193 protein-coding genes, 4 tRNA genes, 2 other RNA genes, 10 pseudogenes, 1 riboswitch and 1 other annotated feature (1 of these 211 cut by a window edge) are annotated in these 230686 nt (G+C 47.9%); of the genes and pseudogenes, 24 read left to right on the top strand and 185 right to left on the bottom strand.

The window, feature by feature from the left end:
• The 12 genes and pseudogenes from DW085_RS01000 to DW085_RS00940 all read right to left on the bottom strand — a co-directional run.
• Window positions 1–783, bottom strand: the 5' portion of a protein-coding gene (locus DW085_RS01000) for a Wzz/FepE/Etk N-terminal domain-containing protein (RefSeq protein ID WP_118490760.1). 87 nt of this gene lie to the left of the window's left edge; the window shows 783 of its 870 coding nt (coding positions 1–783); its start codon is at window positions 781–783; its stop codon lies beyond the left edge, outside the window.
• 79 nt (window positions 784–862) lie between these two features.
• The gene (locus tag DW085_RS00995; RefSeq protein ID WP_118490758.1) at window positions 863–1639 is read right to left on the bottom strand and encodes a CpsB/CapC family capsule biosynthesis tyrosine phosphatase; all 777 of its coding nucleotides are present in this window, start codon (window positions 1637–1639) and stop codon (window positions 863–865) included.
• A gap of 1 nt (window position 1640) precedes the next feature.
• Window positions 1641–2048, bottom strand: a complete 408-nt coding sequence (locus DW085_RS00990; protein ID WP_118490756.1) for a hypothetical protein — start codon at window positions 2046–2048, stop codon at window positions 1641–1643.
• A gap of 365 nt (window positions 2049–2413) precedes the next feature.
• Window positions 2414–4370: pseudogene (locus DW085_RS00985) on the bottom strand (fructose-1,6-bisphosphatase).
• A 292-nt stretch (window positions 4371–4662) separates the two neighbouring features.
• Entirely contained in the window at window positions 4663–5145 is a 483-nt protein-coding gene (locus DW085_RS00980; RefSeq protein ID WP_118491162.1) for a GNAT family N-acetyltransferase, read from the bottom strand.
• A gap of 210 nt (window positions 5146–5355) precedes the next feature.
• Window positions 5356–8006: pseudogene (locus DW085_RS00975) on the bottom strand (valine--tRNA ligase).
• A gap of 110 nt (window positions 8007–8116) precedes the next feature.
• The gene (locus DW085_RS00970; protein ID WP_022358726.1) at window positions 8117–8308 is read right to left on the bottom strand and encodes a DUF6472 family protein; all 192 of its coding nucleotides are present in this window, start codon (window positions 8306–8308) and stop codon (window positions 8117–8119) included.
• Window positions 8309–8424: 116 nt separating this feature from the next.
• Window positions 8425–8721, bottom strand: a binding site (T-box leader).
• Between the two features lie 270 nt (window positions 8722–8991).
• Window positions 8992–9924 (bottom strand): type II secretion system protein, encoded by a 933-nt coding sequence (locus DW085_RS00965; protein ID WP_207663861.1) that lies wholly within the window; start codon window positions 9922–9924, stop codon window positions 8992–8994.
• 195 nt (window positions 9925–10119) lie between these two features.
• Window positions 10120–11000: pseudogene (locus DW085_RS00960) on the bottom strand (MetQ/NlpA family ABC transporter substrate-binding protein).
• 98 nt (window positions 11001–11098) lie between these two features.
• The gene (locus DW085_RS00950) at window positions 11099–11764 is read right to left on the bottom strand and encodes a methionine ABC transporter permease (protein ID WP_022358729.1); all 666 of its coding nucleotides are present in this window, start codon (window positions 11762–11764) and stop codon (window positions 11099–11101) included.
• A gap of 1 nt (window position 11765) precedes the next feature.
• Window positions 11766–12779, bottom strand: coding sequence for an ATP-binding cassette domain-containing protein (locus tag DW085_RS00945; RefSeq protein ID WP_118490754.1), 1014 nt, complete (start codon window positions 12777–12779; stop codon window positions 11766–11768).
• 426 nt (window positions 12780–13205) lie between these two features.
• On the bottom strand, window positions 13206–14297 hold the full coding sequence (locus DW085_RS00940) for a glycosyltransferase family 2 protein (protein ID WP_106999988.1): 1092 nt from the start codon (window positions 14295–14297) through the stop codon (window positions 13206–13208).
• 306 nt (window positions 14298–14603) lie between these two features.
• Between DW085_RS00940 and DW085_RS00935 the strand changes: the two are divergent.
• Window positions 14604–15742, top strand: a pseudogene (locus DW085_RS00935) (DUF362 domain-containing protein).
• 113 nt (window positions 15743–15855) lie between these two features.
• Here DW085_RS00935 and DW085_RS00930 read toward each other — a convergent pair.
• From DW085_RS00930 to DW085_RS19450, 27 genes are all read right to left on the bottom strand, one after another.
• On the bottom strand, window positions 15856–17274 hold the full coding sequence (locus DW085_RS00930; RefSeq protein WP_118482124.1) for a D-alanyl-D-alanine carboxypeptidase family protein: 1419 nt from the start codon (window positions 17272–17274) through the stop codon (window positions 15856–15858).
• 195 nt (window positions 17275–17469) lie between these two features.
• Window positions 17470–18045, bottom strand: coding sequence for a diaminopimelate dehydrogenase (locus tag DW085_RS19465; RefSeq protein WP_243033871.1), 576 nt, complete (start codon window positions 18043–18045; stop codon window positions 17470–17472).
• Between the two features lie 591 nt (window positions 18046–18636).
• Window positions 18637–20502, bottom strand: coding sequence for an ABC transporter ATP-binding protein (locus tag DW085_RS00920; RefSeq protein ID WP_118490752.1), 1866 nt, complete (start codon window positions 20500–20502; stop codon window positions 18637–18639).
• The gene (locus tag DW085_RS00915; RefSeq protein WP_118491160.1) at window positions 20499–22181 is read right to left on the bottom strand and encodes an ABC transporter ATP-binding protein; all 1683 of its coding nucleotides are present in this window, start codon (window positions 22179–22181) and stop codon (window positions 20499–20501) included. Before DW085_RS00915 ends, DW085_RS00920 begins: the two co-directional genes overlap by 4 nt.
• A gap of 105 nt (window positions 22182–22286) precedes the next feature.
• Window positions 22287–25514, bottom strand: coding sequence for an SNF2 helicase associated domain-containing protein (locus DW085_RS00910; protein WP_118490750.1), 3228 nt, complete (start codon window positions 25512–25514; stop codon window positions 22287–22289).
• Between the two features lie 22 nt (window positions 25515–25536).
• A complete protein-coding gene (gene argS / locus DW085_RS00905) occupies window positions 25537–27306 on the bottom strand; it encodes an arginine--tRNA ligase (protein WP_022358738.1) in 1770 nt (589 codons plus the stop codon).
• Between the two features lie 196 nt (window positions 27307–27502).
• Window positions 27503–28279, bottom strand: a complete 777-nt coding sequence (locus DW085_RS00900) for a peptidoglycan recognition family protein (protein WP_118490748.1) — start codon at window positions 28277–28279, stop codon at window positions 27503–27505.
• A 305-nt stretch (window positions 28280–28584) separates the two neighbouring features.
• Window positions 28585–29142 (bottom strand): elongation factor P, encoded by a 558-nt coding sequence (efp, locus tag DW085_RS00895; RefSeq protein WP_022358740.1) that lies wholly within the window; start codon window positions 29140–29142, stop codon window positions 28585–28587.
• A 238-nt stretch (window positions 29143–29380) separates the two neighbouring features.
• Entirely contained in the window at window positions 29381–29896 is a 516-nt protein-coding gene (locus DW085_RS00890; RefSeq protein ID WP_107000417.1) for a YqeG family HAD IIIA-type phosphatase, read from the bottom strand.
• Window positions 29896–30393 carry a transcriptional regulator NrdR gene (gene nrdR, locus DW085_RS00885; protein ID WP_106999995.1) on the bottom strand — a complete coding sequence of 166 codons (498 nt, stop codon included), beginning with the start codon at window positions 30391–30393 and terminating at the stop codon, window positions 29896–29898. Before nrdR ends, DW085_RS00890 begins: the two co-directional genes overlap by 1 nt.
• A 122-nt stretch (window positions 30394–30515) precedes the next feature.
• Entirely contained in the window at window positions 30516–30767 is a 252-nt protein-coding gene (locus tag DW085_RS00880) for a YlmC/YmxH family sporulation protein (protein WP_106999996.1), read from the bottom strand.
• A gap of 87 nt (window positions 30768–30854) precedes the next feature.
• Window positions 30855–31439 carry a hypothetical protein gene (locus DW085_RS20325; RefSeq protein WP_347474937.1) on the bottom strand — a complete coding sequence of 195 codons (585 nt, stop codon included), beginning with the start codon at window positions 31437–31439 and terminating at the stop codon, window positions 30855–30857.
• Window positions 31328–31777 (bottom strand): hypothetical protein, encoded by a 450-nt coding sequence (locus DW085_RS20320; protein WP_347474936.1) that lies wholly within the window; start codon window positions 31775–31777, stop codon window positions 31328–31330. Before DW085_RS20320 ends, DW085_RS20325 begins: the two co-directional genes overlap by 112 nt.
• A gap of 5 nt (window positions 31778–31782) precedes the next feature.
• A complete protein-coding gene (locus tag DW085_RS00870) occupies window positions 31783–33012 on the bottom strand; it encodes a sirohydrochlorin cobaltochelatase (protein WP_118293199.1) in 1230 nt (409 codons plus the stop codon).
• 41 nt (window positions 33013–33053) lie between these two features.
• A riboswitch (cobalamin riboswitch) is annotated at window positions 33054–33231 on the bottom strand.
• Window positions 33232–33528: 297 nt separating this feature from the next.
• Window positions 33529–33708 (bottom strand): hypothetical protein, encoded by a 180-nt coding sequence (locus tag DW085_RS00865; protein WP_118482129.1) that lies wholly within the window; start codon window positions 33706–33708, stop codon window positions 33529–33531.
• The gene (locus tag DW085_RS00860) at window positions 33687–34289 is read right to left on the bottom strand and encodes a hypothetical protein (protein WP_147353565.1); all 603 of its coding nucleotides are present in this window, start codon (window positions 34287–34289) and stop codon (window positions 33687–33689) included. The genes DW085_RS00865 and DW085_RS00860 overlap by 22 nt, the downstream gene beginning before the upstream one ends.
• Window positions 34290–34375: 86 nt before the next feature.
• Window positions 34376–35077, bottom strand: a complete 702-nt coding sequence (gene cmk / locus DW085_RS00855) for a (d)CMP kinase (protein ID WP_117795616.1) — start codon at window positions 35075–35077, stop codon at window positions 34376–34378.
• 23 nt (window positions 35078–35100) lie between these two features.
• The gene (locus DW085_RS00850) at window positions 35101–36366 is read right to left on the bottom strand and encodes an NAD(P)/FAD-dependent oxidoreductase (RefSeq protein ID WP_118490744.1); all 1266 of its coding nucleotides are present in this window, start codon (window positions 36364–36366) and stop codon (window positions 35101–35103) included.
• A 37-nt stretch (window positions 36367–36403) separates the two neighbouring features.
• The gene (locus DW085_RS00845; protein ID WP_227589675.1) at window positions 36404–36820 is read right to left on the bottom strand and encodes a VOC family protein; all 417 of its coding nucleotides are present in this window, start codon (window positions 36818–36820) and stop codon (window positions 36404–36406) included.
• A 178-nt stretch (window positions 36821–36998) separates the two neighbouring features.
• On the bottom strand, window positions 36999–38507 hold the full coding sequence (pap, locus tag DW085_RS00840) for a polyphosphate:AMP phosphotransferase (RefSeq protein ID WP_118490742.1): 1509 nt from the start codon (window positions 38505–38507) through the stop codon (window positions 36999–37001).
• Window positions 38508–38590: 83 nt separating this feature from the next.
• On the bottom strand, window positions 38591–38710 hold the full coding sequence (locus DW085_RS19460) for a DUF3783 domain-containing protein (protein WP_243033891.1): 120 nt from the start codon (window positions 38708–38710) through the stop codon (window positions 38591–38593).
• On the bottom strand, window positions 38689–39090 hold the full coding sequence (locus tag DW085_RS00835) for a hypothetical protein (RefSeq protein ID WP_243033870.1): 402 nt from the start codon (window positions 39088–39090) through the stop codon (window positions 38689–38691). Before DW085_RS00835 ends, DW085_RS19460 begins: the two co-directional genes overlap by 22 nt.
• A gap of 293 nt (window positions 39091–39383) precedes the next feature.
• Window positions 39384–40499 carry a hypothetical protein gene (locus tag DW085_RS00830; RefSeq protein ID WP_118490740.1) on the bottom strand — a complete coding sequence of 372 codons (1116 nt, stop codon included), beginning with the start codon at window positions 40497–40499 and terminating at the stop codon, window positions 39384–39386.
• Between the two features lie 376 nt (window positions 40500–40875).
• Window positions 40876–44640 (bottom strand): phosphoribosylformylglycinamidine synthase, encoded by a 3765-nt coding sequence (locus tag DW085_RS00825; protein WP_118490738.1) that lies wholly within the window; start codon window positions 44638–44640, stop codon window positions 40876–40878.
• 358 nt (window positions 44641–44998) lie between these two features.
• Window positions 44999–45637 carry a histidine phosphatase family protein gene (locus DW085_RS00820; RefSeq protein ID WP_118490736.1) on the bottom strand — a complete coding sequence of 213 codons (639 nt, stop codon included), beginning with the start codon at window positions 45635–45637 and terminating at the stop codon, window positions 44999–45001.
• A gap of 6 nt (window positions 45638–45643) precedes the next feature.
• On the bottom strand, window positions 45644–45979 hold the full coding sequence (locus DW085_RS19455; RefSeq protein WP_243033869.1) for a sigma-70 domain-containing protein: 336 nt from the start codon (window positions 45977–45979) through the stop codon (window positions 45644–45646).
• Window positions 45980–46059: 80 nt separating this feature from the next.
• The gene (locus tag DW085_RS19450) at window positions 46060–46197 is read right to left on the bottom strand and encodes a hypothetical protein (RefSeq protein WP_243015280.1); all 138 of its coding nucleotides are present in this window, start codon (window positions 46195–46197) and stop codon (window positions 46060–46062) included.
• Window positions 46198–46336: 139 nt separating this feature from the next.
• On the opposite strand from DW085_RS19450, the gene DW085_RS00810 reads away from it, so the two are divergent.
• Window positions 46337–47260 (top strand): LysR family transcriptional regulator, encoded by a 924-nt coding sequence (locus tag DW085_RS00810; protein WP_118468721.1) that lies wholly within the window; start codon window positions 46337–46339, stop codon window positions 47258–47260.
• Here the strand turns inward: DW085_RS00810 and DW085_RS00805 are convergent.
• The gene (locus DW085_RS00805) at window positions 47196–49634 is read right to left on the bottom strand and encodes an ATP-dependent DNA helicase (RefSeq protein WP_118490734.1); all 2439 of its coding nucleotides are present in this window, start codon (window positions 49632–49634) and stop codon (window positions 47196–47198) included. The two genes, DW085_RS00810 and DW085_RS00805, sit on opposite strands and share 65 nt — an antisense overlap.
• 355 nt (window positions 49635–49989) lie before the next feature.
• Window positions 49990–50232, bottom strand: coding sequence for an HPr family phosphocarrier protein (locus DW085_RS00800; RefSeq protein WP_107000009.1), 243 nt, complete (start codon window positions 50230–50232; stop codon window positions 49990–49992).
• 492 nt (window positions 50233–50724) lie between these two features.
• Between DW085_RS00800 and DW085_RS00795 the strand changes: the two genes are divergently transcribed.
• Window positions 50725–50795 (top strand) — tRNA-Trp (locus tag DW085_RS00795).
• A 251-nt stretch (window positions 50796–51046) separates the two neighbouring features.
• On the opposite strand, the gene radA is transcribed toward DW085_RS00795, so the two are convergent.
• The 15 genes from radA to thrS all read right to left on the bottom strand — a co-directional run bounded on the left by radA (window position 51047) and on the right by thrS (window position 69553).
• Complete coding sequence (gene radA / locus DW085_RS00790; protein ID WP_118491158.1) at window positions 51047–52450, bottom strand: DNA repair protein RadA; 1404 nt, start codon at window positions 52448–52450, stop codon at window positions 51047–51049.
• Between the two features lie 161 nt (window positions 52451–52611).
• Window positions 52612–53025 (bottom strand): endosialidase, encoded by a 414-nt coding sequence (locus DW085_RS00785; RefSeq protein ID WP_118490732.1) that lies wholly within the window; start codon window positions 53023–53025, stop codon window positions 52612–52614.
• Between the two features lie 124 nt (window positions 53026–53149).
• The gene (locus tag DW085_RS00780; RefSeq protein WP_118490730.1) at window positions 53150–55597 is read right to left on the bottom strand and encodes an ATP-dependent Clp protease ATP-binding subunit; all 2448 of its coding nucleotides are present in this window, start codon (window positions 55595–55597) and stop codon (window positions 53150–53152) included.
• Window positions 55598–55625: 28 nt separating this feature from the next.
• A complete protein-coding gene (locus DW085_RS00775) occupies window positions 55626–56660 on the bottom strand; it encodes an ATP--guanido phosphotransferase (protein ID WP_117795639.1) in 1035 nt (344 codons plus the stop codon).
• Entirely contained in the window at window positions 56644–57210 is a 567-nt protein-coding gene (locus tag DW085_RS00770) for a UvrB/UvrC motif-containing protein (protein ID WP_107000012.1), read from the bottom strand. The genes DW085_RS00775 and DW085_RS00770 overlap by 17 nt, the downstream gene beginning before the upstream one ends.
• Window positions 57211–57283: 73 nt before the next feature.
• Window positions 57284–57658 carry a GntR family transcriptional regulator gene (locus DW085_RS00765; protein ID WP_022359631.1) on the bottom strand — a complete coding sequence of 125 codons (375 nt, stop codon included), beginning with the start codon at window positions 57656–57658 and terminating at the stop codon, window positions 57284–57286.
• A 359-nt stretch (window positions 57659–58017) separates the two neighbouring features.
• A complete protein-coding gene (locus DW085_RS00760) occupies window positions 58018–59541 on the bottom strand; it encodes a hypothetical protein (protein ID WP_147353911.1) in 1524 nt (507 codons plus the stop codon).
• On the bottom strand, window positions 59463–60401 hold the full coding sequence (locus DW085_RS00755; RefSeq protein ID WP_118482134.1) for a cadherin-like beta sandwich domain-containing protein: 939 nt from the start codon (window positions 60399–60401) through the stop codon (window positions 59463–59465). Before DW085_RS00755 ends, DW085_RS00760 begins: the two co-directional genes overlap by 79 nt.
• A 124-nt stretch (window positions 60402–60525) precedes the next feature.
• Window positions 60526–63060, bottom strand: a complete 2535-nt coding sequence (locus DW085_RS00750) for an SH3 domain-containing protein (protein WP_118490726.1) — start codon at window positions 63058–63060, stop codon at window positions 60526–60528.
• A gap of 356 nt (window positions 63061–63416) precedes the next feature.
• Window positions 63417–64925: an oxaloacetate decarboxylase subunit alpha gene (locus DW085_RS00745; RefSeq protein ID WP_243033868.1), complete on the bottom strand. Its 1509-nt coding sequence runs from the start codon at window positions 64923–64925 to the stop codon at window positions 63417–63419.
• Window positions 64926–65324: 399 nt separating this feature from the next.
• A complete protein-coding gene (gene rplT / locus DW085_RS00740; RefSeq protein WP_022358436.1) occupies window positions 65325–65681 on the bottom strand; it encodes a 50S ribosomal protein L20 in 357 nt (118 codons plus the stop codon).
• A 31-nt stretch (window positions 65682–65712) separates the two neighbouring features.
• Window positions 65713–65910 carry a 50S ribosomal protein L35 gene (gene rpmI / locus DW085_RS00735; RefSeq protein ID WP_022358435.1) on the bottom strand — a complete coding sequence of 66 codons (198 nt, stop codon included), beginning with the start codon at window positions 65908–65910 and terminating at the stop codon, window positions 65713–65715.
• Window positions 65911–65947: 37 nt separating this feature from the next.
• Complete coding sequence (gene infC, locus DW085_RS00730; RefSeq protein ID WP_107000016.1) at window positions 65948–66442, bottom strand: translation initiation factor IF-3; 495 nt, start codon at window positions 66440–66442, stop codon at window positions 65948–65950.
• Between the two features lie 503 nt (window positions 66443–66945).
• The gene (locus DW085_RS00725) at window positions 66946–67260 is read right to left on the bottom strand and encodes a DUF1540 domain-containing protein (RefSeq protein ID WP_107000017.1); all 315 of its coding nucleotides are present in this window, start codon (window positions 67258–67260) and stop codon (window positions 66946–66948) included.
• Window positions 67261–67615: 355 nt separating this feature from the next.
• Window positions 67616–69553, bottom strand: coding sequence for a threonine--tRNA ligase (gene thrS / locus DW085_RS00720; RefSeq protein ID WP_118468734.1), 1938 nt, complete (start codon window positions 69551–69553; stop codon window positions 67616–67618).
• Window positions 69554–70147: 594 nt separating this feature from the next.
• On the opposite strand from thrS, the gene ssrA reads away from it, so the two are divergent.
• Window positions 70148–70488: a transfer-messenger RNA gene (gene ssrA / locus DW085_RS00715) on the top strand.
• A 74-nt stretch (window positions 70489–70562) separates the two neighbouring features.
• On the opposite strand, the gene DW085_RS00710 is transcribed toward ssrA, so the two are convergent.
• From DW085_RS00710 to DW085_RS00695, 4 genes are read right to left on the bottom strand one after another with little or no spacing between them, the layout of a single operon-like run.
• Complete coding sequence (locus DW085_RS00710; RefSeq protein ID WP_118490724.1) at window positions 70563–73193, bottom strand: hypothetical protein; 2631 nt, start codon at window positions 73191–73193, stop codon at window positions 70563–70565.
• A complete protein-coding gene (locus DW085_RS00705; protein WP_118490722.1) occupies window positions 73177–75618 on the bottom strand; it encodes an MMPL family transporter in 2442 nt (813 codons plus the stop codon). Before DW085_RS00705 ends, DW085_RS00710 begins: the two co-directional genes overlap by 17 nt.
• A gap of 35 nt (window positions 75619–75653) precedes the next feature.
• Window positions 75654–76622, bottom strand: a complete 969-nt coding sequence (locus DW085_RS00700; protein ID WP_243033867.1) for a cell surface protein — start codon at window positions 76620–76622, stop codon at window positions 75654–75656.
• Window positions 76623–76647: 25 nt separating this feature from the next.
• Window positions 76648–77280, bottom strand: coding sequence for a cytidylate kinase-like family protein (locus tag DW085_RS00695; protein ID WP_118490720.1), 633 nt, complete (start codon window positions 77278–77280; stop codon window positions 76648–76650).
• A gap of 410 nt (window positions 77281–77690) precedes the next feature.
• Here DW085_RS00695 and DW085_RS00690 point away from each other — a divergent pair, with 410 nt between their 5' ends.
• Window positions 77691–78275, top strand: coding sequence for a TetR/AcrR family transcriptional regulator (locus DW085_RS00690; RefSeq protein WP_107000022.1), 585 nt, complete (start codon window positions 77691–77693; stop codon window positions 78273–78275).
• Window positions 78276–78399: 124 nt separating this feature from the next.
• On the opposite strand, the gene DW085_RS00685 is transcribed toward DW085_RS00690, so the two are convergent.
• A complete protein-coding gene (locus tag DW085_RS00685; protein ID WP_147353910.1) occupies window positions 78400–78579 on the bottom strand; it encodes a hypothetical protein in 180 nt (59 codons plus the stop codon).
• Between the two features lie 114 nt (window positions 78580–78693).
• Between DW085_RS00685 and DW085_RS20315 the strand changes: the two genes are divergently transcribed.
• Both DW085_RS20315 and mgtE read left to right on the top strand, forming a co-directional pair.
• Window positions 78694–79089 carry a hypothetical protein gene (locus tag DW085_RS20315; RefSeq protein WP_347474934.1) on the top strand — a complete coding sequence of 132 codons (396 nt, stop codon included), beginning with the start codon at window positions 78694–78696 and terminating at the stop codon, window positions 79087–79089.
• Between the two features lie 8 nt (window positions 79090–79097).
• Entirely contained in the window at window positions 79098–80144 is a 1047-nt protein-coding gene (gene mgtE, locus DW085_RS00680) for a magnesium transporter (RefSeq protein ID WP_347474932.1), read from the top strand.
• 175 nt (window positions 80145–80319) lie between these two features.
• On the opposite strand, the gene DW085_RS19435 is transcribed toward mgtE, so the two are convergent.
• From DW085_RS19435 to DW085_RS00650, 7 genes are all read right to left on the bottom strand, one after another.
• Window positions 80320–84489, bottom strand: a complete 4170-nt coding sequence (locus tag DW085_RS19435; protein ID WP_243033866.1) for a hypothetical protein — start codon at window positions 84487–84489, stop codon at window positions 80320–80322.
• A gap of 323 nt (window positions 84490–84812) precedes the next feature.
• Window positions 84813–85268, bottom strand: a complete 456-nt coding sequence (locus tag DW085_RS00670) for a YopX family protein (protein ID WP_118490716.1) — start codon at window positions 85266–85268, stop codon at window positions 84813–84815.
• A gap of 229 nt (window positions 85269–85497) precedes the next feature.
• Complete coding sequence (locus tag DW085_RS00665) at window positions 85498–86664, bottom strand: hypothetical protein (RefSeq protein WP_118490714.1); 1167 nt, start codon at window positions 86662–86664, stop codon at window positions 85498–85500.
• Window positions 86665–86971: 307 nt separating this feature from the next.
• On the bottom strand, window positions 86972–87454 hold the full coding sequence (locus DW085_RS18955; protein ID WP_118490712.1) for a hypothetical protein: 483 nt from the start codon (window positions 87452–87454) through the stop codon (window positions 86972–86974).
• A 135-nt stretch (window positions 87455–87589) separates the two neighbouring features.
• Entirely contained in the window at window positions 87590–87739 is a 150-nt protein-coding gene (locus DW085_RS18950) for a hypothetical protein (RefSeq protein ID WP_182430725.1), read from the bottom strand.
• Window positions 87740–87835: 96 nt separating this feature from the next.
• The gene (locus DW085_RS00655) at window positions 87836–88504 is read right to left on the bottom strand and encodes a hypothetical protein (protein ID WP_118490710.1); all 669 of its coding nucleotides are present in this window, start codon (window positions 88502–88504) and stop codon (window positions 87836–87838) included.
• Between the two features lie 233 nt (window positions 88505–88737).
• Window positions 88738–89751 (bottom strand): hypothetical protein, encoded by a 1014-nt coding sequence (locus DW085_RS00650; protein WP_182430724.1) that lies wholly within the window; start codon window positions 89749–89751, stop codon window positions 88738–88740.
• Between DW085_RS00650 and DW085_RS00645 the strand changes: the two genes are divergently transcribed.
• Window positions 89692–90729 carry an AAA family ATPase gene (locus DW085_RS00645; RefSeq protein ID WP_182430723.1) on the top strand — a complete coding sequence of 346 codons (1038 nt, stop codon included), beginning with the start codon at window positions 89692–89694 and terminating at the stop codon, window positions 90727–90729. The genes DW085_RS00650 and DW085_RS00645 overlap by 60 nt on opposite strands.
• Before the next feature lie 138 nt (window positions 90730–90867).
• Window positions 90868–91518 carry a hypothetical protein gene (locus DW085_RS00640; protein ID WP_118490704.1) on the top strand — a complete coding sequence of 217 codons (651 nt, stop codon included), beginning with the start codon at window positions 90868–90870 and terminating at the stop codon, window positions 91516–91518.
• 85 nt (window positions 91519–91603) lie between these two features.
• Here DW085_RS00640 and DW085_RS20310 read toward each other — a convergent pair whose 3' ends face one another.
• The 11 genes and pseudogenes from DW085_RS20310 to DW085_RS00585 all read right to left on the bottom strand — a co-directional run bounded on the left by DW085_RS20310 (window position 91604) and on the right by DW085_RS00585 (window position 107097).
• Entirely contained in the window at window positions 91604–92029 is a 426-nt protein-coding gene (locus tag DW085_RS20310; protein WP_347474931.1) for a hypothetical protein, read from the bottom strand.
• 299 nt (window positions 92030–92328) lie between these two features.
• Window positions 92329–94587, bottom strand: coding sequence for a DNA topoisomerase (locus tag DW085_RS00630; protein ID WP_118490702.1), 2259 nt, complete (start codon window positions 94585–94587; stop codon window positions 92329–92331).
• Between the two features lie 171 nt (window positions 94588–94758).
• On the bottom strand, window positions 94759–95649 hold the full coding sequence (locus DW085_RS00625) for a DMT family transporter (RefSeq protein ID WP_118490700.1): 891 nt from the start codon (window positions 95647–95649) through the stop codon (window positions 94759–94761).
• A gap of 46 nt (window positions 95650–95695) precedes the next feature.
• Window positions 95696–96745 (bottom strand): aldose epimerase family protein, encoded by a 1050-nt coding sequence (locus DW085_RS00620; RefSeq protein ID WP_118490698.1) that lies wholly within the window; start codon window positions 96743–96745, stop codon window positions 95696–95698.
• Window positions 96746–97100: 355 nt separating this feature from the next.
• A complete protein-coding gene (gene asd / locus DW085_RS00615) occupies window positions 97101–98186 on the bottom strand; it encodes an aspartate-semialdehyde dehydrogenase (RefSeq protein ID WP_118491152.1) in 1086 nt (361 codons plus the stop codon).
• Window positions 98187–98543: 357 nt separating this feature from the next.
• A complete protein-coding gene (locus DW085_RS00610; protein ID WP_243033865.1) occupies window positions 98544–100010 on the bottom strand; it encodes a nitrite/sulfite reductase in 1467 nt (488 codons plus the stop codon).
• Window positions 100011–100197: 187 nt separating this feature from the next.
• Entirely contained in the window at window positions 100198–100854 is a 657-nt protein-coding gene (deoD, locus tag DW085_RS00605) for a purine-nucleoside phosphorylase (RefSeq protein WP_243033890.1), read from the bottom strand.
• A gap of 118 nt (window positions 100855–100972) precedes the next feature.
• Window positions 100973–103214, bottom strand: a pseudogene (locus tag DW085_RS00600) (DNA topoisomerase (ATP-hydrolyzing)).
• An 85-nt stretch (window positions 103215–103299) separates the two neighbouring features.
• Window positions 103300–105219 carry a DNA gyrase subunit B gene (locus DW085_RS00595; protein WP_118468750.1) on the bottom strand — a complete coding sequence of 640 codons (1920 nt, stop codon included), beginning with the start codon at window positions 105217–105219 and terminating at the stop codon, window positions 103300–103302.
• Window positions 105220–105702: 483 nt separating this feature from the next.
• Complete coding sequence (locus DW085_RS00590) at window positions 105703–106488, bottom strand: ZIP family metal transporter (protein WP_118491150.1); 786 nt, start codon at window positions 106486–106488, stop codon at window positions 105703–105705.
• 372 nt (window positions 106489–106860) lie between these two features.
• Window positions 106861–107097, bottom strand: a complete 237-nt coding sequence (locus DW085_RS00585; RefSeq protein ID WP_022360338.1) for a hypothetical protein — start codon at window positions 107095–107097, stop codon at window positions 106861–106863.
• A 237-nt stretch (window positions 107098–107334) separates the two neighbouring features.
• Between DW085_RS00585 and DW085_RS00580 the strand changes: the two genes are divergently transcribed.
• A complete protein-coding gene (locus DW085_RS00580; RefSeq protein WP_118490694.1) occupies window positions 107335–108720 on the top strand; it encodes an MATE family efflux transporter in 1386 nt (461 codons plus the stop codon).
• 100 nt (window positions 108721–108820) lie between these two features.
• Here DW085_RS00580 and DW085_RS00575 read toward each other — a convergent pair whose 3' ends face one another.
• The gene (locus DW085_RS00575; protein ID WP_118490692.1) at window positions 108821–110410 is read right to left on the bottom strand and encodes an AAA family ATPase; all 1590 of its coding nucleotides are present in this window, start codon (window positions 110408–110410) and stop codon (window positions 108821–108823) included.
• 117 nt (window positions 110411–110527) lie between these two features.
• The gene (locus DW085_RS00570; protein WP_118490691.1) at window positions 110528–111352 is read right to left on the bottom strand and encodes a hypothetical protein; all 825 of its coding nucleotides are present in this window, start codon (window positions 111350–111352) and stop codon (window positions 110528–110530) included.
• 119 nt (window positions 111353–111471) lie between these two features.
• On the opposite strand from DW085_RS00570, the gene DW085_RS18865 reads away from it, so the two are divergent.
• A complete protein-coding gene (locus tag DW085_RS18865; protein WP_147353908.1) occupies window positions 111472–111798 on the top strand; it encodes a hypothetical protein in 327 nt (108 codons plus the stop codon).
• 205 nt (window positions 111799–112003) lie between these two features.
• Here DW085_RS18865 and DW085_RS00560 read toward each other — a convergent pair whose 3' ends face one another.
• The 24 genes from DW085_RS00560 to DW085_RS00455 all read right to left on the bottom strand — a co-directional run bounded on the left by DW085_RS00560 (window position 112004) and on the right by DW085_RS00455 (window position 132333).
• Window positions 112004–112765 carry a nucleotidyltransferase gene (locus DW085_RS00560; protein WP_347474930.1) on the bottom strand — a complete coding sequence of 254 codons (762 nt, stop codon included), beginning with the start codon at window positions 112763–112765 and terminating at the stop codon, window positions 112004–112006.
• Entirely contained in the window at window positions 112746–112916 is a 171-nt protein-coding gene (locus DW085_RS20305; protein WP_347474929.1) for a hypothetical protein, read from the bottom strand. Before DW085_RS20305 ends, DW085_RS00560 begins: the two co-directional genes overlap by 20 nt.
• A gap of 36 nt (window positions 112917–112952) precedes the next feature.
• Entirely contained in the window at window positions 112953–114200 is a 1248-nt protein-coding gene (locus tag DW085_RS00555) for a nucleotide sugar dehydrogenase (protein WP_118490688.1), read from the bottom strand.
• 59 nt (window positions 114201–114259) lie between these two features.
• Window positions 114260–114607, bottom strand: a complete 348-nt coding sequence (locus tag DW085_RS00550; protein WP_118490686.1) for a multidrug ABC transporter — start codon at window positions 114605–114607, stop codon at window positions 114260–114262.
• 1 nt (window position 114608) lies between these two features.
• Window positions 114609–114959, bottom strand: coding sequence for an EamA family transporter (locus tag DW085_RS00545; protein ID WP_118490684.1), 351 nt, complete (start codon window positions 114957–114959; stop codon window positions 114609–114611).
• Window positions 114952–116109 carry an ATP-grasp domain-containing protein gene (locus DW085_RS00540; RefSeq protein WP_118490682.1) on the bottom strand — a complete coding sequence of 386 codons (1158 nt, stop codon included), beginning with the start codon at window positions 116107–116109 and terminating at the stop codon, window positions 114952–114954. Before DW085_RS00540 ends, DW085_RS00545 begins: the two co-directional genes overlap by 8 nt.
• On the bottom strand, window positions 116106–117119 hold the full coding sequence (locus tag DW085_RS00535) for an NAD(P)-dependent oxidoreductase (protein ID WP_118490680.1): 1014 nt from the start codon (window positions 117117–117119) through the stop codon (window positions 116106–116108). Before DW085_RS00535 ends, DW085_RS00540 begins: the two co-directional genes overlap by 4 nt.
• A 6-nt stretch (window positions 117120–117125) precedes the next feature.
• On the bottom strand, window positions 117126–118052 hold the full coding sequence (locus tag DW085_RS00530; protein WP_118490678.1) for a glycosyltransferase family 2 protein: 927 nt from the start codon (window positions 118050–118052) through the stop codon (window positions 117126–117128).
• Window positions 118052–119188 (bottom strand): dTDP-4-amino-4,6-dideoxygalactose transaminase, encoded by a 1137-nt coding sequence (gene rffA / locus DW085_RS00525; RefSeq protein WP_118490676.1) that lies wholly within the window; start codon window positions 119186–119188, stop codon window positions 118052–118054. The genes DW085_RS00530 and rffA overlap by 1 nt, the downstream gene beginning before the upstream one ends.
• Window positions 119189–119216: 28 nt before the next feature.
• Window positions 119217–120710, bottom strand: a complete 1494-nt coding sequence (locus DW085_RS00520; RefSeq protein ID WP_147353907.1) for a hypothetical protein — start codon at window positions 120708–120710, stop codon at window positions 119217–119219.
• Window positions 120711–120882: 172 nt separating this feature from the next.
• Window positions 120883–121914 carry a glycosyltransferase gene (locus tag DW085_RS00515; RefSeq protein ID WP_284525697.1) on the bottom strand — a complete coding sequence of 344 codons (1032 nt, stop codon included), beginning with the start codon at window positions 121912–121914 and terminating at the stop codon, window positions 120883–120885.
• A 13-nt stretch (window positions 121915–121927) separates the two neighbouring features.
• The gene (locus tag DW085_RS00510) at window positions 121928–122296 is read right to left on the bottom strand and encodes a hypothetical protein (protein ID WP_147353906.1); all 369 of its coding nucleotides are present in this window, start codon (window positions 122294–122296) and stop codon (window positions 121928–121930) included.
• 68 nt (window positions 122297–122364) lie between these two features.
• Window positions 122365–123009 (bottom strand): glycosyltransferase family 2 protein, encoded by a 645-nt coding sequence (locus tag DW085_RS00505; RefSeq protein WP_118490668.1) that lies wholly within the window; start codon window positions 123007–123009, stop codon window positions 122365–122367.
• Between the two features lie 25 nt (window positions 123010–123034).
• Entirely contained in the window at window positions 123035–123418 is a 384-nt protein-coding gene (locus DW085_RS00500; RefSeq protein ID WP_118490666.1) for a hypothetical protein, read from the bottom strand.
• Window position 123419: 1 nt separating this feature from the next.
• Window positions 123420–123983 (bottom strand): hypothetical protein, encoded by a 564-nt coding sequence (locus DW085_RS00495; RefSeq protein ID WP_118490664.1) that lies wholly within the window; start codon window positions 123981–123983, stop codon window positions 123420–123422.
• A gap of 12 nt (window positions 123984–123995) precedes the next feature.
• Window positions 123996–124187 carry a hypothetical protein gene (locus tag DW085_RS18860; protein ID WP_147353905.1) on the bottom strand — a complete coding sequence of 64 codons (192 nt, stop codon included), beginning with the start codon at window positions 124185–124187 and terminating at the stop codon, window positions 123996–123998.
• 47 nt (window positions 124188–124234) lie between these two features.
• On the bottom strand, window positions 124235–125029 hold the full coding sequence (locus DW085_RS00490) for a glycosyltransferase (protein WP_182430722.1): 795 nt from the start codon (window positions 125027–125029) through the stop codon (window positions 124235–124237).
• A gap of 17 nt (window positions 125030–125046) precedes the next feature.
• Window positions 125047–125784, bottom strand: a complete 738-nt coding sequence (locus tag DW085_RS00485; protein ID WP_118490660.1) for an ABC transporter ATP-binding protein — start codon at window positions 125782–125784, stop codon at window positions 125047–125049.
• A 15-nt stretch (window positions 125785–125799) separates the two neighbouring features.
• A complete protein-coding gene (locus DW085_RS00480) occupies window positions 125800–126588 on the bottom strand; it encodes an ABC transporter permease (protein ID WP_118490658.1) in 789 nt (262 codons plus the stop codon).
• Window positions 126585–128402 carry a glycosyltransferase gene (locus tag DW085_RS00475; RefSeq protein WP_118490656.1) on the bottom strand — a complete coding sequence of 606 codons (1818 nt, stop codon included), beginning with the start codon at window positions 128400–128402 and terminating at the stop codon, window positions 126585–126587. The genes DW085_RS00480 and DW085_RS00475 overlap by 4 nt, the downstream gene beginning before the upstream one ends.
• A 25-nt stretch (window positions 128403–128427) precedes the next feature.
• Window positions 128428–129543, bottom strand: coding sequence for a glycosyltransferase family A protein (locus tag DW085_RS00470; protein WP_118490654.1), 1116 nt, complete (start codon window positions 129541–129543; stop codon window positions 128428–128430).
• Complete coding sequence (locus tag DW085_RS00465; protein ID WP_118490652.1) at window positions 129506–130876, bottom strand: exopolysaccharide biosynthesis polyprenyl glycosylphosphotransferase; 1371 nt, start codon at window positions 130874–130876, stop codon at window positions 129506–129508. Before DW085_RS00465 ends, DW085_RS00470 begins: the two co-directional genes overlap by 38 nt.
• A 108-nt stretch (window positions 130877–130984) precedes the next feature.
• On the bottom strand, window positions 130985–131896 hold the full coding sequence (locus DW085_RS00460; RefSeq protein WP_118490650.1) for a glycosyltransferase: 912 nt from the start codon (window positions 131894–131896) through the stop codon (window positions 130985–130987).
• On the bottom strand, window positions 131893–132333 hold the full coding sequence (locus DW085_RS00455; RefSeq protein ID WP_118490648.1) for a hypothetical protein: 441 nt from the start codon (window positions 132331–132333) through the stop codon (window positions 131893–131895). Before DW085_RS00455 ends, DW085_RS00460 begins: the two co-directional genes overlap by 4 nt.
• A gap of 675 nt (window positions 132334–133008) precedes the next feature.
• Between DW085_RS00455 and DW085_RS00450 the strand changes: the two genes are divergently transcribed.
• Together DW085_RS00450 and DW085_RS00445 are read left to right on the top strand one after the other, a co-directional pair.
• Window positions 133009–133380 carry a hypothetical protein gene (locus DW085_RS00450; RefSeq protein ID WP_118490646.1) on the top strand — a complete coding sequence of 124 codons (372 nt, stop codon included), beginning with the start codon at window positions 133009–133011 and terminating at the stop codon, window positions 133378–133380.
• Window positions 133338–133595: a hypothetical protein gene (locus tag DW085_RS00445; RefSeq protein ID WP_147353904.1), complete on the top strand. Its 258-nt coding sequence runs from the start codon at window positions 133338–133340 to the stop codon at window positions 133593–133595. Before DW085_RS00450 ends, DW085_RS00445 begins: the two co-directional genes overlap by 43 nt.
• 179 nt (window positions 133596–133774) lie before the next feature.
• On the opposite strand, the gene DW085_RS20300 is transcribed toward DW085_RS00445, so the two are convergent.
• From DW085_RS20300 to secG, 5 genes and pseudogenes are all read right to left on the bottom strand, one after another.
• Window positions 133775–134260: a PD-(D/E)XK nuclease domain-containing protein gene (locus DW085_RS20300; RefSeq protein WP_347474927.1), complete on the bottom strand. Its 486-nt coding sequence runs from the start codon at window positions 134258–134260 to the stop codon at window positions 133775–133777.
• Entirely contained in the window at window positions 134257–135441 is a 1185-nt protein-coding gene (locus DW085_RS00440; RefSeq protein ID WP_347474926.1) for an AAA family ATPase, read from the bottom strand. Before DW085_RS00440 ends, DW085_RS20300 begins: the two co-directional genes overlap by 4 nt.
• A 228-nt stretch (window positions 135442–135669) precedes the next feature.
• Window positions 135670–136132: pseudogene (smpB, locus tag DW085_RS00435) on the bottom strand (SsrA-binding protein SmpB).
• 49 nt (window positions 136133–136181) lie between these two features.
• Window positions 136182–138287: a ribonuclease R gene (gene rnr, locus DW085_RS00430; protein ID WP_118491148.1), complete on the bottom strand. Its 2106-nt coding sequence runs from the start codon at window positions 138285–138287 to the stop codon at window positions 136182–136184.
• Between the two features lie 615 nt (window positions 138288–138902).
• Window positions 138903–139139, bottom strand: coding sequence for a preprotein translocase subunit SecG (gene secG / locus DW085_RS00425; protein WP_107000428.1), 237 nt, complete (start codon window positions 139137–139139; stop codon window positions 138903–138905).
• Between the two features lie 251 nt (window positions 139140–139390).
• Between secG and DW085_RS00420 the strand changes: the two genes are divergently transcribed.
• Window positions 139391–141106 carry a CvpA family protein gene (locus DW085_RS00420; RefSeq protein ID WP_227589639.1) on the top strand — a complete coding sequence of 572 codons (1716 nt, stop codon included), beginning with the start codon at window positions 139391–139393 and terminating at the stop codon, window positions 141104–141106.
• 7 nt (window positions 141107–141113) lie between these two features.
• Entirely contained in the window at window positions 141114–142124 is a 1011-nt protein-coding gene (locus DW085_RS00415; protein WP_118490642.1) for a nucleoid-associated protein, read from the top strand.
• 75 nt (window positions 142125–142199) lie between these two features.
• Here DW085_RS00415 and DW085_RS00410 read toward each other — a convergent pair whose 3' ends face one another.
• From DW085_RS00410 to DW085_RS00190, 47 genes and pseudogenes are all read right to left on the bottom strand, one after another.
• Window positions 142200–142928 (bottom strand): histidine phosphatase family protein, encoded by a 729-nt coding sequence (locus DW085_RS00410; protein ID WP_118490640.1) that lies wholly within the window; start codon window positions 142926–142928, stop codon window positions 142200–142202.
• Window positions 142929–143014: 86 nt separating this feature from the next.
• A complete protein-coding gene (locus DW085_RS00405; protein ID WP_118490638.1) occupies window positions 143015–143827 on the bottom strand; it encodes a hypothetical protein in 813 nt (270 codons plus the stop codon).
• Complete coding sequence (locus DW085_RS00400; RefSeq protein WP_118490636.1) at window positions 143824–145044, bottom strand: DUF5716 family protein; 1221 nt, start codon at window positions 145042–145044, stop codon at window positions 143824–143826. The genes DW085_RS00405 and DW085_RS00400 overlap by 4 nt, the downstream gene beginning before the upstream one ends.
• 27 nt (window positions 145045–145071) lie before the next feature.
• The gene (locus tag DW085_RS00395; protein WP_118490634.1) at window positions 145072–148650 is read right to left on the bottom strand and encodes a DUF5717 family protein; all 3579 of its coding nucleotides are present in this window, start codon (window positions 148648–148650) and stop codon (window positions 145072–145074) included.
• Between the two features lie 585 nt (window positions 148651–149235).
• Entirely contained in the window at window positions 149236–149532 is a 297-nt protein-coding gene (locus DW085_RS18855) for a hypothetical protein (protein WP_147353903.1), read from the bottom strand.
• Window positions 149475–153107 carry a hypothetical protein gene (locus tag DW085_RS00385; RefSeq protein WP_118490632.1) on the bottom strand — a complete coding sequence of 1211 codons (3633 nt, stop codon included), beginning with the start codon at window positions 153105–153107 and terminating at the stop codon, window positions 149475–149477. The genes DW085_RS18855 and DW085_RS00385 overlap by 58 nt, the downstream gene beginning before the upstream one ends.
• Window positions 153108–153148: 41 nt before the next feature.
• Window positions 153149–154111 carry a prepilin-type N-terminal cleavage/methylation domain-containing protein gene (locus DW085_RS00380; RefSeq protein WP_118490630.1) on the bottom strand — a complete coding sequence of 321 codons (963 nt, stop codon included), beginning with the start codon at window positions 154109–154111 and terminating at the stop codon, window positions 153149–153151.
• An 81-nt stretch (window positions 154112–154192) separates the two neighbouring features.
• Window positions 154193–154864 (bottom strand): type II secretion system protein, encoded by a 672-nt coding sequence (locus DW085_RS00375; protein ID WP_117795685.1) that lies wholly within the window; start codon window positions 154862–154864, stop codon window positions 154193–154195.
• Between the two features lie 11 nt (window positions 154865–154875).
• Window positions 154876–155301, bottom strand: a complete 426-nt coding sequence (locus DW085_RS00370) for a hypothetical protein (RefSeq protein WP_147341923.1) — start codon at window positions 155299–155301, stop codon at window positions 154876–154878.
• Window positions 155291–156154 carry a hypothetical protein gene (locus tag DW085_RS00365; protein WP_117795689.1) on the bottom strand — a complete coding sequence of 288 codons (864 nt, stop codon included), beginning with the start codon at window positions 156152–156154 and terminating at the stop codon, window positions 155291–155293. The genes DW085_RS00370 and DW085_RS00365 overlap by 11 nt, the downstream gene beginning before the upstream one ends.
• 3 nt (window positions 156155–156157) lie before the next feature.
• Window positions 156158–156853 (bottom strand): hypothetical protein, encoded by a 696-nt coding sequence (locus tag DW085_RS00360; RefSeq protein WP_118472854.1) that lies wholly within the window; start codon window positions 156851–156853, stop codon window positions 156158–156160.
• A complete protein-coding gene (locus DW085_RS00355; RefSeq protein WP_118490628.1) occupies window positions 156850–157479 on the bottom strand; it encodes a hypothetical protein in 630 nt (209 codons plus the stop codon). Before DW085_RS00355 ends, DW085_RS00360 begins: the two co-directional genes overlap by 4 nt.
• 12 nt (window positions 157480–157491) lie before the next feature.
• Window positions 157492–158553: a pilus assembly protein PilM gene (locus tag DW085_RS00350; protein ID WP_182430721.1), complete on the bottom strand. Its 1062-nt coding sequence runs from the start codon at window positions 158551–158553 to the stop codon at window positions 157492–157494.
• Between the two features lie 13 nt (window positions 158554–158566).
• The gene (locus DW085_RS00345; RefSeq protein WP_117795694.1) at window positions 158567–159343 is read right to left on the bottom strand and encodes an A24 family peptidase; all 777 of its coding nucleotides are present in this window, start codon (window positions 159341–159343) and stop codon (window positions 158567–158569) included.
• 118 nt (window positions 159344–159461) lie between these two features.
• Entirely contained in the window at window positions 159462–159995 is a 534-nt protein-coding gene (locus DW085_RS00340) for a type II secretion system protein (RefSeq protein WP_118490624.1), read from the bottom strand.
• Between the two features lie 403 nt (window positions 159996–160398).
• Complete coding sequence (locus DW085_RS00335; protein ID WP_118490622.1) at window positions 160399–160818, bottom strand: prepilin-type N-terminal cleavage/methylation domain-containing protein; 420 nt, start codon at window positions 160816–160818, stop codon at window positions 160399–160401.
• A 107-nt stretch (window positions 160819–160925) separates the two neighbouring features.
• The gene (locus DW085_RS00330; RefSeq protein WP_118490620.1) at window positions 160926–162149 is read right to left on the bottom strand and encodes a type II secretion system F family protein; all 1224 of its coding nucleotides are present in this window, start codon (window positions 162147–162149) and stop codon (window positions 160926–160928) included.
• A 345-nt stretch (window positions 162150–162494) separates the two neighbouring features.
• On the bottom strand, window positions 162495–162929 hold the full coding sequence (gene sufU, locus DW085_RS00325; RefSeq protein WP_107000051.1) for a Fe-S cluster assembly sulfur transfer protein SufU: 435 nt from the start codon (window positions 162927–162929) through the stop codon (window positions 162495–162497).
• Window positions 162919–164130: a SufS family cysteine desulfurase gene (locus DW085_RS00320; protein WP_107000052.1), complete on the bottom strand. Its 1212-nt coding sequence runs from the start codon at window positions 164128–164130 to the stop codon at window positions 162919–162921. The genes sufU and DW085_RS00320 overlap by 11 nt, the downstream gene beginning before the upstream one ends.
• A gap of 79 nt (window positions 164131–164209) precedes the next feature.
• Entirely contained in the window at window positions 164210–165352 is a 1143-nt protein-coding gene (locus tag DW085_RS00315) for a SufD family Fe-S cluster assembly protein (protein WP_118490618.1), read from the bottom strand.
• Between the two features lie 91 nt (window positions 165353–165443).
• Window positions 165444–166850, bottom strand: a complete 1407-nt coding sequence (gene sufB / locus DW085_RS00310; protein WP_118490616.1) for a Fe-S cluster assembly protein SufB — start codon at window positions 166848–166850, stop codon at window positions 165444–165446.
• A gap of 98 nt (window positions 166851–166948) precedes the next feature.
• Window positions 166949–167718 (bottom strand): annotated as a pseudogene (sufC, locus tag DW085_RS00305) (Fe-S cluster assembly ATPase SufC).
• A gap of 259 nt (window positions 167719–167977) precedes the next feature.
• On the bottom strand, window positions 167978–168427 hold the full coding sequence (locus DW085_RS00300) for a SpoVA/SpoVAEb family sporulation membrane protein (protein WP_107000055.1): 450 nt from the start codon (window positions 168425–168427) through the stop codon (window positions 167978–167980).
• Between the two features lie 15 nt (window positions 168428–168442).
• Window positions 168443–169006 (bottom strand): stage V sporulation protein AB, encoded by a 564-nt coding sequence (locus DW085_RS00295; RefSeq protein WP_118468783.1) that lies wholly within the window; start codon window positions 169004–169006, stop codon window positions 168443–168445.
• Window positions 168996–169631 (bottom strand): stage V sporulation protein AA, encoded by a 636-nt coding sequence (locus tag DW085_RS00290; RefSeq protein WP_118468785.1) that lies wholly within the window; start codon window positions 169629–169631, stop codon window positions 168996–168998. The genes DW085_RS00295 and DW085_RS00290 overlap by 11 nt, the downstream gene beginning before the upstream one ends.
• Window positions 169628–169840, bottom strand: a complete 213-nt coding sequence (locus tag DW085_RS00285; RefSeq protein ID WP_022358678.1) for a hypothetical protein — start codon at window positions 169838–169840, stop codon at window positions 169628–169630. Before DW085_RS00285 ends, DW085_RS00290 begins: the two co-directional genes overlap by 4 nt.
• A 120-nt stretch (window positions 169841–169960) precedes the next feature.
• On the bottom strand, window positions 169961–170683 hold the full coding sequence (locus DW085_RS00280; RefSeq protein WP_118468787.1) for a SigB/SigF/SigG family RNA polymerase sigma factor: 723 nt from the start codon (window positions 170681–170683) through the stop codon (window positions 169961–169963).
• The gene (gene spoIIAB, locus DW085_RS00275; RefSeq protein ID WP_182430738.1) at window positions 170676–171134 is read right to left on the bottom strand and encodes an anti-sigma F factor; all 459 of its coding nucleotides are present in this window, start codon (window positions 171132–171134) and stop codon (window positions 170676–170678) included. The genes DW085_RS00280 and spoIIAB overlap by 8 nt, the downstream gene beginning before the upstream one ends.
• Window positions 171135–171276: 142 nt before the next feature.
• On the bottom strand, window positions 171277–171624 hold the full coding sequence (locus DW085_RS00270) for an anti-sigma factor antagonist (RefSeq protein WP_022358681.1): 348 nt from the start codon (window positions 171622–171624) through the stop codon (window positions 171277–171279).
• A gap of 245 nt (window positions 171625–171869) precedes the next feature.
• Window positions 171870–173291 carry a tetratricopeptide repeat protein gene (locus DW085_RS00265; RefSeq protein WP_243021992.1) on the bottom strand — a complete coding sequence of 474 codons (1422 nt, stop codon included), beginning with the start codon at window positions 173289–173291 and terminating at the stop codon, window positions 171870–171872.
• Window positions 173292–173297: 6 nt separating this feature from the next.
• Complete coding sequence (locus DW085_RS18945) at window positions 173298–173453, bottom strand: hypothetical protein (RefSeq protein ID WP_022358683.1); 156 nt, start codon at window positions 173451–173453, stop codon at window positions 173298–173300.
• A 55-nt stretch (window positions 173454–173508) separates the two neighbouring features.
• Window positions 173509–174852, bottom strand: coding sequence for a Mur ligase family protein (locus tag DW085_RS00260; RefSeq protein WP_118490612.1), 1344 nt, complete (start codon window positions 174850–174852; stop codon window positions 173509–173511).
• Window positions 174853–175149: 297 nt separating this feature from the next.
• Window positions 175150–175222, bottom strand: a tRNA-Thr gene (locus DW085_RS00255).
• Window positions 175223–175266: 44 nt separating this feature from the next.
• A tRNA-Glu gene (locus DW085_RS00250) sits at window positions 175267–175338 on the bottom strand.
• 18 nt (window positions 175339–175356) lie between these two features.
• Window positions 175357–175430, bottom strand: a tRNA-Pro gene (locus DW085_RS00245).
• A 130-nt stretch (window positions 175431–175560) separates the two neighbouring features.
• Window positions 175561–175896, bottom strand: a complete 336-nt coding sequence (locus DW085_RS00240) for a metal-sensing transcriptional repressor (protein WP_118490610.1) — start codon at window positions 175894–175896, stop codon at window positions 175561–175563.
• Window positions 175897–175969: 73 nt separating this feature from the next.
• Window positions 175970–178642 (bottom strand): heavy metal translocating P-type ATPase, encoded by a 2673-nt coding sequence (locus tag DW085_RS00235; RefSeq protein ID WP_118490608.1) that lies wholly within the window; start codon window positions 178640–178642, stop codon window positions 175970–175972.
• A 212-nt stretch (window positions 178643–178854) separates the two neighbouring features.
• A complete protein-coding gene (locus tag DW085_RS00230) occupies window positions 178855–179361 on the bottom strand; it encodes a small multi-drug export protein (protein WP_022358562.1) in 507 nt (168 codons plus the stop codon).
• Between the two features lie 3 nt (window positions 179362–179364).
• Window positions 179365–179940 carry a zinc ribbon domain-containing protein gene (locus DW085_RS00225; RefSeq protein ID WP_118490606.1) on the bottom strand — a complete coding sequence of 192 codons (576 nt, stop codon included), beginning with the start codon at window positions 179938–179940 and terminating at the stop codon, window positions 179365–179367.
• Window positions 179941–180189: 249 nt separating this feature from the next.
• Window positions 180190–181407: a DUF6449 domain-containing protein gene (locus DW085_RS00220; protein WP_147353902.1), complete on the bottom strand. Its 1218-nt coding sequence runs from the start codon at window positions 181405–181407 to the stop codon at window positions 180190–180192.
• A complete protein-coding gene (locus DW085_RS00215; RefSeq protein WP_118490603.1) occupies window positions 181404–182606 on the bottom strand; it encodes a hypothetical protein in 1203 nt (400 codons plus the stop codon). The genes DW085_RS00220 and DW085_RS00215 overlap by 4 nt, the downstream gene beginning before the upstream one ends.
• Window positions 182581–183480: an ABC transporter ATP-binding protein gene (locus tag DW085_RS00210; protein ID WP_117795722.1), complete on the bottom strand. Its 900-nt coding sequence runs from the start codon at window positions 183478–183480 to the stop codon at window positions 182581–182583. Before DW085_RS00210 ends, DW085_RS00215 begins: the two co-directional genes overlap by 26 nt.
• A complete protein-coding gene (locus tag DW085_RS00205) occupies window positions 183467–183859 on the bottom strand; it encodes a GntR family transcriptional regulator (protein WP_107000076.1) in 393 nt (130 codons plus the stop codon). Before DW085_RS00205 ends, DW085_RS00210 begins: the two co-directional genes overlap by 14 nt.
• A 183-nt stretch (window positions 183860–184042) precedes the next feature.
• The gene (locus tag DW085_RS00200; protein ID WP_107000077.1) at window positions 184043–184336 is read right to left on the bottom strand and encodes a hypothetical protein; all 294 of its coding nucleotides are present in this window, start codon (window positions 184334–184336) and stop codon (window positions 184043–184045) included.
• Window positions 184337–184665: 329 nt separating this feature from the next.
• Window positions 184666–185463 (bottom strand): TIGR03915 family putative DNA repair protein, encoded by a 798-nt coding sequence (locus DW085_RS00195; RefSeq protein WP_107000433.1) that lies wholly within the window; start codon window positions 185461–185463, stop codon window positions 184666–184668.
• A gap of 20 nt (window positions 185464–185483) precedes the next feature.
• Window positions 185484–185615, bottom strand: a complete 132-nt coding sequence (locus DW085_RS20110; protein WP_284525690.1) for a hypothetical protein — start codon at window positions 185613–185615, stop codon at window positions 185484–185486.
• A complete protein-coding gene (locus tag DW085_RS00190; protein ID WP_118490601.1) occupies window positions 185579–187105 on the bottom strand; it encodes a putative DNA modification/repair radical SAM protein in 1527 nt (508 codons plus the stop codon). Before DW085_RS00190 ends, DW085_RS20110 begins: the two co-directional genes overlap by 37 nt.
• A gap of 288 nt (window positions 187106–187393) precedes the next feature.
• On the opposite strand from DW085_RS00190, the gene galE reads away from it, so the two are divergent.
• The gene (galE, locus tag DW085_RS00185) at window positions 187394–188419 is read left to right on the top strand and encodes a UDP-glucose 4-epimerase GalE (RefSeq protein WP_118490599.1); all 1026 of its coding nucleotides are present in this window, start codon (window positions 187394–187396) and stop codon (window positions 188417–188419) included.
• 199 nt (window positions 188420–188618) lie between these two features.
• On the opposite strand, the pseudogene sigK reads toward galE, so the two are convergent.
• Together sigK and DW085_RS00175 are read right to left on the bottom strand one after the other, a co-directional pair.
• Window positions 188619–189247: pseudogene (sigK, locus tag DW085_RS00180) on the bottom strand (RNA polymerase sporulation sigma factor SigK).
• Window positions 189248–189380: 133 nt separating this feature from the next.
• Complete coding sequence (locus DW085_RS00175) at window positions 189381–190718, bottom strand: MATE family efflux transporter (protein ID WP_118490597.1); 1338 nt, start codon at window positions 190716–190718, stop codon at window positions 189381–189383.
• 229 nt (window positions 190719–190947) lie between these two features.
• On the opposite strand from DW085_RS00175, the gene nhaC reads away from it, so the two are divergent.
• Together nhaC and DW085_RS00165 are read left to right on the top strand one after the other, a co-directional pair.
• A complete protein-coding gene (gene nhaC / locus DW085_RS00170; RefSeq protein WP_118472013.1) occupies window positions 190948–192336 on the top strand; it encodes a Na+/H+ antiporter NhaC in 1389 nt (462 codons plus the stop codon).
• Window positions 192337–192490: 154 nt separating this feature from the next.
• Window positions 192491–193369, top strand: coding sequence for an MBL fold metallo-hydrolase (locus DW085_RS00165; RefSeq protein ID WP_022358555.1), 879 nt, complete (start codon window positions 192491–192493; stop codon window positions 193367–193369).
• A 184-nt stretch (window positions 193370–193553) separates the two neighbouring features.
• On the opposite strand, the gene DW085_RS00160 is transcribed toward DW085_RS00165, so the two are convergent.
• The 8 genes and pseudogenes from DW085_RS00160 to DW085_RS00125 form a co-directional block, all read right to left on the bottom strand.
• Window positions 193554–193973 (bottom strand): C-GCAxxG-C-C family protein, encoded by a 420-nt coding sequence (locus DW085_RS00160; protein ID WP_107000101.1) that lies wholly within the window; start codon window positions 193971–193973, stop codon window positions 193554–193556.
• Between the two features lie 347 nt (window positions 193974–194320).
• Window positions 194321–195223, bottom strand: coding sequence for an ornithine carbamoyltransferase (gene argF / locus DW085_RS00155; RefSeq protein ID WP_118490595.1), 903 nt, complete (start codon window positions 195221–195223; stop codon window positions 194321–194323).
• A gap of 2 nt (window positions 195224–195225) precedes the next feature.
• Window positions 195226–196404: an aspartate aminotransferase family protein gene (locus DW085_RS00150; protein WP_118490594.1), complete on the bottom strand. Its 1179-nt coding sequence runs from the start codon at window positions 196402–196404 to the stop codon at window positions 195226–195228.
• A 31-nt stretch (window positions 196405–196435) separates the two neighbouring features.
• Window positions 196436–197301: pseudogene (argB, locus tag DW085_RS00145) on the bottom strand (acetylglutamate kinase).
• Window positions 197301–198509, bottom strand: a complete 1209-nt coding sequence (gene argJ, locus DW085_RS00140) for a bifunctional ornithine acetyltransferase/N-acetylglutamate synthase (RefSeq protein ID WP_118490592.1) — start codon at window positions 198507–198509, stop codon at window positions 197301–197303. Before argJ ends, argB begins: the two are co-directional and overlap by 1 nt.
• A 249-nt stretch (window positions 198510–198758) precedes the next feature.
• A complete protein-coding gene (argC, locus tag DW085_RS00135; RefSeq protein WP_107000105.1) occupies window positions 198759–199697 on the bottom strand; it encodes an N-acetyl-gamma-glutamyl-phosphate reductase in 939 nt (312 codons plus the stop codon).
• A gap of 104 nt (window positions 199698–199801) precedes the next feature.
• Window positions 199802–201190 carry an argininosuccinate lyase gene (gene argH, locus DW085_RS00130; protein WP_107000435.1) on the bottom strand — a complete coding sequence of 463 codons (1389 nt, stop codon included), beginning with the start codon at window positions 201188–201190 and terminating at the stop codon, window positions 199802–199804.
• Between the two features lie 128 nt (window positions 201191–201318).
• Entirely contained in the window at window positions 201319–202569 is a 1251-nt protein-coding gene (locus DW085_RS00125; RefSeq protein WP_118490590.1) for an argininosuccinate synthase, read from the bottom strand.
• A gap of 400 nt (window positions 202570–202969) precedes the next feature.
• Here DW085_RS00125 and DW085_RS00120 point away from each other — a divergent pair, with 400 nt between their 5' ends.
• Both DW085_RS00120 and DW085_RS00115 read left to right on the top strand, forming a co-directional pair.
• The gene (locus DW085_RS00120; protein WP_118490588.1) at window positions 202970–204124 is read left to right on the top strand and encodes an NADP-dependent malic enzyme; all 1155 of its coding nucleotides are present in this window, start codon (window positions 202970–202972) and stop codon (window positions 204122–204124) included.
• Between the two features lie 87 nt (window positions 204125–204211).
• Complete coding sequence (locus DW085_RS00115; RefSeq protein WP_118490586.1) at window positions 204212–204751, top strand: DUF4364 family protein; 540 nt, start codon at window positions 204212–204214, stop codon at window positions 204749–204751.
• A gap of 203 nt (window positions 204752–204954) precedes the next feature.
• Here the strand turns inward: DW085_RS00115 and glmS are convergent, their stop codons facing one another.
• Window positions 204955–206796 (bottom strand): glutamine--fructose-6-phosphate transaminase (isomerizing), encoded by a 1842-nt coding sequence (gene glmS, locus DW085_RS00110; protein ID WP_107000109.1) that lies wholly within the window; start codon window positions 206794–206796, stop codon window positions 204955–204957.
• A 471-nt stretch (window positions 206797–207267) separates the two neighbouring features.
• Between glmS and DW085_RS00105 the strand changes: the two genes are divergently transcribed.
• A complete protein-coding gene (locus tag DW085_RS00105) occupies window positions 207268–208173 on the top strand; it encodes a site-specific integrase (RefSeq protein WP_118490584.1) in 906 nt (301 codons plus the stop codon).
• Here DW085_RS00105 and DW085_RS00100 read toward each other — a convergent pair.
• The gene (locus DW085_RS00100) at window positions 208109–209650 is read right to left on the bottom strand and encodes a carboxypeptidase M32 (protein WP_118490582.1); all 1542 of its coding nucleotides are present in this window, start codon (window positions 209648–209650) and stop codon (window positions 208109–208111) included. The genes DW085_RS00105 and DW085_RS00100 overlap by 65 nt on opposite strands.
• Before the next feature lie 358 nt (window positions 209651–210008).
• Here DW085_RS00100 and DW085_RS00095 point away from each other — a divergent pair, with 358 nt between their 5' ends.
• On the top strand, window positions 210009–210461 hold the full coding sequence (locus DW085_RS00095; RefSeq protein WP_022358438.1) for an NUDIX hydrolase: 453 nt from the start codon (window positions 210009–210011) through the stop codon (window positions 210459–210461).
• 524 nt (window positions 210462–210985) lie between these two features.
• A complete protein-coding gene (locus DW085_RS00090; RefSeq protein ID WP_118490580.1) occupies window positions 210986–212302 on the top strand; it encodes a 6-phosphofructokinase in 1317 nt (438 codons plus the stop codon).
• Window positions 212303–212483: 181 nt separating this feature from the next.
• Here DW085_RS00090 and DW085_RS00085 read toward each other — a convergent pair whose 3' ends face one another.
• The 9 genes from DW085_RS00085 to leuC form a co-directional block, all read right to left on the bottom strand.
• The gene (locus tag DW085_RS00085; RefSeq protein ID WP_243033864.1) at window positions 212484–214811 is read right to left on the bottom strand and encodes a SpoIID/LytB domain-containing protein; all 2328 of its coding nucleotides are present in this window, start codon (window positions 214809–214811) and stop codon (window positions 212484–212486) included.
• A 47-nt stretch (window positions 214812–214858) separates the two neighbouring features.
• Window positions 214859–215845 (bottom strand): AI-2E family transporter, encoded by a 987-nt coding sequence (locus DW085_RS00080; protein ID WP_347474925.1) that lies wholly within the window; start codon window positions 215843–215845, stop codon window positions 214859–214861.
• Window positions 215797–216114 (bottom strand): hypothetical protein, encoded by a 318-nt coding sequence (locus DW085_RS20295; protein ID WP_347474924.1) that lies wholly within the window; start codon window positions 216112–216114, stop codon window positions 215797–215799. Before DW085_RS20295 ends, DW085_RS00080 begins: the two co-directional genes overlap by 49 nt.
• A gap of 120 nt (window positions 216115–216234) precedes the next feature.
• A non-coding RNA gene (ssrS, locus tag DW085_RS00075) (6S RNA) lies at window positions 216235–216415 on the bottom strand.
• A 138-nt stretch (window positions 216416–216553) separates the two neighbouring features.
• Window positions 216554–217216 carry an HAD family hydrolase gene (locus tag DW085_RS00070; protein WP_117796453.1) on the bottom strand — a complete coding sequence of 221 codons (663 nt, stop codon included), beginning with the start codon at window positions 217214–217216 and terminating at the stop codon, window positions 216554–216556.
• Between the two features lie 299 nt (window positions 217217–217515).
• Window positions 217516–218337: a cell wall hydrolase gene (locus DW085_RS00065; protein ID WP_022359395.1), complete on the bottom strand. Its 822-nt coding sequence runs from the start codon at window positions 218335–218337 to the stop codon at window positions 217516–217518.
• Window positions 218338–218979: 642 nt separating this feature from the next.
• Entirely contained in the window at window positions 218980–219447 is a 468-nt protein-coding gene (gene ybaK / locus DW085_RS00060; RefSeq protein WP_117796452.1) for a Cys-tRNA(Pro) deacylase, read from the bottom strand.
• A gap of 40 nt (window positions 219448–219487) precedes the next feature.
• On the bottom strand, window positions 219488–219973 hold the full coding sequence (leuD, locus tag DW085_RS00055) for a 3-isopropylmalate dehydratase small subunit (protein WP_022359393.1): 486 nt from the start codon (window positions 219971–219973) through the stop codon (window positions 219488–219490).
• Between the two features lie 183 nt (window positions 219974–220156).
• On the bottom strand, window positions 220157–221422 hold the full coding sequence (leuC, locus tag DW085_RS00050; protein ID WP_022359392.1) for a 3-isopropylmalate dehydratase large subunit: 1266 nt from the start codon (window positions 221420–221422) through the stop codon (window positions 220157–220159).
• 352 nt (window positions 221423–221774) lie between these two features.
• On the opposite strand from leuC, the gene DW085_RS00045 reads away from it, so the two are divergent.
• Complete coding sequence (locus DW085_RS00045) at window positions 221775–222659, top strand: LysR family transcriptional regulator (RefSeq protein WP_118468057.1); 885 nt, start codon at window positions 221775–221777, stop codon at window positions 222657–222659.
• Window positions 222660–222754: 95 nt separating this feature from the next.
• Here the strand turns inward: DW085_RS00045 and DW085_RS00040 are convergent, their stop codons facing one another.
• The 7 genes and pseudogenes from DW085_RS00040 to DW085_RS00005 form a co-directional block, all read right to left on the bottom strand.
• The gene (locus tag DW085_RS00040; protein ID WP_182430720.1) at window positions 222755–223915 is read right to left on the bottom strand and encodes an acyltransferase family protein; all 1161 of its coding nucleotides are present in this window, start codon (window positions 223913–223915) and stop codon (window positions 222755–222757) included.
• A gap of 225 nt (window positions 223916–224140) precedes the next feature.
• Window positions 224141–225163: a ketol-acid reductoisomerase gene (ilvC, locus tag DW085_RS00035; protein ID WP_118490576.1), complete on the bottom strand. Its 1023-nt coding sequence runs from the start codon at window positions 225161–225163 to the stop codon at window positions 224141–224143.
• Window positions 225164–225299: 136 nt separating this feature from the next.
• Entirely contained in the window at window positions 225300–225800 is a 501-nt protein-coding gene (gene ilvN, locus DW085_RS00030; protein ID WP_022360536.1) for an acetolactate synthase small subunit, read from the bottom strand.
• A gap of 252 nt (window positions 225801–226052) precedes the next feature.
• Window positions 226053–227051, bottom strand: coding sequence for an NAD(+) diphosphatase (gene nudC, locus DW085_RS00025; protein ID WP_118293251.1), 999 nt, complete (start codon window positions 227049–227051; stop codon window positions 226053–226055).
• Window positions 227052–227347: 296 nt separating this feature from the next.
• Window positions 227348–228535, bottom strand: a complete 1188-nt coding sequence (locus DW085_RS00020) for a site-specific integrase (protein WP_117459754.1) — start codon at window positions 228533–228535, stop codon at window positions 227348–227350.
• Between the two features lie 78 nt (window positions 228536–228613).
• Window positions 228614–228813, bottom strand: a pseudogene (locus DW085_RS00015) (excisionase).
• A gap of 1265 nt (window positions 228814–230078) precedes the next feature.
• Window positions 230079–230417 (bottom strand): DUF5104 domain-containing protein, encoded by a 339-nt coding sequence (locus DW085_RS00005; RefSeq protein WP_118490574.1) that lies wholly within the window; start codon window positions 230415–230417, stop codon window positions 230079–230081.
• Window positions 230418–230686 lie beyond the last annotated feature (269 nt).

Below are 230686 nucleotides of genomic sequence, written 5' to 3'. Positions count from 1 at the left end.
TTTCGTTTTTCTCTTTTCCGGCAAATGGATTGATGATATCCCAGATGCGGAGGTACGTTTTACTTTTTTCTCGCCTCTTCCGTGAATCTTGCTCTCCGGAATCACAGCCAGTACCGGCAGTTCCAGATATTTCTCCACATCTTCCTCTGACTGAATCGTATCATTCAAAATAACAGTCAGGCTGATGTATGCACACACCAAAAAGGCTGCTATCAAAGCGCCAATCGCAGCATTTTTGGTATTGCTCGGACTGGTCTTTTTAACAGCCACCTCACCGCTCTCGATGAGTTTCGGCGGTGTCATCTCCATGATTTCTCCTACATAGTCCGATGCTACTTCTGCCGTCGTATCAACGATCTTTTTTGCCATTTCCGCATCCGGATCCTGCGCTGAGATGCTCAGAATACGTGTATCTTTCGGATTCTCCACTTCAATCTTCTTAACCAGGTTTTTATAGTCCATGTCCAGATGAAGTTTATCGACTACCTCTTCCATGACCGAGCGGCCGGTAATGATCGTCTTGTAATCCTGCGTCAGCTGCGTGCCAATCTGCAGGTCGGCCAACGATGTCAGTGTTGTTTCTTTTGTCAGTACATAGATTTTTGCGGTTGAAGTGTACTGCGGTGTGAGCAAAAAGTAACTATATGCCCCTCCAATTGCTCCTCCAATCACAAGCGCTCCGATGATAATCCAGAGTTTCCGGAGCAATGCATACAAAATCTCTCCGACATCAATTACATCCTCGTCATCCCACGCCTGTTTTTGACTCTCTTTCGTTTCCATACCTTACAAATTTCCTTTTCTTTCTTTTTTTCTGACCGGCATTCTGCCAATCTGTTTCAGATGTATTTTAGAGTTTCTCTTATAATCGTTCATCCAGGATTATTTTTTCTGGATTCTCCACTGACAATTGTCTGGCCAATGTATCCCCGCCTTTTTTCCGGATCCAGGCAAGTGCCCTGTCACTGTCCGGTGCACGGTGATGAACCCCATGCATATCGGTTCCCAAAAAACTGATATATCCCGCCAGCAACACTTTACGGCACCAGCGCCGTTCCAGTCTCTCACGTAAATTCCAGACATTTCTAAGCTTTATCAGACTTCCGTAATTCATCTGAAGATAAGCGCCCTCCCTCTGAAGCTCTGTCAGACGTCCTGTCTTTCTTAGACACTGATAACGCTCAATATGCGCCAGCACTGGGAAATATCCCGCCAGCAGCAGCTCCCGGACTGCATTCTGTATCTGACTCCACTGCGTCTGGGGAAGGAATTCTACCAGAACATAATGACTTCCCGCCAGTGTCAGCAGTTCTCCCCTCTGAAGCATATCAGCCATGCCTTCAAAATATTGTATTTCCTGCCCGCTATACAGTCGCAGCTCCGGCATCGCCTTCTGAACCGCTTTTGCCATCTGCTCCATAAGTCTCTGTATCTGTTCCGGTTTTGTCCGCCAGTGATAGACGGTATAATGAGGGGTTGCTATCACATTGCGCACACCTTGCTGATATGATTTCCGAAGCATCCGAACACTGGCGCTTATGCTTTTCGAGCCATCATCAAGTCCCGGAAGAACGTGTGTATGTATGTCCGAAATTCTTTGTTCTTTTTTTTTCGGCTCTTCCTGCGATTTTTGCAACATTCTATTCTCTCCCTTCGCTCTCAGCGCCGCTTTGTTCTCCATGATATTTTTTTAGGAATGTATCATAATACTGTTTTTCTGCATTCGCGCCCTTGTTTCCCCCGTCCATGCCAGCATTGCCGTCTTTGACCATATCCAGGTAAGGAGAATCTTCTTTCCATGGTCCCAGAACCAGAAGACGTCCATAACGTTCTCCCGTCAGATCCAGCCATCCATGCGTCTGCCTTTTTCTGCGGTAACAGCCGCAGCTTTTTGTATGTCCACTTTTTAAATGCGTTCCGTAAACCAGACAGATGTTTCCGCAATCGCATTGGCACCCCCAGTATCGATGAACTCCTGTCTTCTTCTCGCTCTGTCTTATAACCAAAAGATGTCCATATTTCCTGCCAACCAGATTTTCCTGCTTCATATATGTCCCTGTATATGACATAATATGTATTATGTCATTGCTGCATTCCTTTTTTTTATAAATTCTTTACTATTGTACTTTAAAATATTACAAATCGCAACCGCAATGCAAATTTAAGTGTTTCATTTTTTTTGTTTCGAAAATAATGTAATCAGAAAATCAACGTTTTCCTTTTTTCTTTTCTCTCATCGGCTGTAAAAGTCCTCATATCACGGCACACTGTATATGACATGATACATATTATGTCATTGCCGTATTCCTTTTCATTTTACACTCTTTGATTTCCGAATATTTGCCTCTACAGCATTCACTGCAATCGGATCACTTACGTGATTTCCATTTGCATCCGCTGTCTGGCGAATGATCTACCGCGTAAATTTCTCCGCGATCGCACCGCTATAGTACGCATTCAGCAGTTTTTCCAGATCTTTGATCTTCTCTTTCAGTTCCCGTCCGATATCGGTATCTCCGACACACTTGCGCTCCGGCACCCATTTGACCATACGGCTCTCGGAGTGGATGTCACTCTCCTTTTCGATCGCCGCCTCGGTGGACTCAAACGGATCGTGCGCGGCCAGAATCAGACCGTAGGAGTTGTATATCAGCGTATACCCCGCGATACCGGTTTCTTTCTGATATGCTCTTGAGAAACCACCGTCGATGACGAGAAGCTTACCGCCGCATTTGAGCGGGCTCTCGCCGTCTTTGGATTTGACCGGGACGTGACCGTTGATGATGTGCGCGCCCTCCGGTTCCAGACCGAATTCACGGAGAATGCGGTCAAGCACTTCCTCATTTTCCAGCATATCGTAATACGGATTTTTTACTTCTTTATGTGTCTCTTTTTCTGCCAGAAAATAGCGTTCAAACGTTGCCATCTTGTCCTTGCCGAACAGCGGGGAATTTTCATTCAGCCAGATATACCACATCATATCCCTGCCTTTTTCCCGCTCTGCCTTATCGACCGCGACAAACCCCTTGCGGACATAATTGTCCAAAATATCGTACAGCGCCTTTCCCTTATATCGCTTGCCGTAGATCTCTACCTCCTTGAAGGTACCGTCCTTATTTAACGGAACACAGCCATGGTAGAGAAGGTTATTGTTGTATACTTTATAGAGACTTCCCTTCGCCAGCAAGAATTTCATATGCTGCTGCAGCTTCTCGCAGTTCATGAACGCACGTTCCAGACGTTCCATGATATCCGCTTCTTCTGGTGTAAATGCATATGGATCCTTTGGATCCACCGTCGGGAAATTCATATCAAGCATCTTGTACTCTCTGCCATCCATTTCCAGAACGCCGCGTTCAAAATCAATATGATGCAGAAGATTTCGTTTCTCCAGACCAAATTCCGGATGGCGCTTGATGATCTGCCTTCCGCCTTGAACTGGATGATCGAGATCGCCTTGTGCATCTTCTGGTTCATCTCGCGCTCAGACGCACTGTAAGAGTCACTGCCCTTTAATTGGAAGCAGGTGCACGGGTCATCCCCATATGTATTGATCGCAAAGGTTGCCAATGGAAGAAGGTTGATGCCGTAACCATCCTCCAAAATATCCAGGTTTCCATATCTCGCGCAGATACGGATTGCGTTTGCAATACAGCCCATCTGTCCCGCTGCCGCGCCCATCCAGAGCACATCGTGATTGCCCCACTGGACATCAATCGAGTGATAGGTCATCATCTTGTCCATGATGATATGCGGTCCCGGCCCCCTGTCATAGATATCGCCTACGATATGAAGATGATCGACCGTCAGGCGCTGAATCAGCTCGCTTAGCGCTATAATAAAGCTTTCGCCCGTCCCACACGGACAATCGTCTGGACGATCGCATCGTAGTAGGATTCCTTGTCCTGCAGATCACCGCGCTCAGTCAGAAGTTCTTCCAGCACATAGGCAAATTCCTTCGGAAGCGCCTTGCGGATCTTCGAACGCGTGTACTTGCTCGCTGCCCGGCGGCAGACCGCAATCAGACGATAGAGTGTGATCTTATACCAGTCATCCGGGTTCTTCTCCGTCTGCAGAATCCGGCTCATTTTCTCCGCCGGATAGTAAATAAGGGTTGCCAGTGACTGCTTATCCTGACGGCTCAGGGTATTTCCAAATACATCGTCAATCTTTCGCTTGACGGAACCGGAACCATTTTTCAATACATGAGAAAATGCCTCGTATTCCCCATGGATATCGGTCAGGAAATGTTCCGTTCCTTTCGGCAGATTTAAGATCGATTCCAGATTGATGATCTCCGTCGATGCCGCTGCAATCGTCGGGTAAAGCTCTGCCAGTCGATCCAGATAACGCGCCTGCAATGATTTCATGTTTTCTCTAACCCCTCCTGTTTGCGGACGCCCCTTTTGACCCTTTTTCACCCAATCCCGTGCAGCCTGCTTCCGATGCCCGTTATGCATATAAAACACACGCAAAAGATACACGCAGAAAGATGGAAAAGAATTTGTAATGCTTGTTGCAAACAATTACAAAAAATCGAAATGGCGTCTCATTTTTAATTCCGATACTTGTATCTTATCACACTTCTATTAAAAACGCCATTTCGATTCCTATAATAAGTATTATTAGTATTTGCGGGCAATCACGTATTTCTTCTTAAATTTAAAACTTATACCGCATCTGATACCAGATCACGTTTCCATGCACCGATTCCGAGATCCCCTCATTCACAAATCCAAACTTGTCATAATAGGCTATCAATTTTTCCTTGCACGTCAACACAAGTCCCTTCCTCCCCTGTTTTCTGGCATCCTCGATGGCGCACTGGAGCAACTGTCCCGCATAGCCATGTTTCCGGTATGCCGGGATCGTATTGACACCAAAAATCATCTGCCATGCGCCGTTTTCATCGTGCATTTCTGCCCGTTCGTACATCTCATCCGTCAGATCCGGCTTGTCTGTGACGAAGCCGTCCACAAACGCAATCAGCTTTTCGCCTTCAAACATGAGCCAGAAATGATTTCCATAATACTTAATTCTCTCCTCAAACTCCTCTTTCGTTGCGGCTTCCGCTGCCGGAAAGCATTCTGCTTCCACGGCTGCAATCTGAGCCAGATCTGCTATTGTCGCTGTTCTTATCTCCATAATATCTCGTATCATCCAATTATCCTCGTTCGAGGATAAAAAAATAATCTCCTTTCTCTCTTCAAAGGCATTCGCCCATATAAATAAAAAACAGAATAATTTCGGTTCTTTCTTTGCAAATAAGCCAATGCATATAGTTTTCCCCATACACATCGGCTTATTTCACGCATCAGGCGGATCTCTCGATCCTGCCTTTTACTTCATATTCAACTATTTCCGCAGCTGTGCCAGGCGCTCCTGTACCTGTGCCATCATCTGGCGGTATTTCTCCAGCTTCTCACGCTCTTCGGCAATCTTTGCCTCCGGTGCGCGGCTGACGAACTTTTCATTACTTAACATGCCCTCGGAACGGGCAAGCTCTTTTTTCAACTTCTCCTCTTCCTTGGTCAGACGCTCGATCTCCTTGTCCAGATCCACCAGCTCTGCAAACGGCATATAGATGGTTGCCTTTGCAGTCACAGCCGATACGGCATCGTCTGCGATTCCGCTCTTGTCCTTCTGAAGGACAACCTCGCTCGCATAGCCAAGAGTTGCGAAGAATACACGGCTGTGCTCGAAGATGGCCAGAACTTCCGGATCCTCGGATACAACGTATACTTTTGCCTTCTTGCTCGGCGGTACGTTCATGGATGTGCGGACGCCGCGGATCGCGCGGACTGCATCCTTGATCGTCTCTACAGCTTTCTCCTCGTCTGCGAAATTCCACTCATCCTTGTACTCCGGCCAGGAAGAAATCATGATGGACGGTTCCTCATCCTGCAGGTTGCAGAAGATTTCCTCGGTGATGAACGGCATATATGGATGCAGCAGTTTCAAGGACTGAATCAGAACCGTTTTCAGGGTCCAGAGTGCAGCTGCCTTGGTGGTGTCTTCCTCGGACCAGAGTCTCGGTTTTACCATCTCGATGTACCAGTCGCAGAACTCCTCCCAGATGAAATCGTAAACCTTCTGGAGAGCGATTCCCAGCTCGTACTTATCCATGTTCTCGGTAACATCTTTTGCCAGCGTGTTGACCTTGGAGAGGATCCAGCGGTCAGCCATCTGCAGGTCAGAAAGCTTCACATCCGTTACCGGCGCTTTTTCGATGTTCATCATAATGAAACGGGATGCATTCCATACCTTGTTTGCAAAGTTACGGCTGGCTTCCACACGCTCCCAATAGAAGCGCATATCGTTGCCCGGTGCGTTACCGGTCATCAGGGTCATACGAAGTGCATCGGCGCCGTACTTGTCGATAACCTCAAGCGGATCGATACCATTTCCAAGGGATTTACTCATCTTGCGTCCCTGGGAGTCGCGTACCAGACCGTGGATCAGGACGGTGTGGAACGGCTCTTTGCCAGTCTGCTCCAGACCGGAGAATACCATACGGATAACCCAGAAGAAAATGATATCGTATCCGGTTACCAGCACATCGGTCGGATAGAAATATTCATATTCCGGTGTGTCCTTCGGCCAGCCGAGCGTAGAGAACGGCCACAGGGCGGAGGAGAACCAGGTATCCAGCGTGTCCTCATCCTGATGCAGGTGGGTGCCGCCGCATTTCGGGCATACCGCCGGTGCGCTCTTGGCAACAGTCATCTCGCCGCAGTCATCACAATAATAAGCCGGAATCCGGTGTCCCCACCAGAGCTGACGGGAAATACACCAGTCACGGATGCCCTCAAGCCAGTGCAGATAGGTCTTTCCGAAGCTCTCCGGAACGAATTTAAGTCTGCCGGATTTAAGTGCCTCTACCGCCGGTTTCGCCATCTCTTCCATCTTGACAAACCACTGTGGTTTTACCATCGGCTCTACGGTTGTGCCGCAGCGGTCGTGAGTACCTACGTTGTGGGAATGCGGAACGACTTTGACTAAAAGTCCCATTTCCTTCAGATCCTCTACCATGGCTTTTCTCGCCTCGTAGCGGTCCATGCCCTGATATTTGCCCGGTACGCTGATGGTTGCATCGTCATTCATGATGCAGATCTCTTCCAGGTTGTGGCGTTTTCCTACCTCAAAGTCGTTCGGGTCATGTGCCGGTGTGATCTTTACGCAGCCGGTACCGAACTCTTTATCTACATACTCATCCGCGATGACTGGAATCTCTCGGTCGGTCAGCGGCAGTTTTAACATCTTGCCTACGATATCCTTGTAGCGCTCATCCTCCGGGTTGACAGCTACCGCAGTATCGCCTAACAGCGTCTCCGGACGGGTGGTTGCGATCTCGACGAAACGTCCCTCTTCGCCGACGATCGGGTAATTGATGTGCCAGAAAAAGCCGTCCTGCTCCTCATGCTCTACCTCGGCATCCGAAATGGAAGTCTGGCAGACCGGGCACCAGTTGATGATACGGGATCCCTTGTAAATATAACCTTTTTCATACAGTCTGGTAAATACTTCCAGAACCGCCTCGGAACAGCCCTCGTCCATCGTGAAACGCTCGCGGTCCCAGTCAGCGGAGGAACCCAGCTTGTGAAGCTGTTTTACGATACGGCTGCCGTACTCTTCTTTCCACTCCCATGCTTTCTCCAGGAAGCCCTCACGACCCAGATCATGCTTGTCAATGCCCTGCTCTTTCAGCTTATTGATAACCTTAACCTCCGTTGCGATCGCGCATGGTCGGTACCCGGCTGCCACAGTGCCTCATAGCCCTGCATTCTCTTGTAACGGATCAGGATATCCTGCATGGTGTTATCCAGCGCATGTCCCATATGAAGCTGTCCGGTAATATTTGGCGGCGGCATCACAATCGTGAACGGCTTCTTGCCGTTTCTGCGTCCACGCTCTGCATCGGCGTGGAAATATTTGCTGTCCAGCCATTTCTGATACAGGCGATCTTCAATATCCGCCGGATTATATGTCTTTTCCAGTTCTTTCATTGATCGATTCTCCTTTTGTGTTTTAACTCATCAAATGCTGTTTATCCTCGCATTCTATCATGAACCGCATCTTGTTTACCTTCATTTTGTGTAATTTCCGATGCAGTTTCTTACATCTGTTTCCGGACAATCTTGTACTCATCATCCGTCTGGTAGTACGGGCAGACAAAACGCTGGTTGCTTAAAAATGCCGCCATCTCGTCCTCATCCAGATCTGCCTCGCACAGATAATACCCATAATCATCGTCATAGACATAATTGCCGCACGTATCACAGCTTGTCAGCGGACCCTGTTTTTTCATCTGTTTTGTCCTTTCCGAAGCGCGTTTCCTATGAAAAAGAATGTGCCTTTTGTGTAATAGGGAATTCCAAGGAATTTTCCATTACATGAAAAAAGCCCCTTGCAGACATATCATCTGCAAAGGGCGTCATATACGCGGTACCACCTTAATTCAATCAGGATTTCCGCCTGCCGGTGTTTTCTTTGCACACATCCAGACTTTACCCCAATCCTCTTGATTCTATAACGGGAACTCCCGGGATCTCTTATCCACCACTCTCTTTCACAGCATTCCTAAGTCATAGCAGAACGCGGTTTTTCAGAAATCCGGCTCCGAAGCTACCTTCCACATCCGTTTCCCGGAACCGTCTCTCAACCTGCGCGGTTCTCTCTGTCAGGGCTTCTATGTGTACTCCTCTTCTTCACTGCCTTTCATTTTTCAGTTCCTTGTTATCATAGAGGTTTTTCAGGAAAATGTCAAGGTTTTCGGCACAGGTTGATAAATGATATATGCCCGTTACTGTTCACAGGTAGGCACTTTTGGAACCGAAAGTGCCGTAAGAAAACGTGGTGGCAGCAGGAATTTGCCGTATTTAAATGCGAAGCCACGGCAAATTCCGTTACTGGGCACGTATGCGTGAACAGTAACATATGCCCTGGCTCTTCCCACTTTAAAGACGCCCAGCTGTAACAGCTGCACAGCCCCTATTTCGGCAACGTATCCTTATATTGTTGATACGTCCCATCCGTCACCAGCTTTGCGTATGCATCATATGCCTCCTGCAGATTCTCATACTTTTTATCATTCGAAAGATATTCCGTATACTGTTTTGGAGTTCGATGATCGGCGATTGCCACATAGTTACCAGCTGTATTCTTTCGAATAGCGGTAGTTGTTTCCGAAATATAAAACCTTCCATCTGCTGTACTGATAATAACCGGTATCTTCTTTCCTGCACCAACCGAATCTGACGATATATCTACAGATGTCCAGAATAAATATCGCTTTGACTTATCCTTCGCATCTCCCAGATAGGCCCAGGTTCCCTTTTTTAACAGGCTGTCCTCCTCAATCTTTGCCTGTATCTTTGGAAGCATATTGGATTTTGTACAGTTGGAATCAATTTCAAAATTGTTGTTATTACCCAGCATTTCCAATACGCCGCTGTTATTCAAGGGCGCATGCATATCGCAATTGATATTAAACGTATATTTCTGTTCCGAACCACCTGCACCATTTCCACCTTTCCAGTTAAAAAGCACTCCCGAATTTGGCTGATAGGAAACTTCACACTCCCCACCCGGAACCGGATAACCAATCCAGTTGGCCGTATCACTCTGATCATTATAATGCATCACTCCACCTATCGTCACCGGGTCATGCGACTGCCATTTTGCTTTTTTCTGCTTCAGCTTTACAACCTTCACTTCATTCTCTGTATCCTCAATCATGACCGCTGCCATCACCTCTGCATAGGCAGAACGGACATTGGCAAGATCCGTGGCCTCCCGGCTGGCCTCCAGCTGCCTGGTGAAAATAGGAATAGAAATTGCAGCTAAAATGGCAACAATCGCAACGACTACCAAAAGCTCCGCCAGCGTAAAGCCCTTTTTCCTATTCTGTATATGAATTTCCATTCTTATCACCCACCTGTCACCTTTATCCCTTTTTTTGTTTTATTCTATCACATGATTCTAAAAAATTCACGCAAAACGTTTTGCATCTGACGCACATTCCCATAAATCGAAAGAAGAGGCCTCCGCCTGCGGTTTTCACCGCAAAGCATCCGCCTCTTCCCCATTTCATTGCTGTAATCAAATTCCTGCCGTCAATTAAAACAGCGGAACAACCGCTCCATCATACTTCGTCTCGATGAACTCTTTGATATCATCACTTGTCAGGACTTCCATCAGAGCTTTTGTCTTGTCGCTCTCCTCGTCACCTTCACGGACTGCTACGACATTTCCGTATGTCTGGGCTGCCAGAGAATCAGAAGCCTCTACTGCCAGAGCATCGGTTACCTTTAAACCAGCCTCGATTGCGTAGTTGCCGTTGATAACTGCAATATCAGCATCCTGTAAGGAACGCGGAAGCTGTGCTGCCTCAAGCTCTACGATATCCAGGTTCTTCGGGTTCTCTGTAATATCATTGATAGTTGCGGTCAGACCTGCATCTTCTTTCAGTGTCAGAAGACCCTGATCCTGAAGAAGCAGAAGTGCTCTTGCCTCGTTGGTTACATCGTTTGGCACCAGAACCTCTGCGCCGTCAGCCAGCTCATCTAAAGAATCGCTCTTGCCTGCGTAGATGCCGAATGGCTCATAATGAATTGCACCTGCACTTACCAGGTGAGTGCCATTTTCCTCATTGAAGGTATCCAGATATGGTTTGTGCTGGAAGTAGTTTGCATCCAGATCGCCGGACTCCAGTGCGTTGTTCGGCTGTACATAATCAGTATACTCTACGATCTCCAGATCGTAGCCCTTGTCTGCCAGAAGGTCTCTTGCAGCTTCCAGGATCTCAGCGTGCGGTGCCGGGCTTGCGCCTACTACCAGCTCTCCAGATCGCCGTCTGCCTCTTTAGCCTCTGCGGTGCTCTCCTCTGCTGTCTCTGCAGCAGTCTCAGCAGTTGTCTCATTCGAGCTGGAAGAGCAGCCTGCTAAGGATGCAGCTGCCAACAGTGCCAGGAATGTGGTTCCTAAGAATGATTTTTTCATAGTGATCTCCTCCTCTTTGTGTGTTTAAATTTATATTTCAGAAATGTCCTGCATCTGCCACAGACGATAGGCTGCATTTCATTTCTGTAAATATCTTATTAACGGATTCTCTTATCACTTCTTCTCGAACTCCGCGTAAAGATCTCCTGAATCAGCTGTGCGATAATAACCAGAATCACAACGGTAACCAGCATCATATCTGCCTGATAACGGTGGTATCCATATCGGATCGCCACATCGCCCAGACCGCCGGCGCCGACACAGCCTGCCATCGCAGAATATCCGAGGATTGTCGTGATCGAAATCGCCGCGCCGACTAACAGGGACGGCTTGGACTCCGGAAGCAGCACCTTGAAAATAATCTGCCAGGTTGAAGCGCCCATTGATTTTGCTGCTTCAATCACGCCTGCATCAATTTCCTTTAATGATGCCTCTACCATACGACTGATGTACGGGAACGCCGCGATTACCAGCGGTACAACTGCCGCATTTGCTCCGATCGTCTTTCCCACGATCGCGCGGGTCAGCGGCATTACCATCGCTAACAGGATGATAAACGGCACCGAACGGAGCAGGTTGACAATCACGCCCGCCACTTTGTTGAACAGCGGCACCGGACGGATGCCGTCTTTATCGGTTACAACCAGCGCCACGCCGAGCGGGATGCCGATCAAATAAGAAATCAGGGAAGAAAGACCTACCATATATAAGGTTCTCCAGGTCTCTTTTACCAGCATACTGACTGTCTTCGCATCAAATACCATCTTAGCGCACCTCCTCATAGGTCACACCGACCGTTTTTAAATAATTGCAGATACGCCCTGCATCTACCTCGTCCTCCGGGAGCTGCAGAAGCATCTGTCCCATCGCCTTGCCCCCGATATCGTGGGTATCCGCGAGAAGGATATTGACCGGAACCTTGCAGGCTAATACCATATTAGAAATAATTGGCTCCGAAGATTCCTGTCCATTGAAAATAACGCGGATCTGGCGCGCTCTGGCAAAGCTTGTCTTCTGCCCTGCCGTCTCTCCTAGAATCAGCTGCCGCCCAATCTCCGACTTCGGACCGGAGAAAATCTCTGATACCTTGCCAGACTCTGCAATGTGGCTGTGGTCGATGATCGCCACACGGTCACAGATAGACTCAATAACTGCCATCTCATGGGTAATCACGATCACAGTAATGCCGAGTTCGCGGTTAATCTTCTTGAGAAGCTCCAAAATCGATTTTGTCGTATTCGGGTCGAGCGCACTCGTCGCCTCATCGCAAAGCAACACCTTCGGGTTCGTGGACATCGCACGTGCAATCGCCACACGCTGCTTCTGTCCGCCGGAGAGCTGTGCCGGATATGCCTTCATCCGTTCTTCCAGACCGACTAATTTTAAAAGCTCAGCCGCCCGTTTCTTCGCCTCTGCTTTCGGGACACCGGCAATCTCCATCGGAAAGCACACATTCTGGAGTACATTTCTCTGTGCCAGAAGATTGAACTGCTGGAAAATCATCCCCATCGACTGTCTGGCTTTCCGAATCTCCGACTCCTTCATCATCGACAGGTTCTGTCCCTCAAAAATAACCCGTCCCGCCGTCGGTATCTCCAGATAATTGATACACCGGACCAGCGTACTCTTTCCTGCACCCGACAGACCGATAATTCCAAAAATCTCACCCTGCAGGATTTCCAGGTTAATATCATCTAACGCGGTCACCGTTCCGTTCGTTGTCTGGAATTGCTTTCCCAGTCCTTCCAGGCAGATGATCGCTTCCTTTCTCTGCTCCATTGTCTTTTCCCCTCTCTTTTTCCGAATATACAGCATTGATACCCTGTCGCATAAAAGATGCCACTACTGTTTTTCTGTCACAGGAAGCAGTTAGTGCCTTTTTGTGTCATAAGGAATTTCAAGGAATTTCCTATGACACAAAAAAGCCGCGAATCCAGTACGGATCGCGGCTTCCTATGCTATACTTACAGGTCTATCCGACCAGCCCGTTCCGTCTTTCATGCACACAAATATGACAGCACATCATACACATGCCGTTCATCATCATATTCATCTGCATGGCTTTACTCTGACGCATCGGACCTGTCCCCTTTCAGCTTATATTCCCTTATTCCTGATAGGAATTATTTGTTTATGAAGATACACCCATTTTCCGGGTTTGTCAAGTGTTTCCTGAATTTTTAAGAGCTATTTTTTAGAGCTATTTCACTCCTGCTCCGGTTTTTGCACAGCTTCTCTTCTTTTTGATGTCTGGAGTTCCCGTGCTTCTGCACGGCTGCGGCGCAAATTTTCTCCTGGCATCTCCTGTTTCCGGCTGCGCCCTTTCTCACGCTCGCGGATGCGATCCGGCGTGCGGCTCTCAATGATATAGCGCGGGCGGTGCTTCGACTCCAGATAAATCTTTCCGACATACTCTCCGACGATTCCGACCGAGAGAAGAAGCAGTCCGCCGATAAACCAGAGCGATACCATCATGCTCGCCCAGCCGGTGATCGTATTGCCCCGGAAGAAATCAACCACCGCCCAGATAAGGAATCCAATACTGACAAAAAATGCCGCAATTCCCATGAACGTAATCATCCGGATCGGCTTTGTGCTCAGCGAAGTGATGCCCTCGATCGCAAAAGCCAGCATCTTTTTCAGCGGATATTTGCTCTCCCCTGCTGCCCGCTCTTTACGGTCATAATATACCACATCGGACGGATAGCCGATCATCGGGACAATCCCGCGCAGAAACAGATTGACCTCCGAAAATTCCGCCAGCCCTTCCAGTGCCCTCCGGCTCATCAGGCGGTAATCCGCATGATTATACACGGTGTTCGCTCCCAGCGCATTCATAATCTTATAAAATCCCAGCGCAGTTGTACGCTTAAAAAATGTATCCGTCGCCCTGTGGCGGCGCACACCGTACACGATGTCACAGCCAGCCATATACCGCTCGATCATCGCGTCGCATGCGTCCACATCATCCTGCAGATCGGCATCCATCGAGATCGCCGCGTCACACCGCCGTCTCGCCGCCTCAAAAAGCCCGGCTAAAAGCGCGTTCTGATGACCGCGGTTGCGGCTCAGCTTCACACCTGCAAACCGCTCGTCCTTCTCATGGAGTTCCTCGATCAGCTTCCATGTTCTATCCTTCGAACCGTCGTCTACCATCAGCACCCGGCTTCCCGGATGAATCCGGCGGCTGCGGGTTAAATCATCTAATTTTTTACCTAAAAATTCTGCCGTCAATGGCAGAACTTCCTCTTCGTTGTAGCAAGGCACCACGATATAGATAACCGGTGCATTTCTCATACTGTCATCTCCTGCCCGGGTCACTGTCCCTTCTATGCAGACAAGTCCCCTTGTATTTTCAAAAGCAGGTTTCCAGATACAGGTATCTTGCCAGAATCCTCCTGCAGCTGAAATCTGCTTTTTCCGTATTTTCCTATTATATAGGAACTACATTAAAAAGAAAAGTAAATTTTTGACACATCCACCCGATTCCGGTATAATAGAATTGATATTTTTATCACTTTACTATTACTCGCCACCTAAAGAGGTGGGCGTCTTCTCGACTGAGAAAAAATCAAAAAAAGCCATCTATCAGGAGGTATTCATATGTCAAAAACCGAAAAAGCAAAGGTATATTTTACAGATTTCCACACCATTGCATTTGGCGACGGTCTCCCTACCAAATTAAAAAAACTGATCCGTAAAGCCGGGATCGGTTCCATCGATATGGATGGTAAATTTGTCGCTATCAAGATGCACTTTGGTGAACTTGGAAATATCAGTTATCTGCGTCCGAATTATGCCAAAGCCGTTGTTGATGTCATCAAAGAGCTGGGCGGCAAACCATTTTTAACAGACTGCAATACGATGTATCCAGGCAGCCGCAAGAATGCGCTCGAGCACCTGGAATGCGCCTGGGAAAACGGATTTACCCCGTTGACTGTTGGATGTCCAATCATCATCGGTGATGGATTAAAAGGCACCGATGACATCGCTGTTCCGGTGGCCGGAGGCGAATACATCAAAGAAGCTAAGATCGGCCGCGCCGTCATGGACGCCGATGTCTTTATCAGCCTGACCCATTTCAAGGGACATGAGATGACCGGCTTCGGCGGTACGATCAAAAATATCGGCATGGGCTGCGGTTCTCGCGCCGGTAAGACCGATCAGCACAGCAGTGGAAAACCACACGTCAAGGAAAAGCTCTGCCGGGCTGCCGCCGCTGTCAGAAGGAATGTGCCAACGGCGGTCTCGTTTTCGATGAAGCCTCCAGAAAAATGCACGTGGATGCTGAGCACTGCGTCGGCTGCGGACGGTGTCTCGGCGCCTGCAACTTTGACGCGATCGAATTTGACAACAACGCAGCCAACGAGCTGTTAAACTGCCGTATGGCGGAATACACAAAAGCCGTTGTGGATGGACGTCCAAACTTCCATATTTCCCTGGTCGTTGACGTCTCCCCGAACTGCGACTGCCACGGTGAAAATGACGTACCGATCCTTCCAAATCTTGGTATGTTTGCTTCTTTCGATCCGCTGGCACTCGATCAGGCCTGTGTGGACGCCTGTCTGGCCGCTGCTCCGATGCCGGGCAGCCAGCTTGCAAAACATCTTGCTGATCCGGATTTCCACGATCACCATGACCATTTCACAAATTCCACACCAGAATCTGAGTGGAAAAGCTGCCTGGCACACGCGGAGAAGATCGGTCTGGGAAGCCGGGAGTATGAATTGATCACACTATAATAACATCACCCCCATCTGCCAGCTGTTCCGCCGGTCTTTTTGCGGCCGCAGAGCTGTGAAAAACGGAGCCGCCCCGGTCTTTTCTGCCGGTCGGCTCCGTTTTATGCTCTTCTTTATTTCTGAATCCAGACACCATTCGCATCGACTCTATATCCGTCCGGTGTCGTTCCATTGACAAACAATGCTCCGTCAGCACTCACATAATACCAGTATCCATTCGTCTGAATCCAGCGGCTCTTCGCCATAGCCCCGCTTTCGGTATAATAATGCCAGGAGCCGTTTACCATCTGCCAGTCACGCGCCATCCACGCATCTGCATGGAAATAGTATGTCTCCCCCTTGATCAGGAGACTCTCATTTGCCGCGTAGGTTCCGTTTGCTTTCAGGTATTTCCATTCATTTCCAAACTGCTGCCACGCACCGTCGCCCTGAGCAGCTGCATTGCCAGCTCCAGAGCTACCCGGTCCACCCTGGCTGCCGGAAGAAGAGGTATTTTTGCTGGTCGTATTGCCGGACGGCTTGCTGGAATTTGACGTACTGTTGTTCGCCGCATCCGATACCGAGGTGTTCGTGCCAGCCGGTGTGCCGGATGCGCTTCCCGCCACTGCAAAACCATAGTCCAGCAGCTTCTTCGTATCGTCATAATGGGTCTGCGAACTCTTTAAAATAACTGCAATCAGGCGCACGCCATTTCGCTCTGCACACGTTACCAGCGTGTTGCCTGCCAGGGAGGTATAACCGGTCTTTCCGCCTATGATTCCCTCATAGTACTGGGAATTTGCCGGATTGAGCATCTTATGTCCCATCGTAAGCGTCCGCACCGTCGGCACGCTGGCAGTCGCCGGGAAATCGTAATGCAGGGTCGATGCAACCTGACGCACCGTCGCATTATTGAATGCAGCATTTGCAATCAGCGCCATATCATGTGCGGTTGTAAAATGGTTCGCATTGTTCAGACCGTTCGGGTTTGCAAAATGCGTATGTGTGCATCCTAAAGACGCTGCCTTCTCATTCATCTTATCCGCAAACGCGCTGACACTGCCGGACACATGCTCCGCCAGTCCGTTTGCCACCTCATTTGCCGATTTTAAAAGCAGACCATAGAGACAGTCCTTAACCGTAAAGGTATCGCCCGCCTTGACCTGCAGCGTCACCGCGCCCGATTCCAGATTCGAAACTGCCGTCTGGGAAAAGGTTACCGTATCACTCAGATTACAGTTTTCCGCTACCAGAAGCGCCGTCATCAGCTTCGTGATGCTGGCTGGATAATACTGCGTATCCGCATTCTTGGAAAACAGGAACTGGTTGTGCGTCGCATCATAGAGCACTGCGCCCTGCGCTGCCACCGTCGGCTGAGCTGCATTCTGTGAAGTAACCGTTGCTCCCGAAGGAACTGCGCCGGAGACCGAGCCTCCTGCCGCCTGTCCCGGACCGGTCGCCCCATCTGTCGCAGCAAATGCCGTCCATGACACAGACATCATAAGTGCCATTCCCAGGCAGAGGGAACGCACGGATTTTTTCCATATATTCATCGTATATTGTCCTTCCTGTATGTATTTTCGCTTTTCTCCTACCCGCCAGCTCCCGCAAACGTAAAGTTACGTTCACTCATTGCGCGGACTTTAACGGATTTTGCCAGTGCTGCGCAGGTACAAATCATGCAAATCTGTCTTACATTTTACTTCATTTTAAGCGACAATACAAGTTGAAAGGAAAATTTGAAATTATTACAGATACTTCTTCCGCAGATCCGCCCCACTCTCTGCCGACAGATATGCCGGTGCCACATCAAAGACGGTCTTGCAGCCTTTCTGGCCTTCCTGGTTCATCTTGTATGCCGCGCGTGCGTATGCCACGATGATGGAGGAAGTAAATTCCGGGTTGGAATCCAGCTTTAAGCTGTACTCGATGATATGGTGGTTCTCTTTGTTCCAGCCGGTCTTACCGCTGCGGAGTACGAAACCACCGTGCGGGAGACGGTTGTGATCGCGTTTCAGTTCTTCTTCGGTGATGAAATGAACCGTTGTGTCATAATCAGAAAAGTAGTTCGGCATGGTCTTGATCTCATTCTCGATCTTTGCCTGATCCGCTCCCTCTTCTGCCACAACAAAGCACTCTCTGGTGTGTTTTTCGCGGGTGGTCAGCTCTGGGCTGCTGCCGCTTCTGACTGCCTCCAGTGCACTTTCAACTGGGATTGTGTACTGTCTGGCATCCTTGACGCCCTCGATCCGGCGGATCGCATCGGAATGTCCCTGCTGACGCCCTTGCCCCAGAATGTATAATTTTCGCCCTCCGGCAGGCATGCAGCTGCATAGAGACGGTTCAGGGAGAACATACCCGGATCCCAGCCAACGGAGATGATGCCAACCTTTCCGGATTTCTGTGCGGACTCATCGACTGCTGCGAAATGCTCTGGAATCTTTGCATGGGTATCGAAGCTGTCCACTACGTTAAACCACTGTGCATATTTCGGGGTCTGAACCGGCAGATCCGTAGCCGAACCGCCGCAGAGAATCAAAACGTCGATCTCGTCTTTCTTCGCCTCTGCCTCATTTACATGATAAACCGGTACGCCCTCGGTCAGGATCTTGACCGTTTCCGGCGCACGCCGTGTAAATACTGCTTTCAGTTCCATATCCGGATTCTGGCGGATCGCACACTCCACGCCGCGTCCCAGATTTCCATATCCTAAAATTCCAACTCGGATACTCATAGATATTCCTCCTAACGGTACAAAATTTGCCACGGATCCGGCTCTATTTTCCAGCTTACGCGATCCGATTTTACTTAAAAATTTCAAGTGTTCCCATTATACACTAGATCCATCCGTTTTTCAATATAGGTGAGTTCACGCGTACAGGAAACAAATTCTCATTTAATTCTCAACGAAAGCCTTATTCCAGCTCCTTCATTCCGGTATACAGCTCAAAATACCGCCCTTTCTGCGCCAGCAGATCTTCATGGTCGCCGCGCTCAATGATCTGCCCGTGCTCCAGCACCATGATCGCATTGGCGTTGCGGACTGTCGAAAGCCGGTGGGCGATGACAAAGGTCGTCCGGTCCGCCATCAGCCGGTCCATGCCGTGCTCGATGTGCTTCTCCGTCCGCGTATCGACCGAACTCGTCGCCTCATCCAGAATCAGGATCGGTGCTTTAGAAACTGCTGCCCGCGCAATGTTTAATAGCTGGCGCTGTCCCTGGCTTAAGTTTGCACCGTCGCCCTCCAGCATCGTGTCATACCCATCCGGCAGACGCATGATAAAGGAATGCGCCGATGCCGTTTTTGCCGCCTCAACAACTTCTTCATCCGTGGCATCCAGCCGCCCGTATCGAATATTTTCCCGTACCGTGCCGGTAAAAAGATGCGTATCCTGCAGAACCATCGCGATATTTTCCCGCAGCTCCTTCCGGTGCATCCGGCGGACATCGACGCCGTCCACCGTGATCGAGCCGCCCTGTATATCATAAAAACGGTTGATCAGATTCGTGATCGTCGTTTTTCCGGCTCCCGTCGAACCGACAAAGGCGATCTTCTGTCCCGGCTTCGCATAGAGCGAAATATCCTTCAAAATCACCTGCCCCGGCTCATAGCCGAAAGTCACATGGTCAAGCACCACCTCACCGCGGATCGGCGCGATCGAAACCGCATCCGGCGCATCTGCCGCCTCCGGTTCCGCATCCAGCACAGCAAACACGCGCTCCGCGCCTGCCAGCGCCGAAAATACGTTTCCAACCTGCATGGAAAGCTCGTTGATCGGTCTGGAAAATTGCCGCGAAAAACCTAAAAATACGGTCAGTCCACCAACATCAAAATTCCGGAACACACAGAGCAGACCGCCAATGCAGGCTGTCAGTCCATAATTTAACTGGCTTAAATTGTTCATGACCGGTCCCATCACACCGCCGAAAAACTGTGCCCGGATCTGTTTTTCTTTCAGATCCGCATTGAGCCATCCAAATTCTTCCTCTGCGATCTCCTCATGGCAGAATACCTTGACGACCTTCTGCCCCTGCACGGTCTCCTCAATATAGCCGTTCATCGCGCCAAGCGCCGCCTGCTGGGCAGAGAAATATTTCTGGCTCCGTCCGGCAACAAATTTACCGGCACGCAGCATCACCGGCATCATGGCAAGCGTAATCACCGTCAGCCACACGTTCGTGTAAATCATCAGCACCAGCGTTCCCACAATACTGAGTGCGCCGGATAAAAGCTGCACCAGCGTACTGCTGAGCATCATGCCGATCGTATCCACATCGTTTGTAAAACGGCTCATCAGATCGCCGTTGCTGCCGGTATCATAAAACCGGAGCGGAAGCGTCTGCATATGGTTAAACAGCTCTTCCCGCAGCCGCTGCAGCGCGTTCTGCGCCACCTGCAGCATGATGCGCGACTGCATATAGGCAGCGGCAACGCTGACTAAATAAACCGCTCCCATCACGCACAGGGAACGGAACAGCCCCGCCACATCGCCCCGGCTGCCATCTAAAGGCACAATATACCGGTTGATGATCGGGCGCAGCATATAGGCGCCCGCCAGATTCGTCACCGTCCCCAGGATCACACAGAAAAAGGCGGCTGTCATCGCCATCCGGTCGCGTTTTAAGTATGAAAGCAGGCGCAGCATCGTCTGACCGCCCGCCTTGGGCTTTCCGCCCTTCATGACCGCCATCCGTTCCGGTCCCCGGCGGCGTTTCGGCGCGTCGGCTATGCGGCTGCCATATCGGCGTTTCAGGCTTTCAATCTGTTTTTCATCCATCATGCCATCCCCTCCCCGTCTGCCCGTTTTCCATATTGCGTCTCATAGATCTCCCGGTACGCCTCACAGGATGCCAGCAGCTTCTCCTGCGTTCCCTCTCCGATAATCCTGCCGTCCTCAAGGACGAGAATCCGATCCGCGTATTCCAGCGAACTCAGCCGCTGTGCGATAATAAATTTCGTCGTATCTTTCAAATCTTCCCGGAATGCCGTCCGGATCGCCGCCTCCGTTGCCGTATCGACCGCACTGGTGCTGTCGTCGAGAATCAGGATCTTCGGCTTCTTTAAGAGTGCCCTTGCGATGCACAGCCGTTGTTTCTGACCGCCGGATACATTGACGCCGCCCTGTCCCATCTCCGTTTTGTAGCCTTCGGCAAACAAATTCACAAAGGAATCTGCCTGCGCATACACTGCTGCCCGCCGCACTTCTTCCTCCGTCGCCGTCTCATCACCCCAGCGCAGGTTTTCCTCGATCGTGCCGGAAAACAGGACGTTTTTCTGTAAAACCATGCCAACGCCGTCCCGGAGATTTTTCAAGGAATACTCCCGCACATCGATACCATCCACCCGCACACTCCCCTCTGTCACATCATAGAGGCGGGGAATCAGCTGTACCAGCGACGTTTTTCCGCTTCCGGTCGCACCGAGGATGCCGATCGTCTCTCCCGGCTCTGCCGTCAGGCTGATGTGGGATAGAACCGGCTCACCGCCTTCGCGGTAGGAAAAGGAAACATCCTTAAATTCCACGCGTCCTTTCTCAACCTTCCGGTCCTTCTGTGATGCATTTTCATCGCTCAGATCAATCGGCTCATCCAGCACCTCATCGATTCGCCGGATGGACGCCATCGCGCGGGAACTCTGCAAAAATACCATTGAGAGCATCATAAGTGACATCAGAATCTGTACAATGTAGGTCGTAAATGCCGTCAGATCCCCGACCGCCATCCGTCCGCCGATAATCAGGTTTCCGCCGAACCAGACAACTGCCAGTGTCGTCACATTCATCGCGAACATCATGACCGGCATCGTCGCAATTACGATCTTCAGCGCCCGCAGCCCTGCCTCCTTGAGCTCCCGGTTCGTGTCGGCAAACCGCTTTTCCTCGTAGTCTTCCCGCACAAAGGATTTCACCACCCGCACGTTCGTCAGCACCTCCTGGATGCCGCTATTGAGCGTATCCAGCGCTTTCTGCATGGCCGTAAACCGCGGGTATGCAGTCCGTAGGATCCAGACGATCGCCGCCGTCAGAAGCGGAATCACCACCAGGATGACAGCTGCCAGTTCCGCATTCATCCAGAACGCCATCACAAGTGCCCCCAGGAACATGCCCGGCGCGCGCAGCATCATCCGAAGTCCCATCATAATCAGGTTCTGTACCTGCTGGATATCGTTCGTCAGACGGGTTACCAGCGATCCCGTGCTGAACGTATCGATATTTTTAAATGAAAACTGCTGCACTCTGGCAAATAAGTCGCGGCGCAGATCGCTGGTAAAGGAAATCGACGCCTTCGCTGCAAAATATGCCCCCAGAATGCCGCCTGCCGCCATCAAAAAGGAGGTAATCGCCATCACAAGTCCCATTTTGAGAATGTATCCGCCGTCTTTCTGCGCCACGCCATGGTTAATAATCATCGACATAAATTTGGGCAGCAGAATCTCACCCAGCACCTCCGTTACCATCATGAGCGGTCCCAGAATAAAGGCGCTCTTATATGGCAGTATATATGATTTGTATCGTTTCCATTGCTTCACGCTTTTTCCTCCTGCCCGTTATTTCTGCAAATTTTTTTATGGATTCTGTTCAAACAGCTCCATCAGTTCATTCTGGCTCAAATCGCTCAGTGAAACCATTCCCTCTGAAACCACCTGCGCCGCCAGCGCAAGCTTCGCATTCTGCAGCTTCAAAAGATTTTCTTCTATCGTATCCTTTAAGATCAGTTTGTATACCGTGACCGGCTTTTCCTGCCCGATCCGGTACGCGCGGTCGGTCGCCTGGTTCTGCGCTGCCACATTCCACCACGGATCGTAATGAATCACGATATCCGCCGCCGTCAGGTTGAGTCCCGTTCCCCCGGCTTTCAGGGAAATAAGGAACACCGGAACCTCATCCGAGGCAAACGCCTGCACCATCCGGCTGCGTTCTTCCTTCGGGGTCGCGCCGACCAGAAGATGGGACGAAATGCCCTCCTGTAAAAGGCGTTCCCGAATCCGCTCCAGCATCGAGGCAAACTGGGAAAAGAGCAGGATCTTATGTCCCGCCGCAGACGCCGATGCGATCAGCGAAACACAGGTCTCCAGCTTCGCCGATTCTCCCGTATAATCTTCAAAACAGAGTGCCGGATCGCAGCAAATCTGGCGCAGCCGCATGAGCTGGGAAAGCACTTCCAATTTTCCATTACCCGACCACGCGCCGCCAGCCAGCGCCTCTTTCAGTTTCAACGCCGACGCCGTATAAAGCTTCTGCTGCCGCCCCGACGCCGCCGAATAAACGATCCTCTCTTCCTTGCCCGGAAGCTCCCGCAGCACATCCTTTTTCAAGCGGCGCAGGACAAACGGTCCCGTCATCCGCCGCAGTGCCGTCAATGCTTCCGGATCCTGATTTTTCACGATCGGCAGCTCATACCGCTCACGGAACTTCCGGTAACTGTATAAAAATCCCGGCATCAGGAAATCAAAAATGCTCCAAAGCTCGCTGAGCCGGTTTTCCACCGGCGTTCCCGTCAGAGCGAAACGGGCATTCGCCGAAATCTCCTTTACCGCCTTCGCGCCCTGTGTCTTTGCATTTTTAATGACCTGCGCCTCGTCAATAATCTCATATTCAAACGTGCGTCCCAGATACGCCGCCCGATCCCGTTTCAACAGATCATAGGACGTGATGATCACCTGCGCCCCCTCAGACGCCTCCATCCGCATCTGCTCCTCCAGCTGTTCCTGCCGTTCTTTCGCCGTCCCGGCAATCAGAAGCACGCGGATCTCCGGCGAAAACCGGGCAAATTCCTGTCCCCAGTTGTAGACGAGCGACGCCGGGCAGACGATCAAAGACGGAAGAGGTAATTCTGCCCCACTGCCTTCATTTCCAGCCGCTTTCTGCTCGGTTTTTTCCTGATAAAATGCCGTCAGAAGCGCAATCACCTGCAGCGTTTTTCCCAGTCCCATATCATCTGCCAGGATCCCGCCGAAATGATACCGTGCCAGCGTCCGCATCCACGTATATCCGATCTTCTGGTATTCCCGCAGCGTCTTTTCCAGCACCGCCGGAACCGCATAGCTGACACTCTGCGCCGTTTTTAGATCGCGCACCATCATCCCGTAGGCTTCATCCCGCTGAAACAGTTTCATCCTGCCGTCGCCCGAGAGACTGTCCAGATAAAAAGCACGGTAGGCAGGTATCTTCGCCTCCCCCGCCTGAAATTCACTCTTTGTCAGTCCCAGATCCGCAGTCAGGCTGTCAAGCGCCTGCAGGCCGCCGCCCGAAAGCTGCAAAAATTCGCCATTTTTCATGCGGTAATATTTCTTTTTTTGGCGGTATTCACTGAGTACCTGCAAAAGCTCCGCCGGGTCGATTCCCGCCGTCTCAATCTTCAGATCCAGCCAGCCGCCTCCAAGAGAAACCCCCATCGACACTTCCGGCGGGGGCAGGACGCGCAGATGGCGGACAGACTCTGACAGCCATACCTCGCCCACCTCCTGAAACTGCGGCATTCCCTCGCTCAGAACCTGGTACAGCGCTTCTTCATCCCCGCGGATCACCAGCTCGCCGCTCTCATCCTCCCAGTAAGAGAAGTACCGCGTGATCAGGCGGCTGATATAAAATTCCGCCGGTACATCCCGGCAGATCTCCCGCGGAACATGCTCGTCCGCCAGCGGCGAAAACGTAAAATCTCCGTAGGAAAGCGTCGGACGCAGACGCAGCTCGTCCGGCGAATCACTGTCAAACTCAAACCGGGCTTTCAACGCCTCTGGGCGGTATTTCTCCCAATCGATCTCCGGGCTCTGCAAGATCCCAAGTGCCTCCATGCCTTCCAGCACCCGCGCATAAAAGAGCGGAATATCCCGGCTTCCAACCAGCAGCTCCCGCTTCTCTTTCCGGCTTCTGCACTCTCTTCCGCCCTGTTCCATCTGCTCCAGAAAAACGCCCATCGTTTCTGTATACAGTTCACTGCATCCAAACAGATGCAATCCATCTGCCACATACAGACGCTGTTCTCCCCGGAACGAGGTTAGAGCCGATGGAACCGTAACCGCAATTCCATCGCCCCTTGCTTCCACCTCCACCGGGAAACGCGGATCCTTACGCTCAACCCGGCACACGCGTTCAGCACCTTTCTCGTCCTCCGTTTGGACTTCTTTTCCCTCTAAAAGATCAAACAGCCGATCCCTCGCTGCAGATCCCAGCGTTAACGCCCGCATCACCGGAAGCGGCAGCCCCGCATGACCGCGCATCTCCTCATAATGGCGTATGTAGGCGTCCGCCTCCTCCAGCAGAAGATCTAAAAATGGGCGGCTTTCCGGCGCAAAGGCAGACGGGACGTGTTCAAACGCCATGCCTTTTCCGTATTCCACCCGTTTTCCGCTGTGAACCGCCTGTGCAAATTCCAGCAGGTTTTTCACAATATACCGTTTTTCCCGTCCGATCCGTGCCTCCAAAAGCACTTCGCCGCGCCGGATCTGTAAATAGGGATGCAGATAGACCGGTTCCCGCTCTTCCTCGCCCAGAATCCGCGCTACTTCCCGGTTCGTGTACTCCCGGATCATCATCCGGATCTCCGGCGAAGTCGAAACCGGCGGTGTATGCTCGGCTTTCTGCTGGCGGGCAAACGCCTCCTGAAGCGCTTTTGCATGCACGCAGGGACCCCGGAATGAATTTCCCTCCGCACAAGAACAAGAGTAGTCATAGATCTGACTACCCTTGATAAAAATTCTTGTCTGATATACCTTTGTCTCATCCTCAATCTGTCCCTGTACCCGTACTTCGCCCTTCCAAAAGGTATCTACGGACATTTTTATTATTTTCATGAGGATTCCTCCATATTACAGATTACATGTGTTCCGGCGATTCCATTCCGAGCAGATCCATACAGGTATCCAGCACCCGCTTGGTCAGCGTGATCAGACTGATAAAGGCTGCCTGCTTCGCTGCGTCCTCCTCGGAGAGGATCTTATTTTCCAGATAAAATGCATTAAACGCATCCGCCACTGCCGCCATGTATTGGCAGAGCTTATGCGGCGCCGTCTCGTAGAATGCAGATTCTGTCACCTCGCCGAAACGGCAGAGCGCCATCTGAAGTGCTTTCTCTGTCTCGCTCTCAGCCGGACGGATCGGAACCACTTTAGCATCCGCACCGCGCAGTTCCTTGTATTTCTCCAGAATGGACTTGATGCGGACGATCATATACTGGATATGTGGACCTGTATTTCCCTCGAAGGAAATAAAGCGGTCTACATCGAAAATGTAATCTTTGGTCGCCTGATTCGAAAGATCGGCATATTTAAGTGCCGCCAGACCGACAATCTCCGCCGTGCGTGTCATCTCGTCCGCCGGAACTTTCTGCTTCTCCTGAATCTTCTCATATACCTTCTCATCGATATTCTTGATCAGGTGCTCCAGACGCATAACACCGCCCTCACGTGTCTTGAACGGACCACCGTCCTTGCCGTTCATCGTACCGAAGCCCAAGAAGATCATCGGCGTATCTTCTTTGACGATGCCCGCCTTCTTCGCCACACGGAATACCTGGATAAAATGAAGCTCCTGGCGCTTGTCTACGACGTAAATGTAGCGGTCCGGATGGAAATCCTGCTCACGTTCGATGATCGTCGCCAGATCGGAAGTCGCATACAGCGCCGCACCGTCGGATTTGCGGACGATACAAGGCGGATATTCCTTCGCATCCCCTTCCTGTGCGATATCGACAACCAGCGCGCCATCGCTCTCATAGGCGAGACCTTTTTTCTGTAAATCCTCGATCAGTCCCGGAATATATGGCTGCGCATCGCTCTCGCCCTTCCAGAGGTCGAACGATACATTTAAATTGCCATAGTTTTTTTTCAGATCCTTCAAGGACACGTTCATGATGTGCTTCCAGATCGCATGGAACGGTGCATAGCCACTCTGCAGTTTGAAAGTTGCTTGCTGTGCCCGCTCACGGAATGCCGCATCTACCTTGGATTTCGCGCTCGCTGCCGGATAGATATCCTCCAGCTCGGAAATCGTAAACGGCGGCTCCGACGGATACTCGCCGGTATAATCCGGGTCAAAATATACCAGATCCGGCTGACGGTCATGCAGCTCCTCGATGATCAGTCCCATCTGCAATCCCCAGTCACCCAGATGCACATCGCTGATGACATGGTGTCCCATATAGCGGCTGATGCGCTTGATGCTCTCTCCGATGACCGCGGAACGTAAGTGTCCGACATGCAGTGGTTTTGCTACATTGGCTCCGCCGTAATCGATGATGATCGTCTCCGGCTTCTTAGCTGCGTTGAGTCCCAGCTTTTCATCCTCTGCCACCTGCTGTACATAGGATGCCAGGTAGCACGGATTCAGGCGGATATTGATAAATCCAGGCATCACGGCGTTGATCTCAGAAAACATCTTGCTTCCGGCTGTCTTTTCCACCACCTCATTGGCAATATCGATCGGTTTCTTTTTATACGCTTTGGCAGCTGCCATCGCGCCGTTACACTGATACTCGCAGAGATCCGGGCGGTTTGATACCGTCACGCGGATATACTTCTCATCGTACCCGCAGCCGGTAAACGCCGGTTTCAGTTCTTCCACGATCAAATCTAAAATCGTTTTCATACTAGATTCCCTTTCATAATTTATATCGCATATTTTCAAGAATGCCTCTGCATTCTTGTTGCGAGATGCGCGTCATGCAAAGCATGACATATTTCTTTTGCGCATCTTAAGCAATCCTGCCGGAGGCTATATCAGATGGGAGACCCGCTCCCACCACTGATACTAATTTGCTCCTCGCCACCTGAAGAGGTGGGAGTCATCTCTCATCTGATATATCCTTCCGCATTGCCTTTTTCACATCCTTGCGGAACTGCTTCCAGGCATCCTCATGATCCACGAAATACTTCGGGCACGCCTTTCCAGTCACATCATAATGACGGATCACGTCTTTCGGACTTAAATCGAGCTGCTTGCACAGCCATGCAGTCAGTTTTACCAGCGAGTCATACGTCTCGTCTGTGAACTTTCCGTCTGCCGCCGGATGGCAGCACTCAATCGAAACGGTGTCCGCATTCCTCTCATTGGAGGCATATGCCTTCTCCCCGACCGGAACGCACTCAATGATCTCGCCGTCCAGACCGATCACGAAATTGCTGCTGACGGAAACAGTGTTACTGCCGCTCTGATCTTTCAACCCCTCAAAATAATCATGGTTCTGCTGTGCCGTCGTCCCAGGATTGGCCACATAGTGAATCACGATCCCGTTGATGACCGGGATATTCGTCCCCGGTCTGGAATATCGGTTGACCGTGAGAAGCTGCTCATCAACCCAGTTTGGCATCTCGATCGTGGACGGATCGATCAGCTTGCGGATCATTTTCCCGCGCAGTGTCCAGCCTGTTCCCGCACCCAGGAGGAAAATAAGCAGACACAAAAACAGCCGCATCATCACACGGCGCTTCTTCTGCTGCCTCGTCCGCTCCCGGCGGATTGCCGTCTGCCTGCCGGATGTACGCCTCTTCCTGCCACCAGATCTGCGCCCCGGCTCATCCTCTTCCCCCAGACGCAGACGGTCTTCTCTTCCGTTCTCCATATTTATCACTCCCCATGAGCACCGCTCACTCCGAACCTGCTCTCTGAGATGAACCAACGGACGCGTCATAGACGCCTCCCCGATATGTTAAGCAAAAAAACTGTTGTAAAATCTCGACGTTTCCTCCGGATCTTACAACAGTTTCTCTGCTTGCTACTGTTCATGCGCTGCATAACCAGCAAAGGAAAATGCCTGCCACAAACAGTAATCTCTGTTTCCAGTCAGAAACCTGTCAGTGACACGACTGCCTCCCCACAAGGGTACAAACGGTATCGTGAAGACCTTTCTGACGTATATGTTATAACTTAGACTCTGGACAGATATTCACCAGTACGTGTATCGATCTTGATCTTATCGCCCTGGTTTACGAATAACGGTACATATACAGTAGCGCCAGTCTCTACAACTGCCGGTTTGGTAGCGCCTGTAGCAGTATCGCCCTTGAAGCCCGGCTCTGTATCTGTGATCTCAAGCTCTACGAACAGCGGCGGTTCTACGGAGAATACCTTGCCGTTGTAAGAACAGATCTTGCACATCTCGTTCTCTTTTACGAACTTGAGTGCGTCGCCGATTGTCTCCTGGTTTAAAGCTACCTGCTCATATGTGTTTACATCCATGAAGTTGTATAAGTCGCCATCGGAATACAGATACTGCATATCAACTCTGTCGATTCTGGCAGACGGGAACTTCTCGGTCGGACGGAAGGTTTTCTCTACAACGCCGCCATTCATTACGTTCTTAATTTTAGTACGAACGAACGCAGCTCCCTTTCCCGGTTTTACGTGCTGAAATTCCATGATCTGGTATACGTTGCCATCAATCTCCAGTGTGATGCCGTTTCTAAAATCGCCCGCTGATATCATAAATGATGCTCCTCCTTGAAAATACTCGCTTTATCTTTTTTATTTTATACTATAAAATCCTCTTTTTCAACTACTTTTTTGAAAACGCAGGGCACATCATGTCAATTCCGCCCCTTATTTTTCTAAAATTGCCGATATTTTTTCTGAAAACAACTGATTTTCCACCGTTTCCAGCACTCCTGTCAGCATCCGGTTCTGCCGCCTGGCAAGCTCTTTCAAACCGTTCAAAAACACCCGGCTACAAACTTCCGCTATTTTTTTCCTGTCTTCTCACATAGAACCACAGGACAATTTTCTCCAGATACCGCTTTAACACAATCTGGATCTCTTCCTTCGGATTGATCGGCTTTACAAGAATCGAATAGATGCCTGTCCGCCTCGCCCCGTACACATCCGTAAAGAGCTGATCCCCGACAAACATCGTCGAGCGCTCGCCCGTTCCCATCCGACGCATCGCCTGCCTGTATCCGCTGCGCTTCGGTTTTCTGCCCTTGTAAATATAATCCGAACCCACCTGTCCGGCAAACGGGGCGACCCGCGCCTCCTTATTATTCGAGAGCAGACAGGTGTGGAACCCTATCGCCCGCAAACGTTCAAACAGCTGTACTGCCCGCTCGTCCGCCGGGGCACCGTGCGGCACCAGCGTATTGTCAATATCAAATATGATACCCCGCATTCCCTTCTGGTAAAACTGCTCATACGGGATATCATACGCAGAATCCAGCCATTCATCCGGATAAAACGCATTTCCCATCATCTGGTCTCTTCCCCGTTCTTTCCAGGCTCATACGACGGCACATTCCGCTGCTGTATCTTCTGCAGTTCCTCCATAAATGTATCGACGTCTTTAAACTCCCGGTATACCGATGCAAACCGCACATAGGTAACCACATCCAGATCCTTTAACCGCTCCATCACAAGTTCCCCGATCACCGCGGTCGAGATCTCCCGTTCTTCCCGGTTAAATAAATTGTTTTCCACATCGTCGATCAACGCCGAAATCTGTCCCTGAGAGACTGGGCGCTTGTGGCAGGAATGCAGGATTCCTGCCTCTATCTTCGCCCGGTCGTACATCTCCCGGGTATTATCCTTTTTGACAACCATCAGAGGGATCGTCTCAAGTTTTTCATATGTGGTAAAACGCTTTCCACAAGTCTCGCACTGTCTCCGGCGTCTGATAGAACTGTTGTCATCCGCAGGCCGTGAATCGATTACTTTCGTGTCAGCCGCGTTGCAAAATGGACACTTCAATCGCTCTTCCCCTTTTCTGGTTTTATTGATATGCCCCCGCCAGGTTTTCATAACATATCATACTTATTATAATATCGCAGGAAGTGCGCTTCTGCAAGCAGAAGTTTTCCGCTATTCCTTCTTTATTCCTTCTTTTCTCTCTCTTCTTTCAGCCTCACCAGAATAATGTCATCCCCTATCTGGCAGATGTCGCAGAATGGAATTATGTACTCTTTTTCCCGCCCCAGAAAGCCCCAGACACAGCCCGGTCCCGGCACGATGATCGCAAGCATTTTTCCCGTGCTGATGTCAAAATCGACGTCGCCCACAAAACCAAGGCGCTTGCAATCTTTTACATTTATAACTTCCCGCTGTTTGAGTTCACAGATACGCATAGACATAAACCTCCCGGATCCTTCTGTAATCAAAATATGTACAAAAGGACCGGGAGGTTCTTCCTGGACAGGTATTTCTATCTACTTTTATTTCGTAACTTCTGATAACGTCACGCTGTCAAAATGCAGCGTATAATCAATCAGATGCGGCTGGCTCATCGCCACCGTCAAGGCACTGACCGCTACATCCTCATCCAGCGTTACCGGAATCTGGAACTCGGAATTGCCCTCGGTCTGGATCGGATCATACTGCACGTCATCCACCAGCATATACTCATAGTTCGGGCTGCTCCAGACAATATCGGCAGTCACCTTTCCATCCTTGACGATAATGGTCGCCGGGCTGTCCACCGATGCTCTGCCGGAACCTCCCTGCAGGGTTACCTCACAGGTATAAGTGCCGTCTGCCACATCTGCAGTCTGCCCTGCCGGTTTCTGGGCATCTGCCGCATCATCGCTATTCTCCGTCTCGGATGATGCCGCTTCCGCGTCCTCTGCCTCTCCGGAAACCGGATTTTCTACCCTTACTTTGTGGTCGTACCAGGTGCCCTTCTTACCAATCAGAGCCAGGTCAAATTCTTCTCCGAGCGCCGAACCGGCACATCGAAGCCGTTGACCTCCTCGCTCAGACCGTCGCTGTAAGTAACCGTGTCTACGGTTGGCTGCAGCCAACCGGCTTCATCTTCCTTTGCCTCGTCCGCAGTACCCAGATACAGGTTCACGATGTTTTTCGAGGTCAGGCTGATATGAAGTGTCGCCTCGCCATCCTTGACCGTCAGGACGCCTTTTCCATTTTTCGATTCATTGACCTTGAACATGCTGCTGTCCGTCTTAAAATCGACGGTGTAGACGCCGTCTGCAAGGTCAATGCTGCTCTTTTGATCGGCATTCTCGGTTTCTGCGCTCTCTGTCTGCGCCACGGTGTCAGCTGCGTCCTGTTTCTGTCCTCCGCACGCTCCGAGAAAAGCGGCAGCAAGCAGAAGCGCCGCTAAATTTAATTTCTTTTTCATATACATTATTTCACAATAGAATCAATGGCTGTCCGTGTATGAGCAACATAGAATGATTCTACTGCTTTAATTCTGCCCAGACCGGAAATCTGAGTATCTACCTTGTCAAATGCACCTGATGCCTCAAACTGGCTCTTCCAGGAATCCTCGTCATCGCCTGCCATGTCGTTGTTTGCGTGATCACCTGCAACTACCATCAGCGGACGAAGAACGACATTCTTATAACCTGCTGCCTTCACTGCCTCGATAACAGACTCACAGGAGGTCTCTTCCGGCTCGCCCTCTACGGTACCGATAAATACATTGCTATATCCAAGATTCTGCATCTGGGTCTGCATCTGGCTGTAGGTTACCTTTGCAACGTGTGCGGTACCATGCCCCATCAGAACGAATGCAGTTCCCTGATCGGCTGCGTCAGCTGCATCTTTAAAACCAGCTTCCGAAGCTTCTTCTGCTACAACTGCTTTTGCAACTGCCTCTTTATCTGCATTGATAACGGTTGCATCGTCGCCAACCTCACCCAACAGCGGCTCTGCGACAGCTATCTGCTCGAATTTATCCTGATACTTCTCGAGCGCCTCAACCATCTCGTCATACTCAGCACCGTGCATCAGGTGGGTCGGCTGGACAACCAGCTCTTTAACTCCGTTCTCCACGGCGCGCTCCAGTGCCTGATCCATATTGTCGATGCACTCGCCGTCACGAGCCTCAACGTGGTTGATAATGATCTGTGCGGTAAATGCACGGCGGACTGCCCAATCTGGGAATGCATCCTGGATGGAATCCTCGATACTCTTGATATCTTTCACACGGCTGTCGTTGAAGGAAGTACCAAAGCTGACTACCAGGATCTCTTTGTCGCCAATCTCATCCTGATTGCGCGGATCGTCCAGGCTCGCGTCGCCGGTATCACGACCAAAATAATCTGGATCTGCGTTCTCGCCTTCTACCAGCTCCTTCTGCTCGTCAGTCAGGGCATCCCATGCCTCTTTGGCTGCCTTGCACTGCTCATCCGTATCATCGGTGCGCTCCTGTACATAGATGTCATCGATCAGCTTTGCCACCTTATCTGCCGCTTCCTGATCGGAATCGGCGCTCTCAGCTGCCTCGGTCTCTGCCTCAGAAGCCGCCTCCGTCGAGGTTGCCTGGCTGGATGTACTGCCGCCGCAGGCTCCAAGCAATACGGACATCGTAACTGCCGCTGCACTTACAACTACTTTTTTGTTTTTTCTCATGTTTTCCTCCTTGTGTGACTCGCACAAAAATAGTTTTAACCGATATGTTCACGACAGCCGGCAGGTTTCCTGGCTTTCGGGTCATCATGCACGCCGCGCCTTCTCACTTTCGCAATGGCATCTGCAGCGCCACTCTCCGGTTCACAGTGACGAGATCGCACAGGTTTTGCACCTGTTTCCCTTTTACCCCCTGTCCATGCCTGTCAATCCGAGCAATCTGACTGGTCTGGCACAAACAGCGGCACCCACTGCCCATATCAGCTTGTTTCATTATAGATGGGGTATGTTTAAAAGTCAATTTATCCCGGAAATTATATTGAAAAAGAATGTGCCTTGGCACATTCTCGCGCCGAGCGCGGTCGCTTGCGACATGTTTCTGCTTCGCGCGAGTGCGCATCATTGGCACGTTAGTGCCTTTTTGTGCAACAGGGAGTTCCAAGGAATTTCCTGTTACACAAAAAAGCACCTCTCATCCGGATAAAAGGTGCTCTCCTCCTCTTAATGATTTTATATCTTTTATGGCATAAATTTCCGGTAAATCGAAATAATTTTCTCATTCTTCACCGTCACAGCCGTGTTGTATGGCTTAAACTCCCCGATCAGCCGATCACGGATCGCGAATAATTCTTCCGCGGTATACACCTGCGGCGGTGTATCCGGGTCAGAATCATCTGTCAGGACAAAGTTCTCATCCATCTGCAGCGTAACCTCTCCCAGCTATGGTAACTTCTCCCGACTGCCATCTCCGAGCCATAAAAGGAATCCTCCTCTACCATTCTCAGCTCTTCTCCCCCCTGTGCCGGACCGCCATTGATCTCGATCCGCCCAGACTCCTGTCGGTCAATCGAAGTAATGAGACATTCTTTCCCATCGATAAGCAGCGTATCTCCCGCCTGCAGTTCATCGATATCTGCCTTATGAAAATGCTCATAGTCATAGACCGTCAATGTGATGATAACATTGCTTTCATCCTGATGGATCTGCTGCGGTTTGAACCCAGCTGCAAAGGTACAGTTGTCAAAATGCGTCATATTGAGGGTTTCCCGGACTGGTTCAACCGTGAGCGGTTCCGTCCGCTCAGTTTCCTGCGTTTTATCCCGTTTGGGCTGCTCCTGCGCCTGATCATTTTCAGCCACAGCCTCACGGATCGCCCCCTGGCTCTCCTCATCGACAGCCCCTTCCTGTGTGGCTGTCTCCGATGCCGCGCCCGCACAGGCGGTCATCCATACACTCATCCCAAGTGCTGCGGCGATCCATGTTTGTTTCAATCGTCTCATGTTTGCTGCCGCCCCTTTTCGGCTTCTCCTTTTTCCTGGCATTTTCGTAACTGTTCAGTACCTTCACAGTCACGCGCAAAAATCCATCAAAAATTGCCTACGGCAATGGGATTTTTCTGCTTTTTCTTCGCCGCCTCAACCAACTTCTCCATCTCCCGCATTACCTCTTCAAAATTCAACGCAGAAGTATCCAGTAAAATGGCGTCCTCCGCCTGCTTGAGAGGCGACAATTCCCGGTGCATATCGCGGTAATCGCGCTCGATGATATCCTGCTCGATCGCCTCCAGGGAACAGCTTTCCCCGCGTTCGGTCAGCTCTTTATAACGGCGTCCAGCTCTCACACGGCTGCTCGCGGTCAGATATACTTTCAGGGTCGCATCCGGCAGAACCGCCGTTCCGATATCCCGGCCATCCATCACGACATCCCGGCGTCCGGCTAATTCACGCTGCAGCTCCACCAGTTTTTTGCGGACCGGCGCATAGACAGAGGTATTCGAAGCCATATTTCCAACCGCCTCCGTCCGAAGCTCGCTGCTGACATTCTCCCCATTTAAATAAACCTGCTGGATCCCATTTTCATATTCCAGTGAAATGGAAACCGTCTCACAGGCGCGTCCGATCGCCGCCTCATCATGGCTGTCGATGCCCTGGCGCAGAAAATACAATGCCATCGCCCGGTACATCGCCCCCGTATCTACATAAATATATCCATAATCTTCCGCCAGCTTCTTTGCCACTGTGCTCTTCCCAGCCCCGGCTGGTCCATCAATCGCTATATTAATCGGCATTTCGTTTCCCCTTTTTCATATCGTTATAATTCATGATTTTCCGCTGCGCTCCGTCCTGCCAGCACACCGGTCGACCACGCAATTTGTAAGTTGTAACCGCCCGTGACTGCATCGAGATCCAGCACTTCCCCGGCAAAATAAAGCCCTGGAAGCTTCTTCGACTCCATCGTGGATGGATTCACTTCTTTTACCGTCACACCGCCCTGGGTAATGATCGCCTCATTGAAACCTCGCAGCCCGGTCAGCGTCAGTGTAAAATGCTTTGTCACCTCCGCCAGCCGTCTCCGCTCTTCCTTCGTCACGGCGTTGACCTGCTTGTCCGGCTCAATGCCGCTGCGGCGAATTATGACCGGTATCAGTTTTGATGGGTACAGATGGTTCAGCGCATTTTTAAACTGTTTATTCTTCTCCGCCTCAAAATCGCGCAGAATCCGCGCATCGAGCTGTTCCATGGAAAGCGCCGGTTTCAGATCGATCATCAGAGTCAGCGGACCCTTTTTCAGTTTTTTCGCCGCATAACTGCTGGCACTCAAGAGTACCGGACCCGAAACGCCGTAATGGGTAAACAGCATCTCACCAAATTCACGGTAAACCTCTTTCTTTCCATTTAAAACAGCAGCTTCCACGTTCCGCAGGGAGAGTCCCTGCAGCTCCTTCACATCTTCCTTCGTCTCAAACGGAACAAGCGCCGGCGAAAGTTCCGTCACCTTGTGCCCTGCCGCCTCCGCAAACCGGTAACCATCGCCGGTTGAGCCGGTCGTCGGGTAGGACAAACCGCCCGTCGCCACGATCACTGCATCCGCAGCTATGTAGGAGTCTTTTTTCCCACGCTCATTACCGCCCTGCGCCAGAATCACACCTTTTAATACACCATTCTCCAGCCACAGTTCCCGGACTCCCTGATTCAATTCTACTTTCACGCGCAGTTCCCGCAGCCGTCTTGCAAACGCCGATGTCACATCCGATGCCCGATCAGACACCGGAAAGACACGGTTGCCGCGCTCCACCTTAACATGACAGCCGTTCGCCTCCAGAAAATCCTTCATATCCTGGTTACTAAAACCGTAAAATGCACTGTATAAAAAGCGGCTGTTTGTCACAACACTGTCAAACAGACCTTCCATATCACAGTCATTCGTCACATTGCAGCGCCCTTTTCCTGTAATATAGATCTTTTTTCCCAGTTTCTCATTCTTTTCATAGATCGTTGCCGCGCAGCCATTTTCCGCCGCCGCAATCGCAGCCGCCATGCCGGCTGCCCCGCCGCCGATCACGATTATTTTTTTCATATTGCTATCCTTTTCGTTTTTATATCGCCTGGTGCTATCAATCCTGTACCAGGTGGATCGCAAATCCGCCGACTTCTTCTTTAAAATAGGCGAAAATACAGCGACCCTGCTCATCAAAGCGCTTCGTCTCTTCCCGAAGCGTCATACCGCGGTTCACAAAGTATCGGATCGCCGCCTCGCAATCATTTACACCAAAGCCAATATGGCCGTAGGTTCCGTGGCTCTCCACCTTCATATTTTCCGTCAGGTCACCGCTGAACACCGCTTTCTCCGTCTCGCGCGGCATCAGCCCCATCAGGCGCGCCAGTGTCTCAGCAACCTCCCAGGCCTCGTCTTCCGATTTTGTATTGATTCCCACGTGTTTTACGTGCATATGAAATAATTCCATCGGGGTTGGATCCCCCGCATGCTCTGCCATAAATGCTAGTGTGCGCTCTTTTGCTGTCTGCTCCATTTTGTCCGCTTCCTTTCTATCGCTACATTTAACGCAAAGTTTACACAAATGTTTGTGTTTTTCAAAATTGCCGTCTTTTTCTTTAAATATTGATTTTACTGTATCTTACGAAGAATTGCAACCGCGCTTCTTCATATTTCCACACATGATTACCAAATCGGCCGTCCGCTTCTTTCTATCACTTACGCAGCTTTTTTACCTCACGGATCTTCTCCTCCATCGCCTCCACAACCGTTTCCAGCACCTTGACGCGCGCGAAATATTTGGAATTTCCTTCTATGATCGTCCACGGGGCATAGGTAGTAGAGGTCCGCACCAGCATCTCATTGACTGCCTGCTCGTATGCGTCCCATTTTTCACGGTTGCGCCAGTCTTCGTCCGTGATTTTCCACTGTTTTGCCGGATCCTCCATGCGCTCCTTAAAGCGGCGTTCCTGCTCATCTTTATCAATATGAATCCAAAATTTCACGATCACCGCGCCAAAATTCGCCATGTGCTCTTCCATCTCATTGATTTCCTGATACGCCCGTTTCCAGTCCGCCTCACTGCAGAAGCCCTCGATCCGCTCCACCATCACGCGCCCGTACCAGGTGCGGTCGAAGATCGCAATATGCCCCGCTTTCGGCATCTCCCGCCAGAAACGCCACAGATAATGGTGTACTTTCTCCACATCATTCGGTGCCGCCGTCGGATTGACCTTGTAGCCGCGCGGATCCAGATGGCTTGTCAGGCGCCGAATCGCACCGCCTTTTCCCGCCGCATCCCAGCCTTCAAAGCCGATCACCACCGGAATCCGCAGCCGGTACAGCTCGCAGTGCAGCACCTCCAGCTTTTTCTGCAGCTTATCCAGACGTTCCTTATATTCCTCGCGCGTCAGCGTTTTCGTCAGATCCACGCCGGAAAGCACGCCATTTTTAAACCGCTCATCTGGAAGTTTGACCGGCGGATGCACCGCCCCTTCCCCGTATTCCATTCGGCGGCGGTTCAGCTCATACTCCAGCCGGTCTGTGACGGTGGATAAAATCTTGACTGCCGCATAATTTTTATCAGTCGCTTCCACGATCGTCCACGGCGCGTAGCCGGTATCCGTCCGCTGCAGCATTTCCTCGTTCATTTCCAGAAATGTATCGTAATCCTTGTTGCGCTTCCAGTCCGCCTCCGTCACACGCCACGCGGTCTCTTTGCTTTCTTCCAGCCGTTTAAAGCGTTTTTTCTGCTCGTCCTTGGAAATATACAGAAACAATTTGATCAGAATCATGCCGGAATCTGCCAGCTGCCTTTCAAATGAAAGGATATCCCTAAACGCCCCGTTTAGCTCCTGCCGCTTCGTCTCTTTGTCAAACCGGTCAACGGTAACCTTATCGTACCAACTCTTGTCAAAAATCATCATTCGCCCGTCTTCCGGTGTCTTCGTCCAATACCGCCAGAGAAATGGACGCATCCGTTCCTCTTCCCCCGTCTCCCGGCTCGCATAAACATCAAAGCCGCGCGGATCCAGCGGCTGGATCAGGCGGTTGATCTGCGTTCCCTTACCGCCTGCCCCGAATCCGTCAAATACGATGACAACCGGGATCTTTTCCTCCTTACAGGCGCGCTGCAATTCTCCCAGCTTCACATCCATCTCTTCCCGAAGCTTCTTGTAGTTTTCCTTATCCACTGATTTATTCAAATCAACTTTTTCCAGCATCTTTCCACCTCCACATCAAGCAGTAAAATGACCTTTCAAGCCCGCTCTTTCCTCCTGAACACCCTTTCACCAATCCCATGGCATCACAATGATTCGTCTTTACCTTTCCCCGTCATCATCTTATGCTCTTTTTTGATCTCTTCATATAATTGTACCGAATCCCACTTCATATTATACGGTGTCAGGACTGCTTTATAATCGATCCGTCCGACTCCCTTTTTTCGGAGTGCATAGATAAATGCATCGATCTGGCGGAAGAAAAGCCTGCCATGATCGCCATCTCATCCGAGAAATCCATTTTCCTGGAAGAATCATTCTCCGGCACTTCTCGCTGCAGCCTCCCGTCTGCCTGTTTATGAGCGGTCCCTTCTTTTTGCGTTTCCTCCCCGGTCTCTATTGCCTGTCCGGCTTCCTTGAGGACATCCTCATCCAGTCCTTTCACGCCAGCCAGCACGCCCACCGGCAGCCCGTACTCCTCCTTTTTCACTGCCCTTAAACGGAATCCCAGCGGCATAAGCGCCTGCTGCACCTTCATTTTTCTTTTGGAATCAGTAAAATTATACAATAATACGGTTGGTTTCATCGTAATTTATCGGTTCTCCTCTCTGTTTCTTATTCCCGCCTCATCAATTCTCCGGCTTCTCAATATGATTCTCTATTATATCCTTTTTCTCCCCTTCTGTGCAAGAAAAACAAAAAATGGCACAACACTTCCTCGTAAAGCAAAAAGACAGCGGCATCAGCCACTTGCTTTCGCTCGTCCGCTGTCTGCCGCTGTCTGATTTTTATCTCAGTCGAGAAGACTCCCACCTCTTCAGGTGGTGATTAATAGCAAATTTGTCTCAGTGGGAGTTGGATCTGCAGCCAGATACCTCCTTAGTGAAGAACACCATTTGCATCCGCTACCATACCGTTCGGAGCTACCATGTTAGTCCAGAGTGCTCCGCTATTCAGGTCAAACAGATACCATGCACCATCGATGAACTGATAGCCTGTCTTTCTTGCACCGCGAGTGCCGTCGGATACCGGATTCAGATAATACTTGTACGGTCCAATCTGCTGCCAGCCGGTCATCATTCTGCCTCTTGTACCATCGGATACCGGGTTTAAGTAGAACCAGTTATTATCCGTATAGATCCAGTCTGTATCCATGAATCCGTTTGCATTCAGATGATACCACTCATTATCAACATATACCCAGTTATTCTTAACCGGTACACCATTGATGTAGTAAGACCAGCCGTAAACGCTGTTTACCCACTGACCATTCGCATTTGCCGGAGTGGAACCACCGGAAGAGTTATTCGAAGAATTACCGGTCGGAGGTGTACCTGTATACACATCTGAAGAATTCATATAATATTCATCGGACTCATCACTCCACTCACCCTTGTCGCTTCCATCAACCGCGCGTACCTTAAAGGTATAATCGCCGGATTTCGTCATGTACGGGTAGAAATTGTAGCTGCTGCCTGTGGTTGTAACAGTCGTTACGGTAGAACTGTTGCGGTATAGCTTAACTTCATACTTGCTTGCATCCGATACACTGTCCCAGGTTGCGGTACGATTGCTCCAGCTAAGATCCTCGACCGTATCCAAATCGCCGTCAACAGCTGACATCGTAATCTTAACTTTCCACTCGCTCTTATCGCCAGATCGCTTCGTAACTTTGTAAGCCGACTTGGTTGCAGAAAGCTTTGTGCCGGATAACTGATAACCGTCCTTTGCCTCGATCGTCAGGTAGATGACCGGCTTATCACCTCTCTCCCACTCGCTGTCGTCATTGTCAAACTCCTGCTCGGTAATCTCAACATTACCCTTCGTAACTTGTACATCCGGATCCCCGATGCTGTCGCCCGCTTCCGGTTTCGCATTGACACGGAACTTAACTTCCGAGATCTTTTTGTCAGCCGCGTATGCCGGAATACTCATCGCCAGTGCCGCCATGATAGCAAGAGCGGAAACCGCCGCTGCCTTCAGGTTATGTCTCATATCCCATCCTCCTTTTTTAATGTACTCTCGCGTACAAACTCTTGTTTCCATTATAACAAACATATCTGCCTGCGTCAAAATAAACTGTCGGTATTTTCAAAATTTTTACCTTGTTTTTTGAAGTAAATGTCTGTTTTCTGTTATTGACAGGATAGCACACTTTTATTACCTGAGAATAACTTTTTGTTTAAGGTTTTCTGACATTTTCGTCAATGATAAAATTTATATCATAATTGCTATTTTCTGTGACATAAAAAGAATGTACCTTTTTGTGTGATGGGGAATTCCAAGGAATTTTCTATCGCACAAAAAATAGACCGGGGCAGATTTCTGCGGTCCGGTCTATTTCTACCTTGCTTAAAAGCAGGTGTTCATTTTATTTGAAATACTCCACACCTGAAGCAAACAGCTGCATATCCTGATTTCCATAGATATTCATGCCTGTATCGCTCCAGCAGCGCTCGTTGTGACCCATCTTACCAAGAATACGTCCATCCGGGCTTGTGATACCCTCGATGCACTGGTAGGAACCGTTCGGGTTCCACTCCTCGCTGACGGATAAGTTTCCGTTCGGATCGCTGTACTGGATCGCGATCTGACCATTTGCGCGAAGTTTTGCAAGCCACTCCTCGTTGGCTACGAAACGTCCTTCACCATGGGACATCGGATTGCAGTATACGCCTCCCAGCTCTGCTTTTCTGAGCCACGGGGACAGGTTAGATACAACCTTTAAGTATGCCATGCGGGAAATGTGGCGTCCAATGTTGTTGGTTGTCAGAGTCGGGGAATCTGCTTTCTGCGGCTCAATCTTGCCTCCGGTTAAAAGTCCCAGTTTGATTAATGTCTGGAAGCCATTGCAGATACCCAGTACCAGGCCATCCCGGTCATGAAGCAGTTTGTCGATCTCCTCCATCATCGCCTCGTTGCGGAATACCGTAGCGAAGAATTTAGCCGAACCATCCGGCTCATCACCTGCGGAGAATCCACCCGGGAACATGATGATCTGGGATTTCTTGATATCCTCTTTGTACTGCTCGATGGAAGAACGGATATCGGATGCATTCTGGTTGCGGAATACACGCACAATCGTCTCCGCTCCGGCTGCCTCAAACGCTTTCGCGCTGTCCAGCTCGCAGTTGGTACCCGGCATTGCCGGAATAAATACGGTTGGTTTTGCCACTTTATGTTTGCATACATATACCTTATCGGTATTGTAAAGTGTCTCTTCTGCTGCCTTCATCGGTGCGCCAGAAGCGGTCGGGAACACTTTCTCCAGGGTTCCGGTCCATGCTTTCAGAGCCTCTTCCATAGAGATCATGGTACTGCCATACTCGAAGGTTCCCTTGTCGGTTACCTCACCGATCACAGTGTACGGGATGGACAGCTCGCCTACCTTGCCATCCGGAACCTCGCAGACGATATTGCCCCAGCCAGCGGCGAAGAAGTCTCTCGGATCTACATTGTGCTCAATCTTTACGCCCAGGCGGTTACCAAATGCCATCTTGCTGACAGCCTCTGCCACACCGGCACCCTCAACCGCATATGCGGAAATAATCTTTCCAGACTCCATATCGCGGTAGATTTTCTCGTAACCATCCATGATCTGGCTGTAAACCGGCAGGTCATGTGCATCTTTCTCGATGGTAAAGAGAACAATCTTGTTGCCCGCTTTCTTAAATTCCGGAGATACCACGTGTTTGGTATCGGAAATATCAACTGCAAAGGAAACCAGTGTCGGCGGTACATCGATTTCTCCGTGCTCTTCATCATAGAAGCTGCCGGACATACTGTCCTTGCCGCCGATGGACGGAAGTCCAAATCCGAGCTGCGCACTGTAAGCACCGAGCAGAGCGGAGAACGGTGTGCCCCATCTCTTCGGATCTTCCGTCATACGTTTGAAGTACTCCTGGAAGGTAAAGCGGATCTTGTGGAAATCACCGCCGTTTGCCACGATCTTAGCAACAGAATCCAGCACTGCGTAAGTAGCGCCGTGGTACGGGCTCCAGCTGGACAGGTACGGATCATAGCCGTAGCTCATCATGGTAACAGTATCGCATTTGCCCTCGCTCATCGGCAGTTTTGCCACCATCGCCTGTGTCTCGGTCATCTGGTGAACGCCGCCATATGGCAGGAATACACTGCTTGCGCCCACGGTGCTGTCGAACATCTCAACCAGACCCTTCTGGGAGCATACATTTAAGGAAGAAAGCATGGACAGCCATTTTTCTTTGACATCCTTTACTTCCTGTTTATCAAATACATTGCCTTCCCTGGTCGGAACCTCAACGGTAACGGTTGTCTCCTGATGAGCACCGTTGGTATCCAGGAATGCACGGCTTAAATCTACGATCGTCTTGCCTCTCCAGTTCAGAACCAGGCGCGGGGACTCGGTAACAACGGCAACCGGAACTGCCTCCAGGTTCTCTTCTGCTGCATAAGCAAGCATCTTATCAACATCTTTCGGGTCTACCACCAGAGCCATACGCTCCTGTGACTCGGAAATCGCAATCTCCGTTCCGTCCAGACCTGCATATTTCTTCGGAACCTTGTCAAGGTCAATCTGAAGTCCGTCAGCTAACTCACCGATCGCTACCGACACGCCGCCGGCGCCAAAGTCGTTACACTTCTTGATCAGACGGCTGACCTCTGGGCGGCGGAACAGTCTCTGTAATTTACGCTCGGTCGGTGCATTGCCCTTCTGAACCTCTGCGCCGCAGACCTCGATGGACTCCTCGGTATGTACCTTGGAAGAACCGGTTGCGCCGCCGATACCATCACGGCCGGTACGTCCACCCATCAGGATGATTACATCGCCCGGATCGGAAGTCTCACGGATGACGTTTTTGCGCGGAGCTGCTGCCATAACAGCACCGATCTCCATACGTTTTGCCACATAATTTGGATGATAAATCTCTTTTACATAGCCGGTAGCAAGACCGATCTGGTTACCGTAGGAGCTGTAGCCATGTGCTGCATCCTTTACGATGCGCTTCTGCGGAAGTTTGCCGTGCAGTGTCTCCGACATCGGACGGGTCGGATCAGCCGCACCAGTCACACGCATAGCCTGATATACATAGGTACGTCCGGAAAGCGGGTCACGGATAGCACCGCCTAAGCAGGTGGCAGCGCCGCCAAACGGCTCAATCTCGGTCGGATGGTTGTGGGTCTCATTCTTAAAGTTTACCAGCCACTCTTCTTCCTTGCCGTCGATGGTAACCGGAACTACGATACTGCACGCATTAATCTCCTCAGACTCCTCCAGATCCTCCAGCTTGCCTTCACGGCGAAGCTTCTTCATAGCGAGAACAGCCAGATCCATCAGGCAGACAAACTTGTCATCGCGATCTTTGTAGAGAACCTCGCGATCTGCCAGGTACTGTTTGTAAGAAGCTTCCATCGGCTCATTGTAATCGCCCTTTGTAAAGGTAACGTCCTTTAACTCAGTCTGGAAGGTCGTATGACGGCAGTGATCGGACCAATATGTATCCAGCACGCGGATCTCGGTCACAGACGGATCTCTCTTCTCTTCGTTCTTAAAGTAGTTGTGGATATGCTCGAAATCCTTGAACGTCATCGCAAGGTTCAGGGAATCGTAGAGTTCTTTTAACTCTGCCTCGCCATAACCGCAGAAGCCATCGAAAATCTTGACATCCTCCGGCTGCTCAAATACCGTTACCAGCGTTTCCGGCTTTGCGTTGTTATTCTCACGGGAATCCACCGGGTTAATGCACAGGGACTTGATGCCCTCGATCTGCTCCGCGGTCAGTGTTCCGGAAATAACATAAGTTGTCGCGGAACGGATCACCGGATTTTCCTCTTCATTCAGAAGTTTCACACACTGTTCTGCGGAATCGGCTCTCTGATCGAACTGTCCCGGCAGGAACTCAACGGAAAAGATCGTATCGCCTTCCTTGGACGGGAATGCCTCCTCATAGACAAAATCAACCGGCGGCTCAGAGAAGATCGTAATCAGCGCTTTCTGATATGCATCCTCCGATACATCCTCAATATCATAGCGGATCAGTACGCGGACATCGGTGATCGTGTCGATCCCCAGATAGCTTGCGATCTCCTCTTTCAGATCGTGAGCCAGTACGGCAAATTCCGGTTTTTTCTCAACGAAAATACGTCTTACGCTCATGTTTTCCTCCTGTTTTTTCGTATTTTAATGTTTCATGTTCTGTAAAATACATTCATTTTTTAGCATAAAAGGCAAATGCCTTCTTCTAGCATCTGCCTTTATCATACACAATTTTTATAGATTAGTAAAATTAATATATTTAATATTTTTTATTAACACATCTTATTGATTACTGTTCACGCATACGTGCCCAGTAACGGAATTTGCCGTGGCTTCGCATTTAAATACGGCAAATTCCTGCTACCACCACGTTTTCTTACGGCACTTTCGGTTCCAAAAGTGCCTACCCGTGAACAGTAACTCTTATTGTATCTCTTGCCTTATTTCATTCCTGCTTTTTTCATTTTGAAATCATTCTTTAAAACGATTTTTTCTGTTCCAACGTCCCTGTCTCATTCAGTGCAAGCAGCTTTCCCATCCCCGTCGAACGGTCATACGAAACAACCGACAGACTGGCATTCGCCACAATGATCTCCTGCGGATCCCGATGGAAACGGAGCAGATAATTCATCAAAAAGACGAGGATCCCACCGTGCGCCACGATCACCGCATCCCCGGCTGTCTCCTCCAAAATCTGTCGGATCGCCCGTTCACTCCGCGCCTCGCAGGATTTTCTTGATTCTCCGCCGGACGGGATGCCGACCATCGGCTGTTCCCTCCACAGATGAAATTCGTCCGGGTACTCTGCTTCCACCTGCTGCCAGCTTTTGCCTTCCCAGCATCCAAAATCGCGCTCCCGCAGCCCCGTCAGGCGGCGGAGCGGTAATTTTCCTTCCTTTGCCAGGATCTCCGCCGTCTGGAATGCCCGCGCAAGCGGGCTGGTATAAACCGCATCGATCCGCGTTCCCGCCGGATAGCCACTCCTCTCTTTTAGAACAGCGGCTAGCTGCTCCGCCTGCTGCCGTCCTGTCTCATTCAGCGGAATATCCGTCGTTCCCTGTATCTTTCCCGCCCGGTTCCAGTCAGTCTGACCGTGGCGCACCAAATAAAACAGCATTTTCTATTACTCCTGTTCATCTATCTCGTTCTGAGCCATCTCTGCCGCCTGACCGCTGACCTTCATCGCATCCATCGTCAGCTTCATGATGTCACGGATCTCATCCTCGCTCATCTTCATGCGCTCTGCCAATTCCGCAAGGGTCGCCTCGCGTCCCAGCTCCCGCGCCATGCTCGCAGAAATATCCTTGAGGACATTAACGCGCGCCGCCATCTCCTCCTCAATCTTCGTCTCGCGGTTCTGAATCTGCAGCGCATCCTCGATCGCCGCGCGCACCTTTTTCTCCATCTGCGCGTCGAAATCACCGTTTTCGTACTCGCTTGCGAACAGAAACAGCGCCATATTTGCCTCCTGCACCAGATCGCCCGCCGGAAGTCCCCGATCGTGATACTCCTCCGCGATCTGAACCGCCTTCGTCAGTTTTACTCCGTCAGACGGGAAACAGCTGTCTTGTCCCCCTCCGTCAGTTTTTTCAGAAGCGCCGTTTCCTCCTCCGGCGTGCCCTGCGGGAGATTTTTCAGTTCCTCTAAGTAAATATCATAAAATGTATTAGATTCCATGTGGTATTCCCTCCTAAAAAATACATACTTCTAAGATGATTCCGTCATTTTATCACAAACAAGACACAGATACAATCATTATTGACTCCGCCCTCCAATCATGTTACACTGAATACAGTTCTATAAGGAGGACTAATAAATGGATATCAACTATGAATTATATAAAGTATTTTACCACGTAGCCTCGACGTTAAGTTTCTCCGAGGCATCTAAGCAGCTTTTCATCTCCCAGTCGGCGGTCAGCCAGTCGATCAAGGTACTGGAGAAGAAACTGAACCAGACTCTTTTCATCCGCAGCACAAAAAAAGTACAGCTTACCCCGGAAGGCGAGATCCTACTCAAGCACGTGGAACCGGCGATGAACCTGATCCGTCAGGGCGAAAACCAGCTGCTCGACTCTAACAGCTTAAACGGCGGTCAGCTCCGCATTGGCGCAAGCGATACGATCTGCCGCTATTATCTGGTGCCATTTTTAAGCGAATTTCACAAGCGCTACCCGAATATCCACATCAAGGTTACCAACCGTACCTCCATCGAATGTGCGCGGCTTCTGGACAACGGTCAGGTCGATTTTATTCTGACGAACTATCCAAACTCCGGGCTCGGTGGAACGCAGAATATCCATGTGCTGCGCGAATTCAACGATATATTCGTCGCCAATGAGACCTATTTTCCGATGAAAGACCACCCGGTTACACTGCACGAGCTGCAGGCGCTCCCAATCCTCATGCTGGATCGCAAGAGTACCACCAGCGAATTTCTGCACAACATGTTCCAGAAGCACCAGCTCGACCTCGTACCGGAGATTGAATTAAGCAGCAACGATCTGCTCATCGATCTGGCACGCATCGGTCTCGGCATCGCATTTGTCCCGGATTTCTGTCTCCCGGCTGGCGAAAAAGAACTTTATGCCCTGACCCTGACTGAAGCCCTGCCGCCGCGCCAGCTCGTCGTCGTCCACAATGAGACAATGCCGATCTCACAGGCATCGCGTGAATTTATTGAACTTCTGGAAAACGGCTCCAAAATGCCTGAAGCTCCTGCTCCAGAGACGAAAGACTGACCCGTTTGACATCGCTCCATTCCCTTGGAAATAATTCCCGATACTCCCGACGCCAGAACCGGTCATCCAGTAAAAGGATGACGCCCTGATCGGACGCGGTCCGGATGACCCGCCCTGCCGCCTGGAGTACCTTATTCATGCCCGGATACTGGTAGGCATATGCAAATCCATCTTTTCCCTCTTCTTCAAAATATCCCTGCAAAATTTTCTGCTCCGTGCATACCATCGGGAGCCCGGTTCCGACCACGATCACGCCGATCAGCCGATCGCCTGTCAAATCGATTCCCTCCGAAAACAGACCGCCCATCACGCAGAACGCCACCAGGGAGGTATCACGTTCAGCTGTTCGTTCGGGAGAAAATTTCTGTAAAAATGCTTCCCGTTCCTCCTCGGTCATGTGAGAATCCTGGACCAGGATTTCCATGCTTTTTCCGTTTTTCCCGGAATGATTTTTCATTTTTTCATTATCATCCAATTCAACATTCTGATACGCATATTCCCCTTCACACACCTCACGTACCCGGTTCATATACTGATACGACGGAAAAAACACAATATAATTGCCCTTTTTCACACTTGCCATCGTCTGGATGTACCGCAGCACCCGCCGGTATTCCGTCTCATTGCGCCGCGTATACCGGCTCGTCACATCCGTCGCCGCCAGCAGAAGACGCCGCTCCTGCGGAAACGGGGACGGCACATAAACCGTATAGTCCTCCTCCTGATCCGACAGAAGCATCCGGTAATACCGGAGCGGCAGAAGCGTTGCCGAGAAAAAGACCGCCGCTTTCCCCTGCGACAGGCACTGCGCCAGATTTTCAATCGGATTGACACAATAAAGCCGGATGACAAATTCGCCGGACGGCAGAAGTTCCGTATAAATCCTGTAATGCTCATCGACCCGCTCATACATATTTAAAAAATGTCGCACCGAAAAATAAAAATCCAGAATCGTGTCCCGCCCATCTTCCCCGCCCGGCTTTTCCAGATACTTTTCCATTTCTCCAAAAACACCGTTTAACACTGAAACCAGATGTCCGGCATCCTTGAGCACCTGGTAGCCGCTGCACTCCCGCTTCATCCCCAGAAGCGCCTTATTTAACCTTGTAAGCTGCCGCCCCAACACCGGCGCACGATGTCCCAGTACCTTTTTCGTCAAAAGCACTTCTTCCTTTATAATAGAAGCACTATACATTTCCCGCGCGCGCGATACCAGATTGTGGGCTTCATCCATCAGGAAGAAATAGTCCCCCTCCGCCCCATCCGCAAAATAACGTTTCAAGCGCACGTCCGGGTCAAAGACATAATTATAATCGCAGATGATCCCATCCACAAACGAAGAAATATCGAGGCAGAACTCAAACGGGCAGACCTGAAATTTTTCCGCATACTCTAAAATTACCGAACGCGTGATTCCAAATTCCTGATGCAAAATTTCATACACCGCATCGTTGACACGGTCAAAATGCCCTTTCGCACGCGGGCACATTTCCGGATTACACACCGGTTTTTCCAAAATACACAACTTTTCCTTTGCCGTGATCGTGACCGAACGAAAATACAGCCCGCGTTCCCGCAAAATCGCCAGCGCCTCTTCCGCCACCGTCCGCGTGATCGTCTTCGCCGTCAGGTAAAAGAGTTTCTGCCCATGCCCTTCCCCGATCGCTTTAAGTGCCGGAAATACCGTCGAAAGAGTCTTTCCAATCCCGGTCGGGGCCTGGACAAACAGCCTGCGCCCGCGCTCCAGCGTCCGGTAAACCGCCACCGCCAGATCCCGCTGTCCCGCCCGGTACGGATAGGGAAATTCGAGCGCTTTGATTGATTCATCACGTCGCAGCCCGTTGTGATAGAGGTAACGCGCCCATTTGACATATTCATGGATCAGACCAGCAAACCATTCAGAAAGTTCGTCCATCGTCTGGATCTCCTGAAAGCGGCAGATCTCCTCCGTCTCCAGATTACAGTAGGTGAGCTGCAGTGTCACTTCGTCCAGCGCTTCCTGTAATCCATAGATATAGCCATAACAGCGCGCCTGCGCCATATGCACGCCAACCGCTTCTTCCAGACAGTTTACATCCTGGTAAACACACTTGATCTCATCGATCGTGACATCTTTTCCATCCCGGATGATTCCATCCGCACGCCCCTCGACCACGATCTGGAATCCGTCCTCCTCCACCGAATGGCGCAGCGACACCTCCGCCTGATACCCTGAGCCCATCCGCCGCTGTATCTTCCGGTGCATCCGTCCTCCAGCTAACATCGCCTCTTTCTGTGCACCCGCCGTGCGCCGGTTATCAATATCCCCCGAACGCAGAACGAACTCAACCAGATTGCGGACGGAGATCCGTATCTGCCTGCCGGTCAGCTCCATGTGTGGTTCCTCCCTTCCCCATACATGTACTCTCGGAATCTTTCTGTGCTTGATTTTGTGAAATGATTTTTTGTCAGTTGTGCCCAAATTTCTGAGGCGTACGCGGCGCGTACGTTGATGAAATTCGGGTGCGGCTGGCGGAAAATCAGCCACAAAAGCACGTGCAGAAAGACTCCGAGAGTACATATATATGTCTATCAAAAAGACTGCAGACACCATCTTCTCTCCGGCACCCGCAGTCTTTCTTTATTTTCGTACTATCAACTTTTCTTTCATCATACCGATTCGGGTCATACATATCCTTCCAAAATATCTATGATATCTATGTTCCGCTTGAACCAGCCCTCCAGCCCTTTTATGCCGCTGTCACATTGTCCGCTTCCATCGTGTCAAGGAACGCCTCATACTCTGCATCCTCGCCCGTGTACTCAACGGTCAGAATCTGTGTCAGATCCAAACTCATAACTCCCAGAATCGACTTGGCGTCAATGACAACACGGTTATAAAAAACATCAATATCAAAATCGCATTTCATAGAAGCATTGACAAATTTCTTTGCATCTTCTATCGTTTTCAGCATAATTTTTCTCTGTTTCATAATAAACAACTCCTTTTTCCTGAATGTACCAACAGAATTTTTCCCTCCGTTTTTTAGGCACATTTAAAACCATAAAGATTTATTCAGTGTTTATAGCATGATTTTTGTCGAATGTCAATTTGATTTCTTTTATACCGCATATTTTTAATACATGATTTTTACCAAAAAAGTAGAGTGTTTCTTGGTAAAATATTCCGACGTCTAGAACTATCGTCGTATTCATTTCATGATATATTGTCATTATTTATATACATCAAATGGTTTAGCGGATTGTTTTTGGGCAGTTGGACTAAATATTCATTGTGATTTTCCACCCAGCATGAGCACACAAATTCTCTTTTACCAAATTATCCTGATCTCTAGTTTCCATATAAAATGATGAATGATACTTAATAAATGGAAAAAAATATATTAAATCAAAAAAATGAAAAATTATAAAAAAATTGTTGACTTTTCGTTATGGCTATGATATCATAACTGAGTCAGCAGCGAAGGGGAATAGTTCAATGGCAGAGCAACGGTCTCCAAAACCGTTAATGGGGGTTCGAATCCCTCTTCCCCTGCTTCTAAAGGCGTCAGTGATTCAGAGATGAGTCATTGGCGTTTTTTGTTTTTTTTAACATTCAAGTCGAACGTCCATGAGACTTGGCGCGTGATTCTGGTCAGAGAAGCTGACATATTCCTATCAGAATCACTGCGCATCCTCGCGGAGCGTTTATCTCAGTCGGAGACCTAACTCCCACTGAGACAAATTTGCTGTTACTCACATTACGCTAATATTATTTTTCTTAAATTTTCCCAAAATCCAAGCAACCTACAGCAGCCCAATCGCCTCCCGCACATTTGCCACCCCTTCCAGCCGGATATCCGACCTTGGTTTCAATTTACTGACATTGACCATCGGAAGAATGCACCTTGTAAATCCCATCTTGACTGCCTCATGGACTCTCTGCTCTGCCATCGAGACGGCGCGCACCTCTCCGGAGAGTCCGACCTCGCCAAATACGATCGTTTTCTCATCCAGCGGACGGTCTTTATAGCTGGAAATCAGCGCCATCACGATCGCAAGGTCAAGCGCCGGCTCGTTCATCTTCATGCCGCCTGCAATGTTGACATAGGCATCGTACCCGGACAGGGCATAACGGCATCGTTTTTCCAACACTGCCATGAGCAGGTTCACACGGTTGTAATCGACGCCCGCTGCCGTCCGCCGCGGCAGTCCGAAATTCGTCTTTGACACCAGCGCCTGCACTTCCAGAAGAATCGGGCGGGTTCCCTCCATCGAGCAGGCAGTCACCGCACCGGATGCCTCCGCCGGGCGCCCTTCCAGCATAAATTCGGATGGATTCGGCACCTCCGCCAGTCCTTCCTCCCGCATCTCAAACACGCCGATCTCATTGGTCGAACCGAAACGGTTCTTCACTCCCCGCAGAATCCGGTAGGACGCATGGCGATCGCCCTCAAAATATAGCACTGTATCGACCATATGTTCCAGCATACGCGGTCCCGCCACAACACCCTCTTTCGTCACATGACCGACGATAAAGACTGTCACACCCAGTCCTTTTGCGAGCTGCATCAGGACGCCGGTGCACTCTCTTACCTGGCTGACACTGCCCGGTGCAGAACCTGCCGCCTCGATAAACATGGTCTGGATCGAGTCGATCACGACCACATCCGGGCGTACCTCCCGGATCACCTCCGCAATCGTATCCAGGTTCGTCTCACTCAAGAACGAAAGTGGTCCGCGCACCGTCCCGATCCGGCTTGCCCGCAGTTTGATCTGTTTTAATGACTCCTCGCCGGAGACGTATAAAACCTTTTGTTCCTGTCCTGCCAGGTTCCGGCAGACCTGCAGAAGCAGGGTTGATTTTCCGATTCCCGGATCTCCGCCGACCAGCACCAGGGAGCCACGCACCACGCCGCTTCCAAGCACCCGGTCAAGTTCTGCAAATCCGGTTCTCGTCCGATCCGTATCGGAAAGCTCAATTTCATCTAAGCTGACCGGCTTTGCCTGCGCGCCAGCCCGTTTCCCCGGTGCCGCCGTCAGCGAAGCCGCTGCCGCATACCGCCCTGCTGCCGTACCGGATGATGCCGGTGCGGACGGCGCTTCCACCATCGTATTCCACGCCTTGCACGCCGGGCACTGCCCCATCCATTTGGAAGATTCATAACCGCATTCCCTGCAGAAAAATCCCGTTGATTTTGCCTTTGCCATGCTGATTCCTTTCCAAACACTTCTTCTCATATTTCTTATTACACAAAAAGCCGCTGCATGGCGGAAACCGGCTTCCGGCGCACACGCCCGCCATTCCTGCCATGCAGCAGCTTTCATCTCATGCATTGTAACTTGTACGTAACGTTTTGTTTTTCTTTTCCTTATCTGGCTTCAATCCGGATTGCGGTTGCCTTGCCCGGGTTCAGCTCCACGCTCAGTACCAGTTTGCCACTGACGTTGGTCTTCATGCCGCCGACCGATACGCCGTCTACATATACCTCATACTCACGCTCATCCTCTAACTGAATGGTAATCTGAGCATCCTTCTCGCCCTCAACCGAAAACTGTACGGAAGCATCTCCCGCCTGGAAATGATTGACTGCCGTGCCCGGTACCGACTCATATACGAACATTCCGTTGCGCTCCAGCTTGGTAATCTCGCCGAATGTTTTTACCTTATAAAGATCGCCCTGAAATTCAAAATCCTGCAGCTTGGACTTTGCTGCTAACATATAATTGCCAAAACTGATGGTTCCGTCATCCTCGATGCGGATTAACTCGCTAACTACTGGCATAATGCTTTATCCTCCTAGTATCCTTTTAATCAATATCGCAACTGCTCCGCACTTACACAGTTACTCAGTAGTATCATTTTAACACACTTCGACCGGGTTTACCAGTCTTTTCGCTTCCAGCCCTTTAGACCGTCTCAAATTTCAGCTGATCGCCATCTTTTTCAATCCGAACCTCTGTTTTTTTCCGGATCGTGCCTTCCAGGATCTTCTCAGAAAGCTGATCCTCGATCTGCGTCTGGATCGTCCGGCGCAACGGTCTTGCACCATATTTGGAATCATATCCCTTGTCTGCCAGAAAATCGATCGCATCATCTGTGATCGTGAGCGTCATTCCAAGCTGATCCTCCGTCCTTTTCTTGATGCCGCGCAGCAGAATGCCCGCGATCGTCTTGATATTCTCCTTCGTCAGAGGATGGAATACTAAAATCTCATCGATTCGGTTTAAAAACTCTGGCTTAAACATCCGGCGCACTTCCTCCATCACGCGCTCTTTCATAAACGCATAATCCGCTTTCTCACCGCTCTCCGACGAGAATCCAAGCCGCTTCGGGGAAATAATATTTTCAGCGCCCGCATTGGAGGTCATAATCAGAATCGTGTTCTTGAAATCCACCTTCCGTCCCTGTGCGTCCGTAATGTGCCCGTCATCGAGGATCTGCAGCAGAATGTTAAATACATCCGGATGCGCTTTTTCAATCTCATCAAAGAGAATAACCGAATATGGATTGCGACGCACCTTCTCGCTGAGCTGCCCACCCTCCTCGTAGCCAACATATCCTGGCGGCGAACCGATCATCTTGGAAACGCTGTGTTTCTCCATGTACTCCGACATATCAACGCGGATCATCGCATTTTCCGTGCCAAACATCGCCTCCGAGAGTGCCTTGGAAAGCTCTGTTTTTCCGACACCCGTCGGCCCCAGGAACAGAAACGAACCGATTGGCCGCTTCGGATCCTTGAGTCCCACACGACCACGGCGGATCGCACGCGCCACGGCGGATACAGCTTCCTCCTGTCCGACCACGCGCTCATGCAGGATTGACTCCAGTTTCAACAGCCGCTCTGACTCTTCCTCTGCCAGCTTGCGAACCGGGATCTTCGTCCAGTCAGAAACAATATCCGCAATCTCATTTTCACCGACCACTAACTTGCGTGAATTTTTCTCTTTTTCCCATTTTTCACGAATCTTTTCAATCTTTTCCTGCTTTTTCTGCTGCTTCTTCTTGATCTCACCGGCTTTCTCATAAGCTTCAGCCTTGATCGCCTCTTCCTTCTGGTCTTCGAGTTTTTTAATCTCTGCTTCGAGCTTTTTGATCTCCTCCGGCTCCGTATATACAGTCAGACGCAGCTTCGAAGATGCTTCATCGATCAGATCGATCGCCTTGTCCGGCAGGAAACGGTCATTGATGTAGCGGGCAGACAGGCGCACCGCTGCCACCAGTGCCTCATCCTGAATCGTCACCTTGTGGTGTTCCTCATAGCGGCTGCGAAGCCCCTTCAAAATCTCGATAGACTCCGCCTCCGTCGGCTCATCCACCATAACCGGCTGAAACCGGCGTTCCAAGGCCGCATCTTTTTCGATGTATTTGCGGTATTCTTCCAGCGTCGTCGCACCAATGAGCTGAATCTCGCCCCTCGCCAGCGACGGTTTCAGGATATTGGAGGCATCGATCGCGCCCTCCGCGCCGCCTGCGCCGATGATCGTGTGAATCTCGTCAATAAACAAGAGCACATTTCCACTCTCCCGCACCTCGGCAAGTACCTTCTTAATCCGCTCTTCGAACTCACCGCGGTACTTGGATCCTGCGACCATGCCGGACAAATCGAGGCTGACAACCCGCTTTTTCGCGATCGTCTCCGGTACATTGCCGGAAACAATGAACTGCGCCAGACCTTCCACAACCGCCGTTTTTCCGACGCCTGGTTCCCCGATCAGGCACGGATTATTCTTCGTCCGGCGGCTTAAAATCTGAATAACACGTTTCATTTCCCGTTCCCTGCCGATGACTGGATCGAGCTTTCCGTCCCGCGCCATCTGGGTCAGATCCCGGCTGAAATTGTCCAGATTCGGTGTATTGCCTTTCTCCGGGCGCACCCGTCCTGCTGCCGCATCTTCCGCCGCCTCGGACGGCGCATCATCGCCCATAGCCCCCATCAGATCCACATATAATTTCTGAATATTAACATTCATTGTATTGAGTAAACGGCACGCAGTTGATTTTCCATCCTTGATGATGGCAATCAGGATGTGCTCCGTTCCAATCAGAGGCGCTTTGAAAAAAACCGCCTCATCATAACTCGCCTGTAGCACGGCGCGCGCCCCCGGCGTATATTCAATCTGTCCCTCTACCTGAGTCGCCACTGCCGGGCTTATCAGACGCTCCATCAGTTCCATGACACGCTCTTCTGTCACATCATGTTCTGCCAAAACCGCTGCCGCCACGCCAGTTCCCTCTTTTATCAGTCCTAAAAGCAGATGCTCCGTCCCCACATAGCCGTGTTCCAGCTCCTGCGCTGTCTCGACTGCCAGACGGATCGCTTCTCTAGCTTTCTGAGTAAAACGATCGATCATTTTACTGTTCCTCCTGTTTCTTTTTACTTTACACCAGCTTCGGCAGTTCCTCACGCAGATACCGCGCCCGCTCTGCCTCCAATTCCTCACGTCCCAGCGGCTTGCTCGAACGTTTCTGTAAGTTTGCCGGCTGGATGCCGATCATCAGGCGGTAAATGCTCACAAATTCTGCCGGTTTTAACAGCCCGTCCGCGATGCCCGCCCAGACATGAGATAGAAATGTCATCGCTTCCTTGAGCGTCATCCGGCGCGCATATTTCAGAACGCCGTAGGACTTGTACGCCTCGTCCTCCCGCTCCAGGCGGTGCCTCGACAGAGAAACCTCGCGGAACTGATTTTCCTGCGCCGAGAGCTGCCCCGCCACGTTGGCTACCAGCTCCAGAATCTCTTGTTCGGTGATTCCGAGTGTCTTCTGATTGACTACCTCGTACAGATCGCCATAGTTTTCATTGCCTCTGCCATAAACGCCGCGCACGGTCGTGCCGAAACGTCCCATATCGCCCAGAAGTTCCTGAAATTTCTTATTCATTGTCAGAGACGGCAGATGCACGACCACGGACGCCTTCATTGCTGTTCCGACATTCGTCGGATAGGACGTCAGATACCCATATTTCTCATTAAATGCATACGGAATCTTCTCGTTGATATAATCATCCAGCTCATCCGCTTTTGCATAACATTCTTGCAGATCGAGTCCCGATGCCAGCACCTGTAAACGGATATGATCGTCCGCATTTAATACCATGCTGACCCGCTCATCCTCCGAACAGAGGATCCCGCCCGGCGTCGTCTTCTCCGCCAGCGTGCGGTTTAAAAGCCGCCGTTCCCGCAATGCGGTGCGGTCAAGCTTCTCCATCAATTCTAGATCTTCATATTCATAAAACTGACCGTCCCGGTCACCCAGATCGCGGAAATTCTGTTTTAAACGGGCAATCATCGTCCGCGCCTCATCCGGCTCCAGACGGCTCGGAAATTTATATTCCTCCCAGTTCCGAGACAGACGCACCCGGCTGGAAACGATATTGGACGCATCATTCGCCACTTCCTCAAACCATTTCGTCATGTCTCATCTCTCCTTCCAGACTGTGTATCTTATCCCGGCAGGCAGCAGCCGTCTCATAGTCTTCTTCCTGCAACGCCGCTTCCAGCCTGCGTTTCAGCTGCTTAATCTGCTCTTCCGGGCTGAATTCCAGTTCTCCTTTCTTCGTCACCTCTGCAGCCGCCTGACTGCGCGGCTGGATCTTCGGATGTTTGCCGGTATGGCTCGAATTTTCCTGCAATTTCTTAATTTTCTCTCCAAGCAGCGGATCAAACACATGATAACAGTCCGCGCATCCGAAACGGCTGTTCTTGATAAATTCTTCATACGTCGTGCCGCAGGTCGGGCATACCACATCCTCTTTCGGTGCCTGGCTGGCAGACGCATCCGTCAGTCCCAAAAGGCTCGAAAGCAGTTTTCCAAGCGGAAATTCTCCCTCAATCAGTGCCGAGTACGGTCCCAGATCCATCTCCTTCGCGCACTGGGCGCAGAGATTATGCTCTGTCTTGACGCCGTTAAACACTTCTGTATATTTAATATTCGCTTCGCGAATCCCACATTTCTCACACAGCATAATTTATCCTCCCAACATACACATCCCGCAACGGTTCCAATACACAAAAACCATCGCCCGCAGCCGGAACCTGCTATTCCGCTGTAAATGCGTCATAAATGGAATCCACCAGATTGTGAACCTCCTCGCGGCTCACATTTTTACAGACACCTCTTGCCAGAATCACACTGAGATCCCGGCGCATCTCCGAGATCGTCCGCATCTTATCCGTGTCAAGTGCAATCACTGCCCCGCGGCGGCGGTCCACACGCAGAAAGCCTTCCTGTTTCAGTACAGAATATGCCTTGTTGACCGTGTGCATGTTAATTCCGATGTTATCCGCTAACTGGCGCACGGATGGCAGCGTATCGCCCTCCCGGATCTGGTCGGTCGCAATCCCGATGATGATCTGGTTTATGAGCTGAATATAAAGCGCTTCCTCACTGTTAAAATCAATCTCTACAATCATACTCCACCATCTTTCATTCTGACGGCAGACCCCGTTTCTAAATACAGTCAGCCGCCTGTTTTATCATTTGTTATATAGATTGTATAACAAACAGATGTTTTCGTCAACTGTAAAACTGTGTTAATTGTGTGAACTTGTTACTGTTCACGGATAGGCACTTTTGGAACTGAAAGTGCCGTAAGAAAACGTGGTGGCAGCAGGAATTTGCCGTATTTAAATGCGAAGCCACGGCAAATTCCGTTACTGGGCACGTATGCGTGAACAGTAACGTGAACTTGTTACAAAAAAAGCGATATAAAAGAAAAGACAGATACCCGCCAGAAATCTCCTGGACAGATATCCATCTTTTCCTCTTTTATTTACTGCGGATCGTCGATATACTCAAATCCATCCTCATCGCGCCGATCCCGCTCTAACCGGGCTTTTGCCTCGCGGGCGCGTCTGGATCGCTCTGATTCCGACTCATATCTCGTTGGGCGATCACCGTATTCCTCCCGTTCCAGCGTGTAGTAAAGCTCCGAGCGGGATGCCGGGCGCACATAAATCGCCGGGCGCGCATTCCGGCGTTCTCCCGATGCTGCAGACTCTTTCGCCGCACGATGCGCCGATGCAGGCGTGTAATCGCGCTGCAGGCGGCTTTCTTTTGCTGAAACGGCACGTTCCCGTTCTGTGCGTCGGCTTTCTGCCACTGCCTGGCGTTCCCGCTCTGCGCGGCTTCCGTCTGCCGAAGTTCTGCGCGGACGCTCTGAACGGCTTTCCTCTGCCGCATCTCTGCGGGTGCGCTGCAGACGTTCTTCTTCTGATGCCTCTCTGCGGACACAAGCCGGACTGCTTTCTTCTGGCATTTCTCTACGGACGCGTTCGGAACGATTTTCGCTTCCTGCTTCCCGGCGGCGTCTTTCCTCCGGCATCCGTTTTGCGCGGTCTGCCGATGCTGCTGCCTCCATACTCCGCTCCCGGCGAACCGGCTGGGACGCGCGCTCCTCATCCCTTGTCCGGCGGGCCGGCGGCGTCTCGCGCTCATCTTCCCGCTCCCGGCGGACCGGTCTTGTCTCCAGCATCTCTTGGGTTCGGCGCGCACTCCGACGCCCTTCCTCCATCCGCTCTGCAGACGGGCGGCGTCTGTCATCCGCTGCCATGCGCTCCTTCTCACTCCGCGCTGCCGGTCTTGCCGGCGTCATTTCCCCATCTTCTCTCTTGTCGCGCCCAGTGCCTCGTTTCACCCGTGCGTCTGCCGCCGGTCGTGCATTCGGCGATGGCGGACGGCGCTTGGACCTCTGTCTGCCTCCGGCTGCCTGCGCTTCCCCTCTCCACTCTTTTCGCTTGAGCAGAAGATTGATCACGATAAAGAACAAGATTACACATGCCACGCCCAGAACCGCAAGCATGATAAAGCGGATATTATAATCCCTGCAAAGTGCGTTGTACTTATCTACAATCTCTTCCACTTGTGCATCATCGTATTTAGTTGCCAGAGACGGGTCTTCAAAATACCGTTGGAAGGTCTTTTCTGCAATATCATACCGGTACAGCGACTTCTCGCCGCTCTCATTCATACCATATACGACACAATACTTCTGCTGTTCATCGCTCTTCCACACCCAGCCCTGCACTTTATACGTGCCGTTTAACTGAATGGTCGTCTCCATAAATCCATCCGGAATCTGAACCGACTCATCCGGTGGAAGCACCAGAATCGACTTTGCTGTCACATCGATCGTCACATACGGCGATAACACACCGGATTCCGGTATATAAATATAAAACGCACCATTTCCATCGGCACCCTGCAAATACAGAAGCGTCAGGTCATTGCCATTTCCACACTGGACCTCTGAACCGCCATAAGTACAGGTAGACTGCGTATATCCTTCCGGAAGCAAGGAGCATCAAATTCCGTCGCCACCGTATAGGAAACGCCGTCTATTTCCACATCCAGCCCGTTTGTCACAACCGGCGTTGTCCCAACTGCCTCTGTTTCAGCCCCTGTCTCCGCCTCTGACGGCACATCGACCGTATCCAGCTTATTGACTGTGATCGTGTAGCTCTTAGTTGTCTGTCCATCCTCCGCCGTCACCTTGCAGACAACGGTATTAGCACCTACCTTTAAGCTGGAATCACCGCTGACAAGGACTTTCGCCTTGCTGTCCTTCGCACTCGCGCTGACCGCCAGCTTATCGACGCTGGCTCCTACCTGCGCTGTATAGGAAGTCACATTTGGCGAAAATGCAGGAGAAAGTGTTCCTGGAGAAATCTTCAAGGACGAAAGCGCCGCTTCCGCCGAGGAGGTTGCCGGTGCTTTTACTTTGACGCTCGCCGTCCCCGTTTTAGAAACTGTGACTGCCTGTGCATCTGAGTCATAGACTTCATAACTTCCCACAGAGATCGAAGTATTTCCCGCCTGCACTGCCTTGAATTTCAGCGTATAGGAAAATGCCTTCGTCGAATTGGAATCCATCGTTCCAACCAGGCGGACGGAACCTGCACCGCCGCTTGCGTTATTTCCGCTCACAAACTCAATGACCGACGGATCATAGGAAAGTACCACGTCGGATGCCCCTAGATTTCCATCCTGAGAGGAGATCTTCACATTGACGCTGAACTCCTGCCCCACCGTCGCACTCGGATCGGAAAATGAAATTTTTGCGCTGGATGCATAGGCGCTGATCCCGCCAACCGGCGCCGCCACCGTCAGCATACCTGCCGCAAGTATACCTAATATGATATTTTTAAACCTTTTCATTCAACTGCCCTGTCCTATATTCTTTATTGGTAACGGTCCCATATCTGCACCGTTCCCTTTCTTTACAAATTTTCACGTACCCGCTGCCATCTCTCAAGACCAGCCGCAGGTACGTGAAATATCCCTACAGTCCCAAAATCTTCTTCTGCATCAAAAGAACATCCAAAATATCTACTTTTCCATTTCCATTGAGGTCGGCGCGCGCGATTTCTTCCGCTCTTAACTTTCCAAGTCCCAGTATCGACCGCTGTGCCAGCAGGATATCCATGATGTTCAGCTTACCGTCGCCGTTGACATCCCCGCGCACCGACGATGCCGCATGCGTTCCCGATGTGGACTGGGATGGTGCCGTCGCGCTGGTCGGCGACTGACTCCCCTGCGGACTGCCGGCGCTCCCGACAGACTCCCCATTTGGCGCAATCAGGGTTCCGGAACTGCCGCTCCCAAATCCATTCACATTCGATCCCGGTGCGGACTGCCCGGAAGGAGAGCTTCCTGAACTGCTTCCCGAAGAGGTCGGACCGACAATCTGCACATCCGAACCGCCGGAGGAAGAATTTCCTGAACTGCTTCCTGAAGACATGCCCGGTCCCGTCGCCGGACCGCTAGAGCTGCTTCCAGAGGAAACGCCGCTTCCAATCGAGCTTGAGTAGGTCGGACCGCCCGACTGGCGCACTACGTGAAGGACGTAATTTCGCAGATTTCCATTTGCCGCTTTGACCGTCACGGTGATCTCATTGACACCGCTCTGCAAATCGACCGTTCCCGTTCCGGCAATCGTTGCCTTGGAATCAATCGCGCTCGCTGCTACCGTCACACTTGCCACCGATGGATCCACGATCAGATCGTAGGACTCTGTATCTCGGTTAAAGGTCGGTGTCAGTGCAAATCCATCGACACCCAGCGCCGACAGCTTGTTGTTCGGGCTGCCGTCCAGCGTCGGTTTGACGCAGGCGCCCGCCGGCATGTTTTTATACACCGGAATCGAGAACTCAAGTGTTGTATTTGCCAATGCCGTGATCTTCGAAAGCGTCAGTCCTTCGGCAGCTGCCGCCTGCACGTTCGTCATGTACTGGTGTTTATAAAGGTTGCTGCCTTGCACATTAAATTTCTTTAAGTACAGCGTATCCTGTCCTTTTTTTACATAATTCTCGCCGTAATAAACCGAACCGCCGCGGATCGATTTCTCGATGCTGTTCCACGGGCGCAGATAGGTTCCCGACTGGGATGCCCACCAGAGTCCGCGTTCTACCGCACTCATCGAGCCGGACTGATATGCCTCTATATTAAAGAAGTTATAATATCCCTGATAGCCGGACACCGTTCCGGAAATACTGCGTCCGGTTCCCTGGCTGCCCTGTTCCTGCAGAATCATCGACGCCAGAATATATGGATTGACTCCCGATTCGGATGCCGCATTCATGATGATATCTACATAGGAAGTACCGATTTCAGACTGCTGCGCCACTCCCGTGGAAGTTCCCGAACTGCTGGAAGTGCCACTTCCCGGTGCACTTGTTCTTCCGCTGCTGGTTGAACCAGAAGTTGTTCCAGTTGTGCTGCTTTCCGGTGCGCTTGTACTGCCACTGGTGGTTCCAGCCGTGCTGCTGGTTGTCCCCGATGACTTATTCGATGTGCCGCTGCTGACCGGCGCCGTCTCCCCGTCTGCATTGTTGGAAGAAAATCCATCTCCCGCCATGCCCGGTCCATTGGTCGCTGCCACCCGCTCCGTCTTATGATCGCTGATCGAAGCGATCGGAGACGACAGACCGGCGCTGCTTCCGCTCGAACCTGACGAACTTCCCGGTCCCGTCGCTGAACCGGAAGAAGAGCTTCCTGAACTACTTCCCGTACCGGCCGATACCGACGAGCCGCCCGACACCGTGCCGGAAAGGAAGGTTCCGCTCACCATGTTCTGCAGCCCCGTCTTCGTGTGAAGCGAACTGTCATACGACTGTTTCATGAACTGGTAAATATATTTATCATTTAAGAAATTCCGCGGATCCATATAATAGGCGATAATATCCGAAGACGCCTGTACCCAGGAGCTTCCGTCAAAACCCGGCCAGGTTCCGGTTCCCCAGTCATACGCACCTGTCTCGGTCGATTTCCAGGACGAAATGCTGCTGCTCGCAACCAGGTTCCGCCCGATCACGCTTTCATTTTTCAACGCTGTGTTCCAATCCAGATTCGTCTGGAACGCCGTGAACGTCCAATTCGGATATTGTGCATGCAATTCCCGGAGCCCCTGTTTATAGCTCTCCGGAAATCCCTGCTTTGTCAGATAGATTTCAAAATCCGAATCCGATTTGATCGCCGTCGGAAACTTTATGTATTTGCTCGAAACATACCCCGTCTGCTCACCGCCGCTTCCGCTATATCGTATCTGATACCATACGACGCCATCCGTTCCCGTCTGCTCACCAAGTACTGTAACCGGTGCGCCCTTGGACAGCTTCGCTAGTGCCTGATACGAAGTGCCCGGTCCACTCCGGACATTCAGGTTTGTCGCATTGACCGACGCGGTTCTCTCTTCCGCATAGCTGACGATCCCCAGCAAAGACTCTGCTGCAGTACCTGCCAGCCCTGGGTTGACCGCCATCACAGCGCCCAGCAGAAACGCCGCCGCCCGTTTCCCCAATAACTTCCATTTTTTCATCCGTCTATCTCCTCATTCTGCTGCGTTTTCTGCAATTCATCCCCCGCAGCGGAATTCTTATTCTGTCTGCCGCCGCATTTCCAGACAGCCGCTCGACTGTTTTCCATCTTTTTCACGTTTTTACAATCGTATCTATTATAATGAAAAAAGACCATATGTGTCAACCTTACCGAAAAAACTTCGCAAAATTTGGGGCCTTTGCGCGAAATTGTAAGATTTCCTTAATTTTTAGAAGCAGTATAGGTTGGCTTTGAAATGTTTTCCGGATATATGATTTTTGAATGCATAGTAGCATAAAAAGGAGTGCCAACCCGGTACACTCTACCGATTCTGGCACTCCTTTTGGCTCAAAATCCTTAAATTCTTTTTAGCTTAGATCTGGTAGACTCGCTTTTTCTTCCAGCCCAGGTATTGATTCCGTTTCCATCCATCTCCTCAGTGGACACCGGTGCTTTCTTTACTTCCGGCGCAGCTGCTTTCAGGATTTCGCGTTTCTCAACCGGCGGTTTCTTTGCCGGACGGGACTCGAAGAACTCTTTTGCTACCTGTGGGAACAGTGCATAAGTCAGAACATCCTCATCCTGCTGCTTCCACTGCTTCATCTCCGCCTCAATCTTCTCAAGCTGCGGCTCGATCAGATCTGCCGGACGACAGGTGATCGGTTTTGCATCGCCGATTGCTTTCTTCTGAACTTCTTTGTCGAACGGCTTTACAGTCTGTCCGAACTCGCCCATCAGAAGTTTCTTGGATTCCTTTGTGAACATCTTGTAGCGCTCGCCCATCAGGACATTTAATACAGCCTGCGTACCAACGATCTGGGAAGACGGAGTAACTAACGGCGGCTCACCGAAGTCTTTGCGGACTCTCGGAATCTCTTTCAGAACATCGTAGTATTTATCCTCTGCGCGCGCTTCTTTCAGCTGGGAAACCAGGTTGGAAAGCATACCGCCCGGGACCTGATAACGCAGGGTATTGATGTCAACGCCCAGAACCTTGGTATTCATCAGACCACTCTTTAACGCTTCCTCACGCATCGGGCGGAAGTAATCTGCGATCTCCGCCAGTTTTTCCTGATCCAGTCCGGTATCATACGGAGTACCTTTGAAGGTCTCAACCATAACCTCGGTCGCCGGCTGGCTCGTTCCCATCGAGAACGGGGACATCGCGGTATCGATCATGTCAGCGCCCGCTTCCACTGCCTTTAGGTACGTCATGGATGCAACGCCGGAGGTGTAATGCGTATGGATATCAATCGGAAGATCAACTGCCTCTTTCAGTGCTTTTACAAGGATCTCTGCATTGTACGGAGTCAGAAGACCTGCCATATCCTTGATACACAGGGAATCAGCGCCCATATCCTCGATTCTCTTTGCAATGTCTTTCCAATAATCCAGTGTATATGCATCACCCAGTGTATAGCTCAGTGCTATCTGTGCGTGTGCTTTTTCTTTGTTGGCTGCCTTTACCGCTGTCTCCAGGTTGCGGATATCATTTAAACAGTCAAAAATACGGATAATATCAATACCATTGGCAACTGATTTCTGTACGAAATATTCTACCACATCATCTGCATAGTGGTTATAACCCAGAATATTCTGTCCGCGGAACAGCATCTGAAGTTTTGTCTTCTTAAAACCATCTCTCAGCTTTCTAAGGCGCTCCCACGGATCCTCCTTCAGGAAACGAAGGCTGGCATCGAATGTCGCACCGCCCCAGCATTCTACTGCATGATATCCAACCTCATCCATCTTTCCGATGATCGGAAGCATCTGCTCCGTTGTCATTCTGGTTGCAATCAGAGACTGGTGCGCGTCACGAAGGACAGTTTCCACGATCTTAACCGGCTTTTTCTTTTCATTTGCCATTCTAAAGATACCTCCCAATACACTTTTATTATGAGTCAACTATCTGCGACCTGGCTGATTAAATAATTCACAGCCATATTTTTATCCATTATACCACAAGTTTCTCGATTTCTGGATAGTTTTTTTAATATAATTTCATAAGTAAATTCTATATCGTGGGAATGTGGGTTGTGATTTTTGCTGATGTCAGAGAGCTTTCCTCTGCGCCGCGTGGGGGCGGCTGGAGGAAAAAAGTTTCTTGGTCACCTCTTTCTAGTCCGCAGTGCAGCAGCTCGAAAAAACTTCGTTTTTCCTCGCTGTCGGGCATTCGCCCTATGAAAAAAAGAAGCCGCACACAGCTGCTTTTGTGTAAACACAACGCTTCTGTGTGTGGCTTCTTTTTTTCGCACTGCTCTTTGCTTACGCAAGTTTGGACTTAGCCAGCTCTGCCAGTTTTGCGAAACCTTCTGCATCGTTGATAGCCATGTCAGAAAGGATCTTGCGGTTCATCTCAACACCAGCCTGCTTTAAGCCGTACATGAACTTGCTGTAGGACAGACCATTGATACGTGCTGCTGCGTTGATACGAGCGATCCACAGCTGTCTGAACTGTCTCTTTCTCTCTTTACGACCAGCGTAGGAGCTTGTAAGAGCTCTCATTACGGACTGCTTAGCTACACGGTACTGTTTGGAACGTGCGCCTCTGTAACCCTTTGCCAGCTTTAATACTCTATTGTGTTTCTTTTTAGCGTTTAATCCGCCTTTTACTCTTGCCATCGGTTATTTCCTCCTTCTTAATCCTCGAATCTTATAAGTACGGTAAAATCTTCTTCATTACCTTGCTGTTTGTAGCATCAGTAACGATGTCTTTTCTAAGATTTCTTTTTCTCTTTGTAGATTTCTTAGTTAAGATGTGGGATTTGTAAGCTTTATTTCTTACTAACTTTCCGGTTCCGGTTGTTTTAAAACGTTTAGCAGCTGCTCTGCTTGTTTTCATTTTAGGCATGGTGTAGTCCTCCTTAATAATAGTTATGTCCTTATATCTAGCGTTTCGCAGAAAGGAACAGTACAATACTTCTTCCTTCTACTTTTGCCGGTTTATCAACGGCTGCGATATCGGCAAGCTTCTCTGCAAAATCGTCAAGGATATACTTTGTCTTTGACATATGTGCCATCTCACGACCTCTGAAACGAAGTGTAACCTTTACTTTATTGCCTTTTTCCAGGAATTTTCTCGCATTGTTCATCTTGGTATTCAGGTCATTTTCATCGATATTCGGGGAAAGACGAACTTCCTTGATCTCGATTACCTTCTGTTTCTTCTTAGCTTCTTTTTCTTTTCTTGCAAGCTCGTATCTGTATTTACCGTAATCGATAATCTTGCAGACCGGCGGCTTCGCAGTCGGAGCAATCTTTACTAAATCCAGTTCCGCTTCTTTCGCTAACTTGTAAGCATCCTTTGCGGACATGATTCCAAGCTGCTCTCCATTTTCGCCAATCAAACGAACCTCTCTGTCTCTAATCTGTTCGTTAATCATTAACTCACTAATAGTCGTGCACCCCCATGATATGTGATGATTTTGGTTGATTCAGTGTCAAAAAAAATAAGTGAACAGTACAGACCATCCACTTACTCATAATAGGAAATCCAATATAGGAAATTTCTCAAATTTATGAACCCACAGTCACTTGCTCGTGCTGAGGTGAGGTAGATAACCTGCTTTCCTGTCTTCGTAAAGTTGTTTCCTCACAACTTTTGTTAGTATACTATGGTTTCTTTGGAATGTCAACCGGTTTTTTCGAGATTTTTGAGAAGATTTTTGAGAAGATTTACAAATGATTTTTAAATATGGTTCACGTGTTGCGCAAATGACGGCAACGTACGCAAATACATTTACGGACATACTAAAAACTACCGCCGGATATCATTACCTCTGCCCGGTTTTGCTTCCTTCCTGACAGAATTTTCCATATCCGGCGGCATTTTTTATTTCGAATATTTATGCAGTCTTTCTTCTATTAAAAAAGAAAACCGCATCAGTCACCGTTTCTGGAAACTCGAACATTCCGTCTGCATAGAAACTGTCGCATTGCCTCCGGTGATTCCGATGTGTTCCGCGCTGCACCGGCGGTCTGTATTATAAACACAGTTCGTTGCCTCGCACTCTACTTCGAGACGGCTCTCCGGTGTTTTAAAAAGGTTGCGGAATGTGCCGCCTTTCTTCTCGTCGAAGCTGCCACAGCAGGTATCGCATTTATCCTGCGCCGTCTTTCCTTCTACCAGAATGGTATTTTTACAGCAGCAGTTTTCCGCATTGTGCATACATCCGGTTACACTACAATCCAGTTTTGTCATGATTTTTCCTCCTGTTTTCTGACATGCATCACCGAAAGTCTCCTCCGGCATCCAGCCGTCAAACTTTTCAGCGATACACTTTTCAATGTGTCATGGTTTTCGTTGCTGTTCACACATGTATGACCAGTAACGGGATTTTACCGATACTTCGCATTCCAAATCGGCAAAATCTGCAACCAGAACTGTATCGTACGGAATTTTCAGTTCAGAAAATTCCTGCCTGTGAACAGTTACTGGTTTTTAGATTCAGGAGTAGTATCTGCTTCTTTTTTGGATTTATTCGTGTAAACTAAAACAAACGCATCCATGATTTTATCTCACAGATGCGTCTGCCTGATTTTTTAATTTTTCAAAATTATTTAGCTTCGTCTGCTTTCACAGTCTCACGCAGGTTTTTCTCTTCGATCTCCTTCTGGATGGACTCGATGAAGCTCTCTACACTGCTTGCACCCTCGTCACCTGCAAAACGGCTGCGGACGGAAACGGTCTTCTCTTCTTCCTCTTTCTGTCCAACAACCAGCATGTACGGGATCTTCTGGGTCTGTGCCTCGCGGATCTTATAGCCGATCTTCTCGGAACGTGTATCCATCTCTGCACGGATGCCAGCCTCGGTCAGCTTGTCCAGAACTTCCTTGCTGTAATCTGCGTATTTGTCAGAAATCGGAAGAATCTTTACCTGTACCGGTGCCAGCCAGGTTGGGAATGCACCTGCGAAGTGTTCGATCAAGATACCGATGAAACGCTCGATGGAACCAAATACAACACGGTGAATCATGATCGGACGATGTTTCTCGCCGTCTGCTCCGGTGTACTCTAATTCAAATCGCTGTGGAAGCTGGAAGTCAAGCTGGATGGTACCACACTGCCAGGTTCTTCCGATAGAATCTTCCAGATGGAAGTCGATCTTCGGTCCATAGAATGCGCCATCGCCCTCGTTTACCACATACGGCAGTCCCAGCTCTTCCAGAGCGGAACGCAAGCCTTCGGTTGCCATCTCCCAATCTTCATCACTTCCCATGCTGTCTTCCGGTCGGGTGGACAGCTCTACGTGATATTTGAACCCAAACAGGGAATATACCTGATTGATCAGGTGTACAACGCCCTTGATCTCGTCCTTGATCTGCTCCGGTGTCATGAAAATATGTGCATCATCCTGTGTGAAACAGCGTACACGCATCAGACCATGAAGCTGACCAGATTTCTCATGACGATGAACGATACCAAGCTCACCCATACGCAGCGGCAGATCACGGTAGGAACGTGGCTCAGAAGCGTATACCAAAACGCCACCCGGACAGTTCATTGGTTTAATTGCGTAATCCTCTTCATCGATCACAGTTGTATACATGTTGTTTTTGTAATGATCCCAGTGTCCGGAAGTCTCCCAGAGCTTGCGATTCAGGATGATCGGAGTGGAAATCTCTACATAACCAGCTTTTTTATGGATTTCTCTCCAGTAATCAAGCAGGGTATTTTTCAGTACCATGCCCTTCGGCAGGAAGAACGGGAAGCCCGGACCTGCATCGTGCATCATGAACAGGCCAAGTTCTTTGCCCAGTTTACGATGGTCACGTTTCTTTGCCTCTTCCATCATTGTGATGTATGCTTCCAGATCCTCTTTGGTTGCAAATGCGGTCGCATAGATACGGGTCAGCATTTTGTTCTTCTCGCTGCCTCTCCAGTATGCGCCTGCCAGATTCATCAGCTTAAATGCCTTACCAACACCCTTGGTGTTCATCATGTGAGGTCCTGCACATAAGTCAGTAAAATCACCCTGACGGTAGAAGCTAATCTCTGCATCCTCCGGCAGATCCTCGATTAATTCTACCTTGTACGGCTCCTCTTTCTCCTTCATGAACTCGATCGCTTCATTTCTCGGCAGAGTAAAGCGCTCCAGTGGAAGTGCTTCTTTGATGATTTTCTTCATCTCTGCCTCGATCTTTGGCAGATCCTCTGCAGTCAGAGGGGTAGCCGGATCGACATCATAGTAGAAACCGTCTGCGATGGACGGTCCAATCGCAAGTTTTGTCTCCGGGTAAAGACGTTTTACAGCCTGTGCCATTACATGGCTGGCGGTATGGCGCAGAGCTGCAAGACCTTTCTCATCCTTTGCAGTCAGGATATTTAACTGACAGTCATGGTCGATCACGGTACGGAGATCTTCTTCCTCACCGTCAACCTCACCCAGACATGCCACTCTCGCCAGGCCTTCGCTGATGTCTTTTGCAATGTCGATGATGGACATCGGGCTCGCATATTCTTTGACAGAGCCATCTTTTAATGTGATCTTCATCTTTTTTCTCCTTTTCGTTCTGAAATAATAAAAGCTTCCTGACCAGAAGAACCAAAAAAGAATGTGTCTTGGCACATTCTCGCGCCGAGCACGGTCGCTTGCGACATGTTGCTTCTTCGCGCGAGTGCGCATCCCGCGGAGCGTTTTTTGTTTCATAGGACGCAATTTCCTATGAACAAAAAATCCCTTAGCCAGATGTTTCTGACTAAGGGACGATAAATCGCGGTTCCACCCTTATTGAATCGATCTCTCGGATCGATTCCACTTCATTCTGATGATAACGGAATCACCGTTCCCGATTAAGGGACATTCAAAGCTGGTATTCAGATTTGTTTTCCTGTCCGACGCTTCCACCCACAGCCACCTGCCTCTGTTATTTCAGGCTTTTCCTGCGACGCCGTTCTCTGTCCAGTTCCACAATCCTACTGGTCTTCTCAACACTTTCTTTATATAGATAAACCCGTTTCTGGTTCATCATTTACAGTCTTGATTATATCAGCTGTTTCTATTTTGTCAAGATATTTTTCCGCTTGAGTTTCCACCTCATTGACAGACCGCCTCTTTCATGGTATGATAATAAGGATCTAAATATAAGGGCCAGTACCGGTTTCGACAGGGATCATGAAGCTGGTGAAGCTATCCGCATGCGATGCGTTAAATGGCAAACTTAAAATTAAACGCTAACAACAAATTAGCATACGCTGCCTAATTTGGCAGTTGTCAGCCTTAGAGCACTCACACTTTAAGAATCTGGCATCGAATATGTGAGAAACGATGACAGGCGGGTTCCGGACTGTCAGGCGTATCAGGAACTACTGAAGTTCTGAGGATGTTCGTTTCCGCAGGATAGAGGGAATGTCAAAGAACGGACTATGATAGTAGAAGAACAGGGAATTGGTTTTTGGACACGGGTTCAACTCCCGTCTGGTCCACTAAAAAGAACTGCCGCCCAGCAAATCATTTGCTGATGCGGCAGTTCTTTTTCTTATCTATTTTTATTCTGCATCTTTTACCGATTCTGGAATATCTCAATAATCGCCTTCACGATCGCCACCAGCACATTCCACATCCGTTTTAACGGACCTTCTTCACTGCTGCCGTCTGCCTCCTGATCGGAGATATCGGTTGATTCATCATCATCGCTGATCTCATCGGTCCGCAGGACGATCTGCACGCTGTTCGGGGACGGATTTTTCGAGGAGGTAAAGGAAATCTTCTCCGCCTCCGGATCTATGTTCAGGAAGTTGTTCTCATCCTCAAACTTATCGATCTGCTCATCGAGCGTACTCTTCATGTCTTCCCCCGCTTCCCGAACCACCGCAAGCTGATCGATCATGGTCAGGTTCTTATCAAGAATCTTCTCCATGCCCTGCAGCGTTGCCTTGGTTCCGGCATCCAGCGAATCACCTGCCGAAATCAGCGTGTCATTCAAAAGACCGAGCATATCATGTGTGGTATAAAGTGCCCTGGTCAGCCGGTTCATCAGTTCTTCAGAATCAGACAGGGAATCCAGCATCGTCGGCACATATTTATCCGTTGTGTCAATCAGGACCCGCATATCATCCAGCAAATTAATCAGTTCATCGGTCGAACTTCTGAGCGCCGATAAAGTCGAACCCGTCTTGCCAGTAATATCTCCCGCCGTCTTGAACGCACCATTCACTTTATTCACAATCGTTTTCGCAGTTTTCTGCGCCTGCTCCACTTTCTGGAAAATGCCCTTCGTCTCTTCCACCAGACTTGCAGCATCCGCAGAATAAGTAGTCGCTGACAGAGACTCCAGCGCCTCCTCTACATCATCTTCTGCATTGCCAATCTCATCTTCCCAGCTCGCATCATTGACACCGCCGCTTCCCGGCTCGCCGGACGGTCCGGCTGTCAGGGCTCCCGCAGAAACCTCGGTTCCAAATGCATTCACCTCTGCATCCTGACCCGAGGAGTTGTCTTCCGAAGCGGAACCCGAATTCTTAGCAGAATCCGTCTCTGCCTTGTCTGCCGTCGAAGCAGGATTCTTCTCTTCCGTCTTTGTCGCTGATTCAGCCGCTTTTTCCGCCTGGTTACCAGCTGCACCAGACGCTGTGCCTGCGCCCGCTGCTTCCTGTTCAGCCGAATCTTTACTTTCTGTTCCTGCTGAGCCAGAGGCCGAAGTGCCTGCTGCCATTTCCGCGTCATCCGTGGTATTTGCAGAACCCGTAGTTTTTGCATGATCGGCGGCACCTGCAGAATCCGTGATATCTGCGCTGCCAGCCGCCCCCGCTGTCTGACCATTTCCGTTTCCAGATGCCGCCTCCGACGATACAGATGTCTCTTCCTTCTCCGCACTCTTCATCTTGCGGATCCGTTTCAGCTTCATGCCGTCTAACGTGGCTAAACTCTGATTCAGGCTTCCAATCCCCTGTTCTGTCACCGCCAGGGAGGTATTTCCCAGTCCCAGAAGTTTATCGAGTTCTTCCAAAATTTTCTGGACTTCCGCCGTCCGCTGGACAATATCTTTCTCGATCGCATCCTGCGTCTGCTGGCTGACAAGACCCTTATTTAATTCATCCGAAGCCGACCGGAGCGATTTGCTCAGACTTCCCAGGCGGTCATACAGGCGATCCAGTTCATCCTGCATATCTTCCATCGTATTGGAAAGCGCCTGTGTGTTGCTGTTAATATCCGTCACTGCATCGCGCGCCGTCTGTAAATACGGAATCATGACCGTCGTCTGATCCGTAACCGCCTGCAGATCAGCAAGCGCCTGTGTCGAGAGCGCCTCGATCTGTTTCCGGTTAGCACTGACGGTTCCACGCGCCTGATCGAGATTTGCCAGACCGCCCTTCACGCCGGAAACATCCGACTTCATGGATTCCATCGTCTTTAACAGCGCATTCATGCTGTCATACATCTTGTTTCCATCCTCGCGCCAGGTATCTTTCGCCTCTTTCAGATCCTTGATGCGGTTCAGCTCATCCAGGGTCCCCGGAACCATCATCATAATGACTCCGATATTCTCATAATTATCCGTGCCGACCCGGACTGTAAAATCGCCGTCCTCGCCCGGAAGCGCCGCAAACATTGCCGCCTGATAGCTTCCAACCGACTGCACCTGCGCACCCGGCGCATCGACACTATAGCATTTCTCCATATCCACCGGCACAAGCACGGTCAACACCATATTATTTTTATAATATGCCTTCGCCTTCTCATTCGGGGTCGCCTTTACATTGACCTCAACCAGACCAGACGCCCCCGCCAGTTTGGATGCATCCGCTTCCACTCCATTAAGTTTATAGGAAACGTCAAACGTCCACGGCAGATCGACGCTGTTTTTCGGCATCGTACACTGATAATAAAAACGTGAATTCTTCTCCGGCAGTTTCCATGTGACGGTTCCATCGCCAATTTCCGGCGCCGTGTCGTCCGTCATGTTGACCACCTTGTCATAGGTACCATAATCGGTATATTCGGTCAGTCCATTCGTGGTACAGCCTTTGACCACATTGATCTGCGTTGCCGTTCCATAATAGTCCAGATTGACATACATCGTTTCATCTACCTGAACTCTTGGTGCAGCCGCCCGGACAGGAACTGCCGCACTCGTTACCAGCGTAACCGCTGCCAGCGTCGCCGCCGCTCCTCTTCTAATGATCTTCTTCATGGCTTCCTGCCTCCCTTTTTTCTGTCATCTTCCGTTTCCGGTCTTTTCTTCGTTCTCTCACTTTTCCGAGTAGCCGGAGCTTTCTTCTGTGTTTCTCCCGCGCCTCCGCATCGGAATCTGTTTTCTCTTGAGAACCGCCCGTCTCTGTCATTTCTGTATCTTCCAGCGCTTTCGTTTCAGCTTCGAATTGTTTTCTTTTCGACGTAACTGAATCCACCAGCGGCTTTTTCCCTTTCCACACGGCACCAGCCACGCGTCTTGCCGCCCGTTTCATACGGGCATGGCGGCGTTCGCGCCGTTTTTTGAAAAACAGATGAATCCTCTCAAATTCGTTCTGCATCAGGATATGATCAAACAATACCAGAAATGCCGGCATCAGGGAGCAGACAAAAAGCATACTAATCAGAGCCCCCCGTCCAATCAAATGTCCCAGATCGCCAATCGCCGCGACACTCGATACCTTGTATACAATATATCCGGCACAGGTCAGGATCGAACCGGATGTCAGAATCGCCGGAATACTAAGATTCAGCGTCCCTATCGCCGCTTCCTTCTTATCCATCGTCTTGCGGCATTCCAGATAATTGTTCGTCGTCAGAATCGCATAATCGACGGTCGCGCCCAGCTGGATACAGCTTACGATAATGTAACCAATGAAAATCATCGTGTCTCCGACGATGTACGGTACCGCCATATTGACGAAAATCGCGACCTCAATCGGAATCATGATAAGGAGCGGAATAATCAGTGATTTAAAACTCCACATGACAACCACAAATACGCCGATCAGCGACATCACATTGACACGGCTGTAATCCTTCGTGATCGTCGTCTGGATGTCCTGTGTGGACGGTGTTGTGCCGACCAGATACGAATTTTCCGGATAATATTTCTTCATGATCGCCTGGATCTCATCCGAGCACTGGTACGCCAGCTTGCTCTCGCCCTTACTCTTAACGTAAATAAGGATTCTCGCATAATCTTTTTTATGTAACAGGCTTGTGATGCTGTACGGAAGGAAATCTTCCGGTACGCCCTCCGGGAGCTGCCCGGACAAGGACGTTACACTCTTCATGTACGGCAGGTCTTCCAGCTCATCCGTGAACTGTTTTTCCTTGATAAAAGAAGTATCCGGCACGATTGCCATCATCATATTGCTTCGTCCGAATTTCGCTGTAATCAGCTCATCATCCTCATATACCGTCGTTCCCTCGCTGGCGCCGACCGCGTCATTTCCGTAGAGGAAATCGTTCATGCTCTGCGCCGTGTATGCCGGGATCACCAGCACCGCAATCAGAATCAGCACAATGCGGCGGCTGTTGTAGATACCGTGGCTGAGTTTATCAAACGACGGCAGGAACGAACGATGGGATGTTTTCTCAATCATCGGCGTCATACGCAGAATCATCGCCGGCATGAAAAACACCACTGTCAGAAGACTCAGGACAATACCTTTTGCCAGCACGAGTCCCATATCAAATCCGATATTAAACTTCATAAAACACAGAACGATAAATCCGACGATCGTCGTCAGGCTGCTGGCGAAAATGGAGTTTAATGCCTCATTGATCGCGTTGCTTAACGCGGTCATCTGATCCAGTCCCTTTGCCTTTTCCCTCGCAAACGCGTGGCTTAAGAAAATCGAATAATCCATCGAGCAGGCGAGCTGCAGGACCGCCGACACACTGTTCGTCAAAAAGGATATACGCCCGATAAACAGGTTCGTTCCTTTGTTCAGGACGATCGCCACGCCCATGACCGTCAGATACAGCACCGGTTCAAACCAGGAGTTCGTCGTCACGGTCAGAATCAGGAAAATAACCACGACCGCCAGCGTCATAATCAGCTTCATCTCGCTCGAAACATTTTCCTGCAGCGATTTATTCTGAACCGCCATGCCAACGTAATGTCCCTTGTCTCCGAGAATGTCCTTGATCTCATCGATCGTCTGGGACGTCCTCTTATCCGTGTCGCCGTTTACAAAAACAATATCCATAACCGCCGTATTATCCTTGTAATACTCATCAACACTATTAAAGTTGATAAATGCGTCCGCCGCGTATACGCTGGTCGATGTATCGAGCCACATGACCTGATCGACTCCGTCCAACGCCTCTATTTTATCCTTGTAGGCTTTCGCCTCATAAAGCGAAACATCATCAATCATGATGCGCCCCGTGCCGGGGTAGCCGAATTTCTCTTCCATCAGGTCCAGTCCCTGTTTGGACTGGACGGTCGACGGCAGGTATTCCGTCAGATCATAGTTGATCTCGACAAACGGCGCCATGAGCGCTGATATCAGCACCAGAACCAGAAAGACAATCTCGATCGCCCTGCTCCGCTCAATGATGAATTTCGGCAGGGAGAAGGCTTCTTTTTCCGTCTGTTTTTCTTCTTTGCGTTTATGTAAAAATTTCAGTTTCATGCCTGCTTGCTCCTGTCATACAATGATTGCGATCCTTACCGCATCAAAATAATCATATAATAATGCTTATCGCCGACCTGCTGATGTGCAACACCCATTTCCTTATAATAAATCACCCGGTCCACGCGCTTTTTCTCGTCGCTGTCGTGATTACGCAGAAGCTTTTCTTCTGCCTGCGTCACATCATCACAGTTGATGAGGTAAATCTCCGTATGACGTCTCGCAGTGCTTTCCCCGATGGATTTGAGGTAATCATCAAGTGTGCCTTCATCCGGGATCCAGCTGCTTCCATAGCCCTTACTGCGTGCCATCGCCAGACGGTGTTCGGCGATCTGCTGTAATTTTCCATTTAAAATAAAGCTGGCATCTTTATCGTAATCTTTTTTGTCATCGTCATAGTAATCTTCTTCCTCATCCCCGCCAAACGCGTCCGCCTTCAGCTCATTTAAGCCGTCCGCCATCGCCTGGGTATCTGCATCCAGAAATGCCAGCGTGTACGCGCCGCCGCCCGTGTTTTTCTTCTTTTTGGCGTTCGCCAGGCTGCCGTCCGCGTTGATCGTATACTGCGTCTCATCCTTTGTGAAGGTCGTTCCCTCCATCGCGCCGCTGTCTTTCAGGAAATAGTATTTTCCGTCGATATTCTGCCAGCCGATCGCCATCGCGCCGTCCCCTTGCAGATAATACCAGGTTCCATTTTCCTGCTCCCAGCCCGTTTTCATCAAACCGTCTGCTCCGAGCAGGTACCATTTTCCGCCCATCTGCTGCCAGCCCGTCAGGTAAGAACCGTCCATTCCCACCAGATAATAACCATTCTCCACCGGCTGCCAGACACCCGCATCATCCGCAAGCACTGTCTGGGCGGCAGACGCTGAGAAAAGGAGACTTACTCCTGCGATTCCTGCCAGCCGTACTATCTTATGTCCCAGAACCGCTTTCAGCGCCCTTTTTAACCCCGGCGCCGTCCGCTTTTCTTCCTTCTTCATCCACAAATTTCTGTCCTTCATACGCTGTCCTCACTCTTCTTTATGCTTATTGATCGGATCCACCTGTTTCCAGTTCCACCCCCCGTGCCGTTAAAAGTGCCCGGAGCATCGCCGCCAGCTCCTTTTCCGAGATCCGGCTGCTGTCAATCAACATATCATAACTTGCTTTATCCGCCCATGTCTTTTTTGCATAAAAATTGTAATAATTTTTCCGTATTTTATCCGCTTGTTTGATCAGGTATTCAGCTTCTTTTTCATCTGTCTCGTAACGCCGCATAATCTCCTTCACGCGCGCCTCCATCGGGGCATATATAAATAGAGAAATAAGCCCTTCTGTCTCCTCCAGGATCTTGTCAGCGCAGCGTCCCACGATAATGCATGGACCTTTCTTCGCATACTCCCGGATCAACTGGGACTGCACGACAAACAAGGTATCATTCATCGGCTTTCCATAACCGGTAAACGGATTGCACTTGGCCGGAACCTTAAAAAGAAAACGGTTCGCCTTCATCTCGTCCGCCTCTTCCAGTTCCTCCATCTTAAATCCGCCGCACACCGCTGCTTCCTCTATCAGATGGCGGTCATAACAGGGAATTCCCAGTTCCTTTGCCAGAGACTTCCCCAGATTATGGCCGCCGCTTCCAAACTCTCTTCCGATTGTAATGACAAAATTTTTCATACCAGATTCCACCTTCGTATCTATTTCCTTTTGCTTTCGCATATGCTGCAGGTTCTCATAGCCGTTCCTTTCACGATTGTCAGCCACTCCTGCCGTCTGTGAAACGTTCCATACAAAAGACTTCTTCGCAGTGAACAGTTACATCTAAAATAGAGCATATACAACTCATGTCTGTTTAATTGACATTTGTTCATTTTTGAACTATAATGCATTATACTAAGTTGTTCGAATGAATACAATAATCATTTTTACGTCAGTTGTATTTTAATCAACATTTCATCACATTATGTTTGTTTTTTGTATCTGGTGTGCCCATTTTTACTTATTTTTAACACTCCCTTCATCCACAGCCTCCGATACACAGTCATACGGCGTTTCCCCGTCTGGAAACGTTCAGAAAGGAAGTCACTATGAAAGAAGAAATACTCGACCGGCGTGTACGAAAGACGAGACGCCAGTTAAAAGAATGCTTAACCCGCCTCCTCAAAGAAAAAAAAATTCAGGATATCACGGTGCGCGAACTCGCCGAGATGGCTGACATCAACCGCGGCACCTTTTATCTTCATTATAAAGATGTCTTTGACCTGATGGATCAGATCAAAAATGAACTGATCGAGGAGGTTGAGTCTGTCCTGACGCACCATCCCGTTCCCGAACTGGTAGCGCGCCCTTCCCTCGCACTCTCAGAACTATTTCCTCTTGTACAGGAAAATGCAGAGATTGTTTCTATCTTAATAGGAGAAAACGGTGATCTGAATTTTGTCAACCGCCTGAAACGCATTGTCAGCGATAAATGTTTAAAAGGCTGGCTGGATCTCAAATGTTCCAGCGATCCGGATACGCTCGCGGCATTTTCCGCCTTTATCGTTTCCGGCTGTGTCGGTACCGTTCAGTACTGGATCGAAAGCGGCATGAAGGAATCCACAGAACAGATGGCAATCTTGACAGAGGACTTTATCTTAAAAGGCATCCGAGTGCTGGAAAATCCGGCTTGACTTTCACGAAATTCCGTGCTTTAATAAAACTGCAATTTTTAAAAATTCAGAAAGGAGAACCACATGGACAGTTGTGACAGCAACGGGCGAAGTCGTCGCGATGGGCAAAATCAAACTATGAATTCTAACCATGCGTACCAGACTGTTGGTCTGCCGCAGGGTCTTTTTGAGTGTGAATCGGGCTGTCTGGCAGCACATTTCCGCCTGCTTTAACAGGCTGGTGATTCAGTGCTGAACGTTTCCCGGCACGATTGGTTTTCATATATATTTGTCCATCGCCCTGGCGCGGGTTTGAAACTGCCATCTGCGGCATTTCATCCTGTTCCCGACTGGCGGTGGATTTTTTTATCCCCGCACTGCTCGCCCTGTACGTCCCAAACGGCATTAAATAGAACGACAGAAAGCGAGGGAACCAAATATGAATCAGACTCCAGAAATGGACGAAAAGAAAACAAGCTCCCCGGAAACGGCTCCGATCGCCGCAACCGCAGAGCATAATGCTAATTTTGAAGAAAATATCCGCGCGATCATCCGCAGCGGAAAACCGGCAAGCGTGATCCGGGATGACCTCGACAATTACCATGCAAACGATATTGCCGAGGTTCTGGAAACACTGGACACTGCGACCCGGAAACGCCTCTACAATATTCTCTCTCTGGAAATGACGGCAGAGATTTTCACCTATCTCGATGAACCGGCGCCTTATCTGCATGAGCTGGGACTTGACCGGGCGGCAGCCGTTCTGGCAGAGATGGATGCCGATGAGGCGGTCGATATCCTCGAAAATTTAGATCCGGAGGAAAAAGAAGCCTGATCGCGCGCATGGATCAGGAATCTAAGGATGATATCCACCTGATCTTTTCCTACGATGAGGAACAGATCGGTAGCCGGATGACGACCAACTACATCGTCATTCCCAATAACTGTACGATCAAGCAGGCAATGCGCCATCTGATCTCCCAGGCGGAGGACAACGACAACATCGACACCATCTACGTCGAAGACGAAAATGGGCGCTATTTCGGTGCGATCGAGCTGAAGGATTTAATCACTGCCCGTGAGTACATGAAGCTGGAGGACATTATCAGTACCTCCTATCCGTATGTGTACGCGGATGAAAAATCTTCGGACTGTATGGAAGAGCTGATCGATTACAGCGAGGATTCTATCCCTGTACTCGATCGGAACCATAAGATCATCGGTGCCATCACTTACGAGGACATCGCCGAGGCGATCGACGACGAGATGGGTGATGACTACGCAAAGCTGGCAGGTCTTACTTCGGAAGAGGATCTGCACGAACCACTGTTGCAGAGTTTGAAAAAACGTCTCCCGTGGCTGGTGCTGCTACTCTTCCTCGGCATGGGGGTTTCCTCAGTAGTCGGCATTTTCGAGCCGATCGTTGACCGTATCGCACTTCTTATCTGCTTCCAGTCGATGATCCTCGACATGGCAGGCAATGTCGGCACCCAGTCGCTGGCTGTCACCATCCGTGTCCTGATGGATGAGGATATCTCCGCGATGCAGAAGCTGGGATTTGTATTCAAGGAAATGCGAATCGGATTTTTAAATGGACTGCTGCTCGGCTCGGCTTCGTTCGTCGTAATCGGCATTTTCATCCATATTATGAAGCAGAAGAGTCTTTTCTTCTCGTTTGCACTTTCCGGCTGTGTCGGCATCTCTCTTCTGACCGCAATGGTGATCTCCAGCCTGGTCGGCGTACTGGTGCCGATGCTGTTTCACAAGCTGAAGGTTGACCCGGCAGTTGCGTCTGGTCCGCTTATCACGACGGTGAATGATCTGGTAGCGGTTGTGACTTATTATGGACTGGCGGAGATTTTGCTGGTGGATGTGTTTCATTTAGTATAAAAACCGGTGAACCTTCACATGGCTAAAGTCACGTGCTTCTCAGCCGTTTTAAACGGCAAGACTAAATATCGGCGGATACGCCAGTAACTTAGAATTCGTGCGGATACGCACTTTTTCCTTGCCGGATACGGCTGGTTTCCACATTACAGGTAGTCCGCTGTATATCTGCCTGCGTTTATGCCGCTTTTAAATTGTTTACTTCTACATAAAGCTTTCTTAAATCTGCATAAACACAAGAGGTTCTACGCTTCACGGCAGGTACTTTTGCCTCCAGTGAAGACCTTTCCGTTTCCGGCAAGGGTTTTAAAAGTTCCCGTATAAAATATCTCGCTCCGATATTATAGGATGCTGACAGGTCGCAGTTATACTGCTTTCCCGTCCGAAAGGTACATAGGCTATGGTTCTCCGGGTTTCTTACTACCGCTCCGCTTCCGTCACAGCCCAGCCTGCTGGTGTTCCGGGCACTGACTCTTGCAACGTAGTAATCAAGGATCGCTTTAATTAAGGAAGCGTTGGTTGTTACATTGCTGATTGTGATGATCTCTTCCGGCATACCACTCGACTTGCTACTCGGTTCATCATATACCGGGAAGTCAGCCTGGGAATAAAGCCCTGTTGCACGATCCTTCGGTGTCTTGATACCCATACTACGCATCATCTGTTCTAATTCGTATTTGACATATCGAACATTTGCAGCACTGGTAGTAAAGGCTGCGGTATACTGTGCATCTCCTGACGGCTGCGCGGTTGTCGAGGTAATTTTCTTTGCTTCAACACCAACTCCTGTGAAAGCACTCGGAACAGGTACTGCATTTGGATTTGCAATCGGGTTTCCATCAATGTCTTTCTTCGGTGTCGTAGATCCGTCCGCCGTTAAGTACAGAGGCGCGGTTGTTGCATCTTCCCATGTACCGCCATCCGGGACCTGAACAGTTACATCTTTTGTTGTCACATTATCAAAGTAGAAGTCAGCGCCCTCCGGGATGCCGTCAAATACTACATTGAATCCGTTTGTTGCATTATTGGAACCAACTGCAATATCGAAAAGGTTTTCTCTCTTACCGTATGCAGCGTTTCCTTCCGGGAATGTAACTACGTGTTTTAATTTCTCTTTTACCCACGCGCTACCCTGCGGATTGGTCTTGGTATCATCTGTCTCGCCATACTCATTCCGGTTTCCGTTTGTCGGATTGGTTACTTCCATATCCTTACCTGAAATAGAAAGCTCAAAGCCCTCGGAACGGGTCAGCTCTTTAATATAGTAGTTACCAAGAATCAGAGGTCTTCCGATCCAGTAATCTCCGTTTGTCGTTACATTATCTGTATAAATACGTCCAGTTTCTTCATCGTCGTATTCTTTTCTGTATGTATCTGCATCATAGAGATTCTTCGGATAGGATTTTCCTGTATAAACAATTTTTCCTTCCTTATAGTTATAAACCGTATGCGGTTTTTCAGTGATGGCAAGGAATGAACCGTCACCATTCTTATCTGTTGTGGCTACTGCCACCAGGTCATTCGCATCAAAGATAACTCCGGTTCCCTTGGTTACATTACCTGATTCATCTCTCTGCGTATCCGGTCCGTAAATATCATCTGCTGCGAACAGTCCGTAAACTGCACCCTCCAGAGTAGAATCGCCCTGCGTATCTCCATACGCGTTATAATCGTTATTCTCTCCGGCAGCAAGGAGCATATCCTTTTTATTGAAATGGATCTGTCCCGGTACACGATGATCGTATACCTTAAAGGAATGTCCGATGTTATCAGCTGGTCCCGGTGTTACGGCTGGCTGGGAATCTGGGATCGCACCATCGAGGTTAATGTATCCACCATCATCTTCCGAATACATCGTTCCCGGATCATCATCTTCATCATCCAGTGAGAATGTTGCTGCGGATCTCTCAAAACTGTATGCCGAGATTTTCCGCATATTTGGAGAGGTTGCAACACTGTCTTCCTCTTCCTCATCGTCCTCTTCATCCTCTTCTGGATTCTTTGCAGACGTTAAAGGAACTTTTTTCGGGGAGATGGAGAGCTTCACATCTTCATCATCTTTCTTATTTTTGTCCTCTACGGTTGCTTTCTCATCATCAGCTGCCTTAGTTGCTTTTTCTGCCTTTGTCTCTGGCTCTTCTGATTTATCTTTCGTTTCGGAAACCGTTTCCTTTTCAGATGCTTTTTCAGTCTCTTTTGCCTTGGTTTCCTCTTTTGTCTCATCCTTAGAAGACGGCTCTACGGCAGCAGCTGTTTCTTTCTCTGTCGGTTTCGTCTCTTCTACAGATTTAGTCTCTTCTGTTACATCCTTTGACTCTGGCTCTGTCTCTTTGATTTCCACTGTTGGTTTCTCAACATCATCAATCAGATCTCCATCGTCAATTAATTCTTCCTCATCCAGAGGAAGAGCCTCTTCGACTTCATCATATTCTGCAACAATATTGAGTGAGAAATTATTTTCTTCTACGAACTCTTCCGGTAAGCCCACAAATTTGCGTAACGCATTTACGATCTGCTCGCCCCAGGAAAGCTCATATTTTTCAGTTAAATATAATCTTTGACTTAGATCGGAATAATCTGCTGTTTTCACTCTCTTACTTTTCATGAAGAATCTCTCATTTGAATTTAAGGAAAGTGAATCTGTATCATCCCCATCATCCCCATCATCGCCACTGTCATTGCCTCCGCCAAGAGAACTTTCGGCTTTACCTGCAACTACAATATCTTCATTCGTGCAGTTTGTCCATTCGTACTCTTTTTCTGCTTCGGAGGATGCCATTGTGACAATCTCAACAGGCACATCGTCCGGGTGTCCACTCGGCGCATGAAGGATATATCCGTCTCGCGGATCAACCTCGCGGAAAGTATAGGAGTATCTGAGGTTGATGAAATTCTGGTATGCATTATCTCTTGCTTCACGGCAGCCGGAATTTTCAAATGCTTCCTCTTCGCTCGGTTCTTCCTCAGAATTACACATCCAATGATGGAATGTTCCGTTGCTGCTGGCAGCAGCCGCTTCACACTCATCAACCGCAGCCTGCCATTCTTTCATTAACTCTGCATACTCATCATCGTCATCATCATCGTCATCGTCGCCGCTACGCGCGCTTCTGGTATCATCATCGTCGTCTTCATCTTCCGGCTCTGGCGGAATCGGATGTCCGTCACAATATTTGTGGTCGAAATCATAAAAACGCTCATCTGCATGGCTGATATAACCGTTTTCATCTGTAGCCATATCTTCCTCGAAGATTAGCCAATCATCCCAGGTTGTCGGCGCTTCACGCATTTTGCTTTCTACCAACTGACCGTTGGTTTCATCATCTGTACCAATCTGGTCTTTATCCGGGAAGGCTTCTAATACCTGCCAGATAGAATCCTTTAAAGGTTCTCCTGTCTCATAGTCATACTTCGTAAGATCTACTTTGTAATGGCTATTAAAGGTTTCTGAGTGATCATAAATTTTAACAGTAATGCTATCTACTTCATCCAGATCGCCGCCACCGCCGCCGCTGCTTCCGCCACCACCCGGAACATCCGAAGAGTTCGGCTTCCACTGGGTTGTCATGTAAAACTGTGGTTTTGTAACTTCAACCTTACCAAACGCACGATAAAATGGCTGAGAATCCTTTCCACCAGCATCGTTTGTCTCAAAATATTCAATAAGACCTGTTACATTGATTACTTTGAAGATAGACGGATTATACTCTACATGAAAGATAATTGGATCGTGTTCCAGTTTTGCAACCGGAAATCCGTTTTCAGGGTTAAGAACTGTCCAGCCAAATCCGGCATCGTTTATATCAACACGCACCGGATATTCGACACCGCTACTTGCTGGTCCTGTCCCCTTAACAGGGCTGGCAGTAATTGTACAATATTTCTGGAATGTAGCCCAATCCTGCAAACCCGCCATATCATACAGTAATTTCGCATCTACAGTATTCGGACCGGATTTAAGCGCATCCACAGAAATGGCTTTTTCCGGGGTTCCGTATTTACTGGTAGAATTAAAAACATCGTTCGGAGATTTACAGCCTGCCGGAATGTTTTCCAGAGACATAAATCCATCATGTGCCAAATTTTCTATTAATGCGCTTCCACCATTTGAAGTACCATGCGACCATGCAACTTCTTTAGCAATTTTAGTGTTACCCGCATATGGACGTTTAAATATATTTTCGATAGAATGATCTGGATATTTTGGATGAATGCCTGGTGTGTTTCCATACGTCAACAAATACGCCCAAAATAGACGTTTATGTTCCAGAGTTCCTTCCGAATAATTAACGTCATTATCCGTTTTGAAATAATCATATGCTGCCTTTGCACTGGCTCCTTTCTTCATACAAAGGAAGTCTGTTGTTGGCTGATTTGGCATAGCACCTTTAATGTCATAATGCCCGTCTCCACTGGTAGACGTATTAAAAGTCATATGAAAAGCATACGCCGTCAAAATGTTTGGTGGAAGATGGGGTATGACGGACATACTGAGTGTCATAGTAGACAAGAGCAAGGCTACCCCTCGTTTCAATCGTCCCTTTTTCATAAGTACCTCCCTATTTATGTTTGTTTCCTGTCTCAAATGGTTCAAGAATACAAATATGTTATTTATGTAAAAAAGTATATCTGGCTTTGCGGTGCATCCAGCTTGATACGCTTTCGAATTTTCTAAATAAATACCAGCTCTCTTCCGCCGAAAAACTGTTCATCAAAGTAATTTCCAATTACATTACATTCCTGAAAATCATCATAATTTGTATTATTTATAACCTTTGGGACTCCAAAACCAGGTATTTCTTCTATCCATTTTACTCTTCCAATCACTTCTTTCGACTCAAAATTGCCATGTCCATCCAACACTGCTATTTTATATTGAATCATATCATTTTCAAAAACTTTCTTTCCTTCTGTATCTATCCTTCCAATGTATTGGCAAACCGTTTCTGGTTCGACCAGATAAGAAATGGCTACAACCATAGGAATTTCTCTTCCTCCAGTAATGAATGAAGTTGATATATAAGTTCCTTCTTTTGAATATAATAGATCTCCTTCTACCCATTGCTTTTCTTCCGGCAGAGTTCTCCATTCTTCTCTTCTTGCTTTGAATAGTATTTCTCGGTTCATCTATTCGCCCCCTTTCGTTTTAATCTTCAAAAATCATTCTCCATTGACCGTTAGCTGGCGCAGGGTGGGTTCCATAAAGCGATCCTTCGCCCTTGGTAAGATGCCCGGTGTTATTACACCGAGCGTATCTTGTCATTTATTATCCTCTGATAAAAATTCGCCCAATTTTTAAATAAAAAATGACAGACTACCGAATAAAAATATTTGATAGTCTGTCACTTTTTATTTCTTATTTATAAGAAGAGTTGAAGTCAATCGCAGTCTTGCCGAAAACAGTTCTTGTAGATCCGAATTTGCTTACCTGAGAAGCATCTGGAATTTGATAGCCTGTTTTATAGCAATAGTCTCCAATCATCTGATATTTAGAACCTTCATCCGTAAAATCCGATGTATCCCCTAATTGCAGCATCAAACGATATCCTGGATTATACTCATATACATCTGCTACTGTAAAATATTTATTCTGAGTTGTTGGTTCATTCGCAAGCCAAACACCATCTACTAAAAACAGCGGATAGGTGTGTCCTACATCTCCCATCTCCATTGTCTGTAATCCAACGCACATTGCCAGCAAATTTGCTGCTTCTGTGTATCCCTGGCAAACAGCTTTTCCTTTTACCAAACAACCATATGCACCATAGCTCAAAGAGTTGGACCAACCTGTTGTAATTGCCTCATTTGCAGCATCGTTATCATAAGATGCCTTATGAATACGATTACAAATACGAGTTGCTTTTTCCAAATCAGACGCACTTTTCCAATCAAAACTGTTCATAAAAGATTTGACTTCATTTAACAGAGTGACTGCCTCAGTTGAATCAGATACAGCATTTTTATAAGGATAACCCGATAATTTAGCTAAAACATCTATACCATACTGGCTCAATCCTACATGATATGTTGCATCTTTATCTTGAACAGATTTCATATCAACATAGGTCATTCCTGTCATTCCCGCAGGGACAACACCTTCTCCAATAACATGAGGTCCTGCCCAATACCAGCACAGAAAACCATTTTCATTGCCAAGATACTTTTCAACTCTTCCTTTTAATGGATACTGATCATCCGTATTCTGAACAAGATTCGTAGTAACCTGCTGTCCCTGAATCTGAACTACGCCATTAACGGTCCATGCGCCATCTCCGTTTACGGTATAACCGTCTTTTGTGGTATTTATCAGCAGATAACCGTTTTCATTGAAATAGTAACTTTCGGAAATTCCATCTTTATTTCCATCAATCCACTGCCATGTATTTTTAGGATAGCTGCCATCATCATTCTGATACCACCAGCCGTTATTATCACTCTTCCATTCTCCGGCAAAAGAAGTTAGTGGAGAAAATGCACTTAATAAGGTAGCGAGGGTTAAGACCTTAACAAAATTCTTTTTCATATATTTTTTCCTCCTTATGCGTTCATTAAGGTCGCAATTCCTAATGCCAACGCATATCAGATAAAAATAATGATCAGAATTTGTTAATATTTTAAATTTGATTATATATGTATAGTAACATTATCTACTCAAAAAATCTATTACTTTTTTATTAAAGAAACAGTTTTATCGTTCCTATCAAATATTTTTATTCGGTTTTCAATGTGCTGTTTACAGATTAAATCTGTAAATAGAAAGATTGGGAATTGAACCCAATAAAACATTTTTGGTTTTCTGCATATTTCTTTCCAGCAGCTTTCCTTTTATTTTAATTAATTACGAAATTTTTATAATCCGAATCGTGCCATTCTGTATCATTCGGAAAAAAATAGCGTTTTGTTGGGTGATGTTCCAGATTATATCTCATCCATTCTAACGCATCAGACCATTCCAAATAGCTTTTTATCTGGAGAGTGTTTTTATTACAATCCTTATAAAACTCTACCACATACTGATAGCGCTCTAATTCATGCGTCACAATATCGAAGCAGGCTTTTACATGGGTCCAGTTGAATCCAACGAAACATTCCCGTCCGCTTTCATCATAAAAATTCATTCTCATTGCATAATTTTTTGGTTTCTGTATACCCTCAGTCTGTTTGATGATTTTTTCAAACGAATCATAATGTTTGAAATACAATTCGAACGCCCAGTAGCTTATTTGATTCAGATACGACATAATATTGTCCAAATCTGGCTCTGGCTGCCTAACGAAGAGATGTTCTTCTCCTTTTACATTTAAGGTAAACATTGATGTCCCATCTTCCAGGGTAAATTCATGTTTAGATGGATCTGGATATTTTACTTCTATTAATGCCGCAGAATTAGATTTTAATTGATAAACTTTTAAATTCTTTTCAACCTTCTTTTTAAATTATAATTCATGTTATTGTTTCCGTTTCTCTTCGCGATTCTCATACCCTGATTTTTTATTGTTGATTTGCTTCCCATATTCACGAAGTCGAGCAATCTTTTTCTGTTCATTTTCTTCGGTTGTTTCGAACAGTACAGCCTTATTTTCTTCCAGCATCCTCACATTACTTTCTCTTTTATTGCAACATTTTTTTGAAGAAGGGTCAAATTGCTTCTTGCAAAATGACCCTTCTACTTGGTTTATGGAACCATTACGGTTTTATTTTACCTGTACAACTCCGTTTACAGTCCACTCGCCATTCTGATTTACAGTCCAGGAACCATTGTTATCTGTGATAGTGGTACTCTTCATAAGTTTTCCTCTGAAACCATCGGATACTTCATTGAAGTAATAGCATCTCTGCTTTCCATCAGCACCAGCAATCCAATTCCAGCCTGTGTACATACGTCCAAGGGTATTGTCAGATACGTTATGAAGGAAATATACATTTCCATCTGTGTCAGTAAACCAACCCGTTACCATATTGCCATTTACATCGAAACGGAACCAGCTAAACGCTTCCTGTCCTTTTGATGTATCAGCATATGGATTAAGAATTGCAGCCCATGAGTTAGCTATTTTCGCTCCACTAGCAACGTAGCTCCATTTTCCGGTCTGCGGATCGAATCCCCATGCGCCATCTTTCACTACATAGCTCGGAACAGAAGCTGCCGGACCAGAACCAGTTGAAGTTGCAGTTGAGGATTTGGTGCTTCCACCGCCGCCTCCGCCACCGCCGGAGTGTCCGCCACCACCGCCGGAAGAACTTCCGCCAGAGTAGGTGTTATCTGTAACTTTGATATTCAGTGTTACTACGCATACGTCTGTACTTGCTCCACTAGAAGCGGAAACATTTACTTTTGTTGTTGCGGTATACGGATAAGACATTGCTGCCTGCATCCAGCTTGCATTTGGATCAAGAACTGGTGTAATTGTACCATTCTTATCTACTGTCAGAATACCAGCATTAGAGCTTGCATAGCTTACGGCACTTGTTATATCCGGGTATGGTGTTGCTTTGATGTTTCTCGCATCACCACCAGCCCATGTATAAACCGGACTGTAACTTCTACCAGTTTTTGTGAGTTCGATATTATAGGTCTGTGTTTCTACTGGAAGCTCTACACAGTTTGCCTTGAATGTAAGGTTAAGGGTGCAGGTATCAACGATGCATTATAGGATGCGCTAATGTCTACAGTCTTAGAAGCTGTGTACGGTGCTTTCGCCATAGCATTCTTAATCCACTGAGCATTTTCATTGATGATCACCTGTCCATCTTTTACGGTTACTGCATCCGCATCGGAGGTGGACCATACAACATCTTTCTGCTCCGGATAAACACTGGCAACAAGAGTTCTTACATCAAATCCATCTTTCTTAGTCGTTGCAGAATTAATATCTCCAGCTTTTGTGAAAGACAGGTCGTAATTCATGCTCTCTTTGTCTAACTCAACACAATTTGTTACATAGTTCAGCGTTACGGTTGTAACACCACGTACATTGTTATCGTTTGCAGTTGCATAAACTTCAACTGTTTTGGTTGCCTTGTAAGGTGCTTTTACCATAGCATCTTTAATCCACTGAGCATTTTTATTAGGAATGATATTTCCATCCTGATCAACGCTCAATACGTCCGGTTCGGATACAGACCAAGTAACACTTCTGTCATACGGTTCGTGATCCTCGTCTACCGGACAATCTGGATTTACAACACAGTCAAGGTCTGTTGTGTCAAAACCAGTATAACCAACATTCGCACTGTTAATATCGCCAGCCTTGGTAATAGCAAGGTCGTAATCAACATGGCTCCGGCTCATTGAAACAGATTCTGGATGAATTACTGTTTCGTCTTCGGTTACAAAGTTGATAGTTACGTTACAATTTGCAGAAACCACACCGTTGGTCTGATCATCTGCTGTGGAAGTGATAACTTCCGTCTTTGTAGCGCTGCCCGTCAGCTTCACGTACTTATCATTTGCACGTTTCTGATTATCTGCCTGGATTACACTCTGAATCCACTGCGGATTAGAAACGCCATCTTCGTTGTAACGTGCAGTTACGCGGCAGTTCTCATTATGATCTCCGTATGGCTCCAGTACGATAATTCTTCTGGTTATCCGGCTTTTACGACTCATAAACAATTAAAAATCCTTGATGAAAATTTGTTTGAAAAACATCCATTTCCCATTGAAGAAAGCTGTTCTGTCTGTGACGAAACATCTATGGTTGATATTTATGTAGCCAGAAGAATTTTACAGGCTATCAAAAATGGAAATCAGATTATCTTTCTGGGAGATGTCGAACAGCTTCCATCCGTAGGACCGGGCGCGTTCTTTAAGGATATGATAGATAGTGGATATATTACTACTGTATGTCTGACAAAAGTGTTTCGGCAAGCATCCAATTCCAATATTTATCTTAACTGTAGAAAAATAGTTAAGGGAAATCTATCGTTGGAATATGGAGACGATTTTGTTCTACTTTATGCATATGAGCAGGAAGAGGCAGCAGAAATCATAGCGGATGTCTTTATTAATGAGGTGAATACATTTGGAATAGAAAATGTGTGTTGTTTGACTCCACTAAGGCAGAAAACACCTACCGGGGCTTTTGCGATGAACAAACGCATACAGTCCATCATTAATCCAGCTTCGGATGATAAGCTAGAAATTTACCACTCTCCTACTCATACTGTATACCGTTTGGGTGACAGAGTAATGAGTAAGAGAAACACAGATAAAACCTGTAATGGAGATCTTGGGTTTATAACAGAAATGACTCGAAGCAATGTAAAAGTTCATTTTGCTGAGTGTGATGTGAATTATGCATACGATGAGCTGGACGATATTACATTGGCATACTGTATGACCATCCATAAAAGTCAGGGAAGTGAGTTTAAATCTGTAATCTCCACTATGTTAGAGTCTCATGGGGAAATGTTGCAGATGAATCTTTTTAATACTGCCGTAAGTCGAGCAAAAGTGCGTTATGTTTGCGTTGGAAACAAAGAAGCCATCAATATGGCTATTTTAAACCGAGAAGGCATAATGCGAAATACAAAGTTATGTGAAAAAATCATTACATTATTTGAACATTATGAGGGTGTTGCATGAGCAACCCCTCATTTTTTTTAAAAATATTTTTTGTAATAAAATATTCATACCCTTTTCTGGATAAATCTTGTATAATAAAGTATAAAGGTCGCAAACCTAATGCCTCCGCTATCATCAGGGCAAGGAGGAAAAGAAACAGTGAATAATAGTACAGAATTGTTTAGATACTGTACAAATGTCGGAGTTTACGAAGGATACAGTAAAAAAGAAAAAGCCCATATTGTTACGGCTAGAATGCCAGATGATGTAGTAAACGCTGGAGGACAGCGTTTTATAAGACATTATTTGGATGAATACCAGTTTATGGTGTGGCTAGTCTGCCATGCAACTGTCATTTCTGAGGATGATATGTATGAGGCAGCGAGTGATTTGTGGTATGAGTGTGATATACAGCCTAAAAAACCTATTATCAGAAGTTACAGAGAGTTAAGAGAGAAAAAACTTCTTGCCATGTCACAGGCAGAAGAAAAAGAGGTATCTTTATATGAAATAGGGACTCAAATACAGCCATATACAATCAGCCTATCCAGTAGCATCTTTGCTCAGAGAAGTTTTCGGGTTTTGAAGAATGCTTTATGGAATACAATCAAGGGCAATTTTCTGCCAAAAGAAGAAAAGAAGATTTTTAAGTTTTTTTCTGGCAATAAGGGGTATACTTTCTTTGATTATGCAAAAAAAGAGGACATAATGGAGAATGAAAGTTACCTTGCCGTAGGAAAAAGTATAAAAAATCTTTTACAGAAAGGCTATATGTGTCCAGTTGGGTGGTGTTTCATGCCATCTGATTAACCAAAAAGAACAACATTGCTGGTGCATATGCACAAGAAATGTTGTTCTTTTTGGTTAATCAATACGATTTCAATATAGAGCTTTGTCAGCGCTCTTCTTTTTTAGCAACCTCTCCCTGCTTCTTATAGATAGAGTTTGCATCTACCCCGCCGCGCACGCTGGAAAGCGGATAGATGTTGGTACCGCGTCCGATGATGCTGCCCGGGTTTAGGATAGAGCCGCAGCCTACTTCTACGTTGTCACCGAGCATGGCGCCGATTTTTTTGCGTCCGGTTTTGATCTTGCCGTCTTCGGCGTGGATTTCCACCAGAAGTTTATCGGATTTTACGTTGGAGGTGATGGAACCGGCGCCCATGTGGGATTTGTAGCCTAAGATGGAGTCTCCGACGTAGTTGTAGTGCGGTACCTGTACTTTGTCAAACAGGATAACGTTTTTAAGCTCAGTGGAGTTTCCGACTACCGCACTTTCTCCGATCAGGGCGCTGCCACGGACGAATGCACAGTGGCGCACCTCGGCGTCTTTGCCGACGATGACCGGTCCGTGCAGATAGGCGCTGTCAAATACCTTCGCTGTCTTATGAACCCAGATGTTTTCACCGCGTTTCTCATATTCTGCCGGATCCAGGCTGTTTCCCAGTTCGATGATAAAATCACTGAGACCTGCCAGTGCCTCCCACGGTATGTAAACTGTTTCAGATAATCCGACGCCAGCGTATGGGTTAAATCATATAATTCTGTGATTTTCATTTCTTCTTTTTTCATGATCATTGCCTTTCCTGAAATTTAATTGATTCTATTATTATAAATAAGCTATTTGGTTCCAGCTTTTGTCGCTCTTGCAGCTTTCATATTTCCCGCGCTCTTCGCACTTCTCGAACTCTTCTTCTCTTTCTCTGCATTCTGGTAGAACACAGCAACCGCATCAAATGCCGGCCGCAGCCCATACGTATTTCCCATATGAACCGCATTGTAGGTGCGTCCGATAACGAAGCGCTCTAATTTCTGCATATATTCATCCGGTGTGATGCTGCCCTCTGCCACATAGGTCAGACCTTTTTCCCAGCTTGCCGTCAGCTCCGGGTTGAGAAGCTGCTTCATGGAGGTGTGTACGACCTCATAAATCAGCTCTCCCAGATAGGTCGGCGTGATGACCTGCGTTTTTTCGTTGAGCGCCATGTATTTGATGTTGAACAACTTTTTCAGGATCTCCGCGCGGGTTGCACTCGTTCCGATGCCGCTCCCCTTGATCTGGGCGCGCAGCTCTTCGTCTTCGATAAGCTGACCGGCATTTTCCATCGCCAGAATCATCGAACCGGAGGAATAACGCTTCGGCGGAGATGTCTCGCCCTCTTTGATCTGCAAATCATCCAGTGACACTTTCATCCCCTTTTTGAGCTGTTCCAGCATCTGGATAAACTCTGGGTGGGACGCGTCAATTACCTTTGGCTGGCTGCTGTCTGTTCCATCTGCTTCTCTTGCCGGATTTTCCGCATCATTTCCATCTATACCTGGTTCAAGGCGGTTCGTTCTGCCGACACTTTCCCCGGCGGTGTCCTTTTTCTTTTTCGGAATTTCCGCCACCTTGAGATATCCCGCTTCTTTCAATACCTTGAAACCGGCAAAGAAATGTTCACCTTTTACCTCAATCTCAACCGCATATTTCTGGTAAACCGCCGCCGGATAAAAGATGCTTAAGAAACGGCGCACAATCACCTGGTAAATCTTGCGGTTCAACTCCGGGAGACTTCGCAGCGCGCCGAGTCCCTGTCCGGTCGGTATGATTGCGTAGTGATCGGTAATCTGCTTATCATTGACATAACGCGTTTTTGCTATGTTCTTCCACAGCCCTGCCTGCATCGCCTCCGATGCAAATGCCGCCAGCGGCTCATAATGCGTCAGACCGCCGATATTTTTGCTGATCTCCTTCGCCACCGCCGTTGAAAGCACACGCGCGTCCGTTCGCGGATAGGTAACCAGCTTTCGCTCGTACAGCTCCTGCACCACTTTCAGGGTCTGATCCGGGCTGATTTTAAACATTTTAGAACAATCATTCTGGAGCTCCGCCAGGTTATAGAGAAGAGGTGGATTTTTGGTTTCTTTTTTCTTTTCCACTTTTAAAATGGTTCCCTGCGAAGTATTATATACGCCCATTAAACCCGTGTCCGCTTTTTCTGCGTCGCTGACCTCTGACTGCATGACTCCCGAATTTTCGCTTCCATTCTCGCGTTCCCACAGCCATGCAATCAGCGCCTCCGCGTCCTTTCGCTCCTTAAAACCATTTTCCTTATACAGACACGGCGTTCCATAGTAACGGCTTCCTTCCACCGCCCGCCATTCGCCGTCAATCGAGATGCCTGCCGGTCCAAATGTACCGATCACGCGGTAAAATGGCGTTTTGACAAATTCCCGTATTTCCCGCTCCCGGCGGACTACCATGCCGAGGACACAGGTCATGACGCGTCCGACTGAGATCACGGTCCGGTCAGAACTTCGCATATAGTTAGAAACAGATGGTCCATATTTCAACGTCAGTGCGCGGGAAAAGTTAATTCCCATCAGATAATCTTCTTTTGCCCGCAGATATGCCGAATCCGCCAGATGATCGTATTCGGACAGATCCTTCGCTTCGCGGATGCCGCGCAGAATCTCTTCCTCCGTCTGTGAATCGATCCAGACGCGCTTCTGTTTCTTGCCCTGCACGCCAGCCATCTGCGCGACGAGGCGGTAGATATATTCTCCCTCCCGTCCCGAGTCGGTACAGACGTAGATTGTATCTACATCCGCCCGGTTTAAGAGACCGCTCACGATTCCAAACTGTTTCTTCACGCTGTCGATAACCTGATATTTCCATTCTTTCGGGAGAAATGGAAGTGTCTCCAGACTCCAGCGCTTATATTTCATATCATATACTTCCGGATAGCTCATCGTGACCAGATGTCCAACACACCAGGTCACAACCGCATTTTCCGACTCAATATAGCCATCCGCCGAGCGCCCATTTACCTTGAGTGCATTTGCGAACTCACGCGCCACGCTCGGTTTCTCGGCTATAAATAACGATTTTGCCACGTTGTTCTGCTCCTATCTTACTAATTTCGTAACTGTTCAGTACCTTCACAGTCACGCGCAAAAATCCATTAAAAATTGCCTACGGCAATGGGATTTTTGCCTGCTGGCCCATGTTTTCGTACGGTCAGCGCAGTAAATGCGCAGACCTGCTGAACAGTTACCTAATTTCCTCTAATTACTTTTCCGCTTCGGCGTCCACTCCGCCAGAATCGCCGCCGCAAACATCAGCGCACAGCCAATTAACATCCGCACCGTCAGCTCCTCATGCAGCAGCCAGACAGAGAACAGAAGTCCAAACACCGATTCAAACGACAGTAGAATCGAGGAGGTGCTGGCGCTCAGATATTTCTGTCCCACTGTCTGAAGCAGAAAACAGAGCATACTGGATGCGAGTCCCAGATACAGCATCGAAACTGCTACTCCCGGCAGTGTAAATACTTCCGGATGGAACGCTCCTTCCGTGAGAAGCCCCAGCACCCACGAACACGCCGCCGCTGTTCCCATCTGCATGACCGTCAGGCGGATCGGAGTGCAGTATGCCGTGAAGCGATCCAGAAAAATCATATGAACCGCAAAGCAGATGCCGCACACCAGCGTCAGGAAATCACCAAAATTGACCGACAGATCGCCTTTCAGCGATAAAAGCGCCAATCCCACAACAGCAAATCCCGCTGCGATCAGGTTATTTGCCTTCGGACGCACATGATTAACCGCCCATGCCAGAAACGGCACGATCACCACATACAACGTCGTAATAAACGCATTTTTACTCGCGGTCGTGTATTTCAGCCCATACGTCTGAAAATAATAACTGATAAATAGAAACAATCCCGCCAGTGCGCCGCATTTAAACTCCTGCATCGACATTCCCCGGATCTGTTTCCAGAAAAGAGCCGCCATCCCAAGCGCCGCGATCGTAAACCGGTACGCCAAAAGGTATGTAGGTGTGATCGCGTCCATCGAATTTTTCATCACAACGAACGCGCTGCCCCAGATAATTGTTACAAATAAAAGGCTGGCAGATGCCAGCACTTTTACTCCCTTGTTGTTTGTCTCACTCATGTCAATCTCTATCCTATGTCAAAATGATCACAAATCAAATACAAATTTAAACCGTCATAAATTTATAACTGGTCGTTGTATCGTATTTCTCGCCCTTTTTCACGATCGGGGATGCAAATCCCGGCATGTTGACTGCGTTCGGGTAATACTGCGTCTCAAAGCAGTATCCCTGGCGTCTCGCATACTTCACACCGCCCTTACCCGGAACCTGTCCGTCCAGGAAATTGCCCGTGTAGAACTGAACTCCCGGCAGATCGGTGTATACCTCCATCTTGCGCCCGCTCTCCTCGTCGATCGCAGCCGCCGCCAGACTGAATACGCCTGACTCATGGTTGAGAATCCAGTTATGATCGTAGCCGCCGCCCAGTTTTAACTGATCGTAATCCGCTTCAATATCACGTCCGATCGGCTTGAAATCTGAGAAATCCATCGGAGTCCCCATTACCTTGCGGATCTCACCGGTCGGGATCAGCACCTTGTCTACCGCCGTGATCGCATCACTGTCAATGTAAACCATCTGTGAAAGCGCCGAACCACTCTCATGGCCTGCCAGATTGAAATACGCATGGTTTGTCATATTAAAAATGGTATCCTGATCGCAGGTCCCCTCGTAATGAATCTTTACTTCATTTTCATCTGTCAGCGTGTAGGTCACACGGATCGAGGCATTTCCCGGATATCCCTGATCGCCGTCCGGGCTTTCCAGTGTAAACGAAACCTGATTAACGCCCGTCTCATATTCTGCCGCCCAGATACGGTTCCGGTAAAAATCCATGCCGCTGTGCAGGTTGTTCGGACCATCATTCGCCGTCAATTCGTATTTTTTATCATTTAACGTAAACACCGCGCCGCCAATCCGGTTTGCATTTCGTCCAACAGCCTCGCCCAGATGCCCATCACTTACCAGGCAGTCTGCTACTGTTTCATGTCCCAGCAGGACATCCGCCATCTCTCCGTTCCGATCCGGCACCAGCATCGTGGACCAGATTGCACCCAGATCTAAAAAGGATGCAGAAACGCCATTCTGATTCGTCAATGTATAACGGCTGACCTCTCTGCCATCTTCCATTGTTCCAAAGATTGTCTTCTCAACCATGCCAAATCCCCCTTAATTTTTAGAATCCGAAAAATATTTCTCGCATTTTTTATGCTTACTTTTGTCAGAATAAATCTGTCTAACTTATAAATAGCTGATTTATAATGCGCAGACCTACTGAACAGTTACAAGTATACAATACTTTTCCCCTCATGCACACCCATTTTTCCAAATCTGATTATAAAAATTTCAAGAGTCGTCACTGTTCACACATGTTTCCTATGACACAAATAAAAACTGCCTTCCAGAGCAGAGTCAGCCATCGTTTTTCAAACAGCTTCTCCGCCACTGGGCGGCAGTTCTTACTTTTATCAGTTTTAATTTTCTATTTCACGGATTCTCTGAACAGATTTCTCTATTTCGCCTGAATATATCCCTGTGCGGTCAGAAGCTCTGCACACAGTACCGCACCGCCGGCTGCGCCGCGCAGTGTGTTGTGGGAGAGACCTACAAACTTCCAATCGTAAACTTTGTCTTCTCTCAGACGGCCAACAGATACGCCCATGCCCTTCTCATAGTTGACATCCAGCTGTACCTGCGGACGATTATCCTCTTCCAGATACTGAATGAACTGCTTCGGTGCGCTCGGAAGCTCCAGTTCCTGCGGAAGTCCTTTGAAATTAACCAGCTTCTCGATCAGCTGCTCTTTGGTTGGTTTCTTTCTGAACTTTACAAATACGGCTGCTGTATGTCCGTCCAGAACCGGTACACGGATGCACTGGCAGGTAATCACCGGCTCGAATGCCTTCACGATCTCGCCGTCCTTGATCTCTCCCCAGAGACGAAGCGGCTCCTGCTCGCTCTTCTCCTCCTCACCACCAATGTACGGGATGATGTTACCTTCCATCTCCGGCCAGTCTTTGAACGTCTTGCCAGCTCCGGAGATTGCCTGATACGTCGTAGCTACTACCTCATATGGCTCAAATTCCTTCCATGCAGTCAGAACCGGTGCATAGCTCTGGATGGAGCAGTTCGGTTTTACCGCTACGAAGCCTCTCTTGGTTCCCAGACGTTTTTTCTGGAACTCAATCACCTTAAAGTGCTCCGGATTGATCTCCGGCACTACCATCGGAACATCCGGTGTCCAGCGGTGTGCGCTGTTGTTGGAAACAACCGGTGTTTCTGTCTTTGCATACGCATCTTCAATCGCACGGATCTCTTCTTTTGTCATATCTACGGCGCTGAACACAAAATCAACTTCGGATGCTACCTTCTCGATCTCGTTTACGTTCATAACGGCCATCTTCTTCACACACTCCGGCATCGGGGTCTGCATTTTCCAGCGTCCGCCGACTGCCTCCTCATATGTTTTTCCTGCAGAACGCGGGCTTGCTGCCAGCGCAGTAATCTCATACCACGGATGATTTGCCAGAAGCGTGATGAAACGCTGACCTACCATACCAGTTGCTCCCAGAATGCCTACACGTAATTTCTTTTCCATGTTCATCGTTTTTCTCCTCTTCTGACAGCGGCTTTTTCAGCTTCTCATGGCAGGATGGAGTTTGGATAGGAGCTCCTGCTCTGCAACACGTTTTCACTCTGCCGCTGTAATTCTTGTCTATCCTATAACAAAACAAACAAAAAATCAACATTTTTCCGCAAGAAAAATACATTTGTACGTCACTCGCGGACATTTGATAAATTTATAACGTCTGTCACGGATTTAACGATGTTTTAACTCAAAATAGGTTCTTCTAAGCTAAGTATTCCGCTGCAGCCTTCTCAATCCCATCCGGGTACTGCGTCCGGTAGCTCTCAAAATCAAGCCCCCTTGCCGCAATCTCTTTTCCAAGTTTGACTAAGAACGACGGATCTCGCTCTCAAACATCGTGCCAAACTCACGTCCCATCGTCTCTTTTCCCTGTACCTCATTTCCGCCCAGATAAAATACAAATGCCGGCTGTGCCTTGCCATCTGCCATCCGCACGCCTCCGCGGAATCCCATCGGTCCAGTCTGGTGGGTACCGCAGGAAGACGGACATCCGGAAATATGAATCTGCGGAAGTGCGCCGTCCGGGATCTGTGCCTCCCCGACCGCCTTTACACACACCTGTAACAGAGCCTGCGAATCGCGTGCACCAACCTGACAGATCGACGCACCGATACAGCTTACCGATGTCTCAAACTTTGTCTGAGCCGTCTCCTTCGTCGCCTCCAGAATCTTCTCTGCTTCTGCTCCGGTCAAATTGATGATATAAGCAGTTTCATCCGGTGCCAAGCGAAGCTCTGTGCCGTCAATCGACTGCATCAGTTCTCCCAGGGATGCCAGCGTCTCCGGGCGCGGCTGTCCGCCAATCGGATGCCAGATAACCGTATAAAGTCCCGGCTGTTTCTGCTCCAGCACACGTTCTCCCGACGCGCTGCTTCCATCGCCTGTTTTGCCCTGCTTTTCTTTCATTCCTGCCGCTGCCATCACTTCCTCACGTGAAAGATCCAGCTGTTCCCCGGATGCCAGTACCTCCTGAAGCTTTTCCTGATACGCCTTCCGGTAATTTTCCGCTCCGCCGAGTGCTTCCTGCATATACCGGGTACGCGCTTTTCCGCGGTTTTCGTAATTGCCATATGCCCGGAATGTCAGCCACATCGCCTTAATGTAATAAAGAATCTTCTCCGGCGCAACGCCCTCGGCAACTTTAACGCCAAACTGCGGATTATTTCCCAGACCGCCTGCACTGTATACCTCAAACGTTCCGTCCGGGCAAGCCACAAATCCCAGATCTCGGTAGGTCGCGTGCGTCACATTCGCCGGTGAATTAGAGAAACAAACCTTGAGCTTGCGCGGCATCTTTTCCGCATTGATGAAGGTCATCAGGTATTCGCCCGCCGCCTTCGCCCACGGCATAACGTCGAAATATTCGCCCTCTTCCACACCGGAAAGCGGAGAACACATCACATTTCGCGGGAAATCTCCGCCGCCGCCCATCGTCACTATCCCGGCATCGAGTGCCTGCTCCATCAATTCACAGACTGATTTCTCATCCAGATTGTGAAACTGCACGCTCTCACAAGTCGTAAAATGTACCATATTTACCTGATATGCGCGGATTGCCTTTGCGATAAATGCAAGCTTCTCCTTCGACACACATCCTGCCGTCATACGCAGACGCAGCATGCTCGCCGCGCCGCCTTTCTGTGCATAACTGCCGTAACGTCCTGAAAAGCCCTTATATGAGCCCTTATCCATCTTTCCTGCATAAAAATCCCTCGTTTTTTCACAAAACTCCGGAAGATCTGTTTTCCACTCCTTTGGAGCAATTCCTATCATTTTTCTCTCCTGTTTTCTCTTCAAATTGTAACTGTTCAGCACCTTCACAGTCACGCGCAAAAATCCATTAAAAATTGCCTACGGCAATGGGATTTTTGCCTGCTGGTCCTTGTTTTCGTACGGTCAGCGCAGTAAATGCGCAGACCTACTGAACAGTTACTTCAAATTCTACTTTTACCAGCTTATCTTACACCAGATCCAGCGCCACTTCCATCATATTGGTAAACGTCTTCTCCCGTTCTTCTGCCGTCGTCGCCTCTCCGGTCACTGCCGAATCCGATACGGTCAGGATACAGATCGCATTTGCGCCCGCATAGGCAGCGTTGCTGTAAAGTGCCGCCGACTCCATCTCCACCGCCAGCACGCCCATCTGCGCCCAGCTAGTTCCGTCCGGCTCAAGCGGCGGGTTGTAGAACATATCGGAACACAAAATATTACCGACATGATATTTTAAATTTCTCTTTTTCGCGGACTCAACTGCCTTTTCCAGCAGCTCATAGCTGCACACGCAGGAATAATCCCCCGGCAGGCGGAACTGTTTTACATAGTTGGATGTCGTACAGGAGCCCATCGCGAAAATAAGCTCGCGCACCTTTACCTCCGGACGCAGCGCACCGGCAGTTCCGATCCGGATCAGATTCCTGCATCCATAAAAATGAATCAGCTCATAGGAATAAATTCCCATCGACGGACAGCCCATGCCGGTTCCCATGACAGACACGCGTTTGCCCTGATAATAGCCGGTATAACCGTACATATTTCTCGTTGTATTGAACTGTTTTGCATCCGTCAGAAAATGTTCTGCGATATACTTTGCCCGCAGCGGATCGCCCGGAAGCAGAATCGTCTCCGCAATCTCGCCCTGCTTTGCCCCGATATGAGGGTCGGTGTGTTCTGAAGTTCAGCCATATGAAATACCTCCTTTTTTCGTAAATGTACTCTCGGAATCTTTCTGTTTGATTCTAGCTTCTCGCCCGGCTTCCCTTGCCATCGCGGTGCCCTATTTTCAAACGGCTCAAATGAACCGTTTTTTCTTTATACATAACGATCGGATCATCCTCAGTGCCGTCCAGCAGATGGATTGTCTCCAGCGACTCGGTACGCCCCAGCTTGATGCCGCGCACACCTTTCGCATTCTTCTTCATCTCCGATATCTCCTCGATCGGGAATCGCAGGAAGATACCGCTGGTCGTCTGGATGACCGCCTCTTTCATGCCGTCCGCCGGCTGTACCGAGAGAAGCATATCATTCTCCTGCAGCTTGGTCGCCGCCACTGTTCGGTTATTTGTCTCAAATTCCCCGCCCGGCACGATCTTGATCATCGCATCCTTCGTTGCAAATAATAGCTTCTGTCCCTTTAACTGCGCCGCATTCACCACACAGACCGGACGTTCTTTGGTGGCATCAAATTTACTCAGGTTATCGATCGGCACCCCCTTATCGCGCAGCTTTCCAAAGGGAATCTCGGTCACCTTCACCTGATGGAATGCACCCAGATCCGTAAATAATCCGATCTTATCCGTCGTATGGCACGGCAGTACATACACATTCTCCGTGTCCACTGTCTCCCGGTTCCGCTCGTAGATCGACGGTTCCAGAATCTTACAGTATCCAAACTTGTCCAGCACGAACACGCCCGGTCTGGCGCTCTCCGCCGCCTCGTCATACACTGCCTCGCGTCCATCCTCGATTTTCGTCCGGCGTTCCACTGCAAACTCTTCCTTGATTGACTGCAGATCTTCTTTAATCACCTCGTCCATCGCCTCACGGCTGCCGAGAATCTTCTGGTATTCTTTGATCTTGCGAAGTGTCTCTTTGTACTCCTTCTGCAATGCCAAGATCTCCAGGCCGATCAGTTTATAGAGACGCATTTCCAGAATCGCAGATGCCTGTTTCTCCGTAAAATGAAGCTTCTTGGCATCTTCCTCAAATCCCGGTGTGCGGAACTGGATTTTGGAAATATCGCCCTCCATCAGGCAGGCTTTCGCATCTTTCAGATTCTTCGAACCGCGCAGGATCGCGATAATCAGATCGATGCAGTCGCAGGCTGTGATCAGACCTTCCTTGATCTCCTTCTTCTCCTGCTCCTTTTCCAGAAGCACCTGATACTTGCGGGTATTATTTTCATACTGGAAATCCAGGTAATTCTTTAAGATTCCCTTTAAATTCAGCGTCTCCGGGCGTCCATTCGCGATCGCCAACATATTGACGCCAAATGTATCCTCCAGTTTTGTCTTTTTATACAAAATATTCTGGATTTTCTCAATATCCGCATCTTTCTTGAGTTCCAGCACAATCCGGATTCCTTCTTTATTCGATTGGTTGGAAATATCCACCACATCGGCAAGTTTCTTGGACTCAACCAGATCTGCGATATCCGACAGACATTTATTGATGCCCGCGCCGATCATCGTGTACGGAATCTCCGTGATCACCAGCTTGTCCCGGTCAGAACGGCGTTTTCCAAGCTCCACCTCCATCCGGGCACGCAGCTTGATGCGCCCCATTCCCGTCTCATAGATCACCGGAAGCTCACTCTTATTCGCAATGATGCCGCCTGTCGGGAAATCCGGTCCCTTTAAGACGCTCAGAAGCGCTTCCGTCTCCATCTCCGGCTGATCGATATACGCCATCACCGTATCGATGACCTCGCCCAGATTGTGCGGCGGAATGCTGGTACTCATGCCGACCGCAATTCCCTCGGCGCCGTTAATCAGAAGATTCGGCACACGGACCGGCAGAACCTCCGGCTCTTTCTCCGTCTCATCGTAGTTCGGCACAAAGCGGACGGTCTTATCCAAATCCTTTAAATATACTTCCTCCGCAAACTTCTGGAGACGCGCCTCCGTGTAACGCATCGCCGCCGCCCCGTCGCCCTCGATGGAACCAAAGTTCCATGTCCGTCTACCAGCGGCATTCCTTTCTTAAAATTCTGGGAAAGGACGACCAGCGTCTCATAGATCGAACTGTCGCCGTGCGGGTGGTATTTACCCATCGTATCACCGACGATACGCGCCGATTTCCGGTGCGGCTTGTCGTGCCCCAGATGCAGCTCTCCCATATCGTAAAGGACGCGGCGCTGTACCGGTTTCAAACCATCCCTCGCATCCGGGATGCGCGGGCCGTGATGACACTCATCGAGTAGTTCATATAGCTGCGCTGCATTTCCTCTGAATATTCTGTCGTAATGATCGTTTCAGCCATTCTATTTTCTATCTCCTAAATTCCTGTCATATACTTTCATAATCGTAACTGTTCAGTGCCTTCACAGTCACTCATAATCTTTCTATTAAGCATCTATCTCCGCCTCATCCGCGTGATCGTAGATAAACTGCCGTCTCGGCGGCACATCGCTTCCCATCAGCATCTCCGTGATCTCCGACGCCATCCGGGCATCCTCGATCTCCACACGCTTGAGCACACGGTTCTCCGGATTTAACGTCGTCTCCCAGAGCTGTTCCGCATCCATCTCGCCCAGACCTTTGTAGCGCTGCAGGGTAAATTCCCCTGTGTGGGTTCTGCGGTAGCGCTCCAATGCTTTCTCATCGTATAGATACTCTTCTTTTCCCTTTTTCGGAATCACCTTAAATAACGGCGGCATCGCAATATATACGTGCCCGTTCTGAATCAATTCCGGCATAAAACGGTATAAGAAAGTCAGAAGCAGCGTATCAATATGGCTTCCGTCCACATCGGCATCCGTCATCAGGACGATCTTGTGGTAACGCAGCTTCGCAATATCGAAATCATTGCCATATCCTTCCGAAAAGCCGCAGCCGAACGCATTGATCATCGTCTTGATCTCGGCATTCGCCAACACCTTGTCCATCGAAGCTTTCTCCACATTTAAAATCTTGCCCCGGATCGGCAGGATCGCCTGATAGCGGCGGTTTCGTCCCATCTTAGCTGAACCGCCCGCGGAATCTCCCTCGACAATGAAAATCTCACATTTCTCCGCCTCGCGGCTCTCACAGTTTGCCAGCTTTCCGTTGCTGTCAAAGGAAAAACGGGATTTCGTCAGCATATTGGTCTTGGCGCGTTCCTCTGCCTTCCGGATCTTTGCAGATTTCTCCGCACAGGCAATGATCGCCTTCAATACCTCTAAATTCCGGTCAAAATAAAGCTGCAGCTCGTCCCCTGTCACGCTGAACACCGCTTTTGTCGCATCGGCACTCGCCAGCTTTGTCTTCGTCTGCCCCTCAAAGATCGGATCCGGATGCTTGACCGCCACAACCGCCGTCATGCCGTTTCTCGTATCCGGTCCTGTAAATTTTGTATCTTTTTCCTTCAGGATTCCCAGCTCTTTCGCATAGCTGTTGATCATCTGGGTAAAACGCGTCTTAAAGCCCGCCAGATGCGTGCCGCCCTCCTGTGTAAAAATATTGTTGCAGAAGCCGAGTACATTTTCCTCAAATGCATCAACAAACTGGAACGCCACTTCAACCTCGATCTGGTCGCTGACGCCCTTAAAATAAATCGGATCATGAATCGGCGTCTTCGTGCTGTTCAGCTCGCGCACATACGCCACGATGCCGTCCGGCTCCGAATAAGTCACCTTTTCAGCCTCGCCTGCCCGCTTATTCTCATAAAGAATCGTCAGCTTCGGGTTCAGATATGCCGTCTCATGCAGGCGGCTCTTGAGCCAGTCCGCCTTGAACCGCGTTTTCTCAAAAATCTCCGGATCCGGCAGGAAATTGATCTCCGTTCCGGTCTCTCTTGTCTTTCCAACCACCGGCAGAAGACCATCGATCAGCTCAACCGTCGGGATGCCGCGCTCATACGCATCGTGATGGATCTGTCCATTTTTATATACATTGACCTCCAGATGCGCTGAGAGGGCATTGACAACCGATGAACCGACACCGTGCAGACCGCCGCTCGTCTTGTACGCATTGTTGTCAAACTTGCCGCCCGCGTGCAAGGTCGAGAGCACAATCCGCTCCGCTGCCATACCCTTTTTATGCATCTCCACCGGAATACCGCGTCCATTGTCCCGGACGGTGCAGGAGCCGTCCGCCTCGAGCGTCACGCGGATCTGGGAACAGGCGCCCGCCAGGTGCTCATCGACCGAGTTGTCCACAATCTCATAGATCAGGTGATTCAGTCCCTTCGTTCCCACACTTCCTATATACATACCAGGACGCTTACGGACAGCCTCCAGCCCCTCCAGAACCGTTATGCTGTCCGCATCATACTGTGTTTTACCCATAGATTCATTCCTCCTGTGCCCGACCTGGGAATCATATTTGCTGCCATTTACACGTATGATGCAAACGGCAGCTTTTATTTCACTGGTCAAGCTGATTTCTTCCACTTATAATACGTATTTATTTTATGACTTTGAAATCATGCAAATAGAACACTCTAACTCTCTGGCATCACATCCGCCAGCCATTGTTTTATAGACTTTTCATTACCGAAAAAGTAGTAAACCGTTCTCATTTACTATAAAATATTAGTAACTGTTCAGTACCTTCACAGTCACGCGCAAAAATCCATTAAAAATTGCCTGCGGCAATGGGATTTTTGCCTGCTAGCCCATGTTTTCGTACGGTCAGCGCAGTAAATGCGCGAACCTACTGAACAGCTACAAATATTATTACATAAATTCAAAAATTTTGCAACGCATTTTTCAGAACAAATGTTCGATTTTCAGGCAGCCGGATTCCATGCCAGCACTGCCAGCTTTCTTTTATCCCAGCGCCACATCCAGAATCATCATCAGCACAAATCCAACCGCAAATCCGATCGTTCCCATATCGGAATGACTGCCCTGCGCCGACTCCGGAATCAACTCCTCCACAACCACGTAAATCATCGCCCCTGCTGCAAGCGCCAGGAGAACCGGCAGAACCGGTTCCAGATAGCGGTACGCGGCGATCGTCGCAAGCGCCCCGATCGGCTCGACGATACCGGAGAGTGTTCCCATCGCAAATGCCTTTTTCCGGCTCATCCCCGACTCACTCCGAAGCGGCAGGGAAATGATCGCTCCCTCCGGGAAGTTCTGAATCGCGATTCCTAGCGAAAGAGCCAGCGCCGCTGCAAGCGTGATACCGCTCTTTTCTGCTAAGAATCCGGCAAATACCACTCCGACTGCCATGCCCTCCGGGATATTGTGAAGTGTGACCGCCAGAACCAGCATCGTTGTCTTCTTGAGCCCGCACATATGTCCCTCCGGCTCATCACTTCCCAGATGCAGATGCGGAATCAGGCGATCCAGCAAAAGCAGCATCAGAATACCCACCATAAACCCAATAGATGCCGGCAGAAATGCCAGACGCCCCATTGCTTCGCACATATTCATCGATGGAATTAAAAGTGACCAGACCGACGCCGCCACCATCACTCCCGATGCGAACCCCAAAAGCGTTTTCTGGATGATTGGCTTTAACTCATTTTTCAAAAAAAAGACGCAAGCTGCTCCCGCCGTCGTACCGACAAACGGAATCAAAACCCCAAGTAGCGTATTATGATCCATATTCATTCCCTTCTCTTTCTTTTTTAATATCTGAGCGGTTCTTTCCCCGGAACCTTGTTTTTTTCCTTCTATTTCTCTTTGAGGTACCGATTTGATCAAAGAAGTCATCTCAAGTTCCTCTGCTTGAATATTCCTATTGTAGCATATGCACCTTTCTTTTGCACGGTTCCTTTTTATCATTAAGCCGATTTCATCCGCCAATCCCGGCTCAAATCCGATTCAAACAACCCTCTGTTTCGGCATCGGCATTCTTTCATATGTTTCGTTTACAAACGTTTTTTCACAAAATAAAAAAAGAACCAGAAACCAGGCCGTCCCTAATTTCCAGTTCTCTTTTCATTCTTTGAATACAATGATTTATCGCTTTTTAATTTATTTCTGCTCAGAATTCTGTTTGATAAACTCATGAACATCGTTTACGCTTAAATTGCTCTCTTCGATCGCATCCAGTAATTCGCTTAATTCAGCTTTACGAATCTCAGCCGCTAATTCCTTTTTCTCTGCTTTCAGAGCTTTAACGGTTTCTTCTAATTTAGCCAGCTTCTCTTCTACCGCTGCCAGCTTCTCTTTGTTTACTTCTAATGCAGAACGTTTCGGTCCTCTCGGCATAATACATACCCCTTTCGTTTTCTTTGAGAATAGCACAAATCTCTTATTTGTGCAATATCGATTCGTTTAAAAACCAAGTTTTTCATCAATCAGAGTAATCTCCATTTCAATAAAACGCATTTTTTAATAATATACTTCCTTTTTGAATCTCTTTTGAATAACTTTCTCTCTGGACAAATTTCTTTTTCCTTATTATAATATCAGATTGTATCCAAACGCAAGAAAAAAGGAGTTTGTATGAGTGCTTCCAATACACAGAACGATTTTTCCAAAGGAAGTATCGTTAAAAATATCATGAATCTCGCGATCCCGATGACGTTGGCGCAGCTTATCAATGTCCTGTACAACATCGTTGACCGCATCTACATCGGACGCATACCCGATCATGCCACCCTATCTTTGACCGGCATCGGGCTTTCGCTGCCGATCATCACGCTCGTCATCGCATTTGCCAACCTGTTTGGCATGGGCGGCGCGCCGCTCTGCTCAATTGAGCGCGGACGCGGGGATATCAAAGAAGCCGAGGCAATCATGGGAAATTCCTTCTCCATGATGGTTATTTCCGGTGTGCTTCTGACCGTACTCTGCCTGATATTCCGCAAACCAATGCTGTATCTGTTCGGAGCCAGCGACGCTACTTATCCATATGCGGACGCCTACATTACAATCTATCTGCTCGGCAGCCTGTTCGTGATGGTCGGACTCGGCATGAACTCGTTCATCAATTCACAGGGATTCGGGCGCATCGGCATGATGACCGTCCTTTTGGGCGCTACCGCCAATATCCTGCTCGACCCGATTTTTATCTTTATGCTTCACATGGGAATCCGCGGCGCGGCACTCGCCACCATCCTGTCGCAGCTTCTCTCTGCCATCTGGATTCTGCGGTTTTTAACCAGTGACAAAACAATCCTGAAACTGAGACGTTCTTCGATGCACCTTTCCGCACGGAGGATCCGGAAAATCGTCGGACTCGGTCTGTCCGGTTTCACGATGGCGATCACCAACTGCACCGTCCAGATCATGTGCAACGCAACCTTACAGGTATACGGCGGCGATCTCTACGTCGGCGTTATGACCGTTATCAACTCCATCCGTGAAATTGCAACGCTTCCGGTAACCGGCGTCACCCACAGCGCCCAGCCGGTGCTCGGTTTCAATTATGGAGCAAAAGAATACGGACGCGTTAAAAAGGCGATCGTCTTTACCTCTTTTATTGCAATTTTATATACGACCGGTATCTGGCTGATCGTCGATGGTTTCCCGGCATTCTTTATCCGCATTTTTAACCAGGATGCCGAACTCATCGCAGCAGGTATTCCGGCGATCCGCTTATACTTTTTCGGATTCTTTATGATGTCGCTCCAATTCTCCGGACAGTCGATTTTCGTCGGTCTGGGCAAATCAAAAAAAGCGATCTTTTTCTCTATTTTCCGAAAAGTAATTATCGTCGTTCCGCTGACAATCCTGCTGCCAGGTATGTTCGGAATGGGCACCAACGGCGTATTCGCCGCCGAACCGATTTCCAACTTTGTCGGCGGAATTGCCTGCTTTGGAACGATGCTTTTAACGATTTGGAGAGAATTGACGAGATTGCAGAAAGGGAAGGATTCTTACAGATAGAGAGGTTATTTATTTAAATGAAAATGGCTAAAAGTTTGTGGGACGGACTTTTAGCCATTACTGTATATAACGATAGTTTTTACTATGTCAAAAATATACATTAATTTTTTCCATATGCTTCAATTCGACACGTATGTTCCTTACTTACCTTATCGTAATTAATTCCAACCAATAAAATATTTCCCATATAATTTAAAATCGATTCTGGATAGTTCTTTTCTTTAATTTGCTGCAGCGCAGTCTGTGCATTCTGATTCCATTTAAGTTCAATTACCAGCGCCGGATAATCATTCTTGTACTCTGGTTTTGGTATAAATACAAAATCCGCAAATCCACGTCCTGTCGGTAGTTCCCAAACTGGTTTAAAATAATATTGCATCGAACTCAGATAAGCAATCGCGAGAACACTGCTCAAAGAATTTTCATTATGATATTGAATAACAGATACATATTCATCATGAATCTTCCCGATCTGTGATGCTACTACTTTCTCATCCAAATCCAGTGTTGCATCCAACAACCTCTCCGACTCTTGCTGAAACAGAAGCATCTCATTCCAGCGTTTGCTTTCTACCGCCCTGGTCAACTCCTGCCGAATTTCTTCATTCGGAACAAACGCCATCTTTTTCGTCTGATCATAGCCTAAATACCCCAAATGAATCATATATGTCAGCACATCGTCTTTACTCTGAATATTCGAAATATCATTTCCAAATGTTGACGTATCTACCTTCACTTCAACTCCAGACAGCATTTCGATAATTGCCGTTTTCAGTCCGTCATAATCCATATTAATGAGCGGCACAATCGCCTCATAAGACGCGGTTTCCGACCAATAGCTCTTAAATTCACCATCCAGCATGACACTCACAACTGCTTTGGGATTATAAACCTGACAATTTCTTAGAACATATCCATCATACCACGCCTTTACCTTATCAAATTCCACTTGATAGCGTTCTGAAAGTTCTTTCACCTCCGCCTCCGTAAATCCAATATACGGAGACAAGCGACCCGCGCTCAACATCGTAAATTCATCAAAATTGTTCAGTGCCGACTGGGTTTTCTCTTTTTTAATAGGAAGAATGCCCGTCAAATAAGCAAGCTGAATATACTTGGTCGGTTCCGTTCCCTTAAACAATCCCCTCAGGAAACTTATATATTCATCCTGAATTTTCGAATTCGCCGCCATATCACGAATCAGAACATCCCACTCATCAATAATTAGAACAAACTTATTCTTCGTTGCATTACAAATAAACGACAGTGCTTCTGGAAGCGAACACGGGTCACTCGGTATTACTTCTGAATAGTATTTTCTTAATTCCTCAATCGTTTTCTCTGTAATATACGATACAACCCTGTCGGCGCCCCCAGCAGCTCCTATACACCACTGGATATCCCAGTGAATCACATCATATCGGTTTAGATGTTCCTTGAAATCCGGGCTCTGACTAATTTCAAGTCCAGAAAACATATTCCCTGAATCGCAGCCCTTACTGTAATACGCTGTCAGCATATCCGCCGTAATCGACTTTCCGAACCTTCTGGGACGGCTATTGCAAATATATCCCTGCAATGTATTCATCACCTTATTGGTATACGTCAACAAACCTGTTTTATCAATATAGATTTCCGAATTCAACGCAACTTGAAACGCTGAATTATCCGAATTCACAAAAATCCCCATATTGACACACTCCTTTCGAAGCTGTTGCTTTGTCTGTTCATAATATTAATCATATTTATATGATTAATATTAACATTTGATAGTTTGAATGGCAAGATCATCATTCAAAACGTTCTTCTACTTCTCAGCCATCCGAATCAGCAACTCCAATATTTTAATTGCCATCTCTTCTTCCCGCATCCAGCCATTATAAACATCCTTCATGTCCTTCAAAATTATGCTTTCATCCGCCATCTCATAAAAGCGTTCATTTACTTTTTTTATGACAGCTTCATCCGGCACATCCTCTTCCATAAAATACATACTCTCTCCATAAATTCCCTTCCTTTTACCACCCATAACATCCCCTAATACTACACTTCCAAAATTTTCTATTCTGCAAGGCGGCAGTTTGAATTCTTCTAAAACAGAATCAAGAATTCTCTTCACTTCATCCGATGCCCCTTTTCGTTTCGTCAAATAACCATCCAGCGCCCCAAACAGGCGCTCCATTTGCCTCTTCAACTCCGTCGGTGTCTGAAGATAGCGGCTGTCCAATTTTATTTTCTGCCACTCAACATATTGTGGATGCGGTATCATCGTCTGGTGTCCCACTCTGAATTCAATAATGGAAGGATATGGATTTTCATTCAATATGTTTCTATGAATGTTCACAAGTTCATCATAAAGCGGTCGATAAATCTCCTGCGCTCTTTTCCTATTCAATTCTTCTTTTCGCTGCTGTGTGTTGACCCATATAGACCCAAGCAATGAAAAAACAGCACCGACAACTGCTCCAAGCAATGTTCCGATTATACCTAATAGGGTTTGAGAATCTGCCCGCGTGAAAAGATTCACTTGTCTTAACAATGTCACAAACATAAACAGGACAAGAATGACTCCACATATATAGATGCAGATTTTGAATTTACTGAAATAATATTTTAGCCTTAAAAATATCATAAATTCTCACTTCTCTTTGCAAAGATTTTTCTTGTATTGTAGCATTTCAAAAAAGAATTTGCAAAGATTTACCCAATCTATTTTTCAACTTCTTTTCTTTTTGCATCCTCCCCTTACATATGCAATTCTATGAAAATAGCAATTCCAGCAAAGCGGTCACTACCGCTGCAAATGAATGTATAGAAGAAAATATCCTAGCCGATTTTCTTCGTAAAAATAAAGCGGAGGCGATTGAAATGTGTCTATTTGAATACGATGAAAAACGTGAAAAAGAATTAATTCGAAAAGCCGAATTTCAAGAAGGAGTGAAAGACGCTACGAAACAAATGATACAAGCACTTCAATTAATTCAGAAAAAATGCAGCCCAAATGAAATTGAACAAGAAACCGATCTTTCTCCTGAAACGGTAGAAAAAATGCTGGAAACATTACATGTCAATTCATAATCGGTTTTTATATCTTTTATGATATGGCATGCAATAAGAGACGGTCGAGGATTCTCACCCCTCAACTGTCTCCTTCTCATCCACACACTTTTCCCGTCCGCTCATCCCCGCCATCACAATCAAAAAACAGAAAAATGGCTGTCTGCAATTCATCAGCATAAAACTTTCCGCCAACAGTACCAGTACCGCCGCGCACTGTGCTTAATTACATCCACAAATTTTCCGGATACAATTCCGCATTTATCATTCGGCGAAAGCCTTCCTGCGCCGGTTCAATATCTTCCTTATAAGTAATTCCAATCCACTTATCCGCTGTCCCAAGTACCTTAACCGAAGCTGCCTTCTTTTCCACCAACTCCGCAACAATATTCGGAAGAAGGTATTCTTTTTTCTCTGGATGAGCACCCAAATGATCTAAAAAGCTCTGAAAACTTTCCTTAATATATTGTAAAAAGTCTGGATATCCTGCCCACATATTCATCGAAACCATCGTGTCTGGTGTAATCCAGCCTTCTACTTCTGCATTATCGCACTGAATCTTGCCATCCATCTTCTGAATCCCGGTTGTCTCAATTACCTTTACAAGATAACCTGTTTCATCCGCCACACAGACACCTCTGGTAACAGTGCCATTTTCACTCAAAGTATTTTTCAGAGAAAATCCAGCCATCGCCAGCGTTATTTTCCCGTCCTCATATTCTCCCGAAACTAGGAAATCATGTAACTTGACAAATGCTTCCTTTCCATAATAATCATCTGCATTGATAATCACAAACGGCTCTTTCACGATATCCTTACAAGCCAGGATCGCCTGTCCGGTACCCCAAGGTTTCACACGCCCCTCTGGGACTTCATATCCTTCTGGCAGATCCTCCAGCTCCTGATAGACATACTCGACCGGCATGACCTTAGACAATCGATTCCCGATCACTTCTTTAAATTCTTTTTCAATCGCCTTGCGGATCACAAAAACTACCTTTGTAAATCCTGCCTCTTGTCATCATAGATTGAAAAATCCATGATAATCTCCCGTTGGGAGCCATTTTAGCAAGCTGCTTGATACCGGTTCCGAAGCGAGAACCGATTCCGGCAGCCATGATGATGAGGGTTGTGTTCATTTTTATCCTCCGTAATCTAAGAAATCTGATCTGAATCTAATCCCTTTGAAAAATATCTCTTGTATAAACCTTTTCCTTCACATCATCCAGCGAACTCTCATACCGATTTGCTACAATCGCCTGACTTAATTGTTTGAATTTCTTCAAATCATTTACGACAAGTGACCCAAAAAATGTCTCTCCATCCTTCAAGGTCGGCTCATATACGATCACATTCGCCCCTTTTGCTTTGATTCTTTTCATAACTCCCTGAATCGAGCTCTGTCTGAAATTATCACTATTACTCTTCATTGTCAACCGATAAACTCCGATGATCACATTCTTTTCTTTCTCTTCCTCAAATTCATTATCATCCTCATATCCATAATATCCAGCTAACTTCAATACCTGATCAGCAATAAAATCCTTTCGGGTCCGGTTGCTCTCTACGATCGCTTCGATCAAATTTTCTGGAACATCCGCATAATTGGCTAACAACTGCTTTGTATCCTTTGGCAGACAATAGCCTCCATATCCAAAACTAGGATTGTTATACTGGTTCCCAATTCTGGGATCCAGGCAGACTCCATCAATAATCTGCTGTGTATTCAATCCTTTACTTTCCGCATATGTATCCAGTTCATTAAAATACGCCACACGCAATGCCAAATATGTATTAGCAAAAAGTTTTACAGCCTCCGCTTCGGTAAAGCCCATTATCAATGTATCAATATTCTCTTTGATCGCACCCTCCTGCAAAAGTTCTGCGAATTTCTGTGCCGCTTTCTTTAAGCACTCATCCTGTAAATCCGTTCCAACAATAATACGGCTCGGATATAAATTATCATATAACGCTTTACTTTCACGAAGGAACTCTGGACTAAAAATTATATTTTTACAATGAAACTTTTCACGAACAAAAGTTGTATACCCAACTGGAATCGTACTCTTAATAACCATAATTGCATCTGGATTATACTTCATAACCAGCTCAATGACAGCTTCAACTGCTGATGTATCAAAATAATGTGTTTTTGAATCATAATTTGTTGGCGCAGCAATAACCACATAGTCTGCATTGCTATATGCCTCTTTCGCATCGAGTGTTGCCGTAAGATCCAGTTTTTCTTCTGCCAGATATTTTTCAATGTATTCATCTTGAATTGGCGACTTTCTATTATTAATTAGCTCAACCTTTTCCGGGACAATATCAACCGCCATTACATTATGATGCTGCGCCAAAAGAGTCGCGATTGACAGTCCCACATATCCAGTCCCCGCTACAGCTATTTTTAACTGCTCCATTTTTTCCACTCCACCTCATTCCTTTCATCTTAAAAGATTTTCAAACATCCTATTCATCGCTATCCCAAAACAGCGCTAACTACGATTCCACCGACAATCAAACCTATTGCAACCCATTTTTTTACATTCATCTTTTCTTTAAATATCGTCACTCCAAAAAAGGTTACATATATATAACTCGTTGCTTCCAGCACTGGTCCCATAGAAAGCGGCAATCCATGATATGCCAATATAGATAAAAATGTTGTTCCAACGAACATCATATAAGCAAAGATTACCAGTGGGTTCATATATTCACGAAGTGGGGACGAATACTGGCGTTGTGCTGCTTTTTTTAGCAGTACTTGAGAAATTGCACTAATAAAAACACCACACAGCAGCAAACCTGCATAATAACAAGCTTTCATCTTACACCTCATCCGATTTTGCAAATAAAACCACTCCAGCGATAACCATGCCTGCACCTATAAGTTTTCCTAGTGTAATTGACTCTCCAAAAAAGAACCATCCCCATACGATTCCCCACACAACTGTAACCGCCTTATTAGCAAACGCTGTTGTTAAAGGAATACGCTTTATCACCTGCTGCCATCCAATCGCATATACCCCAAGAAGTACAATAATGACCGCATAATAAATACAAAATCGAGCATTCAAAAAACTTTCTCCAGCTGCTAACTTGCTGCATATTCCACTCATGGAATACACCACCAACATTCCGTGAAGCCCTATAAGCGTTTTTATCGTAGTCTTATTCATCACTATCCTCTATTTCCTTCGGTAAATACGGAAGCAATTCCTCATAATTTTCTGCTTTCATCAGATAATATCCAAACCTGGCTGAGCTATCTGTTACGATGCCAGAATGAATTGGATGAATATCCTCTTCTACCAAATAATCTGGATGATTGCGTTTCAAATCATTTAAAGCATCGATATCTTTCTGATCAAAAACAAATCGGACTGCCGCCGCTTTTCCCTTGTGCCGTTTTCTCAAATCTGGCTTCTTACCTAATGCAATTTCTATCACCGCACGAACGAAATCAATCCCTGTCGATAATTCCACCAGACTGCTTCCAATACAATCTCCTCCCATTCGTCCGCCAATTTCAATCAATGCAATCTTTCCAGATAATGAAATCTTAAGCTCCGTGTGAGAAGCACTGTTACAAATTTCTAATGTATCCAACGCGTGAAAAACCACTTTTTTTACCTGTTCCAATATCTGTCCTGATACAGGCGCAGGTTCTAAATGCCCCGTTTCAACAAACCCTGGCGCTCCCGTCGTAAATTTTTTTGTCATTGCCAAGAAATAATGTTCACCTTGATACGAAATACATTCAACGCTATATTCCTGCCCGGTTGCAAACTCTTCCACCAAAGCCGCTTTTTCAAATCCCTGCCCTTTGGCAGATTCGATTGCTTTCGCAAGTCCATCTTGTGATTCTACTTTTGTGATACCTCTGCTTCCTGAACGATCCACCGGTTTCACAATGACTGGATATTCTAATGTAATATTTTCCAGCTTTTTTGCCGAATGAACCAGAATGCTTTTCGGAGAGGGATCACCGCCCTGTTGAAATGCCTCACGCATCTTGTGTTTATTCGTTGACTTTTCTGTGCATTTCATACTATTTCCAACAAGCTCCATCTGACACGCTACATAATTTACGGTAATAGCTGCTAAATCTGAAGCAATACTACAGATCCCATCAATCCCAATCTCCCGACACTTTTTTAAAATTTCTTCCTTCTCCACAATACTGATCGGATAAAAATAATCAGCCGTCGTCTCCCCAATATCTCCTGCTGCCCAAGCAAAAACATGTGTTTCAAGTCCCATTTCCTTTGCTTTTAAAATCAATGGATTTTGAAGATAAGACGCACCAATAATCGCTAACTTCTTCATTTTTTCTCGCCTGCCTCAACCAATACATTCCAAAAATTACTTTCCAATTCTTTTTTATAATCAATCATCATATCTAAATAGCTGGTATACTTCGGTTCAAAACCAAAGTCACGTTTTGCTTTATCCATGCTATATAAAAATGAAGGCGTTGAATTTGGTTTTTCAGGTCTATAAACGATCTGGCTTCTCTTCTCTCCGCCAAACACCTCAATCACTGCTTTTACCTGCTCATCCAAATCGACCTGAATATGGCCTGTCATGTTATAAAGCCCATATGCCAAATCACTTTTCAATGCCGCCACATACGCTTCTGCCACATCCTTAACATAAATAATGTCCCGCTTAATATGTGGATCTCCCCATATCTCGATTTCTTTTCCCTCTTTTGCATTATCAATAAATGTAGCGATGCCTGACTTTTTCGCTGTTCCATTTACATAAATCGTCCCGTGCGGACCCACGCCATATACCGGAGGGAAGCGGAACCAGGCACACTGCATTCCATGCTGCTGGTTATAATATTCCATTACATCATTGGCTGCATTCCGGCTGATAACATAGACCGCATGATCCCCTGTAAATTTGAAATCTCTTGGTTCATCCTCTGTGATCGGATATTTCTTTCCCCAGGCACCAGATACATCACTATAGCTGCAATTTCCAATCACTTTACGAATGCCATTTTTTCTACAATATTCCAGTACATGAATCGTTCCAATCACATTGACCTCAAAATAATCCGCTGCATTCTCATCCATATCCAGATTAACTGCTGCATTCGCCGGAAGAAGTCCTGCCAATAAAACAACACCTTCCACTCCCTCTTTTGGAAGTTTGTCAAAATCTTCCTTTTTTGTTATATCCAATGGAAGAAATTCCGCTCCCATTTCTTCCAGTTTTCTTCCAAGAGCCTCATTTCTTCCAGTCGCAATTACCTGTTTTCTCGCTTTCAAAAACGCCTGCGTTGTATACATCCCAATAAAACCAGTTGCCCCTATAATCAATACCATCTCTATCTACTCCTTTTCGTTCAATGCCTCTGCAATTACATACAATGGTCGATTCTTTGCTTCTTCAAATATATTTCCGATATAAATTCCCACGACACCTATCGCAATTAAAAGAAGACCTCCCATCAAATAAATAGAAGCAACTATCGTTGTCCAGCCACTCAGTACATCACCGACAACAAGTGCCCGGATCATCAGATATACTATGTAAAGGAATGAACAAAGAGCAATCAAAAAGCCAGCATGCACTGAAAAAAACAATGGTTTATTCGATTGAGACGTAATAATCTCAAATGCCATTTTCAATTTTCTTTGTAAGTTATACGAAGAAGTTCCTTCAAATCTGGCATCCGCCTTAAGATCAATCGCTGTTTCCTTAAATCCCAGCCACCGTATAAACATGGTAAATGCCCGGTTATGTTCTCTCATGCTGCAATAACTACCGATTACTTTTCTTCTGGAAATGCTAAAATTACAAATTGAACTATCAAATGCCCCATCCGTAAAATAGTCATATACCTTGTAAAAAGTTTTCGATAAAATCTTAGTTACTGCCGTATCGACTCGCTCCGTTCTTCTGGCAAAAACAACATCGTAACCTTCCTGTGCTTTTTGATAAAGTTCTACTATCGCCTCCGGACGGTCCTGCAGATCACAATCCATCACAACAACCCAGTCTCCCTTTGACTTATCAAGTCCTGCTGTAATTGCACGGATCTGTCCGAAATTTCTTGATAAATGAAATCCTTTTACTTTTTCATCTTTCTGGCAGAGCTCTACAATCTCCTCCCAGGAATTTTGAGGGCAATTATCATCTACCAAAATAATCTCATATTCATTTGTTATCTGTGATAAAGATTCCGTTAGCCTTCTATGTAATTCCGGCAATGCCGCTTTGCATCCATATACTGGAATAACAACTGAAATATCCATTACATATCCTCCCGAAAAAAGGCAATCGTAGTTTTTATTGTCTTTTCAATGTCTTCTTCTTTCAAACCATAATAAAGTGGGAGGCGTACCAAGCGCTCGCTTTCGTTTGTTGTATATTCATCCTCTCCACTAAAACGGCCAAACTTCAACCCCGCCGGTGCCGAATGAAGTGGAACATAATGAAATACTGTTTGAATCTCCCGTTCTTTCATATAAACAATATAGCGCGTCCGTTCTTCCAGATTTCTCAGTTTAATGTAAAACATATGTGCGTTATGAATACACTCTTCCGGAATATAAGGGATCTCTATTTTTCCAGCTTCCACCAGCTTCTCAAATGCATTCCGATATGTATTCCAGCTTTTCAGACGATTTTCGTTAATCCTATCCGCATTCTGAAGCTGCGCCCAGAGATACGCTGCATTCAATTCACTTGGTAGATAGCTGTCTCCAAAATCAACCCACGTATATTTATCTACCTGTCCCCGGAAAAACTTTGCTCTGTCCGTTCCTTTTTCTCTCAAAATCTCTGCTTTTTCGTTATAAATAGGATTATTAATAACCAAGGCACCGCCCTCGCCCATCGAGTAGTTCTTTGTCTCATGGAACGAATAGCATCCAAAATCGCCGATCGTTCCCAGTGCTTTTCCTTTATACGTACTCATTACACCCTGTGCCGCATCTTCGATTACTTTTAAGTTATACTTACGAGCAATTTCCATGATCTTGTCCATCTCGCAGGAAACTCCCGCATAGTGAACTGGCACAATGACTCTTGTACGTTCGGTAATCGCCGCTTCGATTTTATTCTCATCTATGTTCATCGTATCTGGACGAATATCCACAAAGACAAGTTTTGCCCCAGCGAGAACAGCCGATGTTGCCGTACTTGAAAACGTGTAACTCGGCAGAATCACTTCATCCCCTGGTTTCAAGTCACATAGAAGCATCGCCATATCCAATGCCGTCGTACCACTGGTTGTCAATAAAACCTTCTGTGCGTGAAAACGCTCCTCCAACCATATATTGCATTTCTTAGTAAACGGACCATCTCCACAGATTTTTAAATTCTCAACTGCCTGTTTGATATTATCTAATTCTTCTCCTATATACGGAGGTTTATTGAAATTGATCATTTTTTCTCCTATCGCATAAAAGCTTCATCTATTCGTGACTTTGTTCAACCAATTCAGGATATAAATGAATATTTTTCCCATATAGAAGTATCTCGTTTGTATTTATCTTTATAACTTCTTCCGCCTTTTGATAATAAACTTCTGGAATTTTTTCCCCCTCGGCTACTAAAATAAAACATGGACCTTTATGTTTTTCGACATCATATGCATCTTCAGAAATTGCATAGTATTGAATATTCTCTTTTTTATTGACATCAAAAAAATATGGCATCATTGGATCGCCTTGATCGTATGCCGCAATATCCACCTCACTATTACCCGCTATCATTGTCGCGTAAGCATACCAAAAAGTTGCATATCCATACTTTATATTATTTTCTTTTAGTACTTCTATCACACTATCGTGGACTGTCGGATTTACCAGATCCTTCATTCCAACCTTCCCATATCTCGCCGATGCATTCACGTAATAAGCTCCATGCACAATCAAAGCTCCAAATAGTGGAAGTAAAATTGGCCACTTCCAGAACACCTTGCTTTTTTCTTTACAGATCCAAAAAAGATATGGAACCTCTATCAATAAGTTTCCGAAATAGATCGTAATAAAATATCTTCCAGATGATAATCTGAAAAATATCATCATAAAGAAAGTCAACGCATTACTCCACAAAATGTAAATAACACAAAAACGATATAACCGATTTTCAATCTTTTTTAGCGTTCTTATGATTGCTACTGGAAGAATAACAGAGGTAAGTACAAAATACAGTAACATAATGCATGAATAAATTGACGATATACTAATCATGCTATCTGTTTTATGTATTCCAAACAATTTTAAAATATCCCCAATTGTTTCTCCTGATTGTTTGAACAAAATAGTTGGTTCGATAAATCCATTTGAAGTCATCACTCCATCAAATCCAACTTTTGCACATAGATATCTATAGTGGCAATAACATACTCCTGTACAAATGATCGTAAAACCTAATAATGCCAAAAGTTTTTTCTCTTTAATCCACCCACATGGATTTCCTCCTTCTTTTAAGAAAATCGCAGTGGCATAAGCAAACATCAATGGAATTAAAAATAGCATGAAATTTCTCAAGGATGTCAAATCAGCTAAAAAAAGTATAATTGCATAAAAAGCCAATCCTATTATCCACGTTTTCTTATCCTGCGAATCAAAACTTTTGTGCAGATATCTGACTGCAATCAATGAAAGTAGCATAAAAAGAATACAATAATCATATGCCCCCTGATAAAACAGCATATCCACATAGGTGGAACTTATCGGCATTAAATATAAAATCGACAGCAAACTCGCCATTTTCTTTTCTTTATAAAACAATACAAAAATAGCGATTATAATTAATAATGTATAACAAATCGTCCCCATCTCATGTATCAGATACTCGTTATCTAAAAAAGTCAAAAATGGGATCATTAGTAGATTTGGAGAAATTCCAAATATCTCTGTTGTATAATGGAATCTATTTGGAAACATCTTTCCCTGTTTCATCTGTTCTTTTGCAAGAAATAAATATCCGGCACAGTCTGAATGGAAAAGAAATTTCGAATATGCTAGGGTCATATAAATGACGCTACATATTGAACAAATAAGAAACATTATCCAAAACAATTTTATTGATCGTTTACTTTTCATACTCTCTTTCCTTTTATTCCGATATATTTTAAATACTTTTTTGAAATATATTTTTTATCTTTCTCGGAAGCCATACTATTGCTGCTCCAATTTTAAATGTTTCCGTATTTTTAACTTCCTGTATTTGCTTTTCGGTTCTATTATTCGCCATCCAAACCTTTCTTTTTTCCGTGAACCAATCACATATATAAGATTCAAACTGTAGTTTTTCTTTCACCTCAAGTCCTCGGATAGCCTCTTTTTCCTCCGTATCTAGTTCTAAATACTTATTTCTAGCAGATCTGAGCATACTTCTTTCAATACTTAATGCAGTGTCTAATGTATCTTCATCTATATTTTGACGCATTAAAAAATCTTGCATCTTTACAAAACACTTAAAATATCCATATACATGTTCAAATGTTGTTTTTTTTGTCATTACCGAATCGTTTCTATAACGTCTTTTAAAAAAGCATTCATGAATATAGCCCACTCGACCAGCGTTCAAAATACACTTATATGTAAATAAATTATCTTCATGAATAATACCTTCTTCAAATTTCAAATTATAGTTTTCAATGAACCCTTTATTTATCATTTGTAAACATGGAGATACTCTATATTCTTCATTTGCATGCATTTCTTTTAACATTTGTTTTCCTGTATAAATATCTGGGTATTCATATTTTCTCTCATAATAATGTAAATCTTGATTCGCAATTTCTTTGCATAAATTATCATCCCAAAAACTCATCCCATCAAAATACACTATATCCAAAGCATTTGTTTCAGCATATATATACAATTTTTCAAGTGCATCTGACGCTAAAACATCATCGCTATCCATAAAATATAAGTATTTTCCCTTTGCATTATCAATTCCTCTGTTTCGCGCTACTGACTGTCCTGAATTTTTCTCTTTATAGACGCTAATTCTATTATCATTAATCGACCTAACTACCTCTAATGATTTATCTGTTGAACCATCATCCACACAAATAATTTCAATTTCCTGTAATGTTTGCCTTTGAATTGATCTTATACATTCTTCTACATATTTTTCAGTATTATATATTGGAATAATAACAGAAATTTTAGGTGTACTTAGATTTTTTATATTCTTTCAAAAGCTGAAATCCATTTTCTGAATAATTTCTATTCCGTTTTTCATAACATTTCAATATATTTGGAATAGACTTAAGTCTATCATAATGCCACGGCATCCAATAATACTCTCTTGGATATCCCATAATATTCATTTTTTGAAATTCTACAGACTGTATCTTTTTATAAATTTTTGTTTTTGCCTCTTGTGTATTCACTGTATCTATATTGTAAACACATCCAGACAAAACAGTCGTAATGAAGCTTTTTTCCAAATCAGAATATATATTTTCTTTATTAAGTAAATCATATATTTCTTCATATGCTTTAAAAAACAATGTAGGGTCATCTTTTTTCAAACTTTGAAGATTTTTTTGTTTGATTAACTCTATAATGAACTAATATATCATCTACATATGTAATTTTTTCAGCAATGAACTAATATATCATCTACATATGTAATTTTTTCAGCAACCGCTAATGATGCCAACACAAAAAATACATCATTACTATATTTCAAATTTTGATAATGCAAGTTCTTTTTTATTACAAATTCTTTTCTATATAATTTAGTCCATGGACATGGTGTTGTAACCTGAAACAAAAAATCCGGAATAGTTTGTCTCGAAAACACTTCATTATCCCCAATCAAATCGGTTCTTAATAAATGTTTTACCATCATATATTCCTTAGTTCTGGTATTATAATGATCTGCATTAAATAACACTATATCTGCATTTATCTCTTTTCCTTTTTTATATGTTTTCTCAAGCAAATCTAATTCAAACAAATCATCCGAATCAAGAAATATAATATATTCTCCCTTTGCTTCTTTTAAACCATTATTTCTTGCTACACCCGCATACAAATTTTTCTGATGTAAAATTTTAATTCTATCATCTTTTTCTGAATATTTTTTTAATATTTCTAACGAGCTATCTTTTGATCCGTCATCCACACAAATTATTTCAATTTCTTTCATTGTTTGATGAGTTAAGCACTCTAACGTTTCATTTAAATATTCTTCCGCATTATATACCGGCATTACAACCGACACTTTCACTTTGCTCATTTGTATTCCCCTTTATTCACTATATCTACATACTTAATAAAAAATCCCAGTTTTCACTTGCCCATACACAGGTTTCTTTTTCTCCTGAATAAATCTCGTGTTTTGCCTGTATTCCACTCTCTTTTAATTTATTATCTATTTCTCGAATTGTTCTTTTCTCCTGCATTCGGTTTACATCATCTAATATGATTACAAACTGATTTCCTAAGTACTCTGGAATTAATGACAATACATCGATCCTTGAATATACTTTCATATCGCCACCTATTGGCGCATCAATCAAAATCAAATCAAATGTTTTATTATTTTTTAATTCAAGCAAAAAATCCTTATAAACGCGTACCAATTCTGCATCTTTATAATTTATATATTCAATATCCATTTGGATAATATGGCTATTTTCATTCATTTCATGTGATTTTTAAAAAATCAATCCATGATTTATCATGTTCAACAATCGTATGGTTAATCTGTGACGATGTTTTCACATATTGAATCGTCATTACACTTGACTGCCCAAGACCTAATTCTAATATATTTTGAGGACGAAACTCATCTAATATGCGATACAATGCATACAAGGCTGGATATCCCAATGCCCATCTTCCAGGAGAAAACTTTTTCTTCTTTAGCCATTCTGAACTATTTATTGTATTATTAAATATTTCCGCCCAGACCGCTTCCTTAGAAATCCCAATTTCTTTATCCAGCCCAATCTTCAACATCTCATTTTTTTCTTGCAATTCTTCTATTTGTTCATTAAGGTCACTATATTTTTTTTGTGTACACTTTTGTATTTCCAGTGTTTTTTCCGCCACCTCCCTTAATTCAGATATTGTCTTCTCTTGTTTTTCTACTTTTTTGTTCAACCGTTCTATCTCAGCCAATATTTCACTTTTACATCTTTCCGATTCTTCTTCAACTTTTTTCCAAGATGCTGGGATGATTTTTTTTAATATTCTTTTTAATTTCATAAAACACCTCCACTATCTAAAAAATACTAATTTAATCGAGCGTGGTATATATAATAAAATTTCTCCAACTCTAAAAGTAATCGTTTTTTTTACAGCATCCGCTCCCGCTTCTAAAACATTTATCGTTTCTACTTTTTTTCTATATTCATCTATTAATCTGTCATAAAATGGATAACCATTCCGTTCTCTTCTATTTTTATCCAAAATACTATATATCTTTTCGATCCATTCTCTTGTATTTTTTTCTTTTTCTATAATCCTTCGAATATTATCTTTCCAAACTCCTCCATCATCCGAAACCAAGTCAAATCAACAAGCCTTTCCAAATGGTTCTGCACTGCCATCTCCATGTCCATATAGATACCCTTCAACAAATCTATTCTCTTTTCTTTTGTCCATTTCAATTCCCGATGACCGTAACGATATCGATACACTACCTTCTTAACCGCATAAAATCTTTCTGCGGTAATCATTGCTCTTACAAAAAACGGTGGATCCTGAAACCGAATCAATTTAGGAAAATACAACTGATGCTCTAAGATAAATTCCCGGTTATACAAAAACCTATGATACCCAAAATCAAACTGCCAATCCTCATATTCGATCACACCCTCATTTGGAAACACATATCCAAAATACTGTTCCGGAAACTCTGTCCTAACCTCTCCCGTTCTATCGTCGTATTCGCTAAACTCCCCACCGCATATATGACATCCGCTTTTTTCTGCTTTTTCAAAAAGGACCTCCAGAATATCCTCCTCTGGATACCAGTCATCTGGATCCATAAAAATCAGATATTTGCCGGAAGCCTTTTTTATCCCGTTATTTCTTGCTGTCGAAACTCCCAGATTTTCCTGACGAATCGGCAAAATTCTGGCATCTGCTTTCGCATATTCTGCCAGAATCTCCCATGAGCGATCCGTTGAACCATCATCAATACATACTACTTCTATCTCTTTTAAGGTCTGGCTCAAAATACTATCCAGACATTCTTTCACATATACTTCCATATTATAAATAGGAACAATTACTGATACTTTCGTCATACTTTCTCCTATCATTTCTATTTTCTTTGTTCCATATATGCATCACAGACAGTCTGTACTTCTCCCGCCATTTTAAGTACGCCATGATCCAACCACGCTGCATGATCACAAAGTTTTTTCACTGTCTCTATATTATGTGACACAAATAATAAAGTTGTTCCACCCTCCAGCATGTGACTCATGCGTTCCATACATTTCTGTTGGAAAAGGAAATCTCCTACTGCCAGAATTTCATCAACAATTAAAATCTCCGGCTTTACCATCGTTGCAATCGAAAAACCAAGTCTGGCAGACATACCTGATGAAAAGTTTTTAATTGGTGTATCAAGGAAATCATGTAATTCTGCGAAATCCACTATTTCATCAAAATGGTCATCCATAAACTTTTTTGAATGTCCCAAAACAGTTCCATTTAAATAAATATTTTCCCGGGCAGTTAAATTCGAATCAAAACCGGCTCCTAACTCAATCAATGGGGCAATTTCTCCATGTACTGTAATACTCCCTTTATATGGTTTTAAAATCCCACTGATCGCTTTTAAAAGCGTTGATTTTCCCGAACCATTCATACCAATCAGCGCCCATGCTTCTCCTCGTTTTATTTTAAAAGAGACATCTTTGACCGCCAAAAACTCTTGAAATATCAATTCTTTTTTTATCAACTTAATAATGTATTCTTTCAGGTTATCAACCTTTTCACTTGCCATATTAAAGCGTATGGTCACATGATCTATTTCGATTGCATAATCTTCCATTCCAACACCTGTTCCTTAAATATATAAAATAAAATCATCCTGTTTTCGTTTAAACATCAAAATCCCAAAGAATAGCATAATGAATGCTATTAGCCAACCACCTAAAAAAACACGCGGTCCCGGAAAATGACCGTAATAAACTAAATCTCTAAATTGTGCCACATAATAGTACAAAGGATTTAATCCTTTTACTACGAAAGCGACACTGCTTGGAAGAGACTCCACAGGATAAAAAATCGGAGTTAAGTACATCCATGCTGTAATAATTGCCTGATAGATATACTGAATATCTCGGAAAAAAACATTAAACTCTGCAAGAAAAAATCCAAGTCCACAACAAAAAATATAGATTTGAAGTACTACTAACGGAAACAAGAAAAAAGTCCAATAAATCCGGGCACGTGTTACAAGCATAACAATAAAAAGGGCACCAAATGAAAAAAGCAGATCTACCATACAACTTGTCACTTTAGATAATGTAAAAATATATTTTGGCACATACGTTTTCTTCAAAAGTGCCGCATTACCCGTAACAGAAGTCATCGCCTGGTTCGTCGATGTGGACATAAAATCAAACAACATCTTCCCCGTAAACAAATACACCGGGAAATTTTCAATATTCCGGCTGAACATCGTCGAAAACACAATCGTCATAATAATCATGACAAACAACGGATTCAGCACACTCCACAGATATCCCAGAAAGCTGCGTCGATATTTCAGTTTTATGTCACGGCTTACCAGCTGTATCAGAAGATCTTTGTATTTCATAAAAACATTGATCCGGTCAATCCAAGCCCTCATTTTTTGCTTCCTTTCTCTATCTCCAAATACTGTTTCCATGCGTCCATGGATGTGAATTTTTGAATTTCCTTCTGGTACTTCTCAGCTGCTGTTTTATGCTTTTTCATCAGTCTCCATGCGTCACGGTAAAGCCCACATGCAAGCCACAACTGTTTCCACTCTCTCTTTGCTAGAACTGCTTTTCCCGAAAATGGCTCAAACAACACAACTTTTTTCTTCCGAAATGCCTGAAATGGAGACTCAACTGGCGATAAAGCGATTATTTTTTTATCCGCAGGAAGCAGCCAGCCATTAAACGTCACTTTTTTTATCAGATTCGCCGCTTTTCGCGCCGGACTAAAATATTCATCTACTGTTTCCACTTTATAAGAATCCCGATATTCATCCGCATATTGTTTGATCCGCCGGTATTCTTCTGCCCCTAATTCTTCCTCCAGGTTTTCAATCGGTTTCATTGCAACCTGCTCTCTGAGCCAGTTATTCAGCTTTTCTGCATCTGTTTTATACAGCCACTCCGGTCCGCGGCAGAAATCGTAAAACGCCTGATATGCCAATCGCATTTCTCCATAACGGAATTCAATGATATCCACTGTAATACGTTTCCAAATCCATCTAAGGATCTCTGCCTGACTTCTCTCCTTTTCGAGCAAAGCGGTCGTAATTAATGTATTCCGCACATCGTAATACGTATTTACGCCTGTAAAGGTAAGTTCAAACCCCTTATGCCATACGCCAAATCCATTTAAAAAGACGATTCCTGCTTTCTGGTTCCGAATGCCAAATTCGATATCATCATGGTGAAGGAACAGCGGAATCGGCAGGTTATCCGGGCGCACAAGATTTAAACTCATGCAGCAGCACCACCAACCGGAATATGGCATATTTTTATGAACCGCTTCACACATATATTTATCCGTACATACGTGAAAATCTCTTAAATCTGCCAGCGGGAAATCGTTCTGTACCACGAATTCTTTGAACCACTCTCCGGCTGCCTGCTGAATATACGGAAAATCCTCCCGCCACAGGCTTCCGCCCAAAGTAATATCCTCCCACTCATCCTTCCGCATCCCCAAAAATCCATATGCCCGCACAAAAAGCTCCGGATCCATCACAGCGTCATCATCCATCATCTGCACATGCGTCAGTCCCAGGCGTTCTTTCTCCTCGATCGCTTCAATCATGCCCCTCGTAAAGCCGCCGGCGCCGCCGACATTTCGGTTGGGAATGATGCGAATTGTATCTGGATGCTGGTCAGTCAGGCGGCTGATTTCTTCGTGTTCCGAGAGTGTTCTCCCATTATCCACTAGCCAATAGCAGAGATTCATTGATGCATTTTCCGGTCGCTCTAAAAAGCGGAGAACACTTTTTAAATTTCGCAGCACATACGGTTCGCGTTTAAATGTACAGACAACCGCCGCGATGCGAACCGGCTTTTCCTCCTGGCATTTTCCCTCATACCACCCAGACAGCTGCGGTACATCTGATTTGCTGCTTATTCCTGGTTTTACTGAAAACCAGAACACACCTTTATCTATCTCCTGATACGGAAATTCCAATGTCAGCGGCTCCGGCTGTCCGCTTAATTCGATTTCACGAATCATGGTTTCGTCATGCATCAGCCGGACTGCCTGGCACTCGCCCACTTCCAGATGCAGCGTCAGTGTTTCCTGATTTGTATATTTTTTTCTTTTTTCTATATAAAAGAGATTGAAATAGCCATTGAAATCAATCCACTCACCATTCCGGTGGAAATACAGCTCTTCTTCCCTGCAAATGTCCGGTTCTGGGAACCGTATATTCTGTAATCTCATCCGCTCTTCTCCTTCTTTTGTTTCGTCAGAACTGACGTTTCTGATGTTTCAGCGCCCAAACCGCCGCCCCATACAACCGATACCAGCTCATCCGGAGTGCCTTTACCGCCTTATTCCGGTTTGCATGGTAAATTCCCGGATATTTTTCCAATAATTCCTTGTCAAACCGAACCAGCTGATTTCTCACCTTTTTATCCGCCGGAAGGCTCAAAAGGATCTTGACTCTTCCTGCCGCCACGCGGGCGATTCCGTTCTCGATATAGCGCAGTTTTTCCTCGGAGCAGTTAATTTCTCCATTCCGGCATTTCTGATAAAATGCACACAGGGATTCCAGCACCCGGTCGTAATTTTTCTTGTTCTGCACCATTTTTTCCGGGCTGACACTCTGACCCGCACGTCCAATCCGGTACTGATAGACAAAATCCGGCAGAAAGGACACGGTCCGCACCCACGGGATCGGATACAGGATGTATTCCGCATCGACGTAATAACAATGTTCGTCGATCGAAAGTGGCATCTGTCTCAAAATTTCTGTCCGCCAGGTAATCCCATGCATTTTCATATAAACCTGATCAGCGATACCATCCAAAACGTATGATTTTCCGTATTTCACGCCCTTGAATGGCTCTTTCATCTCCGCCTTACTCGGAAAAGAGGATTCCTCCCCGCTTCCATTGTCAAACCGCCAGTAAAAGCCGCTGACAACCGCATCATCGCTGGTATGTGCCAATGCATCTAATAAATTTGAAAATGCCTCCGGCTCGACCCAGTCGTCGGCATCGACGACCTTTAGATACCGGCCGCGCGCCTCCCGGATGCCGCAATTAATGCCGGAACCGTGACCGCCGTTTTCTTTATGAATCACACGGACTGTATCGGGATAGATTTTTGCATATTGATCTGCAATTTTTCCGGTGTGATCTGTCGAACCATCGTCTACCACCAACACTTCCAGGCACGACTGCCCATTTTCCTGGTATCTCGCATCCGGTTCTGTCTCTCCTTTCTCCATGTCTGAAATTTCAGGTTTTTCAAGAACTAGACGTTTGTTTGTACATTCGTCACAGAGAGAGTCCAATGTGTATTTAATATATTTTTCCGCGTTATACGCCGGGATGACGACTGTCAGAAGCGTTTCCATTGTCCGCCACTCCTTCCGTACTTTCTTTTAACATCATGATCTTCGGTGTCATCAGCATCAGCTTCAGATCCAGAAGCAGAGAATAATTCCGTATGTAGGTCAGATCCAGTTTCAGCTTGTCATAGGAAGTCGTATTGTATTTCCCGTAAACCTGTGCATAACCAGTCAGTCCCGCTTTCATTTTCAGGCGGTAGCAAAATTCCGGGATCTCTTCCTCTATCTCCTCCGCCAGCTCCGGACGTTCCGGGCGCGGTCCCACGATCGACATCTCGCCTTTCCAGATATTAAAAAGCTGCGGAAGCTCGTCCAGACGGGTTCTGCGGAGGAAGTGTCCGACCGGCAGAATCCGGTCATCATTTTCAGCCGCCAGTCTGGCGCCTGTTTTCGCCTCTGCGTTCTGGATCATCGTCCGGAATTTACAGATCTGAAACTCTTTCCTACCCTCGGTCAGCCTCGTCTGCTTATAAAACACAGGTCCCCGGTCGGTCAGATAGATTGACAGCGCCACCAGCAGAAAAAATGGCGATAAAACAACGATTCCCAATCCTGAAAAGAATAGGTCAATCGCCCGTTTTACAAACCGCTGTCCCCCGGAAATTCCTTCATTTCTGGACAGAAGAAGCGGACTGTCGAAAATATCCAGTTCTTCGGACGTCCGAATCAGAATGTCTGAAAGTTTCGGCACCGTATAGGTACGGATGTCCTCTTCAAAACATTTTTTCAACAGTTCATTCCGGTCCTTGGCCGGAATATCGCCGATAATCAAGGCGTCAAATGCTCCTGCTTCCCGGATGATCGCCTCCATTCCTGCCCGGATATGAATCGCTTTCGCCAGGTAATATTTATCCTCGCGCGAATTGATTTTTTCCATCAGATGAAATGCCGGACGATCGCCGCATACCAGAAGCATTCTTCTCGGCGGAAACAGCAACCGGTACAGCCGCTGAAATAAATATGTCCAGACGATAGCCGCCAGAAGCTGTACCAGCATCATCGCCAGCAAAGTCCGCGGATCGTGAAATTTCTTATCCAGCAATGAGATTTGTATATAGGTAATAATATTTAAAAGCCCGATCGACAGTATCTGGGAGCAAAGCAGGTTTCCCTTTTTCAGATATCCGATCCGAAATCCCCCATATGTATATAGGAAGAAAAACAAAATTCCTGCATACAGGGCGATCATCAGCCAGTTTCCTCTTCTCCAAAATGGAAATTCAATTAATTTATTGAAATAACCGTTCCAGACGCATCCATAAATTCCCGTCAGGACAGCCATCAAAATGACCGCGCCTCCCATTCGGAACAGCCTCTTGAATGGTTCGTATTGTCTCAAAATCGTATCCTCTCGCAACTGTCTGCTTTCTCACAGGCAAACTCCGCGTACAAATGTACGGTTCTTACCAAACAGTTACTTTCTTTCATCTTTTTTTATCCTGAACTATCAGGCGTGCATTCTTTCCCGCAACTTTTTCTGATACAAATAGCCGCGAATCCCAACCGGCAGTATGCTTGCCGCCACACGCACAGCACAGTTACTTATATATTCAGGAAATGTCAAAAATCCACTTTTATAAAAATGGGTCTGCAGACGTATATTTTCTCTCGCATACGCCAGACCGCCGCGCCGCTGCATCATGCCATTTCCCGTTCTCGCGTATACCAGCACATCCGGCAGATTTTCCGCCCGATAACCAGCCTGCAGCATCCGCACCCATAGTTCGTAATCTTCGGCACCCTTCACGGCACGATAATTGCCAACCGCTAAAACAGCGTCCCGCCGCATCATAACCGCCATGTGGTTCATCGGGTTGCGCTTGCGGGCAAATATAAGAATCTCCTCATAACCGCACGGCAGCGTCCGGGTACCGGTGATACAACAATCTTCTGGAATCTCCACCGGCTCTTTCGGTGTATCTATCGTCCACTGCATATTTGCTGCTTTTTCCAGCGAATCCATCTCAAACTCGGCAATCGCCCCGCTCGCCAGCGCCAGCGCTGGGTTGCCTCGGAACTGCACCAGCTGCTTTTCACATCGTTCCGGACAGGCGATATCGTCGCTGTCCATGCGGGCAATCAGATTATTTCGGCAGCTTTCCACCCCTGCTGCCAGTGCCGGTCCTATGCCGCGATTTTCCGGCAGACGCACGATTTTCACCTGTTCGGACCATGTTTCTTCTAATTTTCTGATTACTGCATCGAGTTCTTCCGTCAGCGGACCATCGCAGACCAGGACAAACTCATCCGGGGAAACACTCTGTTTCATCATGCTGAGCGCCGCCCGGTAAAAATAGAACGGATTTTCCTTTCGGTAAACAGGCATCAGAACGGAATACTTCATATCTAAACTTCTCATATGCCTGCCACCTGCTCCCGGTTTTCATCGCCTTTTACACGGATCGCCAGTTCGACCCGCCGTGCTGCTCCCAGCATCGGTATCTCCAGCGTCACAACCCGTTTTCGGATTCGTTTCCGCACGATCTGTCCCAGCGACTCTCCCAATATGCCTTCCGCCGACACGAGCTCTCCCGCCTCGTTTACCTGTACGAGAAATCGTCTTACCGTATGCTGCGGATCCTCTCGAAGCAGACGTTTCAGGAAATCTTCCTCCGCCTTTTCCAACGGTACTGCCTTCTCATCGAGCGGAAGCTTCGCAGAACCAGCCAAAATTCCTATCTTCTGTTCCAGTTCTCCCGCATCATCCGTATCCACAAAGATATATCCCGGAAACATCGGCTCCACACCGATGTGATAAATCCCGCCCATCCGCCAGGACCGTTCTTTAGACAGCACAAAACAGGCTTATCCGACTCTCCCGAATAAACCCGGTTCAATTTCTCTGCCATCTCAGCTTCTCTTCCTGTAGGCGTTTGTACTGCGTACCACATACCGAGCTTCTTCCTCTCGTTTTTACAGTTTTCGCAGAATACCTAGTCTGCGAAATCTTTGTTCATTATACTATGCTTTTAGAGCGAATTCAATAGAAGTTTCTCCCAAGAATCTATTATGAAATTATTAAGATACGCATTTCTGATCAATTATTTACCAAATTTCCAATTACTACTATTTAAAAATCAATATTGTCAAAATAAAACTCCTTTTGTGTCTCTGAAATTTCCTCCAAATTTCGCAGAACTAGGTATTCTGCGAAATCTTTATTGTTTCGTTTATTATGCAATATTATATAGCATATAAATAAATTAATATTATGCGTAAATTATGCATAATTTCCCTTATTTATTTTTAACAAAACCATTTTTGAAAACAAATAGGGACTTGAAGCAATCATTGTCCTATGGTATTCTGTAAATACAAAAGCATATATTTTTCTATATCAGCCATCCGACTGTCTGGCATTCTAAATCATCTGAGAATCTTATGCTTTTCCAACATATTCACAACTGAAAAGCAGGAGGTTTTCAAAAAGAATTTTGCCTTGTTCTCCTGCTGAAAGGAGGACAATTACATATGAAAAAACACAAAGACACTCTTTTTCGGATGCTTTTCAGCAGCCGTGAAAATCTTTTAAGTCTTTATAACGCTGTCAATGGGACTCATTACACGGATCATCCAGAACTGGAGCTGCTTGTCCGGATTCTAAATATCAACCTGAACAAAAATCCCGAAATTTTAGATGCCTGCCAAACTTTAAAAGAATATATGCTTCTGGTCGAACGAATTCGGCGTTATACAAAAAATATGCCGTTAAATGAAGCGGTTGAAACAGCTGTCAACGAATGCATCGAAGAAAATATCCTGGCAGATTTTCTTCAAAAAACAAATCGGAGGCGATTGCTATGTGTTTATTTGAATATGATGACGAACGGGAGAAAAAATTGATTCGTAAAGCAGAATTTCAAGAAGGCGTCAAGGCTGGTCTCGCCCAGGGACGAGCAGAAGGATTAAATGAGGGTAGGAATGAACGCACCAGCAAAATGCTTCACGCCATCCGTCTGATTCAGCAGAAACATTCACTGCAGGATATTCACGCTAAAACTGGGCTTGAGACAGAAACAATTCAGGCGATATTAAAAGATTTGCAGAATATACAGTAAACTATATGCAGATATACTTTAGTGTAGGGAACAACTAGGCACTTGCATTATATAAGGAAGAGCTGCTGGCTACCAATCAGCCGTGCAGCTCTTTTTATACTTTATATCAAAAAACACTCCCACTGTCTGTATACCAGAAACAGGAAGACTTTGAATGATTCGACTGAACTTTCAGATCCTTACTTTTTCTTCACCATACACCGTTTCTTAAAAAACGAAATGCCATAGCAAAGGATCTGATCATAATCATCCTCGTACTCCTTCGCATACATTCTGTCATCAATCTGCTGTAGCGCTGTATCGCACTCACTTTCTAATTTTTCCAGATTTTTCGTATACTTTGCCTCAAAGACTGCAACCTGTGCGTTGAGGGAATCGTAGACAACCACATCACTGCGCCCCTCTCCATGCTCCTTATTGGAATCCACCATATACCCAGCGCCGGTAAAGATTCCAGCGAGAAACGCATGGTAAAAATCTTCCCGATAATCATGGTAACTGATCGTGCGCCGCAGCAATGCATTCATCTCTCTCGTAATACCCTCGCTGTCACCGTTCCAGACCGCGTCAAACAGGGCATTCCGATCCCATTTCCTGGTGCTGTCATCGAACCATTTGATAACGGTCGTTTCAAAGATCTCTTTAATTTCCGCATTCGGAATCATAAGGCAGCCATGCCATCTGGCAGATCATCCTTATAATCAGATCTGCGCGCTTTCGTTAAGTACCCTGTCAGATACAACATACTCCAAAGGTTGTCTTCAGATGAGTGCAGATAATCATACGTCAGGTTTTCGTCCACACGCTGAACAATGCAGCCGCCAGACATCAGAGTTTCAAGTTTTTTTGTGATGGTGCCGCCCGCGTAGTCAATAAAAGAACGAATAATAGCGTTATCGCTTGTATTTTTCCAATAACTGACTGGCTTAGCTTTTGGATTTCTCTGCAATTCCAGCATATAATTCATGACATCCCATGGGCAGTAAACATCAAAATCGCCAAAATGGTAACCGTCATACCATTTTTTTATGTCATCCGCCCGTTCTGTCAGACCGGCATCTTTTAATAACTGATCCACTTCACTTTGCACAAAACCAAAATACTCATTTAAGCGTGAATCCGTAATGGTGTCCGATATAAAATTATTGGTTCCCGTAAAAATACTCTCTTTTGCTATTTTCAGGCAGCCTGTAATAACGGCAAAACTAAGTGACTGGTTGTCTTTCAGAGCCTGCATCAAGCCCTTCATGACATCCAGCATTTCCTTATAATAACCGTTGTTATTTGCTTTCGCTACCGGAACATCGTACTCATCGATCAGGAGAATTACTTTTTTATTGTAGTGCCTGTTTAATAATTGCGTTAAAAATTGAATGGAACGCAGCACATCCGTCTTTTCCGCTTTTCGGTCACTTATCCGCCGGAAAAGGGACTTTTCCGGTTCGCTGATTGCCGGACTATCTAAGAGATATGCGTGATTCTGATACAAAAAAGCGATCTCATAGACAAGCTGCTGATATGCATCCGTAAAATTCAGACCTTCTATCTGCCGAAATGAAATCGCGATCGTAGGATATTGATTCATCCATTCATCGCATAGCGCCTGATGGTCTGCAATTTCCAGTCCTTCAAACAGCTTTCTGCTGTCCTTACGGATATCGAAAAAGCTTTCCAGCATATTCATACCCAGGGTCTTACCAAATCTCCGTGGACGGGTAATCAATGTAACTTCCGCTTTCTCATCCAAAAGTTCCGCAATCAAGCCTGATTTATCGATATAGTAAAAACCACCGTTTCGGATTTTTTCAAAGTTCGAAATTCCAACCGGAATATTCATTTTTTTCATCTCTGCCGCTCCTTTCCCGTAGCCATGCACAGATCTTTTTTCATGTTTATGATAACATGAATCCCCTATTCTTACAATCAAAACTCCATCTGCCGTGCAGTTCCTGAAATAAAAAAGAAACCGGTTATCCCTTTTATATCCCCCCGTTTTGAATATAAAAGAAAAACTGGTTTCTTAATTTTTACTCTTTGAATCTCTGTTTTATATCGCCTATTTCAAATAAAAAAATTATTTCTGTCTCGCCTTAAACGCACGGTCAATCTCCCGCTTCGCGTCCTTTTTCGCCAGATCGTCTCTCTTATCATATAGCTTCTTACCGCGTGCCAGACCAATCTCTACTTTTACGAGACTTCCCTTAAAATAAACCTGCAGCGGCACCAGCGTATATCCTTTTTCTTTGATCTTTGACATCAGGCGGCGGATCTCCAGTTTGTGGAGAAGGAGTTTCCGCACACGCAGCGGATCTTTGTTAAAGATATTTCCCTTCTCATATGGCTGATATGCATGCCGAATACATACACCTGACCGTCGCTCTCGATCTTGATAAATGCTTCCTTGATGCTGCATTTACCCATGCGGATCGATTTAACCTCGGTACCGAATAACTCGATCCCGGCTTCGAATTTATCATCGATAAAATAATCATGGTAGCTTTCTTATTGTTCGCCACCATCTTGATTCCTGCTCCCATTTTAATTCCTCTTTCCCTCTCTACTTTTTACATCTTATTTTACAATCTTCTACTTCCAGTACACCGCCGGCATAAAATCAATCGTCCTCGCATACCGGTCGCACGCAGTCACGCGGACGCGGATAGTCTGACCGAGCTTGTACGTCTTTCTCGTCATCTCTCCGACCAGCTCATAGTGTGCTTCGTCAAATACGAAATAGTCGCCGCGCAGTTCATTGACATGAACTAATCCTTCAACCGTGTTCGGCAGCTCGACATAGAAGCCCCAGTTGGTGACACCGGAAATGACTCCCTCGAATTCTTCTCCGATGTAATGTTCCATATACTGGACTTTCTTCATTTTATCTGTTTCGCGCTCGGCTTCGTCAGCGCGGCGCTCCAGGGCCGAGGTCTGGACTGCCACTTCCGGCAGGATTTTTTCAAAATGGGCGGTTTTTCGCGCATCCATATTGCCGTGCAGGCACTCTTTGATAATCCGGTGGATCTGCAGATCCGGGTAACGGCGGATCGGGGAGGTGAAATGGGTATAATATTTCGCCGCCAATCCAAAATGACCGGAGTTCAAGGTCGAATATTTCGCCTGTTTCATGGAGCGCAGCGTCAAACGGCTGAGCAATGCCTCCTCCGGCGTGCCCTCGATCTTTTCAAGCAGCTTTTGCAGCTCTTTCGGGTGGACTTCGCCGCCTGGCATCCGCAATGTATATCCAAAGTTGTTGATGAACGTTCCGAGTTTCGCCATCTTCTCCTCATCCGGTTTCTCATGGATTCGGTAGAGGAACGGCATTTCCTGCCAATAATAGTCCTCAGCTACCGTCTCATTTGCCATCAGCATGAAATCCTCGATAAGCTTCGTCGCCGCGTTGCGCTCATACGGCTTGATCTCGATCGGGCGTCCTTTGGCGTCGAGTAAAATCTTGCTCTCTGGAAAGTCGAAGTCAATCGCACCGCGCTCCTGGCGCCTCTTGCGGAGAAGCTGCGAAAGTTCTTTCATTTGCAGGAATAAATCCACAAATTCCTTATATTTCTCCTTCGTCTCTGCATCATCATCCGTGATGATCGCATTGACCGCCGTATACGTCATCCGGCGATCGACGCGGATCAATGTCTCTGCTATCTCATGTCCGATCACGACGCCTTTGTCATTGATCTCCATGATACAGCTCAGCGCCAGACGATCCTCTCCCTGATTCAGGGAACAGATACCGTTTGAGAGTTTATGCGGCAGCATCGGAATGACGCGGTCGGTCAGATACACGCTCGTTCCGCGCTTTAATGCCTCGCGGTCAAGCGGGCTGCCCTCGCGGACATAATGGGTCACATCCGCGATGTGTACACCGAGCCGGTAACCCTGCTCCGTCTTCTCCAGCGTGATCGCATCGTCGAGATCCTTCGCTTCCTCACCATCAATCGTGACTGTCGGCAGATCGCGCAGATCCTTGCGTCCCGCCTTGTCCTCCTCGCGGACGGCATCCGGGATCTCTTCAAGCTGCGCCATGACCTCCGGCGGAAATTCTTCCGGCAGACCGTATGCTTTCACGATCGATAAAATATCGACTCCCGGATCGTTCATATGTCCGAGAATGCTGGTGATCACGCCCTCCGGCTTCTTATCCGGGCTGTTTCCGTAATCCTTGATCTTCACGATGACTTTATGACCGGTCACTGCGCCCGCGTCACACCCCTGCGGGATGAAAATGTCGCGTGAAATCCGTGGATTGTCCGGGATCACAAAGCCGAAACCGCCGTTTTTCTCATACAGACCGACCAGCTCCTGATTGGCGTGCTCCAGGATCCGCACGATACTTCCCTCGGCTCTGCGTCCGCCGTCGCTCTCCTGCTCAATCACAACCAGCACCTTATCGCCGTGCATCGCGCCCTTTGTTTTTTCACGCGGAACGAACACATCCTGCTCACGTCCCTCGATTGCCACGAAACCGAAGCCCTTCGGGTGTCCCGAATAAATGCCTGCCTCTGAAAATGTCTCCGGGCGCCCCAGCTTGCCCTTGCGGGACATGCTGATTTTTCCCTCTTCCAGCAGATGATCGATAACCCGCTGCAGCTCCCGGCGCTGTTCCTTCGGAATATTTAAAAGAAGTGCCAGCTCCTTCAGCTTCATCGGCACGTATGCCGGTTCATTCATGACATCCTGAATCATCTTGCAGCGGCGGGTAAACTCCTCCTCGGAAGCGCCAGCATCCTCACACTCCTTCTTGCCGCGCTTTTCGCGCTTCTTATCCATCTCACGCTCAAACTTCCGATCACGGTCTTTCTTTTCCGCTTTATTCTTTTTCCGGCGCACCGATTCCTCTTTCGGACCTTTCGCACGCTCCGGCTTTTTCTTCTTTTTTCCGTACCTCTCTTCCCACTCGCCGATCAGCCCATCCCCGTCAATCTGGCGCTGTACGCTGCTCTCCCGGCTTTCTCCGGACATTTTCTCTTCCCGCGCTTCTTCTTTCCGCATCGCAAACCGCTGTTCTGCATTCTTCCGGATCGTCTCCAGCATCTCATCCGAGAGCTTCATCTCCGTCTGCTGACGTTTTTCAAACGTCTCTCTTTCTCTCCTGCGATTTTCCGGCATTTTCTGTCCTTCCTCTTTCTGTGAAGCTGCCGCACTCTGCATCTGCGCCTGGCGCTTCTGCTGTTTTGCGTATTTCTGAGCCTCGCTTCTCTTTATTTTTCCCATGATTTTATCAAATATGTTCAAATTTATCTCACTTCTCTTTCTCAATATGAAAAAAAGGCTGCCACGCGACAGCCTCTTAAAGGTTCCTTACAGGAATTTCAAATTCAAAACTAATGCAAGGATCAGCCACAGAATTGCAGCATATTTGGTCAGCTTCTCCAGCTTTCCTTCCATAGAACGGCTTTTATTTCTGCCCCAGTAGCTGTCAGCCATACCGCCGATGGAACCGGACAGACCTGCCGATTTGCCCTCCTGCAGTAGGATTACCGCCGACAGGAATACACAGATAATAATAAATATGATCGTAAGGATCGTCTTGATCATCTTCGCACCTCCTGAATAAACATAGTAATCATAGCATATTTTCGGCGGAAGGACAACTGTTTTTTTCCCGACTTCAACCCAAGAATTTGCCGTATTTAAATGCGAAGCCACGGCAAATTCCGTTTCCGGGCTTGATTTTATCTCCCGTCGTGCGATACAATAGAGTTCTATCACATTTACAATCAGCGAAATCCTTTTTTTCATGGGAACAGCTATTTTTTTATCATAAAACGAGTCAGGAGGGTTCTATTTTGAAAAAATTCACTTCGGCGTTTGGGCGTCTGTTTCTCTCTGCCGTCCTTATTTTTCTGGTGTTCTACACCATGATGCCAGCCATCAATCTGCACGATCAGGATTTCATCGTATTCCTGATTATCTGCATTCTGATTGTACTGGCAGTCAACTTTATGGAAAGCATTCTCATATTCCTGAAAACAGTGCAGCAAAACCGCGGCGTTGAGATCGTGCGCGATCCTGTGACCGGACGGATGGTTCTGCGGCGCAAGTACGCCGACGCCTCCGGCAGTCCGTTTGCCGGTTTTAAGGCGATGGGACGCCCGTGCAAATATGGCACAATCGCGATCGCTGTCCTGATTTTCTTTTCCCTGATCGCCTCGGCGGCGGGCGTCCAGCTTTTTAATGCGTCCCGCTACCGCGATCTGATCACCGTTACCGAGGGCGATTTTGCCTCAGATGTCGCAGAGCTTGGCATGTCGCAGATCCCGGTCGTTGATAAGGATACCGCCTCCCGGCTCGGAAGCAAAAAGCTCGGTGAGATGACCGACCTGGTCTCCCAGTTTGAGATTCAGGAAAATTACACACAGATCAACTACAAGGGGACACCGTACCGCGTGACGCCTTTGCGCTATGCCGACCCGATCAAGTGGCTGTACAACCAGAAGAAGGGACTTCCGGCATACATTGCTGTCAATATGGTCGATCAGAATACCGATCTCGTCTGGCTGTCCTCCGGCATGAAGTATTCCACCAGTGAATATTTCTTCCGCAATATCAACCGCTACATCCGTTTCTGCTACCCAACACGGATGTTTGAGACGGTCTCCTTCGAGATCGACGACGATGGAAACCCATACTGGGTGGCGCCGACCATCGCCTACCGGATCGGCTGGTGGAACGGCAAGGACATCGACGGCGCGATCCTCGTCAATGCTGAGACCGGCGAATCTAAGTGGTACGCCAAGGCGGATGTCCCGCAGTGGATCGACCAGCTCTATGATTCGAACCTCATCATGGAACAGCTCGACGACAACGGCAGATTCCAGAATGGTTATTTAAACTCTATCTTCGGTCAGCGCGGCGTGCGTCGGACGACCTACGGCTACAACTATCTCGCCATCGACGACGATGTGTGGCTGTACACCGGCATGAGCTCTGTAACCTCAGATGAGTCGAACATTGGCTTCGTCCTCGTCAACCTGCGGACGAAAGAAACGAAATTTTACACCGTTCCGGGCGCCACCGAGCTCGCCGCAATGGATTCCGCACGCGGACAGGTGCAGCACTTAAATTACAGCGCGACCTTCCCGCTTCTCTTAAATATTTCCGGACGACCGGCATATTTCATTTCCCTGAAAGATGCTGCAGGGCTTGTGAAAATGTATGCGTTCGTCGATGTCGCGCAGTACCAGATCGTCGGCACCGGACAGACGATCGATGAGGCGAAGCGCAATTACCGTGAGACGCTGGGGCAGGAAGAGATCGAAGATCCCACTGCCAAGGAACCGGCGGCAAGCGAGACTGTCTCCGGCACGGTCGAGGCGATCGAGAATGTCGTCATTTCCGGTAACACCTACTACTATTTCACGCTGACCGATGACCGCACCGACAGCGTCTACACCGCTGCGATCACCGTTTCTGAGCGGCTTCCGTTCGTGCAGGCAGGCGACTCCGTTTCCTTTGAGTGCGTCGAGAATGGTTCTACAAAAGAAGTTATAACCTGGAGGTAAGATAACATTGAAAAGTGAAGATATGATTTTAAAGGCAGCCATCGTGCACATCCTTGATTCTTCGGTGGGAATCCCGGTTCTCTCCGACCAGAGCATGGAGGTCGGACCCGATTTTTCCGACTTTCTGAAAGCGCATATCGAGAAAATCACTGAGAGCGACGACGTCAAGCATTGCACCTTCGCAGAAGGATCCGAGGTCAAAGAGCTGCTGCAAAACTGCACCCCTGACAATTTCGTCGAGACGAGCAAACAGCTCGCCGAGCGCCTCTACGACATCATGAATGCGAATATTGACATTCCGGCCGCCGATGTGGCGATGACCGTGTTCGGCTACAAGGGCAAGGATTATCTGGCATTCCTAAAAATGAACTACAAAACCTCCTACACGCATCAGACCAAAGAAACAGACGGCGGCAACAGCAACGAGATCATTTTACAGCGCGCGCTGCTTCCGGGACAGGGACAGCGCCTCACCGAGGCGTTTGTCCTCGATCTCTCCGACGGCTCCCTGATTCTGGCTGAGAAAAAATATGAGGTCAACGGCGAGAAATGCTTCTATTTCTCCGAGCTCTTTCTCGAATGCCGCGCCCCGCTCTCCCAGAAATCCAAGCTCGACATCGTTACCCGCGCCGTCGATCAGGTTGCCAAAAAATATTACGGCGACGAGGATGCACAGAAAAAGATGGAGATCAAAGACATTATCTGTAATGAATTAGAGGAACAGGGCGAAATCAAGGTATCCGAACTGCGCGAAAAAGTATTTCCCGGCAGCCCGGAGATGCTCGAGGAACTGGATGAAAAACTCGACCGCTACAACCTCTCCTACGAGACGGTCGCGCCGAAAAATGAGCAGACGATCAAGAAATTCCAGAAACAGAAGCTGTACACTGACACCGGCATCGAGATCACGATCCCGATGGAAGAATACAGAAATCCCGACCATGTGGAGTTTATCACCAACATGGACGGGACAATCTCGGTGTTGATTAAAAATATTGGGATGTTGAGCAGTAAATAGCGTCTCACACAAAATTTATTTGTCCGCTGAGTGAAATGATAGCGATACATAATAAATATTCAAGTCGAACGTCCATCAGTCATGCCGCTGGTCAAACCGTGTATACACCTCACAGAACCGCGCCGCAAACGACGGCTCGCGTCCACCCGCATACAGATGGGAAACATCTCCAAAACTGCTCATGCGGAAGGATGCGACACCGGAGCGGCGCTCTTCTGTATAGAGCACCGTCACCGACGACGGCGCCGCACAGGTTCCATGCCACAGCTGCATCGGAGAGATATTTAAGAGATGGGAAAGCAGGACGCACTCGACGCCAAAATGACAGAATAAAACAATCGTGTCCTCATTCGGTGCCACGGCTCGGTAAAACAATCCGTTTCTCTCATATCCGTGCTGGCTGAGCAGCCGGTCAAGTTCTCCAGTCACCCAGTCGTACTCTTCTTTTACATGGGCGTTCTGAAAGACTTCTGTTTCATGCCAGTGATCTTTATCAAAATACTTCGGCTCCGCCATCCACGCATCCGGCAGCCAGTCCCAGACACAGTGCCCGGAATCCTTTCCCGGATGTACCGCCTGGGGAGCAAATTCACGCAGCCAGCTGCAGGTTTCTGCCGTGCGGCAGGCTTTTTTTAAGGTCAGGGACGCCGTGTCCTTCGCACGCCCCAGCGGCGATACATAATAAGCCGCCACCAGAACCGATGCCAGACGGTCTGCCAGAAGCTTTGCTTCCTCCCAGCCAGCCGGTGTCAGGGAATCAATCGAGTAATCAGGATCCGCATGGCGGACAATCAGAAGGCGCATAGGAATACTCCTTTCGTAAAGAAATGGTAACTAGGAATGATCTTGATGACCGGGTATACCCGGAAAGGACACTGGCGCGAGCAGAATTAGAGCATCTTCCGATACTCCTGCTTCCACCCATTCAGAAGCTCTCCCGCACTCTCCATCCGCCGGACCGGATTGCGGTCAAACATCGTCTCGACCATGCGGACATTCCCGCACTTCTCCGCGGTCCGGTTCGCCTCGTCGAGTTCCCGTTTCCAGATCTCCTTCTGTTCCGGCGTCATCGCAGCCGCGTGGCGCTCCTTAAGTTCCAGCTTCGGGTCAATCAAAGCAAGCTGGTACAGGTGCTTCAGCATCTCTGGGCTCTTGTCGAAATTGTACGCCATTTCATAAGCGGTAAACGCTTTCTCAAACCAGAAAATCCCGGCATACGCCGCCCCGATATTGTTCCAGATCTTCGCGGTAAATTCGTCCGTCAGTGATTTGACCCGCCAGTCCTCCAGAATCCGGTTGTAGTAATAGATCGCCGTCCCAAACTGCCGCAGGCGGAAATAGTAATCCGCCGTCTCCTTCCGGAACTCCGCCGCATTCATTTTGCGAAATGCCGCCAATTTCTGGCGGTATGCCGCAATCTCCTTTGCCGTATAATAACAGCACTCCTGCAGAATCACGATCGGCAGCTCGTCCTGGCTCTCGCCGCTCCGCTGCCATGCCTCCAGTTTGCCGGCCAGAAACGAAAGTCCCAGCTCCGAACGGATAAACTCAATCAGGCGGTCGTCCACAAAACCATCCAGCACCAGAAGCGGATTCTGATAAATGATATAACACAGCTCCTGCGACGATGCGATATGGACGCCCAGCCGTTCTATGTAAAAAGGATGTCGAACCGGCTCCTGCCGGCAAAGTATCAGACTCATAATGAAACCTCTTGTTTAATCATCCGGTTTGTCGCCGGAAATAATTCTCCAAATCCCAAATCACGTATCATGACGATCATCGTGTCTTCCCCGGTAAATCCAAATGCCATCTCGATCCGGGTCGTCCGGTCCGGGCGTTTCGGGAATCCCTCGAGCGGAATCTTCACCGTCTTCTTTTTGCGCGGTTCCAGCGGCTGGAGTGAAAATTCCACCTCCGGCGTGCCCGACACGATAAATTCCGCCGTCATTTTCGTCTCATACCAGCTGTCCCCGGCGGATGCCAGCACCAGCTGTCCCTCTTTTTCACGCTCCTGAATCTTTAGAGAAACCGTTGTTTTCAGCCGCCCCTCACAGATACAGGTAAAATGGTACGCACTCTGCGCTTCACAGAGATCTTCCGAGCGGATCAGCGCCCCTCGGGTAAATACATCCATCTCCGCAAACACCCGGCGCCGTTTGTAGATCTGCTGCATAAAATCTGCCGCCCAGTCCGTCTGTGCAAATCCCCTGCCGGTCAGGATGATCGCTGAAAACAGGCGCTTCTGCAGCAGCCGTTCCGCACAGGAGGAAAGAATCCGGTCTGCCATCTGGATGCCCGCGTCGCTGTCCAGCACATTTAAGTGGAATGACTCCTCCAGTTCCTCCTGATCCGCGACCACCTGCATCTGGCGCAGCCCGCGCTGCACTCTCAATTCATAATAATGAAGACCATTCTCCGAAAGCTCAAACATTCCCACCTGGTTGCTCCAGACTTCCCGTTTCTGGCTCATCACGTAATATACAAAGCTCTCCGCGTGACTGATCACACGCACCCGGCTCCGGTCGATTTCCAGAAAATCGGCACAGTACATCAGGCAGTCCACCAGCTTTACCTCAAGCTTTGGCACCGTGATCACCAGGTTTTCTATCTCTTCTTTTCCGGACGCCTGTCTGGGAATCGCAAGCACCTGCTTCAGGAACATTTTCAGCAGATATAAGCCCTCGTAGCGAACACCATCGATCGTGGCGGTGCCGTCCTTCATCGCCAGGGAAAGCAGCTTATCTTCCACTACCATGCCCTCTAACGCGCCCCCGGCACTCTCCTCTGCCACCCGCCAGACGTCCGAATCCGGTTCTTTTCCGATCCGGGTCGGAACCGACCAGATCGTCTCCTGACCCTGACAGGATATATGTGTGCATGAATCACACAGATCTATGCCAATTATAAGTCCATTCATCTATCGTTTGTCCGTCTGTCCCTTTCCTCAGGCGATCGGGAAAAGTGCGCTTACCGCCGCATCTCTCTTCTGGTACTCCCGCATCTTTTCCCGAAGCGCCGTCTCGTTATTTACTTTTAAAGAAAGACTCATCTCATTGAGCGCCGCAAACCGGCTTTCCCGGCTGCGTCCCGGAATCTCCCGGCAGGAAATCTCTCCCTTTTCTTTCGTCTTCCGGACGCCGTCCTCTTCCTCTTCGATCTGATATTCCAGCGTCTCGCCCTCAAAAATCACCTTTTCACGGATGTAAATATCCCGGTAAACGAGACGCATTTCCTCATAGTGGAACTCTTCCTCCTGCGGCAGAATCCGCAGCCGCAGATACGGGCGCACCGCCCGGTTTCCGTGATACTCGATGATTTCTTTATCTAAAATATTGCCCGGGATATGGATAAACCGCGCCAGATCCTTAAAATAGGCAAAAATCATACCCGCATCTAAAAGCACATCCACCACCGACTGGCACAGGCGCCGCTGTTCCTCCGAAAGCTCCGGCAGCGTCGCATAATACTTTGTCAGCGCCAGCAGATAAATATCCGGGATCCGCTCCCGATCAGAGCTTCCCTGCACAGCACCCTCCAAAAATGCGAACACCTTGTCGTCCGTCGGACGGTTTTCCAGAAAATATTCCACGCTCTTGACCGTGAAATACGCGCGCACGATATTTTCCCCTGTTTTCTTGCGTGACGCATAAAGCTCGAACACCCGGTCTAACTTTGCTGTATTGCCGGTAAAGAGCATCTGCGCCACCAGCCGTTCCTCCAGATCGTACGTCTCCACCCGGAGCCGCAGCCCCTGCATCAGGACGCGGTACATCTGATCCACCGTACCGTTGAAATGTTCGCAGAGATAATCGAGAATCACACTGTCCGGCTTCTCGTGTTCAAAGACATACCAGGTCAGATAAAGCAGGTGGTCATCCCGGTCAAAGAGATTTTGAAGCAGCATTCTCCCGCAAAGCCGCAGCAGCAGATTGACCGGCAGACCTTCCAGACCATACCGGCACACCATCTCATACGCCTCGCTGAAATGCCCGCACCGGATCAGCGTCCCGCAGACGCCGTTTCTCTCATCCCGCGTCAGCTGGTCCTTGTCAAGGCTCAGAAGGTAGGAAACACTTCCATCCTTTTTCGCATCCTCAATCCCATCCGCCATCCTCTTATAATACCGCACGATCGCTGACAGCACCTTTGCCCTAAACAGCGGGTGCAGCTCCATCTTCTGATCCGCGTGCTCCAAAAGGATCGCATCGTCCCCGGTCAGCACCTCCTTGCGGCAGGCTTTTGCACACGCATTCATAAAGAGGAACGGATGCATCGGATTCATTTCAAAACAGGTCTGTAAAAGTTCCTCCATATCCGTAAATACCGGCTGGATGGCGCAATTTACCCGCGCATACCGCGTCTCATTTTCATCCTGGAATAGAACCAGATCGCGCTCCGAAAACAGCGGCACATACGCCGTGCCCTCGTTCAGCACATACGCGTCCTCCGTCATCTGCTCCTCATGGCGCACCACCACGTATTTCATCGCCGGTTCCCGGCATTCTACCCGGCAGGATTTCAAAATCCCCGGCAGGACACGCGCCATCTGCGTATCGATCAGTTCCGGATAGATCAATTTCCGGTACAGGACCGCCAGGGCACCGTCTATCCGTTCCTTGAAAAGCTGATCCACCGCAAACTCTTCCATCGCCCGCTCGTACATCCGGTAAATATCCGAATCCGGCGTTCCATATGTAAGAAGGTTCGCATAAAGCTTCGCCAGTGACCCCGCATCTAAATTTGCCGAATACGAAAAGTATAAAAATACCTCACGCGACATCAGGCGGTCATAATTCTCCGGCATCGCATATAAATAATATTCATACAGGCGCGTCAGACTCAAATCTGCCTCCAGCGCCCGGCTATACCATTCAAAACAGGCTGTCTCCCGGCAGTCTCCCCGAATCAGCATTGCACAGAGCGCCTCCAGAATCTCCGTCTCCGGATACAGCCCGTAAAGTTCCGTCAAAAGGCGTCTGTAAAACTCCCGGTACGAACGGGACGCACGCATCACCCGGACCGCCGCCAGTGCCAGCTCGCGGCTGATGATTTTCCGGCGTGCCCCATAGTACAGGGCATGAAGCTCAAAATTGCCCGCATTGTCTAAAAGGATCGGATCACTCTCCAGAAGTTTCAGTCCCGCCGCATAGAGGAATGGGCTGTGACAGCCATCCTTAAACTCCTGCTCCATGCTGATCAGCACCGTAACCGGATTTTTCTGCAATTCCTCATCCAGACGCAGAAGCATCAGATAATAAAACAGGCTGCTGCCCGTCTCCTCCGACGCATACTGCTGCAGCAGGCGGATCAAAGTGTCCTTCTGCTCGGCATTGCCGGTCAGCGTCACGTACAGATAGCGGTACAGGCAGTTAAGCTTCCGGTCGCCCGATATTTTAAGCGCCGCCGAATCCTGCAGCTCCTTTAAAATCGTCTGCGCTTTCTCACGCCGATCAGTCAAAAGGTATAATTCCGCCTGCAAAAGCCGCAGTCCCGCATCATAGTGCGTCATTTTCATCAGATCCAGCTCCCGCTGCATCTGGTGAACCGCCTCCGCGCCGCCGATCCCATTTTCATACGCCAGACGGGCAGTCAGATAATTTCCAAGCTCTTTCTGGAATGACATATGTGCCCGGTCGCATCCGCCCGCATCGGCAGCCGACGCCTCGATCGGAATCCGCACGGTTTCTCTGGCAGTGTGAATCAGGACGGCACCGAAATTTTTTCCGGCATGCAGCCGCTCCGCCAGAATCCGTACTGGAAGACGGAGCAGACCATCTTCAAAATCCGCCTGCGTCGCACTCTTCTTCGGCAGATGGAGAAACTCGCCGTCTGCCGTCACCTCCAGGTACACACTGCCCCAGTTATCCATCCGGATCTCGATGGTGTCCTCAACGCTTTCAGCCAGATCGGTATATATGCGCGCCTTGCCCGGGATCGTCAGACTGACCGGCTTTTTCACGCCCAGTCCAACTAGAAATTCTTCCATAAAATTCGCCCGGCTGCCGTGTCCTTTCAGGCCGTCATAGAGTGCCCGCACATGCAAATCCTGCATAAACGGCACTTCCACAAAATCCGGGTACTCCAAAAGCCGGAGCGCCGTCTCCATATCATTTTCCGCGACGTGCAGAAAATCTTCCGCCGTTTTCAGATCACCTAAAGTCTTCCCGGCGTCTGCCACCTCGACGTGAAACTCATACGGAATCTCCTCTTCCCCGCAGTTTGTCACCAGATAAAAAGAACCCGTGATCGTGTCGCCTGCCGTCAGGAACGAGGTGTCCACCTCATATACGATCCGGCACCGGAGTCCGCCAAACGAATTGTTATCCCCTGGAATCCGCACCCGCAGGTTCGAGGAATACACAAATCCCTTCACACTTAATCCATTTTCGCTCCCGATCCATAAATTTCTCTGCATCAGGGTATTCATCCGCAGCGTCTCGTCTATCTTTTCAGGCGACCAAGTCATCTTCGGCTGTTCCGAATCGATGATTCCCTTCGCCAGCCGGTTAATTCTCTCTTTCATTCCTATCACCTGCCGTTTCATTATCCTGTCCCGGTAACTGCTTTGTCTTCCCACAGTTCCGTCGGTTCGAAATCTCGTACCTTATATCATACCATATTTTGTCTGCATTTACATCAGGGAATTGGAGAATTTCGCTGATTGCCCATCCGGCATTTTTTTCAAGTCGAACGTCCGTGAGACTTGGCGCGTGATTCTGGTCAGCGAAGCTGACATATTCGTTGCTGTTCACTTATACTGTTCTCAGCAACGGGATTTTGCCGATGCTTCGCATTCCAAATCGGCAAAATCTGCTGCCAGAGCTGTATCGTACGGAATTTTCAGTTCAGAAATTCCTATATGCAAGTAAAACACTTATTCTGTGCAGAATCACTGCGCATCCTCGCGGAGCGTTTATCTCAGTCGGAGACCCAACTCCCACTGAGACAAATTTGCTATTACTCACCACCTGAAGAGGTGGGAGTCTTCTCGACTGAGATAAAAACAAGCGCTATCCTGCCTGCCGGGCAAAAATTTGATGGTTCCGCCCGGTATGTAAAATAGCGCCTGTTTCCAGTTTTCAATCGTTTTCTAATTTTTCTTAATTTCCTAATCCCAGTCGCCCACATACAGGCGTGTGCCAGTCTGCCAAACTGTTGGTTCATAGATCGTCCAAATTGGATATGGATATGCTTTTCCTTGCAGAGAATCATCTATTACAATCGTCTGATCAACGCCATTTGTGCCTGTTTTGGAGGACAGGTCAGCGGCACTCGTCCTAGTAATACTGGAATAGCTGCCCTTTACAGAGCTGCCGTCCACATAAGGTACACCGATGATTGCGTCGCTTAGCTTTGGCAGATACCAGCATTCTTCCGGGACCGAAAGAATGTGGCGTCCGGCCACCACCACCAGATATCGTTCAACAGGCCAATATAGTGTCCAAGGAACATTGAGGTTCCAGCCGCTTTCACACTTCCTGTTGTATAGCAGTTCGAAAGAACCAGTTTTGCAGAATCATATTTTCCAAATAAACCACCTGCGATGGCATTATATGTTTTTCCACACACATCCGCTGCACTGAAACTCCGTATTACCGAAATCGGACCATACATCCTTCCCACCAGACCTCCGGCACACCGGCCGCCTGACACATTCTTTCTATCTGACAGCACTTCCGCACCACTTTCCGTATAACCGTAAGGGCGGTTCCGTCCGCCGACATAACTGTTTTCAATGCTGAATTCTTTCCCGGCAGTTCCGCCATTCTGGTTGTTTTTCAGATATCCATACAAACCTCCAGCGGTTTCAGTTGTATCCACATATCCAGAGAAGAAACTGTTTTCCAGCTTCATCTGACCAGAGCTCTCGGCAAAGCCGACCAGACCTCCGCTATCATCAGTTCCCTGTATCCGTGCATTTTTTCCTGAAACATATACGTGATTCATCACTAAATCACTTACTTTTGCCTCCCCGATCAAGCCTCCGGTTTTTCCTCCGCTTATTTGCAGCGTCGGTGCATCTACAACTACATGTTCGAGTGTCAGACTGCCATTATTCGCGCTCCCAACCACCGCGCCTGTTGCCATAGTTCCAGAAATCCGGGACTTTTCTCCATATATATGGATATTTTTAATCGTTAGATAGCTGTCCGCCGAAGTACCTGCCTGTGCCACTAGCCCTGCTGTATTCTGCTCCTGACAGGAAATGTCCGGATCCTTCAGATTCAAGTTTGATATCGTCAGATGATCCGTCTTCTGAAACAAAGCTGCACCATCCCGGGCAACAGGAGTTATCTTTAACCCTGCAATCGTATAGCATTCACCCAGTTTTGCTTTTTCTTTCTCATCCACTTCCGCATTATAAGAGATAATATCCGGGTTGTTAATCGGCCAGAAACTTCCACCTACATAATTGGAATTTCCCGGACTGTAGATCGTCATATTTCCGTACGCAGCTTCCACCTCTTTGCAATACGCTTCCGTCTGTGAGATAATCGAATCATCCTCCTGCCAGAGAATATTATCAGTCTGGATAACCCGTGTAATCTTTAATCCCCCATAGTCTTTTCCGCAGAAATTCAGATTCTGCAGATGACGCCCATTGGCAACCTTAACCGTATAGGTATCCGTTCCATCATCATTGGGTTCAATTACATCGGCAAAACAACTGTTGAACTTATATGAGAGCCTTGTATTTTCTGTCGGTGGATAGCCATCCTCGCTCAATTTTACGGTAACATTTTCTCCATTTATGTAACCGCCCGGCTGATAACCTTCCCCGGTACCCAGACTACAGAAATTTCCACCCTCGCGTGATAAATCATCCAGATAGAAACGCAATTTCAACTTTTTCTCTTCCGTTATGCCTATTTCAAAACGATTTACCCTGTTTTTGTCGGCAAATCTCGTCCAACTGCCATTTGCCTCATTTTTTACACAGCTGGCAGCTTTCTCTTCCGTATCTACAAAGCAAAATTTTGATCCCATTCTCAGAGTATTTTCCTGCAAATCACCCGTATTGACTTGGAGAACATACCACATCGTTTTACCGCTCAATTCGCCGGTAATCGAAAATATCAGATGTATTCTCTGATTTTCTTCAAGCGGAGACGGAGAGACATAATCGATATACAGCCTGTTTCCAGTATGCAGCGCCTCTTCGTTCTCTTCCTTGTCCCAGTCCCCGACATGGTTATTCAGAAACCAGGAAAATCCCTTTGAAGCGTTCTGCGCAGCAAGTTTTTCCGCTACTTTCTGGATCGTCGGCATGGGATAAATCGGTATTTCTGCTTTCTTTAATTCTGGATCATAGGGATATGTATTCTCGCTGTCTGCACCCGTTCCCTCAGCACCAAACAGTTCTGAAAGTTCTTCTGCGTATGCGAGCACATATTTCTCATTCACCTTACTGCACACATAACAGCCCGGATAAACTGATTTTTTGTTTGTTCCCGTACCGCTCGTCTCCGACGGCAGCCTTCCATCCGTTCTACTTGCATAATCATAGAACGCAACAAACGCAGGTGCTTTCATCGCCGGATTCTCTGTTTCATCCGCTGCCGTTCCGCTTCCATCCTCCGTTTCATCCGATTTTTCCTCAGCCGTCGGCGAATACACCGACGCCGACACATATGTATTCGCTATCTGACTGTCTGCCGGAAGCTGTGCGGCGAGACCTCCTGCGAATCCGCCGGTATATGCCGCTACATTATAACGTCCGGTAAGATTCTCAAAGGCTGCATTGGCATTTGCCCCATTCCCCGGTTTCTGGGATGTGTCAAACTTCTTGTTTGCTGTATGACCGCCGACATAACAGCTCTGAATCTGCACCGTGGGACCGCTTGCGGCGGCTGCAGTTGATGCTTTCTCAACAGTTCCGACCAGACCGCCGGCGTACATGCCTTCCACATAGAGTGCCGCTGCGCTGTCGGTCAGAGAAATTTCCCCCTTTGCCGTGCCGATCAGGCTGCCCGCCGTTCCCTTTAAAGCGCGGATCCGGTATTTGCTTTCTTCCTCCTGCTTCAGATCTGCCGCTTTTTCTGTGCTGCTTCCCAGCTTATCACGGAAATGATTCTCCGCCAGTGCATCCTGGACGGTCAGAGTGACGCCCTCAAATGTGCCCACCAACGCACCGGCAGAAGCGCCGGTCTGCTCTGCCTGTACCTGCGGATATTCAATCTGCACATTTTTAATTTTCACCGTTGCCAGATTCGTAGTTCCCCGGGAATCCGTTCCCGGCGTCACCGCACCAATCAAAGCGCCTGCACTCGCCTTCGTCCGGACCACCGGCTGGCAGATCAGCAGGTTTTTAACACTCATATCCTGTGTTACCGTTCCAAACAGTCCACCCGTCCCATCTACTGCTGTGATTGAACTTCCCGCCGTTTTTCCTACCTGCAGACCATCGATCCGGTATGTATTTCCCTGATAGTCCAGTGGATACGGCAGACTAAGCGGAAGATAGCTTCCCGCCTCCGTGATATATGCCTGTGCCGTCGGGTTCGTCCGATCTGCATTCGTTTGATCCGTCACCCGGTAGGCAATCGAGATGGTTTCCGCATTCTGATTCAAAAAATTCGAGCCAAATGCCGTATGCAGCTTCGCCACATGTCCGCAGTAACCGCTCTCGTCCGCAATATTTTCTCCCGCTTTCCAGGTCAGATCACTATTCTGCATCGCCGTAACCGTTTTGGATGTAGTCACCGCCCCAGTGTACAGCTGATCCGGATCCCAGCCTGAAACCCGCTCATCCAGATTTTCCAGATGGCGGAAGCTGCCAATCTCCGCGCTTCGGTCCGTACTGATCGATGCAAAGAGGCTGCTGCCGGATTCTATATTGCTCGTTTTAACCTGCGAAAGCGCTTCATTGTTGAAAACCTGCGCGTACACAAAGATATTTTCGCCCGGAATAAAGGAGGCAAAACCTCTTTCATCCTGCTGAAATATCATATCCGTCTGTGCCGGCTGGTTGAAATCCATAAATTTGAATCCTGTACTTGTGCCCGTGCCGGCTGGCGCCGCTATGTCATCCAGAATGACTGATACGTTCCATCCGAATTGCCCGAAGCTCCGGACACCTTCGCCACACGCGCCGAGCGGCTGGTTTCCGGGGGATTGATCTCGATGTATCCGGTTGTACCGCTCTTTTCTCCCTTTACAAACAGACTCAGTGAATGTTCATTTTTATTCGGATCCTCGATTTTTGCATATAAAATATCATCATTCACCAGTTTCACTGTCGGCGCCTCGAATTCCTCCACCGGCAGTTCCGGGACTTCCAGATTTCCTGATGCGTAATATCCGATCGGCAGTTTCTGATCCTTATAATTGGAGTTAGCTCCCGTAAACCGCTCCCGTTTTCCGGCATCAGACGCCGCCGCCAGAAGTGCCTCGCTTCCGATATCCGTCTGCACAAACTGATAACGATCCGAATACCACACCTCGCGGACCAGTCCTGCCTCCGGATCATAGAAAATAAGATAGCTCCCGTCTCCACGGACGGTCTCATCAATCGATCCAAACGGAAGAAGGCGCTGCCGGATCTCCTCGGTCACATTCGCAGATGCCAGCGCCATCTCACCGCCAGACTCTTCTTGTTCCGATTCAGGCTGCCCTGCCTGTTTTTCCGGCACATAGAGAACCCCGTAGATATTTCCCTCTTTCTCCTCCGCCAGCACTGTATTATCTACCGAAATTCCCAGCTTTGCCTGCTTTTGATCGTCTGAAAATTCCCCCTGTGCCTCCATATGGAGCAGACGCGGAATCGTCCCACTGGAGACCTCCAGTGTCAGATGATTCTGCGCCGCCAGAAAGATCTCCTTCGCCGTCTGATCCATCTCCAGACGGCGGAGCTTTCTTTGGTAATGAATCACCGCAACAAAAGAAAGACTGGCAAGAATACCGACAATCGCAATCACCGTCAAAAATTCCGCCAGTGTAAACGCCGCCCTTCTCTTCTGTTTGTTCTGTCTCTTCTGCTCCATCTGTCCTCGTTCCTCTTTTTATTGTAACTGTTCAGTACCTTCACAGTCACGCGCAGACCTGCTGAACAGTTAGTTTTTATTTTATTTCTGATCCAGATTGACTGCACGCACGGTCAGGTTAATCGGCTTTACCACCGCTTTCCGGGAAGTTCCCATCGTATCTTTTTTCCGGTAGATCGCCAGATTTTGAACCGTAAAGCATGCTGTCTCCTCCGAATAGGTATAGCCGTCAAATGCCGTATAGTATTCATCCGAAATCGCCGCCTGCGTCAGCAAGGATATCTTATTATACGCATCATCGTAAGTATAATCCCCATACCATTTTTCAATGCCCGTGCCAGACCAGTCTGTCGCACTGAAGTGCAGCCACAGGTGGCTGTTTCCACTCCGCAAAAGAGGTGTTACCAATTCTCCTGTTGCGGAAGTCCCGGCAGAATTTTTCACTTCCAGCGCATTCGCAAATTCATCGGTCATCAGCTGCGCCGTGAGCGACAGCGCCTGCTCTGCATCTGCCTGTTCCTGCGTCCTCTGGTAAACATTTTTTACCATCATCACGCCGCCTCCAAGCACCGTGCCGATCATACCGAGAATCACAATCGCCGCCAGAAGCTCCGTCAGCGTCATACCGTTCTGTGACCGGAGTTTTTTCTGACATACTGAAAAGAGCTTCCGGTGACCCTTGGATGCCGTCTGTTTCTGCTGCCTGCAATGCCTATTTCTGCATCTGCGGCATTCACATCTCTCCTGTCCCATCTCTGTCTCCTCTATCGGTATCTGTAAAGCAGCTCTTGTAAGTTTACCTCTTCCTCTTCTGCATCCGAATCAGCCTGGCTCACATACAGCACGATGGGATACTGTCCCGTCCGGTAATTCGTCTGTGTGCCTGTCTGGTAGGCATTTGACGCCAGGCTTTTCTTCATGCCGCCGGTTCCAGATGCCTCCAGCTCCAGAACATATCTGCCCGACGCCTGTTTCGCTGTCCGGTTGTTCTCCAGCTGATTGCGGCTGTCATAATAGCTCGCCATCTGCTCTTCGCCCTGCCGCAGCATCCTGCCGGACGCCAGAAATGCACTCAGAAACATCGTCATTCCCAGTGCAATCACAAGAACCGATATCAGTACCTCTGTCAGTGTCTCGCCCGTATTGGCACGCAGCTTTCTTCCAGCTGCCCATTTCATTCTACTTATCATTCTGCAGCAGCTCCTTCTCTATTGTTCCGTTCTGCCAGCGGATCGTCGTAATGATGGTCGTCGTCGTGATCGTGTAGGAATCGTCGTCGTCCGATTCGTCGTCATCGCCCCGTACTGTGACCGTCTTATGCTCGGAGCTATGTGCTGCTTCCAGCTCCAGCCGTTTCTCGCACCGCTCTTCCTTCCTGTCATCCGCCGTTACTGTATCTGAGATAACCGCCTTGATTTTATAATCATCCGCCATCCACAGACGTACACTGGTCTTTAACGGGTCAATCGTGTCCCCGGTCGTTCCGTCTTTCTTCACTGACAGGGTAAAATCTTTGTACGCCATTTCTTCCTCCGACGCATCGTCCCCGTCTGCCAGCTTCCGATACTCATTATTTCTATAAATATCCACGATCAGTGAATCGAGAATCGCGCTATTCCCACTCTCTGGGCTTGACAAACCCGAATCCGTTCCATAGAACTTCTGCCACGACGCCTCATTATCCGTGTTTTTCCAGCTGCCGACGTAGTAGCAGTAAAAATCATCCTTATCGTTTTCCTCGTCTTCCCGGCTGTCATGCACGATCACTTCCTTGATCTTGACTATATTTTCCGTCTTCTGCAGTTCATCCCGCAGAAATACCGCCGCCGAGTCCACCGCATACCGCTTCTGATCTTCTCCCGGAAGATTCCGGATCTTACCAGCCGATGCAGAGGCGGACGCCAGAATGATCGACGCGCCCACCCCGCAAAACACAAAAAACAGGAGCGCCGCCATCAAGCTGGCGCCATCCTGATTTTTCATACAGCTGAAAACCCGCTTCCAGATTTCCGGGTGTTTTTCACTGTTCTCTGCTTTTTTCATGCTTTATTCTCCCAGCGCCGCCTCTGCCGCTGTCTCAAGGTCCGAACGCTGCAGGTTCGACACATCCGCATTCGCCAGTCCCGACGGTGCCTGCGTTTCCTCCGGTTCCAGATCCAGACCTTCTTCTGATTCCGCATCGTATCGGGTCTCAAAATAAGTCAGCTGGAACGTCACTGCTACCGGGTGGATGCGGATATCCTTTAACTCTTCATCTTCCAGATCTTCATCATCTTGAATGCTCAGATCCTCGATCAGGCAGCGGTATGATCCTTCCACTACCTCATGAAGCATCGAAACAGCGTGATCAAACGAATCTGCCGTAAAAGAAATATTCATCGCACGCCGGATCTGCATCCCATCCACCTTCGGTTCCGAATACTGGAAGCTGAAATTATACGCATCTGCAAAAATGCGGTTCAGCTCTTCCGTCTCTTCCTTAAAATGATTGTAAGCCGGAACCATCGGCGCATTGGATGCCTTATTTTCCTCTATCTCCTTCTTCATCTGCTGGATCTGCTTCGACTTTACCTGCTCCATCTGGATCTGTGCCTCCAGATCCGTCGTATCCGCCGCCTGGATCCGCCTCTGCACCGGAAGATAGAATCCGGCATAGTAGCCCGCCGCGATCAATATGATTACAAACAGAAGCAGTACAATCTTCTGCGTTCTTGATAAGATATATTTCTTTAACGAATTCATTGTTTTTCTCCGTCCTCTTCTGGTACGTTAAAAAATACAGTCATCGACACGCCCACCGGTTTGGAAGCCGCAAGAACCCGCTCCTCCCCCTCTTTCTGAACCGTCTCTTCCAGAGACGCCGTCACATAGCGTGCATCCGGATCCGCCTCCGCATCGCGAACCAGCTCCGGAAAGGAGGAACCATTGGGAATTCTTCCCTCTAATGCCATCTGATCGGAGGTGATCGAAACCGTCGAAACGGCCGTCAGCGGGAAAATCTGTGATTTCAGCGAATCCAACATCTTTCTCCGGTCTGGAAGCTGTCTCTCTTCCTCATTCAGGTACCCATTTCCATAATGTGCGTATTCCGCCTGAACCTCACTGTACACCTCGTTGGACTTCTGAAGCGCCGAAAGCTGCTGCTCAGTCGCCGCATAGACTGCCTCCGCCTGGTCTGCCTTTCTCAGAAGACGCACCACGCCAAACTGCGAAAACCCATAAACTAGTCCCATAAATACGACAAACACACCCAATTCTGCCGCTATCTTTCCTTTTTTAACCTGCTTCTGATACAGATTGATGCGCCGTTTTTTCGGATACTTCGGACCGCCAATCTGCATATTCGCGATTGATTTTAAATCAGCCACCGCTCTTCCTCCTTATGCAAGTAATACACCGTATGCCTGTGGGCTGTCGATCCACTCGTCTTCCTCATCCAAAGAGACCTCCGGCAGAAGCTCCGCCACACTCCGCACCGGCAGATCCAGCGTTTCTTTCAGCGCATCAATCAATTCCCCGTATCGTGCGCCTCCGCCGCAATAATAGAGGCTGTCGATCGTATTATTCACATTGTTGAAGCTATAAAAGTTCAAAACTCGCATGACCTGGACGGCGCGGGTCCGGTACTGCTCCTCCAGCACAGCCGCCATCTTTTCTTTGTCGGTCTCCTCGCGGTTTTCTTCCTCCACCTCAATTCCCAGTTCCTGCATCTTGTTCTTATCTCCCAAACGGATCTGCTCGATCTCCTCACAGCCCGGCTCCATGGTACGGGTAATATCATAGATCCCATGGCGAAAGAAATGGATCCGCAATGCTTGGGTTCCCAGATCGAGAATCGCATAGTCTTTCACAGTTTCCGATTTTTCTGCCCCCTCTGCGTTCTCTTTTTCTTCCTTTTTATGAGGTTCTGCATTCAGCTTTGTCTCCAAAGCCTTCTTCTCATCCGCCATTCTCTCTTCTGCATATTCCAGAATCCATTCCAGTCCCAGCACGGCCGGAACCAGACCGACCAATTTCAAGTGTGCCATCTTGGCCAGTTTTTCAAATTGCTGCGACAGCTCTTTCGTACACGCCGCACCAATCAAATCCATTTTTTCCTTATCCGCATGGATCATCGCATAATCAAAGACGTACTTATCCATCTCGTTTCCGATATAATCATGGAACTCATATGGAAGATTCAGCCGGAGCTGTTCCTCCGTCATCAGCGGCAGCTCAAAGCGCCGCACATACGCATCCTCCTGCCGGATGACAAACACGACGTTCCGGCAGCGGATCGCATACTCCTTCAGCAAATCCTTTATTAAATCCGCATATTGACGCATATCGTTCCGGTCGATCCCCTCGACCCGTTCGCTGATAAATTCGCGAAGCTCGCCTTTTTCCGCATATGCAATCTTGATACGGTAATGTCCAATCTCAATTCCTAAACAATTCTTCATCTCTGCACTCCCTTTAAAAGAGCCCTGTATACCATTGTGTCCATATATCTCCATACAGCAGCATACAAAAACATGCCGCCGCAATCGCCGGTCCGAACGGAATTTTTTCCCTCCGACCGATGACAGAACCTGCAATTCCCAGCACACAGCTGAGAATCAGGAAAAATAACACCTCCCAGGCGGAACGCATATACAGTCCTGTCACAAAAAAAAGTTTTACATCGCCGCCCCCCAGGCTTTCTTTTCCGGTCAGGCGGTCAAACAGCAGGGAAAGTGCCAGCATACTGACAGCCAGTCCGGCACCGGTCAGAACTCCCCTCAGCATCTGTCTTCCCGGTTCCGGTAAGCCCAGCGCCGTGCCGAAAAAGATCAGGATTACGGCTATCTGAAGCCGGTCCGGTATGATCCACGCGTGCAGATCTGTGAGTGTCAGACATAAAAGCACCATCCAGAGCAGAATTCCCCGCAGTGCCAGCACCGAGACATCGTACCGGTACATAATCAGGCAGCATGCAATTCCTGAGACAAGTTCCGTCCAGAATGCCTCCGCCGGGATCTTCGCCCCGCAGTAACGGCACCTGCCCCGCAGGCACAGCCATGAAAAAAGCGGTACCAAATCCAGCACTCCCAGCACATGACCGCAGGCATCGCAGTGGGATCTCCCTTTCAAAACGGACGTTCCGTTTAACATCCGCCCTGCCAGACAGTCAGTAAAACTTCCGAGCGCACAGCCGAGGATAAATGTTATGGTTAATATGTAAATCGTTAAAAATGTGGTTTGATGCAGCATCAATGGAATATCTCCTGTCCGTATCCATGTTCTGTCTGTTTGTAAATCCCCAATGTTTTATATCTTCCAAGATATGTAAAACGCTATCTTTATCTTAAAACGCCCACTTTCATTTCTTTTACTTGGCACCAAATCCCGGCTTCGGACCAAATGGATTCTGGTCGGTTCCCCCAACTTCATTTCCCTCATAGAAAGGAGCGGTCTGAAGCGGAGACGTATTCGCATATGGATTAGCCGCCGGATTTCCGATGTACACCAGAATATCTGTACACGGTGTCTTGGCTTCCATCGCCGTCTTCCGGTATTCCTGCCCCAGGTCATTTACCTTCTTTGTTCCACTTCCCTGTGCATACTCAATGTGCGCGTTCTCTCCCTCTGCCTGACAGACAATTTTTCCTTCTTTTACATTGTACCGGTAATAGCGGTATTGCTTCCGCGGCTGGTTCTCGTAACGTTCCAGGCTTTCCTTGCTTCCATACAGCATCGCCACGGCCGCTGCCTTCGCCGCACGGACATTCGCCTGATTGGCTACGATGACCGCTTTTTTCCGCTGTGCCGTAAAAATCGGAATACTGATCGCCACCAGAATCCCTACGATCGCTATCACCACCAGAAGTTCTGCCAGTGTGAAACCGTGTTGGTTCTTTTTCATTTGCTCACCCACTTTTTATCAAAATGACCTGCTGACTTTGTTTTGATTCGTGCGTTGCAGGTCACGCTTATGTATCTGACAATGAATGGATTTTTCAATCCTGAAAAATTTCTGATGTGAACATCACTTTCATTCTAAACCTTCATGCGCCTGGCAGTCAGGTGTACCACCACAAATGAAAGCTCTGGCAGGCGCATTTAGCAAAAATGGATGGGAAACCCCATCCATTTTGCCACGTATGTGGTTTTTACTTATACTCGTAACTGTTTCATCACCTTCACAGTCACGCGCAAAAATCCATTAAAAATTTCCTACGGCAATGGGATTTTAGACTGCTGATCCATGTTTTCGTACGGTCAGCGCAGTAAATGCGCGAACCTGCTGAACAGTTACTTATACTCTATTATTTCGCATATAATGTAATTTCTGCACCATTAATTGTACCCGATGCTCCGGATTTCTTTTCTACTTTTACATTAATTGTTTTATACTGTACACTGCCGTCTTCAGTATCTATTACTGCCACAGTTACACCGTCCGTTGTAGTATTAATTTTCTCAACAGTACCTGTCGCTAAATCATAATTATAAATAACGTCATTTGCATTTGTATCCATCTCATCTGTCATATACTGAGCAACCGCTGCCGCCTTCGCAGCTCTCAGGTTCGCCTGATTCGTAGCCTTTCTAGCCTTGCTCAGCTGTGCCGTAAATACCGGAATCGAGATTGCAACCAGGATGCCCACGATTGCAACAACCACCAGCAGCTCAGCCAGTGTGAAACCTTTTTTGTTCTCACGAACTTTCTTGATTAAGCCCTTCATAAAATCAATCTCCTTATTGTATAGTATTTTATTAATGAACAGAGAATTTCCTCTGCGCCATCCAGCCTCTGCCGTATCACATTTCACATGTGTGCAGTCAATCACTCTTACATCAGATCGTACATCGTAAAGATAGGCAGATAAATCGACACTACAATGATACCCGCAAAAATCGCAAGCACCACCAGCATCGTCGGTTCCAGCAGTGCCAGAAGCCGCTGAATTCGATAATCCGCCTCATTGGCGTAATAATCGGCAACATTGTCCAGTGTCTCCTCGAGCTCACCGGTTTCTTCTCCGACGGAACACATATCGACCATCGTCGGCGGGAAATATTTCTTTCCCTGCAGACATTCCACCAGACTGCGTCCCCGCTCGATTCCTTCGCGCATGGAGCGAACATCCTCGCTCAGAAGTGCATTGTCCATGACCTTCGCCGTCGTGTCAACCGCCTGATTGATCGTGATACCCGCTGCCAGAAGCACCGACATTGTATTGGCAAACTGCGCTGCGCCGTTCATCTGGTTGATCGCGCCCACAAGTGGAAGGGATAACGCGATCTTTGCTTTCTGAATCCGCCCCTGCGGCGTATTGCCGTAGACCTGCGAACCAATCTTCAAAAACGCCAGCACCGCCAGCATCAGCAGCCACCACTTCGCGAAGAAATGGGAAGTCGCGATCAGCATCCGCGTCATCAGCGGCAGCGTACCGCCCAGATCAGTAAATACATCTGCCAGTGTCGGGATAACCTTCGCCATGACGATAATCAGGACAACCACCGCAACCGCAACGACAAACAAAGGATACGTCATCGCTCCCTTGATCTTCTCCGTCGTCTTGTAGGATTTCTCATAAAACTTCTGAAGCCGGTCAAAGGATCGTTCCAGCGTACCAGACTGCTCGCCTGCCCGGATCGTCTCGATAAACGTGAGCGGAAAACGGTCGCTATACTTTTCCAGCGCCGACGCAACGGTACTTCCGGCAGCTACTTCCTCTGCCGCAGCCCCCATGATCTTCCGGATCCGCTTGTCCTCATTCTGATCTGCCAGCATACGCATCGCGCGTGCCACTGTCATGCCCGAATGAAGCGTGATCGCAAACTGTGAACACAGGATCGCCAGCTTCTTCGTCTTGATCCGCCTGCTTCCGATCTCCATCTCCAGGAGACTGCCGTCATCAGGTCTTTTCTTCTCTTTCTTCTGACTGATGCTCAGAAGAATCGGATAGTTTTCCCGGATTCTGGAAGCGGCTGCCGCTTCACTCTCAGCCTGGAGCACTCCCCGGACTTCTTTTCCATCCCGTCCCAGCGCTTTATATGAAAAATTTGGCATCTCTCATACCTCCAGCCACAGGATTCAGCTGTACGCCATCCGTATGTACATCGCCATCTGCATCCTTTTTATCATTATTTTAACATCTTTGTTTGTTTTTGTAAATATGCCGTCAATCTTTTGGATATTTTATACGAAACACGCATCTAGATCGGCTTTTTTTTGCTATTTTCTCTATACGTGTTTTGTTTTTGCCAATCTATTTTTGTACATATTTTCACCAACACATCTGACTTTTCTTTCTTTTCCAGACTATTTCAGGTATATAGACCATCAGAGCGGAAATGGTACGTCCCGCCCTGACACTCCCAAAAGAATAGCTCCCGTTTCTTTTTATCTTCTCTCTTATTTCTCGTTTTCCTTATCCAGCATCTCTTCCATCGTATGCCATCCCAGCACCGCGCATTTGACACGCGCCGGCATATGGGAAACATCGACCAGGGCACCGGCTTCCTCGAGTTCTTCGATCTCGTTCTCGCCTGCCTCGCCCTTGATCATCCGCAGGAACAGATCCGCCAGATGGCGTGCTTCCTCTTCGGATTTTCCGATGATCAGATCCAGCATGATATCAGCGGATGCCTGGGAGATTGCGCAGCCGCTTCCCTCAAAAGCACCGTCTACCACCTGTCCATCTTCGACCTTCAGCTGAAGAATGATGTCATCTCCACAGCTCGGATTGACGCCCTCTAATACCAGATTGGCATCCGGCAGCTTTTCTTTATGTAACGGATGCAGATTGTGATCCGTCAGTATTTCATTGTAAAAGGTTCTATTCTCCATATCCCATTTTCCTCCGGATTTCTTTCAGGTTCTGGACAAAACGGTCGATGTCCTCCTCCGTATTGTAGAACGCAAAGCTGGCACGCGCTGTTGCAAACACACCCAGATGTTTTAAAAGCGGCTGGGCGCAATGGTGGCCTGCGCGCACATTGACATTTGCGGCATCCAGAATCGACGCGATATCGTGCGGATGTACGCCGTCCACGGTAAAGCTGATAATTCCGTTGTGCTCTTCCGGCTTATCACTTCCCTGGATATGAACGCCCGGAATCTGCTGCATCGCCGTCATTGCCCGTGTTGTCAGCAGCTCCTCACGCTTCCGCACCTCGTCAAATCCGACGTTCATCAGATAATCGATCGCCGCCTGTAAGCCGACCGCACCGCCGCCATTGACGGTACCGGCTTCGAATTTGTGCGGCAGTTCGGCAAAGACTGCGGATTCCCGGCTGACCGAATCGATCATCTCGCCGCCCGTCAGGAACGGCGGCATCGCATCCAGAAGGGTCTCTTTTCCGTACAGGACGCCGATTCCCATCGGTGCCATCAGCTTGTGACCGGAAAATACAAGGAAATCTGCATCCAGTGCCTGCACATCCACCGGAATATGCGGGGCGCTCTGTGCCGCATCGATGACGATGACACCGCCTTTTTCATGCACCAGTTTCGTCAGCTTCTCTACCGGATTTCTGCGGCCAAGGACATTGGAAATCTGCGGCATCGCTGCGATCTTTGTCTTTTCTGTCACCAGGGCTTCCATATCCTCATCCCGGTAGGAACCATCCGGCTGACATTCCAGATAAACGAGCTTCGCGCCTGTCTGTCTGGATACCATCTGCCACGGCAGGATATTGCTGTGGTGGTTATCAATGCTGATTAAGATCTCATCGCCTGCTTTCAGACTGGTTAAACCATAACTGTACGCGATCAAATTCAGGCTCTCGGTGCTGTTGCGTGTAAACACGACCTCGCTCGTCTTTCCAGCATTGATAAATTCCCGCACGCGCTCTCTTGCCGCTTCATATGCCTCCGTCGCCTCGATTCCCAGCTCATAGAGCCCGCGGAGCGGATTGGCATTTTTCTTTGTATAGAAATCTTCCACTGCCTTTAATACCGCCTCCGGGCGCTGTGCCGTTGCCGCATTGTCCAGATATGCGATATCCGAACCCGCAAGCAGGGGAAAATCTTTCTTGTAATCTGTCATGTTCTGTTCCTTCTTATATATTTGTTTGTATACTTGCTGCAAAAACAAACCGCAGCCAACTTACAGTTTTTTCATTTTATTATCGCTTCTGGTTCATGAACTCCTGAACCTGCTTCTGTACTGCCTCGTCAGCTACCAGCTCATTCAGCGCGTCGATTCTCGCCCGCGCTACCATGCGCTCAGCTTCCTCTCTCGACAGTCCGCGGGAGCACAGATAAAACAGCGTTGCATCGTCCAGATCGCCCATCGAAGCGCCGTGATTTCCTTCGACATCTTCTTCCGCACACAGAATCAGCGGAATCGTCTGGTTTACGATGTCATCGCCGAGCAGCAGCACATCCTCGCGCTCAGTTCCCTTTGCCCCGGCGCATCCCGGCACGAAATCGATCGTTCCGCGGAACAGCTTGGAGGAATCGTCCTGCAAAACGCCGGAAACTTCCATCATGCTCTCTGTCTTTTTACCGCGGTGGCGTACTGTATAGTTCATATCCAGTTTCTGGTTTACACTGGTGTAATAGCCGATCTTCGCGTCAAATGCGCTCTTTTTTCCTTCCAGCTCGGTCAGGCAGCCCGCGTAGACCTTGCCTGCGCCCAGCTCCAGTTTCAAAAGCTCAAATGTGGCATTTTCCCCGCAGGACGCACCGATATCACTCAGGCAGGTATATCTGTCGCCGAGAAGCTGCACTTCCTGAAGCTGTACCTTTGCATTCTTTTCCGCATGGACCTTTACCTGAAACGAGGATGTTCCCTGTGCGTCCTCCCCGGAGCGGAATACGATCAGCACCTTTAAGCGGCTGTTTTCCTTTGCATCCAGAAAGAGGCGGTTCTGGTAACTGCCGTTTTTATAATCGACGCAGAGAACCGTCCATTCTGTATTTTCATTCTGCAGCACAGCTGCCGCTTCCGCTGTCAGTCGGTAGATACTTCCCGCACCGGCATTTTCTTCTGCAACAACCGTTCCATTTACAGTGTCCGTTCTATTTGCGCCAGCCGTTCCGCATTCCTCCGCCATCGCATCGTACTCGCGTCCCATGCCGGTCTGGATTTCATTCCACTCTTTTCCGGAAATTTCTTTTTCCCAGGTCACACCTGCTGCCAGGCGCTCCGGTTTTATCAAAACACTTTCCTCCGGCCACTCAATCTGTATCTGGCTTTCGTTCATTCCCAGCCGGTTCCAGGTTCGGGTCGGAAGAATGTTTACTATCATTTCTTTCTGTCCCATTGTTTCCTCCTGTCGTTACCATTCATGCACTTGCATGCCCCGCAGCAGAATCTGTTATTTCAAAATCCCCGCTGCAAACAGTAACCATCTATTATCCGATACTGCCTTTCATCTCAAGCTGAATCAGGTTATTCATCTCAACCGCGTACTCAAGCGGCAGCTCCTTCGATACATCATCCGCAAATCCGCTGACGATCATTGCGCGCGCGTCCTCCTCGCTGATGCCGCGTGACATCAGATAGAAAACAGCCTCGTCGCTGATCCGTCCAATCTTTGCCTCATGGCCGACGTTCGCGTCGCGGGTTCGGATATCCATCGCCGGGACCGTATCGGAACGTGAAATATCATCCAGCATCAGGGACTGGCAGGAAACCGATGCCTTAGAACCGGATGCCTGTTTTCCAATCTGCACGCTGCTTCGGAACGTACTGATACCTCCGTCCTTGGAAATAGATTTCGTATTAATATAGGAAGAAGTCCGTTTGCCCGTGTGGACTACCTTCGCACCGGTATCGAGGTTCTGACCTTCTCCGGCAAAAGTAATGCCGGTAAATTCCATCTTTGAATCGTCACCCTTTAAAATACTCATCGGGTACAGATACGATACATGGGAACCAAAGGAACCCGATACCCACTCGATCGTGCCACCCTCTTCCACAATCGCGCGCTTGGTGTTCAAATTGTACATATTTTTCGACCAGTTCTCGATCGTCGAATAGCGGAGTTTCGCATTTTTGCCGACGTACAGCTCAACACAGCCCGCATGCAGGTTTGCTACGTTATATTTCGGCGCAGAACAGCCCTCGATGAAATGCAGATATGCCCCCTCATCAACGATGATCAGAGTATGTTCAAACTGTCCGGCTCCCGGTGCATTGAGTCGAAAATAGGACTGAAGCGGGATCGTAACCGACACGCCCTTTGGCACGTACACAAAAGATCCGCCGGACCAGACCGCCCCGTGCAGCGCTGCAAACTTATGTTCCTGCGGTTTGACCAGATGCATAAAATGCGTCCGGATCATTTCCGCATATTCGCCGTGCATCGCACTCTCCAGATCGGTGTAGACAACGCCCTGCGCCGCTACCTCTGCGCGCACGTTATGATATACTAACTCCGAGTCATACTGGGCGCCCACGCCTGCCAGCGATTTCTGCTCCGCCTGCGGGATTCCCAGACGTTCAAAGGTATCTTTGATGTCCTTCGGAACCTCTGACCATTTGGCACTCATCTTGGATTTCGGACGGACATAGGTTACGATGTTGTCCATGTCCAGATCCTCGATATCCGGTCCCCAGTTCGGAACCTGCAGGGAATTGTAAATCTGTAAGGACTGCAGACGGAACTGCTGCATCCATGCCGGGTCATTTTTCTCCTTAGAAATCTTCTCAACGATCTCCGGGGTCAGACCCGCTTTTACTTTATATGCGTCATTTTCTTTGTCTTTTATATCGTAGACGCTGCGATCAATGTCATCTACATACGTTTTTTCTTTCATGTTTGATGCCTCCATATTACCCGTGCTGATTCGTTATTACTGTCGCGTTATCCTGCAGCACCTCGATTCCAAAAATGCCTGCCTGCGAACAGTAACGATTAGTTCCGGGCGTCTGCCACACCCGCCTCACGGATAAAGGATTCGTAGCCTTCCTGGTTGATCTTATCAACTAGGGAGCCGTCACCGGTTGCCACGATCTTTCCATCTACATGATGTGCGTATAGTCAACATGCAGTGCATCGAGAATCCGGGTGCTGTGCGTGATAATAAGAAGCGCGCCGTTCTGGTTCTTCTGGTACTCTTCCACACCCTTAGAAACCAGACGGACTGCATCAACATCCAGACCAGAGTCTGTCTCATCGAGGATTGCCAGGCTCGGATTTAAGAGCATCAGCTGTAAAATCTCAGATTTTTTCTTCTCACCACCAGAAAAGCCCACGTTTAAGCTTCTCTGTGCATACGATTCATCCATCTGGAGAATGTCCATCGCCTTTTTGAGCTGTTTATGAAATTCCCAGATCTTTAAGTTCTTGCCAGTCTGCTGGCGCATCGCGCTCCGCAGGAAACTTTCCAGCGAAAGTCCCGGTACCTCCAGCGGCTCCTGGAAGGACAGGAACATACCGGCTTTGGAACGCTTGTCCGTGGACTCATGTGTGATATCCTCACCCTTAAATAAGATCTGACCTCCCGTGATCTGATATCGCGGGTTTCCCATCAGGACGTTTCCGAGCGTCGATTTGCCCGCGCCGTTCGGTCCCATCAGGACATGTACCTCTCCTGCGCCGACGCTCAAATCAACGCCGTGCAGGATCTCTTTTTCTTCTATATTTGCTTTTATCTGATTTACTTCTAACACTTTTTCTGCCATAAAGCACTCCATTTCCGGGACCGGCTGAGACATTCATGCTCGGTCTGTCTGATCTGTGACAGCCGCCTCGTCACGAAAGCGGTTATCCTTCTTAGCAAACGTCCATCTCTCTGGTTCCTTTTTTCTATAATGAATCTGGCTGTTCAGACGGTCAGATTACCCTATGGCTATTATAGGTATTTATTTCCGGATTGTAAACCCTCATTTTTCACAAAACAAGAAAGATTCTTATTATATTATTGAGACTTTTTCTCGTTTATTATTGAGTCAGCATCATCCACCCCCAATACACAACCCCTAATCCCCACGAACTCAGAATCCCATACAGGATCACCGGACCCGCGATTGTAAATATTTTGCATCCGACACCAAACACCTGTCCTTCCGCCTTGTATTCCAGCGCCGGGGATGCAACTGAATTGGCGAATCCGGTGATCGGAACCAGCACACCAGCTCCAAAAACACGAGCCAGCCTCTGGAATACATTTGCCCCTGTCAGGATAACGCTGAGCAGAATCAGTCCCAGCATCGTCCAGAGCGCCGCCGTTTTCTCCTCCATGCCTGTCTGAACCAGACAATTTGTGCTGATCTGCGCCGCCAGGCAGATCAGCCCGCCGGAAATACCCGCCATCAACACATTTTTCCATGTACTGTGGACGGGCGTAACCGATTTGACATATGCTTCATATTGATCTTTTCTGGCTTCCATGGTTTCTCCTCTCTTCTACTGTCTTCCAATTCCATGTAAGAAATAATACAGCGAACCCGCACATTTCCCCGCTGCAATCGCGAGAATCAGATATGGCAGCCCCACTGCCAGACGCAGGCGGCGGCTCAGCACCGGCAGGGCTTTCAATGTCTCTGCCAGCGACATGACGAGGCAGCCCACAAAAATACCACAGGAAAGTCCCGCAGCCGCTAGAAGCAGCTGTCCGGAGACATTTCCAAGCATCACCAGAAATCCAGCACCAGCTCCCGTTCTGCCACCGCCTTCTGCTGCCTTCTGCCACAACTCTGCCTCCGTCATTGCCGCTGGCCACGCTATTCTCAGAAAACTCCCGGTCAGCTGTTTCACCTTCTCTGTAAATAAATCCACCACATTTCCAAACAATCCTCCCAGCGCGATAATCGTCTCATACAAGAAGATTTTCCCCTTCGACGCCGTCGCCGTCTTTCCAATCAGGCGCGGATAAACGCCGATGACCACCAGAAAGGCGTAGACTCCCGCTGCCACCGTGCTTCCCGCCGCCAGCCCCGCCAGCAAAAGCAGCGCTTCTTTAAGAAACATCGATGTCATCCTCCTTCCGCTCCTCGTTCTGAATCAGCGTTTTATTGACATTTTCCTCATACAGGCGCATTTCTACCTCCAGCGGCGTCGGATCGAGACTGAATTTCCACGAAGTAAAATGATTAAAAAACAGCAAAATCCCCACCGGAAGCCCGATCGAATAACCGATCTCCAGCGCCGTTGTTCCGTCCGACGCCTGCCCCGTCGTGATCTCATATATTTTCTTGAATACATCCAGCACGTTTGCATCGTTGTTGAATGTCATGATCGCAAATGCCGCCCCGAAAAAGCAAATCAGGCAGACGAACAGCGTCTTGCACCACTGCCAGACAAGCGCCTGACGGTGCGGCGGCTGATAATGAATGACATAATCCGTCTCCCCCAGATTCTGCACCGATGTCCCCGGAATTTCCCGTTCAATCTGCTGGATAATCTCCATGACGTTTCCAACCAGACGGCTTTCGCGCTGTTTCCCGCCGCCGCGGATCCTCTTCACGATCATCGCACGGCAGCGGCTTTCCACGCTTTTTTCACTGCAATAAACTTCTCCCAGGCTTGCAAGCGGTACATTTTTCTCATGTACCTGCGTGATCTGGCTGAGTTTCAGATAGACCGTCTGTGTCATAATGCTGCCTTCTCCGTCTGTGCCTCCGGTCTCAAAAATGCCTCCGCGCTGTCCCCGGAATGCTGTACGAAGGTTCCGTCAATGTAGACGCTGTCCCGCCCCACTGCCATCAGACAGAGACAGAGCGCTGCCACAATCAGAATCATGCATCCGACCCAGATACAGATTCCCATCTTTTTTTTCATTGTCACTTTCACATTTCCCGTCATTTTTTTCCATCCTTCCTGTGTATTCTGGAAACTCCAAAAGTTCCTGTATCCAGTAGTATGGCTGTCTTTCAATGGAGTATGCACATTCATATATTCTGAATTATGAGCCTGTCTTTTTTCTCATGTTTCTTCCAGCTTTGCGCGCATCTGCCCTAATATTTTCCGCTCGATCCGCGACACCTGTACTTGTGAAATGCCGAGCTGCGCCGCGATCTGAGTCTGTGTCTGATCATAAAAATAGTGCCGCACAATGATCTCCCGCTGCCGTCCATTGAGCATTTTCAGTAAATCTCCCAAAAGCATCCGGTCAAGCAGAACCTCATTTTCCGCTGTCTCCCCAGCAATCCGGTCCTGAAGCAGAAGGCCAGTTTCTTCCCCGGCGCTGGCTGGTGCAGAGAGCGATTCAACCGGACTGTCCGCCGCCATCGATGCGGCAGCTTCCTCACAGCTCACTCCAATCTGCGCCGCCAGCTCTTCCAGCGTCGGCTCCCGCCCAAGCGCCGTGCAGAGCGCTTCCCGCGCTGCCCGGAGCCGCTGGTTTTGCTCTTTGATGGAACGGCTGACCTTGATGATACCGTCATCCCGGAGAAAACGTTTGATCTCCCCCGCAATCATCGGCACCGCATACGTCGAAAAACGCACCTCATATGATAGATCAAACTTATCAATCGCCTTCAACAGCCCGATACTTCCGATCTGAAATAAGTCCTCCGTCTCACACCCCCGCCCCGCAAAGCGGCGGACGATGCTCCATACAAGCCCCAGATTGTCTTTTACCAGCGCCTCCCGCGCCGTCTTATCGCCCTGGTGTGCCCGTTTGATCTGCTCGATGGTTTTATCCATAGAACTCCGCCGTTTCTTTTTCTTCCTGTTCTTTATTCATATATCCCCTTCCAATTCGCTTTTTCATCGTCACACACGTTCCGCAGCCCACCTTGGACTCCACCTCGACCTCATCCATAAACGCTTCCATAAACGAAAAGCCCATCCCCGAGCGCTCGCCGGTCGTGTCTGTCGTATACATCGGCTCCATCGCCTTTTCCACATCCAGGATTCCTTTTCCCTCATCCCGGACCGAAATTATCAGTTCTTCTCCCTCAATCCGCGCTTCTATGTAAATAATTCCGATTTCATCGCTATACCCATGAATCACCGCATTTGTCACCGCCTCCGAGACCGCCGTTTTCACATCCTCCAGCTCCTCCATCGTCGGATTCATCCGGCTCATAAAGACTGCCGCTGTGACACGGGCAAACTCCTCGTTCGATGAATGGCTGTCTATCTCCAGGTGCATCCACGTGCCATTCTTCTCTGCTTGTCTCTGTTCATTCTGTTTAAATTTTCTGTATTCTTCTGAATCTTTTATTTTTTTAAGTTTTCCTTTCACTTCCGTTTCTGATACAGATATATCATCCGCATACATATTCATCTCTCCTTTAATGTCTCCCATCCAGTGCCTCCTCTCTCGTCCGGTACGACTGCACCAAACGATACACGCCGCCGATCCGCAAAATCCGGCGCATCCGCTCGCCTGCCCCGTACACCGCCACCGTGCCGCTGCTGCCCTCCATCTGCTTATACCGGTTGAGAATTACACCGATCCCGGAACTATCCATAAATTCCGTCCCTGAAAAATCAAAAATAATCCGGTTAATATAATTTTCCGCCAGAAGCAGGTCTGTTTCATATTTGAGTGTCAGGCAGTTATGATGATCTACCTCCTTCGGCAGATGAATCACCAGCGCCGAATCGATCGCTTCGTATGTAAACATATTTCGTTCCATATCAGGATTCCCCCTTTTTCGATTTTTTATGCGGCCTTTTCCTATAGGCCTAAAAGAATGTGCCTTGGCACATTCGGGCGTCTCGCGCGGTCGCTTGCAGCATGTTTCTGCTTCGCGCGAGTGCGCATCCTCACGGAGCGTTTTTTGTTTCATAGGACATGATTTCCTAGGAAAGCAAAAAGCACCGTAAAGTTTTATCTTTACAGTGCTTTTCTTCTTAATTATCTGTCGTATTATATTTGTACTTACTGCGCCGCCTGCGTCTCCGCTCCGCTGCCTGCTGCCGTTTCATCCGCCGCAGTCTCTCCCTGACTGATGATGGACTGACCTGGAACTGCAGCCTGCTGGTTATCCGGCGCAAGCTCGGCGAGCTGCTGTCTTGCCTTGTCCGCCTGCTCGGAATCCGCATACTGGGTCACAATCTGCGTAAACATTTCGACCGCCTTGTCTGTCTCGCCCTGTGCCCGGTAAATCATACCCATGCTGAAGATAACCTTCGGGTTTGCCGGACGGATCGCCAGACAGGTCTGGTAATCTGCCAGTGCTTCCGCCATACGGCCTGCCGACCACATCGTGTATGCCAGATCCTCCAGCGTCTGGTAGCCGTTTGTCTCGATGTCCTGCTTTACCCCGTTGGCAATGGAAACGACCGTCTCGTCCGTAAATAACGACGGATCAAAGCCCTCATAATAGGTAACCGCCTCTGCCAGGTTATTGTTGCGGTATGCCTGCAGCATTTTGACGAGCTTCGCATACTGGTTCAGAACGCTGTCATTGCTGTTGAGCATCGTATCCAGCTTGTTCTCCGCCTCTTCTTTGTCCTTTTTCGAGGTCTCAATGCTCTCATTTAAACTGTCAATCTCTTCATTTTTCTGATTGAGCTGCTCGTTGTACTGGAGCATTTCCTGCGTATGTGCATTATTTGCCTGCTTAATCTTGGCTGGCATCACCAGGAAAAAGATAACTGCCGCGCCCAAAAGCAGTCCAGCGCCGATATTGAGTACCGACTGCAGTCCCGTATTCTCCTTGTACGTCGGCGGCATAATGACATCATCATCCTGCATCTGGCGGTGGGAAAATGCGTTTTTCAACTTTCTCCGCTCGATATCCGCCTTGCCGGTATGTTCCTTAACAATCTCCATATACCAGTTCGCCTTGGGATTGTTTTTATCAATCTTGAGTACCTTATACAGGGATTTGCCCGCTTTCGTATAATCCTCATGACTAATATGCAAAAGAGCCAACAGAAGATGTGCTTTTACAAATCTCGGATTAGCTTCTACAACTCTTGTAAGCTGTAAGGTCGCCAGATCGTCGCTTCCGGTCTGCGCCTGCAGAAGCGCCTGATTATATTTCTGAATCGTCGCGCTCGCCTGATCCAAACGATCCTGCTTGCGCTGAATCTGGTCTAAATAATAATCAGCCCGGTTATCCTGCTCCCTAAAGTTCATGCTGATAACCCACTGCACCAGCGCCTCCGACACCTCACCCATCTCATAATAGATAAGTCCGAGAAGATTTCTGGCATCAATATGATACTTGTTCAGGTTCAGGCATTTTTTCAGATACTCGACCGCCCCTGTTAAATCCCGTCTCTTTGCCCGTTCCAGCCCGGCATTGTAAAAGCTGTTGGAAATCAGGCGAATTTTTCTTGTTCGATCCATCATGTCCGCCTATTCCTTCATATGTTTTAAAAGTTCCATCATAATATCCGACATATCTGTCAGGTCACTCTTCACGATCGCCTCGCCGACCTCCTCGACCTCCAGACTCGGTTTAAAATGTTCGATTTCTTCCTCGAAATTGATTGTCATTCCTTCGCCACTCATGTTTTTCCTCCAGAGTTTCTTCCTTTTATTACATGGATATACATTCCCGCTAATCTTACACCATTCTGGCGGTGCTGTCAAATCCAGTTCGGGAAATCTTTTTCTCCAGCTCTCCGATTAAATACAAAGAACCCACACAGAAGCAGGTATCCTCCGGACGTTTTTCCTGAACCAGTGTCTGATAAGCTGTTTTTACATCTGGTATACTTTGAACCTCACAGCCATCTGCCACCCGGTGTGCTGCTTTTTCCATCGCCTCCATCGGAAGTGCCCGCGATGTATATAAATGAGTCAGCACCAATCGATCCGGCTTCAGTTTCCGCATCAGTGTTTCCAGCATCGATTCATAATTTTTATCTGAAACGGCTGCAAACAGCAGAAAAATCCGACCATCTTTCCCAGACTCTTCTCTTCTGCGCGCTGCCACCTCTGCCGCCGCGCCCACAAACGCACGGATTCCGCCCTCATTGTGAGCGCCATCCAGATAAACTCCGTCCTGGATCTCCTCCATGCGTCCGTGCCATACCGCATTCCGGATGCCCGCTGCCGCTGTCTCCCCGTCCACTGCAAGAAGCCGTGCCGCCTGGTAAGCGATGCAGGCGTTGACCGCCTGATATTCCGCTTCGAAGGGAATAAACAGACGCTGGCTTTTCTCTTTTATCATCAGGCTCATCCCGCCATGTCCCCGCCGAAGATCCGTATACACTTCCGGGCTGATCGGATATGCCGGACAGGAAAGTTGCGACGCCCGATTTCTGATAACTGCTGAAGCCTCCGCATCCGTATCATCGTACACCACCGGCACATTTTTTTTCAAGATTCCCGCCTTTTCGCCCGCGATCTGTGTCACCGTGCCGCCCAGGTATTCCATATGGTCAAGGCTGATCGAAGTGATAACCGTAAGCGCTGGATGCTCGATGCAGTTCGTTGCATCCAGCCGTCCGCCAAGCCCCGTTTCCAGAATGACATACTCCGGCTTTTTCCGGCGCACCATCCACATAAACATCAAAAACAGATATTCAAAATACGTCGGATGCCCCAGTCCTTCCTGCTCAAAATGAACATATGATGCCTTAACCGCCCCAAATGCCTCCAGGAACAGTGCATCGTCTGCTTCCTGTCCATCAAAAGAAAAACGCTCCGTCACGCGCACCAGATGAGGAGACGTAAACCGCGCCGTCCGCTTCCCGGCTTTCTGCAAAACCGCATCGAGAAACGAGCAGACCGACCCTTTCCCATTCGTTCCGGCCACATGTACGATTCTTTCCTCCTGCGGCAATGCATTCAGGTATGAAAGCATCCTGCGAAGCCCCTCCGCCGTATGTTTTTCACTGGTAAATTTCGGTATCTCATTCAGATATGCATCTGCCGCTTCTACCGTCCATTCTTCTTGTCTCATGGCATGAAATATCCTTTCCTGGCAAACGGAAGCGGCAGTACGAACTCTGCCGTCTGCCGCCTTGTCTTTTGTATGTTATTATTTTATATCATTTGCGGAGATCGTGCAAGTGGTTATATGGAATAAAGGCTGTACCGTTACTGTTCACAGATAGGGATTTTCTGAACTGAAATTTCCGTACGACACAGTTCTGATTGCAGATTTTACCAATTTAAAATGTGAAGCATCGGCAAAATCCAAGGTATTTCCAATTATACAAGAAACCCCTCTTGATAATCAAGAGGGGTTCCACTCATCAGCTCCCTGCCGGACTTGAACCGGCGACCTACGCATTACGAATGCGTCGCTCTACCAACTGAGCCAAGGAAGCATTTTAATTTGAAAAATGCTCTGGAAACCCAAAGCAATTTTCGATGACCTGTCCGGGAATCGAACCCGGGTTTACGCCGTGAGAGGGCGTCGTCTTGACCGCTTGACCAACAGGCCGTATGTTTTATAATAGAATCGAGGCGACGTGATTCGAACACGCGACCTCTGCGTCCCGAACGCAGCGCTCTACCAAACTGAGCCACGCCTCGATTACATGACGTAGTATAATATAAATCCAGGAGAATGTCAACACTTTTTTTGAAGAATTTTTAAAAATATTTATTATGTTTAATATTTCGCTATAGTTGCTTGTGTTTGCTCAATTCAATAAATTTATATTTACTTCATCAGCTTCTGAATCGTCTTGCACAGCTCCTCAACCGCTTCTTCCCCATTTCCCGCCTCTATATCATCGACCACACAGGTTTTGATATGGTTGGACAGCAGGACTTTGGAAAAACTGTTCAGCGCCGCCTGAACCGCTGATACCTGGTTTAATATATCGACGCAGTATCGCTCGTCTTCCACCATCGCCTTCACACCGCGCACCTGTCCCTCGATCCGGTTTAAACGTTTCAGCAGATCTTTTTCTTCGGTCAGGTTTCTGTGTTTGTGGCGTTCCGTCTCTCCTCCCTGACAGACCTGCGCTTGTAATTCACATTTACAACAGCCCATGCTTTTCTCCTATCTTTTATCAAAATGCTGCGAAATGGCATATTAATTCCACCATTTCGCAGCTTTTTTCATCCTACTGAATCGAGTCCACCTTATAATCCTGTGCCTCAACCGCCTCTTTCAACGTATCGTCCGCCACATCCGCACTCATGCTTACGACCGCGGTTCCTTTCTCATGGCTGACCTCTGCGCTCTCCACGCCTGCCAGTGCCTCCAACGCCTTCTTTACGCGTGCCTCACAGTGTCCACACATCATTCCTTCGATATTCATTGTCTTTGTCATCGTTATTCCCTCCATATTTATATTATTTTTTTGATTCTCACTTTTTTGCATTTCTTTTGAAACAGTTTCATTTTCATTTGCTGTTTGCCCAATTGACCGGTTGTCTCCTGCCCCCGTCCTAACTGCACCTGCGTTTTCTGCTTTATCTCCACCTTTATTAGCAGCCTTCTCAGCCTTCTTCCGCATCGGATGATCCTTCGATGCATCGTGCATCTTAAACAGATTCAGCCGCAGCGCGTTCGTCACTACGCAGAAGCTGGATAAGCTCATCGCTGCAGCGCCGAACATCGGATTTAATTTCCATCCAAAGATAGGATACCACAAACCGGCTGCAAGTGGAATACCCACAACATTGTAAAAGAATGCCCAGAACAGGTTTTCGTGAATATTTCGAAGCGTCGCACGGCTTAGACGGATTGCCGCCGGAACATCACTCAAACGACTCTTCATCAGCACCACATCCGCGGCATCAATCGCGATATCTGTACCGGCTCCGATCGCGATACCTATATCAGCACGCGTGAGCGCCGGGGCATCATTGATACCATCACCGACCATTGCCACCTTGCCCTGTTCTTTCAGGCTGCGGATGACACTCTCTTTCCCATCCGGAAGTACTCCGGCAATGACTTCATCCACACCAGCCTGTGCCCCAATCGCACGGGCGGTCCGCTCATTATCTCCGGTCAGCATGACCACACGGATTCCCATGTTCTGCAGTTCCTTGACCGCCTGCGGGCTGTCTTCCTTGATGACATCTGCCACGGCAATCATACCAGCCAGACGACCATTTTTCATAAAGCACAGCGGTGTCTTGCCTTCCGATGCCAGGCGCTCAAAGGATGCCTGTTCCTGTGCGGACACCGTCGTATGTCCGCTGATATAGGAAAAGCTTCCGCCTGCCAGCGAAGCGCCGTCTAACGTACCGGAAAGTCCATTACCCGGCAGCGCCTGGAAATCAGCCGCCTCCGGCGCATCCACCTGCTGTTCTTTTGCATAGAGAAGAACAGCTTTCGCCAATGGGTGCTCACTCTTCTTTTCCAGGGAAAGCGCCAGGCTTACCAGCTCCTTCTCAGTCACACCTCCGGACGGGATGACGTCGGTCACACGCGGCTCGCCGCTGGTGATCGTACCCGTCTTATCAAGCGCTACAATGTCCATTTTTCCGGTTTCTTCCAGTGAAACAGCTGTCTTGAACAAGATTCCGTTTTTCGCGCCCATGCCGTTGCCGACCATGATCGCAACCGGCGTAGCCAGTCCCAGTGCACACGGGCAGCTGATAACCAGTACGGAAATACCTCGCGCCAATGCGAATCCAAACGTCTGTCCTGCCAGCAGCCAGACAATCGTTGTCACCACTGCGATCGTGATAACCGCCGGGACAAACACGCCGGAAACCCGGTCTGCAATCTTGGCGATCGGCGCTTTCGTCGCCGCCGCGTCGCTGACCATGCGGATGATCTGCGACAGGGAGGTATCTTCACCGACTCTGGTCGCCTCACAGCGCAGATAACCAGACTGGTTGACCGTTGCCGCCGAAACCAGGTCACCCTGTGCCTTATCCACCGGAATACTCTCGCCGGTCAGTGCTGCCTCATTGACCGCGCTTGCTCCTTCCAGGACCACGCCATCCACCGGGATATTTTCACCTGGGCGTACAACAAATACATCACCCTTCTTTACCTCTTCAATCGGAACCTTTGTTTCCACTCCATCCCGGATGATAACAGCTGTCTTCGGTGCCAGTTTCATCAGTCCCTTTAAGGCGTCCGTCGTTTTTCCCTTGGAACGCGCCTCCAGCATTTTTCCGACTGTGATCAGCGCCAGAATCATTGCCGCCGACTCAAAGTAAAATTCATGCATGTAGGACATGACTGCCGTGTCGTTGCCCTTTAACTGTGCGTCCGTCATCGCAAACAGCGCATATGTGCTGTAAATAAACGACGCGCCAGAACCAAGTGCTACCAGCGTGTCCATGTTCGGGGCGCGGTGTAAAAGTCCCTTGAAACCGCTGATAAAGAATTTCTGGTTAATCACCATGATAATTCCGGCTAAAAGGAGCTGTAAAAGTCCCATCGCCACATGGTTGCCATCCATAAAGTGCGGCAGCGGCCAGCCCCACATCATATGTCCCATCGACATATACATAAGGACTGCTAAGAATCCCAGCGATGCGATCAGACGGTGTTTTAAAACCGGCGTCTCCCGATCTTTTAAGGCGTCCTCTGCCTCCGACGCGCTCTGCGCCTGCGCTGCAGTGCCCTGTCCTTTCAGGGATGCGCCATATCCGGCATCTTCCACCGCATGAATCACGGTCTCCGGGGGCACATCGCCCTCGACGCCCATCGAATTTGTCAGCAGGCTGACCGAGCATGCCGTGACACCCGGCACTTTCGATACTGCCTTTTCAACCCGGCTGCTGCATGCCGCGCAGCTCATGCCGGTTACTGTATATTGCTTCATGGTCTCCTCCTATCTCTTTACTGTCCTTATAATATACCCCCACTGGTATATGTCAACCCCAATTTCATTTATAATCTGTAACGGTTCAGTATCTTCACAGTCACGCGCAAAAAGACCCTGTCCGGAGAATTTCCCCTTACAGAGTCTTTTATACATTCGCATCCATGCCGCCCTTTTGCGGGCATAGACATTATTCCATTTTTATCTGCGCATCATCCAAACAGCACGCCCAGCACGCCGTAGGACAGAATCGACATAATCACCGTCGCCAGCGCGATACCGACTAAAATCGCGCCAAATGCCTTGCCAAATTTCATGTGGAGCAGGGATGCCACCAGCGCGCCTGTCCATGCGCCGGTTCCCGGAAGCGGGATGCCGACAAAGAGCATCAGCCCCCAGAACTCATATTTCTCGATCTGCCCTTTTTTGCTCATCGCTTTGCGTTCCAGCCACAGCGCAATACCACGGAAACACGGAACCTTCTTCATCCACTCCAGCACATGGCGGATCAGAAGCAGGATAAACGGGATCGGCAGGATATTTCCCACGATACAAATCGGAATCGCCCGCAGGATCGGCACGTTTAAGAGTGCCGGTGACGCAGCCAGAAGCCCGCCTCGAAGTTCCAGAATCGGAATCATCGAGATAATGAAGATAATTGCCTCCTTCGATATGACTCCGGATAAATTAGCTGTAAACCATTGTACCAGTGAATCCATAAATTATGCCTGCTCCCCGCTGTTATTTTCATTCTGTGCCGCAGTATCGGTGGTGTTCTCCGAAACAGCGTCCGAAGCATCCGCGAAATCCGCGTCTGGACCAGCTGCGCCTTCTGTTTCTGCGTTGTCAACCGCCTTATCTGCTGCAGTTTCATCCTTCTCTTCAAAGATAGTCTCCTGCATCTCCTCCGGTTCTTCCGGCTCATGCACATCTGCAGATGTAGTCGAATCCATCGGCGCACCGCACCGGCTGCAGAATGCCGCATTTTTCTCCACCTTTGCGCCGCACTCCGCGCAGACTCTTGTGCCCTCTAACTCGGCAATCTCATCCTCCAGGGACGCAATCTTCACAAGCCCAGCCTGGATAGTGTGGAACTCATCTGCAAATTTCCCTTCCAGCTCGCCCTCATGTCTGTCATAGTATGCTTTTCCCAGTGTGATATATGCCTTATTAATCTTATCTTTCTCGGCGGACAACTTCGATTTCAGCTGTAATACGCCTGTAATGTCCTTTACCCGGTTCGCAGCTTCCTTGCTCTTATCGCTGATCACCTTTCCAAGTTCATCGAAAAATGCCATATTTCTTCCTCCTCTGCGGGATATGTACGCCTCAAATTTTGTTCTGCCTGATGGGACAGCGCATCGCTGTTCTAAATCCAAAGGCAGGTTCATGCAAAACCAAAGCGTCTGATATTTTCTCATAACGATTCAGCCGGTTTTTGCATCAAATACATAAACCGGCTGAACCGCTACGTTTCCCTTTATTTTAGCCCCTACGGGGGAGAAAGTCAATCTTTTGCATCCCTGAATCAACTCCAGGCAGCTTTTTTAATACGCAAACACCCGGTTCAGCCGCATCAATTCCGGTGTCAGGCCGAAGGTCGATTTCACAAACTCCGGAACCTTGCCATAGCGGAACGAGCGCTGGTAGATGCCATACTGACCCGATTCATCCATTTCATAGTCCGCCGCATATTCCCCATCATACAGGACATTCTGACCGGCATCCACCGTATATGTCTGACCTATCTCATTTTCCTCCATTGAATTTACCGAATCCCTCAAATCATCCTCTGAAACTGCCCCTGTGTCCTCTGTACCGGACACATATACTGCAATATTGATCCCCTGATATGCCTCCGCCATTTGATTGATCTGCACCATATCATCCGAAGCGGAGTTTGCAAGAATTTCTGCAATCTGTTCCGGATCTGTAATCGTTACCTCGCGTCTGCTGTTATTCTGAAGATACTCCCGCTGGCGTTTTCCAAGCTCTGTATCTGCCGGTGCCAGCTGATCCTCCGGAATCTTGCCGCCCTGATACTGAAGCACGATTTTTTCTGTATTTTCCGGCGTCACCTTGCTGCCGACCTCGGTACCACACTGTTTCAGAATCGCGATCGTCTCCTGGAAGGACGGATAAATCGGGTAATAATCAAACTGGTTAAATGTGTCATAATAGCCGCCATTTTTACGAATCACATCAATCATCGCCTGCATCTCATTTGTCTTAAACTGAATCTCCGCGATCGGCATCTCCTCCCGGCGCATATCCGGCGTCAGAGCCATCAGCTCTTTCTGGTATGCAGCAAGAAGCGCCGCCTTCGTCTGCTCATCCGGAAGCTTCACATGGCTGCAGTCCTCTTCCTCTTTGTAATTGATGCCTGCGGCATCGTCTGCCTGTAGGGACAGCACCGGGTACATTCCCAGTTTATAGCTCTGATTTTCATAAATAGAATCTAGCTGTTCCCGCAGCTCCGATACATTGATCGTGCGGTAATTACGGTAAACGGTTTTTCCATTGTTCAGATGCCAGGACAGCACGATCGAATCATAGCGTGAATCCAGATCCGCCTCACTCATCCAATCCTGTCCGCCGTTCAAATGCTTCCGCTGTCTGGAAGCTGTCTCGATGCCCTGCGCGCCAATTTCCCGCAGGACACGGATTCCATCCTCATCCGAGATCTGCATTTTATCTGCCACATCTCCCTGGGACGCCCATTCCATTCCAACACTGTAGCCATCCCTATACATTCTCGGAGTCACATGGTAAGCCCCTGCCGCATTGTTGTCCAGCGCATCACAGTAAATACCCGCGTATGCAACCTTGTCAGCATCCGCAGATAGCTGTCATATCCTGCCACATCCAGGCGGAACCCTAAGAAAATGGCTGCCACTGCCACCGCACTGATAACAAGCTGTCTCTTATGCGCAAACAAGCTCTTGAAATCGAAATGATAGATAATTTCGATCAGGCAGCTGGTGATGAGCAGTCCGCAGATCAAGCCAAACACGGTCCAGATATCATCATTCAGGATTGACCGGAAAATCATTCCGGAAAACAGCGTGATCGGTACAACCAGAAGGAAACGGATCACTGGCTCACTTACCTTAAATGCCATCGCTCTTCCAGCCGCCTCAGACGGGCGTCTCCGGTAAAGGAACATTCCCAGACCAAAGAGCAGAACCGCCACTGCCAACGCGATAACCGCCATCCGGGTCGGATGCTCCGAACCGGTTGCCGTGCCGTACCAGAAAACCGGTGAGGTACGCTCGCACCAGCGCAGCAGGAAATTGCCATTGTCATAAAACGTCATGAAGTATTCGGAAAAATACGTCGATATCACTGCAGCCACGCCCGGTCCCCAGCTAAAAAATACGCCGGTTCCAAGTAATCCTACGATCAGATTGCCTGTCAGAATCACTGCCAGCACAACCGTCATGTACACCAGGGTAAAAAAGCACATATGCTGTACATACCCAATCAGCAGGGTTCCCCATAAAAATGGCGCGCCCTTCACCTGCAGCATCACACCTGCCACCAGCAAAAATACCAGATACGGAACCGCCAGATACAGGATACCGTCCAGACAGGTTACGGTATAAAGCATTTCACGGCTGATCGGGAGGCTGTGAAAAAAATCCGTTTTCTTTTTCGAATGGAGATACGAAAAACCGGACGCTGCCAGCACCACCGCCGTCACAATCAGGATAAATACCAGCATTGCATTCTGGATCGAATACATATGCAGCATCTCATTGGTCAGCTTTAATTTTGCTTCTGCTAACGCCGCTTCGACGCTCAGATCTTTAGACAAGTTATCCGGACGCAGCATTATGGTGGTTTCCAGCGCTGTCAGGACTGGAAACAGAAAGAAGCACAAAAGTGCGGTAAGCGCCACGCTCCAGAGACGCTGCTTCGTATTTTCTCTCATATATTTAAAAAACAAGCCTTTTGATGTCATAACCAGCCACCTCCGTTTCACTGATAAAGATCTCTTCCAGGGAAAGCGGTATCATTTCAAAAAACACCGGATGATACGCCTGTAAAATTGTCTGAATCTCTTCCCGTTTTCCGCGCACAGTAAGCGTCAGGAGACTTCCCCTCTGTTCCGTCTTTATAATATCGATTCCCTGCAAATCGCTGCTCCCCACTCCCGCCGGAAGCACACACTGAATCTTGTGAATATTTAACTTCATATCGTCCAGATCCTTTGAGAGAAGCATTCCTCCCTTGTGAAGCAGACCTACATGGTCGCAGATATCTTCCAGCTCCCGCAGATTATGGGAGGCGATGACCGGCGTGAGGTTCCGCTCCTCGATATCATTGGCAAAAAGACTCTTGACCGTCTGCCGCATGACCGGATCCAGCCCGTCAAACGTCTCGTCGCAGAACAGATAATCGGTTCCCGCGCAGATGCCCAGCAGCACAGCGAGCTGTTTTTTCATACCCTTCGAAAAGGTCTGCACCTTCCGCCGGCTTTCCAGTTCAAAATTCTTTAGCAGTTTATCAAACCGGGCTGCATCAAACTTCGGATAAATCCCCTGATAAAATACTTTCATGTCTTCCGCCGTTCCATTGCTTAAGAAATACGGCTCATCCGGGATATAAAAGCATCGTGCCTTTACCTTTGTATTCTCAAATACTGTCTCATCATCAACCGTAATGCTCCCTTCGTCCGGCTTTAAAATACCGGCTGCCATCCGCAAAAAGGTACTTTTTCCGGCGCCGTTAGTTCCGATCAGACCAAAGACACTTCCATTGTGAATCTCCGCATGGATATGATCGACTGCCACTGTATCATAAAAACGCTTCGTCAGATTCTCAGCCTTTATCATTCCTGTTTCCTCCTTCCTCACTTCCATAGCTCTGGATGACCTGCTCCTGGAACTCCAGCATCGTGATGCCGGTTCCTTTTGCATCCCGGATCAGAAGTTCCAGCTGATCCCAGATCTCCTGCCGCTTCCTCTCCCGAATCTGCCGGTTATCCGCCACAAAACTGCCCCTGCCCTTAACCGAATAAATATATCCCTGGCGTTCCAGCTCTGCATACGCCCGCTGGATCGTATTCGGATTCATCGACAGCTCCGTTGCCAGACTCCGCACGGATGGAAGCTGACTGTCCTGCTCCAAAATCCCCCGGACCATCAGATCCGACAGCTTCTCAACAATCTGCTCATAGAGAGGTCGTCGATCTTTATAATCAATCAGAATCACGCTCACATTCTCCTTTCCTCCATTCTGCCCTGTATCAAAAATCATAAGTGTATTAGTTCATTTAATACAGTTATAGTATACAAAAAGGGCAGCCGATTGTCAACCGACTGCCCTCTTACGATTTTCTTAACAACCTTTTCGGTTATATCCGAATAGAAACAAACTTCTGCAATCAAAGATTGATTACTGAGCCTGTGTCTCCTCAGCTGCCTCAGTCTCTTCTGCTTCAGCCTCAGTCTCCTCAGCTGCCTCAGTCTCTTCCTCAGATGCCTCTTCGGTCTCTTCCTCGGAAACTTCCTCAGTCTCTTCTGTTTCAGCCTCGGTCTCCTCAGCTGCCTCAGTCTCTTCTGCCTCTACAGTCTCCTCTGCTGCTGCAGTTGTCTCCTCTGCTTTGCTGCCGCAAGCGGTCAGAGCAGATGCTGCTACCATTGCACTCATAACTAAGATTGCTGCTGTTTTTGTAAGATTCTTTCTCATAATTATTCTCTCCTCTTTAAAACATACGATTTATGTTTTCTTGTACCTCATCGGTACGTGACCTATAATAAAAACAAATTATGTCCAAAATATGAACAGATAATTAACATTCACTAAATAAATCCCGTATTTCTTACAAAAATCGAAAGTTTTCGTAAGAAAAGTCCTTGTTTCTGTTGACTTTACATTATTTTTTAAGGTCTTTAAATCTTAATATATATGCAGCAGTTTTCTCGTTTCAATGCTGTTTTTTCTCGATTTCCGGCTTATTTTTATTCTTTTTTCGTTTCTTTATGAACAAGGTTCTCGATTTTGTGTTTACGATTTGTTCACAATTTAGCCAAATTTGAACGGTTGGAACCGAACTGAAATTCCGTCATATATTTCCGGTAGCGAAGCGGCAGATGCATCCGCTGACAGGCTGGATTTTCCCGCTCCTTAATTCCTATCTGATGAAAAAATGCACTCCAGAGCGCCGCATATTCGCTCTGATCGGTTCTCCCGGAAAGCGCCTGCAGGGGTTCTGTCTCAGCCCCACGCATCATATACCACCGCCCCTTTCCTGTCCAGACTCCCGCTTCCTGGTGATTTTTATCATAGATAATAAATGGTTCCGAGGGCAGGCGATCTGTAAAATACGGCATCAGCAATGCCGTCACCCGGTTTTTCGGACCAATCTCAGAAAATAGTACATGATCGGAATATTCTGCAAACCGCAGAAATTCTGTCTGCAAATGCGCTTCATTGGCAACCGCACGGTTGATCTGAAAGACTGTCTGCACCGCCGGTATCTGTAAATTTTCCGTGATACGTCTCCCTGCTGCCCCTGCGCTAAACCCACAGACCAGAAAGCGGTAGACCGCCTCTGCCCGATCCTCCCGCTCACTCAGCGCCGTGCGGTAAATCCAGCTGTACGCCAGTTCTGACAGGGATCGACGCACCGAGCGCACGACTTTCTGTGCCTTGAGCCGATCCACCGCCACCTCTCGGTACTCCGAAAACAGGCTGTAATTATATTCGCCCTGTACTTCCAGCCGCACGTTCTCATGCCCTAAGCGGCTGTTCCAGGCATCATATACTCCTGTGAATATACCTTCTGGACTGTCTTCGCATACAAATACAACCATTTTTCTCTCCTCCGTCTGCTTCATGCCTGCGCCATATGAAAATCATCAAACAGCGACATCTGGCGGTACAGCCCGCTCTGTGACAACTGCCACTGCTTCCGCTTCTCTTCACTGATTAGCTGTGCCGCGATCGCATCCTCATGGATCTGCACCGGTACATCATCCGCCCTGAACAGGTAATGAAGTATACTGCCCGCTTCAGCACAACTCCCATCTTCTTCAAATCTTCAAACCGAAGCGCCACCTGTTTTCTCGCTGCGACAATCCGCATCGCAGACTTTACCCCGATGCCCGGAACACGCAGAAGTGTCTCATACGGTGCCCGGTTTATCTCCACCGGAAACTCACCCAGATTCTGCAGCGCCCAGTCGCACTTCGGATCCAGAAACACATTAAAATTAGGGTGCTTTTCACTCAGAAGTTCCGATGCCCGGAAGCCGTAGTAGCGCATCAGCCAGTCCGCCTGGTACAGACGGTGTTCCCGCAGAAGCGGCGGTCCGTCCGGAAGATCCGGAAGCAGGCTGTCCTCATTCACCTTGATAAACGCCGAATAAAAGACCCTCTTTAATCCAAAATTCCGATACAGCGCTTCCGCGACCGCAACCATCTGATAATCACTCTCCGGAGTCGCCCCGACAATGAGCTGTGTGCTCTGACCGCCGGGGACGAAATAATTCTTGCGGTTTGAGATATTTCCCAGTCCGAAACTGCCATAGATCGATCGTCCTGGGATGACACGGGGGATCTCCGGTGTATGTGTCCTTCCAACCCTTTCATCCGTTTCCCCCGGCTCTTTCGACCTCATAAATCCTTTTACCTTGTCTCCATTCCGCCCCCAATCCATCTTTGTCTCTGTCTGATTCAGACTCAGAATTCCCTTGTCAGCCTGCAGACATTCCCTTTCCCCTTTTCCTATCGCTTTACCACCAATTCCATATCTCCCGTCTCCCGGAATCTGAATTTCTCCGCGCTCTTTCCGCGGAAGCCATGCCCCTCTGCTCTCCAGACGCCCTTCCTGCTCCAGCTGTCTCGCGATCCCAGTCTGGATCTGGCGCATCGGGCGCAGTATCTTGTCCCGCGTCTTTCCCGGTGCCAGGCGCGCCAGACCATCAGCCGTCGGAAGCTCCAGATTCACACTCATCCGGTCCGCCAGAAAGCCCACTCTCTCAATCAGCTCCGGATCTGCCCCCGGAATTGCTTTCACATGGATGTAACCGTTAAATCGATGGACGCGCCGAAGGCGGTACAAGGTCTGATACAGCAGTTCCATCGTGTAATCCGGTGTCTCCAGCACACCGGAACTTAAAAACAATCCTTCTATATAGTTGCGCCGGTAAAATTCCATCGTCAGACGGCAGACCTCCTCCGGCGTAAAGGAGGTACGGACCGTATCATTGCTCCGACGGTTGACACAGTAATGACAGTCATAGATGCACTGGTTCGTAAATAAAATTTTCAGCAGGGAGATACAGCGCCCATCCGAGGCAAAACTGTGGCAGATGCCGTCCACCCGGCTGTTTCCAAGAAAGCCTTCCTTTCCCTTTCTACCCACGCCGCTGGATGTGCAGGCGGCGTCATACTTCGCCGCATCCGATAAAATTCTTAACTTTTCTTCGATTGAAAGATTTTCCTGTATCAGCATGAGGTTCTGCCTCCTCCCGTTTCTCGAACATCCGTTCTGCATTTATCATATCACACCCTCTTTTTAAATGCAAGCTGTTTTTCGAACGCACATTCTATCATCACGCACACTGTATCCGAGTCTTTCCAATTCTACGCAAAGCGTTGTTAAACTTCCTCTTAAAATATAATTTCGATAACACATGACAATATTTCCGATTGTTTTCCTCGCAAGCCGCGTTTATAATAAAGAAAGATTGAAGGTATAAAATGAATTATTCTTATAGGTAGGATGAAGGAGGAGTTTACAATGGCTATTTTAGTTACTGGAGGCGCCGGTTACATCGGCAGTCATACCTGCATCGAACTTTTAAACGCCGGATATGAGGTCGTTGTCATGGACAACCTTTACAATGCCAGTGAGGAAGCGCTGCGCCGCGTGGAGAAAATCACCGGCAAGCATGTAACCTTTTACAAGGCAGATATGCTGGATCGCGAGGCAGTCAATGAGATTTTTGAGAAAGACTCCATCGATTCGGTCATTCATTTTGCAGGCTTAAAGGCAGTCGGAGAATCCGTTGCGAAGCCACTGGAATATTACCACAACAATATCACCGGAACCTTGATTCTCTGCGACGTAATGCGCAATCATGGCGTCAAGAAAATCATTTTCAGTTCCTCCGCTACCGTATACGGAGATCCGGCATTCGTCCCGATCACCGAAGAATGCCCGAAAGGCAAAATCACAAACCCTTACGGTCAGACAAAGGGAATGCTTGAACAGATTTTAACTGACCTGCACGTAGCAGATCCGGAATGGAATGTTGTTCTGCTCCGCTACTTCAACCCAATCGGTGCACACAAGAGCGGTCTGATCGGCGAGGATCCGAAGGGAATCCCGAACAATCTGGTTCCTTATATCGCACAGGTTGCTGTCGGCAAGCTGAAATGTCTCGGTGTCTTCGGCAATGATTACCCGACTCCAGACGGAACCGGTGTGCGCGATTACATCCACGTAGTTGACCTTGCGGTCGGTCATGTAAAAGCACTCCAGAAATTTAACGATAAGCCAGACGTATATATCTACAACCTCGGCACCGGCAAAGGCTACAGCGTACTCGATGTTGTCAAGGCTTACGAAAAAGCCTGCGGCAAAACAATTCCTTATGAAATCAAGCCACGCCGCGCCGGCGATATCGCAACCTGCTACTCCGATGCTACCAAAGCGAAAAATGAACTCGGCTGGGAAGCTCAGTACGGCATTGAGGAGATGTGCGCTGACTCCTGGAAATGGCAGTCGATGAACCCGAACGGATATCGGGACGCTGAGGACTAAGAGATGAAAAAGAATGTGCTTGGCACATTCTCGCGCCGAGCGCGGTCGCTTGCGACATGTTTCTGCTTCGCGCGAGTGCGCATCATTGGCACGTTAGTGCCTTTTTGTGTAATAGGGAATTCCAGAAAATTTCCTATTACATGACAAAAGCGGCTGACAGATGTCCATCCTAACATCTGCCAGCCGCTTTTTCTGTTCTTTATTTGTGTTCCGCAAATCCCCGCCGCATTTTTTCCAGCGCCCGCTTCTCGATCCGGCTCACATAAGAACGCGAAATCCCAAGTCTGGCGGCAATCTCCCGCTGCGTCTGTTCCTTTCCGCCAAACAGCCCGTACCGGCTGCGTAAGACGATTTTCTCTGTTTCTTTTAAACACGCTTCATAGGCGCGGTAAAGCTGTTCAATTTCCTGCTTTAAAATAATGGTTTCCAGAACTTCTTTTCCTTCTGCCTCCAGCACATCCATCCGGCTGACGGTTTCTCCGTCTTTATCTACCCCGATCGGTCATATAACGAGATATCCTTTGCATATTTTTTACCAGCACGGAAGGTCATCAGAATCTCATTCTCGATACATTTCGCCGCATATGTCGCCAACCGCGATCCCCGCTCCGGATGAAACGTATTGACCGCTTTAATGAGCCCGATGGTGCCGATCGACAGGAGATCTTCCATTTCATAATCTGTACCCTGATATTTTCTGGTCACATGCGCCACCAGCCGTAAATTTCGCTCTATCAGAGTATTGCGTGCCTCATGGTCTCCCTCTTTCATGCGTTCCAGACAGGACCGTTCCTCTCCAGGTGTCAAAGGCTTTGGAAATGTATGCAAAGAAAAAGCCACCCTGAAGCTTACTTACTGATAGTTTATGCTTCGGTGGCTTTTCCAGTGCACCACTTGCTTTTCCGATTTTAGAAAGGGCGCTAAAAATCATGCCATCCAGCCGGTTATAAATCCGCTGCGTCTAAAAATATTGATACCTCCTTCTCTTCGCCACCAAAAAGATAACTGACACCGTCACGGACATACATTCCGCCACGATAATTGCACCCCAGATTCCGTTCAAGCCCAGGAGCAGCGGCAGAATGATAACCGATGCACTTTCAAACACAAGAGTACGCAAAAATGCTATCAGCGCCGAGGTCAGTCCATCTCCCAGCGCCGTAAAAAAGGCGGAACTGAAAATGGAGAAACCGCAGAATAAGAACGAAACCGCATAAATGGAATACGCATGTACCGTCATGTCCAGAAGCCCGGCATCATATCCTACGAAAATAGCTGCCAACGGTGCCGCCATCACCTCGGACAGCAGCAGCATGCTCAGAGACGCCGCCGCGATCAGAAGCACACTGCGCTTTAGCAGGTTATTTAACTCCTTTTTATTTCCTGCGCCGTAGTGATAGCTGATAACCGGAGCTACGCCGGTCGCATAACCGATGAAAATCGCAAGGAAAATAAAGTCCACATACATGATGGTTCCGTAAGCTGCGACTCCGTTTTCTCCCGCGTAGCGCATCAGCTGCGCGTTATACAGCATGCCGACAATGGACATGGAAATACTGCTCATCAATTCCGATACACCGTTGGTGCAGGCACGTCTGAGCGCTCCTCCATCCCACTTTGGTCTGCGAAGGCGGAGGCTGCTGCTGTTCTTCCGCAGGAAATAAACCAGCGGTATCGTTCCTCCTATGATCTGTCCCATCGCAGTCACCATCGCCGCTCCGGCAATTCCCCAATGGAACACTCCCATGAACAGAACATCTCCCGTCATATTAAGCACACCCGAAATGATCGTTACAATCAGCCCCAGCTTCGGCTTCTCCGCCGTCACGGAAAGGCTGCCAAACGCATACTGCAACATTAAAAACGGAAGCGCCACCAGAATGATCCGTCCATACCGGATGCAGTCCGCCAGCATCTCTCCCTTCGCGCCAAGAAAGGCAGCGATCTGCGGTAAAAACAGAATACTGATAACCGCAATTACCAGACCAGAAACAAAGGTCGCAGCGATCAGAAGGGAAAAAATCTCCTGCGCCTTCTCACGCCTGCCCTCGCCCATAATCCGGGCGATCAGGGCACTTCCACCCGTGCCGAACATAAATCCCATGGCACCTACGACCATCAGAAACGGCATAATGAAATTGACCGCCGCAAACGGCGTTTTTCCTACAAAATTCGATACAAAATATCCATCTACCACTCCGTAAATGGAGGTAAAAATCATCATTAAAATAGATGGAATTGTAAACCGGATCAATCTCCCAAAACCGAAATGATCCGATAACTGAATCCTCTGTTCCATAACATTCTCCTGTCAAATTTTTAAGTAATTCTGCCATTATATCATAATTCTTCACATCACGGAACATCACCTGCACCTCTTCTCCCTTGAGCCAAATAAATATTATTCCTACGGTTGATTTTTTCGGAATTATTCTATATAATGAAAATAAATTTACAATTTAACGCGTTAAACCTCAACGCATTAAATTCAAAAAAGCACGACTTTCACATTAGGGAGGAACTATGTTATGAGCGAAGACAAAAAATTAAACATGCCTCAGTCGCTTCTGCTTCTGCTCCTGATCATCGGAGCGGTTGCAGTCTGCATCCGGCTGAAAACGGGCGGACCGATGATTGGACTATTTATGAGCTGGATCATCATCTATCTGTTTTGTAAGGTATTACGCATAAATTATGAGCATGTTGTAAACGGCGCTTACGACGCGATCCGGGTTGTCGTTCCTACCCTGTGCCTGCTCATGGCAATCGGCGTCATGATCGGTACCTGGCTGCAAAGCGGCACGATTGCAACCATCATTGTCGGCGGTTTAAAACTGATCAACCCGACCTGGCTGCTGCCTCTGACCCTGATTTTCTGTGCCGTATTAAGCCTTGTGACCGGAACCTCCTACGGTTCCGTCGGCAGTGCCGGTGTTGCCATGATGGCAATCGGCAACGCGATGGGCATCCATCCTGGCATGGTGGCAGGTGCTGTCATCTGCGGCGCGATGTTCGGTGACAAATTAAGCCCGCTTTCCGACACAACCAACCTGGCTCCAGCGGTTGCTGGCTCTAAATTAAACGACCACGTGCGTTCCATGCTCTGGACCACGCTTCCGACCTTTGTCATCAGCCTGGTTCTCTTTGTAATTCTTGGCATCAGCCAGACTTCAGGGAACTATGAAACTGGAAATCTTCTGACATACATCGATGCCCTGCAAGGTGAGTTTAAACTTGGCTTCATCACTCTGCTGCCAGCCATCGCAATCATTATTCTGCTTTTATGCAAAGTAAACTCGGTTGTCTCCCTTGGTCTTTCCGCCATCTGCGCCGGAGCTGTCTCTTTCTTCTATCAGGGCGCAACTCTGCAGAGTATCATCCGTGTTGCTTACAACGGATACAGTACCAGCATTGAGGAAGGTATTTTACAGACCATCTTAAACCGCGGCGGTATGAGCAGCATGCTTCAGTATGTGGCAATCATCTGCTTTGCAGTTGGTATGGGCGGTATGCTGGATCGCCTCGGCGTTCTCGGCAATCTCTTAAACGCCATCGTAAATCACATCAACAGCGATGGCAGCCTGATTGCAGCAAGCCTTTTAGTCGGCTATGTAACCAGCTTAATCAGCTGTTCCCAGCCGATGTCCCACGTCCTGACTGGAAATATGATGAAACCGCTGTTCAAATCCAGAAAAATCGCACCAGAAATCCTTTCTCGTACCCTTGAGGACGCAGGTACTTTATCCGGTCCGATGATTCCGTGGCACGGTTACTGTGTATACATGTCTGGAACCCTCGGCGTTGCCTGGTCAGTATTCTTCCCATACCTGTTCTTACTGTACTTAACACCTTTGTTCAGTATTTTCTATGGATTTACGGGAATCTCCATCCGGCATACAGACGGCGCTCAAAATTAAACCTTTCTCTTGATGAAAACAAAAGGATCGAAACATATATTCAGCCTTTGACACAGTGTTTACCTGTGCAAAGCTGAACACATCTAATTTGCCCGAACTTTTTTCATGATTTCGCGCAAAATATATTACATATGAATTTAGGAGATGAATATTTATGATGGAAACAAAGCTTGTACTTCTCGGAACCGGTACCCCAAACGCCTGCCCGAATGCCAGCGGTCCTTCTTCTGCAGTTGTCGTAGGCGACCGCGCTTATCTTGTAGATTTTGGTCCTGGCGTTGTCCGTCAGGCGGCGAAAGCATACCAACAGGGAATTGATGCCCTGCGCCCGGACCGGCTGATGATCGCATTCTGCACACATCTGCACACCGACCACACGGCCGGCTATCCGGATCTCATTTTTACCCCGTGGGTACTGGAACGCCCGAAGCCGCTGAAAGTATTCGGTCCAAAAGGCATCCAGAACATGACCGAACATATTTTAAAAGCATATGAGACGGACATCGACTTCCGTATCCACGGCTTTGAAAAAGCCAACGAAAATGGCTACAAAGTCGAAACTACCGATATCCAGCCTGGTATCATTTATCAGGATGACCGCGTGACGGTTGAGGCATTTCCAGTCAGCCACGGTACGCTTGAAAGCTACGGATTTAAGTTTACAACACCGGATAAGGTGATCGTGATCAGCGGTGACACGGCTCCGCTTGAGATCGTGGCGCAGAAAGCGGAAGGCTGCGATATTCTCCTCCATGAGGTCGAGTACACCGCCGGACTCTCCGCCAGAGAGCCAAAATGGCAGAAATACCACCAGGAAGTTCACACTCTCAGCGTTGATCTGGCAAAGATTGCCGCCAAAGCGCACCCGCGGCTTCTGGTTACCTACCACCGTATCTATCACATGGAAATCCAGGACAACACCCGCGATGTCGAGGCTGAGATGGCGCGCAGAAACACCGCCATTTTGCAGGAAATCCGTGATGCCGGATATGAAGGTGCCGTTGTAAATGGACAGGATTTAGATGTATTCTAAGAAAAATTTAAGGGGATGCGCATTAAGTCAGTCGCTGCCACCCCTGTTCTCAGATCTTCAAGCCTTATATATAAAAAGCAGATATTCTCACACAATGGAGAATATCTGCCATCCAGTCTGACTCATTCTACGGTACGGAAAACATAGACCTGAAGTTTCAAACGTGCCAATTTGTGAGGATATATTAGAACAATACTTCTCCGATAATCTCCACCGCATCGCTGATGCAGTCCGGACAGGCACGCAGCACATTTCCTGTTTCTACACCCTTCAAATCCCTACAGACCACGCTCTGGTTCTTCTCAAGGAAACGCGCGATGCACTCTCTGGCATCCTTATAAGAAACCGCCTTCGAATTCGCCAGCTCCAGATCCCCGGTACTATCCTTCAGCCCCGCCAGCACAGCCGCCGCCGAAATGGCCCCGCAGGTACCATTCATGCCGCCCATGCCAAGACCAAGCCCCTCCGTCACCTTAAACAGCGCCACCTTGTCCAAATCCACCTTATCCGCAAACGCACACGCCACCGACTGGGCACAATTATACCCCATTGCATGAAACTGAGCCGCCTGCTGCTGACGCGCTGAAATCTCTTCTTTCGTCATACTGATACCTCCTAAAATTTTCTTAATCTGCTAAATTTTTTATATTATACTATTTATGCCAATTATAACATACATTTCCACTTTTTAAACACCCCAAAAAGCATACAACATACAGCGCCAGAAGCCAAATGCCCTCCGTTGCATTTGCAGGAGTCTTGGTAACTCTTGGCTCGCAGAGATTTGTGTTAGAGTTCAAAATACACCTGTCTGAGCGAAGCGAGTTTGTATTTTGGACTCTGCTTTTAACAAATCTATGCAAGCCTAGTGTTACCGGCTCCGAAACCGCAACGGAGGGCATTTGGCTTCTGGCGCGTCACCTTGCCATTTTTATGCATTTCTATATATTTCTATTTCATCAGCGTAACCATAACCGCCTTCTGGGCATGCAACCGGTTTTCCGCCTCTTCAAAGATCTCAGACGCATGTTCTTCAAAGATCTTCTCGGTAATCTCCTGTCCACGGTAAGCCGGCAGACAGTGCATTACCATCGCCCCCGGTTTTGCCGCAGCCATCAGTTCATCATTGATCTGATATCCCTGGAATGCCTGCTGGCGGATCTTCTTCTCTTCTTCCTGACCCATGGAAGTCCATGTATCTGTGATGACAACGTCTGCATTTTCCACTGCCTTGATCGGATCATTTACCAGTGTAAATGCGTCATTGCCAGCTGCGAAATCTAGCATTTCTTTCGCCGGACGGTAATTATCCGGAGTTGCGATAGATACCTGCATATCCGATTTCAGACCGCCTACGATCAGGGAGTTCGCCATGTTGTTGCCGTCGCCGATGTAACACATCTTGAGCCCTTTCAGTACGCCGTATTTCTCACGGATCGTCATCAGATCAGCCAGTACCTGGCACGGATGGCAGAAATCAGTCAGACCGTTGATGATCGGGATAGAACCGTATTTTGCCAGATCCTCCACTTCTTTCTGCTCGTAGGTACGGATCATGATGCCGTCCAGATAACGGGAGAGTACGCGTGCGGTATCCTGTACCGGCTCACCGCGTCCGATCTGTAAGTCGCGGGAGGAAAGGAACAGTGCCTGTCCGCCGAGCTGGAACATACCGGTCTCAAACGAAACTCTGGTACGGGTGGATGACTTCTGGAAAATCAGACCAATGGATTTGCCCTCCAGAAGACGATGTGAAATGTGATGTTTCCGCTCATATTTTAACTGATCTGCCAGATCCAGAATCGAGGTAATCTCCTCCGGTGTGCAGTCCAACAGCTTTAATAAATGCTTCATGTCTAAAATACCTCCCTCATAGCAGCGATTGCCTCGTCCATCTCCTCTTTCGTGATAACAAGCGGCGGAAGCAGACGGATCGCCTCTGTACCGGCTGTCAGGACCAGGACGCCTTTTTCCATCAACTGACTGACCATCGCAGCTCTCTCATCTTTGTCCACTACGATGCCTAACATCAATCCCATGCCGCGAACAGTCTTTACCTTTGGAGAACCGATCGCTAAAATCTCCTTTTTCAGGTACTCGCCCTTTTCCTGAACCGATTTCAGGAATTCCGGCTTATTTACGATATCTAATACGGTATTGGCAGCCGCACAGCAGAGCGGATTGCCGCCAAAGGTTGTACCGTGCGTACCGGCGCCCAGTACATCCTGGCATTTCTTATCCGCCATGACAGCACCGATCGGAACACCGCCGCCGAGTCCCTTGGCCATACTGATGATGTTCGGCTGAACGCCGTACTGCTCATAGCAGAACAGGCTTCCGGTACGTCCGATGCCCGTCTGAACCTCGTCAATCAGAAGCAGGATGTCCTTCTCCTTGCAGAACTCGGCAGTTGCCTGTACAAATTCCTTATCAAGCGGAAGGACGCCGCCCTCGCCCTGAATCATCTCCATCATGACAGCGCAGGTCGTACCATCGATCTTGCGCTTCATGTCTTCGATATCATTGGCTGCTGCATAATCAAATCCTTCCGTAAATGGGAAGAAATACTGATGAAACTTGTCCTGTCCGGTTGCCTTTAATGTCGTCACGGTACGTCCGTGGAAGGACTGTTTCAGCGTGATAATCTTATTTCTTCCCTCGCCGTATTTGTCAAAGGAATACTTTCTTGCCAGCTTGATCATGCCCTCGTTGGCTTCCGCACCGGAGTTTGCAAAAAAGATTTTTCCCATTCCGGTTGCATCGACCAACTTCTTTGCTGCCTGCACCATCGGCTCGGTGTAATACAGGTTGCAGGCATGCATCAGCTTATGTGCCTGCTCCGATACCGCAGTCGTCAGCGCCTCGTTGTCATGGCCAAGACTGTTGACACCGATGCCAGAGGTCAGATCAATGTATTTCTTTCCGTCCGTATCCCACAGCGTCGCGCCTTTTCCGTGATCCAGCGCAATCGGGAAACGTCCGTATGTGTGCATAATATAAGTTTCTTCGCCCTGTTTGATTTCTTCAAATGTCATAAAAATCCTCCATGCATCTTTCAAACTTTGTTTACGAGAACATGGTTCCTACACCGTCATCGCTCAAAAGCTCGACCAGAATCGAGTGCGGCACACGACCATCCTGGATATTGGCACGTTCTACACCCTGGCGTACTGCCTCAACACAGCAGTCTACCTTCGGAATCATGCCGCCGGAGATCACACCCTCTTTGATAAGCGCCGGAACCTCAGAAACTTTCAGTCTCGGAATCAGTGTCGAATCGTCTTTCGGATCGCGCATCAGACCGCATACATCCGTCAGAAGAATCAGTTTTTTTGCTTTCAGTGCCACCGCCAGCTTCTCCGCTGCCGTATCTGCATTGATGTTATAGTTTGTCTCCTCGTCCATGCCTGCTGCCACGGAGGAAACAACCGGGATAAAGCCCTCATTTAAAACATCGAGAACGACTTTCTCATTGACTTCTTTAATATCTCCCACATAGCCGTATTCCGTTCCATCCGGATCGACTAACTGGATCGCCTTGAAGAGTCCGCCGTCCATGCCGCCCAGACCAACGGCATGTCCGCCTGCTTTCTCAAACAGGGAAACAAGGTTTTTGTTAACCTTGCCGCAGAGAATCATCTGGACAATATCCATCGTCTCGCGGTCTGTGTAGCGCAGACCTTTGACAAATTTAGACTCTTTTCCGGTTTTTTTGAGCATCTCCGAAATCTCCGGACCGCCGCCGTGTACCAGCACGACCTTGATTCCTACCAGATTTAAAAGGACGATATCCTCGATCACCGCCTGCTTTAAATCTTCATTAATCATGCGTTTCCGCCGTATTTTACAACGATAATTTTACCTGCATATTCCTGAATATAAGGCAGTGCCTCTACCAGGACTTCTGCGCTCATTTTTGATCCTGTTTTCATCACGTCCGATAATCTCCATTAATCTTCACATAATCATAGGTCAAATCGCATCCCCAGCAGGTAGCGCTTCCGCTGCCTTCCTGAAGCGTTACATTGATCTCCACTTCATCCTGGCTTAAGATTTTCTTTGCCAGATCTTCATCAAAATCAAGTCCTCTGCCGTCCTCACAGACCGCAATGCTGCCCTCTTTGGAAGCAAACTCGACTAACACTTTCTCCGTGTTAAACTCAGCTCCGGAATAGCCCATCGCGCAGAGAACGCGTCCCCAGTTCGCATCGGAACCGAACATTGCTGCTTTGGTCAGGGAAGAACCGGCGATGGATTTTGCCAGTACCTCGGCTGTCTCCTCGTCCTTCGCTCCCTTCACGGTACAGGTCATCAGCTTGCTTGCGCCCTCGCCGTCTGCCGCAATCTTACGAGCCAGATCCTGCATAACCGTCTGCAATGCCTCGCGGAATGCCTCGTATGCCGGATCTTCTGCAGTAATCTCCGCATTGCCAGCCATACCATTTGCCAGAACGGTACACATATCGTTGGTGGAAGTATCGCCGTCAACAGTCACACGGTTGAAGGTACGTTTTACATTGAATAACAGCGCCTTGCGGATCATCTCGCTGCTGACTGCACAATCGGTTGTGATGAAGCACAGCATCGTTCCCATATTCGGGTGAATCATGCCGGAACCCTTACAGATACCGCCGATGTGGCAGGTTGTTCCATCTACATCAAATTCAACAGCGATCGTCTTCACTTTTGTATCGGTCGTCATGATCGCTTCTGCAGCTACCAGGGAGTTGTCATATTTCATCTCCATCTCGCCTGCATGAGCCTCGATCGCCTCAACCGGAAGCGTCTGACCGATGACGCCGGTCGATGCTACGATTACATTTTCCTCCGAAACGCCCAGCGCTCGCGCGCCTGCCTTTGCCTGTCTTCTTGCATTCTCCATGCCAAACGGAGCGCACGCGTTCGCATTTCCGGAATTGACAATAACCGCCTGTGCCTTTCCGTCGGTCAGATGTTCCTTTGTCAGTAAAATCGGTGATGCCTTGACGCGGTTGGTCGTATAAACCGCCGATGCGTTGCAGACACAGTCCGAAAGGATCATCGCCAGATCCTTTTTTGTATGAGATTTGCGGATTCCACAGCGCATCGCGCCCGCTTTAAATCCTTTTGCAGCACAAACACCGCCTTCGATTATCTTCATATGACATTCCTCCTGTCATTTTTAATGTACTCTCGGAATCTTTCTGTGCTTGATTTTGTGAGATGTTTTTTTGTCAGTTGTGCCCAAATTTCTGAGGCGTACGCGGTGCGTACGTTGATGAAATTCGGGTGCGGCTGGCGGAAAATCAGCCACAAAAGCAAGTGCAGAAAGACTCCGAGAGTACATTTTTATATAACTTCGTCTCTATAGTCCCCCGCAGCTAATTTATGGTTTTATCTCTCAACCCCTCTATAGTGCCAGTCCAGCTGTCTCCTCAAATCCAAGCATCAGGTTCATGTTCTGAACGGCTGCGCCTGAAGCACCCTTTCCAAGATTATCAAAGAGCGCCGTCACCATGGTCTGTTCCCCGTGACCATTGACAATCAGCTCCAGACTGTCTCGGCCTGCCATATCTGCCGCCGCGATCATACCGTCATATCCAAACGGATGTACCTTAATGAGTTTCTGTCCGTCATACCAGCCAGCCAGCTTCTCGTAGATATCTTCCGCGGTCGGCTTCCCCGGAAGCAGACGGTTCTGAAGCTGAATCGTGACGGCCATTCCTTTATAGTAATCATCCACGATCGGACTGAATACCGGCGGGAAGTCCAGTCCGCAGATTTTCTGCATTTCCGGCAGATGTTTATGTTTCAGAGTCAGGCCATAGATACGGGGTGCAAAATAACTCTGCGGCTTCTCTGGGGATTCATACTCGGCAATCATCTTTTTGCCGCCGCCCGAATAGCCAGTCAGCGAAAATACCGTCATCGGATAATCCTTCGGAATCACGCCCTGTGCAACCAGCGGATACGTTGAAGTGATAAATCCGGTCGCATGACAGCCTGGATTCGCTACGCGGTTCGATTTCTGAATTGCCTCGCGATGTGCATTCGAAAGCTCTGCCATACCATACGTCCATCCGGCTGCCGTCCGGTGTGCGGTAGAGGCATCGATGATACGTGCCTTGGAACCTTCTGCCAGCGCAACCGCATCGATCGCCGCCATATCCGGCAGACACAAGAATACAATATCTGCTGCGTGAATCAGTTTCCGCCGTTCTTCACTGTCTTTCCGCTTTTCTTCATCAATCAGAAGCAGTTCGATATCCTCTCTCCCGGCCAGACGATCATAAATCTGCAGTCCGGTTGTTCCTTCTTTTCCGTCTATATAAATCTTCGGTTTCGCCATTGTTCGTCCCCCGTTTCCTATCCGTCTTTCTTATGTCACATTTCCAACGCCCGTCATTGCTTACGCAGCCATCACCATCCGCATCCGGCGCTGACCAGAATGCACTAAACCGTTTCGTGCTCGCTCACAAACTTCTCAATCACCAAAATCTGACGGGTTACTTCCTCCGGAGCCGGTCCACCAATCACCTTACGTCCACGTACACAGGTCTTTAAGTCTATCGCTTCATATACGTCATTCTCAAAGGCATCCGAATGCGTCTTGTACTCTTCCAGAGTCAGATCGGCTAAAGACTTGTCCTCACGTACACACTGTGCAACCAGCTGTCCGACTGTCTTGTATGCATCACGGAACGGCATTCCCTTCTTGGTCAGGTAATCTGCACAGTCCGTTGCATTGATAAAGCCCTTCAGAGCGGCTTTCTTCATATTGTCTTTCAGAATCTGCATCGTGGAGAACATCGGTGTCAGCACACGCAGGCACTGTTTTACGGTGTCAATCGCATCAAAGACAGCCTCTTTGTCTTCCTGCATATCTTTGTTGTATGCCAGCGGAATGCCCTTTAACATTGTAAGAAGAGTAAATAAATCGCCGTAGACACGTCCTGTCTTGCCGCGGACCAGCTCGCATACATCCGGATTTTTCTTCTGGGGCATAATGGAAGAACCGGTGGAGAATGCATCATCCAGCTCTACAAACTTGAACTCCCAGGAGCACCAGGAAATAATTTCCTCAGAGAAACGGGACAGATGCATCATCAGGATGGATAAAGCGGCTGTCAGCTCCACGCAGTAATCGCGGTCAGAAACACCATCCAGGGAGTTGTTGGTCACTCTGGCAAAACCAAGCTGCTGGCGTACAAAATCACGGTCAATCGGATATGTGGTGGAAGCCAGTGCGCCTGAGCCGAGCGGCATATCATCCATGCCCTCTAAGCAGTTTTCCAGACGGATCACATCGCGGCGCATCATATTGGCGTATGCCATCATATAATGTCCAAATGTAACCGGCTGTGCCCGCTGCAGGTGCGTATACCCCGGCATAACAGTCTCCAGATTATTTTTCGCGCTCTCACAGAGTGCTTCCATGAAATCGATGATTTCTTTCTTGATTGCCACGATCTCTTTCTTCACGTAAAGACGCATATCCAGTGCAACCTGATCATTTCTGGATCTCGCCGTATGAAGACGTTTTCCGGCATCGCCGATGCGCTCGGTCAGAATCTGCTCTACATTCATATGAATATCCTCATAATCCTGTGAGAAATGAATCTTGCCTGCCTCGATATCCGCTAAGATACCTTTCAGTCCTTCGATAATCTTGTCTGATTCTTCCTTCGCAATGATGCCCTGCTTGCCCAGCATAGCCGCATGGGCCATGGAGCCTGTGATATCTTCCTTATAAAGACGACAGTCAAAGGAAATCGATGAGTTAAAATCATTCACCTCCAGATCCGTCTCTTTTCCGAATCGTCCTGCCCATAACTTTGCCATAAGTGTAAACTCCTTTTTATTCTCTGATTTAGAACCAATGCGACCATTGGAACCGGCAGATACCGGAAAACCAATGGTCACCATCGGCTGCGGCTTGTCGCCTGCAGATTATTTATTATTTTCCTAAATTACTCTACGCCTGGAAAATGCTCGCCGGTCTTTGCTGCCAGAACTTCGTCGTTCAGGGCGCGAACCTTGATCGGAAGTCCAAACAGGTTGATGAATCCAGCGGAATCTGCCTGATCGTAGCAGTCATCCTCATCGAAGGTAGCCATACCTGCGGAATACAGGGTGTATGGAGATGTAACAGATGCCGGAATAATGTTGCCCTTGTAGAGTTTCAGTTTTACATCACCGGTTACGGTCTCCTGTGTGGAATCAACAAATGCGCTCATCGCCTTGCGAAGCGGTGTGTACCACTGACCGTTGTATACTAACTCAGCGAACTTGAGAGCCAGCTGCTGTTTGTAGTGCTGTGTCTCTTTGTCCAGAGTGATTTCTTCCAGTTTCTCATGTGCCTTGTAAAGAATAGCTCCGCCAGGAGTCTCATAAACACCGCGGCTCTTCATGCCAACCAGACGGTTCTCTACGATATCCAGCAGACCACAGCCATTCTCACCGCCTAATTTGTTCAGAGTCTCGATTACCTTCTCTGCATCCATCTCCTCGCCATTTACACTGGTCGGAACACCCTTCTCGAAGTGGATGGTTACATAAGCAGCTTTATCCGGTGCATTCTCCGGAGATACGCCCAACTCAAGGAATCCAGGTTTGTTGATCGGAGCCTCGTTTGCCGGATCCTCCAGATCCAGACCCTCATGGGACAAATGCCACAGGTTCTTATCCTTTGAGTAGTTGGTCTCTTTCGTAATCTTTAACGGAATGTTGTGAGCCTCTGCGTACTCGATCTCTTTTTCACGGGAATTCAGTTCCCAGAAACGCCACGGAGCGATAACATCCATCTGCGGAGCAAATGCCTTGATAGCCAGTTCGAAACGAACCTGATCGTTTCCTTTACCGGTACAGCCGTGGCAGATAGCGTCTGCGCCCTCTTTCTTCGCAATTTCAACGATTCTCTTAGCGATAATCGGACGAGCGAAGGAAGTACCTAACAGGTAATGCTCATAAGTAGCGCCAGCCTTCATGGTCGGGATGATGTACTCATCTACGAACTCTTTCTTCAGATCCTCGATGTACAGCTTGGAAGCACCTGTCTTTAATGCCTTCTCTTCCAGACCATCCAGCTCCGCACCCTGACCTACGTCAGCGGAAACTGCGATAACCTCACAGCCATAGTTTTCTTTCAGCCACGGGATTAAAACCGATGTGTCCAGACCGCCTGAATATGCAAGAACAATTTTATTATATTTCTTAGCCATTTTTCATTTCCTCCAATCATTTGCCTGCGTGATGCTTTTTTCTTTGTCCATCCAGTCAACTAAGACCGGCAGATTTATATGCCTCACGTGAAATTACCCAGATTATACCTCCTTGATCCTAATTATGCAATACTTTTTTTGCATTTTTATGAATAATTTTTGTATAAAAACGTGTTTTATGCATTTTTCATGTGTTTTATGCATAAAAATAACATTTACGAACTTCATTTATATGCTATGCTACATGATAGGTATAAGTATTATAAATAAGTGGTACTGTGTGTGTACAGTAACATGGTACTGCCCTTCCTGCATTCTAAAATATGCATCTTGATTTAAAATGTCAAAATTGCTATTATAATGTAAGAATAAAATGAAAGCATTCGAAAGGATAAAAACCATGACGATCAATGAAAAAGCACTCGAACTTCATGAAAAATGGAACGGCAAGCTCGATACCGTCTCCAAAGTACAGGTAAAAACCAGAGAGGATCTGGCTCTGGCATACACACCGGGCGTTGCAGAACCATGTAAGGTAATTGCAAAAGATCCGGAAGCTGCATACCGCTACACCATCAAGTCCAACACTGTAGCCGTTGTCTCCGACGGAAGCGCCGTTCTGGGACTTGGCAATATCGGACCGTTAGCAGCTATGCCGGTTATGGAAGGAAAAGCCGTTCTGTTTAAAGAGTTCGGCGGCATCAATGCATTCCCGATCTGCCTCGACACACAGGACACCGAGGAGATCATCGAGACAGTTGTCCGCATTGCCCCGGCATTCGGCGGTATCAACCTGGAGGACATCTCCGCACCGCGCTGCTTTGAGATCGAGGAACGTTTAAAGAAACTGTTAAACATTCCGGTTTTCCACGATGATCAGCACGGAACCGCCATCGTCGTACTGGCAGGCATCATCAACGCCCTGAAAGTAACCGGCAAGAAGAAGGAAGACTGCCGCGTCGTTGTCAACGGCGCCGGAAGCGCAGGCGTTGCCATTACCAAACTGCTCTTAAACTACGGATTCCCGCATATCACCATGTGTGATAAGACCGGTATGCTCTGCAAGGGCATGGAAGGGCTTAACTGGATGCAGGAAAAGATGGTCGAAGTTACCAACTTAGAGCACAAGACGGGCACACTTGCCGATGCATTAAAAGGCGCTGACATCTTCGTAGGCGTGTCTGCTCCGGGCATCGTTTCCCAGGAGATGGTTGCTTCCATGAATAAGGATTCCATTCTCTTCGCAATGGCAAACCCGGTACCGGAGATCATGCCGGATCTGGCAAAAGCTGCTGGTGCAAGAGTCGTAGGAACCGGACGTTCCGATTTCCCGAACCAGGTCAACAACGTTCTCATCTTCCCAGGCATCTTCCGCGGCGCTCTGGAAGGACGCGCAACCGCTATCACCGAAGAAATGAAACTGGCTGCTGCCAACGCAATTGCTGCTCTGGTTGATGACAGCGAATTGAGCGACGAGAACATTCTTCCGGCAGCATTTGATCCGCGTGTAGCTGACGCTGTTTCCAAGGCTGTGAAGGAACACATTAAGAAATAAACGTAACAATTCAAGCGATTCTCGCATTTACCGTAAGAACCGCACAAAATTTGCACAGTTACGAAATAATAATAAAGGAGTTTTTCCATGCTGGCTGAACCGATGACACTTTACAAACTGATGAATCTCTATATGCTGCACCAGGTCAATTTTCCGCTGACCAACGCGCAGCTCTCCAATTTTTTCCTGGATCGTGAGTACACCACGTATTTCACACTCCAGAAGGCCTTGAACGAGCTTCTGGATGCAGGTCTGGTAAAAAAGGAGACGATGCGGAACAGCTCCCGCTATGAGATCACTAAGGAGGGCGAGGAAACGCTGGAATTTTTCGGCAAAAACATCTCTCCTGCCATCGTCAGCGACATGGATGAATACCTGAAACAGAACCGCTTCCGCATGCGAAACGAGGTAGGACTGATCTCCGATTTCTATAAATCGACCAATCAGGACTACATCGTTCACTGCGAGGTGCGGGAAGGAAAAGCCGTTCTTGTCAATCTCGATATCTCCGTTCCGGATAAGGAGCAGGCGGAAATCATGTGCAATCACTGGAAGGATCGAAGCCAAGAGATTTATGCTTATGTGATGAAATCTTTGATGAGTGAGCATGGGGTGGAGAAAAAATAAAGACGATAAAAAATCGCATACGAGACGAAAAAGAGAGTCCTCCGCGTGATTGCAAAATCACACGGAGGACTCTCTTTTTCTGTTTAGTTTCAAGCAAAAAACAAGGTCTGCGTCTGACATTTTATGCCTTTTTGCAAACCTTGTCTTTTCTTTCCATTTATATTACTTTTTCTAGATCTATAACAACACCATAAAAAGCTCTATTACTCTACCGTAACACTCTTCGCCAGGTTTCTAGGCTTATCTACATCCAGTCCCTTCGATACACTTACATAATATCCCAGCAGCTGCAGCGGCACAACCGCTAAGCTCGGTGTGAAGTGCTCGTCAGTCTTCGGTATATAGACTGCGAAATCGACGGTGTCTTCAATATTGTAGTTGCCTGCAGTTGTGAGTCCCATGAGGTAGGCGCCGCGGCATTTTACTTCTACCATGTTGCTGATCATCTTCTCATACAGGGCTTCCTGGGTCAGGATGCTGACTACGAGGATACCATCCTCAATCAGGCTGATGGTTCCGTGTTTTAATTCTCCGGCTGCATACGCTTCGGAATGGATGTAGCTGATCTCTTTTAATTTCAGGCTGCCTTCCATGCTGACTGCGTAGTCGATGCCGCGGCCGATGAAGAACACGTCTTTTGCATTGGCATATTTCGCTGCGAACCACTGGATGCGTTCTTTGTCATCTTCGAGCAGCTTCGCGATCTGATCCGGCAGTTCCTGCAGGGCTGCAAGGAGTTCTTCATATTTTTCTTCTGTGATCGTACCGCGCACATGGGCAAACTGCACGCCCAGAAGATATCCGGCAACCAGCTGTGTGCTATATGCCTTGGTGGTCGCCACCGCAATCTCCGGACCTGCCAATGTGTAGAAAATATGATCTGCCTCACGCGCAATCGTGGAACCTACTACATTGACAATCGCCATCGTAGGAACGCCCTGGCTCTTTGCCAGACGCAGGGCTGCCAGGCTGTCGGCTGTCTCGCCCGACTGGCTGATGATGATAACCAGACTGTTCTCTTCCAGAATCGGGTTCCGGTAACGGAACTCGGAAGCCAGCTCGACGCGGACCGGAATACGCGCCAGATCTTCGATCACATACTGCGCTGCCACGCCTGCATGGTAAGCAGAACCACACGCTACGATATAAATACGCTTTAACGAACGAATGACATCATCGGAAAGTCCCGCCTCGGTCAGGTCAATATGACCATCGCGAATGACTGAATTTAATGTATCCCGAACCGCACGCGGCTGTTCATGGATCTCCTTAATCATGAAATGCTCATAACCTCCCTTTTCAGCAGCTTCTGCATCCCACTCAATCGTCACAAGTTCTTTCTGAATCTCTTCCTGATCAATATTATAGAAAGTAACCTCTCCCTTATGTAAGCGTCCCAATTCCTGATTGCCGATATAGTATACCTTGCGGGTATATGGAAGCAGGGGCGGAACATCCGACGCGATAAAGGATTCACCCTCGCCTACTCCGATGATCATCGGGTTATCCTGACGGGCTACAAAGATCTCCTCCGGATAATCCTTAAACATAACCGCCAGTGCATACGTGCCACGGATACGCATCATCGCACGCGCCATCGCATCGAGCGGTCCCTCGTTGTATTTCTTATAATAATGATCGATCAGCTTTACAGCCACCTCTGTATCAGTATCTGAATAAAACGTATATCCATTTTTAATCAGTTTTTCGCGAATTTCCTGATAGTTTTCGATAATACCATTGTGAACCGCTACCACGCTGCGGTCATCCGTGCAGTGCGGATGTGCATTGTTCTCAGACGGCTCCCCGTGTGTCGCCCAGCGGGTATGACCGATACCGCAGTTGCCCCGCATTGCGCGTCCATTGTCTGTTTTCTCTGCCAGCGCGCGCAGACGTCCCTTCGCCTTTACAACCTCCGGTACACGTTCTCCGTCTCTGACTGCCAGACCTGCTGAATCGTATCCACGATATTCAAGCTTCTCCAGACCCGCTAATAAGATCGGAGCCGCCTGCTGGTCTCCTGTATATCCTACGATACCACACATACAATTATTCCTCCTTTTTCCAACCAGGCGAGCCGCTGCCATCATACCGCCTCAGACACTCCCGCCTTCGTATCTCTATCTCAAGAATATGATAAATCTATTGATTCTTCAAAATAGAATCTTCTATAAAATATGTCGTTTATCCCTAAATAGCGCCTGACCGGCACCTTCGATATAGACTTTCTTCTCAGTCATGTACATATTCTGTCTCATTATACCAAAAAAGAATCTTCTTGTCAGCATTTGCTGTAATATTTTCGTCAGTCATCATATAGACACATCTCATTTTAAAACCCTCCGCTATAAGCAGTCACATATTTCTTCTGCATATCTGCCTGTAAAATAACGATTGTCCACGACAACTATTTTTTATACAGGAGGTTTCATCATGAAAAACGAAACAATGTACTTTAACGATCTTCTTTCCATCTGGCTGGAAAAGCAGAAACAGGCGCGAGCCTGTCTACCTATGTGAAATACCGGCATCTGGCAGACCGTTATATCTCCCCTTATTTTAGATCCATCCAGCTTTCAAAGGTCGATCTGCCTATGCTTCAGACATTCCGCAATTCCCTTTTATCCCCGGATTCCCTGCATCCGCTTGGGAACGGAACTATCCGCTGTATTCTTCTGCTCGTCAACTCCATTCTGCGTCTTTCCTATGAAACCGGGCAGACAAACGGCATTCTCTATCTCCCGCCCCGTCTTCCAAAAAAGCGCCCTGAAGTACCTGTTTTTACCCTTCAGGAACAGGAACAGCTCGAACACTATCTAACTGCCCATACAGGAGTCTCCGAAGCCGTCATCTATCTGGGACTCTATACAGGGCTGCGGGTTGGAGAACTCTGCGCCCTGCGTTGGGAAAATATTCATTTTTCCGATCGCTATCTCCATGTCCGACACACGGTGCAGCGCCTGACGCGCCTTGACACAACCCATAAATCAGAACTCATTTTATCCGGTCCCAAAAGCATCTCCTCCAACCGTTTGGTTCCCCTGCCCGCTTTCCTTCTGCCGATCCTACAGCCATATTCTCATCCGGAACACCCGGATTATTTTCTGCTGTCACAATCTGCCAGCTCCCCGATGGATCCGCGAACCTTCCAGAATCACTACCAGCGCATTCTATCACAAGCCGGACTGCGCTATCTGAATTTTCATGCAATCCGGCACACGTTTGCCACCCGCTGTATCACAAATGGCATGGATCCCAAAACGCTCAGCGAAATTCTGGGACACTCCGATTTGAAAGTCACGCTTGAATACTATTTTCATTCCTCTCTGGAATTCAAGAAAGAACAGATCGACCGCCTTACTGCTCTTTTTCCGGCCGTCCATACTTCTCTTCCAGATATGCCACATAATATGACGGATTAAAATCTTCCCCCGTCATATCGCGCAGGATCTGACGGCTGTCCTTCAATTTGCCATACTGGTGAATATTTTTCCGCAGATATTCGCGGATTTCTCCCAGGTTTCCAGCCTCCAGTAGTTTTTCTACCGGCAATTTCTTCTTCATCTGGTGATAAATCTGCGCGCCAAAGGCATTTCCTAATGCATAGGACGGAAAATAGCCGATCGATCCCTGTGACCAGTGAATATCCTGCAGTACGCCCTCCCGATCCGTGGACGGGCGTACTCCCAGGTATTCTTCATACTTATCATTCCAGATCTGCGGCAGTTTCTCCACCTCCAGATCCTCCTCAATCAGCATTTTCTCAATTTCATAGCGCACCAGCACATGCAGCGGATAAGAAAGCTCATCCGCTTCCGTCCGGATCAGCCCCCGAACGGTTCTATTAACCGCCGCCAGAAAATCCTCCAGACTCGTCTCCGTCAGCGGGCTTCCAAACATCTGCGCCACTTTTCCATAAATCGGTTTCCAGAATGCATGGCTGCGCCCCACGATATTTTCAAAGAAACGGGACTGGCATTCATGCATTCCCATCGAAGTTCCCTGCCCCACCAGCGTCTGTGTCAGGTCATCCCGGATGCCAAATTCATAGATAGCATGTCCCGTCTCATGCAGCACGGAAAAAATCGAAGAATCAATCCGTTTCTGATAATGCGTCGTGATCCGTACATCATGATTGTGCAGATTCGTCGTAAACGGATGGGCGCTGAGTGCCAGTACTCCCCGGTCAAAATCAAAGCCCTCATACTCTGCTAGGAAACGCGCCGCCTCTGCCTGCGCCGCCTCCGGATAATCTGCGGATAAAAAGGCGTCCGGAACCGTCTTCGAGCGCTCTGCCGATTCTTTCAAAAGCGGCACGATTTTCCCTTTCATCAGCTCAAAAAATGGATCTAACATCTCCATATTAAAACCTTTTTCGTAGGTATCCAGCATCACATCGTAAAGCTTCTGTCCCGGCTTTGCCCGGTACGCCGCAAATTTCTTCTGATAGGAAATAATCTCCTTCAAAACAGGGGCAAATGAAGCAAAATCATTTTTCTCTCGCGCACGCGTCCAGATTCCCGTCGCACGCGCCGTAAGTTCTGCATACGCACGGTATTCCTCCGGCGGAATGCAGGAAAGCCGCTCCTGCTCCTCGGCTGCTTCCCGGAGAATTGCCGACTGCACCTCATCAAATACGCCCGCATTCTCTTTTTCTGCTTTCTGGCAGGCATCCAGCAGCTCCTTAAAACGCATTGACGCCAGAATCTCCTGATACTGCTCCGAAAGTGAACCTATCACCCGCGCGGTATGCTCCGCTGCACCCTTCGGTGCCAGCGTCTCATCATCCCACTCAAACAAAACCATCGACGTCTGAAGCGCCATCGCCCGCTCCAAAAGAGACTGCAGCTCCTCAAACTGTTTTTTTACATTCTGATTCTTCTGTTCTGTCTGTGCCATTTTCCTGCCTCCTGTCTTTTTTTCGTAATTCTATCATCCAAATTCTGTGTATTTTTTAGGTTCCGCTGCACATATGCCTGCATTCTTTTGTAATATGAGCCATTTCCATCTTCATCATACCAGATTTTCTTTCTTCTGTTTCTTATATCTTTCTTATGATTTTTTACAGTTCACACATTGTGCAAACTGTAACAGGATTTTCTCATGATGCCTTATGTGACTTTCCAATCTTGCATAATCATGCAAAACGCGGTATACTAAAACCAGTATAAATCATATGCATAAAGCTGGTTCCCGGCACACGGATATACGCCACGAATCAACTTCCATGCACACACCAGGACAGGAGGGATTGCAGATGATCGAAGCAACGAGCTGCGGCGGTGTGGTTATATTTCGGGGAAAATTACTCGTTCTTTACAAAAACTACCGGAACAAATACGAAGGCTGGGTTCTTCCCAAAGGAACCGTAGAACCGGGCGAAGACTTCAAGCAGACCGCCCTCCGGGAGGTTCATGAGGAGACTGGCGTCGCCGCCTCCATCATCAAGTACATTGGCAAAAGCCAGTACACCTTCAACACCCCTCAGGATACCATCGAAAAGACCGTGCACTGGTATCTGATGATGGCGGACAGCTACTACAGCAAGCCGCAGCGCGAAGAATACTTCGTCGATTCCGGCTACTACAAATTTTACGAAGCCTACCACCTTCTGAAATTTTCCAACGAAAAACAGATCCTGGAAAAAGCCTACAATGAGTATCTGGATCTGAAAAAGGCAAATTTGTGGGGGAATCGGAAATACTTTTAATCACAAGAACAAAGAGGCTGTTGCAAAATCATTATCAAAAATAGATGATTGAGCGGCAGCTTCCATTTCTCTGCAAGCTAATCTGGGTTAAAATTCGCGGTTTTCCTGTTAAAAAAGGCTTTTCGGTAATTTCCTATGAAACAAAAAACACCCCGTCCGCTGCACAAAGCCAACGAACAGGGTATTAAAAAGGGGAGGATAAGTATTCAAAAATTTCTCTTTTGTGATACTAACAGTATGACCCGTTTCTGCTATTCTATACATCAATCTCCTAATTTTTATAAGCCCTTTATCTACTTCCCGAGTATCCGCTTTTCATATTATTTATCATATATGCCTTTTTCTCTTGCTTTCTTCCTCTCTTTCCGCTACAATAGATACGTTTTGAGTTGTACTTTTTAATTTATTTTTACCTCTATGAAAAATACAACTCCAGCAAATCATTTTATGTACATTTTTATATTGATCTAAAACTTTTTATACCATAAACCTTGTACTTACCTCACAAAAAGGAGATTTACCTTATGAACAAGAAAAACATCTTAGTCGGACAGTCCGGCGGACCGACCGCGGTTATCAACGGGAGCCTTTACGGCGTTATCTGCGAAGGTGCGCGCCACAGCGATGCTGTTGGCTGCGTCTACGGTATGATCAATGGAATCGAGGGCTTTCTCGCGGATTCTTATATGAACCTTTCAGAAACACTCTCCGATGACGATCTGGAACTTCTTCGCCTGACTCCGGCGGCGTATCTGGGTTCCTGCCGTTTTAAACTCCCTGAGAACCTCTCCGACAGCTTCTACCGCGTCCTCTTTGAAAAACTGGAGCGGCTGGACATCGGCTATTTCTTTTACATCGGCGGCAACGACTCGATGGACACCGTCAGCAAGCTTTCCCGCTATGCGGCGCAGATCAAAAGCCCGATCCGCTTTATCGGCATTCCCAAGACGATCGACAACGATCTCGTCCTGACCGATCACACGCCGGGATACGGCAGCGCTGCCCGCTATGTCGCTGCATCCGTCCGTGAAATTGCGCTGGACGCCTCTGTCTATCAGCAGAAATCGGTCACCATCGTTGAGATCATGGGACGCCATGCCGGATGGCTGACGGCTGCCTCTGCCTTAGCACGCAAGGAAGCCGGTGACAATCCGCTCTTAATCTATCTGCCGGAAGCTCCATTTGAGCTGGCACAATTTAATGACGACTTAAAGAAAGCGTTTGAAAAGACAGCGAATGTCATCGTCTGCGTCTCCGAGGGCATCCGCGACCACGGCGGTCGTTTTATCTGCGAATATTCAACCGAAGCCCAGGTCGACACCTTCGGTCACAAAATGTTAGCCGGATGCGGAAAAATTCTGGAAAATTATGTCCGCAACCAGTTCGGCGTCAAGGTCCGCTCGGTCGAGCTCAACGTCAACCAGCGCTGCTCCGGTCTCACCGTTTCCGGTACTGATTTAAACGAGGCTGAAATGGCAGGTCGTTTCGGCGTCCAGGCAGCCCTGGACGGTCACACTGGACAGATGGTCGCATTTGAGCGTGAGACTGATACAGCTGCTTCTGAACCTGTTCATGCAGCTGCTGCCGTTTCAAACGCTGCAGACTTAGGCGCAGCATCCGCTTCATGCGTAAAACATCGTAACACTGTATATAAAATTCATCCAGTTCTCAAGGATGTCAATCTGATCTGCAATCAGGAAAAGAAAGTACCTGCTGAGTGGATCACGAAAAACGGTACCGATGTCAGCGATGATTTCCTGGCTTACTCGCAGCCGCTGATCCAAGGGGACGTTTCCCATATTATGGAAAACGGACTTCCAAAATATTTGTACCGCAAATAGTCCGTCACACAGTATAACTGCTTCATCCTTGAAATCCATACAAGCAACAGAAAAAGAGACGCTTCTTTCATTTTACGAATGCGTCTCTTTTCTACTTAATAATACATAATACCTGAATTTTTTCTAATTTACCCCAATCACACACTCTTATCATTTGGGGAGGAATCCTGACCGTGCCCTTTCAGCGCAGCCATCTTCTAAATCTAATCTTCCTCACAATCCCGATTTCAACCCCATCATAAAAGAACATCAGAATCTCTTCATAATTCTTGCCTTCGCGCGCCATCTCCTGTGCGCCGTTCTGGCTCATGCCGACTCCGTGACCGTAGCCGCCGCCCCAGATGGTAAATGTGCGGATGTCTTTTTCCTCATCCCTGGCAGTTTCATCCACCGAGAAAAAGGCACTCGGTAGCGTACTCCATCCTGTCAGTTCGGTTCCGTCATTTTTCTTATAAACGAGTGATTCCGAGCCGAGGACACTCCGGATCTGACTCTGACCTTTCAGTGTCTTGCTTCCCTCGCTTCCGACGATCTGCACCGTCTGGGCGATGCCACCCGTACCGCGGGAAGTCACAAAAATACCCTGAATCTCGCCGATGGTATCTACCTTCTGCTGCAGCTTCTTATTCGTGATCGTTGTTTTCCAGCGGTACATCGGGAACGAGGAATCATAATTCTGCTCACCCTGTCCCTGGATAAACTTGAGAAATGTGTCGTTGTCCGTCAAATCCGGAATCTTCTTCTTTTCCGTCAAACCGATCCCTTTCAGATACGGAACCTCGTCTTTGCTGGCGCCCCAGATCGTTCCATCGGTAGAATATCCGCAGGAAGTTGAAAAATAATACGTTTCCGCCGGGGTATCGTTGTAATATACAATCTTCCCGTCCGTCTCCTTGACTGCCAGATTCGTCCGCTCACTGCTCTCTGTATTATTGTACACCTGATAGTTCGTGCTGTCATCAACGTGTGCGCCGTAACGGCTGTATGCATTCGCCTTGATCTGCCGGTAGGCATACGTCCGTGCGCAAACTGCCTGCGCCTTGAGCGCCTCCAGCTCATAATTAGATGGCATCTCGCTCGGCACTACGCGTGTCAGGTAATCTTCGACGTCCAGCTCATTGATCAGAAGCAGCCCATCCGACTCCTCGCTCAACTCGAAGCTGCCGAAATACGACGGCGTTCCCTGCGCCCGCTTGGTACTCAGGATGCGGATCTCCTTCTGCGGGTCTTCCAGCGTGATCGTCATGCGCCCTTCTTTCAGACGGTCATCGCCAGGACTCACGGACAATTTCGTTCCCGGGCTCAAAGTCTCCTCTGATTCGCCCCAGGTCACATGCATCGTGCTGTCCGACTGGAGTACCACCTTCGTGTGAAACAAGGAGGAATAATCATCATTCATGATCAGCACGCGGATGTTCGTCGCTGAAAAATCATGATTTAAGAGTGCTGCGCAAACCTTTTTGCCAGCCACGACAAATTTTCCCAGATCATAGCCGACCAGCACATCCCGCTTTTTCTGCTCCTTGACGACTCCATATGTTTTATATACTTTAAAATCATCGTCCAGTTTCAGCGTTCCGTACCCGTCAATCTCGATCGTATCATCCTTGACCGAGAGTACCTTTCCTTCGATCATATCTTCCTTGAGCGACAGCTTGCGGATCTTGCCCTTATCCAGCTCGACATCCGCCAGCACGCCATCGGTACGATCCTTGAGCTTTTCTTCCTCTGGAAATGTCCGGACGATCGTGCCAATATACACATCCATCCCACCCGATTCTCCCGGAACGATCCAGACATTCTTATATGTAACTTTTTCAGACTGTACGCCGCACAGCGTGATGATCGAACCATCACGCTCATAGACCTCGATCTTCCGATCGATGCAGGCATCCAGCGACACGCCCTCAAAATTCATCGTTCCCTGATCCGTATATGCCGTCCATGCCGCTGCTTCCTTCACATTTTTCGGTGTTCCATAAAGCACCAGCTTCTGTTTTTTGACCGCGTTTTCCGAATCTGCCTTTTTTAAGAATGACTCATAAAACCGCCACCATTCTTCCTTCGGCATTGCCTTTTTATATTTATTTTTAGATACATTCAGGGCGCTCGAAAGCCCTTTTGAAACGCGATCTGCCGCATATGCCGCTTCGCCATAGGTCAGTGCGCCCATCGCGTAGCTTTTACTTATCTTCTCGTCTCCCGGCTCCAGATAGCCTTCCTCAATCATATAGTCAATATATTTGGCATACCATTCATCCTGATCCGGCGTTCCAAAATGGCTTCCGTGTTCTCCCTGCGACGCAACGATGTCGTCCCGGTCTGCAAATGATAACGCCATAGCTTTCGATGCCATGGCGCGTGAAATATCATTATCCGAGTGATCCAAAAATACAATTGCAAAGAGCAGGAGTGCCAGAAAAGCCGGAATCGCCACTGCCCAGTAAACCAGCTTTTTAGGTTTCAGAGACTGTACTGCCTTTCGCGATCTGCCTGTTTTCTTTTCCATATTTCTCCAGCCGCCTTTATTTTTTAACTGTCCTTTCTCATTCACAGTCACTTTTTATTTAACTCCATAAACGTTCCTGTTTTCTCATCAATGTGGTCTAACTTCCGGTATTCGTCTGTCTCCATCGGCAATTTCCGAAGCCGCAGCGACCGGTGCACCGCGCGGGAGATCAAGTCATAAATAACCGCAAATGCCGGTACTGCGATAATCATGCCGACGAAACCAAAGAGTCCGCCAAAGAAGAGAATCGAAAACAGTACCCAGAAACTCGAAAGTCCTGTCGAATTGCCCAGGATCTTCGGTCCCAGAATATTGCCGTCAAACTGCTGCAGAAGCAGAATCCAGATGAGGAAATACACACACTGGAGCGGACTGACTAAGAATACCAGGAACGCTGCAGGTATCGCACCGATGAACGGTCCAAAAAAAGGTATCACATTCGTCACACCGATAATGACGCTCAAAAGCATCGGGAACGGCATATTTAAGATCGTCACACCGATGAAACAGATAATACCGATAATGAGGGAATCCACCAGCTTGCCGATGATGAAGCCGCCGAACATCTGATTGATAAACCGGAGCTCCTCGATTACCAGATTCGCCTGTCTTAGATTCAGGCAACCATAAACAATCTTCTTTCCCTGTGCTGCCAGTGTATCTTTGATATTTAGCAGATACACCATGACGATCAGACCGATCAGCCAGTTTTTGATAAATTCCAGGACACCCAGCACGCTGCTGGAAAGGCCTGTCACGATCTGTCCAATCCGGTGCATATCAATGTTGGTAAACGATTTCTCCGCCCAGTTCTGAAAAACTGCCAGATTATTTTCAAAACTGCTCAGAACCATATTTTCGATCTCCGGATTATTTTTCAAAATACGCTGAATCCATTCATACACATTCTGCACATACAGCGGAAATGAATCCTGAATGCCGATCAAACTCTCGATCAGCTGCGGGATCATAAGCTGGAACATCCCTACCACAAGCACAATAACCAGCCCCAGACAGGCTGCCGTCGCAAGCATCCGGCTGCACCACGAACGTATTTGGAATTCTTAGTGACAGAGCCAAGGGTCTTTTCCACGATCCCTGCTACCCAGTTATATGCCGGGGCGGTCAGATACGTCAGCACCGCACCGCAGAGAATCGGCGCGAGGATTTTCACAACCTTGCGGGTGCCCGCCGACACCACATCCCAGTGTTGGATGCTGAACCAGAGCAGTATGCAGACCGCAATCACCGAAACTGCCGTCATCCCCATATAAATGTATTCTTTGAAATCTCTTTTTTCCATACTTATGTTCTTATCCGTTCCTCTTTTCTGATTTTACAATGTGCTTCTGGAAAATGTTACATTTTCTTTACACACTTTCTTTTACAGAGAAAGCAGCGATTGCTCGCTGCTTTTATCCTTTGTAACCCCAAAATGCCGGCTCTTACCATATTGACGCCTAGCGCTGCTAGGTGGGCAACCTCACTTAGATTTCTGTCTTCCACTCGAGAGGAGGCCTGACATCCATCTAAAAATATCGGAATCCCGTTAGTCAAAATGTAGGTTCAAAAAAAGCAAGAGTTGTCGAGCATCCCAGGAATTACAAATATTCTCTTTTGATACGGCTATTATACCGCAAGTCGGATGTTTTTTCAAGTTCCATTTTCTGATAATGCGGTCAGGTTGTTACTGTTCAGGTTATCCATCTCTCTATCTCTTTTAAGAAGCTCTTTTTTGTCTTTTATACTTCTCCCCACTTCATCAGGAAATCTCCCAGCTCTTCCACCGTCTCAATCTGGTAGTCTGCCCCATTTTCCGTAAATTCTTCCCGGGAACCATATCCATACAGCACTGCCGCACATGGGAGCTGATTTTCATGCGCCCCGATAATATCGTGTTTCCGGTCGCCCACCATGATAACCTTCGATTCCTCCGGTGTTGTTCCCAGACGGTCCAGCGTGTAGGCAATCACATCGCCTTTGCGAACCCGGATCTCCTCCATATCCGCCCCGCCAACCAGGGTAAAGTAGGAAAGCAGATCAAAATGCTCCAGAATCTGAATAGCAAACGGTTCCGGCTTTGAAGTTGCCACCGCCAGCGTAAGACCGGCATCCTTTAAACGTGTCAGCATCTCCCGAATTCCCGGATAAACTTTATTTTCAAACATTCCCTGTTTCGTAAAATATTCGTGGAAATAGCCGATCGCTTCGCGCGCCTGCGCTTCGCTGAATCCGTAATATTCTTTAAAACTGTCCGACAGCGGCGGTCCGATGAACGGACACAGTTTATCCAGATCCGGCTCATCGATCCCGTACGCCTGCAGCGCATGCTGGACAGACTTTGTGATGCCTTCCTTCGGATCTGTAAGGGTTCCGTCGAGGTCAAATAGTATGATATGGTTCATATGGTTCGTTCTCCTTATTGTAGTCCGCGGTGCATTACTCCGCAGCACACCAGCTTGAAAAAACTACGTTTTCATTGCTTACGACCATTCTAATACATTTTACGCAAAAAAGAAAGACAACTTTTCTCCAGCCATCTTTCTTTTCTGCGTTTCAGTTACTGTTCACGCATACGTGCCCAGCAACGGAATTTGCCGTGGCTTCGCATTTAAATACGGCAAATTTCTGCTGCCACCACGTTTTCTTACGGCACTTTCGGTTCCAAAAGTGCCTACCCGTGAACAGTAACGTGTTTCACTCTTTATTTGTAAAATTCATGTCCACCATGCTGCATGACATAGGTCAGCTTGCCATCGAACCAGCGTACATTGGAGGAAGCAGAGATTCCGCGGTTCATGAAGTACAGGGCGCCGCCCGAGTAATCCTCGCCTTCCAGTGCACGGTTGACGCAGTCAATTGTCTGCTGCGTTACCTTACAGCTGTTGATCGTTCCATCCAGTACCGGTGAGAACTGGGATGGTTCGTACACAACGGCTTTAACGCTGTTCGGGAATTTCTTGTTTTTCACCCGGTTGATGATTACATTTGCAACCAGTATCTTTCCCCTGTCGTCGCACACACCCGCCTCCGCCTGCACAATTTTCTGCAGAACACTGTAATCTTCATCGCTGTAAGAGATGACTGCGCGTTCCCGGCGCTCCCGTTCTTCTGCTTCCTGCGCCGCCTGCTGGGTCTGCATTCGTACTTCTCGTTCGATTACCTCTACTTCCAGAGCTTCCTTCGCAAGTTCATCCTGAATCCCCTGCTCCAGTCTCTGTCCAAGTAGATGCTGACTTTCCTCGTTGGAGGCGAGAATCGTAAATTCTGATAAGCTCTCTGTCTCTGTCGTTTCTTCTGACTGCAGCATTTCTGTCAGTTCCACATCATCCGGATATTCCCGGTGTGCCGAGGCTGCATTTTTGCCAACGCCGCCAAAACTGACCGAATTAAATGCTATCACCGTCACAACCGCTGCCCCCGTCATCAATACGGCTGCGGTCCGGTACATCCTTTTTGTCACACGGACAAATAATGCCTTTATAAACTGATAAGCAGTCTGAAGAAATGTGTCAATGCTTGGCATACACTCTCCTCTTTCTATCAGTGCAGTCCTCCCAAAACCGGTCTGACTGCCATTTAACATCTGCGGCATCTTCTTTGGCTGTCTGATTTTTTCTGACAGCTAAGGACAGATCGTTACTGTTCACACACGTGTGCCCAGCAACGGGATTTTGCCGATGCTGCGCATTCCAAATCGGCAAAATCTGCTGCCAGAACTGTATCGTACGGAATTTTCAGTTCAGAAAATTCCTACCTGTGAACAGTTACGACAGATCCTCTCTGCCTGTGCCGCTTCCTTCAAGTGACGGGAGACATTATATGTGGTTTCCGGCTTCAAAGTCAACGTCTTTTTTACATTTTTGTGACAAATCACGTTCTCATTTAACTTTTCCTTAATATTTATGTGAGCATTTTATAAACTTTTTTGCTTTTTCTTCCCAATTTTTATAAACTTTGGCTGGTATAAAATTTTTAATTTTTTACAATTCTGTTAAATTCTGCCCGTCAAAAAAACAGGCGAATCAAGTCGCCTGTTTTTTATGTCAACTGTAATAGAACAATCATGGTATCTGTAAAGGTGTCAGACAAACTCCGATTATGTGAAACCAACACATATAATCCACTGTCCGGTGTCCGATCACTGCCACCCAAACTCTTTACCACTCTAGATCAGCGCTACAAACTGTGCATCCACATATTTTGCAAGTTCCTCCGGATTCAGAATGACCTGAACACCTCTCTGACCCGCGCTGATGCTGATTTTGTCGAAAATCTGCGCTGTTTCTTCTATATAAGTAGGGAACTTCTTTTTCATGCCGATCGGGGAACAACCACCTCGCATATAGCCGGTCAGCGGAAGAAGTTCCTTCATATGGATCATCTCCACTTTCTTGTCCTTGGAAGCCTTTGCCACCTTTTTCAGGTCCAGCTCCTCATCGACCGGGATACAGCAGACCAGATAGCCGTTCTTATCGCCCTTTAAAACGAGCGTTTTGAACATCGTGTCATGGTCCATCCCCATCATATCCGCCGCATGGCTGCCGGATAAGTCGTCCTCATCTACTTCATACTCGCCTGCTTCATAATCGATTCCAGCCGCGTCTAAAAGACGCATTACGTTTGTTTTTGTCATAAGCTAAATCCTTTCTGGAGACAAATTTAGTGCACTCCTCTTATTTCTGGTTGATATAGTTTACCAGTCCACCGGCTGTGATGATCTTCTGCATGAACTCCGGGAACGCCTGCCCCTGGAAGCTCTGGCCGGTGGTTTTATCGGTAATCACACCGCTGTCAAAATCAACCTCTACCTCATCACCAGCCGCGATTGCTTTTGCAGCCTCCGGGCACTCGATGATCGGCAGACCGATATTAATAGAGTTGCGGTAGAAAATACGTGCAAACGTCTCAGCAATAACACAGCTTACACCTGCACACTTGATTGCCAGCGGCGCATGCTCGCGGGAAGAACCGCAGCCAAAGTTCTTATTTGCTACGATGATATCACCCTTCTGTACTTTATTTACAAACTCTTTATCAATATCTTCCATACAATGTTTTGCCAGCTCGTTGCCATCCGGAGAGTTTAAGTATCTTGCCGGGATGATAACGTCTGTATCTACATTGTCTCCATATTTAAACACATGTCCATTTGCTTTCATTTCTATATCCTCCTGCGATTTATCCTGTTATTTTATTCCAATTCACGAAACGGCATCTGCGGTTGCAGGAAACCTTTCCCCGAACCGTAATATCCGTTTGTAACTGTTCAGCACCTTCACAGTCACCCGCAGATCTACTGAACAGTTACATCCGTTTTACTTATTCCTAAACTTTTATGCCTATTACAGTCCCAGTTCCGCCGGTCCGCTCACTTTTCCGGTAATGGCGCTGGCTGCTGCCACTGCCGGGCTTGCCAGATAAATCTCAGAATCCACGTGTCCCATACGTCCAACGAAGTTACGGTTGGTCGTGGATACACATCTCTCGCCTTCTGCCAGGATACCCATATAACCGCCCAGGCACGGACCGCAGGTCGGAGTGCTGACAACGGCACCAGCCTCGATGAAGGTCTCTAAAAGTCCCTCTTTCATGGACTGTAAATAGATCGCCTGTGTCGCCGGAATCACGATGCAGCGCAGACCTTTTTTCACTTTTCTGCCCTTTAAGATCTCAGCTGCGATACGCATATCCTCGATACGTCCGTTCGTACAGGAGCCAATGACAACCTGATCGATCGCAATGTCACCCACTTCATCGATCGTTCTCGTATTCTCCGGAAGGTGTGGGAAGGATACGGTCGGCTTTAACTCAGATAAGTCTATGGTGTACTCTTCGTCATACTCTGCATCCGGATCTGCCTCATATACCTTGAAATCACGTTTAGAATGCTCTTTTAAGTACTCGATGGTCTTCTCATCAACCGGAAAGATACCGTTCTTGCCGCCTGCCTCGATCGCCATGTTGCAGATCGTGAAACGGTCATCCATGGAAAGGTTCTTGATGCCCTCGCCGACAAACTCCATGGAACGGTACAGCGCGCCATCTACGCCGATCATACCGATAATGTGAAGAATGACATCTTTACCACTGACCCATTTTGCCGGTTTGCCGATCAGGTTGAACTTGATCGCGGACGGTACCTTGAACCAAGCCTTACCGGTTACCATGCCAGCTGCCATATCGGTACTGCCGACACCTGTAGAGAATGCGCCAAGTGCGCCGTATGTACAGGTATGGGAATCCGCACCGATGACTGCATCACCTGCTACAACCAGACCTTTTTCCGGAAGGAGTGCATGCTCGATTCCCATCTCTCCTACGTCAAAATAGTTGGTGATATCATGACGACAGGCAAATTCACGACAGCATTTGCAGTTTTCCGCCGACTTGATATCCTTATTCGGGATAAAATGATCCATAACCAGCGCAATTTTGTCATGATTGAATACCGTCTGGTTGTCCATCTTCTTCATCTCATTGACCGCTACCGGTGTTGTGATATCATTTCCAAGAACCAGATCCAGATCTGCTTCGATCAACTGTCCTGCTTTTACCTCTGCAAGACCCGCGTGCGCTGCCAGGATCTTCTGTGTCATTGTCATTCCCATGATTTATTTCCTCCTGCATATACATACTTGGTAACGGCTCCGATGCCCTTACTGTTATAGGAAAAAACTCTGTTCCAACGGTGCCGCTGCCATCTTTTGCTTTTTTATGTTTGTATTATAGCACCGGTTCTGTTATAATACAAATATATATTATTAATAGATACTATGAGTCGAAGTTATAGTGTCACTGTTCACGGGTAGGCACTTTTGGAACCGAAAGGGCCGTAAGAAAACGTGCCCAGTAACGTTATAGTGTCACCGATTTTTCCGATTGGAATACGAAGCATCCGCAAAATCCTGTCACATTTTGCACAACGTGTGAACTGTAGCTTTATAGATATAAAGGAGTATTATGGAACAACATTTAACCCAGTACCGTATTTTCTACGCCGTTGCACGCGCCGGCAATATTTCCCGCGCCGCCAAGGAACTTTTTATCAGCCAGCCCGCGATCAGCAAATCAATCAGCAAGCTGGAAGAAAGCCTCGGCATGGCACTTTTTATCCGCAATTCCCGCGGCGTCTCCCTGACCGCAGAGGGACAGGTCTTATTTCAGCATGTGGAAGCCGCCTTTGAAGCACTGGATCGCGGTGAAAATGAGCTAAAACAGATCCAGAACCTCCACATCGGACAGCTCAAGATCGGCGTCAGCAACACGCTGTGCAAATATATTCTTCTTCCTTATTTAAAGGGATTTATCGCGCAGTACCCGCATGTCCGCATTTTGATTGAAAGTCAGGACACTGCACGCACAATCTCGATGCTGGAACAGCAGAAACTCGACATCGGTCTGATCGCCGAGCCGAAAAACCGCCGCAGCCTTTCATTTCTCCCAGTCATGCGAATCGAGGACACCTTTGTCTGTACCCGGTCGTATCTGGAAAATCTGCGGATCCGCGAAGGTGCCGATGTCGATCCGTTCGAATCCGGGACAATCCTGCTGCTCGACCGCAGCAATATGACGCGCACCCACATTGATGCGTACTTTGCAGAGCACGGAATTGAACCGAAGCAGATTTTAGAGGCGACGACGATGGATCTTCTGATTGAATTTGCCAAAACGGGACTCGGAATCGGATGTGTGATCCGCGAGTTCGTGCGGGAAGAATTAAAGGATGGTTCGCTGATCGAACTCCCGCTGGAAGTGCCAATCCGAAACCGAACGATTGGATTTGCTTATCATCCGACGGCGATGACGCGGACGATGAATGATTTTGTGCAGTTTTGTTCGGAATGATGAATTAATTAGCAACACGGAGGGAAAAGATCCGGCGCATGGTGGTCGAACTTCCATACGCCGGACTTTTTCTGTTTAGTTCCTATTTTTCAATTTTATTTTAAAATATTCTTCGCACATTTCCACACACATGGAAATATTTTCCCATCTACCAGCCAGACATACACTTTCGAACAAATTCCTATTAAAATGTAGCTCAGTACCAGATTCACCCCGATCGCCAGCTTCTCTCCCGCCTCAGAATAAATGCTGTAAAACCAACAGGAAAAGCTGGCAATCACAAGCCAGTGTGTCAGGAAGATTCCCATGCTATACTCGCCGATCCACAGAATAATTTTTTTGAGGGTCTCCGGGAGCCAGGTCTCCAGACCGCCGAGCCAGAAGAGACGGAAGCCTAAAATCATCAGGAATGCAGCAACATGACCATAGAATTCCATGGTTCCGAGTCCGCCTGGAAATCCATGCGCTCCCAATGTGGTTCCGATCCAGAAAGATTTTCGAACGAACCAGATGCTGAAAATCCAGAGGGCAGCACCAAAGATGCCATATTTTCCTTCTCCATCTTTAAGCAGATTCTCTTTTCGCTCTCTTTCTTTCATGGACTTCTCAACTGCCCGCATCAGCAGACAGATCCCATTTCCCAGAAGCAGGCAGATATAAAAGCTATTCAATCCGATCAGCACTGCCGCGACACCTGCCAGAATCAGGATTTTCTGGCGGGTCCTACTTCCCGGAGCGGATGAAAGTACAAGAGTCAGAATACTTCCCATGAAAGTGTAGGTCAGCATCCAGGATGGACCATAGTACGTTGAATCCGCCTTGAAGATTGTATCAAACCAGGCATAGCGGATCGCCTTCAGACCGCCTGGCAGATAGCTGTAAAAGTTGCTCAACCACTCATTTTCCAGACGCGGCGCAACCCGCACTGTGTAGAAGAGACCGCTCCGGTAAAATAGATATGCCAGCAGAAATGTGACCGTCAACGGGCAGGTCAGTTTCAGATAGCGGCGCAGGATCTCTAAGCTCCACGAAGTAAACCGCCCGGAATATACCTTATCGGCTATCAGCATTCCACTGATCATCAAAAAAAGACTAACCCCGAAAGTTCCATAGCGGAACAGGGGAAGCGGTCCTATTTCCATCAGCGCATTTACCTTATTGCTGCCCCAACTCCCGAATGTACCGAACCAGTGACTTCCAAAGACCGCCAGACAGGCGTATGCCTTGATTATATTTACGTCATCATAGCGTTTCATCCGCGTTTCCTTTCCCATTCATGTAAAAAAAATGTGCCCTGGCACATTCTCGCGCCGAGCGCGGTCGCTTGCGACAACCTGCATCTTCGCGTGGGTGCCCATCATTGGCACGTTAGTGCCTTTTTGTCTAATAGGGAATTCCAAGAAATTTCCTATTACACAAAAAACAGGACCGCTGCAAACCTGCAGCAGCCCTGTATAAGATTTCCTATATTCGAAAAATGATTAGTTGTTGATCAGCTTATCGTTCTCGTTGTTCCAGCTGTAAAGCTTACGGATCTCTGCGCCGACTTTCTCAGACGGATGCTCGGAAGCAAGCTTTCTCATCGCCTGGAAGTGTACCTGACGACCTGCCGGGGACATATCCAGTAAGAACTCTTTTGCAAAGGTACCGTCCTGAATATCGGACAGAATTTTCTTCATAGCTTTCTTTGTCTCAACGGTAACGATCTTCGGTCCGGTTACATAATCGCCGTACTCAGCTGTGTTGGAGATGGAGTATCTCATACCAGCGAAACCAGACTGATAAATCAGGTCTACGATCAGCTTCATCTCATGGATACACTCGAAGTAAGCATTTCTCGGGTCATAACCAGCCTCACACAGAGTCTCGAAACCAGCCTGCATCAGAGCGCAAACACCGCCGCAAAGAACTGCCTGCTCACCGAAGAGGTCTGTCTCAGTCTCGGTACGGAATGTAGTCTCCAGAAGACCAGCTCTAGCGCCGCCAATGCCAAGACCATAAGCCAGTGCGCGGTCAAGTGCCTTGCCTGTGTAATCCTGCTCTACTGCTACCAGGCACGGTGTACCTTTACCAGCCTGATACTCACTTCTTACAGTGTGACCCGGTGCCTTCGGAGCGATCATGGTTACATCGACATTCTTCGGCGGTTTGATGCATCCGAAGTGGATGTTAAAGCCATGAGCGAACATAAGCATATTGCCCTCTTCCAGATTTGGCTCGATGTCTTTCTTGTACATATCTGCCTGAAGCTCATCGTTGATCAGGACCATGATGATATCAGCCTGTTTTGCAGCCTCTGCTGCGGTGTATACTTTAAATCCCTGTGCCTCTGCTTTTGCCCAAGACTTGCTGCCCTCGTAAAGACCGATGATAACATCGCATCCGGACTCTTTTAAGTTCAAGGCATGTGCATGACCCTGGCTGCCGTAACCGATAATAGCAATCTTCTGTCCTTCTAATAAGGATAAATTACAATCTTCCTGATAGTAAATCTTTGCTGCCATTTTTCATTTCCTCCTTGGATCTAACAAAAATAAAATAAATTTATTATAAAGCATAGACCGGCGCCTCTCTGTGCGTCTTTGGACCAAACTTTGTAAACCTCTTGAATGCCTTGTATCCAGTCTATCAATTGATGTACTACGGCAGATAGCGGATATCATCCGCGCCTCTGGAAAGACCTGTAAGACCCGTTCTGGCTAATTCCAGAATCTCATAATCTTCCAGAAGATTAATCAGCGCGTCCTGTTTGGACTGGTCGCCTGTCAGCATAACAGTGACAGAATCTTTTCCCACATCGACAATCGACGCACGGAAAATCTCGGAAATCGCATTGATCGCCATCCGCTGGTTCGCATTTGCCCTCACCTTGACGAGCATCAGCTCACGATATACGGAATGACCTTCCCGCAGTTCCTTGATGTCGTGTACATCTTCCAGTTTTCCAAGCTGCTTCTGAATCTGCTCCAGAACCTGATGATCGCCCAGCGATACAACCGTCATACGGGAGTATCTCGGATCCGCGGTCACGCCAACTGTAAGACTTTCGATATTATATCCGCGGCGGCTGAAAAGTCCAGCCACACGGCTTAAAACGCCGGCAGTATTATCTACCAGCAGTGATAACACAATTCTGCTCATGCAATCTTCCCACCTTGATCTTCTGTCTTGTTCGTATAGCCTTAATGATAGCAACCAATTCTCAGTTTGTCAACTAATTAAAAGGAATGCTTAGTATTCCTCAGAGATATATCATTACTGTTCACGCATACGTGCTCAGTAACGGAATTTGCCGCATTTAAATACGGCAAATTCCTGCTGCCACCACGTTTTCTTACGGCACTTTCGGTTCCAAAAGTGCCTGCCTGTGTACATTAACGATATATCAACACATCATTTCTGGTGTTCCTGCCACTTTTTCTCCCAGTCCGGACCGTATTTAAAATACATCTTCATCTCGGTTCCGACACTGATGAGGCGTGCATCATCCGGGATCTCCTCGCGCGTATACCAGCCTGCCTCAGAAAGCTCGTCCTCCTGCAGCCGGATCTTATCGTCCCCATCCAGTTCTGCAAAAAATCCGATCATCTCCGTATCAGTAAACGCCCACGGCTGACTCTTGAAATAGCGGATATTTTTAACTTTCAGCCCGACTTCCTCCATCACTTCGCGGCGGACGGTCTCTTCAAATGTCTCCCCAATCTCGACAAATCCAGCGATCAGCGCATATCCACGGTAAGTACTGTGGTTGACGCGGTAACGCGACATAAGAAGCTTGTCCCCGTTCGTGATCGCCACGATGACTGCCGGGGAGATCTTTGGATATTCCGTCTGGCCGCAGACCGGGCAGACGAGCGCCCGCTCGATCTTGCTGTCCTCCGTCTTTGCCCCGCAGCGTCCGCAGAACTGACGGCTCTGTCTCCAGCGCCACAGCTGCACCGCCGTGATCGCTGCAAATGCCTGGTGCATCGGCTCCATCGCACGGATGTCGGTCGGCGTTTTCCATGCATAGTAAAGCTGTTCCAACTCTTTTTCTGCCCCTTCCAGTGCACCAGAATCCGTCTTCCCAGCTTCCATATTATTTTTGTCCGAAACAGGCATCTGACCAGCCCCTTCTTTTAGCTTTGCCAGAATCTCTTCTGCTTCTTTCTCCGGCACACTGACCAGAAAATATGGCTTCTCATCAACCGAAAAGAGATAGACCGCCCGATCCATCAGTTCCGGAACTGCCGCCTCAATTTCCTCCCGGCGCGGGATAGTAAGCACATGTTCCTCCGCGGTCTCACGCAGAAGAATCCGGCCTCTCTGGATGCAGAAGACATAGTCCTGTGCTCCAGGTTTCTGAATGTGGTATGTATTGTCGTAGCGATGTGGTGCGATGTCCTGTATCATAACTTTATCTCTCTATCCTTTTATTCTCCAAAACTTGTGCAACCGTTATTTCCATACTGTGTAACGGCTGTCCTCGCAGACATTCTTTGTAATCTTTCTGCAAGTCTCTTCATTTTACTCTTTTTATTAAAAACATAAAATAAATTTCTAATTATCTTTTCATAAGTTCTTATAACACCGATATATCCCTATTTTACAGGCTTTATCGGTGTTTTCTTTTTGGCAGATACTTCTTATAACCACTCATAAATCTGCATATCTTGTCTTTTTATCGTAGTAAATTTCGTAGTAAATTACTAGGCTATCAGACTTCGCATTTCCATGTTTGCTCCTGTCTGTGAAGCATGGGCGTACAGGTTCAGCGTTATCATTATGCTGGAATGTCCCATAATGTATTGCAGGTTCTTTGGGTTCATGTTTTTCTGTGCTAATCGTGTACAAAACGTATGTCTTAATATATGCGGGGTTATCTTCGGTAAGGGTTCATCATGGTACTTATTGTATTTCTTTACTATATTTCTCAATGTAGAAGTATAGTAACAAGCTGTCATAGGCATACCTTTCTGATTAAGAAACAGGAAATTGCGGTAACCGTCAATTACAATCCCTTTTCCAGTTTTTTTGCGTTTCAACACTCTTTGAAATGCTTTTCCTGCTTCTTCGCTCATAGGAACTTTTCGTATGCCACACTTTGTTTTTGGCGTTTCTATATAATATCCCTCTTGATTGCGTAATAACTGGTGGTCGATATTGAGTGTATGATTTTCAAAATCTAAGTCCTGTACAGTAAGTCCACACAATTCAGATATTCGTAAGCCTGTTTTTAACAGTATCAGCACATCATCATAATATTTCTGATACACCGTATCATACTGGAGAAAGGACAGCAGTTTTTCTTCCTGTTCCTCACTCAATGCCTGTCTGCTTTCGCTGTCATCATCAATAACCTCGCTTAACTGAAAATCAAAAGGGTTCTTCCTTACATAATCGTCCTCGATTGCCATATAGAAAGAAGCCTTTAAGGAACGCTTATAGTTACTAATGGTTTTGAAGCCGTAGCCCTTTTCTTTCATTCTGACCGCCCATTCTTTTGCGTCTGACGGTTTAATGCTGTCTATGCTTCGTGAACCCAGCTTGTCCTGTTTCAATGCGTCCATGAGATATTTTCGCCCTGCTAGTGTATTCTTCTTGACATTGATTCTCTGTGCCGTCTTTTTGGCATATAGTTCACACAATGTCATTTTCTTTCCTTTGGTGTCTATTCCGTCCTCTAAATCACGCTGTATCTCCCGTTCCTTTTCCCTAAGAGATAAATCATCACGCTTTCCTTTCGGTACTCTGTCCGTAGCCACCAGTTTCCATGAATACACAACCTTTGTTTCGCCTGCACGATTAACATATTTATACATATATCTGCCGTCTGCCCTTTGGCTCTCTCCAGTCCTTAAAATGCGACCTTTGTTATCCCGTCTTTTTTCTGACATCTTTCAAAACTCCTTTCAAAACTGAAAGAGCCTTGTTACGACATATAAGTATCATATCATGCACAAAGCTCTTTTGCATTAGATTTCTTCCAATTTATCAATCATATGTTCAAATTTCTTTTTCTTAATCAGCATACGGTTTCCGTTCATCACAACACACTCGTCTTTATATCACTTGCAATACGGCGGAGTTTGTTCTCTCCGATACGGAAATAACTGGACGCTTCCTCAATCGTCATAAGGTAGCGTTCCCATAATGGTGTATTTAAATCATACATAAAACTGCACCTCCTTTCTTTTTTGATTTTTAAACAGTCTGACGGCTTTTATCATAGCCCACAGGAGTTCCACCTCTGCATAGTTCTTATGTAGCCGTACCCATTGCGTGCGACGCTCTGAACGCTCAAGCTGTGGCTGTACGGGAGTATCATTATCAGACAGGACAGGTCATGGCGATAAAAGAGGATAAATCTTTTACATGGACGCTGACAGTTTCCGCTCGCTTTAAAGGGAAAAGGTCATGGCGTATCAGCTCCAACGGCTCGCTGTCTGTCTAATGTATCAGACTGCTTTATTCAGTTGTCAAAGAACACGAAAGAAGAAAATCATCTCTCCTATATACCGCGTTGGAAAAGAGAGGAAATGTAACCAAAATTCAAACATTTTTTCTTTTTTCACTACTATCTGTATAGCAAACGTACATTTGTTAAGCTGGTGATGAAAAAAGATTATTTTTCTTTTCACACCCTAACTACCCAACCATACTGTTACTGCCAACAATAGAATGAAATATTTTCTTCACTCCATATCAGGACAGAATAGCGTTATTTGTATCACATTTCTTAAACTTTTTTCTTTCTACGCCATATAGGGAACGGAAACCTTAAATTGTTAAGTTGAGGATAAAATAATTTTCTCTTTCCGCATCAACACTCAACAGCTAATGCCTGTTTGAATACAAATCAAGAAATAAAGTGTGATTTCCTCTTTCTGCATAATACTGTCCGCTTAACTCGATTTTCCGACATTTTTTTCAAAACTTTTTTCGTCTTTCACTTCATATAGGGACAGCAAGCCAAAATTTAATGACCTATTTTCAAAAAAAGTTTAGATTTCCTCAACTTCACTCCATATAAGGAATAGAAACCTTGTTTTGTTGCAGATTTTTCAAAATAATTTCAATTTCTTTTTAATCTTCGTGTCTGTACACCGAGTAAAAATTTTATGACCCCATTTCAAAAATAGTTAGATTTCCTTTTCTCGCACCATATCTGTACGCAAGTAGCTGTTTTGTTGCAGATTTCTGTAAAAAATTTGTTTTTCTTCTTTTAATAAACATAGGGAATGAAAAAAGCTCTTTGTTGACTAAATCTGAAAATTTCAATTGCATTAAAAAATACCGTTATTCTTTCTTTTAAATAACGGTATCTCTATTTATAACTCATTAAAACAGATTAAACTAAATGGCTAAAAAACAAAAAGTAGGAGGAAGTATGTGTCACAACTTTGTTTTGGTTTATCTTTCAAACATATCATTCTATGTTTATTCCCGCACGACAAATATTCCGTTTTCTGATGTATCCCACATAAAGTTTTCCCTGTTTACAGTTTGTTCAGTCGCAATTTCAATTTTGGATAGTCCTATATCTGAGGGAACATCATCAGCTTTATAGACCATATAAAAATTCAAATAATATTCATTTTTAGAAGTTGATATATGATACATTCCGTCTAATTCAATTCGTTTATTTCCATTATTATTTTCACTAGATGATGCACAATCACCAGAATATTCTTGTATATCTCCATCAATAAATTCGAAGAAAGAAGAAATTTGTTTATTTATATCCTCTATGTCTTTTTTACTGTTTTGTGAAAACAATTTTTCAAATTCTTTTTACATTGCCTTCCATTGTATAAATCTATAATTTGTTTCATCATATTATCTGATATTTCTTGTTCCGATTTAAACCAATTAGACATATACTCATTTCTATTTGAGCCGACATTCGTACACCCACAGAAACTTAACATCAATATCATACTGTTTTGTGAAAACAATTTTTCAAATTCTTTTTACATTGCCTTCCATTGTATAAATCTATAATTTGTTTCATCATATTATCTGATATTTCTTGTTCCGATTTAAAC

It is taken from the genome of Clostridium sp. AF50-3, assembly GCF_003477445.1.
Taxonomy (GTDB): domain Bacteria; phylum Bacillota; class Clostridia; order Lachnospirales; family Lachnospiraceae; genus Otoolea; species Otoolea fessa.
The sequence above is the reverse complement of the archived record's forward strand: the minus strand, read 5'-3'. Positions and strand labels throughout refer to the sequence as shown.

Excerpts from the sequence above, each read along its gene's own strand:
- DW085_RS00995 (WP_118490758.1), bottom strand. The coding sequence starts at position 1,639 with ATGTTGCAAAAATCGCAGGAAGAGCCGAAAAAAAAAGAACAAAGAATT.
- DW085_RS00990 (WP_118490756.1), bottom strand. The coding sequence starts at position 2,048 with ATGAAGCAGGAAAATCTGGTTGGCAGGAAATATGGACATCTTTTGGTT.
- DW085_RS00980 (WP_118491162.1), bottom strand. The coding sequence starts at position 5,145 with ATGGAGATAAGAACAGCGACAATAGCAGATCTGGCTCAGATTGCAGCC.
- DW085_RS00970 (WP_022358726.1), bottom strand. The coding sequence starts at position 8,308 with ATGAAAAAACAGGGTCCGCTGACAAGCTGTGATACGTGCGGCAATTAT.
- DW085_RS00965 (WP_207663861.1), bottom strand. The coding sequence starts at position 9,924 with ATGGAAATTCATATACAGAATAGGAAAAAGGGCTTTACGCTGGCGGAG.
- DW085_RS00950 (WP_022358729.1), bottom strand. The coding sequence starts at position 11,764 with ATGGTATTTGATGCGAAGACAGTCAGTATGCTGGTAAAAGAGACCTGG.
- DW085_RS00945 (WP_118490754.1), bottom strand. The coding sequence starts at position 12,779 with ATGGAGCAGAGAAAGGAAGCGATCATCTGCCTGGAAGGACTGGGAAAG.
- DW085_RS00940 (WP_106999988.1), bottom strand. The coding sequence starts at position 14,297 with ATGAGAAATGCACCGGTTATCTATATCGTGGTGCCTTGCTACAACGAA.
- DW085_RS00930 (WP_118482124.1), bottom strand. The coding sequence starts at position 17,274 with ATGAATATATGGAAAAAATCCGTGCGTTCCCTCTGCCTGGGAATGGCA.
- DW085_RS19465 (WP_243033871.1), bottom strand. The coding sequence starts at position 18,045 with ATGCCTGCCGGAGGGCGAAAATTATACATTCTGGGGCAAGGGCGTCAG.
- DW085_RS00920 (WP_118490752.1), bottom strand. The coding sequence starts at position 20,502 with ATGATGGATGAAAAACAGATTGAAAGCCTGAAACGCCGATATGGCAGC.
- DW085_RS00915 (WP_118491160.1), bottom strand. The coding sequence starts at position 22,181 with ATGATGGTAACGGAGGTGCTGGGTGAGATTCTGCTGCCCAAATTTATG.
- DW085_RS00910 (WP_118490750.1), bottom strand. The coding sequence starts at position 25,514 with ATGAAAATAATAAAAATGTCCGTAGATACCTTTTGGAAGGGCGAAGTA.
- argS (WP_022358738.1), bottom strand. The coding sequence starts at position 27,306 with ATGAAAACGATTTTAGATTTGATCGTGGAAGAACTGAAACCGGCGTTT.
- DW085_RS00900 (WP_118490748.1), bottom strand. The coding sequence starts at position 28,279 with ATGGAGAACGGAAGAGAAGACCGTCTGCGTCTGGGGGAAGAGGATGAG.
- efp (WP_022358740.1), bottom strand. The coding sequence starts at position 29,142 with ATGATATCAGCGGGCGATTTTAGAAACGGCATCACACTGGAGATTGAT.
- DW085_RS00890 (WP_107000417.1), bottom strand. The coding sequence starts at position 29,896 with ATGGGAAATGCGTTTTATCCGGATGAATGGCTGGATTCTGCGTATGAT.
- DW085_RS00880 (WP_106999996.1), bottom strand. The coding sequence starts at position 30,767 with ATGCGTATCTGTGAACTCAAACAGCGGGAAGTTATAAATGTAAAAGAT.
- DW085_RS20320 (WP_347474936.1), bottom strand. The coding sequence starts at position 31,777 with ATGAAAAAGAAATTAAATTTAGCGGCGCTTCTGCTTGCTGCCGCTTTT.
- DW085_RS00870 (WP_118293199.1), bottom strand. The coding sequence starts at position 33,012 with ATGAGAAAAAACAAAAAAGTAGTTGTAAGTGCAGCGGCAGTTACGATG.
- DW085_RS00865 (WP_118482129.1), bottom strand. The coding sequence starts at position 33,708 with ATGGATGAGAACTTTGTCCTGACAGATGATTCTGACCCGGATACACCG.
- DW085_RS00860 (WP_147353565.1), bottom strand. The coding sequence starts at position 34,289 with ATGAGACGATTGAAACAAACATGGATCGCCGCAGCACTTGGGATGAGT.
- cmk (WP_117795616.1), bottom strand. The coding sequence starts at position 35,077 with ATGCCGATTAATATAGCGATTGATGGACCAGCCGGGGCTGGGAAGAGC.
- DW085_RS00850 (WP_118490744.1), bottom strand. The coding sequence starts at position 36,366 with ATGAAAAAAATAATCGTGATCGGCGGCGGGGCAGCCGGCATGGCGGCT.
- DW085_RS00845 (WP_227589675.1), bottom strand. The coding sequence starts at position 36,820 with ATGGAGCAGACAGCAAAAGAGCGCACACTAGCATTTATGGCAGAGCAT.
- pap (WP_118490742.1), bottom strand. The coding sequence starts at position 38,507 with ATGCTGGAAAAAGTTGATTTGAATAAATCAGTGGATAAGGAAAACTAC.
- DW085_RS00835 (WP_243033870.1), bottom strand. The coding sequence starts at position 39,090 with ATGAAACCAACCGTATTATTGTATAATTTTACTGATTCCAAAAGAAAA.
- DW085_RS00830 (WP_118490740.1), bottom strand. The coding sequence starts at position 40,499 with ATGAGACATAACCTGAAGGCAGCGGCGGTTTCCGCTCTTGCTATCATG.
- DW085_RS00825 (WP_118490738.1), bottom strand. The coding sequence starts at position 44,640 with ATGAGCGTAAGACGTATTTTCGTTGAGAAAAAACCGGAATTTGCCGTA.
- DW085_RS00820 (WP_118490736.1), bottom strand. The coding sequence starts at position 45,637 with ATGCTGTTTTATTTGGTGCGCCACGGTCAGACTGACTGGAACCGGGCG.
- DW085_RS19455 (WP_243033869.1), bottom strand. The coding sequence starts at position 45,979 with ATGGCGCTGTTTCTGTTCGCAAGCGAGTACGAAAACGGTGATTTCGAC.
- DW085_RS19450 (WP_243015280.1), bottom strand. The coding sequence starts at position 46,197 with ATGGAATCTAATACATTTTATGATATTTACTTAGAGGAACTGAAAAAT.
- DW085_RS00810 (WP_118468721.1), top strand. The coding sequence starts at position 46,337 with ATGGATATCAACTATGAATTATATAAAGTATTTTACCACGTAGCCTCG.
- DW085_RS00805 (WP_118490734.1), bottom strand. The coding sequence starts at position 49,634 with ATGGAGCTGACCGGCAGGCAGATACGGATCTCCGTCCGCAATCTGGTT.
- DW085_RS00800 (WP_107000009.1), bottom strand. The coding sequence starts at position 50,232 with ATGAAACAGAGAAAAATTATGCTGAAAACGATAGAAGATGCAAAGAAA.
- radA (WP_118491158.1), bottom strand. The coding sequence starts at position 52,450 with ATGGCAAAGGCAAAATCAACGGGATTTTTCTGCAGGGAATGCGGTTAT.
- DW085_RS00785 (WP_118490732.1), bottom strand. The coding sequence starts at position 53,025 with ATGCCAGTAGTTAGCGAGTTAATCCGCATCGAGGATGACGGAACCATC.
- DW085_RS00780 (WP_118490730.1), bottom strand. The coding sequence starts at position 55,597 with ATGATCGATCGTTTTACTCAGAAAGCTAGAGAAGCGATCCGTCTGGCA.
- DW085_RS00775 (WP_117795639.1), bottom strand. The coding sequence starts at position 56,660 with ATGACGAAATGGTTTGAGGAAGTGGCGAATGATGCGTCCAATATCGTT.
- DW085_RS00770 (WP_107000012.1), bottom strand. The coding sequence starts at position 57,210 with ATGCTGTGTGAGAAATGTGGGATTCGCGAAGCGAATATTAAATATACA.
- DW085_RS00765 (WP_022359631.1), bottom strand. The coding sequence starts at position 57,658 with ATGATTGTAGAGATTGATTTTAACAGTGAGGAAGCGCTTTATATTCAG.
- DW085_RS00755 (WP_118482134.1), bottom strand. The coding sequence starts at position 60,401 with ATGAAAAGGTTTAAAAATATCATATTAGGTATACTTGCGGCAGGTATG.
- DW085_RS00750 (WP_118490726.1), bottom strand. The coding sequence starts at position 63,060 with ATGAAAAAATGGAAGTTATTGGGGAAACGGGCGGCGGCGTTTCTGCTG.
- DW085_RS00745 (WP_243033868.1), bottom strand. The coding sequence starts at position 64,925 with ATGGCAAATGAAAAGAAAAAGCCGGTTAAGATCGTGGAAACTGTCCTT.
- rplT (WP_022358436.1), bottom strand. The coding sequence starts at position 65,681 with ATGGCAAGAGTAAAAGGCGGATTAAACGCTAAAAAGAAACACAATAGA.
- rpmI (WP_022358435.1), bottom strand. The coding sequence starts at position 65,910 with ATGCCTAAAATGAAAACAAGCAGAGCAGCTGCTAAACGTTTTAAAACA.
- infC (WP_107000016.1), bottom strand. The coding sequence starts at position 66,442 with ATGATTAACGAACAGATTAGAGACAGAGAGGTTCGTTTGATTGGCGAA.
- DW085_RS00725 (WP_107000017.1), bottom strand. The coding sequence starts at position 67,260 with ATGACAAAACTGGATTGTAGTGTAACCGGATGTATGCACAATGCGGAA.
- thrS (WP_118468734.1), bottom strand. The coding sequence starts at position 69,553 with ATGAAGATCACATTAAAAGATGGCTCTGTCAAAGAATATGCGAGCCCG.
- DW085_RS00710 (WP_118490724.1), bottom strand. The coding sequence starts at position 73,193 with ATGAAGAAGATCATTAGAAGAGGAGCGGCGGCGACGCTGGCAGCGGTT.
- DW085_RS00705 (WP_118490722.1), bottom strand. The coding sequence starts at position 75,618 with ATGAAACTGAAATTTTTACATAAACGCAAAGAAGAAAAACAGACGGAA.
- DW085_RS00700 (WP_243033867.1), bottom strand. The coding sequence starts at position 76,622 with ATGAAGGACAGAAATTTGTGGATGAAGAAGGAAGAAAAGCGGACGGCG.
- DW085_RS00695 (WP_118490720.1), bottom strand. The coding sequence starts at position 77,280 with ATGAAAAATTTTGTCATTACAATCGGAAGAGAGTTTGGAAGCGGCGGC.
- DW085_RS00690 (WP_107000022.1), top strand. The coding sequence starts at position 77,691 with ATGAAAGAAGAAATACTCGACCGGCGTGTACGAAAGACGAGACGCCAG.
- DW085_RS00685 (WP_147353910.1), bottom strand. The coding sequence starts at position 78,579 with ATGGCAGTTTCAAACCCGCGCCAGGGCGATGGACAAATATATATGAAA.
- DW085_RS20315 (WP_347474934.1), top strand. The coding sequence starts at position 78,694 with ATGAATCAGACTCCAGAAATGGACGAAAAGAAAACAAGCTCCCCGGAA.
- mgtE (WP_347474932.1), top strand. The coding sequence starts at position 79,098 with ATGGATCAGGAATCTAAGGATGATATCCACCTGATCTTTTCCTACGAT.
- DW085_RS19435 (WP_243033866.1), bottom strand. The coding sequence starts at position 84,489 with ATGAAGAAAGGAGCCAGTGCAAAGGCAGCATATGATTATTTCAAAACG.
- DW085_RS00670 (WP_118490716.1), bottom strand. The coding sequence starts at position 85,268 with ATGAACCGAGAAATACTATTCAAAGCAAGAAGAGAAGAATGGAGAACT.
- DW085_RS00665 (WP_118490714.1), bottom strand. The coding sequence starts at position 86,664 with ATGAAAAAGAATTTTGTTAAGGTCTTAACCCTCGCTACCTTATTAAGT.
- DW085_RS18955 (WP_118490712.1), bottom strand. The coding sequence starts at position 87,454 with ATGTTTACCTTAAATGTAAAAGGAGAAGAACATCTCTTCGTTAGGCAG.
- DW085_RS00655 (WP_118490710.1), bottom strand. The coding sequence starts at position 88,504 with ATGTCTTATCCGTATACCGCAACAACAAAAGTAAATGTTTCCGCTTCT.
- DW085_RS00645 (WP_182430723.1), top strand. The coding sequence starts at position 89,692 with ATGATCTCCGTATGGCTCCAGTACGATAATTCTTCTGGTTATCCGGCT.
- DW085_RS00650 (WP_182430724.1), bottom strand. The coding sequence starts at position 89,751 with ATGAGTCGTAAAAGCCGGATAACCAGAAGAATTATCGTACTGGAGCCA.
- DW085_RS00625 (WP_118490700.1), bottom strand. The coding sequence starts at position 95,649 with ATGAGTGAGACAAACAACAAGGGAGTAAAAGTGCTGGCATCTGCCAGC.
- DW085_RS00620 (WP_118490698.1), bottom strand. The coding sequence starts at position 96,745 with ATGGTTGAGAAGACAATCTTTGGAACAATGGAAGATGGCAGAGAGGTC.
- asd (WP_118491152.1), bottom strand. The coding sequence starts at position 98,186 with ATGGAAAAGAAATTACGTGTAGGCATTCTGGGAGCAACTGGTATGGTA.
- DW085_RS00610 (WP_243033865.1), bottom strand. The coding sequence starts at position 100,010 with ATGATAGGAATTGCTCCAAAGGAGTGGAAAACAGATCTTCCGGAGTTT.
- DW085_RS00595 (WP_118468750.1), bottom strand. The coding sequence starts at position 105,219 with ATGGGTAAAACACAGTATGATGCGGACAGCATAACGGTTCTGGAGGGG.
- DW085_RS00590 (WP_118491150.1), bottom strand. The coding sequence starts at position 106,488 with ATGGATCATAATACGCTACTTGGGGTTTTGATTCCGTTTGTCGGTACG.
- DW085_RS00585 (WP_022360338.1), bottom strand. The coding sequence starts at position 107,097 with ATGCCGAGAGGACCGAAACGTTCTGCATTAGAAGTAAACAAAGAGAAG.
- DW085_RS00580 (WP_118490694.1), top strand. The coding sequence starts at position 107,335 with ATGAGTGCTTCCAATACACAGAACGATTTTTCCAAAGGAAGTATCGTT.
- DW085_RS00575 (WP_118490692.1), bottom strand. The coding sequence starts at position 110,410 with ATGGGGATTTTTGTGAATTCGGATAATTCAGCGTTTCAAGTTGCGTTG.
- DW085_RS00570 (WP_118490691.1), bottom strand. The coding sequence starts at position 111,352 with ATGATATTTTTAAGGCTAAAATATTATTTCAGTAAATTCAAAATCTGC.
- DW085_RS18865 (WP_147353908.1), top strand. The coding sequence starts at position 111,472 with ATGCAATTCTATGAAAATAGCAATTCCAGCAAAGCGGTCACTACCGCT.
- DW085_RS20305 (WP_347474929.1), bottom strand. The coding sequence starts at position 112,916 with ATGAACACAACCCTCATCATCATGGCTGCCGGAATCGGTTCTCGCTTC.
- DW085_RS00555 (WP_118490688.1), bottom strand. The coding sequence starts at position 114,200 with ATGGAGCAGTTAAAAATAGCTGTAGCGGGGACTGGATATGTGGGACTG.
- DW085_RS00550 (WP_118490686.1), bottom strand. The coding sequence starts at position 114,607 with ATGAAAGCTTGTTATTATGCAGGTTTGCTGCTGTGTGGTGTTTTTATT.
- DW085_RS00545 (WP_118490684.1), bottom strand. The coding sequence starts at position 114,959 with ATGAATAAGACTACGATAAAAACGCTTATAGGGCTTCACGGAATGTTG.
- DW085_RS00540 (WP_118490682.1), bottom strand. The coding sequence starts at position 116,109 with ATGAAGAAGTTAGCGATTATTGGTGCGTCTTATCTTCAAAATCCATTG.
- DW085_RS00535 (WP_118490680.1), bottom strand. The coding sequence starts at position 117,119 with ATGGTATTGATTATAGGGGCAACTGGTTTTATTGGGATGTATACAACG.
- DW085_RS00530 (WP_118490678.1), bottom strand. The coding sequence starts at position 118,052 with ATGGATATTTCAGTTGTTATTCCAGTATATGGATGCAAAGCGGCATTG.
- rffA (WP_118490676.1), bottom strand. The coding sequence starts at position 119,188 with ATGATCAATTTCAATAAACCTCCGTATATAGGAGAAGAATTAGATAAT.
- DW085_RS00520 (WP_147353907.1), bottom strand. The coding sequence starts at position 120,710 with ATGAAACAGGGAAAGATGTTTCCAAATAGATTCCATTATACAACAGAG.
- DW085_RS00505 (WP_118490668.1), bottom strand. The coding sequence starts at position 123,009 with ATGAGCAAAGTGAAAGTGTCGGTTGTAATGCCGGTATATAATGCGGAA.
- DW085_RS00500 (WP_118490666.1), bottom strand. The coding sequence starts at position 123,418 with ATGAATGAAAATAGCCATATTATCCAAATGGATATTGAATATATAAAT.
- DW085_RS00495 (WP_118490664.1), bottom strand. The coding sequence starts at position 123,983 with ATGAAATTAAAAAGAATATTAAAAAAAATCATCCCAGCATCTTGGAAA.
- DW085_RS00490 (WP_182430722.1), bottom strand. The coding sequence starts at position 125,029 with ATGACGAAAGTATCAGTAATTGTTCCTATTTATAATATGGAAGTATAT.
- DW085_RS00485 (WP_118490660.1), bottom strand. The coding sequence starts at position 125,784 with ATGGAAGATTATGCAATCGAAATAGATCATGTGACCATACGCTTTAAT.
- DW085_RS00480 (WP_118490658.1), bottom strand. The coding sequence starts at position 126,588 with ATGAGGGCTTGGATTGACCGGATCAATGTTTTTATGAAATACAAAGAT.
- DW085_RS00475 (WP_118490656.1), bottom strand. The coding sequence starts at position 128,402 with ATGAGATTACAGAATATACGGTTCCCAGAACCGGACATTTGCAGGGAA.
- DW085_RS00470 (WP_118490654.1), bottom strand. The coding sequence starts at position 129,543 with ATGGAAACGCTTCTGACAGTCGTCATCCCGGCGTATAACGCGGAAAAA.
- DW085_RS00460 (WP_118490650.1), bottom strand. The coding sequence starts at position 131,896 with ATGAGAAGTTTAGATATGAAGTATTCCGTTCTGATGCCTGTTTACCGA.
- DW085_RS00450 (WP_118490646.1), top strand. The coding sequence starts at position 133,009 with ATGAAAAAACACAAAGACACTCTTTTTCGGATGCTTTTCAGCAGCCGT.
- DW085_RS00445 (WP_147353904.1), top strand. The coding sequence starts at position 133,338 with ATGTGTTTATTTGAATATGATGACGAACGGGAGAAAAAATTGATTCGT.
- DW085_RS20300 (WP_347474927.1), bottom strand. The coding sequence starts at position 134,260 with ATGATTCCGAATGCGGAAATTAAAGAGATCTTTGAAACGACCGTTATC.
- DW085_RS00440 (WP_347474926.1), bottom strand. The coding sequence starts at position 135,441 with ATGAAAAAAATGAATATTCCGGTTGGAATTTCGAACTTTGAAAAAATC.
- rnr (WP_118491148.1), bottom strand. The coding sequence starts at position 138,287 with ATGATTCAGGATGTCATGAATGAACCGGCATACGTGCCGATGAAGCTG.
- secG (WP_107000428.1), bottom strand. The coding sequence starts at position 139,139 with ATGATCAAGACGATCCTTACGATCATATTTATTATTATCTGTGTATTC.
- DW085_RS00410 (WP_118490640.1), bottom strand. The coding sequence starts at position 142,928 with ATGCGCCTTCTGATTGTCCGCCATGCGGATCCTGATTACTCGATTGAT.
- DW085_RS00405 (WP_118490638.1), bottom strand. The coding sequence starts at position 143,827 with ATGAGTCTGATACTTTGCCGGCAGGAGCCGGTTCGACATCCTTTTTAC.
- DW085_RS00400 (WP_118490636.1), bottom strand. The coding sequence starts at position 145,044 with ATGAATGGACTTATAATTGGCATAGATCTGTGTGATTCATGCACACAT.
- DW085_RS00395 (WP_118490634.1), bottom strand. The coding sequence starts at position 148,650 with ATGAAAGAGAGAATTAACCGGCTGGCGAAGGGAATCATCGATTCGGAA.
- DW085_RS00385 (WP_118490632.1), bottom strand. The coding sequence starts at position 153,107 with ATGGATTTCAACCAGCCGGCACAGACGGATATGATATTTCAGCAGGAT.
- DW085_RS00380 (WP_118490630.1), bottom strand. The coding sequence starts at position 154,111 with ATGGAGCAGAAGAGACAGAACAAACAGAAGAGAAGGGCGGCGTTTACA.
- DW085_RS00375 (WP_117795685.1), bottom strand. The coding sequence starts at position 154,864 with ATGGGACAGGAGAGATGTGAATGCCGCAGATGCAGAAATAGGCATTGC.
- DW085_RS00370 (WP_147341923.1), bottom strand. The coding sequence starts at position 155,301 with ATGATAAGTAGAATGAAATGGGCAGCTGGAAGAAAGCTGCGTGCCAAT.
- DW085_RS00365 (WP_117795689.1), bottom strand. The coding sequence starts at position 156,154 with ATGAAAAAAGCAGAGAACAGTGAAAAACACCCGGAAATCTGGAAGCGG.
- DW085_RS00360 (WP_118472854.1), bottom strand. The coding sequence starts at position 156,853 with ATGAATTCGTTAAAGAAATATATCTTATCAAGAACGCAGAAGATTGTA.
- DW085_RS00350 (WP_182430721.1), bottom strand. The coding sequence starts at position 158,553 with ATGAAGAATTGTTTAGGAATTGAGATTGGACATTACCGTATCAAGATT.
- DW085_RS00345 (WP_117795694.1), bottom strand. The coding sequence starts at position 159,343 with ATGCTGCATCAAACCACATTTTTAACGATTTACATATTAACCATAACA.
- DW085_RS00340 (WP_118490624.1), bottom strand. The coding sequence starts at position 159,995 with ATGAAAAAGAACCAACACGGTTTCACACTGGCAGAACTTCTGGTGGTG.
- DW085_RS00335 (WP_118490622.1), bottom strand. The coding sequence starts at position 160,818 with ATGAAGGGCTTAATCAAGAAAGTTCGTGAGAACAAAAAAGGTTTCACA.
- DW085_RS00330 (WP_118490620.1), bottom strand. The coding sequence starts at position 162,149 with ATGCCAAATTTTTCATATAAAGCGCTGGGACGGGATGGAAAAGAAGTC.
- sufU (WP_107000051.1), bottom strand. The coding sequence starts at position 162,929 with ATGGAGAATAGAACCTTTTACAATGAAATACTGACGGATCACAATCTG.
- DW085_RS00320 (WP_107000052.1), bottom strand. The coding sequence starts at position 164,130 with ATGACAGATTACAAGAAAGATTTTCCCCTGCTTGCGGGTTCGGATATC.
- DW085_RS00315 (WP_118490618.1), bottom strand. The coding sequence starts at position 165,352 with ATGGGACAGAAAGAAATGATAGTAAACATTCTTCCGACCCGAACCTGG.
- sufB (WP_118490616.1), bottom strand. The coding sequence starts at position 166,850 with ATGAAAGAAAAAACGTATGTAGATGACATTGATCGCAGCGTCTACGAT.
- DW085_RS00300 (WP_107000055.1), bottom strand. The coding sequence starts at position 168,427 with ATGGAAGCCAGAAAAGATCAATATGAAGCATATGTCAAATCGGTTACG.
- DW085_RS00295 (WP_118468783.1), bottom strand. The coding sequence starts at position 169,006 with ATGTTTCTTAAAGAAGCGCTGCTTTTGCTGGCGGGGCTGGCGGCGGGA.
- DW085_RS00290 (WP_118468785.1), bottom strand. The coding sequence starts at position 169,631 with ATGACACAGACGGTCTATCTGAAACTCAGCCAGATCACGCAGGTACAT.
- DW085_RS00285 (WP_022358678.1), bottom strand. The coding sequence starts at position 169,840 with ATGACGGGAAATGTGAAAGTGACAATGAAAAAAAAGATGGGAATCTGT.
- DW085_RS00280 (WP_118468787.1), bottom strand. The coding sequence starts at position 170,683 with ATGGATAAAACCATCGAGCAGATCAAACGGGCACACCAGGGCGATAAG.
- spoIIAB (WP_182430738.1), bottom strand. The coding sequence starts at position 171,134 with ATGCACCTGGAGATAGACAGCCATTCATCGAACGAGGAGTTTGCCCGT.
- DW085_RS00270 (WP_022358681.1), bottom strand. The coding sequence starts at position 171,624 with ATGGAACGAAATATGTTTACATACGAAGCGATCGATTCGGCGCTGGTG.
- DW085_RS00265 (WP_243021992.1), bottom strand. The coding sequence starts at position 173,291 with ATGATGGATCGAACAAGAAAAATTCGCCTGATTTCCAACAGCTTTTAC.
- DW085_RS18945 (WP_022358683.1), bottom strand. The coding sequence starts at position 173,453 with ATGAGTGGCGAAGGAATGACAATCAATTTCGAGGAAGAAATCGAACAT.
- DW085_RS00260 (WP_118490612.1), bottom strand. The coding sequence starts at position 174,852 with ATGAGACAAGAAGAATGGACGGTAGAAGCGGCAGATGCATATCTGAAT.
- DW085_RS00240 (WP_118490610.1), bottom strand. The coding sequence starts at position 175,896 with ATGGGCTGTTGTAAATGTGAATTACAAGCGCAGGTCTGTCAGGGAGGA.
- DW085_RS00235 (WP_118490608.1), bottom strand. The coding sequence starts at position 178,642 with ATGAAGCAATATACAGTAACCGGCATGAGCTGCGCGGCATGCAGCAGC.
- DW085_RS00230 (WP_022358562.1), bottom strand. The coding sequence starts at position 179,361 with ATGGATTCACTGGTACAATGGTTTACAGCTAATTTATCCGGAGTCATA.
- DW085_RS00225 (WP_118490606.1), bottom strand. The coding sequence starts at position 179,940 with ATGGCATTTTTCGATGAACTTGGAAAGGTGATCAGCGATAAGAGCAAG.
- DW085_RS00215 (WP_118490603.1), bottom strand. The coding sequence starts at position 182,606 with ATGACATCAAAAGGCTTGTTTTTTAAATATATGAGAGAAAATACGAAG.
- DW085_RS00210 (WP_117795722.1), bottom strand. The coding sequence starts at position 183,480 with ATGATAAAGGCTGAGAATCTGACGAAGCGTTTTTATGATACAGTGGCA.
- DW085_RS00200 (WP_107000077.1), bottom strand. The coding sequence starts at position 184,336 with ATGAGAAAGAATCTTACAAAAACAGCAGCAATCTTAGTTATGAGTGCA.
- DW085_RS00195 (WP_107000433.1), bottom strand. The coding sequence starts at position 185,463 with ATGGTTGTATTTGTATGCGAAGACAGTCCAGAAGGTATATTCACAGGA.
- DW085_RS00190 (WP_118490601.1), bottom strand. The coding sequence starts at position 187,105 with ATGCTGATACAGGAAAATCTTTCAATCGAAGAAAAGTTAAGAATTTTA.
- galE (WP_118490599.1), top strand. The coding sequence starts at position 187,394 with ATGGCTATTTTAGTTACTGGAGGCGCCGGTTACATCGGCAGTCATACC.
- DW085_RS00175 (WP_118490597.1), bottom strand. The coding sequence starts at position 190,718 with ATGGAACAGAGGATTCAGTTATCGGATCATTTCGGTTTTGGGAGATTG.
- nhaC (WP_118472013.1), top strand. The coding sequence starts at position 190,948 with ATGAGCGAAGACAAAAAATTAAACATGCCTCAGTCGCTTCTGCTTCTG.
- DW085_RS00165 (WP_022358555.1), top strand. The coding sequence starts at position 192,491 with ATGATGGAAACAAAGCTTGTACTTCTCGGAACCGGTACCCCAAACGCC.
- DW085_RS00160 (WP_107000101.1), bottom strand. The coding sequence starts at position 193,973 with ATGACGAAAGAAGAGATTTCAGCGCGTCAGCAGCAGGCGGCTCAGTTT.
- argF (WP_118490595.1), bottom strand. The coding sequence starts at position 195,223 with ATGAAGCATTTATTAAAGCTGTTGGACTGCACACCGGAGGAGATTACC.
- DW085_RS00150 (WP_118490594.1), bottom strand. The coding sequence starts at position 196,404 with ATGACATTTGAAGAAATCAAACAGGGCGAAGAAACTTATATTATGCAC.
- argJ (WP_118490592.1), bottom strand. The coding sequence starts at position 198,509 with ATGAAGATAATCGAAGGCGGTGTTTGTGCTGCAAAAGGATTTAAAGCG.
- argC (WP_107000105.1), bottom strand. The coding sequence starts at position 199,697 with ATGGCGAAACCGAAGATTTATATAGACGGAAAAGAAGGAACAACCGGA.
- argH (WP_107000435.1), bottom strand. The coding sequence starts at position 201,190 with ATGGCAAAGTTATGGGCAGGACGATTCGGAAAAGAGACGGATCTGGAG.
- DW085_RS00125 (WP_118490590.1), bottom strand. The coding sequence starts at position 202,569 with ATGGCTAAGAAATATAATAAAATTGTTCTTGCATATTCAGGCGGTCTG.
- DW085_RS00120 (WP_118490588.1), top strand. The coding sequence starts at position 202,970 with ATGACGATCAATGAAAAAGCACTCGAACTTCATGAAAAATGGAACGGC.
- DW085_RS00115 (WP_118490586.1), top strand. The coding sequence starts at position 204,212 with ATGCTGGCTGAACCGATGACACTTTACAAACTGATGAATCTCTATATG.
- glmS (WP_107000109.1), bottom strand. The coding sequence starts at position 206,796 with ATGTGTGGTATCGTAGGATATACAGGAGACCAGCAGGCGGCTCCGATC.
- DW085_RS00100 (WP_118490582.1), bottom strand. The coding sequence starts at position 209,650 with ATGGCACAGACAGAACAGAAGAATCAGAATGTAAAAAAACAGTTTGAG.
- DW085_RS00095 (WP_022358438.1), top strand. The coding sequence starts at position 210,009 with ATGATCGAAGCAACGAGCTGCGGCGGTGTGGTTATATTTCGGGGAAAA.
- DW085_RS00090 (WP_118490580.1), top strand. The coding sequence starts at position 210,986 with ATGAACAAGAAAAACATCTTAGTCGGACAGTCCGGCGGACCGACCGCG.
- DW085_RS00085 (WP_243033864.1), bottom strand. The coding sequence starts at position 214,811 with ATGGAAAAGAAAACAGGCAGATCGCGAAAGGCAGTACAGTCTCTGAAA.
- DW085_RS00080 (WP_347474925.1), bottom strand. The coding sequence starts at position 215,845 with ATGCTTGCGACGGCAGCCTGTCTGGGGCTGGTTATTGTGCTTGTGGTA.
- DW085_RS20295 (WP_347474924.1), bottom strand. The coding sequence starts at position 216,114 with ATGGAAAAAAGAGATTTCAAAGAATACATTTATATGGGGATGACGGCA.
- DW085_RS00070 (WP_117796453.1), bottom strand. The coding sequence starts at position 217,216 with ATGAACCATATCATACTATTTGACCTCGACGGAACCCTTACAGATCCG.
- DW085_RS00065 (WP_022359395.1), bottom strand. The coding sequence starts at position 218,337 with ATGCCAAGCATTGACACATTTCTTCAGACTGCTTATCAGTTTATAAAG.
- ybaK (WP_117796452.1), bottom strand. The coding sequence starts at position 219,447 with ATGACAAAAACAAACGTAATGCGTCTTTTAGACGCGGCTGGAATCGAT.
- leuD (WP_022359393.1), bottom strand. The coding sequence starts at position 219,973 with ATGAAAGCAAATGGACATGTGTTTAAATATGGAGACAATGTAGATACA.
- leuC (WP_022359392.1), bottom strand. The coding sequence starts at position 221,422 with ATGGGAATGACAATGACACAGAAGATCCTGGCAGCGCACGCGGGTCTT.
- DW085_RS00045 (WP_118468057.1), top strand. The coding sequence starts at position 221,775 with ATGGAACAACATTTAACCCAGTACCGTATTTTCTACGCCGTTGCACGC.
- DW085_RS00040 (WP_182430720.1), bottom strand. The coding sequence starts at position 223,915 with ATGAAACGCTATGATGACGTAAATATAATCAAGGCATACGCCTGTCTG.
- ilvC (WP_118490576.1), bottom strand. The coding sequence starts at position 225,163 with ATGGCAGCAAAGATTTACTATCAGGAAGATTGTAATTTATCCTTATTA.
- ilvN (WP_022360536.1), bottom strand. The coding sequence starts at position 225,800 with ATGAGCAGAATTGTGTTATCACTGCTGGTAGATAATACTGCCGGCGTT.
- nudC (WP_118293251.1), bottom strand. The coding sequence starts at position 227,051 with ATGATACAGGACATCGCACCACATCGCTACGACAATACATACCACATT.
- DW085_RS00020 (WP_117459754.1), bottom strand. The coding sequence starts at position 228,535 with ATGTCAGAAAAAAGACGGGATAACAAAGGTCGCATTTTAAGGACTGGA.